The 221,233-nt window shown below is 68.9% G+C and carries 207 protein-coding genes, 1 tRNA gene and 1 pseudogene (2 of these 209 cut by a window edge); 108 read left to right on the forward strand and 101 right to left on the reverse strand.

Going from position 1 to position 221,233, the window contains the following annotated elements; translation table 11 throughout:
* Nucleotides 1–296, forward strand: the 3' portion of a protein-coding gene (locus tag PVT71_RS18515) for a ribonuclease HII (protein ID WP_353473919.1). The gene continues 352 nt to the left of window position 1, outside the view; the window shows 296 of its 648 coding nt (coding positions 353–648); its start codon lies off the left edge, out of view; the stop codon is at nt 294–296.
* A 71-nt stretch (nt 297–367) separates the two neighbouring features.
* Nucleotides 368–1,480 carry a site-specific DNA-methyltransferase gene (locus PVT71_RS18520; RefSeq protein WP_353473920.1) on the forward strand — a complete coding sequence of 371 codons (1,113 nt, stop codon included), beginning with the start codon at nt 368–370 and terminating at the stop codon, nt 1,478–1,480.
* Nucleotides 1,481–1,599: 119 nt separating this feature from the next.
* Here PVT71_RS18520 and PVT71_RS18525 read toward each other — a convergent pair whose 3' ends face one another.
* From PVT71_RS18525 to PVT71_RS18540, 4 genes are read right to left on the reverse strand one after another with little or no spacing between them, the layout of a single operon-like run.
* The gene (locus PVT71_RS18525) at nt 1,600–2,142 is read right to left on the reverse strand and encodes a cytochrome b (RefSeq protein ID WP_353473921.1); all 543 of its coding nucleotides are present in this window, start codon (nt 2,140–2,142) and stop codon (nt 1,600–1,602) included.
* 20 nt (nt 2,143–2,162) lie between these two features.
* Nucleotides 2,163–2,948, reverse strand: coding sequence for an ABC transporter ATP-binding protein (locus tag PVT71_RS18530; RefSeq protein WP_353473922.1), 786 nt, complete (start codon nt 2,946–2,948; stop codon nt 2,163–2,165).
* Nucleotides 2,945–3,988, reverse strand: a complete 1,044-nt coding sequence (locus PVT71_RS18535) for an iron ABC transporter permease (RefSeq protein WP_353473923.1) — start codon at nt 3,986–3,988, stop codon at nt 2,945–2,947. The genes PVT71_RS18530 and PVT71_RS18535 overlap by 4 nt, the downstream gene beginning before the upstream one ends.
* Nucleotides 3,985–5,109 carry an ABC transporter substrate-binding protein gene (locus PVT71_RS18540; protein WP_353473924.1) on the reverse strand — a complete coding sequence of 375 codons (1,125 nt, stop codon included), beginning with the start codon at nt 5,107–5,109 and terminating at the stop codon, nt 3,985–3,987. Before PVT71_RS18540 ends, PVT71_RS18535 begins: the two co-directional genes overlap by 4 nt.
* Nucleotides 5,110–5,205: 96 nt before the next feature.
* Between PVT71_RS18540 and PVT71_RS18545 the strand changes: the two are divergent.
* Nucleotides 5,206–5,901 (forward strand): annotated as a pseudogene (locus PVT71_RS18545) (alpha/beta hydrolase-fold protein); the annotation flags it as partial.
* A 107-nt stretch (nt 5,902–6,008) separates the two neighbouring features.
* On the opposite strand, the gene PVT71_RS18550 reads toward PVT71_RS18545, so the two are convergent.
* The 5 genes from PVT71_RS18550 to PVT71_RS18570 all read right to left on the reverse strand — a co-directional run bounded on the left by PVT71_RS18550 (nt 6,009) and on the right by PVT71_RS18570 (nt 12,856).
* The gene (locus PVT71_RS18550; RefSeq protein WP_353473925.1) at nt 6,009–9,947 is read right to left on the reverse strand and encodes an amino acid adenylation domain-containing protein; all 3,939 of its coding nucleotides are present in this window, start codon (nt 9,945–9,947) and stop codon (nt 6,009–6,011) included.
* 1 nt (nt 9,948) lies between these two features.
* On the reverse strand, nt 9,949–10,185 hold the full coding sequence (locus tag PVT71_RS18555) for a phosphopantetheine-binding protein (protein ID WP_353473926.1): 237 nt from the start codon (nt 10,183–10,185) through the stop codon (nt 9,949–9,951).
* Complete coding sequence (locus PVT71_RS18560; RefSeq protein WP_353473927.1) at nt 10,182–11,810, reverse strand: AMP-binding protein; 1,629 nt, start codon at nt 11,808–11,810, stop codon at nt 10,182–10,184. Before PVT71_RS18560 ends, PVT71_RS18555 begins: the two co-directional genes overlap by 4 nt.
* A gap of 129 nt (nt 11,811–11,939) precedes the next feature.
* Nucleotides 11,940–12,356 carry a DMT family transporter gene (locus PVT71_RS18565; RefSeq protein WP_353473928.1) on the reverse strand — a complete coding sequence of 139 codons (417 nt, stop codon included), beginning with the start codon at nt 12,354–12,356 and terminating at the stop codon, nt 11,940–11,942.
* A complete protein-coding gene (locus PVT71_RS18570; RefSeq protein WP_353473929.1) occupies nt 12,353–12,856 on the reverse strand; it encodes a DMT family transporter in 504 nt (167 codons plus the stop codon). Before PVT71_RS18570 ends, PVT71_RS18565 begins: the two co-directional genes overlap by 4 nt.
* A gap of 249 nt (nt 12,857–13,105) precedes the next feature.
* Here PVT71_RS18570 and PVT71_RS18575 point away from each other — a divergent pair, with 249 nt between their 5' ends.
* From PVT71_RS18575 to PVT71_RS18595, 5 genes are read left to right on the forward strand one after another with little or no spacing between them, the layout of a single operon-like run.
* Nucleotides 13,106–13,516, forward strand: a complete 411-nt coding sequence (locus PVT71_RS18575) for a hypothetical protein (RefSeq protein WP_353473930.1) — start codon at nt 13,106–13,108, stop codon at nt 13,514–13,516.
* Entirely contained in the window at nt 13,513–14,166 is a 654-nt protein-coding gene (locus tag PVT71_RS18580; protein ID WP_353473931.1) for a MotA/TolQ/ExbB proton channel family protein, read from the forward strand. Before PVT71_RS18575 ends, PVT71_RS18580 begins: the two co-directional genes overlap by 4 nt.
* The gene (locus PVT71_RS18585) at nt 14,159–14,551 is read left to right on the forward strand and encodes a biopolymer transporter ExbD (RefSeq protein ID WP_353473932.1); all 393 of its coding nucleotides are present in this window, start codon (nt 14,159–14,161) and stop codon (nt 14,549–14,551) included. Before PVT71_RS18580 ends, PVT71_RS18585 begins: the two co-directional genes overlap by 8 nt.
* Nucleotides 14,551–14,937 carry a biopolymer transporter ExbD gene (locus PVT71_RS18590; protein WP_353473933.1) on the forward strand — a complete coding sequence of 129 codons (387 nt, stop codon included), beginning with the start codon at nt 14,551–14,553 and terminating at the stop codon, nt 14,935–14,937. The genes PVT71_RS18585 and PVT71_RS18590 overlap by 1 nt, the downstream gene beginning before the upstream one ends.
* On the forward strand, nt 14,934–15,980 hold the full coding sequence (locus tag PVT71_RS18595; RefSeq protein ID WP_353473934.1) for a TonB family protein: 1,047 nt from the start codon (nt 14,934–14,936) through the stop codon (nt 15,978–15,980). The genes PVT71_RS18590 and PVT71_RS18595 overlap by 4 nt, the downstream gene beginning before the upstream one ends.
* Nucleotides 15,981–16,022: 42 nt before the next feature.
* Here the strand turns inward: PVT71_RS18595 and PVT71_RS18600 are convergent, their stop codons facing one another.
* From PVT71_RS18600 to chvE, 8 genes are all read right to left on the reverse strand, one after another.
* On the reverse strand, nt 16,023–16,772 hold the full coding sequence (locus PVT71_RS18600; RefSeq protein WP_353473935.1) for a helix-turn-helix transcriptional regulator: 750 nt from the start codon (nt 16,770–16,772) through the stop codon (nt 16,023–16,025).
* A gap of 184 nt (nt 16,773–16,956) precedes the next feature.
* The gene (locus PVT71_RS18605; protein WP_353473936.1) at nt 16,957–18,003 is read right to left on the reverse strand and encodes an aldose epimerase family protein; all 1,047 of its coding nucleotides are present in this window, start codon (nt 18,001–18,003) and stop codon (nt 16,957–16,959) included.
* On the reverse strand, nt 17,990–18,925 hold the full coding sequence (locus PVT71_RS18610) for a Gfo/Idh/MocA family oxidoreductase (protein WP_353473937.1): 936 nt from the start codon (nt 18,923–18,925) through the stop codon (nt 17,990–17,992). The genes PVT71_RS18605 and PVT71_RS18610 overlap by 14 nt, the downstream gene beginning before the upstream one ends.
* Nucleotides 18,925–19,800 carry an SMP-30/gluconolactonase/LRE family protein gene (locus PVT71_RS18615; RefSeq protein WP_353473938.1) on the reverse strand — a complete coding sequence of 292 codons (876 nt, stop codon included), beginning with the start codon at nt 19,798–19,800 and terminating at the stop codon, nt 18,925–18,927. Before PVT71_RS18615 ends, PVT71_RS18610 begins: the two co-directional genes overlap by 1 nt.
* The gene (araD, locus tag PVT71_RS18620; protein ID WP_353473939.1) at nt 19,800–21,551 is read right to left on the reverse strand and encodes an L-arabinonate dehydratase; all 1,752 of its coding nucleotides are present in this window, start codon (nt 21,549–21,551) and stop codon (nt 19,800–19,802) included. Before araD ends, PVT71_RS18615 begins: the two co-directional genes overlap by 1 nt.
* A gap of 42 nt (nt 21,552–21,593) precedes the next feature.
* Complete coding sequence (gene mmsB, locus PVT71_RS18625; protein ID WP_353475562.1) at nt 21,594–22,760, reverse strand: multiple monosaccharide ABC transporter permease; 1,167 nt, start codon at nt 22,758–22,760, stop codon at nt 21,594–21,596.
* 84 nt (nt 22,761–22,844) lie between these two features.
* Complete coding sequence (gene mmsA, locus PVT71_RS18630) at nt 22,845–24,362, reverse strand: multiple monosaccharide ABC transporter ATP-binding protein (protein WP_353473940.1); 1,518 nt, start codon at nt 24,360–24,362, stop codon at nt 22,845–22,847.
* Nucleotides 24,363–24,461: 99 nt separating this feature from the next.
* A complete protein-coding gene (chvE, locus tag PVT71_RS18635) occupies nt 24,462–25,526 on the reverse strand; it encodes a multiple monosaccharide ABC transporter substrate-binding protein (RefSeq protein ID WP_353473941.1) in 1,065 nt (354 codons plus the stop codon).
* Between the two features lie 134 nt (nt 25,527–25,660).
* On the opposite strand from chvE, the gene PVT71_RS18640 reads away from it, so the two are divergent.
* Entirely contained in the window at nt 25,661–26,590 is a 930-nt protein-coding gene (locus PVT71_RS18640) for a LysR family transcriptional regulator (RefSeq protein ID WP_353473942.1), read from the forward strand.
* A gap of 36 nt (nt 26,591–26,626) precedes the next feature.
* Here the strand turns inward: PVT71_RS18640 and PVT71_RS18645 are convergent, their stop codons facing one another.
* From PVT71_RS18645 to PVT71_RS18680, 8 genes are all read right to left on the reverse strand, one after another.
* Nucleotides 26,627–27,355 carry a FadR/GntR family transcriptional regulator gene (locus PVT71_RS18645; RefSeq protein WP_353473943.1) on the reverse strand — a complete coding sequence of 243 codons (729 nt, stop codon included), beginning with the start codon at nt 27,353–27,355 and terminating at the stop codon, nt 26,627–26,629.
* Nucleotides 27,352–28,344, reverse strand: coding sequence for a galactofuranose ABC transporter, permease protein YjfF (yjfF, locus tag PVT71_RS18650; RefSeq protein WP_353473944.1), 993 nt, complete (start codon nt 28,342–28,344; stop codon nt 27,352–27,354). Before yjfF ends, PVT71_RS18645 begins: the two co-directional genes overlap by 4 nt.
* On the reverse strand, nt 28,341–29,390 hold the full coding sequence (locus PVT71_RS18655) for an ABC transporter permease (RefSeq protein ID WP_353473945.1): 1,050 nt from the start codon (nt 29,388–29,390) through the stop codon (nt 28,341–28,343). Before PVT71_RS18655 ends, yjfF begins: the two co-directional genes overlap by 4 nt.
* On the reverse strand, nt 29,387–30,889 hold the full coding sequence (locus PVT71_RS18660) for a sugar ABC transporter ATP-binding protein (protein ID WP_353473946.1): 1,503 nt from the start codon (nt 30,887–30,889) through the stop codon (nt 29,387–29,389). The genes PVT71_RS18655 and PVT71_RS18660 overlap by 4 nt, the downstream gene beginning before the upstream one ends.
* A 90-nt stretch (nt 30,890–30,979) precedes the next feature.
* Nucleotides 30,980–31,933, reverse strand: a complete 954-nt coding sequence (gene ytfQ / locus PVT71_RS18665) for a galactofuranose ABC transporter, galactofuranose-binding protein YtfQ (RefSeq protein ID WP_353473947.1) — start codon at nt 31,931–31,933, stop codon at nt 30,980–30,982.
* Between the two features lie 184 nt (nt 31,934–32,117).
* A complete protein-coding gene (locus PVT71_RS18670; protein WP_353473948.1) occupies nt 32,118–32,603 on the reverse strand; it encodes an RES domain-containing protein in 486 nt (161 codons plus the stop codon).
* Complete coding sequence (locus tag PVT71_RS18675) at nt 32,603–33,043, reverse strand: antitoxin Xre/MbcA/ParS toxin-binding domain-containing protein (protein WP_353473949.1); 441 nt, start codon at nt 33,041–33,043, stop codon at nt 32,603–32,605. The genes PVT71_RS18670 and PVT71_RS18675 overlap by 1 nt, the downstream gene beginning before the upstream one ends.
* Before the next feature lie 114 nt (nt 33,044–33,157).
* Entirely contained in the window at nt 33,158–33,760 is a 603-nt protein-coding gene (locus tag PVT71_RS18680) for a hypothetical protein (protein WP_353473950.1), read from the reverse strand.
* Nucleotides 33,761–34,242: 482 nt separating this feature from the next.
* On the opposite strand from PVT71_RS18680, the gene PVT71_RS18685 reads away from it, so the two are divergent.
* Both PVT71_RS18685 and PVT71_RS18690 read left to right on the forward strand, forming a co-directional pair.
* Complete coding sequence (locus PVT71_RS18685; RefSeq protein WP_353473951.1) at nt 34,243–35,553, forward strand: AAA family ATPase; 1,311 nt, start codon at nt 34,243–34,245, stop codon at nt 35,551–35,553.
* On the forward strand, nt 35,550–36,602 hold the full coding sequence (locus PVT71_RS18690; protein ID WP_353473952.1) for a ParB N-terminal domain-containing protein: 1,053 nt from the start codon (nt 35,550–35,552) through the stop codon (nt 36,600–36,602). The genes PVT71_RS18685 and PVT71_RS18690 overlap by 4 nt, the downstream gene beginning before the upstream one ends.
* Before the next feature lie 756 nt (nt 36,603–37,358).
* Here the strand turns inward: PVT71_RS18690 and rhaI are convergent.
* Nucleotides 37,359–38,633: an L-rhamnose catabolism isomerase gene (gene rhaI, locus PVT71_RS18695; RefSeq protein WP_353473953.1), complete on the reverse strand. Its 1,275-nt coding sequence runs from the start codon at nt 38,631–38,633 to the stop codon at nt 37,359–37,361.
* A 76-nt stretch (nt 38,634–38,709) separates the two neighbouring features.
* Nucleotides 38,710–40,809 (reverse strand): bifunctional rhamnulose-1-phosphate aldolase/short-chain dehydrogenase, encoded by a 2,100-nt coding sequence (locus PVT71_RS18700; RefSeq protein WP_353473954.1) that lies wholly within the window; start codon nt 40,807–40,809, stop codon nt 38,710–38,712.
* A 186-nt stretch (nt 40,810–40,995) separates the two neighbouring features.
* Here PVT71_RS18700 and PVT71_RS18705 point away from each other — a divergent pair, with 186 nt between their 5' ends.
* The 8 genes from PVT71_RS18705 (at nt 40,996) to PVT71_RS18740 (ending at nt 49,294) form a co-directional block, all read left to right on the forward strand.
* Nucleotides 40,996–41,796, forward strand: a complete 801-nt coding sequence (locus PVT71_RS18705) for a DeoR/GlpR family DNA-binding transcription regulator (protein ID WP_353473955.1) — start codon at nt 40,996–40,998, stop codon at nt 41,794–41,796.
* 46 nt (nt 41,797–41,842) lie between these two features.
* Nucleotides 41,843–42,841, forward strand: coding sequence for a rhamnose ABC transporter substrate-binding protein (gene rhaS, locus PVT71_RS18710; protein WP_353473956.1), 999 nt, complete (start codon nt 41,843–41,845; stop codon nt 42,839–42,841).
* Nucleotides 42,842–42,913: 72 nt separating this feature from the next.
* Nucleotides 42,914–44,458 (forward strand): sugar ABC transporter ATP-binding protein, encoded by a 1,545-nt coding sequence (locus PVT71_RS18715; RefSeq protein ID WP_353473957.1) that lies wholly within the window; start codon nt 42,914–42,916, stop codon nt 44,456–44,458.
* Nucleotides 44,459–44,558: 100 nt separating this feature from the next.
* A complete protein-coding gene (locus PVT71_RS18720) occupies nt 44,559–45,539 on the forward strand; it encodes an ABC transporter permease (RefSeq protein ID WP_353473958.1) in 981 nt (326 codons plus the stop codon).
* Entirely contained in the window at nt 45,536–46,537 is a 1,002-nt protein-coding gene (locus tag PVT71_RS18725) for an ABC transporter permease (protein ID WP_353473959.1), read from the forward strand. The genes PVT71_RS18720 and PVT71_RS18725 overlap by 4 nt, the downstream gene beginning before the upstream one ends.
* Nucleotides 46,537–46,851 carry an L-rhamnose mutarotase gene (gene rhaM / locus PVT71_RS18730; protein WP_353473960.1) on the forward strand — a complete coding sequence of 105 codons (315 nt, stop codon included), beginning with the start codon at nt 46,537–46,539 and terminating at the stop codon, nt 46,849–46,851. Before PVT71_RS18725 ends, rhaM begins: the two co-directional genes overlap by 1 nt.
* A 7-nt stretch (nt 46,852–46,858) precedes the next feature.
* Nucleotides 46,859–48,274, forward strand: coding sequence for an FGGY-family carbohydrate kinase (locus tag PVT71_RS18735; protein ID WP_353473961.1), 1,416 nt, complete (start codon nt 46,859–46,861; stop codon nt 48,272–48,274).
* Nucleotides 48,275–48,340: 66 nt separating this feature from the next.
* A complete protein-coding gene (locus tag PVT71_RS18740; protein WP_353473962.1) occupies nt 48,341–49,294 on the forward strand; it encodes a 3-hydroxyacyl-CoA dehydrogenase NAD-binding domain-containing protein in 954 nt (317 codons plus the stop codon).
* 39 nt (nt 49,295–49,333) lie between these two features.
* On the opposite strand, the gene PVT71_RS18745 is transcribed toward PVT71_RS18740, so the two are convergent.
* Entirely contained in the window at nt 49,334–49,762 is a 429-nt protein-coding gene (locus tag PVT71_RS18745) for an Lrp/AsnC family transcriptional regulator (RefSeq protein WP_353473963.1), read from the reverse strand.
* 121 nt (nt 49,763–49,883) lie between these two features.
* Here PVT71_RS18745 and rocF point away from each other — a divergent pair, with 121 nt between their 5' ends.
* Together rocF and PVT71_RS18755 are read left to right on the forward strand one after the other, a co-directional pair.
* Nucleotides 49,884–50,810 (forward strand): arginase, encoded by a 927-nt coding sequence (rocF, locus tag PVT71_RS18750; protein ID WP_353473964.1) that lies wholly within the window; start codon nt 49,884–49,886, stop codon nt 50,808–50,810.
* Between the two features lie 2 nt (nt 50,811–50,812).
* Nucleotides 50,813–51,874: an ornithine cyclodeaminase gene (locus PVT71_RS18755; protein ID WP_353475563.1), complete on the forward strand. Its 1,062-nt coding sequence runs from the start codon at nt 50,813–50,815 to the stop codon at nt 51,872–51,874.
* 43 nt (nt 51,875–51,917) lie between these two features.
* Here the strand turns inward: PVT71_RS18755 and PVT71_RS18760 are convergent, their stop codons facing one another.
* Nucleotides 51,918–52,568, reverse strand: a complete 651-nt coding sequence (locus PVT71_RS18760; protein WP_353473965.1) for a TetR/AcrR family transcriptional regulator — start codon at nt 52,566–52,568, stop codon at nt 51,918–51,920.
* 148 nt (nt 52,569–52,716) lie between these two features.
* Here PVT71_RS18760 and PVT71_RS18765 point away from each other — a divergent pair, with 148 nt between their 5' ends.
* Complete coding sequence (locus PVT71_RS18765) at nt 52,717–53,871, forward strand: HlyD family secretion protein (RefSeq protein WP_353473966.1); 1,155 nt, start codon at nt 52,717–52,719, stop codon at nt 53,869–53,871.
* Nucleotides 53,868–55,433, forward strand: coding sequence for a DHA2 family efflux MFS transporter permease subunit (locus tag PVT71_RS18770; protein ID WP_353473967.1), 1,566 nt, complete (start codon nt 53,868–53,870; stop codon nt 55,431–55,433). Before PVT71_RS18765 ends, PVT71_RS18770 begins: the two co-directional genes overlap by 4 nt.
* 100 nt (nt 55,434–55,533) lie before the next feature.
* Here PVT71_RS18770 and PVT71_RS18775 read toward each other — a convergent pair whose 3' ends face one another.
* From PVT71_RS18775 to PVT71_RS18785, 3 genes are all read right to left on the reverse strand, one after another.
* Nucleotides 55,534–57,453, reverse strand: coding sequence for a DEAD/DEAH box helicase (locus PVT71_RS18775; protein WP_353473968.1), 1,920 nt, complete (start codon nt 57,451–57,453; stop codon nt 55,534–55,536).
* 125 nt (nt 57,454–57,578) lie between these two features.
* Entirely contained in the window at nt 57,579–59,003 is a 1,425-nt protein-coding gene (locus PVT71_RS18780) for an inorganic phosphate transporter (RefSeq protein WP_353473969.1), read from the reverse strand.
* Between the two features lie 94 nt (nt 59,004–59,097).
* Nucleotides 59,098–59,583 carry an NUDIX hydrolase gene (locus tag PVT71_RS18785; RefSeq protein ID WP_353473970.1) on the reverse strand — a complete coding sequence of 162 codons (486 nt, stop codon included), beginning with the start codon at nt 59,581–59,583 and terminating at the stop codon, nt 59,098–59,100.
* A gap of 163 nt (nt 59,584–59,746) precedes the next feature.
* Between PVT71_RS18785 and PVT71_RS18790 the strand changes: the two genes are divergently transcribed.
* Nucleotides 59,747–60,985, forward strand: a complete 1,239-nt coding sequence (locus tag PVT71_RS18790) for an aminopeptidase (RefSeq protein ID WP_353473971.1) — start codon at nt 59,747–59,749, stop codon at nt 60,983–60,985.
* A 189-nt stretch (nt 60,986–61,174) separates the two neighbouring features.
* Nucleotides 61,175–61,450 carry a hypothetical protein gene (locus tag PVT71_RS18795; RefSeq protein WP_353473972.1) on the forward strand — a complete coding sequence of 92 codons (276 nt, stop codon included), beginning with the start codon at nt 61,175–61,177 and terminating at the stop codon, nt 61,448–61,450.
* A 14-nt stretch (nt 61,451–61,464) separates the two neighbouring features.
* Here the strand turns inward: PVT71_RS18795 and PVT71_RS18800 are convergent, their stop codons facing one another.
* Nucleotides 61,465–62,349 (reverse strand): LysR family transcriptional regulator, encoded by an 885-nt coding sequence (locus PVT71_RS18800; protein WP_353473973.1) that lies wholly within the window; start codon nt 62,347–62,349, stop codon nt 61,465–61,467.
* Nucleotides 62,350–62,489: 140 nt separating this feature from the next.
* On the opposite strand from PVT71_RS18800, the gene PVT71_RS18805 reads away from it, so the two are divergent.
* The 5 genes from PVT71_RS18805 to PVT71_RS18825 all read left to right on the forward strand — a co-directional run bounded on the left by PVT71_RS18805 (nt 62,490) and on the right by PVT71_RS18825 (nt 68,126).
* On the forward strand, nt 62,490–63,437 hold the full coding sequence (locus PVT71_RS18805) for a tripartite tricarboxylate transporter substrate binding protein (RefSeq protein WP_353473974.1): 948 nt from the start codon (nt 62,490–62,492) through the stop codon (nt 63,435–63,437).
* Nucleotides 63,434–63,949 carry a tripartite tricarboxylate transporter TctB family protein gene (locus PVT71_RS18810; protein WP_353473975.1) on the forward strand — a complete coding sequence of 172 codons (516 nt, stop codon included), beginning with the start codon at nt 63,434–63,436 and terminating at the stop codon, nt 63,947–63,949. The genes PVT71_RS18805 and PVT71_RS18810 overlap by 4 nt, the downstream gene beginning before the upstream one ends.
* 1 nt (nt 63,950) lies before the next feature.
* Entirely contained in the window at nt 63,951–65,468 is a 1,518-nt protein-coding gene (locus PVT71_RS18815; protein WP_353473976.1) for a tripartite tricarboxylate transporter permease, read from the forward strand.
* The gene (locus PVT71_RS18820) at nt 65,452–67,041 is read left to right on the forward strand and encodes a gamma-glutamyltransferase family protein (RefSeq protein WP_353473977.1); all 1,590 of its coding nucleotides are present in this window, start codon (nt 65,452–65,454) and stop codon (nt 67,039–67,041) included. Before PVT71_RS18815 ends, PVT71_RS18820 begins: the two co-directional genes overlap by 17 nt.
* Before the next feature lie 98 nt (nt 67,042–67,139).
* Nucleotides 67,140–68,126, forward strand: coding sequence for a bile acid:sodium symporter family protein (locus PVT71_RS18825; protein WP_353473978.1), 987 nt, complete (start codon nt 67,140–67,142; stop codon nt 68,124–68,126).
* Nucleotides 68,127–68,287: 161 nt separating this feature from the next.
* Here PVT71_RS18825 and PVT71_RS18830 read toward each other — a convergent pair whose 3' ends face one another.
* Nucleotides 68,288–68,983, reverse strand: a complete 696-nt coding sequence (locus PVT71_RS18830; protein ID WP_353473979.1) for a hypothetical protein — start codon at nt 68,981–68,983, stop codon at nt 68,288–68,290.
* Between the two features lie 262 nt (nt 68,984–69,245).
* Here PVT71_RS18830 and PVT71_RS18835 point away from each other — a divergent pair, with 262 nt between their 5' ends.
* The 3 genes from PVT71_RS18835 to PVT71_RS18845 are packed head-to-tail and all read left to right on the forward strand — an operon-like array spanning nt 69,246 to nt 71,653.
* Nucleotides 69,246–70,529, forward strand: a complete 1,284-nt coding sequence (locus tag PVT71_RS18835) for an NAD(P)/FAD-dependent oxidoreductase (RefSeq protein WP_353473980.1) — start codon at nt 69,246–69,248, stop codon at nt 70,527–70,529.
* A 17-nt stretch (nt 70,530–70,546) separates the two neighbouring features.
* Nucleotides 70,547–70,972 (forward strand): RidA family protein, encoded by a 426-nt coding sequence (locus tag PVT71_RS18840; protein WP_353473981.1) that lies wholly within the window; start codon nt 70,547–70,549, stop codon nt 70,970–70,972.
* 6 nt (nt 70,973–70,978) lie between these two features.
* The gene (locus PVT71_RS18845; RefSeq protein WP_353473982.1) at nt 70,979–71,653 is read left to right on the forward strand and encodes a DUF1028 domain-containing protein; all 675 of its coding nucleotides are present in this window, start codon (nt 70,979–70,981) and stop codon (nt 71,651–71,653) included.
* Between the two features lie 84 nt (nt 71,654–71,737).
* On the opposite strand, the gene PVT71_RS18850 is transcribed toward PVT71_RS18845, so the two are convergent.
* Nucleotides 71,738–72,259: a CBS domain-containing protein gene (locus PVT71_RS18850; protein ID WP_353473983.1), complete on the reverse strand. Its 522-nt coding sequence runs from the start codon at nt 72,257–72,259 to the stop codon at nt 71,738–71,740.
* An 81-nt stretch (nt 72,260–72,340) separates the two neighbouring features.
* On the opposite strand from PVT71_RS18850, the gene PVT71_RS18855 reads away from it, so the two are divergent.
* Nucleotides 72,341–72,523 carry a hypothetical protein gene (locus PVT71_RS18855; protein WP_353473984.1) on the forward strand — a complete coding sequence of 61 codons (183 nt, stop codon included), beginning with the start codon at nt 72,341–72,343 and terminating at the stop codon, nt 72,521–72,523.
* Nucleotides 72,524–72,621: 98 nt separating this feature from the next.
* Here PVT71_RS18855 and nqrM read toward each other — a convergent pair whose 3' ends face one another.
* Together nqrM and PVT71_RS18865 are read right to left on the reverse strand one after the other, a co-directional pair.
* On the reverse strand, nt 72,622–72,870 hold the full coding sequence (nqrM, locus tag PVT71_RS18860) for a (Na+)-NQR maturation NqrM (protein ID WP_353473985.1): 249 nt from the start codon (nt 72,868–72,870) through the stop codon (nt 72,622–72,624).
* Between the two features lie 40 nt (nt 72,871–72,910).
* A complete protein-coding gene (locus tag PVT71_RS18865; protein WP_353475564.1) occupies nt 72,911–73,900 on the reverse strand; it encodes an FAD:protein FMN transferase in 990 nt (329 codons plus the stop codon).
* A 203-nt stretch (nt 73,901–74,103) separates the two neighbouring features.
* Here PVT71_RS18865 and PVT71_RS18870 point away from each other — a divergent pair, with 203 nt between their 5' ends.
* From PVT71_RS18870 to nqrF, 6 genes are read left to right on the forward strand one after another with little or no spacing between them, the layout of a single operon-like run.
* On the forward strand, nt 74,104–75,447 hold the full coding sequence (locus PVT71_RS18870; protein WP_353473986.1) for a Na(+)-translocating NADH-quinone reductase subunit A: 1,344 nt from the start codon (nt 74,104–74,106) through the stop codon (nt 75,445–75,447).
* Between the two features lie 4 nt (nt 75,448–75,451).
* The gene (locus PVT71_RS18875; protein WP_353473987.1) at nt 75,452–76,651 is read left to right on the forward strand and encodes an NADH:ubiquinone reductase (Na(+)-transporting) subunit B; all 1,200 of its coding nucleotides are present in this window, start codon (nt 75,452–75,454) and stop codon (nt 76,649–76,651) included.
* Nucleotides 76,644–77,453, forward strand: a complete 810-nt coding sequence (locus PVT71_RS18880) for a Na(+)-translocating NADH-quinone reductase subunit C (protein WP_353473988.1) — start codon at nt 76,644–76,646, stop codon at nt 77,451–77,453. The genes PVT71_RS18875 and PVT71_RS18880 overlap by 8 nt, the downstream gene beginning before the upstream one ends.
* Nucleotides 77,453–78,109: an NADH:ubiquinone reductase (Na(+)-transporting) subunit D gene (locus PVT71_RS18885; protein WP_353473989.1), complete on the forward strand. Its 657-nt coding sequence runs from the start codon at nt 77,453–77,455 to the stop codon at nt 78,107–78,109. The genes PVT71_RS18880 and PVT71_RS18885 overlap by 1 nt, the downstream gene beginning before the upstream one ends.
* Nucleotides 78,109–78,717: an NADH:ubiquinone reductase (Na(+)-transporting) subunit E gene (nqrE, locus tag PVT71_RS18890; RefSeq protein WP_353473990.1), complete on the forward strand. Its 609-nt coding sequence runs from the start codon at nt 78,109–78,111 to the stop codon at nt 78,715–78,717. The genes PVT71_RS18885 and nqrE overlap by 1 nt, the downstream gene beginning before the upstream one ends.
* 20 nt (nt 78,718–78,737) lie before the next feature.
* Complete coding sequence (nqrF, locus tag PVT71_RS18895; RefSeq protein ID WP_353473991.1) at nt 78,738–79,961, forward strand: NADH:ubiquinone reductase (Na(+)-transporting) subunit F; 1,224 nt, start codon at nt 78,738–78,740, stop codon at nt 79,959–79,961.
* A 77-nt stretch (nt 79,962–80,038) separates the two neighbouring features.
* On the opposite strand, the gene cynS is transcribed toward nqrF, so the two are convergent.
* From cynS to PVT71_RS18930, 7 genes are all read right to left on the reverse strand, one after another.
* Nucleotides 80,039–80,506 carry a cyanase gene (cynS, locus tag PVT71_RS18900; RefSeq protein ID WP_353473992.1) on the reverse strand — a complete coding sequence of 156 codons (468 nt, stop codon included), beginning with the start codon at nt 80,504–80,506 and terminating at the stop codon, nt 80,039–80,041.
* Nucleotides 80,507–80,532: 26 nt separating this feature from the next.
* Nucleotides 80,533–82,254 carry a bifunctional protein-serine/threonine kinase/phosphatase gene (locus PVT71_RS18905; protein ID WP_353473993.1) on the reverse strand — a complete coding sequence of 574 codons (1,722 nt, stop codon included), beginning with the start codon at nt 82,252–82,254 and terminating at the stop codon, nt 80,533–80,535.
* An 88-nt stretch (nt 82,255–82,342) separates the two neighbouring features.
* Nucleotides 82,343–83,188 carry a formate/nitrite transporter family protein gene (locus tag PVT71_RS18910; RefSeq protein ID WP_353473994.1) on the reverse strand — a complete coding sequence of 282 codons (846 nt, stop codon included), beginning with the start codon at nt 83,186–83,188 and terminating at the stop codon, nt 82,343–82,345.
* A 38-nt stretch (nt 83,189–83,226) separates the two neighbouring features.
* The gene (nirD, locus tag PVT71_RS18915) at nt 83,227–83,568 is read right to left on the reverse strand and encodes a nitrite reductase small subunit NirD (protein ID WP_353473995.1); all 342 of its coding nucleotides are present in this window, start codon (nt 83,566–83,568) and stop codon (nt 83,227–83,229) included.
* A complete protein-coding gene (gene nirB, locus PVT71_RS18920) occupies nt 83,565–86,036 on the reverse strand; it encodes a nitrite reductase large subunit NirB (protein WP_353473996.1) in 2,472 nt (823 codons plus the stop codon). Before nirB ends, nirD begins: the two co-directional genes overlap by 4 nt.
* Nucleotides 86,037–86,499: 463 nt before the next feature.
* A complete protein-coding gene (locus PVT71_RS18925) occupies nt 86,500–86,952 on the reverse strand; it encodes an Rrf2 family transcriptional regulator (protein ID WP_353473997.1) in 453 nt (150 codons plus the stop codon).
* Between the two features lie 66 nt (nt 86,953–87,018).
* On the reverse strand, nt 87,019–87,402 hold the full coding sequence (locus PVT71_RS18930; RefSeq protein ID WP_353473998.1) for a VOC family protein: 384 nt from the start codon (nt 87,400–87,402) through the stop codon (nt 87,019–87,021).
* Nucleotides 87,403–87,534: 132 nt separating this feature from the next.
* Here PVT71_RS18930 and PVT71_RS18935 point away from each other — a divergent pair, with 132 nt between their 5' ends.
* On the forward strand, nt 87,535–88,980 hold the full coding sequence (locus tag PVT71_RS18935; RefSeq protein ID WP_353473999.1) for a hypothetical protein: 1,446 nt from the start codon (nt 87,535–87,537) through the stop codon (nt 88,978–88,980).
* A 15-nt stretch (nt 88,981–88,995) separates the two neighbouring features.
* Here the strand turns inward: PVT71_RS18935 and PVT71_RS18940 are convergent, their stop codons facing one another.
* Nucleotides 88,996–89,757, reverse strand: coding sequence for an NAD kinase (locus tag PVT71_RS18940; protein ID WP_353474000.1), 762 nt, complete (start codon nt 89,755–89,757; stop codon nt 88,996–88,998).
* 185 nt (nt 89,758–89,942) lie between these two features.
* Between PVT71_RS18940 and glyA the strand changes: the two genes are divergently transcribed.
* Complete coding sequence (gene glyA / locus PVT71_RS18945; protein ID WP_353474001.1) at nt 89,943–91,238, forward strand: serine hydroxymethyltransferase; 1,296 nt, start codon at nt 89,943–89,945, stop codon at nt 91,236–91,238.
* Between the two features lie 233 nt (nt 91,239–91,471).
* On the forward strand, nt 91,472–93,091 hold the full coding sequence (locus PVT71_RS18950; protein WP_353474002.1) for an MFS transporter: 1,620 nt from the start codon (nt 91,472–91,474) through the stop codon (nt 93,089–93,091).
* A 6-nt stretch (nt 93,092–93,097) separates the two neighbouring features.
* Here the strand turns inward: PVT71_RS18950 and PVT71_RS18955 are convergent, their stop codons facing one another.
* Nucleotides 93,098–94,717 (reverse strand): mechanosensitive ion channel family protein, encoded by a 1,620-nt coding sequence (locus PVT71_RS18955; protein WP_353474003.1) that lies wholly within the window; start codon nt 94,715–94,717, stop codon nt 93,098–93,100.
* A 209-nt stretch (nt 94,718–94,926) separates the two neighbouring features.
* Nucleotides 94,927–95,580 (reverse strand): peroxiredoxin, encoded by a 654-nt coding sequence (locus PVT71_RS18960; protein WP_353474004.1) that lies wholly within the window; start codon nt 95,578–95,580, stop codon nt 94,927–94,929.
* A 159-nt stretch (nt 95,581–95,739) separates the two neighbouring features.
* Here PVT71_RS18960 and PVT71_RS18965 point away from each other — a divergent pair, with 159 nt between their 5' ends.
* The gene (locus PVT71_RS18965; RefSeq protein WP_353474005.1) at nt 95,740–97,179 is read left to right on the forward strand and encodes an aldehyde dehydrogenase family protein; all 1,440 of its coding nucleotides are present in this window, start codon (nt 95,740–95,742) and stop codon (nt 97,177–97,179) included.
* Nucleotides 97,180–97,290: 111 nt separating this feature from the next.
* Here PVT71_RS18965 and lpxK read toward each other — a convergent pair whose 3' ends face one another.
* The 7 genes from lpxK to rbfA all read right to left on the reverse strand — a co-directional run bounded on the left by lpxK (nt 97,291) and on the right by rbfA (nt 103,263).
* A complete protein-coding gene (lpxK, locus tag PVT71_RS18970; RefSeq protein WP_353474006.1) occupies nt 97,291–98,277 on the reverse strand; it encodes a tetraacyldisaccharide 4'-kinase in 987 nt (328 codons plus the stop codon).
* Nucleotides 98,277–99,485 carry a glycosyltransferase N-terminal domain-containing protein gene (locus tag PVT71_RS18975; RefSeq protein ID WP_353474007.1) on the reverse strand — a complete coding sequence of 403 codons (1,209 nt, stop codon included), beginning with the start codon at nt 99,483–99,485 and terminating at the stop codon, nt 98,277–98,279. The genes lpxK and PVT71_RS18975 overlap by 1 nt, the downstream gene beginning before the upstream one ends.
* A 5-nt stretch (nt 99,486–99,490) precedes the next feature.
* Complete coding sequence (locus PVT71_RS18980; RefSeq protein WP_353474008.1) at nt 99,491–99,733, reverse strand: DUF4170 domain-containing protein; 243 nt, start codon at nt 99,731–99,733, stop codon at nt 99,491–99,493.
* A gap of 98 nt (nt 99,734–99,831) precedes the next feature.
* On the reverse strand, nt 99,832–100,626 hold the full coding sequence (locus PVT71_RS18985) for a 3'(2'),5'-bisphosphate nucleotidase CysQ (protein ID WP_353474009.1): 795 nt from the start codon (nt 100,624–100,626) through the stop codon (nt 99,832–99,834).
* Nucleotides 100,613–101,971: a TldD/PmbA family protein gene (locus tag PVT71_RS18990; RefSeq protein WP_353474010.1), complete on the reverse strand. Its 1,359-nt coding sequence runs from the start codon at nt 101,969–101,971 to the stop codon at nt 100,613–100,615. The genes PVT71_RS18985 and PVT71_RS18990 overlap by 14 nt, the downstream gene beginning before the upstream one ends.
* Nucleotides 101,972–102,079: 108 nt before the next feature.
* The gene (locus tag PVT71_RS18995; protein ID WP_353475565.1) at nt 102,080–102,793 is read right to left on the reverse strand and encodes a phosphodiester glycosidase family protein; all 714 of its coding nucleotides are present in this window, start codon (nt 102,791–102,793) and stop codon (nt 102,080–102,082) included.
* 44 nt (nt 102,794–102,837) lie between these two features.
* Nucleotides 102,838–103,263 (reverse strand): 30S ribosome-binding factor RbfA, encoded by a 426-nt coding sequence (gene rbfA, locus PVT71_RS19000; RefSeq protein ID WP_353474011.1) that lies wholly within the window; start codon nt 103,261–103,263, stop codon nt 102,838–102,840.
* 168 nt (nt 103,264–103,431) lie between these two features.
* On the opposite strand from rbfA, the gene dapB reads away from it, so the two are divergent.
* The gene (gene dapB / locus PVT71_RS19005; protein ID WP_353474012.1) at nt 103,432–104,247 is read left to right on the forward strand and encodes a 4-hydroxy-tetrahydrodipicolinate reductase; all 816 of its coding nucleotides are present in this window, start codon (nt 103,432–103,434) and stop codon (nt 104,245–104,247) included.
* 181 nt (nt 104,248–104,428) lie between these two features.
* On the opposite strand, the gene PVT71_RS19010 is transcribed toward dapB, so the two are convergent.
* A complete protein-coding gene (locus tag PVT71_RS19010) occupies nt 104,429–104,632 on the reverse strand; it encodes a DUF1674 domain-containing protein (protein ID WP_353474013.1) in 204 nt (67 codons plus the stop codon).
* 100 nt (nt 104,633–104,732) lie between these two features.
* Between PVT71_RS19010 and PVT71_RS19015 the strand changes: the two genes are divergently transcribed.
* The 3 genes from PVT71_RS19015 to purH all read left to right on the forward strand — a co-directional run bounded on the left by PVT71_RS19015 (nt 104,733) and on the right by purH (nt 109,574).
* Nucleotides 104,733–106,034 (forward strand): transcription antitermination factor NusB, encoded by a 1,302-nt coding sequence (locus PVT71_RS19015; protein ID WP_353474014.1) that lies wholly within the window; start codon nt 104,733–104,735, stop codon nt 106,032–106,034.
* Between the two features lie 182 nt (nt 106,035–106,216).
* Nucleotides 106,217–107,965, forward strand: coding sequence for a heparinase II/III family protein (locus tag PVT71_RS19020; protein ID WP_353474015.1), 1,749 nt, complete (start codon nt 106,217–106,219; stop codon nt 107,963–107,965).
* A 19-nt stretch (nt 107,966–107,984) separates the two neighbouring features.
* Entirely contained in the window at nt 107,985–109,574 is a 1,590-nt protein-coding gene (gene purH, locus PVT71_RS19025; RefSeq protein ID WP_353474017.1) for a bifunctional phosphoribosylaminoimidazolecarboxamide formyltransferase/IMP cyclohydrolase, read from the forward strand.
* A gap of 78 nt (nt 109,575–109,652) precedes the next feature.
* Here the strand turns inward: purH and PVT71_RS19030 are convergent, their stop codons facing one another.
* Together PVT71_RS19030 and PVT71_RS19035 are read right to left on the reverse strand one after the other, a co-directional pair.
* Nucleotides 109,653–111,668 (reverse strand): pyrroloquinoline quinone-dependent dehydrogenase, encoded by a 2,016-nt coding sequence (locus tag PVT71_RS19030; protein ID WP_353474018.1) that lies wholly within the window; start codon nt 111,666–111,668, stop codon nt 109,653–109,655.
* 70 nt (nt 111,669–111,738) lie between these two features.
* Complete coding sequence (locus tag PVT71_RS19035; RefSeq protein ID WP_353474019.1) at nt 111,739–112,110, reverse strand: glucose dehydrogenase; 372 nt, start codon at nt 112,108–112,110, stop codon at nt 111,739–111,741.
* Between the two features lie 336 nt (nt 112,111–112,446).
* On the opposite strand from PVT71_RS19035, the gene PVT71_RS19040 reads away from it, so the two are divergent.
* The 5 genes from PVT71_RS19040 (at nt 112,447) to PVT71_RS19060 (ending at nt 117,392) form a co-directional block, all read left to right on the forward strand.
* Complete coding sequence (locus PVT71_RS19040; protein WP_353474020.1) at nt 112,447–113,376, forward strand: serine hydrolase; 930 nt, start codon at nt 112,447–112,449, stop codon at nt 113,374–113,376.
* An 86-nt stretch (nt 113,377–113,462) separates the two neighbouring features.
* Entirely contained in the window at nt 113,463–113,951 is a 489-nt protein-coding gene (gene lspA / locus PVT71_RS19045) for a signal peptidase II (RefSeq protein WP_353474021.1), read from the forward strand.
* A gap of 55 nt (nt 113,952–114,006) precedes the next feature.
* Nucleotides 114,007–114,525, forward strand: coding sequence for a DUF3035 domain-containing protein (locus PVT71_RS19050; RefSeq protein ID WP_353474022.1), 519 nt, complete (start codon nt 114,007–114,009; stop codon nt 114,523–114,525).
* Between the two features lie 102 nt (nt 114,526–114,627).
* Nucleotides 114,628–116,049 (forward strand): pitrilysin family protein, encoded by a 1,422-nt coding sequence (locus tag PVT71_RS19055; protein ID WP_353474023.1) that lies wholly within the window; start codon nt 114,628–114,630, stop codon nt 116,047–116,049.
* Nucleotides 116,046–117,392, forward strand: coding sequence for a pitrilysin family protein (locus tag PVT71_RS19060; protein WP_353474024.1), 1,347 nt, complete (start codon nt 116,046–116,048; stop codon nt 117,390–117,392). Before PVT71_RS19055 ends, PVT71_RS19060 begins: the two co-directional genes overlap by 4 nt.
* A gap of 174 nt (nt 117,393–117,566) precedes the next feature.
* Here PVT71_RS19060 and dapA read toward each other — a convergent pair whose 3' ends face one another.
* Entirely contained in the window at nt 117,567–118,442 is an 876-nt protein-coding gene (gene dapA / locus PVT71_RS19065; protein WP_353474025.1) for a 4-hydroxy-tetrahydrodipicolinate synthase, read from the reverse strand.
* 140 nt (nt 118,443–118,582) lie between these two features.
* Between dapA and PVT71_RS19070 the strand changes: the two genes are divergently transcribed.
* Nucleotides 118,583–120,532: a lytic transglycosylase domain-containing protein gene (locus PVT71_RS19070; RefSeq protein ID WP_353474026.1), complete on the forward strand. Its 1,950-nt coding sequence runs from the start codon at nt 118,583–118,585 to the stop codon at nt 120,530–120,532.
* Between the two features lie 68 nt (nt 120,533–120,600).
* Here PVT71_RS19070 and PVT71_RS19075 read toward each other — a convergent pair whose 3' ends face one another.
* From PVT71_RS19075 to PVT71_RS19085, 3 genes are all read right to left on the reverse strand, one after another.
* Nucleotides 120,601–121,794 (reverse strand): UbiH/UbiF family hydroxylase, encoded by a 1,194-nt coding sequence (locus PVT71_RS19075; RefSeq protein ID WP_353474027.1) that lies wholly within the window; start codon nt 121,792–121,794, stop codon nt 120,601–120,603.
* Nucleotides 121,795–121,851: 57 nt separating this feature from the next.
* Nucleotides 121,852–122,067, reverse strand: a complete 216-nt coding sequence (locus PVT71_RS19080) for a hypothetical protein (RefSeq protein WP_353474028.1) — start codon at nt 122,065–122,067, stop codon at nt 121,852–121,854.
* Between the two features lie 99 nt (nt 122,068–122,166).
* Nucleotides 122,167–122,811 carry a pyrimidine 5'-nucleotidase gene (locus tag PVT71_RS19085; protein ID WP_353474029.1) on the reverse strand — a complete coding sequence of 215 codons (645 nt, stop codon included), beginning with the start codon at nt 122,809–122,811 and terminating at the stop codon, nt 122,167–122,169.
* Nucleotides 122,812–122,957: 146 nt separating this feature from the next.
* Between PVT71_RS19085 and PVT71_RS19090 the strand changes: the two genes are divergently transcribed.
* The gene (locus PVT71_RS19090; RefSeq protein WP_353474030.1) at nt 122,958–123,602 is read left to right on the forward strand and encodes a GntR family transcriptional regulator; all 645 of its coding nucleotides are present in this window, start codon (nt 122,958–122,960) and stop codon (nt 123,600–123,602) included.
* 3 nt (nt 123,603–123,605) lie between these two features.
* Here the strand turns inward: PVT71_RS19090 and PVT71_RS19095 are convergent, their stop codons facing one another.
* Together PVT71_RS19095 and carA are read right to left on the reverse strand one after the other, a co-directional pair.
* On the reverse strand, nt 123,606–125,492 hold the full coding sequence (locus PVT71_RS19095) for a glycosyltransferase family 2 protein (RefSeq protein ID WP_353474031.1): 1,887 nt from the start codon (nt 125,490–125,492) through the stop codon (nt 123,606–123,608).
* A 96-nt stretch (nt 125,493–125,588) separates the two neighbouring features.
* Complete coding sequence (gene carA / locus PVT71_RS19100) at nt 125,589–126,734, reverse strand: glutamine-hydrolyzing carbamoyl-phosphate synthase small subunit (RefSeq protein ID WP_353474032.1); 1,146 nt, start codon at nt 126,732–126,734, stop codon at nt 125,589–125,591.
* Between the two features lie 195 nt (nt 126,735–126,929).
* Here carA and PVT71_RS19105 point away from each other — a divergent pair, with 195 nt between their 5' ends.
* A complete protein-coding gene (locus PVT71_RS19105) occupies nt 126,930–127,397 on the forward strand; it encodes a GatB/YqeY domain-containing protein (RefSeq protein ID WP_353474033.1) in 468 nt (155 codons plus the stop codon).
* 57 nt (nt 127,398–127,454) lie between these two features.
* Here PVT71_RS19105 and PVT71_RS19110 read toward each other — a convergent pair whose 3' ends face one another.
* From PVT71_RS19110 to gatC, 8 genes are all read right to left on the reverse strand, one after another.
* Nucleotides 127,455–128,366, reverse strand: a complete 912-nt coding sequence (locus tag PVT71_RS19110; protein ID WP_353474034.1) for a hypothetical protein — start codon at nt 128,364–128,366, stop codon at nt 127,455–127,457.
* 17 nt (nt 128,367–128,383) lie between these two features.
* A complete protein-coding gene (locus PVT71_RS19115) occupies nt 128,384–128,878 on the reverse strand; it encodes a DUF2244 domain-containing protein (RefSeq protein WP_353474035.1) in 495 nt (164 codons plus the stop codon).
* Between the two features lie 47 nt (nt 128,879–128,925).
* Nucleotides 128,926–129,675: a metallophosphoesterase family protein gene (locus tag PVT71_RS19120; RefSeq protein WP_353474036.1), complete on the reverse strand. Its 750-nt coding sequence runs from the start codon at nt 129,673–129,675 to the stop codon at nt 128,926–128,928.
* Between the two features lie 96 nt (nt 129,676–129,771).
* On the reverse strand, nt 129,772–131,445 hold the full coding sequence (gene ctaD / locus PVT71_RS19125) for a cytochrome c oxidase subunit I (protein WP_353474038.1): 1,674 nt from the start codon (nt 131,443–131,445) through the stop codon (nt 129,772–129,774).
* Between the two features lie 498 nt (nt 131,446–131,943).
* The gene (locus PVT71_RS19130) at nt 131,944–132,651 is read right to left on the reverse strand and encodes an N-acetylmuramoyl-L-alanine amidase (RefSeq protein WP_353475566.1); all 708 of its coding nucleotides are present in this window, start codon (nt 132,649–132,651) and stop codon (nt 131,944–131,946) included.
* Nucleotides 132,612–133,295: a hypothetical protein gene (locus PVT71_RS19135; protein WP_353474039.1), complete on the reverse strand. Its 684-nt coding sequence runs from the start codon at nt 133,293–133,295 to the stop codon at nt 132,612–132,614. The genes PVT71_RS19130 and PVT71_RS19135 overlap by 40 nt, the downstream gene beginning before the upstream one ends.
* A 45-nt stretch (nt 133,296–133,340) precedes the next feature.
* Nucleotides 133,341–134,828 carry an Asp-tRNA(Asn)/Glu-tRNA(Gln) amidotransferase subunit GatA gene (gene gatA, locus PVT71_RS19140; RefSeq protein ID WP_353474040.1) on the reverse strand — a complete coding sequence of 496 codons (1,488 nt, stop codon included), beginning with the start codon at nt 134,826–134,828 and terminating at the stop codon, nt 133,341–133,343.
* Entirely contained in the window at nt 134,825–135,112 is a 288-nt protein-coding gene (gene gatC, locus PVT71_RS19145; protein WP_194135144.1) for an Asp-tRNA(Asn)/Glu-tRNA(Gln) amidotransferase subunit GatC, read from the reverse strand. Before gatC ends, gatA begins: the two co-directional genes overlap by 4 nt.
* Nucleotides 135,113–135,322: 210 nt before the next feature.
* Here gatC and PVT71_RS19150 point away from each other — a divergent pair, with 210 nt between their 5' ends.
* Nucleotides 135,323–135,904: a hypothetical protein gene (locus tag PVT71_RS19150; protein ID WP_353474041.1), complete on the forward strand. Its 582-nt coding sequence runs from the start codon at nt 135,323–135,325 to the stop codon at nt 135,902–135,904.
* 3 nt (nt 135,905–135,907) lie between these two features.
* Here PVT71_RS19150 and PVT71_RS19155 read toward each other — a convergent pair whose 3' ends face one another.
* The gene (locus PVT71_RS19155) at nt 135,908–137,311 is read right to left on the reverse strand and encodes a short-chain fatty acyl-CoA regulator family protein (RefSeq protein WP_353474042.1); all 1,404 of its coding nucleotides are present in this window, start codon (nt 137,309–137,311) and stop codon (nt 135,908–135,910) included.
* 40 nt (nt 137,312–137,351) lie between these two features.
* Nucleotides 137,352–138,581 carry a multidrug effflux MFS transporter gene (locus PVT71_RS19160; RefSeq protein ID WP_353474043.1) on the reverse strand — a complete coding sequence of 410 codons (1,230 nt, stop codon included), beginning with the start codon at nt 138,579–138,581 and terminating at the stop codon, nt 137,352–137,354.
* A gap of 176 nt (nt 138,582–138,757) precedes the next feature.
* On the opposite strand from PVT71_RS19160, the gene PVT71_RS19165 reads away from it, so the two are divergent.
* The 7 genes from PVT71_RS19165 to PVT71_RS19195 all read left to right on the forward strand — a co-directional run bounded on the left by PVT71_RS19165 (nt 138,758) and on the right by PVT71_RS19195 (nt 144,682).
* On the forward strand, nt 138,758–140,290 hold the full coding sequence (locus PVT71_RS19165; RefSeq protein ID WP_353474044.1) for an acyl-CoA carboxylase subunit beta: 1,533 nt from the start codon (nt 138,758–138,760) through the stop codon (nt 140,288–140,290).
* 13 nt (nt 140,291–140,303) lie between these two features.
* Entirely contained in the window at nt 140,304–140,642 is a 339-nt protein-coding gene (locus tag PVT71_RS19170) for a hypothetical protein (protein WP_353474045.1), read from the forward strand.
* Between the two features lie 33 nt (nt 140,643–140,675).
* A complete protein-coding gene (locus PVT71_RS19175; RefSeq protein WP_353474046.1) occupies nt 140,676–141,080 on the forward strand; it encodes a DUF6497 family protein in 405 nt (134 codons plus the stop codon).
* Nucleotides 141,081–141,294: 214 nt separating this feature from the next.
* Entirely contained in the window at nt 141,295–141,438 is a 144-nt protein-coding gene (locus PVT71_RS19180; RefSeq protein ID WP_353474047.1) for a hypothetical protein, read from the forward strand.
* 102 nt (nt 141,439–141,540) lie between these two features.
* The gene (locus tag PVT71_RS19185; RefSeq protein WP_353474048.1) at nt 141,541–141,903 is read left to right on the forward strand and encodes a hypothetical protein; all 363 of its coding nucleotides are present in this window, start codon (nt 141,541–141,543) and stop codon (nt 141,901–141,903) included.
* Nucleotides 141,904–142,324: 421 nt separating this feature from the next.
* Entirely contained in the window at nt 142,325–142,531 is a 207-nt protein-coding gene (locus PVT71_RS19190; RefSeq protein ID WP_194135136.1) for a hypothetical protein, read from the forward strand.
* A 150-nt stretch (nt 142,532–142,681) separates the two neighbouring features.
* A complete protein-coding gene (locus PVT71_RS19195) occupies nt 142,682–144,682 on the forward strand; it encodes an acetyl/propionyl/methylcrotonyl-CoA carboxylase subunit alpha (RefSeq protein WP_353474049.1) in 2,001 nt (666 codons plus the stop codon).
* A gap of 93 nt (nt 144,683–144,775) precedes the next feature.
* Here PVT71_RS19195 and PVT71_RS19200 read toward each other — a convergent pair whose 3' ends face one another.
* Nucleotides 144,776–145,246 carry a DUF4174 domain-containing protein gene (locus PVT71_RS19200; RefSeq protein WP_353474050.1) on the reverse strand — a complete coding sequence of 157 codons (471 nt, stop codon included), beginning with the start codon at nt 145,244–145,246 and terminating at the stop codon, nt 144,776–144,778.
* Between the two features lie 200 nt (nt 145,247–145,446).
* On the opposite strand from PVT71_RS19200, the gene scpA reads away from it, so the two are divergent.
* From scpA to PVT71_RS19230, 6 genes are all read left to right on the forward strand, one after another.
* Complete coding sequence (scpA, locus tag PVT71_RS19205) at nt 145,447–147,582, forward strand: methylmalonyl-CoA mutase (RefSeq protein WP_353474051.1); 2,136 nt, start codon at nt 145,447–145,449, stop codon at nt 147,580–147,582.
* A gap of 321 nt (nt 147,583–147,903) precedes the next feature.
* Nucleotides 147,904–148,518 (forward strand): VOC family protein, encoded by a 615-nt coding sequence (locus PVT71_RS19210; RefSeq protein WP_353474052.1) that lies wholly within the window; start codon nt 147,904–147,906, stop codon nt 148,516–148,518.
* Nucleotides 148,515–148,994, forward strand: coding sequence for an N-acetyltransferase family protein (locus tag PVT71_RS19215; RefSeq protein ID WP_353474053.1), 480 nt, complete (start codon nt 148,515–148,517; stop codon nt 148,992–148,994). Before PVT71_RS19210 ends, PVT71_RS19215 begins: the two co-directional genes overlap by 4 nt.
* 65 nt (nt 148,995–149,059) lie before the next feature.
* Nucleotides 149,060–149,743, forward strand: coding sequence for a molecular chaperone DjiA (locus PVT71_RS19220; RefSeq protein ID WP_353474054.1), 684 nt, complete (start codon nt 149,060–149,062; stop codon nt 149,741–149,743).
* Nucleotides 149,744–149,747: 4 nt separating this feature from the next.
* A complete protein-coding gene (locus PVT71_RS19225; RefSeq protein ID WP_353474055.1) occupies nt 149,748–150,749 on the forward strand; it encodes an endonuclease/exonuclease/phosphatase family protein in 1,002 nt (333 codons plus the stop codon).
* Nucleotides 150,750–150,804: 55 nt separating this feature from the next.
* Complete coding sequence (locus PVT71_RS19230) at nt 150,805–151,257, forward strand: hypothetical protein (RefSeq protein ID WP_353474056.1); 453 nt, start codon at nt 150,805–150,807, stop codon at nt 151,255–151,257.
* A 6-nt stretch (nt 151,258–151,263) separates the two neighbouring features.
* Here PVT71_RS19230 and PVT71_RS19235 read toward each other — a convergent pair whose 3' ends face one another.
* From PVT71_RS19235 to PVT71_RS19250, 4 genes are all read right to left on the reverse strand, one after another.
* A complete protein-coding gene (locus tag PVT71_RS19235) occupies nt 151,264–152,838 on the reverse strand; it encodes a Ppx/GppA family phosphatase (protein ID WP_353474057.1) in 1,575 nt (524 codons plus the stop codon).
* A gap of 195 nt (nt 152,839–153,033) precedes the next feature.
* Nucleotides 153,034–155,208 carry an RNA degradosome polyphosphate kinase gene (locus tag PVT71_RS19240; protein ID WP_353474059.1) on the reverse strand — a complete coding sequence of 725 codons (2,175 nt, stop codon included), beginning with the start codon at nt 155,206–155,208 and terminating at the stop codon, nt 153,034–153,036.
* Between the two features lie 79 nt (nt 155,209–155,287).
* Nucleotides 155,288–155,974, reverse strand: a complete 687-nt coding sequence (locus PVT71_RS19245) for a chromosomal replication initiator DnaA (protein WP_353474060.1) — start codon at nt 155,972–155,974, stop codon at nt 155,288–155,290.
* Nucleotides 155,971–157,071, reverse strand: a complete 1,101-nt coding sequence (locus tag PVT71_RS19250; RefSeq protein ID WP_353474061.1) for an AI-2E family transporter — start codon at nt 157,069–157,071, stop codon at nt 155,971–155,973. The genes PVT71_RS19245 and PVT71_RS19250 overlap by 4 nt, the downstream gene beginning before the upstream one ends.
* A gap of 169 nt (nt 157,072–157,240) precedes the next feature.
* Here PVT71_RS19250 and PVT71_RS19255 point away from each other — a divergent pair, with 169 nt between their 5' ends.
* From PVT71_RS19255 to queG, 3 genes are all read left to right on the forward strand, one after another.
* Nucleotides 157,241–157,363 carry a hypothetical protein gene (locus tag PVT71_RS19255; protein WP_353474062.1) on the forward strand — a complete coding sequence of 41 codons (123 nt, stop codon included), beginning with the start codon at nt 157,241–157,243 and terminating at the stop codon, nt 157,361–157,363.
* Between the two features lie 116 nt (nt 157,364–157,479).
* Nucleotides 157,480–158,826: a proline--tRNA ligase gene (proS, locus tag PVT71_RS19260; RefSeq protein WP_353474063.1), complete on the forward strand. Its 1,347-nt coding sequence runs from the start codon at nt 157,480–157,482 to the stop codon at nt 158,824–158,826.
* A gap of 82 nt (nt 158,827–158,908) precedes the next feature.
* The gene (queG, locus tag PVT71_RS19265) at nt 158,909–159,970 is read left to right on the forward strand and encodes a tRNA epoxyqueuosine(34) reductase QueG (protein ID WP_353474064.1); all 1,062 of its coding nucleotides are present in this window, start codon (nt 158,909–158,911) and stop codon (nt 159,968–159,970) included.
* A 353-nt stretch (nt 159,971–160,323) separates the two neighbouring features.
* On the opposite strand, the gene PVT71_RS19270 is transcribed toward queG, so the two are convergent.
* Complete coding sequence (locus tag PVT71_RS19270; RefSeq protein ID WP_353474065.1) at nt 160,324–160,866, reverse strand: hypothetical protein; 543 nt, start codon at nt 160,864–160,866, stop codon at nt 160,324–160,326.
* A 314-nt stretch (nt 160,867–161,180) separates the two neighbouring features.
* On the opposite strand from PVT71_RS19270, the gene msrB reads away from it, so the two are divergent.
* From msrB to PVT71_RS19285, 3 genes are all read left to right on the forward strand, one after another.
* Nucleotides 161,181–161,630 (forward strand): peptide-methionine (R)-S-oxide reductase MsrB, encoded by a 450-nt coding sequence (gene msrB, locus PVT71_RS19275; protein WP_353474066.1) that lies wholly within the window; start codon nt 161,181–161,183, stop codon nt 161,628–161,630.
* Nucleotides 161,627–162,136 (forward strand): peptide-methionine (S)-S-oxide reductase MsrA, encoded by a 510-nt coding sequence (gene msrA, locus PVT71_RS19280; protein ID WP_353474067.1) that lies wholly within the window; start codon nt 161,627–161,629, stop codon nt 162,134–162,136. The genes msrB and msrA overlap by 4 nt, the downstream gene beginning before the upstream one ends.
* A 115-nt stretch (nt 162,137–162,251) precedes the next feature.
* On the forward strand, nt 162,252–162,860 hold the full coding sequence (locus PVT71_RS19285) for an exopolysaccharide biosynthesis protein (protein WP_353474068.1): 609 nt from the start codon (nt 162,252–162,254) through the stop codon (nt 162,858–162,860).
* A 10-nt stretch (nt 162,861–162,870) separates the two neighbouring features.
* Here PVT71_RS19285 and PVT71_RS19290 read toward each other — a convergent pair whose 3' ends face one another.
* From PVT71_RS19290 to PVT71_RS19300, 3 genes are read right to left on the reverse strand one after another with little or no spacing between them, the layout of a single operon-like run.
* Nucleotides 162,871–163,089, reverse strand: a complete 219-nt coding sequence (locus PVT71_RS19290; RefSeq protein ID WP_353474069.1) for a hypothetical protein — start codon at nt 163,087–163,089, stop codon at nt 162,871–162,873.
* A gap of 23 nt (nt 163,090–163,112) precedes the next feature.
* The gene (locus PVT71_RS19295) at nt 163,113–163,955 is read right to left on the reverse strand and encodes a metallophosphoesterase (protein ID WP_353474070.1); all 843 of its coding nucleotides are present in this window, start codon (nt 163,953–163,955) and stop codon (nt 163,113–163,115) included.
* Nucleotides 163,952–164,929, reverse strand: a complete 978-nt coding sequence (locus PVT71_RS19300; protein WP_353474071.1) for a diacylglycerol kinase family protein — start codon at nt 164,927–164,929, stop codon at nt 163,952–163,954. The genes PVT71_RS19295 and PVT71_RS19300 overlap by 4 nt, the downstream gene beginning before the upstream one ends.
* Nucleotides 164,930–165,131: 202 nt before the next feature.
* Between PVT71_RS19300 and PVT71_RS19305 the strand changes: the two genes are divergently transcribed.
* Nucleotides 165,132–166,127 carry a YihY/virulence factor BrkB family protein gene (locus tag PVT71_RS19305; protein ID WP_353474072.1) on the forward strand — a complete coding sequence of 332 codons (996 nt, stop codon included), beginning with the start codon at nt 165,132–165,134 and terminating at the stop codon, nt 166,125–166,127.
* 158 nt (nt 166,128–166,285) lie between these two features.
* On the opposite strand, the gene PVT71_RS19310 is transcribed toward PVT71_RS19305, so the two are convergent.
* The 3 genes from PVT71_RS19310 to PVT71_RS19320 all read right to left on the reverse strand — a co-directional run bounded on the left by PVT71_RS19310 (nt 166,286) and on the right by PVT71_RS19320 (nt 169,825).
* Nucleotides 166,286–167,113, reverse strand: a complete 828-nt coding sequence (locus tag PVT71_RS19310; protein WP_353474073.1) for a hypothetical protein — start codon at nt 167,111–167,113, stop codon at nt 166,286–166,288.
* A 162-nt stretch (nt 167,114–167,275) separates the two neighbouring features.
* Complete coding sequence (locus PVT71_RS19315) at nt 167,276–168,313, reverse strand: AI-2E family transporter (RefSeq protein ID WP_353474074.1); 1,038 nt, start codon at nt 168,311–168,313, stop codon at nt 167,276–167,278.
* A 159-nt stretch (nt 168,314–168,472) separates the two neighbouring features.
* A complete protein-coding gene (locus tag PVT71_RS19320) occupies nt 168,473–169,825 on the reverse strand; it encodes an LLM class flavin-dependent oxidoreductase (RefSeq protein WP_353474075.1) in 1,353 nt (450 codons plus the stop codon).
* A 249-nt stretch (nt 169,826–170,074) separates the two neighbouring features.
* Here PVT71_RS19320 and hutI point away from each other — a divergent pair, with 249 nt between their 5' ends.
* From hutI to hutC, 10 genes are all read left to right on the forward strand, one after another.
* A complete protein-coding gene (gene hutI / locus PVT71_RS19325; RefSeq protein ID WP_353474076.1) occupies nt 170,075–171,280 on the forward strand; it encodes an imidazolonepropionase in 1,206 nt (401 codons plus the stop codon).
* A complete protein-coding gene (gene hutH / locus PVT71_RS19330) occupies nt 171,277–172,794 on the forward strand; it encodes a histidine ammonia-lyase (protein WP_353474077.1) in 1,518 nt (505 codons plus the stop codon). The genes hutI and hutH overlap by 4 nt, the downstream gene beginning before the upstream one ends.
* On the forward strand, nt 172,791–173,591 hold the full coding sequence (hutG, locus tag PVT71_RS19335; protein ID WP_353474078.1) for an N-formylglutamate deformylase: 801 nt from the start codon (nt 172,791–172,793) through the stop codon (nt 173,589–173,591). The genes hutH and hutG overlap by 4 nt, the downstream gene beginning before the upstream one ends.
* A gap of 12 nt (nt 173,592–173,603) precedes the next feature.
* Nucleotides 173,604–175,295: a urocanate hydratase gene (gene hutU / locus PVT71_RS19340; protein ID WP_353474079.1), complete on the forward strand. Its 1,692-nt coding sequence runs from the start codon at nt 173,604–173,606 to the stop codon at nt 175,293–175,295.
* The gene (locus PVT71_RS19345) at nt 175,292–176,662 is read left to right on the forward strand and encodes an FAD-linked oxidase C-terminal domain-containing protein (protein WP_353474080.1); all 1,371 of its coding nucleotides are present in this window, start codon (nt 175,292–175,294) and stop codon (nt 176,660–176,662) included. Before hutU ends, PVT71_RS19345 begins: the two co-directional genes overlap by 4 nt.
* Nucleotides 176,663–176,844: 182 nt before the next feature.
* Complete coding sequence (locus tag PVT71_RS19350) at nt 176,845–177,666, forward strand: transporter substrate-binding domain-containing protein (protein ID WP_353474081.1); 822 nt, start codon at nt 176,845–176,847, stop codon at nt 177,664–177,666.
* 137 nt (nt 177,667–177,803) lie between these two features.
* Nucleotides 177,804–178,448 carry an amino acid ABC transporter permease gene (locus PVT71_RS19355; protein ID WP_353474082.1) on the forward strand — a complete coding sequence of 215 codons (645 nt, stop codon included), beginning with the start codon at nt 177,804–177,806 and terminating at the stop codon, nt 178,446–178,448.
* Complete coding sequence (locus PVT71_RS19360) at nt 178,448–179,116, forward strand: amino acid ABC transporter permease (RefSeq protein ID WP_353474083.1); 669 nt, start codon at nt 178,448–178,450, stop codon at nt 179,114–179,116. Before PVT71_RS19355 ends, PVT71_RS19360 begins: the two co-directional genes overlap by 1 nt.
* Nucleotides 179,113–179,904 carry an amino acid ABC transporter ATP-binding protein gene (locus tag PVT71_RS19365; RefSeq protein ID WP_353474084.1) on the forward strand — a complete coding sequence of 264 codons (792 nt, stop codon included), beginning with the start codon at nt 179,113–179,115 and terminating at the stop codon, nt 179,902–179,904. Before PVT71_RS19360 ends, PVT71_RS19365 begins: the two co-directional genes overlap by 4 nt.
* A gap of 10 nt (nt 179,905–179,914) precedes the next feature.
* Nucleotides 179,915–180,643 (forward strand): histidine utilization repressor, encoded by a 729-nt coding sequence (gene hutC / locus PVT71_RS19370; RefSeq protein WP_353474085.1) that lies wholly within the window; start codon nt 179,915–179,917, stop codon nt 180,641–180,643.
* Between the two features lie 12 nt (nt 180,644–180,655).
* On the opposite strand, the gene PVT71_RS19375 is transcribed toward hutC, so the two are convergent.
* Nucleotides 180,656–181,324 carry a TetR/AcrR family transcriptional regulator gene (locus tag PVT71_RS19375; protein ID WP_353474086.1) on the reverse strand — a complete coding sequence of 223 codons (669 nt, stop codon included), beginning with the start codon at nt 181,322–181,324 and terminating at the stop codon, nt 180,656–180,658.
* A gap of 139 nt (nt 181,325–181,463) precedes the next feature.
* On the opposite strand from PVT71_RS19375, the gene PVT71_RS19380 reads away from it, so the two are divergent.
* The 3 genes from PVT71_RS19380 to PVT71_RS19390 all read left to right on the forward strand — a co-directional run bounded on the left by PVT71_RS19380 (nt 181,464) and on the right by PVT71_RS19390 (nt 186,916).
* Nucleotides 181,464–182,627 carry an efflux RND transporter periplasmic adaptor subunit gene (locus PVT71_RS19380; RefSeq protein WP_353474087.1) on the forward strand — a complete coding sequence of 388 codons (1,164 nt, stop codon included), beginning with the start codon at nt 181,464–181,466 and terminating at the stop codon, nt 182,625–182,627.
* Nucleotides 182,628–182,649: 22 nt separating this feature from the next.
* Entirely contained in the window at nt 182,650–185,784 is a 3,135-nt protein-coding gene (locus PVT71_RS19385; RefSeq protein ID WP_353474088.1) for an efflux RND transporter permease subunit, read from the forward strand.
* A 163-nt stretch (nt 185,785–185,947) separates the two neighbouring features.
* Nucleotides 185,948–186,916 (forward strand): acetamidase/formamidase family protein, encoded by a 969-nt coding sequence (locus PVT71_RS19390; protein WP_353474089.1) that lies wholly within the window; start codon nt 185,948–185,950, stop codon nt 186,914–186,916.
* Between the two features lie 73 nt (nt 186,917–186,989).
* Here PVT71_RS19390 and PVT71_RS19395 read toward each other — a convergent pair whose 3' ends face one another.
* From PVT71_RS19395 to PVT71_RS19410, 4 genes are all read right to left on the reverse strand, one after another.
* Complete coding sequence (locus PVT71_RS19395) at nt 186,990–188,276, reverse strand: TRAP transporter large permease (protein ID WP_353474090.1); 1,287 nt, start codon at nt 188,274–188,276, stop codon at nt 186,990–186,992.
* Nucleotides 188,273–188,833: a TRAP transporter small permease subunit gene (locus PVT71_RS19400; RefSeq protein WP_353474091.1), complete on the reverse strand. Its 561-nt coding sequence runs from the start codon at nt 188,831–188,833 to the stop codon at nt 188,273–188,275. The genes PVT71_RS19395 and PVT71_RS19400 overlap by 4 nt, the downstream gene beginning before the upstream one ends.
* Nucleotides 188,834–188,904: 71 nt before the next feature.
* Entirely contained in the window at nt 188,905–189,894 is a 990-nt protein-coding gene (locus tag PVT71_RS19405; protein ID WP_353474093.1) for a TRAP transporter substrate-binding protein, read from the reverse strand.
* Nucleotides 189,895–189,940: 46 nt separating this feature from the next.
* Nucleotides 189,941–191,011: a 4-hydroxythreonine-4-phosphate dehydrogenase PdxA gene (locus PVT71_RS19410; protein ID WP_353474094.1), complete on the reverse strand. Its 1,071-nt coding sequence runs from the start codon at nt 191,009–191,011 to the stop codon at nt 189,941–189,943.
* Nucleotides 191,012–191,118: 107 nt separating this feature from the next.
* On the opposite strand from PVT71_RS19410, the gene PVT71_RS19415 reads away from it, so the two are divergent.
* Complete coding sequence (locus PVT71_RS19415) at nt 191,119–191,790, forward strand: GntR family transcriptional regulator (protein WP_353474095.1); 672 nt, start codon at nt 191,119–191,121, stop codon at nt 191,788–191,790.
* A gap of 27 nt (nt 191,791–191,817) precedes the next feature.
* Here the strand turns inward: PVT71_RS19415 and PVT71_RS19420 are convergent, their stop codons facing one another.
* The 3 genes from PVT71_RS19420 to PVT71_RS19430 all read right to left on the reverse strand — a co-directional run bounded on the left by PVT71_RS19420 (nt 191,818) and on the right by PVT71_RS19430 (nt 193,203).
* On the reverse strand, nt 191,818–192,453 hold the full coding sequence (locus PVT71_RS19420; protein ID WP_353474096.1) for a LysE family translocator: 636 nt from the start codon (nt 192,451–192,453) through the stop codon (nt 191,818–191,820).
* 191 nt (nt 192,454–192,644) lie between these two features.
* Nucleotides 192,645–192,720 (reverse strand) — tRNA-Ala (locus PVT71_RS19425).
* A gap of 165 nt (nt 192,721–192,885) precedes the next feature.
* On the reverse strand, nt 192,886–193,203 hold the full coding sequence (locus PVT71_RS19430; RefSeq protein WP_353474097.1) for a TIGR02300 family protein: 318 nt from the start codon (nt 193,201–193,203) through the stop codon (nt 192,886–192,888).
* 105 nt (nt 193,204–193,308) lie between these two features.
* Between PVT71_RS19430 and PVT71_RS19435 the strand changes: the two genes are divergently transcribed.
* From PVT71_RS19435 to PVT71_RS19445, 3 genes are all read left to right on the forward strand, one after another.
* Nucleotides 193,309–194,001, forward strand: a complete 693-nt coding sequence (locus PVT71_RS19435) for a SprT family zinc-dependent metalloprotease (protein WP_353474099.1) — start codon at nt 193,309–193,311, stop codon at nt 193,999–194,001.
* Nucleotides 194,002–194,035: 34 nt separating this feature from the next.
* Nucleotides 194,036–194,689 (forward strand): GntR family transcriptional regulator, encoded by a 654-nt coding sequence (locus PVT71_RS19440; protein ID WP_353474100.1) that lies wholly within the window; start codon nt 194,036–194,038, stop codon nt 194,687–194,689.
* Nucleotides 194,690–194,773: 84 nt separating this feature from the next.
* Nucleotides 194,774–195,676, forward strand: coding sequence for a DUF1206 domain-containing protein (locus PVT71_RS19445; protein WP_353474101.1), 903 nt, complete (start codon nt 194,774–194,776; stop codon nt 195,674–195,676).
* 913 nt (nt 195,677–196,589) lie between these two features.
* On the opposite strand, the gene PVT71_RS19450 is transcribed toward PVT71_RS19445, so the two are convergent.
* Nucleotides 196,590–197,552 (reverse strand): acetyl-CoA carboxylase carboxyltransferase subunit alpha, encoded by a 963-nt coding sequence (locus PVT71_RS19450; protein WP_353474102.1) that lies wholly within the window; start codon nt 197,550–197,552, stop codon nt 196,590–196,592.
* A 102-nt stretch (nt 197,553–197,654) separates the two neighbouring features.
* Complete coding sequence (locus tag PVT71_RS19455; RefSeq protein ID WP_353474103.1) at nt 197,655–198,248, reverse strand: LysE family translocator; 594 nt, start codon at nt 198,246–198,248, stop codon at nt 197,655–197,657.
* 73 nt (nt 198,249–198,321) lie between these two features.
* Here PVT71_RS19455 and PVT71_RS19460 point away from each other — a divergent pair, with 73 nt between their 5' ends.
* Nucleotides 198,322–198,774 (forward strand): Lrp/AsnC family transcriptional regulator, encoded by a 453-nt coding sequence (locus PVT71_RS19460; protein ID WP_353474104.1) that lies wholly within the window; start codon nt 198,322–198,324, stop codon nt 198,772–198,774.
* Nucleotides 198,775–198,846: 72 nt separating this feature from the next.
* The gene (locus tag PVT71_RS19465; protein ID WP_353474105.1) at nt 198,847–200,709 is read left to right on the forward strand and encodes a GMC family oxidoreductase N-terminal domain-containing protein; all 1,863 of its coding nucleotides are present in this window, start codon (nt 198,847–198,849) and stop codon (nt 200,707–200,709) included.
* A gap of 87 nt (nt 200,710–200,796) precedes the next feature.
* On the opposite strand, the gene ilvD is transcribed toward PVT71_RS19465, so the two are convergent.
* From ilvD to PVT71_RS19485, 4 genes are all read right to left on the reverse strand, one after another.
* Nucleotides 200,797–202,626: a dihydroxy-acid dehydratase gene (gene ilvD, locus PVT71_RS19470; protein WP_353474106.1), complete on the reverse strand. Its 1,830-nt coding sequence runs from the start codon at nt 202,624–202,626 to the stop codon at nt 200,797–200,799.
* A gap of 189 nt (nt 202,627–202,815) precedes the next feature.
* Nucleotides 202,816–204,213, reverse strand: coding sequence for a 30S ribosomal protein S6--L-glutamate ligase (rimK, locus tag PVT71_RS19475; protein WP_353474107.1), 1,398 nt, complete (start codon nt 204,211–204,213; stop codon nt 202,816–202,818).
* Between the two features lie 132 nt (nt 204,214–204,345).
* Nucleotides 204,346–204,765, reverse strand: coding sequence for a DUF6636 domain-containing protein (locus PVT71_RS19480; protein ID WP_353474108.1), 420 nt, complete (start codon nt 204,763–204,765; stop codon nt 204,346–204,348).
* A gap of 192 nt (nt 204,766–204,957) precedes the next feature.
* Complete coding sequence (locus PVT71_RS19485) at nt 204,958–205,917, reverse strand: L-malyl-CoA/beta-methylmalyl-CoA lyase (RefSeq protein WP_353474109.1); 960 nt, start codon at nt 205,915–205,917, stop codon at nt 204,958–204,960.
* Nucleotides 205,918–206,229: 312 nt separating this feature from the next.
* On the opposite strand from PVT71_RS19485, the gene dgcN reads away from it, so the two are divergent.
* From dgcN to PVT71_RS19500, 3 genes are all read left to right on the forward strand, one after another.
* Nucleotides 206,230–207,231, forward strand: a complete 1,002-nt coding sequence (dgcN, locus tag PVT71_RS19490) for an N-acetyltransferase DgcN (protein WP_353474110.1) — start codon at nt 206,230–206,232, stop codon at nt 207,229–207,231.
* 95 nt (nt 207,232–207,326) lie between these two features.
* A complete protein-coding gene (gene dgcA, locus PVT71_RS19495; protein ID WP_353474111.1) occupies nt 207,327–208,292 on the forward strand; it encodes an N-acetyl-D-Glu racemase DgcA in 966 nt (321 codons plus the stop codon).
* Between the two features lie 110 nt (nt 208,293–208,402).
* Complete coding sequence (locus tag PVT71_RS19500) at nt 208,403–209,263, forward strand: D-amino-acid transaminase (RefSeq protein WP_353474112.1); 861 nt, start codon at nt 208,403–208,405, stop codon at nt 209,261–209,263.
* A gap of 79 nt (nt 209,264–209,342) precedes the next feature.
* On the opposite strand, the gene PVT71_RS19505 is transcribed toward PVT71_RS19500, so the two are convergent.
* A complete protein-coding gene (locus PVT71_RS19505) occupies nt 209,343–210,542 on the reverse strand; it encodes a TIGR03862 family flavoprotein (RefSeq protein WP_353474113.1) in 1,200 nt (399 codons plus the stop codon).
* A gap of 223 nt (nt 210,543–210,765) precedes the next feature.
* Complete coding sequence (locus tag PVT71_RS19510; protein WP_353474114.1) at nt 210,766–211,953, reverse strand: hypothetical protein; 1,188 nt, start codon at nt 211,951–211,953, stop codon at nt 210,766–210,768.
* A gap of 131 nt (nt 211,954–212,084) precedes the next feature.
* Between PVT71_RS19510 and ybgC the strand changes: the two genes are divergently transcribed.
* The 9 genes from ybgC to ftsH all read left to right on the forward strand — a co-directional run.
* Nucleotides 212,085–212,474, forward strand: coding sequence for a tol-pal system-associated acyl-CoA thioesterase (gene ybgC / locus PVT71_RS19515; protein ID WP_353474115.1), 390 nt, complete (start codon nt 212,085–212,087; stop codon nt 212,472–212,474).
* Nucleotides 212,475–212,707: 233 nt separating this feature from the next.
* Entirely contained in the window at nt 212,708–213,403 is a 696-nt protein-coding gene (gene tolQ, locus PVT71_RS19520) for a protein TolQ (protein ID WP_353474116.1), read from the forward strand.
* A 3-nt stretch (nt 213,404–213,406) separates the two neighbouring features.
* Nucleotides 213,407–213,901 carry a protein TolR gene (gene tolR / locus PVT71_RS19525; RefSeq protein ID WP_353474117.1) on the forward strand — a complete coding sequence of 165 codons (495 nt, stop codon included), beginning with the start codon at nt 213,407–213,409 and terminating at the stop codon, nt 213,899–213,901.
* A gap of 10 nt (nt 213,902–213,911) precedes the next feature.
* Nucleotides 213,912–215,162 (forward strand): cell envelope biogenesis protein TolA, encoded by a 1,251-nt coding sequence (locus tag PVT71_RS19530; RefSeq protein ID WP_353474119.1) that lies wholly within the window; start codon nt 213,912–213,914, stop codon nt 215,160–215,162.
* A 140-nt stretch (nt 215,163–215,302) separates the two neighbouring features.
* Nucleotides 215,303–216,640, forward strand: coding sequence for a Tol-Pal system beta propeller repeat protein TolB (gene tolB / locus PVT71_RS19535; RefSeq protein ID WP_353474120.1), 1,338 nt, complete (start codon nt 215,303–215,305; stop codon nt 216,638–216,640).
* 177 nt (nt 216,641–216,817) lie between these two features.
* On the forward strand, nt 216,818–217,357 hold the full coding sequence (pal, locus tag PVT71_RS19540) for a peptidoglycan-associated lipoprotein Pal (protein ID WP_353474121.1): 540 nt from the start codon (nt 216,818–216,820) through the stop codon (nt 217,355–217,357).
* A gap of 10 nt (nt 217,358–217,367) precedes the next feature.
* Nucleotides 217,368–218,207 carry a tol-pal system protein YbgF gene (gene ybgF, locus PVT71_RS19545; protein WP_353474122.1) on the forward strand — a complete coding sequence of 280 codons (840 nt, stop codon included), beginning with the start codon at nt 217,368–217,370 and terminating at the stop codon, nt 218,205–218,207.
* Between the two features lie 20 nt (nt 218,208–218,227).
* Nucleotides 218,228–219,535 (forward strand): tRNA lysidine(34) synthetase TilS, encoded by a 1,308-nt coding sequence (gene tilS, locus PVT71_RS19550; protein ID WP_353474123.1) that lies wholly within the window; start codon nt 218,228–218,230, stop codon nt 219,533–219,535.
* A gap of 92 nt (nt 219,536–219,627) precedes the next feature.
* Nucleotides 219,628–221,233, forward strand: partial view of an ATP-dependent zinc metalloprotease FtsH gene (gene ftsH, locus PVT71_RS19555; protein ID WP_353474124.1) — the 5' portion only. The gene runs 308 nt beyond the window's last position; 1,606 of the gene's 1,914 nt are visible here — the first part of the coding sequence; the start codon lies at nt 219,628–219,630; its stop codon lies beyond the right edge, outside the window.

The raw sequence follows: 221,233 nt of genomic DNA on the forward strand, positions 1-221,233 counted from the left end.
TGCCGCCCGACCTGCCCTGCCCCGCGACCGCTGTGGTTAAGGGGGATGGTAAGTCTGTGAGTATCTCGGCGGCTTCGATCGTCGCGAAGATCTGGCGGGATGATTTGATGCGGGACTTGGCGCAACAGTACCCGCATTACGGTTGGGCAACTAACGCAGGGTACGGCTCAAAAAGCCACATGGATGGGCTCCGAGATTTCGGTGTGACCCCACACCATAGAAGATCCTTCGCACCCATACACAACATCTTGTATCAAGACGCAAACGTAAGGTCCTGTTTTAAAAAAACAAATTGACCCTGATTCGCTGTTCCCTCATTTTATCCCCAATCCAAGAGCGCAAAAATGCGCCGGGGCAGAGGCAGAGAATGACAGCAATGACCAAGACGAAGGGCGCAAAAGCGCTCCCGCTCAACACGATTCTATCCGGCGACTGCATCGAGCAGATGAACGCCCTGCCGGAGGCGTCGGTAGATCTCATCTTCGCGGATCCGCCCTACAACCTGCAACTGAAGGGCGAGCTTCACCGTCCCGACAACTCGCGGGTCGACGCGGTCGACGACCACTGGGACCAGTTCGACAGCTTCGCCGCCTACGACCGCTTCACCCGCGACTGGCTCAAGGCCGCCAAGCGCCTGCTGAAGCCCAATGGCGCGCTCTGGGTGATCGGCTCCTACCACAACATCTTCCGCGTCGGCGCGGCGCTGCAGGACGAGGGCTACTGGATCCTCAACGACGTCGTGTGGCGCAAGTCGAACCCGATGCCGAACTTCCGCGGCAAGCGCTTCACCAACGCGCACGAGACGATGATCTGGGCCTCGAAGAGCGAAAGCTCCAAGTACACCTTCAACTACGAGGCGCTGAAGGCGCTGAACGAAGGCGTGCAGATGCGCTCGGACTGGGTGCTGCCGATCTGCAACGGCGGCGAGCGGCTGAAGGACGCCAACGGCGACAAGGCCCACCCGACGCAGAAACCCGCCTCGCTGCTGCACCGCGTGCTGGTCGGCTCGACCAACCCGGGTGACGTGGTGCTCGACCCGTTCTTCGGCACCGGCACCACCGGCGCCGTGGCGAAGATGCTCGGCCGCGACTTCATCGGCATCGAGCGCGAGGAGGCCTACCGCGAGATCGCCGAGCAGCGCATCGCCTCGATCCGCCCGTTCGACCGCTCCTCGCTGGAAGTGACCCGCGCCAAGCGCGCCGAGCCCCGCGTGCCCTTCGGCCAGGTGGTCGAGCGCGGCATGCTGAACCCCGGCGAGATGCTGGTCTCGTCCTCGGGCAAGAGCGCCAAGGTGCGCGCCGATGGCACGCTGATCGGCGACGAGGTGAAGGGTTCGATCCACCAGGTCGGCGCCCAGCTCGAGGGCGCGCCCTCGTGCAACGGCTGGACCTACTGGCACTTCAAGCGCGATGGCAAGCTGGTGCCGATCGACGAGCTGCGCCAGCAGATCCGCGACGAGATGGCCGACCGCCCGAACTGAGTTTCAGGAACAACAGAACGGTTTCTTGACCGCCGGTGCCTGCTTCGGCAGGCACGAACTCGCCCCGCCGGCTCGTCTGCCCGGCGGGGCTTTTTCTTTGGTTCTCGCGGGGTCCGGCCTCAGCGCCGTCCGGCCATCTTCCGAAGCGTGCCGTCGCGCCAGAGGCTCTCGTGCACGCCGACCATGGCGACATGCCCGGCGATCAGCAGCGCCAGCACCCAGCCGAGCTCGCCGTGCAGCAGGTTCGCAAGCCCCGTGGCCCAGGCGATCTCGACCTCGCGCGGGGCAAAGATCTCGATGCCGAAGGGCGCGAAGCCGCGCGTGCCGCCCCAGGCGCGCAGCAGGGCGAGGCTGGGGATGGCGATCATCAGCGCGTAGAGCAGCGCATGGCCCGCCTTCACCGCCTTGGCGACCAACCCTTGCCCGTGATCCGGGCGCTGCCTGCGGCTCGCCAGCGCCCAGAGCGCGCGCACGACCACCAGCAGGAAGATCACGAAGCCCACCGGCTGGTGCGTGCCGACGAAGAAGCCGACGAATTCGTTGCGCCCGAAGACCAGCTTCAGCCCCATGCCGAGGAACTGCCACAGGATCAGCACGGCCATCGACCAGTGCAGCAGGCGCGAGATGGCGCCGTAGCGCGCGGGGCTGTCTAGAAGTTGCATCGTTCAATCTCTCCTGAAAATCAGGGCTGCGAGAGCCCGTCGACCATGACCATCACGCGCCCTTCCGAGCAGCGCTCGACACGTGCGTCGATGCCGTAGACCTGCGACAGGCTCTGCGGCGTCAGCACCTCTCCCGGCGCGCCCGAGGCGCGCAGCGCGCCGCCTTCCAGCAGCACCACCCGGTCGGCCCATTGCGCCGCCAGCGCCAGATCGTGCAGCACCGCGATCACGATGCGCCCCTCGCGCGCGAGCTTGCGCGCCTCCGACAGCAGCTGGAACTGCCGCGCCAGATCGAGCGCCGAGGTCGGCTCGTCGAGCAGCAGCAGCTTCGGATCGCGGATCATCGCCTGCGCCAGCCCCACCGCCTGCCGCTGCCCGCCCGAAAGCGCCGCCATCGGTCGCAGCGCCAGATCCGCCAGCCCGAAGCGCTCGAGCACGCCGAGCGCATGACGCCCCGCCGCCGGGCCGCGCAACGCCCGTCCGGCCAGACCGCCACCCGCGTTCATCGCCACCATCAGGCTGTCGAGCACGGTGAGCGCCGAGCGGCTCTCGAGGCTCTGCGGCATGAAGCCCACGAGCCGCGCCTGCTCGGCGCGCGGCAGGGCGTGCAGCGCCTGCCCCTCGAGCAAGATCTCTCCGGTCGCGGGCAGAAGCCCCGCGATGGCGCGCAGCAGCGTGGACTTGCCCGCCGCGTTGGGCCCGGCGATCACCGCGAATTCGCCCATTGCGAAGGGTGGCAGGCTCAGCCCGTCGATCACCTCGCGCGCACCGCGCACAACGGTCAGATTCCGAATGACGAGGCTCATCGCGCCTCCCTCCGCAGCACGAGGGCAAAGAACACCGGCAGGCCCACGAGCGAGGTCACGATGCCCACCGGCAGCAGGATGCCCGGCACCAGCAGCTTCGAGGCGACCGAGGCCAGCGACATCAGCAGCGCCCCGGTGAAAAGGCTCGCGGGCAACAGGAAGCGGTGATCCTCGCCCACCGCCATGCGCGCGATATGCGGGCCCGCAAGGCCGACGAAGCCGATGACGCCGACCATCGAGACCGAGGCCGCGGCCAGCAGGCTCACCCGCACCAGCGTCCAGCGCCTGAGGTGCGCGACGTCGAGCCCGAAGCCCCGCGCCTGGTCCGCCCCGAGCCGCAGCGCGGTCAGCCGCCAAGACGCGGCCAGCGAGAACGGCAGGCAGGCGGCCAGCACCAGCGCCAGCACCGCGATGCCTTCCCAGCGCGCGTTGACGAGGCTGCCCATGGTCCAGAACACCAGCTGCTGCAGCGCGTCGGGCGAGGCGACGAACTGCACCAGCGCCAGCAGCGCCGCCGCGGTGAAGTTGACCGCGATGCCGAGCAGGATGACCACTTCGGAGCCGCCGCCGCGCAGCGCCGACGCGAGTTGCAGCAGCCCCAGCGCCAGCAGCGCGAAGAGGAAGGCGTTGGCCGAGACCGACCAGAGCGCCGGGATGCCCGGGATCGCAAGGCCGAGCACGATCGCCACGCCCGCGCCGAGCGCCGCCGAGGCTGAGATCCCCAGCGTGAAGGGCTCGGCCAGCGGGTTGTCGAGCACGGTCTGCATCTCGGCCCCCGAAAGCGACAGCGACGCCCCGACCAGCAGCGCCATGACCGCCACCGGCAGGCGCACTTGCCAGACGATCACCTCCGCCGCCTTCGGCACCTCTCCCACACCGGTCAGCGCGCCCAGCACCTGTTCGAGCGGCAGGCCGGACGGCCCCGACACGAGGTCGAGCAGCACCGAGGCCAGCGCCCCCAGCCCCAGCAGCGCCACCAGCAGCACCCGGCGCTGGCTGCGCCGGGACTGCTCGGCGAGGATCGCCTCGACCGCGGTCATTCGGCGGGGGTCCAGTAGCTGCCGGTCAGCGCGACCGGCGAGAAGCGCGCCTCGAACTCGGCCAGCGTGGCCATCGGGTCGAGATCCGGGAAGAGATCCGGGTGGAAGCGCTTTGCCAGCGCCTCGATCAGCGCGATATGCGCCGGGAAGTCGTTGAAAAGGTGCCAGATGCCGATCGCCCTGCCCTCCCGCACCGCGCGCAGGTCGGCGAAACCGGGCGTCGCGATCAGTGCCGCGAAGCTCTCCGCCGCGTTGCCTGCGTCGATCCCCGCGCCCAGCACCAGCCCGCCGCGCGCCGCCATGTGCGCACCGCCGGTGGCGAGGTAGACGTCCGGGTCGGCGGCCAGCAGGTTCTCGAGCCCGACGTTGCCCATCACCCCCGGAACGCTGTCGCGGCCGATGTTGTAGCCGCCTGCCGCCGCGACGAACTCGTCGAAGACACCCGGCCCGACCGTAGCGCAGCATCCGTTCGGCGCGGCGTGGACATGGATGAAGACCCGCGGCGGCGCGGGCTGGGTCGCCTTCAGCGTGGCGCGGACGGCATTCAGGTGGCTCTCGTAGAAATCCGCGAACTCCTCGGCGCGGTCCTCGGCCCCGGTCAGCGCCCCGATGAGCCGAAGGCTCGGCAGCGTGTTCTCGAGCGGCGCGGTGAAGAAGTCGACGAAGGCCACCGGGATCCCTGCCGCCTGAAGCTGGCGCAGCGGCATCTCCATCTGCGGATCGCGCGCGTCCATCAGGCTCAGCAGCACGAGGTCGGGCATCAGCGCGATGGTGCTCTCGACCGACAGCAGCCGGTTGCCCGCGCCCACCGGCGCCACGTCGGCCAGCGCCGGGAATTTCGCGAGATAGGCGTCGTAGGTCGCGGGGTCGAGCCCCTTGTCCTGCCGCCAGCCCGCCAGCAGCGCCACCGGGTCGTCGTGCAGCATCCCCAGCACCGCGAGATGCCGCCCCTCGCCCAGCACGATGCGCCGCGCCGGCTGCTCCAGCACCACCTCGCGCCCGGCAAGGTCCGTCACCCGGATCTCGGCCTGCGCCGGTACGCCGGAAAGCCCGAGCAGCGTCAGCACGGCCAGAAGCCAGACAGTCGAGGGGAAACGCGGATGCCTGAGACGCAGCGTCATGGGAGTCCTTTCATCGGCACGATCGGCCATTGCAGCCGGCGCCAAGGGAAATTACTTGAGTGGTATTGTCAACTAATAAGCCCGAGAGCGGATGTCATGCGCGACCCTGCCCCGCAGCCCCCGTTGCCGCCGCATCGCGGACGGGATGCCACGCTGGAAATCCTAGCAACACCCGTCGCTTCGCATGTGCTGAGCAGCCGCGTCCTGCCGCGCGGGATTTGCGGGCCCGAGCGGGCGGAGGTGCCCGCAACCCGGCTCTTCCTCGCCGTGCCGAAGGCCGCCGCGCCCGGCGCAGGCTGGCCGATCCTCTACATGCTCGACGGCAACGCCGCCTTCGACTTCCTGACGCCCGCGCTGCTCGAGATGGTGCCGGGGCTAATCGTCGCCGGGATCGGCTATGACACCGACAAGCAGTTCGCCCGCGCGCACCGGATCTTCGACTACTCGCCCCCCGTCACCCCGGGCGCCGCGCCGCGTCCCGACCCGCATCACCCCGAGCGCATGGCGGGCGGGGCCGAGCCCTATCTCGCCCGCCTCACCACCATCATCCGCGCCGAGGTCGAGCGCGGCCTGCCGGTCGATGCCGCGCGGCGCACGCTCTGGGGGCACAGTTTCGGCGGGCTCTTCACGCTCTTCACCGCGCTGACCCGGCCCGAGAGCTTCGCCCGCTACGCCGCGATCAGCCCCTCGGTCTGGTGGGACGAACCGCTGGTCGCCCGGCTTGTCGCCACGCGCAGCGTCGCCGCAGGCCGCGCGCGCCCGCTCCATTTCGGCGTCGGCGACAGCGAGAAGCGCACCGGCAGCGCCGGTCCGCAGCCGGACGGACCGCCGCCGCAGACGATGCGGATGATCGAGCAGCTTCAGGCCGTGCCCGCCGGGCTCGAGATCTCGGCGCAGGTCTATCCCGGCGCGGTGCACATCGCCGCGCTGCCCGCCTCGCTGCCGGGCACGCTGGCGCTGGCGGCACGCGCCTGCACCTCGTCCCCGGCCTCGGCCTCGGCCGACGCCATGCGGGCGGAGAAGACCGGCCCCAGCGCCTCGGCCGCCGCCCCAGAGACCATCTCGGGGTGCAGCAGCGGCAGGTCCATCGCCTCGACCTCCGCCGCATGCGGCTGCCAGAGCCCCGCGTGCAGGTCGCGCCCGGCATGATCGCGCGCCGCGCGGACATGAAGCAGAGGGCCCGGATAGCGCCGGTGCGCGTGCCCCCGGATCAGCCGGTTGGTGCCGGTGACCAGCTGCACCACGGCGTCGAGCACCGCGTCGGGCAGGCTGCCGAGCGGCGTGCCGCCCTGCTTGAGGAAGCCCACCACCGCGGCGCGGCTGTCGAGTTCGGGGTGGCTGTCCGGGTCATGCCCGGCGATGGCCAGCAGCGCGCGCAGCGCCTCGGCCTCCGAGAGTTCCGGCTCGGCGCGCCAGCACTCCGCCGGGTAGGCGTCGAGCATCGCGACCAGCCCCACGGCGCGGCCGCGCGCGCCGAGTTCCACCGCCACCTCCTGCGCGAGGATGCCGCCCACCGACCAGCCGGCGAGGTGGATCATCCCCATAGGCGCCTGCGCCTCGATCCGGTCCGCGTAGGAGGCGGCGAGGCTTCGCAGCGTGCCGGGCAGCGCCTCGCCGGTCAGCAGCGGCGATTGCACCGCGTAGACCGGGCGCGGTGCGGCCAGCGCCCGCGCCAGCCGCCGGTAGCCCCAGCCGAGCCCGCCCGCCGGGTGCAGGATGAAGAGCGGCGCGCCCTCCCCCTCGGCCAGCGGCAATAGCGGCGACAGGCCGGCCCGCGCCGTGTCCGCCATCTCGAGCGCTCGGGCAAGCTGGGCAAGGCCGGGCGTCTCGAAGATCTGCCCCAGCCCCGGGTCCTGCCCGAAGGTGGCCTCGATGCGGAAGGCGAGCGTCAGCGCGGTCAGGCTGTCACCGCCGAGATCGAAGAAATCCGCCTCGCGCCCCGGGGTCTTCGGCAGGTGCAGCACCTCGCGGTAGAGCGCCGCGAGGCGTTCCTCGACCGGCCCGACCGGCGGCGTGCCCTTCGGCATCTCCAGCACCGGCGCGGGCAGCGCCTTGCGGTCGAGCTTGCCCGAGCTGGTCATCGGCCAGCTCTCCAGCGCGACCACGGCGGAGGGCACCATGTGCGCGGGCAGCGCCGTGGCGAGCTCGGCCAGCAGCGGCGCGGTCTCGAAACCCGATCCCGCCAGCACGTAGGCGACGAGGCGCGGTTCACCCCCGCCGTCGGCGCGGGCGATCACCACCGCGTCGCGCACCTGTCCCGTCGCCTTGATCGCCCCCTCGATCTCGCCCGGCTCGATCCGCATGCCGCGGATCTTCACCTGGTGATCGGCCCGGCCCGCGTAGACCACCGCCCCGTCGGGACGCAGGTAAGCAACGTCGCCCGTGGCATAGAGCCGTTCTCCGGGCCTGAAGGGGTCGGGAAGGAAACGCTCCGCGGTCAGGTCCGGCCGCCCGAGATAGCCGCGCGCAAGCTGCACGCCGCCGAGGTAGAGCTGCCCGTGCACGCCCGGCGGCACCGGGCGCATCCGCGCGTCGAGCACCTGCACCCGGGTGTTCCAGACCGGGAAGCCGATGGGCAGCGGGGTGCTGCGATCATCCGGGGCGGCGTCCCAGTAAGTCACGTCCACCGCCGCCTCGGTCGGGCCGTAGAGATTGTGCAGCTGGGCCGTCACCCGCGCGTGAAAGCGCGCGCGGTGCTCGGCGGTCAGCGCCTCGCCCGAGCAGAAGACGCGGGTGAGCGAAAGCCCCTCCGAGGCCGGGGCCTCGAGGAAGGCCGAGAGCATCGAGGGCACGAAATGCATCGTGGTGACGCCCTGCGCGCGGACCAGCCGGGCGATTGCCTTGGGATCGCGATGCGCCCCGGGCTCGGCAAAGACCAGCGTGCCGCCGCAGAGATAGGGCAGGAACAGCTCCCAGACCGAGACGTCGAAGGTGGTCGGCGTCTTCTGCAGGATGCGGTCCGTGGTATCGATACCATAGAAATCGCGCATCCACAGCAGCCGGTTCACGATGGCGCGGTGCTCGATCATCACCCCCTTGGGCTCGCCGGTGGAGCCGGAGGTGAAGAGGATATAGGCAAGGTCGTCTGGCGAGGTGCCGGGCTCGGGCGCGTCGCCGGTCTCGGGCCAATCCTGAGGAGCAAAGGGCGCCATGCCCCCGGCATCGAGATCCGCCTCGGCCAGCAGCGCCACCGCCCCGGTGCGTTCGAGCAGCGTGGCGAGGCGGGCGGGCGGGTTCTCGGGGTCGAGCGGCACGTAGGCCGCCCCCGCACGCAGGATCGCCACCAGCGCGACGGCCAGATGCTCGGAGCGCGGCAGGGCGGTGGCGACCACGCTGCCCGGCCCGGCGCCCCGCGCGCGCAGCGCCGACGCCAGCGCGGCGGAGCGCCGGTCCAGCTCGGCATAGCTGAGGGTCGTGGTGCCGAAGACGACCGCGGGCGCCTCGGGCGTCGCGCGCATCTGCGTGGTGATGAGTTGGGTGAGCGTGTCCTCGGGGAGCGGATGATCGGTGGCGTTGATCCCGTGCACCGCCCAGTGCTGCTCGGCGGCGGTCAGCGTCGGCACCTCGGCCAGCGTCTCGGCCCCCAGCGCGGCGGCGAGGAACCCGGCGAGCCGGTCGAGGTGCGCCCGCGCGTCCTCAGCCGAATAGAGCGCCGGGTTGCTGTCGATCTCGAGCGACAACGCGGTGACCGCGTCGCCGCGGAAGGTCGCGGTGATGTCGTCCACCGCCCCGGCCCCGAAGATGTGCAGCTGCGCCTCGAGCCCGGCGAAGCGCGGCGGCATGTCGAAGGGCTGGACGTTGATCAGCGGGCCGTAGAGCCGCGCGTCGATGGCGGTGCGGCGCAGGTCGCGGCGCAGCTGCTCGGAGCGGTAGCGGCCATGTTTGCGCAAGGCGGCGAGGCGCTGCGCCTCGGCCTTCAGCAGGTCGACGAGCGGCAGGTCCTCGTCCGGGTCGCAGCGGTAGGGCAGCACGTTCATCCACATGCAGGGCACGCGCGCGGCCTTGGTCCCCATGCGACCCATGAAGGGCAGGCCGAAGACCCGCTCGCCGCTGCAGGAAACGCGCGAGAAATAGGCGGCGGTGAGCACGGTCAGCGCGTCCGGCCAACCGATCCCGGCGGCCTTTGCACAGGCGATCAGCGCCTCGCGAAGCTCCACGGGCAGGTCGAGCCGCGCCCGGTCGAAGCGGGCCGAGGAGACGGCGCGCCCCTCGGCAGGGCCCGCAACGGTTTCGAGCCCGCGCATCTCGCCCTGCCAGAAGGCGGCATCCGCCGCGCGGCGCTCCGAGGCTCGGTAGGCGGCGTCTTCCTCCAGCACCGGCGCCAGCGGAGCGAAGGCGGCGGGGATTTTGCCGGTCGCCTCGGCGGAGTAGATCTCGCCCACGCGGTTGGTCAGCAGCACGATGCCGAACCCGTCGGTGGCGAGGTGATGGATGCGCTCGTACCAGAAGGCGCGGTCCGCCCCGAGCAGGTAGAGCCCGAAGCGCCCGGCCTGCTCCGTCGCGAGGTCAATGGCCCCGCCGCTGTCGGCCATCATGCGTGCCAGCGCCTCGGCCTCGGGATCCGCCGCGGCCGTCAGGTCTACGACGTCCAGCGTCGGCGCGTCCTCTGCCAGCCATTGCCGCGGCGCGCCCTCCACCATGCCGAAGCGCAGGCGCAGGGCCGGGCTCTGCGCCACCGCCGCGTCGAAGGCGCGGGTGAAGCGCGCCACGTCGAGCGGGCCGCGCAGTTCGATGTATTGCCCGCAGTTGAAGATCGGGTTGGCCCGGTCGAGCGCCTGCGCGTACCACAGGCCCTCCTGCGCCTCGGTCAGCGGGAAGGCCGTTTCGCCGGGCCGCATGTCAGGCGCCCGCGGACTGGGACGCGACCACGCCCCACCAGCCGGCAAAGGTCTGGTGCTCCCAGATCTCCGACAGGTCCGCCTCCTCGGCGTCGTCCTGCCAGGCCATGACCAGCGACATCAGCCGCATCGAGTCGAGCCCGAGGTCGAAGAGGTTGGCCTCGGCGGTGACTTCTTCGGGCGCGATCTCCAGCGCCTCGGCGATGTCGGCGCGCATCTTCTCCTGCGTGAGGCTCATGCGGTCTTTTCCTTTTCCAGGTATTTCTCTTTCAGCGCGGCGCGCAGTGCCTTGCGGCTGACCTTGCCGACGGCGGTGGTCTCGAAGGCGGGGACAAAGACGATCTGGTCCGGCACCTTGAACTCGGCGATGCCGCGGCCACGGACGAAGGCCTTCAGATCCTTCGACTGCACCTCTTCGCCCTCAGCCCGCACCACGAAGGCGCAGGTCTTCTCGCCGAGGAAGCGGTCGGGCACCGAGACCACGGCGGCGTCGAAGACGCCCTCGTGCGCGATCAGGTGGTCCTCGACCTCCTCGGCCGAGATCTTCTCGCCCGCGCGGTTGATGTGGTCGCCCGCCCTGCCGCGCACCTCGAGGTAGCCGCCGGGCAGGCGGCGCACCACGTCGCCGGTGCGGTAGAAGCCGTCCGGGGTGAAGCTGCGAGCGTTGGCCGAGGGCTCCTCGTGGTAGCCGTGGATCGTGTAGGGCCCGCGGGTGTAGAGGTTGCCGGGCGCGCCCTCGGGCACGGGAATGCCGTCGTCATCGAGCACCAGCACCTCGTCGTCGGGGCTGATCGGGCGGCCCTGCGTGGTGATGATGATCTCCTCGGGGTCGTCGAGGCGGGTGTAGTTGACCAGCCCCTCGGCCATGCCGAAGACCTGCTGCAGCGTGCAGCCGAGCACCGGGCGGACCTTCGCCGCCGCCTCGGGGATGAACTTCGCGCCGCCGACGCCCAGCACCTGCAGGCTCGAGAGGTCGTGCTTGCTGCGCGGCGCGGCCTGCATCCAGAGCAGCGCCAGCGGTGGCACGAGGCCGGTGATCGTCACGCCATGCTCGGCAATGAGGCGGAAGGCGACCTCGGGCTGCGGATTCGGGGCCATGACCACCGTGCCGCCCGCGTGCAGAGTGCCGAGGTAGCCGGGCGAGCTCATCGGGAAATTATGCGCGGCGGGCAGTGCGCAGAGATAGACGCTGTCCTTGGTGAGCCCGCAGATCTCGGCCGAGCCGCGCACGCTGTAGAGATAGTCGTCGTGGGTGCGGGGGATCAGCTTCGGCAGGCCGGTGGAGCCGCCGGAGATCTGCAGGAAGGCGACATCGCGCGGGTTGCGCGGGACCGGGGCGGTCAGCCCCTCGCCCCCGAGGCTGTCGAAGGCGGTGAACTCCGCCGCCTCGCCCGCCACGATCACATGCGCGACGTCCGGCACCTCGGCCAGCACCCTGCGCGCCAGCGGCAGGTAATCGAAGCCGTCGTGCCGGTCGGCGACGACATAGGCGCGGGCGCCGGAACTCGCGGCAAGGTGCAGCACCTCGGTCTCGCGGTGGGCGGGCAGCGCATAGACCGGCACCAGCCCGGCGTAGAAGAGGCCGAAGACCACCACGAGGAACTCGGCGCGGTTCGGCAGCTGCACGAGGACGCGGGTGCCGGGCGCGAGCCCCAGCCCGGCAAACCCCTCGGCGGCGATGCGGGCGCGGCGGGCAAGCTCGGCGTAGCTCCAGCGCGCCTCGCCGGCGACAAGCGCGAGGCGCGGGCCGAAGTCGGCGTCGAGCCGGTCGAGCATCTGGCCGAAGGTTTCGCCCCGCCAGTAGCCCTTGTCTTCATAGCGCCGCGCGAAATCCTCGGGCCAGATCTGCTGGGGGATGCTCATGGTCACGTGCCTCCGACGGTTGCCTGACGCGCGCCGCGAGAGGTGGCGCTGCCGTTGCGCTACCAATCACTACAAAATCAGTCAACTTACAAGACCGTGTATTTCTGTCGGGATTCCCGGTGCCCCGCCTCAACGGCGGCTGAGGAACACCCCCAGCAGGATCAGCGCCACGCCCGCCAGCTGCATCGGCAGGCTCGCGTCGGCCCCGCGCAGCAGGTCGAGCGCCACGCTTGACAGCATCTGCCCGGCCACCAGCAGCCCGCCGGTCAGCGCCGCGCCGAGCCGGGGGATGAGCCAGCTGCCGCTCGCGACAAAGACCACGCCGATCGCGCCGCCGACCCAGGCGAACCACGGCGCCGTCGCCGCCTCGGCGGGCCAGAGGCTTCCGGCGATCAGCGCGCAGGGCACGAGCACGGCGAAGCCGACGAAATGGTTCCAGAACGAGGACTGCATCGGCGTCGTTGACAGGGCGAGCCGGCCGTTCAGCTGCCGCGACAGGGTGACCAGCATGCCCGAGAGCAGGCCGAGAAGGATGAGCCCGATCATTGCCCGGCTCCCCGCGCGAAGATGATGAGCAGCGTTCCCGCGATGATCGCCGCCAGCGCCATGAGGTCGTTCCGGCGCGGCAGCCGCCGCTCCATCCCCAGCGCGCCGAAGCAGTCGAAGAGCAGCGCCAGCACCACCTGCCCCGCGAGGCCGAGCGCCATGGTCCCGGTCAGCGCCAGCGAAGAATTCACCACCACCGTCGAGACGACCACGGTGAGCGCGCCGGAGATGCCGCCGAGATAGGCCCAGAGCGGCGCCCGCATCCTTTCGCCGGGACGCGCCGCCGGTGTCCGGAGCCGCAGCGCCAGCAATAGCACGACGGCCACCACCGAGCCCACGCCATGCGCGGTCAGCGAGGCGAAGATCGGCGTCGTGTGCGCCGCCATCATGCCGTTGCTCAGCAGCATCAGCGTCAGCAGCGCGCCAGCGCAGAGCGCCGCGCAGATCTCGAGCGGGTGCGGCGGGCGTACCCCGGGAGAGGAGGACGTTCGGGCGGCCATGGCGTATCCTGCAGGCTGGGGTCTTCGCGACCCTGCATAGCCATCCGGGGGACCATGCGTAAGCTCCCCGGGCCAGAAATTCCGCGCCTCATACCGTATTGATTTTGTCAGGTATTGAGCATCGCTTGCGTTCGTGACACATAGGGAAAGAATGGAGTCACATCTCCCGTTGCATGCCCGCCGCCGGACGACCGGCGGGCCAGCCACCTTAGCCCAAGTCAGGAGACCCAAGTTTTGCGTACTCTCCGCATGACACTGCCGCTTCTCTCGCTGCTGCCGCTGCCCCTCGCCGCCCAGGAGGCGGCCGAGTCCGGGACCCTCTCGCTGGAACTCAACACCACCAAAAGCGTCGAGTCCGGCTGCCAGCTGAGCTTTCTCATCCGCAATGGCCACGCCACCGACATCGACGCGGCGGTCTACGAGACCGTGCTGCTGAACACCGACGGCCAGGTCGACCGGCTGACGCTCTTCGATTTCGGCGCGCTGCCCGCGGGCCGCCCGCGCGTGCGGCAGTTCGTCGTTCCGGGCGTCGCCTGCGACGCGCTCGGACAAATTCTCATCAACGGCGCCAACCGCTGCGAGGCGGGCGGGGCCGAGTCGGACCTCTGCACCAAGGGGCTGGAACTGAAGTCGCGCGGCGACGTGGAGGTGATCGGATGATCGACATGATCCTGGACGGGCTGCGCCGCATTGCAGACCTCGGCGGGCCGGTGGTGCTGCTGCTGGTCGCCATCTCGCTGCTGACGCTGGCGGTGATCTTCTACAAGCTCTGGCAGTTCTCGGCCTCGGGCGTCGGCCGCCATGCCGCGCTGCGCGAGGCGGTGAACGCCTGGGATCGCGGCGACCGCACCGGCGCGCGCGAGGCGCTGAACCGCTCGCGCTCCTACCTGCGCCCGGTGATCGATATGGCCATGTCGGGCCAGACCGATCCGGCGCGGCTCGAGGCCGAGGCGGAGACCCGCTTTGCCCGGCTCGAGAAGGGCTTCCGACTGCTCGATTCCGTGTCGCAGCTGGCGCCGCTGCTGGGTCTCTTCGGCACGGTGCTGGGGATGATCTCGGCCTTCCAGTCGCTGCAGGACGCGGGCAGCCAGGTGGATCCGTCGATCCTCGCCGGTGGCATCTGGGTGGCGCTGCTGACCACCGCGGTCGGCCTTGTCGTCGCCATGCCCACCGCCGTCATCCTCAGCTGGTTCGAGGCGCGCATGGAATCCGAGCGCGTGCTCGCGGAACGCGCGGTGCACACGATCCTGTCGCCCACCGGCAGCGGTGCGGCACCGGCGCAGGCCGAGGGTGCCGCGCGCCATGCGTAAGATCCGCCGGCGGCGGAAGCTGTCGATGACCTCGCTCATCGACGTGATCTTCCTGCTGCTGCTCTTCTTCATGCTGACCTCGACCTTCACCCGCTTTGCCGAGGTGGAGCTGGCAGCCGCCGGATCCGGGGCCAAGGCTACGGACGCCCGGCCGCTGTTCCTGCAGCTCGCGCCCGAGTCCGTGCGGCTCAACGGCGCCGAGCTGACGCTCGAGGATCTGCCCGCGAAGCTGGCCGAGACCCGGGGCGAGGCCGCCGAGGGCGAGGCGCCGCAGCCGCTCATCGTGGCGCTGCGCGGCGAGGTCAGCGCGCAACGGCTGACGGATCTGCTGGTCGCCCTGCGCGGCGTCAGCGGCTTCCGCGCCACGGTTCTGGGAGCGTCGTGATGCGCCGCAGGAAACAGAAAACCGAGCGCGAGCCGACGATCGCGCTGATCAACATCGTCTTCCTGATGCTGGTCTTCTTCCTCGTCGCGGGCACCATCTCGCGCCCGCTCGACCCGGCGCTGAAGCTGGTGCACACCGCCGATCTCGAGGGCGCCGCCCCGGCCGACGCGCTGGTGGTCAACGCCGACGGCTCGATGAGCGTGCGCGGCCGGGCCATCGAGCGTCCCGAGGAATTCCTCGAGGCGCTCGGCCCCGAGGCGATGACCCTCGCGCGCATCGTGCCCGATCAGGATCTGCCCGCCGCGCGGCTGGTGGAGATCGGCCGCGCCCTGCGTGCCGCCGGGGCCGAGAAGGTGATGATCGTCACCGAAAGGGGGCTCGAATGATCGCATCTTCCCGCAAGGTGAAGCTGGCCGCCGCGGTGCTGGCGCTGTCGGCGCATGGCGGCGCGTTGTTGGCGGTGATGCCGCCGATGATGAAGGCCGAGATGGAAGGCATGTCGGGCGGCAATGACCTCGCGCTCGGCACAGACTTTGCCGACATGGCGATGGGGACGATCTCGTCCGATCCGGTCGAGGACATGGCCGAGACGCTCACGCCCGAAACCCCCGCGCCGGTGCAGGCGGTCACGCCCGAGACGGTCACGCCGGTCGCGCCCAGCGTGATCGAGTCCCTGCCCGAGCTGACCGCCGCCCTGCCGGTGGTGCCGCCGCTCGAGGCCGAGCCGGTGCTGCCGCTCGCCCCGACCGAGCAGGTCCGGCCCGAGGACCAGCCCGAGCCCGAGCTTCTGGAGGCGCAGCCTCCCGAAGTCGCCGAAACGCCGGAACCCGAGGTCGCGGAGCCGCTCCGGCCCGAGCCCGAAATGCTCGCCGCCGAGGCCCCCGAGGACGCGGCGATAGAGCCCGAGGAAGAGCCGGAAGAGGTCACCGAGACTGCGCCGGAAGAGTCCCCGCGCCCGAAGCAGCGCAGCCCCGAGCTGGCGCAGCGCCCGCAGGAACCGGACCCTGCGCCCCAGCCGGAGCGCAAGCCCGAGCCCGAGCCGCGCCAGCAGGCCGCGCGCCCGGCGGGCAATGCCGAGCAGAACGCCACCGCGGGGGCCGCGACTGGCCGCGCGGGCGGCAGTTCGGCGACGGCGGGCAGCGGCGGGCGCGCCAACGAGGCGGGCAATGCCGCGGTGAGCAACTACCCCGGGCAGGTGATGCGCAAGCTCTCGCGCGTGCCGCGGCCACGGGTCAACGCGCGCGGCGCGACGGTCATCGCCTTCAGCGTCTCGGGCAGCGGCGGGATCGCCGGCGTGTCGGTGGCGCAGAGCTCGGGCTCGGCAGCGCTCGACCAGGCGGCGCTCCGCGTGGTGCGCAGCGCCTCGCCCTTCCCCGCGCCTCCGGCCGGGGCGCAGACAAGCTTCACCGTCCAGATCAAGGGCCGGTAAGTCACCGCGCGGCGGGGCGATGCCCGGCCGCGCGCCCTGCGCTCAGAGCGCGATCACCTGGCGTGCCATGGCCAGCGCCAGTGCCTGCTCGGGCGCCACGACGCCCAGCTTGCGGCAGGCGCTGAAGAGGTGCCGGTCGACCTCGTCGGTCGTGAGGAAGAGCCGCTCGGCGATCTCGTGCACCAAGAGCCCGCTCGCGAGGTAGCTCAGCATGTCCCGCTCGCGCGGGTTCAGCCGCGACCAGGGCGAGGCGCAGATCCAGTCATGCGACTCGGCGTCCGCCGGCGGCAGGATCGCCTCGGTGAGCATGGCCGACACCGCCTGGAAGGCGCGCCGCGTCCCGGGGCCGTAAAGATCGTTCGGATCGTCGGCGCAGCCGAGCACGATGGTCCGCTCGGTCTCGCCCATGGTCCAGGTCTGGGTGACGAAATAGCGGTAGTCGTAATCGACAAGGCAGCCGTACATGTCCCGGCTGTGCCGCGACTGCGCCTTTGCAAGGTTGCAGCGCACGTCGACGAACTGGTGCGGCACGCCGGCCTTGGCCCCGGCGAGCACCGTGTCGACCTCGTAGAACCGGGCGTCGTGGTACTGCTGCAGCCACCTCGGGTCCATCGAACTGCGCAGCCAGGCAAGCTCGCGCGTGTCGCGCATGATTGCCCCGCAATTCAAGTCCTTGGCACCGATCTTTCGAGAAATTTGCACCGCGGCGTCCCAGACATCCTGCCCCGTTCGTGCTTCGGCAAGGCTGTCGGCGGTGTCGATCAAGAGCTTCGCAAAACGAGTCGAACTCATGGCACCCACGTGATTGTTTGCGTATCCCGCGGAGATGTGACCATGGGTAAGCTGCGAAAACCAGCGCGAAAGCCCGCTTTTGTAAGATTGCATAAGTTGTGGCGAAATTCCGCCGACCGGGCCGCGATGACCGGCGGGAGGGCACCGTCGCCGGTGCCGTTTGCCCGAAAGGGCTTCTAGCGCCTCAGCGGATGCCGAAGGTGAAGGCCATCTCGGCGCGCCGCAGCTCGCCGGGCCGCAGCACCGGGCTTTCCGCGCCCCAGCTTTCGGGCATGTTGATCGCGTCGGGCCAGATCTGCGGCTCGAGGCAGATCGCGTCGTGCCTGCGCGCGGCATAGCCACCCTTGGCCGGCACCGAGCCGTCGAGGAAGTTGCCGGTGTAGACCTGCAGCCCCGGCAGGTTGGTGGTCATCCGCATCAGCCGGCCGCTGATGGCGTCGTGCAGCTCGATCTCGCCGGGGTCGAGGCAGAGGCAATGGTCGTAGCCGTCAAGCGCGCCGGAGCGCACCGCGGTCAGCGGCAGCCGCCCCTCGCGGAAGTCGAAGGGGCTCGCGCCGACCGGCGCGAAACCGTTCGGGATGAGCCTCTCGTCCACCGTCAGGTAACGCGAGGCGGGCACCTTCAGCCGGTACTCGAGCGCCGAGCGCGGCCGGTCCGGCAGCGCCGAGAGCCCGGCGAGCGCGAAGAAGCTGTGGTTGGTCAGCGAGACCAGCGTCGGTGCCTCGGTCTCGGCCTCGTAGGTGATGCTGAGGCAGGGGCCCGCGGGCGTCTCGCGCAGCGCGTAGATGGCGCGGGCGGTCAGCGCGCCCGGAAAGCCCTGGTCCCCGGCGGGGCTCACCATCTCGAGCGTCACCGAGCAGTCGCCAAGTTCGGCCACCGCCCAGTTGCGCCGGTCGAACCCGTCGGGGCCGCCGTGCAGCGTGGTCTCGCCCTCGTTCTGCGCCAGCTGGTGCTGCCGCCCGTCGAGGGTGAACCGCCCGCCCGCGATGCGGTTCGCGACGCGCCCCACCGAGGCGCCGTAGAACATGCGGTGATCGAGGTATCCCTGCAGGTCGTCGAAGCCGAGCACGATGTCGTCCACCCGCCCCGCGCGATCGGGCACGCGCAGCGATTTCAGCGTCGCGCCGAAGGTGAGCACCTCGGCCGAGACTTCGCCCGCGCGCAGCACGATGCGCTCGACCGGCGTGCTCGATCGAACATGGCCGAAGGGATGGCGCTCAGGGATCGTCATGGAAGGCCTCGACACGGGACTGGGCGCCCAGCAGGAAGGCATCGGCCACCAGCTTCAGCGGCGCAAGGTCGACATCGGACTCGCCCGCCGCGATGAGCTCGGCGAAGCGGGCGTAAAGGCGGCGATACTCGCGGTCCTCGGCCGAGATCCGCGCCTCGCCGCCGACGAAGAGCTTTGCGCCGCCTTCGCGCAGCAGCACTTCGGGACCATCGGACTCCACGCGGATGTCCCAGGTCTGCGGGCCGGTCTGGCGCCAGTCGAACTCGGCCGACACGGGCGCGCCCGAGGCGGTCTGCATGTCGAGCCTGGCGGCGATCGGCGCCTGCTTGTTCCCGGGTACCTCGAGATGCGCCGCGACCGGATGCACCGGCTCGGGCAGGATGCGGGTGAGGATCGAGAGCGCGTTGATGCCCGGATCGAAGACGCCGAGACCGCCCGGCTGCCAGATCCATTCCTGCCCCGGGTGCCAGTGGCGCACGTCTTCCTTCCAGGTGATAGTGACGCGCTTGATCGTGGCGCCCGCGAGCAGGTCGCGCGCGTCCTCGACCGCCGCCGCCTCGCGCGAGTGCCAGGTGGCGAAGAGCGTGACGCCCTTGTCGCGCGCCAGCCGGGCGAGCCCCTCGACCTCGGAAACGCTCGCCCCGGGCGGCTTTTCCAGCATCACGTGCTTGCCCGCGCGGATCGCCGCGACGGCCTGCGCAAAGCGGCCCTGTGGTGGAGTGCAGAGCGAGATCGCCTGCAGGCCCGGCTCCTTCGCCAGCATCTCGTCCACGTCGTGGTAGGACGGCAAGGTCTCGTGCCCGGCGTGGCGGCTCGCGATGGCGGCAAGGCGCAGCGCGGGCACCTCCTCGAGCGAGGGCAGGTGCTGGTTGCGCGCAATGGTGCCGAGGCCGACGAGGCCCAGCTGGATCGGATCGCTCATCAGGCGTCTCCCGTGTCGAGTTTGAAGGCGGGTTCCGCCTTGCCCTGCCCCGCGCCCGGCTGGGCAAAGAGCGCCCCGGATAGCGGCGCCTCCGCCAGCGCCCCGGCGCCGAGGCCCTGCGTCGCGCTGGTGCAGTAGAGCGTGGTGAACTCCGGCCCGCCGAAGGCCGGGCAGGTGGCGTGCGGCGCGGCAAGCTCGTGGCGCGCGCCCAGCGTGCCGTCGGGCGAGACCTCGATCACCGCGCCCGCGCCCCAGAGCGCCACCCAGAGGGTGCCCGCCGCATCTGTGACCGCGCCGTCGGGGCTGAGCCCGGCATGGGTGAAGTCGACGAAGACCTCGGGCGCATCGGTGGGCCAGCCGGCCTTGTCCAGCGGCACCCGGAAGAGCAGCCGCGCGTCGGTGTCGGCAAAGTAGCCGCAGCCGCGTCCCTCGTCGAAGCAGAGCGCGTTGGGGATCGAGATGCCGTCGGCAATCTTGCGCAGCTCGCCGCCGAAATAGCGGTAGATCGCCCCAGCGCCCGGCTCGGCGTTCTTGCCCATGGTGCCGATCCAGAACCCGCCCCAGGGATCGGCCCGCCCGTCGTTCGACCGCGTGGCGGGGTTGTCCGCCTCGAGATCCGCGAGGTGCCCGAAGTCGCCGGTGCCGACGTCATAGGTCCAGAGCCCGGTCTCCGAGGCGACCAGCAGGTGGTCGTGGTCGATCCAGGCGGCGGCCGAGCACATCTCGGTCAGCGGCACGGCGCGGGTGTGGCCGGTGGCCGGGTGGTGCGACAGCAGCCGCTTCCCGGTGATGTCGAACCAGAACAGCTCCTCGCGCAGGGGGTGCCAGAGCACCCCCTCCCCAAGCTCGCAGATCCTGTGATCGAGCACGTCCATCAGTGGCTGTCCTTGCCCACGTCGTTGCCCCGGCAGCCCTTGAGGAAGTCGAGGTCGGCGCCGGTGTCGGCACCCTCGACATGGCTCTGGTGCAGCCAGGCGTAGCCGGAGCCGGGCAGGTCATGCGTCGGCTTCCAGGCGGCGAGCCGGGCTTCCAGCTCGGCCTCGGGGATATCGAGGTGCAGGCGGCGGCTCGGCACGTCGAGCTCGATCATGTCGCCGTTCTGCACGACCGCCAGCGGACCGCCCGCGGCGGCCTCGGGCGAGGTGTGCAGGATCACCGTGCCATAGGCGGTGCCCGACATGCGCGCATCGGAGATGCGGATCATGTCGGTGATGCCCTTCTTCAGCACCTTGGGCGGCAGGCCCATGTTGCCGACCTCGGCCATGCCCGGGTAGCCCTTGGGCCCGCAGTTCTTCAGCACCATGATGCAGGTCTCGTCGATGTCGAGCGCCTCGTCGTTGATCTTGGCCTTGTAGTCGTCGATGTCCTCGAAGACGACGGCGCGGCCGCGGTGCTGGAGCAGGTGCTCCGATGCCGCCGAGGGCTTCAGCACCGCGCCCTTGGGCGCGAGGTTGCCCTTCAACACGGCGATGCCGCCCTGCTTGGTCAGCGCCTTCTCGAAGGGCAGGATGACGTCCTCGTTGTGGTTCACCACGTCCTTGACCTCGTCCCAGATGCTCTTGCCCGAGACGGTGAGCGCGTCCTTGTGCAGCTGGCCGCTTTCGCCGAGGCGCTTCAGCACCACCGGCAGGCCGCCGGCGTAGAAGAACTCTTCCATGAGGTACTTGCCCGAGGGCATCAGGTTCACGATGGTCGCCACGTCGCGGCCGCAGCGGTCCCAGTCGTCGAGCGTCAGGTCGATGCCGACCCGGCCCGCCAGCGCCAGCATGTGGATCACCGCGTTGGTCGAGCCGCCGATCGCGCCGTTGGTGCGGATGGCGTTCTCGAAGGCTTCCTTGGTGAGGATGTCCGACGGCTTCAGGTCGTCCTTGACCATCTGCACGATGCGGCGGCCAGAAAGTTGCGCCATCACGCGGCGGCGGCTGTCCACCGCCGGGATCGCGGCATTGCCGGAAAGCGCCATGCCGAGCGCCTCGGCCATCGAGGCCATGGAAGACGCCGTGCCCATGGTGTTGCAGGTGCCCGAGGAGCGGGACATCGACTGCTCCGCCTCGAGAAACTCCTCCTGCGTCATCTCGCCGGCCTTCACCATCTCGGAGAACTTCCAGAGGTGCGTGCCCGACCCGACGCGCTCGCCCTGGAAATAGCCGTTCAGCATCGGCCCGCCGGTCACCACGATCGACGGCACGTCACACGAAGCGGCGGCCATCATCAGCGAGGGTGTGGTCTTGTCGCAGCCGACCATCAGCACCGCGCCGTCGATCGGCTGGCCGCGCAGGGTCTCTTCGATGGCCAGCGCCGCGAGGTTGCGGAACATCATCGCCGTGGGGCGGAAGGTGTTCTCGGACGCCGAGAACACCGGCACCTCGACCGGGAAGCCGCCGGCCTCCCAGACACCCGCCTTCACCTTTTCCGCCAGCTCGCGCAGGTGGCCGTTGCAGGGGGTGAGGTCGGACCAGGTGTTGAGGATGCCGATGATCGGCCGCCCGTCGAACAGGTCATGCGGGTAGCCCTGGTTCTTCAGCCAGCCCCGGTGGTAGATCGTGTCGCGCGAATTGCCCGAGTACCAATGCGTCGAGCGCAGCTTGCGGGGCCAGGGGGCGGGGGTGAAATCCTTGACGGACATGGGTGGCTCCAGAGCGGCTGTAGTGGGGGCCGAGCGCGCGGCTCAGCCCTGTTTCGATTTGTTGTAGACGTCGAAGATCACGGCGGCGAGCAGCACAAGCCCCTTGATCATCTGCTGGTAGTCGATGCCGATGCCCATGATCGACATGCCGTTGTTCATCACGCCCATGATGAAGGCGCCGACCACGGCTCCGACGATCTTGCCCGAGCCGCCGGCCATCGACGCGCCGCCGATGAACACGGCCGCGATCACGTCGAGCTCGATGCCGAAGCCGGCCTTGGGGGTCGCGGTGTTGAGCCGCGCGGCGAAGACGAGCCCCGCCAGCGCCGCCAGCACGCCCATGTTGACGAAGGCGAGGAAGGTCAGGCGCTCGGTCTTGATGCCCGAGAGCTTCGCCGCCTTGCGGTTGCCGCCGAGCGCGTAGACGCGGCGGCCGATCACCGTCTTCTGGGTGATGAAGGCGTAGATGACGATCAGCACGCCCATGGTGACGAGCACGTTGGGCAGGCCCCGGAAGGTGGCGATCTTGAAGGTCAGGAACAGCAGCGCGCCGCAGACGATCAGGTTGCGGATCCAGAAGAAGTTCGCGGGCTCGCCCTCGATGCCGTAGGACTTGTCGCGGGCGCGCTCGCGCAGGCCGAGCCAGACGATGGTCACGGCGGCGATGATGCCGAACCCCATGGCCAGCAGGTTGAAGCTGCGCGAGCCGGCCAGCGCGGCGAGGCCGGCGGTCATCGAGGCCGGGAAGATGTCGGGCACGAAGCCGGTCGAGAGCATCTGGAAGCTCTGCGGGAACGGGCCCACCGACTGGCCCTGCAGCAGCCAGAGCGAGGCGCCGCGGAACACCAGCATCCCCGCCAGCGTCACGATGAACGAGGGGATCGACCAGTAGGCCACCCAGTAGCCCTGCGCCGCGCCGATCAGCGCCCCGACCCCGAGGCAGATCAGGATCGTCACCGGCACCGAGACGTGCCATTCGACGATCATCACCGCCGCCAGCGCGCCGATGAAGCCGAGCACCGAGCCGACCGAGAGGTCGATGTTGCCCGAGACGATGACGATGAGCATCCCCAGCGCCATGATGATGACGTAGCTGTTCTGCAGGAACAGGTTGGTGATGTTCACCGGCCGCATCAGCGTGCCGCCGGTCACCGCCTGGAAGAACACCATGATGGCGATCAGCGCGAAGAGCAGGCCGTATTCGCGCATGTGGTTGCGCAGGTAGGCCTTCAGGCCCTGGCTTTCAGGCTGCCCTGCGGTTTCTGCCGTATGAGTGGACATGTCCCCTCCCCTTCACTCGCTGACGATGAGCGACATGATGCGCTCCTGGCTGGCTTCCTCGGCGGAGAGTTCCCCGACGAAAGCGCCTTCGTTCATGACATAGATGCGGTCGCACATGCCCAGCAGTTCGGGCATCTCCGACGAGATCATCACGACCGCTTTGCCTTGCGCGGACAGCTCGTTGATGATCGAGTAGATTTCGTATTTCGCGCCGACGTCGATGCCGCGCGTGGGCTCGTCGAGGATCAGCACCTCGGGCTCGGTGAAGAGCCACTTGGCCAGCACCACCTTCTGCTGGTTGCCGCCCGAGAGGTTGCCGACCTTCTGCATCACCGTGGGCGTGCGGGTCGCCAGCACCTTGCGGTAGCGCTCGGCCACCTCGGTCTCCTCGGCGTCGTTGAGCACGCCGTGGTCCGACACGCCCCTGAGGTTCGCCAACGTGGTGTTGAAGCGGATGCTCTCGTCGAGGATCAGCCCCAGCGACTTGCGGTCCTCGGTCACGTAGGCGAGCCCGTTGTCGATGGCGCGGTCGACGGTCGAGACGTCGATCGGCTTGCCGTGCAGCGTCACCTCGCCCGAGATGCCCCTGCCCCAGCTGCGCCCGAAAAGCGACATGGCCAGTTCGGTGCGGCCCGAGCCCATGACGCCCGCAATACCGACGACCTCGCCGGCGCGGACGTTGAAGGAGATGTTCTTGATGACCTGCCGCTCGGCGTGCTCGGGGTGCCAGACGTTCCAGTCCTTCACCTGCATGACCACGTCGCCGGCGCGGCGGGTGCGGTCGGGGTAGCGCTGCGACATGTCGCGGCCCACCATGTCGCGGACGATGCGGTCCTCCGAGAGCCCCTGCGAGGCGTCGAGCTCCGACACCGCCATGCCGTCGCGGATCACCGTCACGGTGTCGGCGACGTAGCGCACCTCGTTCAGCTTGTGGGAGATGATGATGCAGGTGACGCCCTGCGCCTTCAGCTCGAGCATGAGGTCGAGCAGCTTGCGGCTGTCGTTCTCCTGCAGCGCCGCCGTCGGCTCGTCGAGGATCAGCAGCTTCACGTCCTTGGACAGCGCCTTGGCGATCTCGACCAGTTGCTGCTTGCCGACGCCGATGCTGTCGACCAGCGTGCCCGGCGCGTCGCGCAGGCCGACCTTGGCGAGCAGTTCCTCGGTGCGGCGGAAGGTTTCCTGCCACTGGATCACGCCGCCGGTCTGCCGCTCGTTGCCGAGGAAGATGTTCTCGGCGATCGAGAGCTGCGGCACCAGCGCGAGTTCCTGGTGGATGATGACGATGCCCCTGTCCTCGCTGTCGCGCAGCGTGCGGAACTCGGCGAGCTGGCCGTCGTAGTGGATTTCCCCGTCGTAGCTGCCGACGGGATAGACCCCGGAGAGCACCTTCATCAGGGTCGATTTGCCGGCACCGTTCTCGCCGCAGATCGCGTGAATCTCGCCTTCGCGGACCTGGAGATTCACCTGGTCGAGCGCCTTCACCCCCGGGAATTCCTTGGTGATACCGCGCATCTCGAGCAGAAGAGTCATGACCCGTACCTGCCTTGTATGAAGTGAAGGTCGGGGGAGGCCCGAAGGCCTCCCCCTGTTCGGCGCCCCGGGAGCAAATGGGGCGCGCGGGAGGAACGCTTACTTGATCTGGTCTTCGGTGTAGTAACCGGAGCCGATCAGCACCTCTTCCCAGTTCGAGGCGTCGACGGGGACGGGCTCGAGCAGGTAGGACGGAACGACCTTCACGCCGTTGTCGTAGGTGGTGGTGTCGTTGATCTCGGGCTCGGAGCCTTCCATCAGCGCGTTGACCATGCCCACGGTGACGCGGGCGAGTTCACGGGTGTCCTTGAAGATGGTCGAGTACTGCTCGCCGGCGAGGATCGACTTCACCGACTGAACTTCCGCGTCCTGGCCGGTGACGATCGGCATCTTCAGGTCGCCCGAGCCGTAGCCGACGCCCTTGAGCGAGGACAGGATGCCGATGGACAGACCATCGTAGGGCGCGAGAACGCCGTGCACGTCCTTGTCGGTGTAGTTGGCCGACAGGATGTTATCCATGCGCGCCTGCGCCACCGCGCCGTCCCAGCGCAGCGTGCCGACCTTGTCCATGCCCATCTGGCCGGACTGGACGACGATGTCGCCCGAGTCGATCAGCGGCTGCAGCACCGACATGCCGCCGTTGTAGAAGAAGTAGGCGTTGTTGTCGTCCGGCGAGCCGCCGAAGAGTTCGACGTTCCACGGCTTGCTGTCCGGGAAGCGCTCCTTCAGGCCCTCGACCAGCGAGGTCGCCTGCTGCACGCCGACCTTGAAGTTGTCGAAGGTGGCATAGTAGTCGACGTCGCCGCTGTCGCGGATCAGGCGGTCATAGGCCACGATGCGCACGCCCGAGGCGGCCGCGTTCGCGAGCGCGTTCGACAGGGTGGTGCCGTCGATGGCGGCGATCACCAGCACGTCGACGCCCTTGGTGACCATGTTCTCGATCTGCGCGAGCTGGTTGGGGATGTCGTCTTCGGCGTATTGCAGATCGGTGCCGTAGCCGGCTTCCTCGAGCTGCTTGACCATGTTGTTGCCGTCGTCGATCCAGCGCGCCGAGCTCTTGGTCGGCATGGCGATGCCCACGGTGCCCTTGTCCTGCGCGAAGGCCGCGCTCGAGAGCGCAATGAGGCTCACCGCGAGCGCACCCGCGAGTTTATTCAGTTTCATCGGTATCCTCCCGTTGAGGGGGCGTCTCCCGCACCCCGCTGTTCCCCTGTGGGGACGCCAAAAGTCCTACTTAATCGTGACATACCGAACAAATACCATTATTGGTTATCTGCATAACGCGACTGGTATGTGTGATGTCCGATCTCCTGCAGAACCTGCGCCCCGCGCAAATCCGCCTCATCGCCGCCATCGCCGAGCACGGGCAGTTGCAGGTCGCCGCCGCCTCCTGCCGGATGACCCAGCCCGGCGCGTCGCGGATGCTGGCCGAGCTCGAGCGCAGCATCGGCGCGCGGCTGTTCCAGCGCACCCCCAAGGGGATGGAGCCGACGCCCACCGGCGCGCTGCTGGCCCAGCACGCGCGGCGGATCGAGCATGACCTGCGCCGCATGGCCGAGGATTTCGCCGACCTGCACTCGGGGCTTGGCGGCACGGTGCGCGTCGGTGCGGTCACCGGCCCGGCGCTCGGCCAGCTGGTGCCTCAGGTGCAGCGGCTGAAGGCACGGGCCAGGTCGATGGACATCTCGATCGAGGTCGCCCCCTCGGTCGCGCTGGTGCAGGCGCTGGAGCGGGGCGAGCTCGATTTCGCCCTCGCCCGCCTGCCGCCGCAGTTCGACGAGCGCGACTTCATCCTCGAGCCCGCGCGCGACGAGATCGTGCAGCTGCTGGTGCGCGAGGGGCACCCGATGCTGGGGCAGAGCCCGGTCGCCATTGCCGACCTGCATGGCACGCGCTGGATCCTGCAGCAGCGCGGCGCGCCGATCCGCGCGGCGATCGAGACGGCCTTCCACGACGAGGGCATGAGCCCGCCCCCCGACGTCATCACCACCTCCTCGCTGCTGGCGATCATCGCGCTCTTGAAGGATTCCGACGCCGTCGCACCGATGTCGCAGGAGGTGATCGACCTCATGCTCGAGCCGCCGGTCTCGGCGGACCTGCGGCGGCTGCAGCTGAACCGGCTGGTGACCGTCGAGCCCTACCTGATCATCCAGGCGCGTGGGCGGCACATCTCGAAGGCGGCCGAGCGGCTGCTGGCCATGGTGCAGGAGAGCATCCGCAGTTTCTGAGTGATTTCCCGAATCCGGGAATTTATCTCGGCGCGGTTATCCCGCCCGGCGCACGCCCCCGGCCGGGGCGTCCATGACCACCTTTTCCATGCAGGCGCGGGCGCGCTCGGGCATCCCGGCGCGGATCGCGTCGACGATGGCCCGGTGCTTCTCGACGCTGCGGGCGAGGTCTCCCGGCTCGCGCGCCTCCTCGGCCTCGGCGATGAGCTGCGAGTAGAGCGCCGCCTGCACCAGATCGCCCAGCGACTGCAGGAAGCGGTTGTCGGAAAGGTGCAGGATCAGCTTGTGGAACTCGAGGTCGGCCATGGCAAAGGCGGTGCGGCTGCCGGCCTGCGCCAGCGCCTCGCAGCTCGCCTCGAGCCGCGCGTGTTCCTCGGGCCCCGCCCGCTCGGCCACCAGCGCCGCCGCCGAGGGTTCGATGATCAGCCGGATCTCGTTGAGGTCGGCGACGAAACGGCCCGGGGTCTTCTGCTCGGAATGCCAGCGCAGCACGTCCGGGTCGAACATGTTCCACTCGGACGAGGGCTGCACCCGCGTGCCGACCTTGGCCTTGGAGGCGAGCATGCCTTTGGCGATCAGCGTCTTCTTCGCCTCGCGGATCACCGTGCGGGAAACGCCGAACATCTCCTCGAGGTCGGGGTCGAGCGGGATCATCGCGCGCTCGGGATATTCTCCGGCGACGATGGCCAGCCCCAGCTGGTCCACCACGTGGGTGGTGTGGCTCTGGGCGCGGTCGGTGAAACCGCCGCCCGCCGTCAATGTCATGATCGCGCGTCTGATGCGGTCAGAAGCCTTATGCGCGCCGTCGTTGCCCAACCCAAACCCTTTTGCAGCATGATGAAGGCGAAGAGCAGGCCCCCGATCACGATCTTCGTCCACCAGCTCGAAAGCGTGCCGTCGAAGACGATGTATGTCTGTATCAGCCCCATGATCAGAATGCCAAAGAAAGTGCCCGCGACAAATCCGCTGCCACCGCTGAGGAGCGTCCCGCCGATGACCACCGCGGCGATGGCGTCGAGCTCGACCCCGACCGTCGCCAGCGAGTAGCCCGCCGAGGTGTAGAGCGTGTAGACGATCCCCGCGAGCCCGGCCAGACCACCCGACACCGCGTAGATGCCGATCGTGGTGCGCGCCCGCGGCACGCCCATCAGCTGCGCCGTCTGCGCCGAGCCGCCGATCGCATAGACGTTCTGGCCGAAGCGCGTGCGGTGCAGGGCGATCATGGCGGCGAGGTAGGTCAGCAGCATGAGCCCGCCGGTGATGCGGAACCGTCCGCCGCCCGGGGCCTTCCAGTAGAGCGACTGCAGCCAGTCGTAGAACTCGTGGGTGATCGGCACGGAGTCGGTCGACAGCACGTAGGCAAGCCCGCGCATCAGGAACATGCCCGCGAGCGTGACGATGAAGGGCGGCATCTCGAGGTAATGGATGATCCCGCCCATCGCCGCGCCGAAGCCCGTGGTGATCACCAGCACCAGCGCGAAGGCGACCAGCGGGTGAATGGACGTGTCGCGCAGGATCACCGCCAGGAACACCCCGGTGAAGGCGATCACCGAGCCGACCGAGAGGTCGATGCCGCCCGACAGGATCACGAAGGTCATGCCGACCGCGGTGATGCCCAGGAAGGCGTTGTCGGTCAGCAGGTTCGCCACCACCCGCGTCGAGGCCATGGCCGGGAACTGCGCCGCGCAGAGCACGAAGGCCAGCACGAAGGTGGCAAGGGTGATGTAGAGCGGAAGCTTGGTGGACTGGCTCATGACTGGCCCTCCTCAGGACGGGTCCGCGGCGTGGTCCGGGCCGGGCGCTCGCGCAGGACGGGGCCCGTCGAGGCGCGCAGCAGGTAGAGGCTGTGGCGCACGCGCGGGCTCTGGATGACGAGGATGGCGATGATGATCAGCGCCTTGATGACGAGGTTGAATTCGACCGGCATGCCCGAGAGCAGGATCAGCGCGTTCACACTCTGGATGATCAGCGCGCCGAGCAGCGAGGCGGTGATCGAGAACCGCCCGCCGAGCAGCGAGTTGCCCCCGATGACCACGGCGAGGATGGCGTCGAGCTCCATCCAGAGCCCGGCGTTGTTGGCATCCGCGCCCTTGATGTCGGCGGCGACGATGACCCCGGCCAGCGCCGCGCAGAGCCCCGAGACGAGGTAGACCGCCAGCAGCAGCACCCGCGAGTTGATCCCGGCGAGGCGCGAGGAGGTCTCGTTGATCCCCACCGCCTCGATCAGCAGGCCAAGCGCGGTGCGGCGGATGACGAAGCCGGTGAGGCAGGCCACGGCGATCCAGATCCAGATCGGCGTCGGCACGGCGGCGATGGTGCCCGCGCCGAGCCGGATGAGACCGGGGTCGTTGAAGGTGAGGATCGCGCCCTCGGTCAGCAGCTGCGCGATGCCGCGCCCGGCCACCATCAGCACCAGCGTGGCGACGATGGGCTGGATGCGGAAGACCGCGACCAGAAGCCCGTTCCAGAGCCCACAGGCCGCCCCGGCGCAGAGCGCCATGAGCACCGCCAGCGTCCAGTGCGCGCCACCGACCACGGCGCTTGCCGCGACCGCCCCGGCGATCGCCATGACCGCGCCGACCGAAAGGTCGATGCCGCGCGTGGCGATGACCAGCGTCATGCCGGTGGCCAGCAGCGCCGTCGGCGCGCCGCGATTCAACACGTCGATGAGGTTGCCGAAGAGCCGCCCGTGCTGGAACTCGACATGGAAGAAGCCCGGGAAGACGAGGAAGTTCGCCGCCAGCACCAGCGCGAGGATGACGATCTGCGGCATCACCCGTTTCAGCGTGGATTTCATCATGCCGCGTCCTCCGCCGCGATGGCCTCGACGATGGCCTTGGTCGAGATCTCATGGCCGGTCAGCTCGCCCACCTGTCGGCGGTCGCGCAGCACGACGATGCGACTGGAATAGGCCACCAGTTCCTCCATTTCCGACGAGGCGACGATCAGCGCCATGCCCTTGCGGCGCAGCTCCTCGATCAGCGCGATGATCTCGGCATGGGCGCCGACGTCGATGCCGCGCGTCGGCTCGTCGAGGATCAAGAGCTCGGGCTCGGTCGCCAGCCAGCGCGCCAGCAGCGCCTTCTGCTGGTTGCCGCCCGAGAGCAGCCGGATCGGCATGTCGAGCGAGGCGAGGCGGATGTCGAGCGCCTTGACATAGTGCTGGGCGATCTCCTCGGCCCGCGCGCGCGGGATCGGCCGGTGCCAGCCCTGCCGCGCCTGCAGCGACAGGATGATGTTCTCGCGGACCGACAGATCGCCGACGATGCCGTCGGTCTTGCGGTCCTCGGGGCAGAGCGCGAAGCGGTTGCGGATCGCCTCGCGCGGGCTCGTGATGCGCAGCGGCTTGCCGCGCAGCGCCGCCGTGCCCTGATCGGCGGCAACGACGCCGAAGACCACGCCCAGCGTCTCGCTGCGGCCCGAGCCGAGCAGCCCGGCAAGGCCGACGACCTCGCCCTCGCGGATGTCCATGTCGAAGGGCTCGATGCTGCCGCGCTTGCCGTATCCCTTCAGCGAGAGCAGCAACTCGCCCGGTTCGGACTGCGCGCGGTGATGCGTCGCGGCCTCGAGCGCGCGGCCCAGCATCAGCGTCACGATCTCGGTCTGCGTCGCGTCGGCCAGCCGCCGCGTGCCCACCACCCGGCCGTTGCGCAGGATCGTGGCGCGGTCCGAGATGGCAAAGACCTGGTCGAGGAAATGGGTGATGAAGACGATGGCGAGCCCCCTGCCCTTCAGCCGCTCGATCACCGAGAAGAGCAGCTGCACCTCGTCGTGGTCGAGGCTGGCGGTGGGCTCGTCGAGGATCAGCACCTTGCCGGAAAGCTCGACGGCACGGGCGATGGCGACGATCTGCTGGATGGCGATCGAATAGCTCGACAGCAGCCGGGCCGGGTCGATCTCGAGCCCGTAGTCGCGCAGGATGCGGCGCGAGTCGGCCTTCATCCGGCGGTGATCCACCATGCCCCAGCGCATCGGCTGGCGCCCCAGAAAGAGGTTCTCGGCCACCGTGAGGTTGGGCAGGAGGTTCACCTCCTGGTAGACGGTGCCGATGCCGAGCGCCTGGCTGCCCAGGGGATCGCGCGGGTCTATCTCGGCTCCGCCAAGGGTGATGGTGCCGCCGTCGCGGCTGTAGGCGCCGGTCAGGCACTTGATCAGCGTGGATTTCCCTGCGCCGTTCTCGCCCAGGAGCGCGTGCACCTCGCCGGGATAGAGCGCCAGCTCGACGTCATCGAGCGCGATGGCGCCCGGAAAGAATTTGCTGATGCCGCGCGCGTGCAGCACCGGTTCTGGCTGAGCCATCCCGAAGTCCCCTCCCCTGGACAGGGTTCTGCGCCTCCCGGAAGCTCCGGAAGGCGCCCGTGGCGGAAGCGGTGCCCCCGCCGCGCAGCGTCAGTATCCGAGATCCTTCTTGCTCTCGTAAATGGCCGCGTTGTCGTCGGCGCTGGTGTAGAGCTTGGATTCGGTCTGGATCCACTTGGCCGGCATGGTGCCGTCCTTCCAGTAGGCTTCGAGCACGTCAAAGGCCGGGCCCGCCATGTTCGGCGTCAGCTCGACCGTCGCGTTGGCCTCGCCGGCCTTCATCGCGAGGTGGATGTCGGGCACCGAGTCGATCGACACGATCTTGATGTCCTCGCCCGGCTTCAGGCCGGCTTCCTTGATCGCCTGGATCGCGCCCACGGCCATGTCGTCGTTATGCGCGTAGAGCGCGCAGATATTGGCGCCGCCCTCGGACTTGAGGAAGCTCTCCATCACCACCTTGCCCTGCGCGCGGGTGAAGTCGCCGGTCTGGCTGCGGGTGATCTTGATGTTCGGCGCGTCCGCGATGGCTTCCTCGAAGCCCTTCTTGCGGGCGATCGCCGGGGACGAGCCCGTGGTGCCCTGCAGCTCGACCACCGGGCAGTCCTTGCCCGCAACCGCTTCCTTCAGCCAGTTGCCGGCCACCATGCCCTCGTGCACCTGGTCGGAGGTGACGGCGGTCATGTAGAGATCTTCCGGCGCGTCGATGTTGCGGTCGAGCAGGATCACCGGGATGTTGGCGTCCTTGGCCTCTTCCAGCACCTCGTCCCAGCCGGTGGCGACCACGGGCGCGAGCAGGATCGCGTCGACGCCCTGCGCGATGAAGCCACGGATCGCCTTGATCTGGTTCTCCTGCTTCTGTTGCGCGTCGGCGAATTTCAGGTTGATGCCGCGGGCCTCGGCCTGTTGCTTGGTGACCGTGGTCTCGGCGGCACGCCAGCCGGATTCCGAGCCGATCTGGCTGAAACCGACGGTCTCGCCCCCGGCCAGCGCCATGGCGGGCACAAGGATAGCGGCGCTTGCGAGCAAGCTTTTAAGAATGTTCATGATGTCCTCCCTCGGACCTCTCCTCAGGTCCGTAGATCATTAAGTATTACTTTATTACTATTGTAAAGCGTCCTGTGAGGCGCTTCGCCGGCTCCGATGAAAATAAGTGAAATCATGGTCTTGCGGCGCATGTCCCCACGGAGACGCGCGGGCGCGCCCGACTCAGATCCGGCGGCGGTGCGGGTCATCCGCGCGAGAAGAGCCGGGCGTCCCAGGCGATGGGCGTCTCCAGCCCCGGACGGATCCGCGCGAAGTCCGGGTGCGCCGCATTGAAGAGGAAGTTGCGCTCCACCGGCGCGACGGCGCTCGGCACGACAAGCACGGCAGAGCGCCGCTCTTCCACCCATGCGTGGCCGAAGGCGGCGGCCCCCGGATCGCCGGACTGCTGCCAGCCCGGCGCGAGGTGGTCGGCAAAGACCTCGTAGCTTACGCCCGCGGGAATGGTGATCTCGAGCGCGTGCTGGCCCTCGGGCAGGATCCCGGCGAAATGCACCAGCTTCTCGAGCATGGCGGTCGAGAAATGCTCGGAGGCGTAGATCACCGGATCCCCGGCCATGTGCCAGCGCCCGCCGTAGCGCAGCGCGCCGCCCTCGGACCAGATCGGATACCGCCCCTCGGGATCGCCGATGCGCCAGGCGCGGCGCTCGGCGTCGAAGCGGCGGTGGGTCATCAGGCGGCGAAGCCCGACTCGGCCCGGTGCAGAAGGTCGATCACCGCGTCCGCCCCGGCCGAGCTGGAGGTGGCGAGATCAAGCGCCGCGCGGCCCCCGAGCATCGGGTGCGGGGCCTCGAGAAAGGCCATGCAGCGCTCGTGATCGCCGCGGTAGAGGCGCAGCGCGAGCTCGTAGACGCGGGCGAATTCGTAAAGCTTTTCACTGGTTTCCCGGCTGAGCGGCTTGCCCTGCCGGCGCACGCGCCGATAGGTCGCCTCGGGCAGGATGCGGAAGAACCGCGCCGCGCCGAGCCGGTCATGCACCCGCGTGGCGCTGTCCGCCGGAAGCCCGTGCGCCACCTGCTCGGCGATGCCGAGCCGGTCGATGGCCCCGCCGGCAAGGCCGAGAAGATCGGCGATGCGCAGGGCCTCGGTGGGCCGTTTCTGCAGCGTCTGCATGGAATCTGCCTCCGGCGCTTGGGTGTCAGGTGATATGTATATGGCGCTCAGCTGATCGCGGTCAAGGTCGGCCTGCCCCGTATCCCCCGCCGGTCCCGGGCCGGGAAGAACGGCTCAGCCGGTGATCTCGATGCGGCGCAACCCTTGGAATTCCTGCGCGGCCATGCCCTGGAGCGGCCGCAGATGGTGGGTCAGCACGTATTGCGCGGCAAAGGCGGAGGGCGCCTTCAGCATCAGCAGCCCCTGCTCGAAACTGTCGAAGGCCAGCCCCGAGAACCAGCTGCGATGCAGGCCGGGCTCGGTCTGCGCGAGCCGTGCAAGCGTGCGCGGCCAGGGTCCGGCCTCGCTGGCCTGCGGCTGCGGCGCGGGCGCTTCCGCCGCGCGGGCCCCGAAATCGACGCGGACGACCTTTTCCTCGGCCGGCGTGCTCTCGGGGGTCTGCACCTCCATGCGGGCCGAGAAATCCGGGCCGACGTTTTCCCAATGCGGCGCGCTCAGCCGGTAGACCTCGGCGTAGTTGAGCCGGTAGGCAGCCACCCTGCCCCGCACACCGGGCCGCAATTGCAGCAGGATCTCGGCCTTGGTCAGCCGCTTGATCTCGCGTTTCACCGTGCGTTCGTCGACCGACCAGAGCCGCGCCATCTCGCGCTGGCCGACCGTCAGCTCGTCTGTGCGCCAGTTGTAACGCGCCGTCACCAGGGCCACGAGCCGCAGCATCGAAGTCTGGACTCCGGGCGATCCATTCAGCCCGGCAAGGGCCAGGGCCGTCAACAGGTCGTATTTCTGGGAGCCTGCCTGAGGTCCCGTAAATCGTTTGAAGTCCATGATCGTCTGCTCTGCCGCTCGGTCAGGGACGGCTGCATTGGCCGATTCCCCGTTGGCTTCCACACTGCTCGATTTTCCCGTCATTTGTCAATGTGGGCAGAAAGACGGGACGGGAACCCTAATCCAAATTCATTTGGAAAAAATCGGTTCATTGGTAATGGGTGACAGCATTGATGACACCATTTTAGGGGGTGTTTGTCACCTTATCCACCGTTTTGGCCCCAGGGCTGTCACGAAATCCGTGTCGGACCCGCCGCAGAAATCCCGTAATCCTGAAAAACTTCGCGAAAAAACGAGAAACTCGAACTTGGGGTTTTGCCCTTTCCGCAATTCGCGTTATTGAATGGCCAGTGAGAGAAAACACGAGCAGGCCCATGAGAGACCATTCCGACCTTCAATCCATGAACGAGCGCAGCCTCGCACAGCAGGCTGCGGTGCGCCGCGCGACCTTCTCCCCGGCAGAGGAAAAGATCCTGCGGCCCTTCTCCATCTGGGAGATCAGCCACTTCATGTTCGACGTGCCGGCGGACACGCTGCGCAAGAAACTGGCCGACGATCCCTCGCTGCCGCAGGGCTCGGTCGAGGAGGACGGGCGCCAGCGCTGGTTCTCGCTGCAGGAGATCAACGAGCTGCGCCGGCGCCTGCGCTTCCGCGGCAAGCCGCTCCTGCCCCACCGGCCGGCCGGCCGCGCGATGCGCGTGGCGGTGTCCAACTTCAAGGGCGGCGTCGGCAAGACCGTCGTGGCCCAGCACCTCGCCAATGCCGCGGCGCTCGACGGCTATCGCGTTCTCGTGATCGACTTCGACCCCCAGGCCACGATGACCCACTCGATGGGCCTCGTCGAGGTGAAGGAGTGGAACACGGTCTGGGGCATCATGTGCCGCGACCTTTGCCGCGAGGCCGACCGCATCGCCGCCGCCTATGACGACCCGGCGGACTGCCCCTACCCCACCGCCGACGAGCTGCCCGAGGACGTGCAGTCGATCGGCGCGCAGCGCATCCAGGACTTCATCCAGAAGACCGCCTGGCCGACCATCGACATCATCCCCTCCTGTGCCAACGCCGCCTTCGTCGAGTTCGCCTCGGCCCAGTACCGCGCCATGCACAAGGCCTGGAGCTTCTTCGGCTGCGTGTCGCGCTACCTCGACGAGCTGCCGCAGGACCAGTACGACCTGATCATCTTCGACTGCCCGCCGGCGATCGGCTACCAGTCGCTGAACGCGGCCTTCGCGGCGGACATCCTCTATATCCCCTCGGGCCCGGGCTACTGGGAATACGACTCGACCACGAGCTTCCTCGGTCAGCTCGGCGACGCGCTCGAGGACATCTCGGACGGTTTCGCCAAGGTCGCCGAGGACGCCGGCATCCGCCTGCCCAAGCGCTTCGACGACGTGCGGCTCCTGATGACCCGCTTCGAGCAGTCGAACCCGCTGCACGTCGCGATGATGGACGCCTTCCGCAATGTCTTCGGCGCGGACGTCTGCCGGCACGCCATCGAGATGACCCGCGCGGTCGAGCAGTCGGGCCGCTTCCAGCAGTCGGTCTATGAACAGGACTACCGCCAGATGACCCGCGAGACCTGGAAGCGGGCGCGCCAGAGCTTCGACGCCGCCTATGACGAGTTCAAGGAGGTGGTGCTGCGCGCCTGGGAAGCCAAGAACGCGAAGGAGGAGGTTGAGGCATGAGCAGCAAGAACAAGTTCGGCTTCGGCCCGATCGAGACCGCCGAGGTCAAGCCGCGCCGCCGCGACGTGGGTCCGATGGGCGCCGCTGTGCGCGAGGCGGCGAGCAGCCTGACCGAGAGTACCGAGAACCTCGTCGAGCAGCGCCGCCAGAACGCCACCGATGCCAAGGCCTATCGCGAGGCCCGGGAAGAAGGCCGCGTGCTCGTCGCGATCCCGCTCGAGGACATCCGCACCGACGACCTGCCGCGCGACCGTCTCGACCTCAGCGCCGTGGCGACCTCGGACGAGATGGAGGAACTCAAGGCCTCGATCCGCGAGCGTGGGCAGAAGGAGCCGATCGAGGTCTATCGGACCGAGGGCGGCTACCAGCTGAAGAAGGGCTGGCGCCGCGTGACCGCGCTGCAGCAGCTGCTGACGGAAACGGGTGACGTGCGCTTTGGCAAGGCAATCGCGCGGGTTGCCGAGGAAGCGGGCACGCGGATCGACCTCTATATCGACATGGTCGAGGAGAACGTGATCCGCGAGGACCTGAGCTTTGCCGAGATGGCGCAGGTCGCGATCACCGCCGCGCAGGACACCGGGCTTGACGGGATGGGCGCGGAGGAACTCGTCGGCCGCATCTATGCCTCGCTGCACAAGATGAAACGCTCCTATATCCGCAGTTTCGTCTACCTTCTCGAACAACTCGAGGAGGCGCTGCCGTATCCAAAGGCGGTATCGCGCAATCTCGGTGTCGACGTGGCGCGCAAGCTCCAGGCCGCGCCGGAGCGGGCAGGGGCGCTGCGTTCGGTGCTTTCGACGGTGAATTCGGCCGAGGAACAGTCCGAGATCCTGAAAAAGTTCGTCCAGGCGGCGGACCGTGCCGAGAGCAAGGCGCAGGACACGCCGCGCCAGCGCAGCGTGAAATACGAATTCCATGTCGGCCTGTCCAAGGTCACCGCGCGCAAGGGCGAGTGCCGGATCCTCTCGGAGATCGATTTCTCCTCGGTGGACCGCAAGCGCCTGCAGCGCGCGGTGGAGGCGTTCGAGGCCGCTCTGCGCGACGGGTAACCCGCGGGTTACGGGACGGGTGACGGTAACCCGGCCAGAAAACAAAGGGCGCAAGGCCGGTAACCCATGGGTTACCGGCCTTTTGCTTAGGGGAGGACTGGTGTGCCTGATGGCCCGATGCTCGCGGGTCGTGAGGAGGCGGTCTGCGTTAACGGTGGGGAAGGGGAGCGCGGTTCGGCGGCGCGAATGAAGACTCGGCCATCAGGTCAAATAAGACGCCTGCGGAACGCTCTCTTGTTCAGGTGGCAGTGTAGCGGGGCAGGGTGCGCGTAACCCTCCTCAGCGCGACTCTGGGTAACCCGTGGGTTACCCAGAGTCGCGCAGCCTCTGGGCAAGCGCCTAAGCTGGTTTCACATCCATCTCTCAAGGATTTTCGGCGAGATGGCTGTCTCGGCGCAACGCCTAGACCTCCAACCGAGCCGTAAAACAAAGAGTGACCCGATCCGCGAAGGAGCTGACGGGGCAGGGGAGTCGCGTATGGTTGTGCTCTGAGCGTTTCATCAAGGATAAAGGACACAGCTGGCCGCGGGGTGGGCGCCTCGAGTCCAGAGACGGGTTCAGCGCTTCAGGGAATATCAGAAGCCAGAAATTGCCGAAATCAGGGGTGATTCGGCCTGAAACCCCAGCGAATCAGGGGTTTGCGGGCCAAAAAACGGCTTCGAATCGCCTCTAAATGCATGAGAAGGAAAGAAAAATCCCGGCAGATTTCGCTGCCGGGACGGGATTTTGGCCTCAGGGCCAGGTATTTGCGGAAGATCAGACGATCCCGCCGCCAGCGCCACTCACTTCCGGCCGTTCCGAGGCGACCTTGGCACGATAGGCCGACGCCCGGTAGGTCGCGACAGGGTCGATCGCCGCCCCGGCCTCAAGCCGTGCCATGGCGAGGATCGGCTCGACGTCGATGCGGTAAGCGGCCTTCAGCGTCGCCGCACCCATGAGCGCATCGTTCTCCTCCTGGAAGCCTTTCAGCGCCTGGCGGTCCACCAGCAGGGCCTGCGCATAGGCGCGCCGCACCTCGTTCGCCGACGACATCAGGCTCTCGATCGGGTCCGTCACGTTGTGCGACTGGTCGAGCATGTGCGCCGGCGCGAAGCCTTCCTTGCCCTCGGCCGCCACCAGTTCGTTGAACACGAGGAAGAGCCGGAACGGGTCAATGCTGCCGGTGTCGAGATCATCGTCGCCGTACTTGCTGTCGTTGAAGTGGAAACCGCCGAGCTTTCCGAACTGGATCAGCCGCGCCACGATCATCTCGATATTGGTGTTGGGCGCGTGGTGGCCGAGGTCGACGAGGCAGAAGGCGCGCTCTCCGAGCTCTTTCGCGATCAGGTAGTTCGTGCCCCAGTCCTGCACGACGGTGGAGTAGAAGGCGGGCTCGAACATCTTGTGCTCGGAGAAGAGCCGCCAATCTCCGGGCAGGCCCTTGTAGATCTCCTGCATGGAGGAAAGGTACCGCTCGAACTGCGCGGTCAGGTCGGTCTGGCCGGGGAAGTTCGAGCCGTCGCCGATCCACACCGTCAGGGCTTTGGAGCCCAGTTTCGAGCCGATTTCGATGCATTCGAGGTTGTGCTCGACTGCCTGCGCCCGCACCGCCGGATCGGTGTGCGAGAGCGAGCCGTACTTGTAGCTGAGCTTCTGCCCCGGCTGGTCCTGGAAGGTGTTCGAGTTCATTGCGTCGAAGCCAAGCCCGAGCGACGCCGCCTTTTCCAGCAGCGCCGCGGGGTCCTCTTTGTCCCAGGGAATGTGCAGCGAGACGGTGGGCGTCGCGGCGGTGAGCTGGTGGATCACGCCGCAATCGTCGAGCTTGTCGAAGATGCCGCGCGGCTCGCCACCGCCGGGAAAACGGGCGAAGCGGGTGCCGCCGGTGCCCACGCCCCAGCTCGGCACGGCGACGCCGTAAGAGCCGACCTTGCGCTTTATAGTGTCGATATCGATGCCGCGGCGGGCAAGTTGCGCGCCCAGCATCTCGTAGTCGAACCGGAGCGCCTCGGCGCGCGCCGCGTTCTGCGCGGCAATGAGTTCGCTGTCGATCATGAAATCCTCCCGTGCCGCCTCGAGCGGGCGGCGTGAAAAAGGCGGCGCGAGGGACCCGCGCCGCCGGAACAGAGACTTATCGCGTGAAGGCTTCCTTGTTGCCCGCATCGACGTTGAGGATGTTGCCGGTGGACTTGGCCGAGAGATCCGAGGCAAGGAAATAGGCCGCCTCGGCGATGTCCTCGGGCAGCACCGAGCGCTTCAGCATCGAGCGGTTGCGGTACATCTCCTCGAGCCCCGCCTTGTCGGTGCCGTAGGTCGAGGCGCGCTGGTCGAGCCATTCGCCTTCCCAGATGCGCGAGCCGCGCAGCACCGCGTCGGGGTTCACCACGTTGACCCGGATGCCGAGCTCGGCGCCTTCCAGCGCGAGGCAGCGGGCGAGGTGCAGCTCGGAGGCCTTGGCGGTGCAGTAGGCGGAGGCGTTGGGCGAGGCCGCGAGGCCGTTTTTCGACCCTATGAAGACGATCGAGCCGCCGAGCCCCTGCTTTCGCAGCAGGCCGAAAGCCTCGCGCGAGACCAGGAAGTAGCCGGTCGACAGGATGTCCATGTTGCGGCTCCAGAGCGCCAGCGACGTCTCCTCGACCGGCGCAGAGGAGGCGATGCCCGCGTTCGACACGAGGATGTCGACCCCGCCGAACTCCACCGCGGTCTCTGCATAGGCCCGCGCGACGGCCTCTTCGCGGGTCACGTCCACGGCGACGGCACGCACGACATCCCCAAAATAGACACTTGCGAGCCGTTCGCCGACCTTCTCGGCCGCGGCAAGGTCGATGTCGGCGAGCACCACGCAGGCGCCTTCGCGCAGCAGGCGCTCGGCCGTCGCTGCGCCGATGCCGCCGCCGCCGCCGGTGACCAGCGCGACGCGCCCGGCCAGCGACTTGGGCTTGGGCATGCGCTGGAGCTTGGCCTCCTCGAGCAGCCAGTACTCGATGTCGAAGGCTTCCTGCTCGGGCAGGCCCTGGTACTCGCTGACCGCCGAGGCGCCGCGCATGACGTTGATCGCGTTGACGTAGAACTCTCCCGAGATGCGCGCGGTGGCCTTGTCCTTGGCAAAGGTGATCATGCCGACGCCGGGAACGAGGTAAACCACCGCGTTAGGATCGCGCAGGGCAGGGGAGTCGGGTCGCTTGCAGCGCGCGTAATAGGCGGCGTAGCTGTCGCGGTAGGCCTCGATCTGCGCCGGGAGGCTCGCAAGCGTGGCCTCGAGATCCGCCGTGTTCGGGTCGAAATCGACAACCAGCGGCGCGATCTTGGTGCGCAGGAAATGGTCCGGGCAGGAGGTGCCCATGGGCGCGAGCGTCTCGAGCGCGTGGGAGTTCACGAAGTCGAGCACCGCGTCCTGGTCGTCGAAGTGGCCGACCATGTGCTGGTTGCCCGAGACCATGCCGCGGATCGCCGGCATCAGCGCCGCCGCCACCTCTCGCCGCCCCTCGGGGGCGAGGCTCTGCAGCTTGGCGCCGCCAAAGGCCGGCTTGCCCTCGGTCTTCGCCTCGAGCCAGGCGATGGCCTCGTTGATGATCTCGATGGTGGTGGCATAGCAGCTCTCGGCGGTGTCGCCCCAGGTGAAGAGACCGTGGCTTTCGAGCACGACGCCGTCGGCCTCGGGGTTCTCGAGGCAGAATTTCTCGAGCCAGAGACCCAGTTCATAGCCGGGCCGCTTCCAGGGCAGCCAACCAATGCGGCTGCCGAATATCTCCCGTGTCAGAGCCTTGGATTCGGTCGAGGCGGCGATGGCGATGATCGCGTCGGCGTGCATGTGGTCGACATGGGCGCGGGGGACGTAGGCGTGCAGCGGCGTGTCGATGGAGGCGGCGCGCGGGTTCAGGTTGAAGGTGCAGTGCGGCAGGTAGCCGACCATCTCGTCCTCGAACTCCAGCCCGCGATAGACACCCTTCAGCGCGCGCAGCTTGTCCATGTAGAGGGTCGAAAACCCGTCCAGCTTCATCGAGCCGACGTCGCCGCCCGAACCCTTGACCCAGAGCACCTCGGCGGCCTCGCCGGTGAGCGGATCGCGCTCCATGACCTTGGCCGAAGTGTTGCCGCCGCCGTAGTTGGTGATTCGCTTGTCCGACCCCAGAAGGTTGGACCGGTAGAGCAGCTTCTCCGGCTCGCTCATCCCCGCGGCCTTGCCGCTATCCCACAGATTTTGCAGGCGGTCCTTGGCCCGTGTCAGCATGGTGTTCCTCCATTGTCGCGGTCCGGAATGGCCGCCTCCTCGCCGTGAAAGCTGCGGCTGGACCCGCGATCTGTCAACCAGAAACGATCATAACCAATCATGCGGCGGTGCAGCATGATTGAAAATGAAAAAACATGATTGACTTGAATCGGGATTCGTCCAATCTGGACCGAACGGGAGGACCAGATGCACGAAACGGAACGCCACAGGATCATTCTTTCCGCCGTCCAGGAGCGGCCGATCGTGACGGTTTCCGAACTCGTTGCGCTGACCGGCACCTCCGAGGCGACGATCCGGCGCGACATCGCCACGCTGCATGGCGCCAAGCGTCTGCGCCGGGTGCGCGGCGGCGCCGAGGCGCTGACCCCGCCGCCGCTGCCGGGGCTCGCCGGCCGGCCCTTCGCGGTGAACCAGGCGATCAACATCGACCAGAAGCAGGCCATCGCCCGCGAGGCGGTGGCGCTCTGCGACGACGGCGAGGCGATCATCATCAACGGCGGGACGACCACCTTCCAGATGGTGCACCCGCTGGCCAACCGCCGGCTGCAGGTGCTGACCAACAGCTTCCCGATCGCCGAGCACCTGCTGAAGAACTCCAAGAACACGGTGATGCTGCCCGGCGGCGCGCTCTACCGCGAGCAGAACATCATTCTGTCGCCCTTCGCCAACGACATGACCCGGCACTATTATGCCAAGCGCATGTTCATGGGCGCCTATGCGCTGGGGCCGATCGGCCTGATGGAGGCCGACCCGCTGCTGATCCAGGCCGAGGAAAAGCTCATCGACCAGGCCGACGAGCTGGTCGTGCTGGTCGACAGCTCGAAATTCGACAACCGCTCGAGCCTGGTGCTCTGCCCGCTCGAGCGCATCGACATCGTCATCACCGATGACGGGATTTCCGACCGCACCGCCTCGATGCTGGAGGCAGCCGAGATCCGGCTGATCGTGGCGCAGGTGCGACGGGCGAGGGACGCCGGGGCGGGCTGACCGCACGGCTCAGAGACGTGAACGCTCATCATTCAGGGAGGATAACATGGGCATTACGAGAAGACTTTTCGGAGGCTGCGCGCTCGCCGCGGTGATGCTGGCCGGCGGTGCCGCACAGGCGCAGGACAACGTCCGCATCGCGCTGGTGGTCAAGGCGCTCGGCATCGGCTTCTTCGAGGCCGCCGCCAAGGGCGCCGAGGAAGCCGCCAAGGAGCTGGGCAATGTCGAGGTGATCTACACCGGCCCGACCGACACCACCGCCGAGGGCCAGATCGAGGTCATCAACTCGCTGATCGCGCAGAACGTCGACGCCATCGCCGTCTCGGCCAATGACACCGACGCGCTGGTGCCGGCGCTGAAGAAGGCGATGCAGCGCGGCATCACCGTGATCTCCTGGGACAGCGGCGTCGCCCCCGAGGGCCGTCAGCTGCACCTCAACCCCTCGTCCAACCCGCTCATCGGCAACATGATCATCAAGCTCGCCGCCGACAACCTGCCCGAGGGCGGCAAGGTCGCGGTGCTCTCGGCCACCACCACCTCGACGAACCAGAACACCTGGATCGACGAGATGAACAAGGTGATGGGCAACTACCCGGGCATCGAGGTGGTGGGCACGGTCTACGGTGATGACCTCGCCGACAAGTCCTACCGCGAGGCGCAGGGCCTGATGCAGACCTACCCGGACCTCGACGCGATCATCGCGCCGACCTCGGTGGGCATCGTCGCCGCCGCCCGCGCCGTCGAGGACGCCGGCAAGGTGGGGCAGGTGAACGTGACCGGGCTCGGCCTGCCGTCCGAGATGGCCGGCGCGATCGAGAGCGGCGCGTCGAAGAGCTTTGCCATCTGGAACCCGATCGACCTTGGCTACTCGGCCACCTACCTCGCCTACGAGCTGGCCACCGGCGCCGCCGAGGCCGCCCCGGGCGCCGAGATCCCGATGGGCCGCATGGGCAAGCTGACCCTCGACGACAACAACGAGGGCGCGATGGCCGATCCCTTCGTCTACGACGCCAGCAACATCGACGAGTTCAAGAGCATCTTCTGATCCGCTCCTGACCTGAGCCCCGGCGCGCGTTTGCGCCGGGGTCCCACCCAAACCCAGGCACTGGGGGCCTCGATGCAAGTCAGCCTCACCACCCCGCCCGTCGCAGCCGCGATGGCCGATGCCGCACCCGTGCTGCGGCTCGAGGGGATCACCAAGACATTCCCGGGGGTGAAGGCCCTCGACGGCGTCACGCTCGAGCTCTACCCCGGCCAGGTCACCGCGCTGGTGGGCGAGAACGGTGCGGGCAAGTCGACGATCGTCAAGACGCTGACCGGCATCTACCAGCCCGACGCTGGCACGATCAGCCTTGCCGGGCAGCCGGTGCAGTTCGCCACCGCGCAGGACGCCACCGCCGCCGGCATCACCGCGATCCACCAGGAGACGGTGCTTTTCGACGAGCTTTCCGTTGCCGAGAACATCTTCATCGGCCACGCGCCGCGCACCCGCTTCGGGCTGATCGACTGGGCGAAGATGCGCAAGGCCGCGCAGGAAATCCTGGCGCGCATCGATGCCGACCTCGATCCCGACATGCCGCTGCGCGAGCTCGGCATCGCCTCGAAGCACCTTGTGGCCATCGCCCGTGCGCTTTCGGTCGATGCCCGCGTCGTCATCATGGACGAGCCCACCGCCGCGCTCTCGCACAAGGAGATCGAGGAGCTTTACGAGCTGGTCGAGCGGCTGCGCGCCGAGGGCCGGGCCATCCTCTTCATCTCGCACAAGTTCGACGAGATCTTCCGCATCGCCGACCGCTACACCGTCTTCCGCGACGGGCAGCACGTCGGTTCGGGCCTCATCGCCGACGTCGACGAGGCGGAACTGGTGCGCCTGATGGTCGGCCGCTCCGTCGACCAGATCTTCCCTCAGCGCGCCCACAACATCGGAGACGAGGTGCTGAAGGTCGTGGGCTACGCCCATCCCACCGAGTTCGACGAGATCAACTTCACCCTGCGCCGCGGCGAGATCCTCGGCTTCTACGGGCTGGTCGGGGCAGGGCGCTCCGAGGTCATGCAGGCGCTCTTCGGCGTGACGAAACCCTCCAAGGGCGCGGTGCGCATCGACGGCCAGGTGCGGGTGATCCGCTCGCCCGCCGAGGCGGTGAACAATGGCATCGTCTACGTGCCCGAGGACCGCGGCCGGCAGGGGGCGGTGATCGGCCTGCCGATCTTCCAGAACGTCACGCTGCCCTCGCTGGCGCAGACCTCGCGCCACGGCTTCCTGCGGCTTTCCGAGGAATTCGCCCTCGCGCGCGAATATACCGAACGGCTCGACCTGCGCGCCGCCGCGCTCGACCAGGACGTCGGCAATCTCTCGGGCGGCAACCAGCAGAAGGTGGTGATCGCCAAGTGGCTGGCGACGAAGCCCAAGGTGATCATCCTCGACGAGCCCACCAAGGGCATCGACATCGGCTCCAAGGCGGCGGTGCACGGCTTCATGGCCGAGCTCGCGGCGCAGGGCCTGTCGGTGATCATGGTCAGCTCCGAGATCCCCGAGGTGCTGGGCATGTCCGACCGCGTCATCGTCATGCGCGAGGGGCTCATCGCCGCCGAGCTCGAGGGCGAGGACCTCACCCCCGAGAACCTCGTGCGCCATGCCGCCGGCATCGGGGCGCGGCCATGACCCCGCCGCCTTCATCTTTCCCAAAATACTCCGGGGGTGAATTCGCGCAGCGAAGAGGGGGCAGCGCCCCCAACACCCCTCCGGCACAGGGAGCCGCCCGATGAGATCCTTCCTGAAATCCCGCGAGGCGATCCTCTCGGCCGCGATCCTCGTTCTGCTCGCGCTGATCGCCAGCCGCTTCCCGGCCTTCGTCGCCCCTGCCAACCTCGCCCGGGTCTTCACCGACACCTCGCCGCTGATCCTGCTTGCGCTGGGGCAGACCGTGGTGATCCTCACCCGCTGCATCGACCTCTCGGTCGCGGCGAACCTCGCGCTGACCGGCATGGTCTGCGCCATGCTGAACGCGGCGCACCCGGGCGTGCCGGTGGCGGTGATCCTCGCGCTCGCCCTCGCCATGGGCGCGGTCATGGGGATGATCAACGGGCTGATGGTCTGGAAGCTGAAGATCCCGCCCATCGTCGTGACGCTCGGCACGATGACCATCTACCGCGGCATCATCTTCGTCATTTCGGGTGGCGCCTGGGTCAATGCGCACGAGATGAGCCATGCCTTCACCGGCTTCCCGCGCGCGAGCCTTCTCGGCCTGCCGGTGCTGGCCTGGATCGCCATCCTCGTGACCGGGCTCTTCTTCCTCGCCATCGCCCGCACCCCGCTCGGCCGTGCCTTCTACGCCGTGGGCGGCAACCCGCACGCGGCGGTCTACACCGGCATCGACGTGGGCCGCACCCAGTTCATGGCCTTCACCATCTCCGGCATGCTGGCGGGTCTCACCGGCTATCTCTGGGTCGCCCGCTACTCGGTGGCCTATGTCGACATCGCCGGCGGCTTCGAGCTCGAGGTCGTGGCGGCCTGCGTCATCGGTGGCATCTCGATCGCCGGCGGGGCAGGGACCATCCTCGGCACGCTGCTCGGCGCGCTCTTCCTCGGCATCGTCAAGAACGCCCTGCCGGTGGTCGACATCTCGCCCTTCTGGCAGCTCGCCATCTCGGGCACGGCGATCATCGTCGCGGTGGCCTTCAACACCCGTTCCGGCCGCAGCAAGGGCCGCATCATCCTCAAGCGCGCGGAGGGCCACGCATGACCGACACCGCCACCCACGGCCAGGCCCCGCGCCGCATCCCCGACCGGCTGCAGGGCCCCGGTGCGCGGCTCTTGAAAAGCTGGGAGCTGCTGCTCTTCGTCGTCGCCGCGGCGATCTTCATCGCCAACAGCTTCGCCTCGCCCTATTTCCTCGACGCCTGGAACCTCAGCGACGCGACCTTCAACTTCACGGAAAAGGCGATGATCGCCTTTGCCATGGCGCTGCTGATCATCAGCGGCGAGATCGACCTCTCGGTCGCCTCGATCATCGCGCTCGCCTCGACCGCCATGGGCGCGGCGGTGCAATACGGCGCGGGCACGCCCGAGCTGGTGCTGATCGGCCTTGCCACGGGTCTGCTCTGCGGCGCCTTCAACGCCGTGCTGGTGACCAAGATGGGCCTGCCGTCGATCGTGGTGACCATCGGCACGATGAGCCTCTTCCGCGGCATTTCCTACATCGTGCTCGGCGACGGGGCCTACCGCGGCTACCCGGCGGACTTCGCCTATTTCGGGCAGGGCTACGTGTTCTGGGTCATCTCCTTCGAGTTCGTGCTCTTCGCGCTGCTCGCGGTGCTCTACTACATCCTGCTGCACCGGACCAACTTCGGCCGCATGGTCTATGCGATCGGCAACAACGCCACCGCTGCCAGCTTCTCGGGCATCCGGGTGGCGCGGGTGAAGTTCATCCTCTTCCTGCTCACCGGGCTCATGTCGGGGATCGCCGCGATCTGCCTGACCTCGCGGCTCGGCTCGACGCGGCCCTCCATCGCCTTCGGCTGGGAGCTCGAGGTGGTGACCATGGTCGTCCTCGGCGGCGTGTCGATCCTCGGCGGCTCGGGCTCGATCCCCGGCGTGGTGATCGCCGCCTTCGTCATGGGGCTGGTGACTTTCGGGCTGGGCCTGCTGAACGTGCCGGGCATCGTCATGTCGATCTTCATCGGCTTCCTGCTGATAGGGGTGATCGCCCTGCCGCGGCTCTGGGCGATGTGGAGGCATTGATGGAGAAATACGCCTTCCGCATGGAGCTGAACCCCGGCTGCGCCGAAGAGTACAGGCGCCGCCACGACGCGATCTGGCCCGAGCTGGTCACGCTGCTGAAGGAGGCCGGGGTCGAGGATTACTCGATCCACCTCGACGCCGAGACGAACCACCTCTTCGGCGTGCTCTGGCGGCGCGAGGACCATGGCATGGACGCGCTGCCGCGCACCGAGGTCATGCAGCGCTGGTGGGCGCACATGGCCGACATCATGCGCACCCACCCGGACAACGCGCCGGTGGCCGTGCCGCTCGTGCCGATGTTTCACATGAAATGAGCCTGCCATGACCCCGCCGCCCCGCCCGAACCCCCGTCACGTCGCCGTCTGGGACATTGGCAAGACCAACGCCAAGATTGCGGTCGTGGACATGTCCACCATGACCGAGATCGGCGTGCGCACCCGCCCGAAGGCGGTGCTGCGGGACGGGGCCTATCCGCATTACGACATCGACGGGCTGTGGGAATTCCTCATGGAGGGGCTGGCCGCGCTGCAGGCCGAGCACGGGATCGACGCGATCAGCATCACCACCCATGGCGCGTCGGTCGTCCTGCTCGATGGGGCGGGGGAGCTTGCCTGCCCGGTGCTGGATTACGAGCACGACGGGCCGGACCGGCTGGCCGCGACCTATGACGCGATCCGCCCGGAGTTTGCCCTGACCGGCTCGCCGCGCCTGCCGATGGGGCTGAACGTCGGGGCGCAGCTGCACTGGCTTCTGGAAACGCAGGAGGGGCTGCGCGCGCGGCTGGCGCAGGTGGTGACCTACCCGCAGTACTGGTCCGGTCGCCTCACCGGGCACTTCGGTTGCGAATACACCTCGCTCGGCTGCCACACCGATCTCTGGCTGCCGCGCGAGGGGGGCTTCTCGCCGCTGGTGGCCGCTTTGGGGCTCGAGGGCAAGATGGCGCCGCTCGCCCATGCCGGCGACGTGGCGGGCGCGCTGCTGCCGCAGATCGCCGCGCGCACGGGCGTTGCGCCCGATACCCCGGTGCTCTCGGGCATCCACGATTCCAACGCCTCGCTGCTGCCGCATCTCAAGGCGCTGCCGCAGCCCTTCGCGGTGGTCTCGACCGGCACCTGGGTGATCTCGATGGCGGTGGGCGGCGCGCAGGTCGCGCTGGATCCGGCGCGCGACCTGCTGATCAACGTCAACGCGCTTGGCGGGCCGACGCCCTCGGCGCGGTTCATGGGCGGGCGCGAATACGAGATGCTGAAGCCCGAGACCGGCCCGCATTCAGAGCGCGACGTGGGTGCCGTTCTGGAACGACGCGCCATGCTGCTGCCCTCGGTCGAGACCTCCTCCGGCCCCTTCCCGGGCCGGCACGGCGACTGGACCGAGGCACTGTCGCCCGGCGAGAAATCCGTGGCGCTGGCCTTCTACCTCGGGCTGATGACCGCCGAGTGCCTGTCGCTGATCGGGGCCGAGGGGCCGGTTGTGGTCGAGGGGCCCTTTGCCCGCAACGCGCTGCTGCTCGACATGCTGGCCGCCGCGACCGGGCGCGAGGTCTTCTGTTCCGCCTCGGCCACCGGCACCAGCCTCGGCGCCGCGCTGCTCGCGGTGCAGGAGGCCCCGGCCAGCGCGGTGCAGCGACACGCGCGAGGCGGCGACCCCGCCGCGCTCGAGGATTACGCAGCGGCATGGCGCGCCGCGGTGCGGCGTGATCCCTCCGAGGGGTCTTTCGCCCGCCGCGCAAACGGCTAGGGTGCGCGCAAGCGAGGCGTCTTTCGCCCAGCCATGCGCGATTTCCCGAATTCGAGAGGTTTTCCCATGCCCTTCCCGACCAATCCCCAGACCGTCGCCGTCATCGGCACGGGAACCATCGGCGCCAGCTGGGCGACGCTGTTCCTCGGCGCCGGGCTGACCGTCCGCGCCAGCGATCCCGGAGCGGGCGCCGAGGCCAAGCTGCGCACCTTCGTCACCGCCGCATGGCCGTCGCTGGAAGCGCTCGGTCTGACCTCAGGCCGCAGCGCCGAGGACGCGCAGGCCGCGCTCAGCTTCTTCGCGACGCCCGAAGAGGCGGCGACCGGCGCCGAGCTGGTGCAGGAGAACGCCCCCGAGCGCATCGAGATCAAGCGCGAGACCTACGCAAGGCTGGAATCCGCGCTGGCCCCCGAAGTGGTGATCGCCTCCTCGACCAGCGGCATCATGCCCAGCGAACTGCAGGCCGGGATGAAACACCCCGAGCGTCTGGTCGTCGGCCACCCGTTCAACCCGCCGCACCTCGTGCCGCTGGTCGAGGTGGTGCCGGGCAAGCTGACCTCGGAGGCGGCGGTCGATGCCGCGATGGCCTTCTACAAGGCCATCGGCAAGGTGCCGATCAAGCTCAACCGCGAGATGATCGGCCATATCGCCAACCGGCTTCAGGCCGCCGTGCTGCGCGAGAGCGTCTACCTTGCGCGCGAGGGCGTGGCCTCGATGCAGGACATCGACCTTGCCGCATCGATGGGACCGGGCCAGCGGTGGGCCTTCATCGGGCAGGGCAAGATCTTTGCCCTTGCGGGCGGCGTCGGCGGCATGACGCATTTCCTCGACCACCTTGGCGAGGCGGTGGAGACCTGGTGGGACGACCTGGGCGATGCCCGGCTCGACACCGAGACCCGCGCCATGCTGACCGAGGCCTATGGCACGCCGACCGAGGAGAGCTTTGCCAGGGACGTCGCCTTCCGCGACGCGGCGCTGCTGCGCCGTCTCAAGGCGCTGTCGGACGACGCGCAGGGCTGACCCGAACTAGATGCCGGGCGGCGACCTGCCCGCCCGGCGCTACCCGGCCACGTGGGCCAGCAGCAGGCAACTTTCCGAGTTCAGCACTCCCGGCACCTCGCGGATCTCGCGCAGCACGCGGTCGAAGTTGACCAAGGAGTCCGTGCGGATCTCGACCACCAGATCCCAGGCGCCGTTGGTGGCGTGGATGGTCGCGACCTCGGGGATGCGCGTCAGCGTGCGGATCACGTTGCGCGACAGCCGCCCCTGAAGCTCGACCATGGTGATCGCGCGCACCTCTCCCTCGACATCCTGATCCGTCTCGATCGTGAAACGCCGGATCCGCCCCTCGGTCACCAGCGCCTCGAGCCGGGCGCGCGCCGTCGTGCGCGAGATCCCGACCGTCTGCGCCAGTTGGGTGATCGACATGCGCGAGTCGCCGCGCAGCGCGGCTATGATGGCACGGTCGGTGGGGGCAAGCTGCGTCATGCTGTGCTATTTGACCTCTGAACTGATCAAAGTGAACAGCGCATATGCCGATCTGGTCACTTTGGCGAGCGGAAAAGTCATCAGATCGGTGCATGATGCGCCAAATCCAATTGGAGAGACCATGTCCAGAACCTGTTCCCTTCTCGGCGCCCCGGTCCAGACCGGCGCGTCGCAACCGGGCTGCCTGATGGGCCCCGCCAGCCTGCGCACCGCCGGGCTCGAGCCGACGCTGGCCGAGCTCGACTGGCAGGTGACCGACCTTGGCGACCTGAGCATCCCGGTGCTGTCCCCGCGGGGACACGAGAACGAGGTGATCCACAACCTCGCCGAGACCATCGCCTGGATCGAGGTGCTGGAGGCCGCGGCCTACGACGCGGCCAGCGGACATGACCTGCCGATCTTCATGGGCGGCGATCACTCGATGAGCGCCGGCACCGTCGCCGGCATGGCGCGCTACGCGCAGGAGCAGGGGCGCCCGCTCTTCGTGCTCTGGCTCGACGCGCACCCGGACCTGCATTCGCTGGAAACCACCACCAGCGGCAACCTGCACGGCACCCCTGTCAACTACTTCACCGGCCAGCCGGGCAACGACGCCTACCCGCCGCTTGCCGCGACCGTGCCGACCCAGAACATCTGCATGATGGGCATCCGCTCGGTCGACAAGGCCGAGCACCGGCTGATCTCCGAGCAGGGGATCGAGGTGCACGACATGCGCGCCATCGACGAGACCGGCGTGCTGGCGCCGCTGAAGACCTTCCTCCAGAAGGTGAAGGCGGCCGACGGGCTGCTGCATGTCAGCTTCGACGTCGATTTCCTCGAGCCCGGCATCGCCCCCGCCGTGGGCACCACCGTGCCCGGCGGCGCGACCTTCCGCGAGGCGCACCTGATCATGGAAACCCTCGGCGACAGCGGGCTCGTCCGTTCGCTCGACCTCGTCGAGCTCAACCCCTTCCTCGACGAGCGCGGCCGCACGGCGAAGCTGCTCTGCGACCTGACGGCAAGCCTCTTCGGCCGCCGCGTGCTCGACCGCATGACCCGGAGCTTCTGATGATGGCCGTGAAACCTGCCGCTCTCGCCCCCTCGGCACTGGCCTACGTGCCCTTCGTGTCGGTCGAGAACATGATGAAGCTGGTCCATGCGCACGGGATCGAGGCCTTCATCACCGGGCTTGCCGCGGTGATCGAGGAGGATTTCAGACGCTGGCCCGAGTTCGACAAGACGCCGCGCGTGGCGTCGCACTCGCGCGACGGGGTGATCGAGCTGATGCCGACGGCGGATGCCGAGAACTACGGCTTCAAGTACGTGAACGGCCATCCCAAGAACATGCGCGAGGGCTACCAGACGGTGACCGCCTTCGGCGTGCTCTCGTCGGTGGCCAACGGCTACCCGATCCTGCTGACCGAGATGACCCTGCTGACCGCGCTGCGCACGGCGGCGACCTCGGCACTGGTCGGCACGTACCTCGCGCCGAAGGGGGCCGAGGTCATGGCGATGATCGGCAACGGCGCGCAATGCGAGTTCCAGGCGCTGGCCTTCCGCGCGCTCTGCGGGATCAACTGCCTGCGGCTCTACGACATCGACCCGGCGGCGACCGACAAGGCCGAGCGCAACCTTCTGGCGCAGGGCTTCGAGGTGGTGCGCTGCACCAGCCCCGAGGCGGCGGTCGAGGGCGCGCAGGTGATCACCACCTGCACCGCCGACAAGCAGTACGCGACGATCCTGACCGACAACATGGTCGGTGCGGGCGTGCATATCAACGCGATTGGCGGCGACTGCCCGGGCAAGACCGAGCTGCACCGCGACATCCTGCTGCGTTCCGACATCTTCGTGGAATACCCCGAGCAGACCCGCATCGAGGGCGAGATCCAGCAGCTTGACCCCGATCACCCGGTGATCGAGCTCTGGCAGGTGATGCGCGGCGAGGTTCAGGGACGGCGCGACGCCAAGCAGATCACGCTCTTCGACTCTGTGGGCTTTGCCATCGAGGACTTCAGCGCGCTGTGCTACGTGCACGGGCTGATCGACGGCGGCAGGTTCTGCGAGATGCTCGACCTGCTGGCCGATCCCGACGATCCCCGCGATCTTTTCGGCATGCTGACCCGCGCCGCCTGACCCGCGCGACCCGGACTGAAATCGAGGCGCCCCGCGGGGCGCCTTATGCCTTGTAGGCGGCGAGGAAGACGCGCACCGCCTCCTTCGCGACGCGGGCGATCTCTTCCTCGGTGGGCGCGTCGGGGCGGCGGCCGAAGAGCCTCGGGCGCCAGGTGAGCGTGGTGGAAAGCTCGATGAACTGCCCGGCGGCCAGCGCGGTGTCGGGCACGTTCAGCGTGCCGGCCTCGGTCTCGCGCCGCAGGAAGTCCTGAAGACAGCCGAGGAAATGCTTGGCCCCCGCGTCGTAGAAGCGCATCCCCAGTTCGGGCATGCGCTCGACCACGCTGATGACGATGCGCTGCGCACGGATGACATCCTCGGAATTCAGCTGCGTCGAAAGGCCGATGGCATAGGCCAACAGCCGCTCCTCGATGGTGCCCGCCTCGGCCAGCCGCGCGAAGATGCCGTCGAAGAAATCCCGCCGCTTGTCCTCGACCAGCGCGACGAAGAGGTCTTCCTTGTTCTCGAAGTAGACATAGAGCGTGCCCTTCGAGACGCCCGCCGCCTTGCAGATGCTGTTCATCGAGGCGGCGTCGAATCCCTGATCGACAAAGACCCGCCACGCGCCGTCGAGGATTTGACGGCGTTTTTCAGGGTCTTCGCCCGCGGCGTGGCGGCGCTTCTGCGCGCAGGCCCGGGCCTGCTCCGTGATCATGTCGAGTTTCATGGCCCTCATATAATCGAACCGGGTGGTTCGATGAAGTCTTGATTTTGAACTTCTACCCTCCTATGTGGTGTCGAACCGAGTGGTTCGATCAGCGAATCCTCCTCCCATCTGCATTCGACACCCAAAGGTCATCCCCATGTCCCGCCACGACCGCATCGAACCCACCGATCCCGAGACCCGTCCGGCCACGGCTCCGCAAGCCACCACTCACGAAACCGCGGAGGTGCCGCCCAAGAGCGGCCGCAAGAAGCGCATCCTTGGGGGGATCGCGCTGATTGCGCTGCTGGCGGGCGGCTACGAGGGCTATGGCTGGTGGACCGACGGGCGCTTCATGATCGAGACGGACGACGCCTATGTTCAGGCCGACCTCTCGCTCGTGTCGTCGAAGCTGCAGGGATATGTGGAGGAGATCCCGGTGCAGGCGAACCAGCACGTGAGCAAGGGCGACGTGCTGGTGCGGATCGAGGACGGTGATTTCCGCATCGCGCTCGAGCAGAAGCAGGCGCAACTGCCGACGCTCGAACGCACGCTGACCCGGATCGACGCCGAGACCGCCGCCGCCGAGGCCAGCGTGACGCAGGCCGAGGCCGAGCTGTCCGCCGCCGAGGCGGCGCTGCGCAGCGCGCAGACCGCGCTGACCCGGTCGCAGGGCCTCGCGGCGCGCAAGGTCACCTCGCAGGCCGATCTCGACGATGCCACCGAGGCGCTCGAGACCGCCAAGGCCAACCGTGCCGCCGCCGCCGCCGCGATCAAGGGCGCCGAGGCGCAGGTCGAGGTCCTGAAGGCCGAGCGCGCCGAGACCGAGTCGAGCCGCCGCGAGATGGAGCTCGACATCGCGCAGGCGCAGCGCGACCTCGACCACACCGTCCTGCGCGCGCCCTTCGACGGCACCGTCGCCAACATCGCCATCGAAGAGGGCGAGCTGGTGAACATCGGCGCCCGGCTTGCCGCCGTGGTTCCGGATCACGGGCTCTACGTCGAGGCGAACTTCAAGGAAACCCAGCTCGCGGACATCCACCCCGGCGAGTCCGTCAAGGTCAGCATCGACGCCATGGAAGGCCACGAGATCGAGGGCCGCGTGGTCTCGGTCGCGCCGGCCACCGGCTCGGTCTTCTCGCTGCTGCCGGCGGACAATGCCACCGGCAACTTCACCAAGATCGTGCAGCGCGTGCCGGTGCGGATCGAACTGCCCGAGGGCACGCCCGGCCTGCGCGCCGGCCTCTCGGCCGTGGTCGAGATCGACAAGCGCACCGCGCCCGCCGGCACGGAGCTTGCGGAGGTCTCGAAATGAGCACGGCAGCCCAGACGCCGGCCGGACCGCCCGAACTAACGCCGCGCAGGGTCGCGGCGTTTTTCGTGATGGTCTTCGGCATGTTCATGGCCATCCTCGACATCCAGATCGTCTCGGCCTCGCTGCCCGAGATCCAGGCGGGGCTCGGCGCCTCGTCGGACGAGATCAGCTGGGTGCAGACCTCGTACCTGATCGCCGAGGTCATCATGATCCCGCTCTCGGGCCTGCTCGGGCGGATGATGTCGACGCGATACCTCTTCGCCATCTCGGCGGCGGGATTCACCGCGGCCTCGTTCATGTGCGCCACCTCGGGCTCGATCAACGAGATGATCCTGTGGCGCGCGGTGCAGGGCTTCCTCGGCGGCGGCATGATCCCCTCGGTCTTCGCCGCGGCCTTCACCATCTTCCCCCCGTCAAAGCGGGCGATCGTCTCGCCGATGATCGGACTTGTCGCCACGCTTGCTCCCACCGTCGGCCCGACCGTCGGCGGCTATCTCAGCCACGCGATGAGCTGGCACTGGCTGTTCCTCGTCAACGTTCCGGCAGGCATCCTCGTCACCATCGGCGCGCTCTCCCTGATCGATTTCGACAAGCCCGAGTGGAAGCTCTTCGACAGTTTCGACTGGATCGGTCTCGGGGCGCTGGCCTGCTTCCTCGGCGCGATGGAATACGTTCTGGAAGAAGGGCCGGGCAACGACTGGTTCCAGGACGAGCTGGTCGCGGTGCTCTTCGTCGTCATGGTGATCGGCGGGGTGGTCACCTTCTGGCGGGCCTTCACGCTGAAGAACCCGGTGGTGGATTTCTCGGCCTTCGGGAACACCAACTTCGCCGTCGGCTCGGTGTTCAGCTTCGTGATGGGGATCGGGCTTTACGGGATGACCTATCTCTACCCGCTCTACCTGAGCTCGATCCGCGGCTACGACAGCCTGATGACCGGCGAGACGGTGTTCGTCTCGGGGCTTGCGATGTTCGTCTCGGCGCCGCTGGCGGGGGTGCTGTCGTCGAAGATGGACCTGCGGCTCATGCTGATGATGGGCTTCATCGGCTTCGGCATCTCGTCGTGGATGCTGACCGGCATGACCGCCGACTGGGATTTCCAGGAACTGCTCTGGCCGCAGGTGCTGCGCGGCCTGTCGCTGATGATCTGCATGGTGCCGATCAACAACCTCGCGCTCGGCACGCTGCCGCCCGAGAAGATGAAGAGCGCGTCGGGCCTCTACAACCTGATGCGCAACCTCGGCGGGGCCGTGGGGCTCGCGCTGATCAACACCGCGCTGACCGACCGCGGCGCGCTGCACACGGCCCGGCTGCGCGAGGCGCTGAGCTGGGACAACCCCGAGGCGCTGCGCCAGCTCGAGATGATGGGCCAGAACCTCTCGGCGCAGGGGATCGACGGCGACCGCGGCGCGCTGCAGCAGATGGCCGGGCGCATCACCGAGCAGGCCACGGTGATGTCCTTCGTCGACGTCTTCCTGCTGATTACCGTGCTCTTCGCCGGGCTCGCGGTCATGGCGCTGGCGATGAAGCCGCCGGCCAAGGGGGCAGGGGGCGCGGCGCACTGACGCGCGCCGCCGGCTCGACGAGCCGGACCCATGCAGAAACGAAGAAGGCCGCCGGATCACCCGGCGGCCTTCTTTTCATTCAGCGATCGAAGCGCGGGGCTCAGCCCTTGCGGTGCTTCTTGGGGCCGACCTTCTTGTGGGCGCCATCGGTGTCCTTGAAGGACTTCTTGGCACCGAACTTGCCCTTGGGCTTGTCGCCCTCGGCACGCTCGCGGCGCGGGCGCTCGAAGTCGCCGTCCTCGGACTTGCGCTTGAAGCCGCCGGGGCCGCCAAAGCCTTCCTTCTTCTTGAAGCCGCCTTCCTTCTTGAAGCCGCCGCCTTCCTTGCGGAAGCCGCCTTCCTTCTTGAAACCGCCTTCCTTCTTGAAGCCACCCTCCTTGCGGAAGCCACCTTCCTTCTTGAAGCCGCCGGGCTTGGGGCCGCGCGGCGCGCTCTTGAGCTCTTCGGGCAGGCCGTCGACCTGCTCCATCACCAGTCCCTGCGCCACTTCCATGTCGGGGCCGAGCGCCTCGAGGAAGCCCTCGACCGCGCTCTCGGAGATCTCGACATAGGTCAGCTCGTCGGCGATGCGGATGGCGCCGAGCGCCTCGCGGGTGATGTTGCCGGCGCGGCAGATCTTCGGCAGCAGCCAACGCGGGTTGGCGTTGCCTTCGCGGCCGACGGTGACGGTGAACCAGCGGCTCGCGCCGAAGGGCTCGGTGCGCGGTGCCTTCTCGGCGCGGGCATCGACCGGCAGCAGCTCCTCGGGGGCCGAGCGCAGGCTGCGCCATTGGCGCACCATCGCCTGGGCGATTTCCTCGGCGCTGTACTTCTCGGTGATCTGGGTCACCAGCGCGGCATCGGTCTCGGGCGAGGGGTCGGTCCACATGGGATCGGCCAGCATCCGCGCCTCGTCTCGCTCGAGCACGGCGTCGGCGCTCGGCGCCTCGCCCCACTCGGCCTCGACCTTGGCGAAACGCATGATGCGCTCGGCCTTCTTGCGGTCGCGCAGCGGCACGATCAGCGCCGAGATGCCCTTGCGCCCGGCGCGGCCGGTGCGGCCCGAACGGTGCAGCAGCGCCTCGTTGCTCTGCGGCAGCTCGGCGTGGATTACCAGGTCGAGGTTCGGCAGGTCGATGCCGCGGGCGGCCACATCGGTGGCGACGCAGACGCGGGCCCGGCCGTCACGCATCGCCTGCAGCGCGTGGCTGCGCTCGTCCTGGCTCAGCTCGCCCGAGAGGCCGACCACGGCGAAGCCGCGGTTGGTCAGGCGCGACACCAGACGCGACACGGTCGCGCGGGTGTTGGCGAAGACGATGGCGTTCGGCGCCTCGTGGAAGCGCAGCAGGTTGGTGATCGCGTTCTCCTGGTCGCCCTGGGCGACGATCACCGCGCGGTACTCGATGTCGGAGTGCTGCTTGGCACCGCCCTGCACCTGGATCCGCTGCGAGTCGCGTTGGTAGCGCTGAGCGAGCTGCGCGATCTGCGGCGAGACGGTGGCCGAGAAGAGCAAGGTCTGACGCTCGGGGTTCGAGGCTTCGAGGATGGTCTCGAGGTCTTCGCGGAAGCCGAGGTCGAGCATCTCGTCGGCCTCGTCGAGCACCACGGCCTTGACCGCCGAGAGATCGACCGCGCCACGGCGCAGGTGGTCGCAGAGGCGGCCCGGGGTGGCGACGAGGATGTGCGCGCCGCGCTCGAGCGCCCGGCGCTCGGTGCGGGCGTCCATGCCGCCGACGCAGGAGGCCATGACCGCACCGGCCTCGGCGTAGAGCCACGAGAGTTCGCGGCGGACCTGCAGCGCGAGTTCGCGGGTCGGGGCGATGATCAGGGCTTCCGGCGCGCCAGCGGCGCCGAAGCTCTCGGCGTCGCCGAGGATTGCGGGGGCAATGGCGAGACCGAAGCCCACCGTCTTGCCCGAACCCGTCTGCGCGGAAACCAGCATGTCGGTGCCGGCGATTGCCGGGTCGGCCACGGCTTCTTGCACGGGTGTAAGCGTTTCATATCCGCGGGCTTGCAGCGCGGCGGCGAGGGTCTGTTTCAAGGTCTGATGTCCGATCGAGAGACTGTCGGCGAAGGGAGTCGGTACGAGGAGTCAGACCGAGTCAGGGCGCCGGGAAAGGGTGCCTCATATACCCTGAGGCCCTTTCCGTAAAGCGCGGATTCAGCTTAGCCGACGAGGGTGGAGATGAGTAGGAAGCAAAGCGCCGACAGCAGGGCCGAGGCCGGGACCGTGATGATCCACGCGGCGATGATGGTCATGAAATGCGAGCGGCGGACCAGCTTGCGGCGCTGGCGCTCTTCCGCGGCGATGGGCTTGCGCGGGCTGCGGACGCGGTTTGCCCGGCGCGCGCGCATCTCCATGAACCATTCGCGGAAGAAGCCGACGCCGAAGATCGCGCCCACGGCGATGTGGGTCGAGCTGACCGGCAGGCCGAGCCACGAGGCGGCGATCACCGTCACCGCGGCCGAGAGCGCCACGCAATAGGCGCGCATCGGGTTCAGCTTGGTGATCTGGTTGCCGACCATGCGGATCAGCTTCGGGCCGAAGAGCATGAGGCCGCAGGAGATGCCGAGCGCGCCGATCACCATGACCCACATCGGGATCGCGACGCTTTCGGAGGCGTCGCCGCTGCTCATCGCATGCACGATGGCGGCGAGCGGACCGACGGCGTTGGCCACGTCATTGGCGCCGTGGGCGAAGGAGAGCAGCCCCGCGGAGACGACGAGCGGCAGGCGGAACAGCACCTTCAGCGAGGCGTTGCGGTTCTCGAGCCCGCGCGACTGGCGCCGCACCAGCGGCACGGAAACCAGCCAGAAGAACACGCCCGCCACCGCGCCGATGATCAGCGCGTCGTGCAGGTCGATCTTCATCAGGTGCTTGAGGCCCTTCATCGCCAGGTACATGGAGAAGGCGCCCGACATGATGCCGATCAGCACCGGCACCCAGACCCGCGCGGCGGCGATCCGGTCGGGCACGTACATCACCTTCCACTTGATGAAGGCGAGCATGGCGGCGGCGATGATGCCGCCCATCAGCGGCGAGATCACCCAGCTGGCGGCGATGGCGCCCATGGTCGACCAGTTCACCGTGCCGAAGCCCGCCGCGACGATGCCCGCACCCATCACGCCGCCGACGACGGCGTGGGTGGTCGAGACCGGCGCGCCGATCCAGGTGGCGAGGTTGACCCAGAGCGCCGCCGAGAGCAGCGCCGCCAGCATGGCCTGGATGAACAGGCTGCCCTCGCTGAGCGACGCGGGGTCGATGATGCCCTTGGATATGGTCGAGACCACGTCGCCGCCCGCCAGCAGCGCACCGGCGCTCTCGCAGATCGCGGCGATGGCGATGGCCCCGGCCATCGAGAGCGCGTTCGCGCCCACCGCCGGGCCCATGTTGTTGGCGACGTCGTTGGCGCCGATGTTCAGCGCCATGTAGGCGCCGAAGGCGGCGGCGACGATGATGACGATCGAGCCCGGCGCGGCGCCGGTCAGCAGCGCCGCGGCAGGCGCCGCGAAACCGACGAAGAGCAGCGAGAGACCGACGCCGACAAGCGGGCGCGCGGTGTAGAGAGAGGCGGATTCGAGAAGGGACATCCGATTGAGGTCGGTGTCCAACGTCTTCCACTCATGGCCTTTGGCTTGCCCGCTCACGGCGATGCCCTCTCTGTTCTCGGAATATCGGTGGTGCTCAGCCCGACGCCAGCGCGACGAGGAGATCGGGCGCGCGCGCCAGAAGCTGTCTCAGGCTCGGTTCCTCGACCATGGTCGCGGCCTCTGCCGGCCGAACCCAGCGACGCTCGCGCTCGCCGGCCTCGGGGAAGGTGTCGAACATGCCCTTCGCCTCGACGGCGTAGACATCGACGTGGGTCGGGGCCGGAAGCCCGCCATCGAGCCGCTTTTCGTAGCGGTAGCTGCCGACCTTCAGGGGGGGCTCGGAGGGTGCGCGCACCCCGGCCTCTTCCCAGGCTTCCTCGACAGCGGTGCCGGCGGCGTCGTAGCCGCGCTTCGGCCAGCCCTTGGGAAGCACCCAGCGCTTGGTCTCGCGCGAGGTGATCAGCAGGACCTCGAGCTCGTTCGTCTGCGGATTCTGCCTATGGCAAAGCGCCGCGACCTGGAATCGCGGGGGCCGCAGGAATGCGGGACCGATATATTTTTGCCATATGGAACGAAGCATGGCGGGCCTCCTATCACCAAATCGAGACGATCTTCAATGCATATTGCCCCGAATGAAAGCAAGCTGCGGCATTTTCACGCGAGGTCAGGCTGGCGTGGGGTTGCTTGACTGTTCTACGCCGCGGGCCCAGCTTTGCCGCAACCTACAGACAAAGGAGCATTTCATGACGTCGACCCCCATCGACCCCATGCTGATCGACCGGCTTGCCGAAGTGGCGGTGCGCACCGGCGTGAACATCCAGCCGGGCCAGCAACTGGTGCTGACCGCGCCGGTTTCGGCCCTGCCGCTGGTGCGCGCGGTGACCCGCGCGGCCTATCGCGCCGGGGCGTCGCTCGTGACGCCGCTGCTCTCGGATTCCGACGTGGCGCTCGCGCGGTTCGAGGAAGGCCACGACGCGAGCTTCGACGCGGCCACCGGCTGGCTCTACAACGGCATGGCCGAGGCCTTCGGCGCGGGGGCCGCGCGCATGGCCATCGTCGGCGAGGATCCGATGCTGCTCGCCGGGCAGGACCCGGCGAAGGTCTCGCGCATGGGCAAGGCCAACTCGAAGGCCTACAAGCCGGCGATGGAGAAGATCACCAACTTCAACATCAACTGGTCGATCTGCGCCTGGCCGGGTGCGGCCTGGGCCAAGCGCATGTTCCCCGAGCTTTCCGAGCCCGAGGCGCAGGCGAAGCTGGCCGAGGCGATCATTGCCGCCTCGCGCGTCACCGGCGACGATCCGGTCGCGGCCTGGGCCGAGCACAATGCCGCGCTGCGCGCCCGCACCGAGTGGCTGAACGCCGAGCGCTTCTCGGCGCTGCACTTCACCGGGCCGGGCACCGACCTGACCATCGGCCTTGCCGACGGGCATGAATGGCATGGCGGCGCGAGCACGGCGCAGAACGGCGTGGTCTGCAACCCGAACGTGCCGACAGAAGAGGTCTTCACCACCCCGCACGCGCAGCGCGTCGAGGGCTGGGTGCGCTCGACCAAGCCGCTGTCGCACCAGGGCAGCCTGATCGACGGCATCGAGGTGCGTTTCGAGGCGGGCCGCATCGTCGAGGCCAAGGCCTCGCAGGGCGAGGAAGTGCTGCGCGAGCTGCTGGCGACCGACGAGGGCGCGGCGCGTCTCGGCGAGGTGGCCCTCGTGCCGCACAGCTCGCCGATCTCGCAATCGGGGCTGCTCTTCTACAACACGCTCTTCGACGAGAACGCCGCCTGCCACATCGCGCTTGGCCAGTGCTACTCGAAATGCTTCCTCGACGGTGCCTCGCTGAGCGCGGAGCAGGTCGCGGCGCAGGGCGGCAACAGCTCGATGATCCACGTCGACTGGATGATCGGCGGCGCCGAGACCGACATCGACGGCATCCGCGAGGACGGCACCCGCGTGCCGGTCTTCCGCAAGGGCGAATGGGCCTGAAGCGGAAACGCGAAGACAATTCTCTACCTTAGGTTGAGATAACCGCAGGCCGCGCCGGAGAGATCCGGCGCGGCCTTTCCGCCTCAGGGTCGCCGAAAGTCTTAACGCCGCATTAACTTGGCGCATTGTCCACAGGCCGACTCAGGATACACTCGTTCTGCTGCCACGCGAGTATGAGGGGGTCGGTTCATGCGCAAGACAGAGACAGTCACCATCAGCGGCGAGATACTTGCCTACGCGGAAGGGCTCGTTGCACGAGGTGAATACCGTGACATCGGTACGGCGATCGAGGGCGAGCTGCTGAAGGCCCGCGCCCGCCGCACCGGCAAGATCAGCCCGTTCCAGAACGAGCTGCGACAGCGCCTGGTGATCCAGCCGGACCAGTGGGATGCCATGGGTGTCTCGGCCGAGCCGTTCTTCGGCGACGACCCGGCGCTGGCCCGCATCCTCGAGGATCGCAGCTGAGGCCGGACACGGGATCAATCCTGATCGTCGCGCGGGCGGCCATGCTCGATCAGCGCGGCGATCAGGGCTGACAGCACCTCGGCCCGGCTGGTCGTCGGGCGTCGCACCACGCCGAGCCGGCGGTGGATCGGCGGCGAGCCGAAGGGAAACCAGTCGAGCGCCGCGGTGATCGAATCCTGCAGCGCGACATAGGGGATGACGGCAAAGCCCATCCCCGCCCGCACGCATCCCACCACCGCCGTCATCGTGTTCACCGACACCGCCTGCCGCGGCGCGGCGCCGAGCCGGGCGATTTCCGTGTCGATCTGCCGTGCCAGCGGCACCTGCGTGCGGTAGCGGATGTAGGGCACCTGCCGCACGAGGTCGCGGATCGCCAGCCCGCCGGTGCCGGGCGGGGTGATCACCACCAGCGGCTCGCTCAGCACCTCGGTCCAGCGCAGGCTCGGCGGCACCGCCACGTGCTCGGCCACCAGCGCCGCGTCGAGCTGGCCCGAGACCACCTCGGCCATCAATTCCTCGGACATGCCGATGCGCAGCCGGTAGGTGAGGTCGGGATACTGTCCCCGCAGGCTCGCCAGCGCGTTCGGCACCAGCGAATTGGCCCCGGTGCGCAGCGTGCCGAAGGCCAGCGTGCCGCTGACGTTGCCGCCGGTCACCGAGGCCTTGGTCTCGGTGACGATGCGCAGGATCTGCCGCGCCGAGCGCAACATCTCGGCGCCCTTGGCGGTCAGCACCGGCGGGCGGCGGCTGCGGTCGTAGAGCTGCGCCCCCAGCTCCGCCTCGAGCGCCGAGACCTGCTGGCTCACCGCCGAGGCGGTGATGTTGATCGCCTGCGCCGCCGCGGCGAAGCCGCCATGCTGCTCGATGGCAAGAAGGGTTTCGAGTTGTCGCGTGTCCATGGGCTCAAGTTAAGCAAAACGAAAAATGATGGCAATAATTCCGCGCTTTGTGTGGAAATTTCTTGTGATATCCCGACCTGACGTAATCAGAACCGCCGGTGGCCAAACCACCGGCCTGCCAGCATACAGGGATCCTTCCCATGAAACTCCCCTCGGGCCTTGCCGCCCTTCTTGCCGCCGCCACCCTGATCGCCGCACCAGCCAGCGCCGGCGATTACCCCGACCACCCGGTCGAGTTCATCGTGCCCTGGTCGCCGGGCGGCGGGTCGGACACGCTGATGCGCCTCATCGCGGGCAACATCGCGCCCTTCCTCGGTGCCGACATGCCGATCATCAACATGCCCGGCGTCGGCGGCACCGTCGGCCTGCGCGAGGCCTCGCGCCGCGCCAACGACGGCTACACCATCAGCCAGGTCCACGAAGGCCTGCTGACCGCCACCGAGACCGGCATCACCGAGATCTCCTGGGAGGATTTCGAGCCGATCGCGCTGATGACCGCCTCGCCGCAGTATCTCGTGGTGCACCCGACCGAGGACTACACGAATTTCGAGGAATTCGTGACCTACGCCAAGGCGCACCCGGGCGAGATCACCATGGGCGTGACCCTCGGCGGCGTGCCGCACCTGCACGCGGCGATGATCGAACAGGCCTACGGGCTGCAGTTCGCCTACGTGGGCTATGAAGGCACCGGCGAGCGCGTCCGCGCCCTTGTCGGCGGCAACCTCGACGCGGCGATCGGCGACATCTCCTCCTCGAAGCAGTTCGTCGACAACGGCGACCTGCAGTTCCTCGCGGTGGGCTCGCTCGAGCGCGTCGACGAGGCGCCCGAGGTCCCGACCTTCAAGGAACTCGGAGCCGATCTCGAGCTGCAGGTGACCCGCGGCATCGTCATGCCGAAGGACGCGCCGCAGGAGGCCCGCGACAAGATGGAAGCGGCGCTCGAGGCGCTGTCGAAGGATCCGGCCTATATCGAGCAGACCAACAACGCCGGGGCCTCGGTCGACTTCCGCGGCCAGGAGGGCTACCGCGCCTACCTCGCCAAGCTCGACGAGACGGTGAAGTCGCTCGCAGAGGTGCTCGCACCGTGAGCGACGCCGGCTACGACAAGCAGCAGGCACGGGAGGCGGGCGAGATCGCCCGCCTCCTGAGCTACGTGCTGATCCTTCTCGCCTCGGTCGGGCTGTTCGTCTCGGCCGCTGCGATCCCCACCTCGCGCTTCGAGAAGCTCGGCGCGGGCGCCTTCCCCAAGATCGTCTTTGCCGGCATGGCGCTGGTGGCGGTGATCGCCATCGTCGACGCGCTGCGCAAGATCCCTGCCGGCGCCTACGGCCGCTTCGCCTGCCAGACCGTGGCATGGGCGCAGCGCCGTCACCTCGTCTTCGTCTCGCTCGGCGCGCTCGCGGTCTACCTCGTGCTGATCCCGGTGCTCGGCTTCTCTATAGCGAGCTTCCTCTTCATCCTCACGCTGGAAGCGGTGCTGATGCCGCGCCGGCCCGCGACGCTGCTGATCGCGGTGGTCGTCGCGCTCGTCTTCTCCTTCGGGCTGAACTGGCTCTTTGCCGAGGTCTTCTCGGTCTTCCTGCCGCGCGGGGTGCTCTGACATGGACAGCTTCCTTTCCGGCGCGGCGCAGATCTTCACGCTCGCCACGCTGATCTACATGCTCTTCGGCTCGCTGGCCGGCATCATCGCCGCCGCGATCCCGGGCTTCACGGTCACCATGGCCATCGTGCTGACCCTGCCGCTGACCTTCACCATGGAGCCGCTTCAGGGCATCGCGGTGATGCTCTCGGTCTACGTCGGCGGCTACACCGGCGGGCTCATCTCGGCGGCGCTGCTCGGCATTCCCGGCACGCCCTCGTCGGTCGCCACCACCTTCGACGCCTTCCCCATGGCCCGCAACGGCGAGCCCGGCCGGGCGCTGTCGCTCGGTGTCTGGGCCTCGTTCTTCGGCACCGTCATCTCGACCATCGTGCTGATCGTCGCCGCGCCGCCGCTGGCGATGTTCGCGGTGAAGCTCGGCCCGTGGGAATATTTCTCGCTGATCGTCTTCGCGCTGACCATCGTCGCCTCGCTGGTGGGTGACAGCGTGATCCGCGGCCTGCTGGCGGGGCTCGTCGGGCTTGCCATCTCGACCGTCGGCACCGACCCGATCATGGGGCGGCCGCGCTTCGACTTCGGCATCGAGATGCTGGAGACCGGGCTGCCGTTCCTCGTCGTGCTGATCGGCATCTTCGCGATCTCGCAGCTGACCTCCGAGGTCGAGGACGCGAAATCCGTCCGCTCGGGCAACGCGCTGGTGACCGGCGCCATCGACTTCCAGACCTGGAAGGTGATGAAGGAGGTGCTGCTGCGCCCGGTGAACCTGATCCGCTCGTCCATCGTCGGCGTGCTGATCGGCGCGCTGCCGGGGGCGGGGGGCTCGATTGCCAACCTCGTGGCCTATGACCAGGCCAAGCGCAGCTCGAAGGACCCCGAGAGCTTCGGCAAGGGCAACCCCGACGGCGTCGTCGCCTCGGAGGCGGGCAACTCGGCCACCGCCGGGGGTGGTCTCATCCCCCTCATCGGCCTCGGCATCCCGGGCTCTGCGGTGGACGCGATCCTGATGGCCTCGCTGATGGTTCACGGCATCTCGGTCGGCCCGCGGCTGATCATGGACCACGCCGACCTCGTCTACGGCATGTTCATCGCCATGGCCGTCGCCTCGCTGATGATGCTCTTCGTCTCGGTGGTGTCGATGCGGATGTTCCTGCGCGTCGCCGAGGTGCCGAAATGGCTCATCGTGCCGGTGGTCATGGTCTGCTGCGTCGTCGGCTCCTTCGCGCTGAACAACCGGGTGACCGACCTCTACCTGCTCGGCTTCATCGGGGTGGCGGGCTACGCGCTGCGCGCGCTCGGCTACTCGCTGGCGCCGCTGGTGCTGGGGGTGATCCTTGGCCCGATCGCCGAGACCAACCTGCGCCGGGCGCTGATGACCGATGCCGATCCGGCGCTGTTCTTCACCCGGCCGATCAGCCTAATCTTCCTCGTCGCGGCCCTCGTCTCGATTGCCTGGGCGATCCGCGGCCACCTCAAGACACGCAAAATTTCGGCAAGGAGTTCCGATGCGCCTGCGTCATGATCCCGTCTACCCGTCGCGCCGCTCGCCCGTGCTGGCCGAGAACGTCGTGGCCACGTCCCAGCCGCTGGCCACGCAGGCCGGGCTGACCATCCTGCAGCAGGGCGGCAACGCGGTGGATGCCGCGATCGCCACCGCCGCGGCGCTGACCGTGGTCGAACCCACGGGCAACGGGCTCGGCTCGGACGCCTTCTGCATCCTCTGGGACGGCAAGCAGCTGCACGGGCTCAACGCCTCGGGCCGCGCGCCCGCCGCCTGGTCGCCCGAGCGCTTCCCGGATGGCATGCCGCAGCACGGCTGGGACGCGGTTACGGTGCCGGGCGCGGTCAGCGCCTGGGTCGAGCTTTCGGAGCGGTTCGGCAAGCTCGGGCTGGCGACGGTGCTGGCCCCCGCGATCCGCTACGCCGAGGAAGGGTTCATCGTCTCGCCGGTGATCGCGACGCTCTGGGCCAAGGGCGCGGCGACGCTGGGCAAGCAGCCCGGTTTCGCCGAGACTTTCCTGCCCGGCGGCCGCGCCCCCAAGGCAGGCGAGCGCTTCCGCAACCCAGGTGCCGCGCGCACCCTCAAGGCGATTGCCGAGACCAAGGGCCGCGCCTTCTACGAGGGCGAGATCGCCGAGGAGATCGTCGCCTTCGCCAAGGCGCATGGCGGCGCAATGACGCTTGAGGATCTGGCGAGCCACAAGCCCGACTGGTGCGGCACGGTCAGCCAGTCCTTCGACGACGTCGAACTGCACGAGATCCCGCCGAACGGGCAGGGCATCGCCGCGCTCATGGCGCTGGGGATGCTGCAGCACACCTCGATCCGCGAGCATGGCCCGGATGACCTGATGGCCGTGCACCTGCAGATCGAGGCGATCAAGCTCGCCTATGCCGACCTGCACGCCTTTGTCGCCGACCGCGAGCACATGACCGAGGTGGACGAGACCGCGCTACTGGACCCCGGGTACCTGAGAACCCGCGCGGCGCTCATCGCCGAGGACAAGGCGCAGGACTTCGGTCCCGGCGCGCCGAAGCGCGGCGGCACGGTGCTGCTCAACACCGCCGATGCCTCGGGGATGATGGTCAGCTTCATCCAGTCCAACTACGCGGGCTTCGGCTCGGGCGTGGTGGTGCCGGGCACCGGCGTGTCGATGCAGAACCGCGGCTACGGCTTCACCACCGAGGAAGGCCACCCGAACCGCGTCGCGGGCGGCAAGCGGCCGTTCCACACGATCATCCCGGGCTTCGCCATGAAGCAGGGCGAGCCTCTCATGGCCTTCGGCATGATGGGCGGGCCGATCCAGGCGCAGGGACACCTGCAGCTGCTGCTGCGCACCCAGCTCTGGGAGCAGGACGTGCAGACCGCCGCCGACGCGCCGCGCTGGCGGATGATCGAGGGGCTCGACGTGGCCTGCGAGCCGAGCATGGCCCCGGCGGTGCTCGACGGGCTCAAGGCGCTCGGCCACCGGATCCAGATCGAGGCGCCGGACAATGCCTTCGGCTTTGGCGGTGCACAATTGGTGCACCGGCTGCCGGAAGGCGGCTTTGCGGCCGGCTCGGATCCGCGTAAGGATGGGCAGGCCGCAGGGTTCTGAGGCCCGCGTGACATCCGGCAAGGGCGCGGGCACCCCCCGCGCCCCTGTCGTTACAGGGAGCGGCGCAGGCGCCGGAGAGGGAAAGAGCAGGAGACGGGATGAAGTATCTCAAACGCATCGGCATCGACACCTACATGCTGCTGCTGATCGGCACGGTCTTCCTTGGCCTGCTGCTGCCCGCGCAGGGCGTGGCGGCGGTGGGGCTGAAACACGTGACCTTCTGGGCCGTCGCGCTGCTGTTCTTCCTCTACGGGGCCAAGCTCGACCCGAGCGCGGTGCGTGCCGGGCTGCTGAACTGGCGGCTGCAGGGGTTGAGCTTCGGCGCGACCTACGCGCTCTTCCCGGTGATCGGCATGGGGCTGGCGGCGATCTTCGCCCCGGCGCTCGGCACCGAGGTCACGCTTGGCCTGCTGTTCCTGTCGGTGCTGCCCTCGACCGTGCAATCCTCGATCGCCTTCACCTCGATCGCGGGGGGCAACGTGCCAGCGGCGATCTGCGCCGCCTCGCTGTCGAACATCGTCGGCGTGGTGCTGACCCCGGCGCTGGTGGCGCTGCTGCTGCATGCCGGGGATGGCGGGGTAAGCTTCGACGCGGTGGTCAAGATCGGCACGCAGATCCTGCTGCCCTTCGTCGTCGGCCAGCTGGTCCGGCCCTGGGTCGGCGCCTTCGTGAAGCGCCACAAGGTCCTGACCATGGTGGTGGATCGCGGCTCGATCCTGCTCATCGTCTACTCGGCCTTCAGCGCGGGCACGGTCTCGGGGCTCTGGTCGAAGATCCCGATGGCGAGCCTCGTGATGCTGCTGCTGGTGGTGCTGGTCTTCCTTGCCATCGTCATGCTGATGATGATCGGGGCGGGCAAGCTCTTCGGCCTGCCCTACGCGGACCGGGCGGTGCTGTTCTACTGCGGCTCGACCAAGAGCCTCGCCTCGGGTCTGCCGATCGCCACGGCGCTCTTCGCCGCCGACCAGGTCGGGGCGATCGTGCTGCCGGTGATGATCTACCACATGAGCCAGCTGCTGGTCTGCGCCTTCGTCTCGCAGAAGGCGGCGCGGCGCGTCGAAAGCGGCGCGGTCCCGGCGAGCTGAGCCGCCGGACGCTGTCGATGTTGCGAAGGTCCGGCTCGTGCCGGGCCTTCTGCGTTTCGGTGCAGGCAAGCGTCAGGTCTGCGAGGACCGGGTGCCTTGAGCGACCGCTTCCTTCCGCACCGAGCTTCGGAGGCTGTCGGCATCGGCAATCCGCGGCCTGATCAACGGTTCAGCGACTCGATTTCGGTGGCGTTGTCCGCAACGATCGCAGCTTGCTCGAACAGTCTTCGCACCGCCTTGTCGCTGAGCGTCTCTTCCTTGTCGGAACCATCATGCGCAAGCGTGCCGATCCGCGTGATGAGATCGAGGTGAATCCTGCCACCTTCCATGAGCTGCCGCCTCATCAACTCATTCAGGCGCAGGTTGGTCGCCTGCGTCGATCCGGGGCGGCGATAGGAGCCGAAGCGTCTGTCCAAGTTTGCGCTCTCCCCGATGTAGCAGCGAGACCCGCCCTCTCCAGAAAATCGGAAGCGATAGATCCCGGCCTCTTTCGGCGCCGCGGGGAAAGCCAACGCTTGCTCGCTGGACAGGGTGATCTCTCCCGCGGCAGTCCATTCCGCGGACAGGGAGCTTCTGATCGCCGGAAGAAAGGCCGGTGACGAGGAGTGCGCATCGCGCCGCACGAAACTGACCTCCTCCATCTCGAGCGCGAGGTCTTCGGTGCGCCATCCGGCATGCAGCCAGGCGGCAGAATGCCGCTTGCCGTCCTGATCGTTGTTGCCCCACCATGCCGGGTATTTCCGGGCGCTCGGCGGAAGCTCCCGACCGATGATTTCTTCAATGTCCGCGAACTTCATTCTCACGGTTGTGACGCGGAGCGAGGACAGGCGGTCTTTCAGGGGATCGTAGAGGCTCACCGGGTTTCAGCTTCTTCTTGGGATGCGCGACATGGGCCACATGATGTTGATTCATAAGACTATCGCAACAGGGATAATGGGCGGCAGGGCACCGGCCTGGCGCCTTCGCACTGGGCGCACTTGCCGAACCATCGCCGCCTTCCGGGCGGGCATCCGCGCTGGCTTAGGCGTGGCCGAAGCAGGGGCGATGAAATTCGTAATTCGCCCGAAGCTGCCGCGGAGTTAGACAGGAGGGGACTCTCTGGCCGCGGAAGGACTCGCCATGCCCGTTGAAACCATCGACACGCTCGTCATCGGCGCTGGTCAGGCCGGGGTCGCCATGAGTGAGCATCTCGCGCGCGAGGGCGTGCCGCACATCGTGCTCGAGAAGAGCCGCATCGCCGAGCGCTGGCGCACCGGGCGCTGGGATTCGCTGGTCGCCAACGGCCCCGCCTGGCACGACCGCTTTCCGGGCATGGAATTCGACGGCGACGGCGAGGCCTTTCCCGGCAAGGACGAGGTGGCAGAGTATTTCGAGCGCTACGCCGCGAAATTCGGCGCGCCGATCCGCTGCGGCGTCGAGGTGACGCGGGTCCAGCGTCTGGGCGGGCGGCCCGGCTTCCGGGTGGAGACCTCGGAAGGGGTGATCGAGGCGCGCAACGTGGTCTCGGCCACCGGTCCGTTCCAGACCCCGGTGATCCCGAAGGTGGTGCCACAGGACGCGCCGGTGATGCAGCTGCACTCGGCCGATTACCGCAACCCGGGCCAGCTGCCCGAGGGGGCGGTGCTGGTCGTCGGGGCGGGCTCTTCGGGGGCGCAGATCGCCGACGAGCTGAACCGGGCCGGGCGCAAGGTCTACCTGTCGGTCGGGCCGCACGGGCGCCCGCCGCGCGCCTATCGCGGGCGCGACTATTGCTGGTGGCTTGGGGTGCTGGGGCTCTGGGACATCCCGGCTCCCGCGCCGGGCACCGAGCACGTCACCATCGCGGTGAGCGGCGCAAACGGCGGCCGGACCGTGGAGTTCCGCCAACTCGCGGCGGAGGGCATCACGCTGGTCGGGCACACCGACCGGTTCGAGGACGGGCGGCTGCATTTCCGGGACGATCTCGTGCGCAACGTCGAGGAGGGGGATGCCAACTACCTCGCGCTGCTCGATCAGGCCGACGCCTATGTCACGGCGAACGGGCTCGAACTGCCCGAGGAACCCTCGGCGCGGCTGCTGCCGCCCGACCCCGAGTGCATGACCCATCCGCTCGCCGAGCTCGATCTCGCCGAGGCCGGGGTGAGCACGATCATCTGGGCGACCGGCTACGCGCTCGACTATGGCTGGCTCGAGCTCGACGTGCTCGACGAGACCGGGCGTCCGCGCCAGCAGCGCGGCGTCTCGCCCGAGCGCGGCTTCTACTTCCTCGGCCTGCCGTGGCTTTCGCGCCGCGGCTCGAGCTTCATCTGGGGCGTCTGGCACGACGCCCGTTACATCGCCGATCAGATCGTGATCCAGCGCAGCTACACCCATTACGACGACGAGGCCCGGCGCGCGACTTCCCCCGCGCGGGCCGCAGAATAACCCCAACGGAGCGCCAGATGGCCCATACCCGCATCCGCAAGTTCAACACCAAGGACACCTACCCCGAGCAGAAGCTCGACAACGACCTCTGCCAGGCGGTGGTCGCCGAGGGCAAGATGGTGTTCCTGCGTGGCCAGTGCCCGCAGAACCTCGACGATGCCAAGAACATCGACAGCCACGACCCGGTCGAGCAGACCCACAAGGTCATGCAGAACATCAAGCAGCTGATGGAGGAATGCGGCGGCGCGATGGAGCATGTCTGCCGCGTGCAGGTGTTCCTGACCGACGTGCGCAACCGCGAGGCGGTCTACCGGACCATGGGCGAGTACATCAGGGGCGTGCACCCGGTGTCCACCGGCCTCGTCGTCACCGCGCTGGCGCGTCCCGACTGGCTGGTCGAGATCGAGGCGACCGCGGTCATCCCGCACGACTACAAGGCCTGAGCCGCGATGACCTTCTCGCTCGTCGCCCGCTGCCCCGAGACCGGCATGTTCGGCCTCGTCATCTCGTCCTCGTCGCCGGCCGTTGCGGCGCGCTGTTCCTATGCGCGCGCCGGGGTGGGAGCCGTGGCCTCGCAGAACGTGACGGATCCCTCGCTGGGCCCGCTCGCGCTCGACCTGATGGAGCAGGGGATGAGCGCGCCCGAGGCCATCGCGGAGGTGCAGCGGCGCGGCAGGTTCATCGAGTACCGGCAGGTGCTGGCGGTGGACGGGCAGGGGCGCACGGCGATCCATTCCGGGCCGAACTCGCTGGGTATCTGGACGCAGGCGCAGGCCGAGAACGCCGCCTCGGGCGGCAACATGCTGGCCAATGACGGCGTGCCGCAGGCGATGGTCGATGCCTATCTCGGTGCGACCGGCCATATCGGCGACCGCCTGATCGCGGCGTTGCGGGCGGGGCTCGCGGCGGGGGGCGAGGCCGGGCCGGTGCATTCGGCGGGGCTGAAGATCGTCGACAAGGTCAGCTGGCCGGTGGCCGACCTGCGCTGCGACTGGACCGAGGACTGCCCGATCGAGGCGGTGGCCACGGCCTGGGAGATCTACAAGCCGCAGCTCGCGGCCTACGTGCAGCGCGCGCTCGACCCGCGCGAGGCGCCCTCCTACGGGGTGCCGGGCGACGAGTGACGCCGGGACGATAGACAAAAGAGGGCCGCGACCGAACCGGACGCGGCCCTTTTCCTTGCGTGACGCCCTGTGCCCGCGCCGGGCTCAGCCGACGATCAGCTGCTTGAGCTTCAGCGCCTCGTATTCCAGCGCGATCAGCCGGAAGTTCACCACGTCGCCGATCGAGATCATGCCGATCAGTTCTTCGTCCTCGAGCACCGGCATGTGGCGGAAGCGCCCGTCGGTCATCCGGCGCAGCACCCACACGAGCGAGTCCTCGGGGGTGCAGGTCTCGAGCTTGGTGGTCATCAGCTCGGCCACGGTCTGCGGCAGGGTGCGCCCCGGCGTGTCGGCGAGCCGCCGCACGATGTCGCGCTCGGAGAGGATGCCGACAAGTTCACCCTCGGCGTCGACAACCAGAAGCGCGCCGATGCGCTGGTCGCGGAGCACCTCGACCGCCCGGCCGATGGTCTCGTGCGGATGGATGGTGAAGAGATCGCCGCTCTTGGTCTCGAGCACGTGGTCCACGGTCGCCTCGGAGGCCGAGAGGTTCGTGGCCAGGGTCTGGCTGTGGCTGTGTTCGTGCTCGTCGTCGTCGCGGGTATGAGGTCTGTAAGAAGCTGGCATGGCATTACCCTCCCTTGAACCTCTTTCAGGTTAGTGCAATCAGCGCACGAGTAAACGAAATCCAGCTCGGAGGCCCGACTCTTGCCCGATCTCACGCTGTCCCCCGCCAGCGCCACGGTGCTCTTCGTGATCGCCTGCCTTGTCGGTTACCGCTACCGCAGCGTGTGGAAGGCCGAGGGTCCGCGCTGGCAGCTCTGGGTGTTCGGGGTGGTCGCCGCCGCGGCGCTGCTGGTGCTGGGCCTGACCCCGCTGACCAGCCACTGAGGGCGCAGCCGCCCGGCGCGTGCCGGGCCAAGCCGTTCCGCCAAAACGAAAACGCCGGCCCTCGGGCCGGCGTTTCGTATTCCGGAAGGGGCCGCGGCTCAGGTGGCCTGGCGCTCTTCGCGCTCCATCTGCTCGAGCATCTTGCGCGCCTTGGGGCAGTGCAGGCGGTCGCGCAGCGGGCTGTCGGGATCGACCTCCTGCTTGCAGACCACGCAGCGGTCGGCCCCGGCGATGGCGTTGAGCCCGCCGCAGCTGCCCTTGATCGTCCGCCCGTTGAGAATGACGCCGAGCGCCATGCCCAGCATCACGATCATCAGAAGTCCGAAGGCGAGAACGAAGGTCGACATGTCGAAACCTCCCTTTCAGCGGTTGCGCGGCCCGAGAGACTCAGGCCTGCAGCGCGGTGAAGCGGTCGCTGGCCGTGAGCTTGAAGCCCTTGTCGCCTGCCTTGCCGGTGCGTTCAATGAAGAGCGCCGCCATGTCACGCTGATTTGCGAGTTCGAGACCACGCTCGGCACCGAGCACCAGCAGGGCGGTCGCCCAGGCGTCGGCCAGCATGGCGTTCTCGGTCATCACGGTCACCGAGGCGGTGTTGTGGGTGACCGGGCGGCCGGTGGTGGCGTCGATGATGTGCGAGTAGCGCTTGCCTTCGTAGTCGAAGAAGTTGCGGTAGTCGCCCGAGGTCGCCATGCCCATGTCGGACACGGCCACGACCTGCTGCACGCCGCGGTCGAAGGCTTCCGGCGTCTCGATGCCGATGCGCCATGCCTGGCCGTCGGGGTTCTTGCCGGCGGTGTAGAGATCGCCGCCGATCTCGACCATGTAGTCGGTGATGCCGAAGCCGGCGAGGGTGCGCGCGACCTGGTCGATGCCGAAGCCCTTGCCGATGGCCGAGAGGTAGACTTCCGCCTCGGGGCGCATCTTCTGCAGCGCGCGGTCCGCAACGCCCACCGACTGCGACTGGCCGCAGCAGGCCAGCGCCTGCGCGACTTCGGCGTCGCTCGGCATGTCGCTGCGGGTCTTGCCCGAGCCGAAGCCCCAGAGGTCGATCAGCGGGCCGACGGTGACGTCGAATCGGCCGTCGGTGGCCGCGTTGATCTCGTGCGCCGCGGTCATCACGTGCGCGACCTCGGGCGAGACGGCGAAACGGTCGGTCGCCCCGGCGGCGTTGAAGCGCGAGATCTCCGAGCCGGCATCCCAGTTCGACATCTGCGCGGTCACCTGCGACAGGCTCGCGTTCACGGCCTGCTGCAGCTCGGCCTTGTCGATCTTGTTGGTGTGGTCGATCGCGGCGATCGAATAGCTCGTGCCCATGGTCAGGCCTGCGAGCTCGATGACGGACCACCCTTTCTTGCACGCCGCCAGGGCGAAAGGCATCACGAGGAAGCTACGGCGAGAAAAGGTAAGAGGGTTCATCCGGTATCTCCGCAGGAAGCTGTAGGGTCGACGATGAGACAAACGGCTTCTGAGCCGTTTTGGCGGGTGATTCAACATTAAATTCGAAACTTTCTCGTCAAACTCTTCCAAACTGCGGCGTTGCGGCGCATAAGGCTGCCGGAAAAAGGACAGGACGAAGCGACGTGCAGCAATATACGTTGAGAAAAGGTCTCGATGTCCCGGTGCTGGGGACACCCGAAGGCGGAATCGAAGACGGTGCAGCGGTCCGGACCGTTGCGGTTCTGGGGCAGGATTACATCGGCTTGAAGCCGAGAATCGTGGTGCAGGAAGGCGATGTCGTCGCCGCCGGCGCGCCGATTCTGGCCCACAAGGATACGCCCGAGGTTCAGGTCACCGCGCCGGTTTCGGGGCGAATCAAGGCGGTCAACCGCGGCCCGCGCCGCGTGCTGATCAGCATCGAGATCGAGGTCGACCCGAGCGCCGCCGAGCCCATGGACTTCACGTCCGTCGGCGACGCGACCACCACCGCGGGCCTCATCGCCAAGCTCTGCGCCTCCGGCCTCTGGACCTCGTTCCGCACCCGTCCCTACTCGAAGGTGCCGGCGCCCGAGAGCAAGCCTGCCGCGATCTTCGTCACCGCGATGGACAGCGAGCCGCTCTGCGGCGACGCCGCCACGATCATCGCCGAGGATGCCGGTGCCTTCACCCGCGGCCTGCAGGCGCTGCCGCTGCTGACCGAGGGCAAGGTGTACCTCTGCCAGAAGATCGGCGCGGATATGCCCGGCGCCGACCTGCCCGGCATCACCGCCGCGGGCTTCTCGGGGCCGCACCCGGCGGGCCTTGCCGGCACGCACATGCATTTCCTCGAGCCGCCCTCGGCCGCGAAGACCGTCTGGAGCATTGGCTACCATGACGTGATCGCGATCGGGAAACTGCTCGAGACCGGGCGTCTGGACGCCAAGCGCATCATCGCCCTGTCCGGCCCGATGTGCAGCCGTCCGCGCCTCGTGCGTACGCTCGCTGGGGCCTCGATGGAGGATCTCTGCGCCGAGGACCTCAAGGGCGGCACGCCCGTCCGCGTCATCTCTGGCTCGATCCTCAGCGGCCGCATGGGGGCGGGTCAGACCGGCTTCCTTGGCCGCTACGCGCGCCAGATCACCCTGATCGAGGAAGACAAGAAGCAGATCCCGATGGGCTGGATCCGCCCGATGGGCTCGAAGTTCGCGGTGCAGCCGGTGCTCGGCTCGGCCTTCACCAAGAAGCTCTACGCGCTCACGTCGAACCTCAACGGCGGCCGCCGCGCCATGGTGCCGCTCGGCACCTTCGAGGAGCTGATGCCGCAGGACTACCTGCCGACGCAGCTTCTGCGCGCGCTGCTGGTGATGGACACCGACACGGCACAGGCGCTGGGTGCGCTGGAGCTGGACGAGGAGGACCTCGGCCTCTGCGGTTTCGCCTGCCCGGCCAAGTACGAATACGGCATCGCCCTTCGCGACAGCCTCAGCAAGATCGAAAAGGAGGGCTAAGACCTTGGGTCTGCGCAATTTCTTCGATCGGATCGAGCCCCAATTCCTGAAGGGCGGCAGGTTCGAGAAATACTTCCCCATCTACGAGATGGTGGAGAGCTTCATCTACACCCCGAAGACCGTGACCACCGTCGCGCCCCATGCCCGCTCGTACATCGACATGAAGCGGATCATGACCTACGTGGTGCTGGCGACGATCCCCTGCGTCCTCTTCGGCATGTACAACACCGGCCTGCAGACCAACCTCGCGATCGCCGAATACGGCGCCTCGGGCTGGCGCGCGGCGATCATCGACGGGCTCGGCATCGGCTTCAACGCCGCCAACCCGATCGCCAACATCCTGCACGGGCTGCTCTATTTCCTGCCGATCTACATCGTGACGCTGGTTGCGGGCGGCATCTTCGAGGTGATCTTCGCGGTGATCCGTCGCCACGAGGTGAACGAGGGCTTCCTCGTGACCTCGATGCTCTACACGCTGATCATGCCCGCCACCGCGCCGCTCTGGCAGGTCGCGCTCGGCATCATCTTCGGCGTGGTGATCGGCAAGGAAGTCTTTGGCGGCACTGGCAAGAACTTCCTCAACCCGGCGCTGGTCGGCCGTGCCTTCCTCTACTTCGCCTACCCGGCGCAGATGTCCGGTGACAGCGTCTGGACCCCGGTCGACGGCTTCTCGGGCGCGACCGCGCTGGCCATCGGCGCCAGCGAAGGCGCCGCCGCGCTGCCGCAGCACGGCATCAGCTGGATGGACGCCTTCGTCGGCACGATCCAGGGCTCGTTCGGCGAGACCTCGACCATCGCCTGCCTGCTGGGCCTTGCCTTCCTGCTGGCCACGAAGATCGCCAACTGGCGCCTGATCGTCGGCTGCCTTGCGGGGATGATCGGCTTCTCGTCGCTGCTGAACGTCATCGGCTCGGACACCAACCCGATGTTCGCCATGCCCTGGTACTGGCACCTGGTGATCGGCGGCTACGCCTTCGGCCTCGTCTTCATGGTGACCGAGCCCGTCTCGGCCAGCCACACCAACGTCGGCCGCTACATCTACGGCGCGCTCATCGGTTTCATGGTCGTGATGATCCGTGTGATCAACCCGGCCTTCCCGGAAGGCATGATGCTGGCAATCCTGTTCGGCAACGTCTTCGCGCCGCTGATCGACTACTTCGTCGTCCAGGCCAACATCAAGCGGAGGGCCAAGCGCAATGTCTGACACCAACGCAAGCAAGGGCTTCGTCCGCCGCTTCCTCGACATGCCGCCGGATTCCACCGTCAAGACGGTGACCGTGGCGGTGGTGCTCTGCCTCCTGGCCTCGATGGTCGTGTCGGCGGCGGCAGTGTCGCTGCGCCCGGTGCAGGACGCCAACAAGCTGCGCGACAAGCAGATGAACGTGCTTGAAGTGGCGGGCGTCTACGAACCCGGCATGAACGTGGCCGAGGCCTTCAAGGACTTCGAGCCGCACGTTCTGGAACTGGCCACCGGCGAGTTCACCGACAAGTACGACGTCGCGACCTTCGAGGAGCTGGCGGCCTCCGGCGACCCGGCGATCGTGCGCGCGCTCGACGAGGACCCGGCGGGTCTCGGCGGCAAGCAGCAGATCTTCCAGACGGTCTACATCCTGCGCGACGCGAACGGCGCGATCGACAAGGCGGTGCTGCCGATCGAGGGCTATGGCCTCTGGTCCACGCTCTACGGCTTCATCGCGCTGGAAGAGAACGGCAACGACATCTACGGCCTGCAGTTCTACCAGCAGGGCGAGACCCCCGGCCTTGGGGCCGAGGTGGACAACCCGCGCTGGAAGGCGCTCTGGAACGGCAAGAAGCTGCGTGACGAAGACGGCACGCTGCAGATCACCGTCGCCAAGCAGGCGCCCGCCGCCGGCCAGGACTACTATATCGACGCGCTGGCCGGGGCGACCCTGACCTCGCGCGGTGTCGACAACCTTGTCCGCTTCTGGATGGGTGAACAGGGCTACGGCCCGTTCCTCGAGCGGCTTAAGGCAGGAGAGATCTGATGGCCCAGCAGACCCGCAAATCGCAGCTCGTCGATCCCTTGATCGACAACAACCCGATCACCCTGCAGGTGCTGGGCATCTGTTCGGCGCTCGCGGTGACCTCCTCGCTGAAGGTGGCGCTGGTGATGGCCATCGCCGTGACGCTGGTGACCGCCTTCTCGTCGATGTTCATCTCGATGCTGCGCAACCAGATCCCGAGCTCGATCCGGATCATCGTGCAGATGGTCATCATCGCCTCGCTGGTGATCGTGGTGGACCAGCTGCTCAAGGCCTATGCCTACGAGATCTCGAAGACCCTGTCGGTCTTCGTCGGCCTGATCATCACGAACTGCATCGTGATGGGTCGCGCCGAGGCCTTCGCCATGAGCAATCCGCCGGTGGCGAGCTTCGTCGACGGCATCGGCAACGGCGCGGGCTATGGTCTGATCCTGATGGTCGTCGGCGTGATCCGCGAGCTCTTCGGCTCGGGCTCGCTGTTCGGCGTCACCATCCTGCCGACCGTCAACAACGGCGGCTGGTACGTGCCGAACGGCCTGCTGCTGCTGCCGCCCTCGGCCTTCTTCGTCATCGGCCTGCTGATCTGGGCGATCCGCACCTGGAAGCCCGGCCAGGTCGAAGAGCGTGAATACAAGATCCAGAGCGTGGAGGCGCACTGATGGAAGGTCTCATCTCTCTCGCGGTCAAGGCGGTTTTCGTCGAGAACCTTGCCCTGTCCTTCTTCCTGGGGATGTGTACCTTCATCGCCGTGTCGAAGAAGATCTCGACCGCCATGGGTCTTGGCGTCTCGGTGATGATCGTGCAGGCGATCACCGTGCCCGCCAACAACCTGATCCTGACCTACCTGCTGGCGCCCGGCGCGCTGGCATGGGCGGGCTTCCCGGACATCGACCTGACCTTCCTCGGCCTCATCTCCTACATCGGGGTGATCGCCGCGCTGGTGCAGATCCTCGAGATGGTGCTCGATAAGTACTTCCCGCCGCTCTACAACGCGCTCGGCGTCTACCTGCCGCTGATCACGGTGAACTGCGCCATCCTCGGTGGCTCGCTGTTCATGGTGGAACGGAACTACGACTTTGCCGAAAGCCTCACCTACGGCGTGTCGTCCGGCTTCGGCTGGGCGCTGGCGATCACCGCGATGGCCGGTGTGCGCGAGAAGCTGAAGTACTCGGACATTCCCGTCGGTCTTCAGGGTCTTGGCATCACCTTCATCACCGCGGGCCTGATGGCCATGGCCTTCATGTCCTTCAGCGGCGTGAAACTCTGAGGCAGGAGGACTAGGAACACATGGAAACTTTCAGCCTCGGCGTCATCCTCTTCACCCTGATCGTGATCGCGCTGGTGACCATCATCCTGATGGCGCGCGCACGTCTGGTGTCGACGGGCAACGTCAACATCACCATCAACGGCGAGAAGACTATCTCGGTCCCGGCCGGCGGCAAGCTGCTGCAGACCCTCGCCGGCCAGAAGCTCTTCGTGCCCTCCGCCTGCGGCGGCGGCGGCACCTGCGCGCAGTGCCGGGTGCGGGTCCATTCGGGCGGCGGGTCGATCCTGCCCACCGAAGAGAGCCACATCACCAAGCGCGAGGCCGCCTGCGGCGACCGCCTGTCCTGCCAGGTCGCGGTCAAGCAGGACATGGAGATCGAGGTCCCCGAAGAGGTCTTCGGCGTGAAGAAGTGGGAATGCGAGGTCATTTCCAACGAGAACGTCGCGACCTTCATCAAGGCGCTGGTCCTCAAGCTGCCGGAAGGCGAGAACGTCAACTTCCGCGCCGGTGGCTACATCCAGATCGAGGCCCCCGCGCACAAGCTGTCGTACAAGGAGTTCGACGTCGCCGAGGAATACCGGGGCGACTGGGACAAGTTCAACCTGTGGCAGTACGAGTCGACGGTCACCGAGCCGATCGAACGCGCCTACTCCATGGCGAACTACCCCGAAGAGCGCGGCATCATCATGCTCAACGTCCGCGTGGCCTCGCCGCCCCCGGGCTCGACCGGCATCCCCGCCGGGCAGATGTCCTCGTACATCTTCAACCTCAAGCCCGGTGACAAGGTCACCATCTCCGGCCCGTTCGGCGAGTTCTTCGCCCGCGAGACCAAGAAGGAGATGGTCTTCATCGGCGGCGGCGCGGGCATGGCCCCGATGCGCTCGCACATCTTCGACCAGCTCAAGCGGCTCGAGAACCGCGACCGGAAGATCTCGTTCTGGTACGGCGCACGGTCCAAGCGCGAGATGTTCTTCGTCGAGGACTTCGACCAGCTGGCCAAGGAATTCGACAACTTCGAATGGCACGTCGCCCTCTCGGACGCGCTGCCCGAGGACGAGTGGAAGGGCTACACCGGCTTCATCCACAACGTGCTCTACAACGAGTACCTGAAGAACCACCCGGCGCCCGAGGACTGCGAGTTCTACATGTGCGGCCCGCCCATCATGAACCAGTCGGTGATCAACATGCTGCTGGAACTGGGCGTGGACCGCGAGGACATCATGCTCGACGACTTCGGCGGCTGAGCCGGACGACGGACACGAAAAAAGGGGGGCCTCGGCCCCCCTTCCTGCATCCGGTCGTCCGCCGAGGCTGGTGCGCCTCACCAGGCGTTGTAGCCGAGGTACTTGCCGGACATCTCGATCTTCACCCGGTCGCCCTTCTCGTGCGGCACACGGGTCACCTCCATGTCGAAGTCGATCGCCGACATGATGCCGTCGCCGAACTCCTCGTGGATCAGCGCCTTGATGGTCGGCCCGTAGACGCCGACGATCTCGTAGAGCCGGTAGATGCAGGGATCGGTGGGCACGGTCTGGCTCCAGACCTTGGTCGGGCTCTCGGCCAGCACCTCACCCGCTTCCTCGGGAAGCTCGAGCAGTGCCACCAGCGCGGCGGCCTTGGCGGGGGGCATGGCGTTCATGCCCACGCAGGCGGAATGGGTCCAGACCGGCGACATGCCGATGGCCCCGGCGATGCCCTCCCAGCTGAGGCCGGCGCGCTTCTTGGCGGCGAGGATCAGCGCCGCGACATCGTCCTTGGTCAGATCCTGCGGAATGAGTGCGTCCTTCATGGCAGTTCTCCTTTCGGGGGTGAGGGTCAGCCGCCCAGATGCGCGGCAAGGATCAGGCAGAGCGCGGCGAGGATCGCGGAGGTCGCTTGCCAGAAACGGACGGGATTGCGGGCCGCCAGCGGGCGGCGGTGCGCCGCCTGCCAGCCGGGCGAGGGGCGGCGGAGGCTCGCGAGGAACTCGGACAATGCATCAGGGCGGCGCAGCGGGTCGGGATGCAGCGCGCGCTGCAGCGCCTCGTCCATCCAAAGCGGCACGCCGCTGGTCTCGTCACTGGCCGAGCGGTAGGCGAGCCGCATCTGGTCGCGACGCGAGGCCACTCTGGCCACCTGCGTGCCATAGGGAAGCACACCGGTCAGCATCTCGTAGGCGATCACCGCCAGCGCGAACATGTCCGACCGCCAGCTGACCACGTCGCCCGACAGGTACTCGGGCGCGGTGTACTGGTATGTGCCGGGCATCTCTCCCAGCAGGCCGGGTGTCGCCTCCTCCACCCCGGCCACGGCGACCGAGCCGAAGTCGATGATCCGCACCGTGCCGTCGCCGTCGATCAGCAGGTTCTCGGGGCGGATGTCCTGGTGGATCATCTCGCGGCGGTGGAGGGCGCGCAGCCCGTCCGCCACTTGCGTGACGATGCCGCGCACCTCGTCCAGCGAGGGCTTCGGGTGGTCGGTCATCCACTGGCGCAGGGTGACGCCCTCGACAAACTCGGTGACGCCGTAGAGCGCGCTGCGTGGGCCGGGCAGGGGGGCGGCGCGCAGCACGTGCGGGCTGTCGATCCGCCGCGCCACCCAGTCCTCGAGCAGGAAGCGTCGGCGGGCGTCCGCGCTCTCGGCGATCTCGGAGGCGGGGATCTTCAGCGCCACCTTCGCCCCGTCCGGTGCGGCGGCAAGGAAGACATGGCTGCGCGGCGAGTGGTGCAGCGCGCGCAGGATGCGGAAGCCGTCGATCTCGTCCCCGGGCCTCGGCAGGGGCGGCACCGGCAGGACGGTGGCCTCGGCGCCGAGCGCGGCGCTGCCGGGCTCGGGCAGGGCGTCGACGCGCAGCACCTGCGCTGTCAGGTTGTCGCGGCTGCCGCGCTGGAGGGCAAGGCCGACGAGATGCTCGGCCACGGCGTCGAGATCGGGCGTCCGGTCGAGCGCCGCGCGCAGGTCGCGCCCGGTGATATGGGCGTGCACCCCGTCTGTGGTCAGCAGGAAGACGTCGCCCGACTGCAGCGCCACGCGGCGGTGGTCGAGCCGCAGCTCGGCCGAGACTCCCATCGCGCGCGACAGCATCCCGCCGCTCACGTGGTCCTCGGTCAGCGGCTCGAGGCTGTCGCCGGCAAGGCGCGAGATCCGGCTGTCTCCGACGTGGAAGAGATGCGCCTCGCGCCCCTTCAGCACCATCGCCGAGAGGGTGCAGACGAAGCCGCGGTCGGGATCGCCCGGCGCCACGGCGCGGCTCTGCCCGTGGAGCCAGGCATTGGTCGCCGCGATCACCCGCCCGGCGGCGGTCTGCACGGTCCAGCTCTCGGGCGTGTCGTAATAGTCGGTGACCAGCGCGGCGACGGCCATCTCGGCGGCGGTGCGGGCGTGCGGGCTGGTCGAGATGCCGTCCGCCAGCGCCACCACCGCGCCCTTCAGCGCCAGCTGCGTGCCGCCGGGCAGCAGCGCGCCGTGGAAGTCCTGCATCTGCGGCTTCATGCCCTGCCGGGCATGCTGGCCGAGCGACAGGTGCAGGGTCTGGGGCAGGGCGGTGTCTCTGGGCATCTCGGGCTCCGGTCCGGCGCGGGGTCTGGAAAAGGCACAAACGAAAAGGGGCCCCGCGCGGTGGCGGGGCCCAAGGCGAGGTCAACGCTTATTCGGCCGGCATGCGCACCGCGTCGTCGTTGCGGCCCGCGTTGCGCTTCGGCGATTCACGGAAGTGGGTCGAGTAGATCATGCCGCCGACGAAGGTCAGGCCGCCCACGAGGTTGCCGATCACGGTCGGGATCTCGTTGTAGAGGAAGTAGTCCGCCCAGGTGAACTGCCCGCCCATCATGATGCCCGAGGGGAACAGGAACATGTTGACGATCGAGTGCTCGAAGCCGAGGTAGAAGAACACCAGGATCGGCATCCACATGGCCATGATCTTGCCCGAGACCGAGGTGGACATCATCGCGGCGACGACGCCGGTCGAGACCATCCAGTTGCACATCACGGCGCGCACGAAGAGGGTCAGCATGCCGCCCATGCCGGCCGCGGCGTAGCCGAGGGTCCGGCCTTCACCGATGTGGCCGATCTTCTCGCCGACCGCGTTGGGGGCGGTGGTGAAGCCCATGGTGACGATGATGGTCATGAACACCGCGACGGTCAGCGCGCCGGCGAAGTTGCCGGTGAACACCAGGCCCCAGTTGCGCAGCACGCCGCCCCAGGTGCATCCCGGGCGCTTGGCGATGACCGCCAGCGGCGCGAGGGTGAAGACGCCGGTCAGCAGGTCGAAGCCCATGAGGTAGAGCATGCAGAAGCCGACCGGGAACAGCAGCGCGCCGACCAGCGGGTTGCCGGTGTTGACGGTGATGGTGATCGCGAAGGCCGCGGCCAGCGCGAGGATTGCCCCGGCCATGTAGGCGCGGATGAGCGTGTCCTTGGTGGACATGAAGATCTTGGATTCGCCGGCGTCGACCATCTTGGCCGCGAATTCCTTGGGAGCGATATACGACATGATGCGTATCCTTTGCTGAAGGGGTTCGGGGCCCGGGGTCAGGCGCCCTGTTGGAGGTTGAGGTAGATGTCCCGACCGTCGAGACGGACGGGGAAGGAAGCGGTGCGGCCTTCGTCGGCGCCGGTGGCGGCACCGGTTTCCAGCGAGATCACCCAGTTGTGCAGGGGGCAGGTGACGCAGCCGCCGTGCACGATGCCCTGGCTGAGCGGCCCGTTCTTGTGCGGGCACTTGTCCTCGAGCGCGAAGATCCGGTCATCCGCGGTGCGGAAGACGGCAATCTTTGTCTCCCCGTTCTCGACGCAGCGCGCGCCTTGCGTGGGGATGTCGTCGATGGAGCCGATGAGGCGCCATGCATTGCTGTCGCGGGTCAGGGCGTTCATTCTGCGGGCTCCACGCTGGCGGGGGTTTTCGCCTCTTCGCCGAAGACGGCGAGCGGCTTGAACTCGTGCTTGTCGACGCCCGAGACGCGCTCGGACCAGGGGTCGGTCTGGGCAAACTGCTGGCTGAAGACGAAGCGCTCGTAATAGGCGCGGCGGCTGTCCAGGTCGTCGAGGATCGCGGCCTTGACCATGTCGTAGCCGACGCGGTCCGCCCATTTGTAGATGCGCTCGAGGTAGTAGCCCTGCTCGCGGTACATCTGGGTCATGGCGGCGGCGATCTCGATCACCTCCTCCTCGGTCTTCACCGTGCCGAGCTTGGTGGTGCCCTGGATGTGCAGGCCCGCGGCGCCGCCGTAGACGATCTCGTAGCCGCTATCGACGCAGATCACGCCGATGTCCTTGCAGGTCGCCTCGGCGCAGTTGCGCGGGCAGCCGGTCACGGCGAGCTTGACCTTTGCGGGCGTCCACGACCCCCAGAGGAACTTCTCGAGCTTGATGCCGAGCCCGGTGCTGTCCTGCGTGCCGAAGCGGCACCAGGTCGAGCCGACGCAGGTCTTCACCGTGCGCAGACCCTTGGCATAGGCGTGGCCCGAGACCAGACCCGCGGCGTTGAGATCGGCCCAGACGGCGGGCAGGTCTTCCTTCTTAACCCCCAGGAGGTCGATGCGCTGGCCGCCGGTCACCTTCACGTCGGGGATGGCGAACTTGTCCACCACGTCGGCGATGGCGCGCAGCTCGTCCGCCGAGGTCATCCCGCCCCACATCCGCGGCACGACGGAATAGGTGCCGTCCTTCTGGATGTTGGCGTGCACGCGCTCGTTGATGAAGCGGCTCTGCTGGTCGTCCTTGTACTCGCCCGGCCAGTCGCTCAGCAGGTAGTAGTTGAGCGCCGGACGGCATTTCGCGCAGCCATGCGAGGTCTTCCATTCCAGTTCCTGCATCACGGCGGGGATGCTCTTCAGCCCCTGCGCCTTGATAAGCCGGCGCACCTCGCCGTGGCCGAGCCCGGTGCAGCCGCACATGCCCTCGGCCTTCTTGGCGAACCCGTCGCCGAGGGTCAGCGCCATGACCGACTCCACCAGCCCCGTGCAGTTGCCACAGGAGGCGCTGGCCTTGGTGTGGGCGCGCACCTCGCCGAGGGTGCTGAGGCCCTTCTCGGTGATCGCCTGCACGATCTTGCCCTTGCAGACGCCGTTGCAGCCGCAGATCTCTGCGTCGGCCGAGAGGTTGGCGACCGCGGCGAGCGGATCGGCCGAGGCGCCGCCCTGGTGCGCCTGCCCGAAGATCAGCGTGTCGCGCATCGCCGAGACGTCCTCGCCGGACTTCAGCAGCTCGTTGTACCACATGCCGTCGGCGACATCGCCGTAGAGCACCGCGCCGATGACGCGATTGTCCTGCAGGATCACCCGGCGGTAGCTGCCGCGGGCGGCGTCGCGCAGCACCACGTCCTCGCGGTCGGGCCCGTCGCCGAAGTCGCCCACCGAGTAGAGGTTGATGCCGGTGACCTTGAGCTTGGTCGGCGTCTCGGCATGGGCAAAGGCGGCCTCGGAGGGCCCGGCGAGATGCTCGGCGGCGACATTGGCCATCTGGTAGAGCGGCGCGACCAGACCGTAGACGCGGCCATCCACCTCGGCGCATTCGCCGAGGCTGAAGATGTCCGGGTCCGAGGTGCGCAGCGCGGCGTCCGTCTGGATGCCACGGCCGACGGCCAGCCCGGCCTCGCGGGCAAGGTCGATCGAGGGGCGGATGCCGACGGCCATGACCACCAGCGAGGCCTCGATGACGGTGCCGTCCTCCAGCTCGACGCCCTCGACCTCGGTCTCGCCGAGGATGGCCTTGGTGTTGGCGCCGCAGCGCACCTCGATGCCGCGCCGCTCGAGTTCCTTCTGCAGCAGGTAGCCCGCCGCCGGGTCGAGCTGGCGCTCCATCAGGGTCGGCATGAGGTGCAGCACGGTCACCTCCATGCCGCGCGATTTCAGACCGGCGGCGGCCTCGAGACCAAGCAGGCCGCCGCCGATCACCACGGCACGGCCACCCCTCGAGGCCGCCCGCAGCATTCCGTCCACGTCGTCGAGATCGCGGTACGCCAGCACGCCGGGCAACTTGTGCCCCGGCACGGGGATGATGAAGGGCGACGAGCCGGTGGCGATCACCAGCTTGTCGTACTGGGCGGTGATGCCGCTGGCGCCGGTGACGCTGCGGGCCTCGCGGTCGATGCCGGTGACCTTCTCGCCGCGGTGCAGGGTGATGCCACGCTCTTCGTACCAGGCGTCGCCGTGGATGATGATGTCTTCAAAGGTCTTCTCGCCCGACAGCACCGGCGACAGCATGATGCGGTCGTAGTTCACGCGGGGCTCGGCATTGAAGACGGTGACGTCATAGGCATCGGGGGCGGCCTCGAAGAGGTGCTCCAGAAGGCGGCCGGGGGCCATGCCGTTGCCGATGATGACGAGGCGTTGCTTGGACATGAGGGGTCTCCGGTTTCAGCAGGAAGCGGAACGGGAGATCCCGGGCCGCGGCGATTTCTGTCAGGGAAAACGGAAGGTTGGCGCTTGCGTGATCCCACGATCCGATCCGTGTCGGAACGAAGTCGCAGCGCCTTTGCTGCCTGCCCTCTGGGGGCTCTTGACGGAAATTGCCGCGCCGTTGCGGCGGGGTCGCGGGGAAGATGCGACCTGATAAATCATTCGTTACGGTGGAATGTTATTTCCGCGCAAGAGATCTTTCGGGCCGGGGCGCAGGATTTCGCGGAAATCCGGGTCGCCGCCCGGCAGCTGAGTGCTGCACGTGCAAACCGCGGGGCTCCTGCGCTGATTTTCAGCAAAATGTTGACGACTGGCGAGTTGGCCCGGGGTCAGAGGCGGGGGTAGGCCCGCCGCAAGAAGGGGCAGGACATCCAGCCCCGGCGCCCCGACGTCCCGGGATTCGCCCTCAGGCGGGGTTCGGGTCCAGCGGCTCCGAGGGCACCGCCCCGAGCAGCAGCGAGAGCGTCCGCGGGTGGGCGGTCAGCGCATCGGCGAGGTTGTACTGGTCGAGTTGCGCGTAGAAGGCGAGCTTCGCCTCGCGCAGCGCCCGCGTCAGCCCGCAGGCGCCCTTGAGGATGCAGCTCGAGCAATCGACCATGGAGGTGTCGCCCTCCATGAAGCGGGCGATCTCGCCGATCCGGATCTCCGCCGCCGTGCGGGCCAGCTCGACGCCGCCGGACCGGCCGCGCGTGGTCTTCAGGAAGCCGCCGTCGACGAGGTTCTTCACCACCTTCATCAGGTTGCCGTGCGACAGCGCATGGGCCTGGGCGATCTCGGAGATCGAGACCAGCCGGTCCTGCTGCGCCCCGAGATAGAGGCAGACGCGCAGCGCGTAATCGGTGAACTTGGAAAGATGCATGGGCGCAATGTCGTCGTGGCTGGCGAAAATCTGCGGAAGATTTTCCGCGGCGTCAATCAGCGGCCGTCAGATCTCGTAGAGTTCCAGTGGCAGCCCGTCCGGGTCGGCGAAGAAGGTAAAGCGCTTGCCGGTCAGCTCGTCGACCCGCACCGGCTCGACCGCCACCCCCGCATCCTCGAGCCAGCGCACCGCCGCGCCCATGTCCGCAACGCGAAACGCAAGGTGGCGCAGCCCCCTGGCCTCGGGGCGCGAGGGGCGCTCGGGAGGCGCGGGGAAGCTGAAGAGCTCGATCTGCCCGCCGCCCGGCACCCTCAGGTCGAGCTTCCAGCTCTGCCGTTCGGCGCGGTGGGTCTCGGCGATCACCTCGAGCCCCAGCAGGTCGACGTAGAAGGCGCGGCTGCGGGCATAGTCGCCGCAGATCAGCGCCACGTGATGCAGGCCTTGCAGCATGGGCATCTCCCTGAAGTTTCCGCCTTCCTTATGGCGCGGGCGCGGGACCCGTCCAATGCGAAACATCTCGCCGGGGCGCGTTTACCTCCCGTTCAGCTTCGCGGCGCAGCCTCTCGGCAAAGGAGCCCCGCCATGAGCCTGCCGATCCCCTCCCTCCCGTTGCAGAGCCTGCCGACGCTGTTCGGCAGCCTGTCCCTCTCGCAGCTGCGCGCCAGCGCCGGCCCGGACGGGGCCAGCGCCGGGGTGAGCCTCGCCTCGATCGAGGTGTCGGAGGCGGCTGCCGATCCCGGCACCGGCACCGGCACGGGCGCGGCTGCACCGCGCAGCGCGGGGCCGGTGCTGCGGGCGGCGCAGGTCGGCATCGAGGCGCGGACGCAGGCGGAGGAGGGGTCCACGGACCACAGCCTTGCCGGCGCGCGGGAGCGCGGGCTGCAGCGCATCCGTGCCCGGATGCAGCACATGGCAAAGGCGCTCGAGCGGCTGCAGTCCGGCGTGGCGATCCGTTCGGGCGCCTCGGCGGGCGCCTATGCGCAGGACGATGCGCAGGTCACCTTCGCCAGCTACGGCGGCAATCTCGCGCTCTCGGCCTCGGCGGGGACCCTGTCGAATGTCGCCACGGGCACCGGGCATGACGCGCTCGCGCTCTCGGCGGAGCGGGTCGAGGGTGTCTATACCGACGTCGATCCGCAGCGCTCGGCGCAGGGGGGCAACGACGCGGTGGCGATCCGCGCGACCGAGGTTTCGCGCGTCTACACCGGCGCGGGAAATGACGCCGTGGCGATCGCTGCGCGCACCGTCACGGGCGTGAACACCGGCGCCGGAAGCGACGCGGTCGCCATCCTCGCGGATCGGGTGAGCGGCATCTACACCGATCGGAACCCCGTCGGGCGCGGCAGGGCGGTCAATGGCACAGGCAATGACACAGGCAATGACACGGTCACGCTGCAGGCGCGGCAGGTGCAGTCGGTCTACACCGGCGGCGGGGCCGACGCGGTGACCATCGCCGCGCAGAGCGTCGAGAGCATCTACACCGGCGAGGGCGACGACGCGGTGACGATCTCGGCGGCGGTGGTGGGCGGCATCTACACCGGCGCGGGGCGCGACGCGGTGAGCATCGAGGCGGGGGCCGGGCGCTCGCGCCTGTCCGCGGGTCCTTGGAGTACGGGCAGCCCGGTGGAGTCGCGGATGCTGGCCGCGCTCGGCAACGTGGCCGATATCGACACCGGCGCGGGGGATGACGCGATCACCCTCAGCGTGGCCGGGGCGATCTCGCTCGAGGCGGGGCAGGGCGATGACAGCATCACGCTTGGCGGCGGCACCGTCGCGTTGCGCTACGCGGCCGGTGACGGGAATGACAGCGTGTCGCTGGCCCCGGGAACCGAGGTGGTCGTCCAGCTTGGCGAGGACATCGCCGACTGGTCCGTCACGCAGGAGGGGGACAGCCTGCTGCTGCGGATCGGCGAAGGCTCGATCCGCTTCGATGGCGTAGCGGCGAGCGCCGCCATCGGCCTTGTCCGCTGGGGAGATCCGCAGGTCGAGATCCTGCACGCGCAGTTGCCGCTCGACGCCGTGGCCTGAGCCGCGGGCGCTGCGTCAGACGAACTGCTCGCGGATCAGCCGCTCTTCCAGCCCGTGGCCCGGGTCGAACATCACCCGGTGCGCCACGTCGGGGGCCGAGCGGATGTCGACCCGCACCACGTTGCGCACCGACTCGCTGTCCGCCTCGGCCATCACCGGGCGCTTCTCGTGCTCGAGCACCTCGAAACTGACCTCGGCGGCCTTGGGCAGCAGCGCGCCGCGCCAGCGCCGCGGGCGGAAGGCGGCGACGGCAGTAAGTGCGAGCACCTCCGAGCCGATCGGCAGGATCGGCCCGTGCGCCGAGTAGTTGTAGGCGGTCGAGCCCGCCGGGGTCGCCAGCAGCGCGCCGTCGCAGACCAGCTCGGGCAGGCGCAGCTTGCCGTCGACGTGGATCGCCAGCCGCGCCGCCTGCGGCCCGGTCCGCAGCAGCGAGACCTCGTTGATCGCCAGCGCCTCGTGCACCGTGCCGTCGACGGTGGTGGCCCGCATCGAAAGCGGGTTGATCACCGCCTCCTCGGCCTGCTCGAGCCGCTCTTCCAGCCGGTGCTCCGAATAGGCGTTCATCAAGAAGCCAACGGTGCCGCGGTTCATCCCGTAGACCGGCACGTTCAGCTCCTGCGTGCGGTGCAGGGTCTGCAGCATGAACCCGTCGCCCCCCAGCGCCACGATCACGTCTGCGCCGCGCTCGGCGTGGTCGCCGTAGCGGTTGCTCAGCGCGGCATGGGCCGCCTGGGCGATCGGCGCGCGCGAGGCGCAGAAGGCAATTCTCAGTGACATCGGGTCGGGGGTGTCCTGCGGTTTCCTGTCCCGTCCGGGATGTTCCGAAACAATCACAAGTTTTCCCGCGCCGCCAGAGAGGCCGGAAGAGAAACGCAAGCTGTCGCTTTGACGTCTTTGCGATCCGCGCGCTTTCCTTTACTCAGGCGCCGGAACTCGAATCCTTGACCCCCGGAGACTTGCCCATGACCGCCGCGCCCAGCGACACCGGCTTTTTCACCGAAGAGCTCTCGTCCCGTGACCCCGAACTCTTCGCGTCCATCACCGGCGAGCTTGGCCGCCAGCGCGACGAGATCGAGCTGATCGCGTCCGAGAACATCGTCTCGCGCGCCGTCATGCAGGCGCAGGGCTCGGTGCTCACCAACAAGTACGCCGAAGGCTACCCGGGCAAGCGCTACTACGGCGGCTGCGACTGGGTCGACGTGGCCGAGAACCTGGCCATCGAGCGCGCCAAGCAGCTCTTCGGCTGCGCCTTCGCCAACGTGCAGCCGAACTCCGGCAGCCAGGCCAACCAGGGCGTCTACCAGGCGCTGATCCAGCCCGGCGACACCATCCTCGGCATGAGCCTCGACGCCGGCGGGCACCTGACCCATGGCGCCAAGCCCAACCAGTCGGGCAAGTGGTTCAACGCCATCCAGTACGGCGTGCGCAAGCAGGACAACCTGCTCGACTACGACCAGGTCCAGGAGCTGGCCAACGCGCACAAGCCCAAGATCATCGTCGCCGGCGGCTCGGCCATCCCGCGCCAGATCGACTTCGCCAAGATGCGCGAGATCGCCGACAGCGTCGGTGCCTACCTGATGGTCGACATGGCCCACTTCGCGGGCCTCGTGGCCGGCGGTGAGCACCCGTCGCCCTTCCCGCACGCGCATGTGGCGACCACCACCACCCACAAGACCCTGCGCGGCCCGCGCGGCGGCATGATCCTCACCAACGACGAGGAGATCGCCAAGAAGGTCAACTCGGCGATCTTCCCCGGCATCCAGGGCGGCCCGCTGATGCATGTCATCGCCGGCAAGGCCGTGGCCTTCGGCGAGGCGCTGCGCCCCGAGTTCAAGGACTACGCCAAGCAGGTCATCGCCAACGCGCAGGCGCTGTCGGACCAGCTGATCAAGGGCGGGCTCGACACCGTGACCCACGGCACCGACACCCACGTGGTGCTGGTCGACCTGCGTCCCAAGGGCGTGAAGGGCAACGCGACCGAGAAGGCCCTCGGCCGCGCGCACATCACCTGCAACAAGAACGGCGTGCCGTTCGACCCGGAAAAGCCGACCGTGACCTCGGGCATCCGCCTCGGCTCGCCCGCCGGCACCACCCGCGGCTTCAAGGAAGCCGAGTTCCGCAAGATCGCCGACTGGATCATCGAGGTGGTCGACGGTCTGGCGGCGAACGGCGAGGACGGCAATGCCGAGGTCGAGGCCAAGGTGAAGGCCGAGGTCGAGGCCTTCCTCAAGGGCTTCCCGATCTACCCGACGCTCTGAGCCTCGGACGGATGACGGATCGAAGGGCGGGCCAAGTGGCCCGCCCTTCTCGTTTTCGCGCTGCCCTTTCCGCCGGTCCCGTGCCTCGGGCGGGCCGCTCTCGGCAAATACATGCAACCGGCATCTATTTTCCTGCCGCCCCCTTGGCGACGCAGCAAAAACCCGCTCTACCTTGACGGCAGGCCCCCTCGCTTCCGTCGCTTCCAGGGGCCGGCGACCAGCCCCCGAGCCACATGCCAAAATCCGCGTCGCCCCTTACCGTCCTGCGCATCCCCGCCTTCCGGGCGCGCTGGACCGCCTCGATGGCCTCGAATCTCGGCACGCTGGTGCAGTCGGTGGGCGCGGGCTGGATGATGACGCAGATCTCGGACAGCGACGCGATGGTGGCGTTGGTGCAGGCCGGGGTGACCGTGCCGACCATGCTCTTTGCCGTCTTCGCCGGGACGCTGGCCGACAACCGCGATCGCCGCCGGGTGATGATCGGCGCGCTGCTCTTCATGATGGTCGCCTCGGCGCTGCTCTGCGTGCTGGCCTGGATGAACCTGCTGACGCCCTGGCTGCTCTTGGTGCTGACCTTCCTGATCGGCACCGGCTCGACCTTCTTCAACCCGTCCTGGCAGGCCTCGCTCGGAGACATTGTGCCGCGCGCCGATCTTCCCTCGGCGGTGGCGCTGAACTCGATGGCCTTCAACGCCATGCGCTCGGTCGGCCCGGCGATCGGCGGGATCATCGTCGCGGTGGCGGGGGCGGCGGCCGCCTTCGCGCTCAACGCGGTGAGCTACCTGCCGATGATCGCCGTGCTGGCGCGCTGGAAGTCGCCGCCGCCGGACAGCACGCTGCCGCCCGAGCCGCTGCGCTTCGCGGTTGGGTCGGGGCTGCGCTACGTCGCGATGTCGCCGAACCTCGTCAACGTGATGTCGCGCGCCTTCCTCTTCGGCTTCGGCTCGGTGGCGGTGCTGTCGCTGCTGCCGCTGATCGCGCATGAACGGCTCGGCGGCGACGCCTCGACCTTCGGCATCATGCTCGGCTGCTTCGGCGTCGGCGCGGTGATCGGCGCGCTCAACAACGCGCGGCTGCGCGACCGGTTCGACAACGAGCACCTGGTGCGCTACGCCGCCGCGGCCGCGGTGACCGGCACCGCCATCCTCGCCGTGGCCCCGACGCTCTGGGCCTGCATCCCGGCGCTGCTACTGAACGGCATGGCCTGGACCGTGGCGCTGTCGCTCTTCAACGTGACGGTGCAGCTGTCGACCCCGCGCTGGGTGGTGGGCCGGGCCATCGCGCTCTACCAGTCGGCCAGCTTCGGCGGCATGGCGGCGGGCAGCTGGGTCTGGGGCTCGGTCTCGGACGGCTGGGGGCTGCCCACGGCGCTCATGGGCGCGGCGGTGGTGCTGGCGCTGGCGGCGCTGGTGGGCTTCCGCATGCCGCTGCCGGAATACGGCGATCTCGACCTCTCGCCGCTCGACCGGTTCAAGGAGCCGACGCTGCAGCTCGACCTCAAGCTGCGCAGCGGCCCGATCGTGGCGATGACCCAGTTCGAGATCGACCCCGAGGACGTGCCCGAGTTCCTCGCCATCATGGCCGAGCGGCGGCGGGTGCGGATCCGCGACGGGGCGCAGAACTGGGTGCTGATGCGCGATCTCGAGGATCCGCGCATCTGGGAAGAGACCTACCACGTCCCGACCTGGGTCGAGTACATCCGCCACAACACCCGCCGCACCAAGGCCGACGGCGGCACCTTCGAGCGGCTGCTGGCGCTGCACCGGGGGGGCGAGCGCCCGCACACCCGCCGGATGATCGAGCGCCAGTCGATCCCGCGGCGCCGCAGCGGGGTCTACGACTTCAACCTCTGAGCGGGCTCAGGTGTTGGTCTCCTCCTCGTGCCCCTCGTGCCCCTCGTCGCCTTCGCGGAACGAGGTCACCCGGTCCTCGCGCGCATAGTAGGGCTCGCCTTCCTCGGGCTCCGGGGCGGGCGTGTCCGGCGCGGCCTTGCCCCCGGCGCCCTTGCCCGCGTCGCCGAAGGGCGTGGCGGCGGGGGCGGCCATGTGCACGTGCATGTCGGCCTGCGGGAAGGGGATCGAGATGCCCGCGTGGTCGAAGGCCTCCTTCACCTGCCGGGTCAGGTCCCAGTAGACCGTCCAGTAGTCGTCGACCTTGGTCCAGGGGCGGCAGATGAAATCGACCGAGCTTGCCCCGAGCGCGTTGACCCGGATCAGCGGCGCCGGGTCCTCGAGGATCAGCGGGTGCTCGGCGACCACCTTCTCGAGCACCTCCTGCGCCGCCTCGATCGAGTCGTCGTAGCCGATGCCGAAGGTCAGATCGACGCGCCGCGTGTCGCTGGCGGTGGTGTTGGTGATCACGTCGCCCCAGACCTTGGAGTTCGGGATGACGATCACCTGGTTGTCGGGGGTCACCACGGTGGTCGAGACGATCGAGACCGATTTGACCGTGCCGCCGGTGCCCGCGACGGTGACGTAATCGCCCTCGTCGAAGGGGCGGTTGATCATGATCATCAGCCCCGCCGCGAGGTTGCCGAGCGTGTCCTGCATGGCGAAGGCGATGATGAAGGACGCGCCGCCGACCAGCGCGAAGAGCGGCGTCACGTCGATCCCCAGCGCGCTCAGCACGATCATCAGCCCGAAGGCGATGGTCAGCCAGTAGATCACCATCAGGATGAAGGCCTGCAGCAGCTTCGACAGGTCCGGCACGCGCGACAGCCCGCGCCGCGCCACGCCGCGCACCGTCCGCGCGATGATCAGAAGGCCCAGCAGCGAGCCGACGATGACCGCCACCCGCAGCGCCAGCTTGATGCCGCCGTCCTCGTCCGTCGCCCAGTTCACCGCCTGCGCCAGCAGCGTGCGCCAGTCGGCGCGCTGCGTCTCGTCGACGTGGATCGCGGCGCGGTAGGCGCGGAACTTGGCCACTTCGGCGGCGTCGCCACCCTTGGCCTCGAGCCCGTCCACCACGGTCGAGAGGTTCTCGAAGGCATTGTTGCGCAGTTCCACCAACTGCGTGAGCCGCTCGCGCGGCACCCCTTCCTCGCCGCCCTCCTCCTTGGCGAGCACGGCGAGCTGCTCCTCGACGACCGCCTTGGTCATGCCCTTCGCGGTGTTCTGCCAGGCCAGCGCCAGCTGGGTCATCTCCTCGACGGTCAGCGGCAGCGCGCGCATGGCGAGCTCTTCCGAGGGGATGGCGGGGTCGGTCAGGTCGGCGAGCAACTCGGCGTCGCTCTGCGGTGGCAGCGGTGCCTCGGCGGCCCCCTTCGCGCCGATCACGTCGGGGTTCGCCATGATCGCCTGGCGGCCGCGCTCCTCGGCTTTCCCGATGGCTTCCTCGGCGGGGGAGGGCGGGCTTTCGGCCTCGGAGCTTTCGGCCGGTGCGGGGGCGTCGGCGGTTTCCTGCGCGGCAAGATCGGAGCCGGCATGGACCATCAGGAAGACGAGCAGAACTCGGAGAAACGGCAAAATCGCGCGCGGCATGGCGGCCTCGTTTAAAATAGGTTTTTCAAAGGACTAAAACTATCCGGAACCTTGTGGCGCGAGTTTATCAGGTCGGCAGCGGTTGGGCACCACCCCAGAGCCGGACCGCGCGCGGGGGGGCCGAAACCACACCACCCGCCGGAGGTCCGGCGGGTGGCGAAAGCCTAGGGATCAGCGGGCGGCGCGGCGCGGGCGGCCGCGGGCCGGGATCACTCGGGGTTCTTGGCGAAGCGCAGGTAGGGCAGCTTGATGTCGAGCGCGCCGTATTTCTCGGTCGCCTGCTCGTTGTTCAGCGACAGGGCGACGATCACGTCCTGGCCGACTTCCCAGTTGGCGGGGGTGGCGAGCGGCTGCTGGTAGGTGCGCTGCAGCCCGTCGAGCGCGCGCAGCACCTCGGCGAAGTTGCGGCCCACGGACATCGGGTAGGTCATCATCAGCTGCACCTTCTTGTTCGGCGCGATGATGAAGACCGAGCGCACGGTGGCGCTGTCCGCCGGGGTGCGGCCGTCGGGCAGGTAGGCGTCGGCGGGCAGCATGTCGAGCGCCTTGGCGACCTCGAGCCCGTCATCGGCGATGATCGGGAAACCGGCCTCGGCCCCGGCAACCGCCTCGATGTCGCCCTTCCACTTCTTGTGCTCGGCGATGCCGTCGACCGAGATGCCCATCACCTTGGTGCCGCGCTTGGCCCATTCGTCCGAAAGCTGCGCGACGGCGCCGAATTCGGTGGTGCAGACCGGGGTGAAGTCCTTGGGATGCGAGAAGAGGATCGCCCAGCTGTCGCCGATCCAGTCGTGCAGGTCATACTCGCCCTGGTCGGTGACCACGTGGAGGTTCGGAAGGGTGTCGTTGATGCGCAGAGCCATGGGAATGTCCTTTCCTGCCCGAAGTCGTCGGCGTGAGGTCTCGCGGAATAGATACGGGCCGGGTTTGCGTTGTAAAGACCCCGCTTGCGGCGCGGGCGGCGGAGTGACACTGTGCCGCTTGGGAGTAATTTGATCAAATCCAGACTCGCGGAGACTATCATGATCGAGAAGCGCCAGTTCTACATCGATGGCCAATGGGTGGACCCGGCAGCACCGCGCGATCACGCGGTGATCAACCCGGCAACCGAGGAGCCCTGTGCGATCATCTCGCTGGGTGACCAGGCCGACACCGATGCCGCCGTCGCCGCCGCCAAGGCCGCACTGCCGGGATGGATGGCGACCCCGGTGGCCGAGCGGATCGGCTATGTCGAGAAGCTGCTCGAGGTCTACAAGGCCCGCGCCGAGGAGATGGCGCAGGCGATGACCCTCGAGATGGGCGCGCCGATCTCGCTGTCGCGCTCGGACCAGGTCGGGGCGGGCACTTTCCACCTCACCAACTTCATCCGCGCCGCCAAGGCCTTCCCCTTCGAGCACTCGCTGCGCGAGGACCTTCCGGCGCACCGGATCATCCACGAGGCGGTGGGCGTCGCGGCGCTGATCACCCCGTGGAACTGGCCGATGAACCAGGTCACGCTGAAAGTCGGCGCCGCCGCCGTGGCGGGCTGCACCATGGTGCTGAAACCCTCCGAGGAAAGCCCGCTCGACGCCATCCTCTTTGCCGAGATGATGCACGAGGCGGGCTTCCCCAGGGGCGTCTTCAACCTCGTCAACGGTGATGGCGCAGGCGTCGGCACGCAGCTGTCCTCGCATCCCGACGTCGACATGGTCAGCTTCACCGGCTCGACCCGCGCCGGCCGGGCGATCTCGAAGGCCGCCGCCGACACGCTCAAGCGCGTGCACCTCGAGCTGGGCGGCAAGGGGGCGAACCTCGTCTTCGCCGATGCGGATGCCGATGCGGTAAAGCGCGGCGTGCTGCACATGATGGAAAACTCGGGGCAAAGCTGCAACGCGCCCTCGCGCATGATGGTCGAGGCGCCGTTCTACGACACGGCGGTCGAGCAGGCGGCGGCGGTCGCGAGCGCGGTGAAGGTCGGCGATCCGCAGCAGGAGGGGGATCACATCGGCCCGGTGGTCAACGAGACCCAGTGGGGCAAGATCCAGGATCTCATCCAGAAGGGCATCGACGAGGGCGCGCGGCTGGTGGCCGGCGGCCTCGGCCGTCCCGAGGGGCTCAACAAGGGCTTCTACGTGCGCCCGACGGTCTTTGCCGACGTGACCCCCGAGATGACCATCGCGCGCGAAGAGATCTTCGGCCCGGTGCTGTCGGTGATGAAGTTCGACAGCGAGGACGAGGCGGTGCGCGTCGCCAATGACACGCCCTACGGCCTCACCAACTACGTGCAGAGCACCGATGCGGCGCGGGTCAACCGCCTGACGCGGCAGCTGCGCTCGGGCATGGTGCAGAACAACGGCAGCGGCCGCCCCGCCGGCGCGCCCTTCGGCGGCATGAAGCAGTCGGGCAATGGCCGCGAGGGCGGCTCCTTCGGCATCCTCGACTTCCTCGAGGTGAAATCCGTCAGCGGCTGGGCGGCAGAGTAAGCCTTTCATCTTTCTGAAAATACTCATGGCGCGGCGCTCCCCAGGGGGCGCCGCGTCCGTGTTTGCGGCCGGACGCCTCCGGCGGGAGTATTTGGGGAAAGATGAAAGGGCTCAGAGCCCCAGTTTCGCCAGCGCGCTCTCGAGCGGCGCGGGATCGGCGAAGCGCAGGCGGACCGGCAGGCTCAGCACCTTGGAGCGGAAGGCCTCGGGCAGGCGCACGGCGTCCTTCTCGGTGGTGACGAGCTGCGCGCCGAGCATCTGCGCCTCGCGCTCGAGCCGGGTCAGCAGCGCGGGGGTGAAGGGCTGGTGGTCGTCGAGCGCCTCGGCGCGGACGAGCGTGGCGCCGAGGCTCCTCAGCGTGGCGAAGAACTTCTCGGGGTGGCCGATCCCGGCGAAGGCGAGGGCGCGGAGATCCTGCCAGTCCATGCCGGTCCGCAGCGGCTCGAGCGCGCCGCGCAGGCGGGGCAGGGCGATCTGCGCGCCCCATTCGACGTCGAAGCTGCGCTGCGCGTCCTCGCCGCCGATCGAGAGCAGCAGGTTGGCGCGATTCAGCCCCGTGGATACGGGCTCTCGCAGGGGACCGGCGGGCAGGCAGCGGCCGTTGCCGAAGCCGTAGCGCGCATCGACCACGATGATCGACAGATCCTTGGCCAGCGCCGGGTTCTGGAAGCCGTCGTCGAGGAGGATGACCTTTGCTCCGTCCGCGACGGCGGCGCGGGCCCCGGCGGCACGGTCGCGGGCCACCCAGACCGGGCCGAAGGCGGCGAGCAGCAGCGGCTCGTCCCCCACCTCGGCCGCCGTGTGGCGGCGCGGGTCGACCTGCACCGGGCCGGTCAGGCTGCCGCCGTGCCCGCGCGAGACCACATGCGCGCCCGCCTCGCGCAGCCGTTCCAGCAGCGCGATGACGGTGGGGGTCTTGCCGGTCCCACCGGCGTTGATGTTGCCGACGCAGATCACCGGCACGCCGACGCTCGCGCCCGGCCCGCCGGAGAGGCGGCGCGCGGTGGCGCGGGCGGTGAGCGCGCCGAGCGGCGCGAGGAGCCGGGCCTGCCAGGCCGGGCTGTCGGGGGGTGTCTGCCAGAAACCGGGGGCGCGCATCAGGCGAGCTCGGATTCGTCGAGCCAGCCGCAGGCCAGCGCGATCATCTCGTCGGTGAGCTCGGCGCCCTGGGTGATCACCTCCCAGCCGGCATGGGCCATGGCGGCGGCACGGTCGGGGGCGACGAGCTGGCTGAGCGCGCCGGACAGCGAGTCGAAATCGCGCACGATCCGCGCCGCCCCGGCCTCGGCGAGGCGCGAGTAGGCGGGCAGGTGGCGGCCGACGTTGGGCCCGTAGAGCAGGGCGATGCCATGGGCCGCCGCCTCCATCGGATCCTCGCCGCCATGGCCGTTGACCAGCGAGCCGCCAAGGAAGGCCACCGGCGCGAGCCGGTACCAGAGCCCAAGCTCCGAGGCGTCCTCGGTGACCAGCACCTGGGTGTTCTCGTCGGGCATCTCGCCGGCCTCCCAGGCGCAGAGGCGCAGCCCCGAGTTCCGCGCCACCTCGGCCACCTCGGGCGCGAGGTCATGGGTCGCGGGCACGAGGATCAGCAGGAGCCGGTGCGCGAGGCGCACGGCGCGCTTGTGGGCGTGCAGCACCTCCTCGGCCTCCTGCGCGCCGCGCAGCCGCGCGGCAAGCCAGACCGGCCGGCCGGTGAGGATGCCTGCCATCTCCTCGTAGAGTTTCGCGTTGCAGTCGAGCGGCGGCGCGCTGTCGGTCAGCGGGCCGACCGTCGGCATGACGCGCTCTTCAACCCCGGCGCGGCGCAGGCGCCGCCGTGCGGGTTCGTCCACCGGGCAGATGCGGTCAAAGAACTGCAGCCCGGCGGCGGTGGGATCGGGCACCCAGCTGGGCGCGGGGCTCGACCAGGGCAGGTCGCGCGCGTCGAGCAGCACCAGCCGCGTGCCCGCCTCCTGCAGCTTCTGCAGCAGCGCCGGGCGCAGCTCCTGCCCGGTCCAGAAGCCGATCTGCGGGCGCCAGTGCTCGAGGAAGGCCGCAACCTCGGCCGGGCTTTCGCCGGGCAGGTCGGCGCGCAGCGCGCCCTCGGGGGCGTGATCGGACTGGCCGGTGATCAGCACCGCCAGTTCCGGGCGCTGGATCCTCAGCCGCGTCGCCAACGCCGCGAGCGCGCGGGCCGAGCCAGGCTCGCCCGCGTGCAGCCAGAGCAGCTGACCGGCGGGCCGCGCCGGGGGCGTCGCGATCGCGGTCGCCCCGCGGCCGCGCGCATAGGCCAGGTAGGCCGACAGGGAGAACGGCCTGCGCGCCACGCGTGTCAGCCGAGCTCTTCGGTCGCGGAGACCTCGAGTTCCTCGTCGCGCAGACGGTGGATGTGGGCGATGAAGTAGCGCATGTGGGCGTTGTCCACGGTGCGCTGCGCCTCGGCCTTCCAGGCGTCGTAGGCAGAGGCGTAGTCGGGGAACATGCCGACGATGTGGATGTCGTTCACGTCCTTGAAGACGGATTTCTCGGGGGTGACGAGCTCGCCGCCGAAGACGAGGTGGAGACGTTGGGGCATGGGGGGATCCTTTCCCGTACTGACGCGCGCAACCTACTTTCTGCACCCGCAGCGTCAAGATTCTACCGCGGGTCAGCGTTACGCGGCGGCTTCACAAGTCAGGGGGCCAGCGTCAGGCGACCCATGATGTCGGCATGGAGCGCGGGATTGGCCGCCACCACGCCGGGATGCTGGGGGTGGCGCGCGTTGAAGCGCAGCGGTCGGCCGAGCCGGTCGGTGACCGTCGCCCCGGCCTCCTGCAGAAGCAGCGTGCCGGCGGCGATGTCCCACTCCCAGGTCGGGCGGAAGGTGAGCATGGCGTCGAAGCGCCCCTCGGCCACGAGCCCGAGCCGGTAGGCCAGCGAGGGCCGGTGCGCGCGGCGGATCGGCGGCAGCGGCACGCGCCAGTAGGGGCTGTCGATCACCGGGCGGGGCGCCAGCACCTCGGCCTCGTCGAGCGTGGCGGGACCGGCGGCGCGGATCGGCACGCCGTTCAGCACCGCGCCCCCGCCCTGCGCGGCGCTGTAGAGCAGGCCCCGCTTCGGCAGGTAGATGGCGGCAGAGGTGACGGCACCGTGCTCGGCCACGGCCAGCGAATGCGCCCAGCTGTCGTCGCCCGCGATGAACGAGCGCGTGCCGTCGATCGGGTCGATGATGAACACCCGCTCGGCCGCGCGCCGCGCCGCGTCGTCGGCGCTTTCCTCCGAGAGCCAGCCGTAATCGGGCCGCGCGCCGCGCAGGATCTCCTCGAGCCGGGCATTGACCGCGAGGTCGGCCGCGGTGACGGGGCTGCCATCCGCGGCCTTGTAGCGCACGTCGAGCGCGTCTTCGGCAAAGGACAGCGCCACCTTGCCCGCCTCGCGGGCCGCGTGCTCGAGCAGCGCGAGGTCTTCCGCGGGATCACTCGCCGGCAAGCGTCAGCCCCTCGACCAGCAGCGAGGGCACGACCCGCGACAGCCAGGGGCGCGCGTCGTTGGACGGCACCACCCTGCGCAGCATCTGCCGCAGGTTGCCGGCGATTGTCACGCCCGAGACCGGGTAGGCGATCTCGCCGTTCTCGACCCACCAGCCCGCCGCCCCGCGCGAGTAGTCGCCGGTGTTGGGGTTGATCGTCGCGCCGATCATCGAGGTGACGACGAGCCCGCGGCCCATCTCGGCGATCAGCTGCTCCGGCGTCTTGTCACCCTGCGTCAGCTCGAGGTTCCAGGCGGTCGGCGAGGGGCCCGAGGAGGTGCCGCGCGCGGCGTTGCCGGTCGGCGCCATGCCGAGCTTGCGCGCGTTGGCAAGGTCGAGCGTCCAGCCCGTCAGCACCCCGTCCTCGACCAGCGCGCGGCGCCGCGTCGGCAGGCCCTCGGCGTCGAAGGGGCGCGAGCCCGAGATGCGCGGGCGGTGCGGATCCTCGATCAGAGAGATCCCGTCCGACAGAACCTGCGCCCCGAGCGAGTCGCGCAGCCACGAGCCGCCGCGCGCGACCGCGGCGCCGTTGGCCGCGGCGACGAGGTGGCCGATCAGCGAGGAGGCGATGCGCTCGTCGAAAAGCACCGGGTAGGCGCCGGTCTTGGGCTTGCGCGGGTTCAGCCGCTCGAGCGTGCGGGCCGCGGCGCGCTGGCCGATCTCGACCGGGCTGCGCAGGTCGGACTGGAAGGTGCGGCTGTCGCCGTCGTGGTCGCGCTCCATCCCGAGCCCGGTGCCGGCGATGGCAACGCAGGAGGTCGAGCGGGCGGTGCGGGCGTAGCCGCCTGCAAAGCCGTTGCTCGCCGCGAGGAAGACCTGCTGCGCGTCGTAGGAGGCGGAAGCCGACTGCACCTGCGTAATGCCTTCGACGGCCAGCGCCGCGGCCTCGGCCTCGAGCGCGTCGCGCTGCAGCGCGTCGGGCGCGGGGTCGGCCGAGGGGTCGGCCAGTTCGAGCGCCGCGATGTCCCAGTCCCGCGCCAGCTGCGAGGGATCGGCGAGCCCGGCATAGGGATCCTCGGGCGCCTCGCGGGCCATGGCCACCGCGCGCTCGGCCATGGCGGTCAGCGTCTCGGGCTTCACGTCCGAGGTCGAGACCACCGCGCTGCGCTGGCCGATCAGCACGCGAAGGCCGATGTCCGTGCCCTCCGACCGTTCGGCCTGTTCCAGCGCGCCGCCGCGGACGTCGATGCTGAGCGAGGTGCCCTCGATCGCCATGGCATCCGCCGCGTCGGCGCCCGCCTTGCGCGCGGCCTCCAGCAGTTGCGCCGTCAGGGTTTGCAGGTCCTTGCGCTCAATGCGGTCCATGTCGCCTCCGGTCTGGGTCTTGAAGGATTGGGTAGGCCGCGCGGCGCGGCAAGGCAAGCGCCGGGGCGGGCGCGGGCGTCACGATAGCGCCAACGCGGCCGCCTAGGCTCACTTCGCGGGGACGACCACGCCGATGATCGGCCCGAGCGGGCGGCCGATGTCGCTGCGCCCGACCTGCGGCGCGAAGAGCCGCGAGACGTTGCCGTCGAAGAACAGCGCGTTCGGCATCTTCAGCCCGTCGCGGTAGAGCGAGCCGAACTCGTAGAAGCTCACCGGCTCCTCCGAGATCGCGAAGACCAGCGTCTTGCCGTCCGCCGAGGTGCCGACGCCGTTGCGGATGTAGCGCGAGGTGCTGTCGCGCAGGAAACGCGGGTGCAGCTCGCCGTCGATCACCAGCATCGGCCCCGATTGCGTGGCATAGCGGCAGGCGGGCTTGCGGGTGAGGAAGTCGCGCGTCTCGTAGACCTGCGCCTCGCCCTTGCCGATGCAAAGGACGCCGTTCGGCAACATGCCGAAATTGCCGGGCCCGGGGCTGGAGATGACGCGCATCTCCTCCTGCCCGTTCTCGACGTAATGGCCGACCGGGGCGCGGTCGATATGGTACATGCCGGCGTTCATCGCGAAAGCGAGCGTCTCGCCCTTCTCGCGCAGCGCCGCGTCGAGGGTCGAGAAATGCCCCCAGACCGTGCCATCCGGGGCGCGCAGGAAGGTGCGCAGGTCCTCGTCCGCCGCGACGGTGCAGAGCGTGTAGCGCCGGCCCTCGAAGCTCGAGACCTCGCAGCTCACCGCGTCCGCGCGGGTGGGAACCAGGGACGGCAGCAGCGCCGCCGCCGCAAGCGCCAGCGCGGTCAGGGCGGAGCGGAGGCTCACTCGTCGCTGTCCCCGCCGTCGTCGTCATGCCCCTCGAGATCGCGCCGGACGGACTCCTGCGAGAAGATGCGCCGGGTCTCGTCGAGCCGGTCGAAGGTCTCGTCGAGGCGGAAGCGCAGGTCCGGCGCGTATTTCAGCGTCAGCTCCTTCGAGACCGCGCGGCGCAGCTCGGCCTTGTTGCGCTCGAGCAGCTCGAACATGTTGCCTTCCTGCTTGCCGCCGAGCGGCACGACATAGGCGGTTGCGACCTTGAGATCGGGAGAGACCCGGACCTCGCCGACGGTGATCGAAAGCCGGTTCAGCTCGGGGTCGTGCACGTCGCCGCGATTGAGCACGTCCGCCAGCGTGCGGCGAATGAGTTCGCCGACACGAAGCTGTCTCTGGCTGGGGCCGGAGCCCTCTTGGAATCTGTTCTTTGCCATGGCGCAGACATAGGCGCGTTGCGGGGTTTTGCCAAGAACGCGAACGCATAGCGCCCCGGGACGGGGGCCGTGGCGGCGGGGCCGCGCCGAGATCTCCGCCGACATCTCCTTTGCCATCGGGCCGCTGCCGGAGTATGCCCTGCGGGAAACTCAGGATCGGAGAGCAGGATGTCGGAATTGCCGGGTGTTGTCGTCACGGGCGTGTCGGGGCGGATGGGCCAGATGCTGGTGCGCGAAGTGCTGGCCAGCGACAGGCTGAAACTCGTCGGCGCGGTCGAGCGCACGGGCAATCCCTGGGTGGGCCGCGACCTCGGCACGTGCATGGGCGGCACAGAGCTCGGCATCACCGTCAGCGACGACCCGCTCGAGACCTTCGCCAAGGCGCAGGCGGTGCTCGACTTCACCGCCCCTGCCGCGACGGTGCATTTCGCCGAGCTGGCGGCGCAGGCCCGCGCGGTGCACGTGATCGGCACCACCGGGCTCGAGGAGGGGGATCTTGCGAAGATCCGCGCCGCCGCGCGCCACGCGGTGATCGTGCGCGCCGGCAACATGAGCCTCGGGGTCAACCTGCTGACGAAGCTCACCAAGCAGGTCGCCGCGGCGCTCGACGAGGACTGGGACATCGAGATCGTCGAGATGCACCACAACCGCAAGGTCGACGCCCCATCGGGCACCGCGCTGATGCTGGGCGAGGCGGCGGCAGAGGGCCGGGGCGTATCGCTCGCGGAAGCCTCGGACCGCGGCCGCGACGGCATCACCGGCGCGCGCGAGCGCGGCACGATCGGCTTTGCCGCGCTGCGCGGTGGCGACGTGGTGGGAGAGCACGAGGTGATCTTCGCCACGGCGGGCGAGCGCATCGTGCTCAAGCACATCGCCTCGGACCGCGCGCTCTTCGCCCGCGGCGCGCTGAAGGCGGCGCTCTGGGGCCAGGACAAGGCGCCCGGCGAGTATGACATGCTGGACGTGCTGGGGCTTGGCGACTGAGGCGCGGCCCGGCGGCACGCGAAGGACCGCCTCCGGCGGGCGTATTTTGAAAGAGAAGAAGGGGGAGGCTCACCGCGCTCCCCCTTCGTTTTTCCGGGCCCGGCTATTCCGGGCTCAAGTCTCGCGGGGCAGTCTGGGCAGCACCCCGCGCGGGGCGCCGCCGGTCTGAGGTCGGCCCCGGTCAGAAATCGATCGCGATGCCCTTCTTTTCCCAGTCGCCGTAGCGGGCGGGGTCGAGCCCGTCGCGGCCGCCGTATTCCTTGGCGCGCGGATCCTTCGCGAGTGCCTCCTCGGCGGCCTTGCGGCGCTCGGCGGCCTCGGCCAGCGCGCGCTGTGCGGCGGGCGGGAGATCGGCGGGAAGTTCGGGGCGCGTGTCGTCGCTCATGGCCATGCCCTCCTCGGGCGTGCTTTCCTTGCGTGGGTCCGCTTGATATAGGCCCGGGGATCATGCGCGGGCAAGACCCGCAGGGTAGCGGAGTGGTCCCATGGCAGGCAAAGGCGCGGAGAAGAGCTCGGACAAACCCGAAGCGGCGAGCCCGGCGCGGGCGGCGGCGGTGGCGCTGCTCGGGCAGGTGCTCGGGCAGGGGCGGCTGCTGAGCGAGGCGATGCAGGGCGGGCCCTTCGTCAAGCTCGGCGCGGCGGACCGCGCGGCGGCGCAGCGGCTGGCGACCGGCGTGCTGCGCAACCTCGCGCGCTGCGACCAGGTGCTGAAGTCGCGCCTGCGCAAGGCGCCGCCGCTCTTCGTGCGCAACGTGCTGCGGCTCGGCGCCTTCGAGCTCTGCACCGGTGGCGCGGCGCATGGGGTGGTCAATGACTGCGTCAGCCTGATCTCGGCGGACCGCAAGACCAAGACCATGTCGGGCCTCGCGAACGCCATCCTGCGCCGCCTGTCCGAGGACGGGCCCGCGGAATGGGCCAAGCTGCGCGCGCCGCGCCTGCCGCGTTGGCTGCGCGAGCCGCTCGCCGCGGCCTGGGGCGGCAAGGCGGTCTCGGCCATGGAGGCCGCCCATGCCGCGGGCGCGCCGCTCGACATCACCGTCGCCTCCGATGCCGAGGGCTGGGCCGGGAAGCTGGGGGCAGAGCTGCTGCCGACCGGCTCGCTGCGGCTCGCCGAGCCCGGGCAGGTCTCGGCGCTGCCGGGTTTCGACGAGGGCGCCTGGTGGGTGCAGGACGCCGCCGCGGCGATCCCGGCGAAACTGCTGGGCGACGTTTCCGGGCTGTCGGTGCTCGACATGTGCGCGGCGCCGGGCGGCAAGACCATGCAGCTCGCGGCGGCGGGGGCCGAGGTCATCGCGCTCGACCTGTCGGAAGGCCGCATGGCGCGGATCACCGAGAACCTGCTGCGCACCGGGCTGAAGGCCGAGACGCGGATCGGCGACGCGCTGGAGGCGGAGGGCAGCTATGACGCGATCCTGCTCGACGCGCCCTGCTCGGCCACCGGCACCATCCGACGCCACCCCGACCTGCCGCACGCCAAGGCGGGCGAGGGCATCTCGGAGCTGATCGGGCTGCAGGCGGCGATGCTCGACCATGCGCTGACCCTGCTGAAGCCGGGCGGGCGGCTGGTCTTCTGCACCTGCTCGCTGCTGCCCGACGAGGGGGAGTGCCAGGTCGACGAGGCGCTGGCGCGCCACCCGGGGCTCAAGGTCCTGCCGCCCGAGGCGGCGTGGATCGAGCCGAAATGGCGTTCGGAGGAGGGCGGGCTGCGGCTGCGCCCCGACTACTGGCCCGAGCGCGGCGGCATGGACGGGTTCTACGTCGCGGTGCTGGAAAAGCCCGCGGACTGACGGGCGTTCCGCGCTCTTTCCCGGCTCGTGCACCGCTTTTAGCCGCGGGCCGTTGCGCGCAGGCCGCAAGCGCGGCGCCAAGGCATCGCGTTTGCGCGATTTCGGCCCTTGCCCGGTGACTTGCGCCCCTCTGGGGTCTAACCTGCCGGGCAAAAGCCTCAAGGCGGGCAGAAGGGCAGGGCATGGTAGATATGGCGAGCTGGTCGGTCACCGCCACGCAGTTTCTCAACCGCGTGCATTCGCGGCTCGCCGGGCGTGCGGGCAGCGCCACCGCCTTCGTCTCGCAGCCCGAGCCGCGCACCACGGGGCAGTTCGCCCGCGGCCGCCAGCTCTGCGCCGGCAACCTGATGTTTGCCGGCTACCTTGCCGAGGGCAAGGGCGCGATGATCTGGGACATCGAGGTGACGGACAGCGCCTGGCAGGAGGAAATCCATGCCTTCCGCTGGCTCGACGACCTTGCCGCGGTGGGCGATGCCGGGGCGCGCAAGCTGGCGCAGGACTGGCTGATGGGCTGGATCGCGCGCTACGGGCGCGGCACCGGGCCGGGCTGGGTGCCGGAACTGGCCGGGCGGCGGCTGATCCGCTGGATCCACCACGCGCTCTTCCTGCTGCGCGGCATGAGCGCCGAGGACTCGGCGCGCTTCTACCGGGCGCTGGCGGCGCAGACGCGCTTCCTGGCCAAGCGGCGCGGTGCGGCCCTGCCGGGGCTGCCGCGCTTCGAGGCGCTGACCGGGCTGATCTATGCCGCGCTCTCGCTCGAGGGGATGCGCGCGCATCTCGACCCGGCGCGGCAGGCGCTGGAGCTCGAGTGCAACCGGCAGATCGACGTGGCGGGTGGGTTGCCGACGCGCAACCCCGAGGAGCTGCTCGAGGTTTTCACCCTGCTCAGCTGGGCGCGGGCGGCGCTCGAGGAGGCCGATCTCGAACCCGGCGGGGCACATCTGAACGCCATCACCCGCATCGCGCCGACGCTGCGCGCGCTGCGCCATGCCGACGGCGGGCTGGCGCGGTTCCATGGCGGCGGGCGCGGGGCCGAGGGGCGGCTCGACCAGGCGCTGTCGGCCTCGGGCGTGCGCCGACGCCCGGTCGAGGGGCTGGCGATGGGCTACGCGCGGCTGGCGGGCGGGCGCAGCACGGTGATCGTCGATGCTGCGCCGCCGCCGTCGGGGCGCGCCTCGGCCGATGGCCATGCCTCGACGCTGGCCTTCGAGCTGACCTCCGGGCGGCGGCCGTTGATCGTGGCCTGCGGCTCGGGCGCGGTCTTCGGCGAGGAATGGCGGCGTGCGGGGCGCGCCACGCCCTCGCATTCGACGCTTTGCCTCGACGGCACCTCGAGCGCCCGGCTCGCCGCGCGGCGGCGCATCGGCGGGATCGAGCGCGAGCTGATCGCCGAGGGGCCGCGCGACGTGCCGGTGGAACTGGCGCAGGAGGCGGCGGGCTGGCGGCTCGAGGCGGCGCATGACGGCTACAAGCGCAGCCACGGGCTGACCCATGCGCGCAAGCTCGAGCTCAGCCTCGACGGGCGGGCGCTGGAGGGCGAGGACATGCTCTTCGCGCTCGACGCCAAGGACCGCAAGGCCTTCGACCGGCAGCTCGACAGGGGCGGGCTGCAGGGCTTCCCCTACGAGATTCGCTTTCACCTGCACCCGGATGTCGGTGCCGAGCTCGACATGGCCGGAACGGCGGTCTCGCTGGGGCTGCGCTCGGGCGAGATCTGGGTGTTCCGGGGCGAGCCGGGCGTTGAAATCGCACTGGAAGACTCGGTTTACCTGGAAAATGGACGGCTTCGGCCCCGCGGGGCGCAACAGGTCGTTTTATCCGGGCGCGTGATGGAGTATGCGACCCGCATCCGCTGGTCGCTGGCCAAGGCGCAGGACACCGCCATCGCGATCCGAGACCTTGGGCAGGACGAGTCGGATGTGACGCTCTGAACCATCTGGGACTCTCCTCATGCCTGATCTCTCCCCCGTGGCCCGCGCCCTCATCTCCGTTTCCGACAAGACCGGTCTCATCGACCTGGCCAGGGCGCTGAGCGCAAGGGGTGTCGAGCTGCTCTCGACCGGCGGCTCCGCCAAGGCGATCCGCGAGGCGGGCATCCCGGTGCGCGACGTCTCGGACGTGACCGAGTTCCCCGAGATGATGGACGGCCGCGTCAAGACGCTGCACCCGCGTGTGCACGGCGGCCTGCTGGCGCTGCGTGACAACCCCGAGCATGTCGAGGCGATGAAGGCCCACGGCATCACCGGGATCGACCTCTTGGTGGTCAACCTCTACCCGTTCGAGGAAACCGTCGCCAAGGGCGCGGACTACGACACCTGCATCGAGAACATCGACATCGGCGGCCCGGCGATGATCCGCGCCGCGGCGAAGAACCACGCCTTCGTCAACGTGGTGACCGATGTGGCCGACTACGTGGCGCTGCTGGCCGAGCTCGACGCCAACAACGGCGCCACCACCTACGCCTTCCGCCAGAAGCTGGCGCAGGTCGCCTATGCCCGTACCGGCGCCTATGACGCCGCGGTCTCGACCTGGATGGCCGGCGCGCTGAACGACGACGCCCCGCGCCGCCGCGTCTTCTCGGGCGAGATCGCCCAGACCCTGCGCTACGGCGAGAACCCGCACCAGAAGGCCGCCTTCTACCGCGATGGCTCGGACCGTCCGGGCGTGGCGACCGCTGTGCAGCACCAGGGCAAGGAACTCAGCTACAACAACATCAACGACACCGACGCCGCCTTTGAGCTGGTCTCGGAGTTCCTGCCCGCCGACGGCCCGGCCTGCGCGATCATCAAGCACGCCAACCCCTGCGGCGTGGCCAAGGGCGCGACCCTGCTCGAGGCCTACCAGAAGGCCTTCGACTGCGACCGCACCTCGGCCTTTGGCGGCATCGTCGCGCTGAACATGCCGCTCGACGCCGAAACCGCCGAGGCGATCACCGAGATCTTCACCGAGGTGGTGATCGCGCCCGGCGCCGATGACGCGGCCAAGGAGATCTTCGCCAAGAAGAAGAACCTGCGCCTGCTGACCACCGACGGGCTTGCCGACACCACCGAGCCGGGCCTCGCCTACCGCCAGGTCTCGGGCGGGATGCTGGTGCAGGACAAGGACAACGGCACGATCACGCTCGACGATCTGAAGGTCGTGACGAAGAAGCAGCCGTCCGAGGCGGAACTGCTGGACCTGCTCTTCGCCTGGAAGGTCGCCAAGCACGTCAAGTCCAACGCCATCGTCTACGTCAAGGACGGCGCCACCGTCGGCGTCGGCGCAGGCCAGATGAGCCGCGTCGACTCGGCGCTGATCGCCGCCAAGAAGGCCGAGCGCATGGCCGAGGCCCTCGGCCTCGACACGCCGCTGACGCAGGGCTCGGCGGTCGCCTCCGACGCCTTCTTCCCCTTCCCTGACGGGCTGATGGAAGCGGCGGCAGCGGGCGCGACCACGGTGATCCAGCCGGGCGGCTCGATGCGCGACAACGAGGTGATCGCGGCGGCCGACGAGGCAGGCCTTGCGATGGTCTTCACCGGGATGCGCCACTTCCGCCACTGATCCGGCGCGGAACGGACAATGACAGGGAGGCGGGCTGCGGCCCGCCTCCCTTTTTTTATGCCTCACGCGCCGGGCGCTTCAGTCCTTCAGCCGGTAGGCGATGATCGCGTCGCTGACGCCGGTCTCCATGAAATGGTGCCCCCCGGCGGCGATCAGCACGTATTGCGTGCCGTCCACCTCGTAGCTGATCGGGTTCGCCTGCCCCCCGGCGGGCAGAACATCGGTCCAGAGCGTCTCGCCGGTCTCGATGTCGATGGCGCGGAAGAGGTTGTCGGTCGCCGCCCCGATGAAGATCAGCCCCGAGGCGGTCAGGACGGCACCGCCGTTGTTCGGCGTGCCGATGGTCAGCGGCAGCAGCGAGGGGAGGCCGAAGGGGCCGCTGCGCCGGGCCGTGCCGAGCGGGACGTCCCAGACCGGCTGGCCCGTCTTGAGGTCGATCGCAGTGATCCCGCCGTAGGGCGGCTGGGTGCAGGGCAGCTCGGTGAGGCCCGACCGCCAGCCGGCGCTGGTCTTCACGCCGTAGGGCGCGCCGACCTGCGGCTGGCCCCGGCTGGTGGTGTTGCCCTCCGGCCCGCCGAGCGGCCGCATCCCCTCGGCATCGGCCTCGGCGCGTCTCACCAGACGGTTGAGATTGGCGAAATCGTTGTAGCTGGCGATCAGCAGGCCCCGGCCCGCGTCCACCGCCACCGAGCCCCAGTCGCTGCCGCCGTTATAGCCCGGGTACTGGATGTAGTTCTTCGTCGAGGGCGGCGTCAGGTAGCCCTCGTAGACCGCCTGCCGAAAGCGGATCCGGCAATAGAGCTGGTCGATCGGGGTAAAGCCCCACATGCGCTTCTCGGTCAGCGGTGGCTTGCGCAGGCTGGCCCAGAGCGACACCGGCTGGCTGTCCGAGATGTAATCGGGCTCGATGTCGCCTTTCGGCAGGCCGGTGATCTCGCCCACCGGGGTCAGCGGCGCGCCGGTCTCGCGGTCGAGGATGTAGAGGTCGCCCTGTTTAGAGGGCAGCAGGATCGCTGGCCGGCCCGCGTAGTCGAGCAGCGTCGCCTGCGAGCCGAGGTCGTAGTCCCAGACATCGTGGCGCAGGGTCTGGAAATGCCAGAGCTCGCGTCCGGTCTCCGCGTCGAGCGCGACCAGCGAGGTGGCATAGGCGTTCTCGACCTCGGAGCGGTTCGAGCCGTAATAGTCCACCGCCGAGTTGCCGAGCGGCAGGTAGACGATGCCGCGGGCCTCGTCGGCGGTGGCGGCGGTCCACATGTTGGGCGTGCCGCGGGTGTAGGTCCGCCCCTCCGGCGGGCCGGAGCGCATCTCGTCCGGGGCGGCGAGATCCCAGGCCCAGGCCAGCGCGCCGGTCACCGCGTCATAGCCGCGGACCACGCCCGAGGGTGCGTCCTCGGCCTGGCCATCCTTTACCTGCGCGCCGGTGACGATGATGCCCCTCACTACGGTCGGCGGCGCGGTGACGGCGTAGAAGCCCGGAACCTTCTCGCCGATGCCCTCCCAGAGATCGACCTGCCCGCCAGTGCCGAAGCCCTCACAGGGCTTGCCGGTCGCGAGGTCGAGCGCGATGAGACGCGCGTCGAGCGTCGCCCCGATCACCCGCACCCGGCAGGCCTCGCCCTCGGCGCGGTCCGGGTCGGTATAGGCCGCCACGCCGCGGCAGGTGGCGCCAAAGGGCACAGCCTCGGGCGCGACCCCGGGATCGAAGCGCCAGTTCTCGGCGCCGCTCGCCGCGTCGATCGAGATGAGCTGGTTCATCGCCGAGCACATCACGAGGCTGTTGCCGATCTTCAGCGGCGTGGTTTCGGGCGCGTACTTGCCCCCGGTGCCGCCCGGCGGCAGGTCGCCGGTGTGGTAGACGAAGGCCCGCTCGAGCCGCGCCACGTTGCCGGGGGTGATCTGGCTCAGCGGCGAGAAGCGCTGCGCGAGGCTGTCGCCGCCGTAATAGGGCCAGTCGGCTCCGACCGGGATCGGCATCGCGGCATCCGCGGCGGGGCCGGCGTCCTGCGCGAGGAGGGGCAGGGCGGACAGGCTCGACGCGAGGCAGAGCGCCGCGAGGCGCAATCGCCGCGGCCAAGGGAGGAGGTCGGAAGTCATCGGCGGTCGTCCTTGCGGGAAATCATGCGGAAAATCCGGGTCGGGGCGGAGGAGGTGCCGCCCCGCTCCATCACGCGCGGCTGCGGCCGAAGCGACGCAGGGTCGGGAGGCAGGGCAGCATCAGCAGCAGAATCACCGTCGGGGACAGCATTCGGGGCACCTGCGCCCACCAGTCGCTGCCGCTTTCCCACCAGGCCCAGGCCAGGGTCCCGGTCCAGACGATCAGGTAGAGCCACAGCGCTGCCATGCTGCCGCGGTTGAGCAGCACGCCGGTGCCGACGAGCCCGAGCCCGGCAAGGGCATAGTACCAGCTGCCGCCCAGCAGGATCAGCCAGACGCCGCCCGCGAGGAGCACGAGGCCGAAGAGGACGCAGATCCAGCCCAGAAGTTTCACGCCCCAGCCGACGCGCGCGGGGACAAAAGAGGAGTCGGGTGGTGTCACGGAGGAGTCATCCCAATAAAAATCTTTTTAAATCAATGGTGTTTGAAATGATATCACCTTCCGAATACATTCCTCAAAAGTCCGCGGCGTGGCAACCTGAGATTGCACTTGACGCCGGGAATTCCGCCGACCCGTCCCCGGCTCTCGAGGTTTTGACCGCGGACGCCCAGAGGATGGGCACTCCTTGCGGCGGAGGCGGGCGCCTCCTTTCGGAGGGATCCGCCGCGCCCGCGGCCTGCACCCTCTCCCATCCGCCAATTCACGGCGCGGGGGATTTGTGAAAGGATGACTCGCGGGCGGGCAGGTTCCGCCCCGGATTTTCAAGGAGAGATTGGCGTGAAGGTATTCTCGAGGCTCGCCCTGACGCTGTTCCTGTGGGCCATCGCGGCCGGTCCCATGCTGGCCCAGCAGTCGGACCAGGTGGTGTCCGTGGCGCCGGACGCCGATTTCGGAGACACGCTGGCCGGGCTCGGGGCGCTGGGCGACGAGGTCTCGTGGCTGGTGACGCGCGGCGACGAGGAGCTGACCTCGATGGCGGCGTCGCATCCCATGGCCGTCAACTCGGCCTTCAAGCTCGGGATCCTGTCGGTGCTCGCGCGCGAGGTGAAGTCGGGCCGAACCGACTGGGACCGGGTGCTGCGGCTCGGCGAGGCCCAGAGATCGCTGCCCTCGGGGCGGCTGCAGGACTTTCCCGACGAGGCGCCGGTGACGCTGCACACGGCGGCGCTGCTGATGATCGCCGAGAGCGACAATACCGCCACCGACCTGCTGCTCGACCTGCTGGGGCGCGAGGCCGTGGCCGAGGAGCTTGGCGTCACCCCGGACGCGATGCTCTCGACGCGGGAATTCTTCGCGCTGCGGGCGGATCCCGCGATCCGGCAGGCCTGGCTCGACGCGCTCCCCGAGGACCGGCCCGCGATCGCCGCCGAGGCCGCGGCGCTGCCGCCGGATCCCGCGGCGGCCACCGGGCCTGCGGTGCCGGGCGTCGACTGGTACGTGCCGCTCGACCGGCTCTGCGCGCTGATCCTGCCGGTCGCGGACCTGCCGATGCTGCAGATCAACCCCGGTCCGGCCGAGGGGATGGGGCCCGCCGCCTACAAGGGCGGCTCGGAGCCCGGCGTGCTCAACTTCACCGTCGCGCTCAGTGACGCACAGGACCGTCCGCTCTGCGTCGCACTCACGGTGAACGATCCGGGCGCGATCGACGAGCAGGCCGCCACTGCCGCCTTCCGCGCGCTGCTCGCCCGCGCGATGGCGCAGCCGTGAGCCGGGCAGGGGTTTCCCTCGCGGCGCGCTGACTGTAGACCTCTGCGGAAACCCGGGGCACGGAGGCCCCGGCGCAAGGAGACCTCATGCGGCTGGTACTGGTGACGGCGGCGATCACCTTCGTGGTGGATCAGCTTTCCAAATGGCTCGTGGTGCACGTGATGGGCCTGGCGCAGCGGCTGTCGATCGACGTGCTGCCGCCGGTCCTGAATTTCCGCATGGCATGGAATCGCGGGATGAATTTCGGCCTTTTCGCCGATGACGCGGCGGCGGCGCGCTGGACGCTGATCGCCGTGGCGCTGGGCATCGTGCTCTTCGTCTCGGTCTGGCTGCGGCGCGACCCGCCGGGCGCGCTGGGGCTGATCTCGGGCGGGCTGCTGATCGGCGGCGCGCTCGGCAACGTGATCGACCGGCTGGTCTACGGCGCGGTCGCGGACTTCCTCAACATGTCCTGCTGCGGGCTGAACAACCCCTTCGCCTTCAACGTCGCCGACATCGCGATCTTTGCCGGCGCGATCGGGCTCGTGCTCTTCTCGGGCGGCACCGAGGCGGGCAAGCGGAAAAAGGCCCCGTGACGGGACGGCGCGGATCGTATAGATCAGGGCCAAAGGCAAGAACCGGAGAATGGCCATGAAGCTGCCGCATCTCGTGCTGATGATCGGAGGGGTCGCGCTAGCCGCGTGCACCTCGAGCGAGCCGCGCACGCTGCACCAGCTGCGCAACAACCGCGGCACGCCCGAGGAATTCGCCATCGTGCCGAACAAGCCGCTGGAAATGCCGCAGAGCTTCGCCGAGCTGCCGGCGCCGACCCCGGGCAGCGCCAACCGCACCGACCAGACGCCCTTTGCCGATGCCGTCGCCGCGCTTGGCGGCAATCCCGCGGCGCTTGTGGTGGGGGAAGTTCCCGCCCGCGACGCCGCGCTGGTGAACGGTGCCTCGCGTTTCGGCCGCGACGGCAACATCCGCGCCCGGCTCGCCGTCGAGGACGCCCAGTTCCGCCAGGACCGCTCGGTCTTCAACTGGAAGCTCATCAAGGACGACGAGTACAACAGGGCCTATCGCGAGCAGATCCTCGATCCCTACGCGGCGCTTTACGCCTACCGGAACGCCGGCGCGCGCACCCCGTCTGCGCCGCCTGTCGCCGACTGAGCACGCGGCCCTTCACGAAAGCGCAAGCCCAGCTTGGAATGACTGCCCCCGACCCGTAGGTTGGGGGCAGATTTCGTTTCACCGAAGGATTGGGGCTTGCAGATGAAGTCATGGAGCGCGGCGCTGGCCGTGGTGGTGCTGTCGGCGATGCCGCTGCGGGCCGAGACGCCGGAGGGGCCCGAGAAGACCCCGGTCACCACCTTCTCGCTGGGCAACGGCATGGATGTCGTCGTGGTCGAGGATCACCGCGCGCCGGTGGTGGTGCACATGGTCTGGTACAAGGCGGGCTCCGCCGACGAGACCGCGGGCAGCTCGGGTGTCGCGCATTTCCTCGAGCACCTGCTGTTCAAGGGCACCGACAAGATGGCGCCGGGCGAGTTCTCGAAGATCGTGGCACGCAACGGCGGCACCGACAACGCCTTCACCTCCTTCGACCAGACCGCCTATCACCAGCGCGTCGCCGCCGACCGGCTCGGGCTGATGATGGAGATGGAGGCGGACCGCATGGTCAACCTCAAGCTCGACGAGGAGGACATCCTCACCGAGCGCGACGTGATCATCGAGGAGCGCAACATGCGCACCGAGAACGATCCGGGCGCGCTGCTGCGCGAGCAGATGAACGCGTCGCTCTATCTCAACAGCCGCTATGGCGTGCCGGTGATCGGCTGGCGCGAGGAGATGGAGAACCTCGACCTCGGCGACGCGCTGGCCTTCTACCGCCGCAACTACGCGCCCAACAACGCGATCCTCGTGGTGGCGGGCGACACCACCCCCGGCAAGGTGCGCGAACTGGCCGAGCGGACCTATGGCCAGCTTCCCGCCAACCCCGAGGTCGGCGCGCCGCGCGCGCGCCCGCAGGAGCCGCGGCAGATGGCCGAGCGCCGGCTGCGCTTCGAGGACCCGCGCGTGGCGCAGCCCTACGTGATGCGCCTCTACCTCGCGCCCGAGCGTGATCCCGGCGACCAGCAGGAGGCCGCGGCGCTGACCCTGCTGGCCGAGATCCTCGGCGGCGGCCCGACCTCGGTGCTGAACCAGAAGCTGCAGTTCCAGCAGCACAAGGCGATCTACGTGGGCGCCTTCTACGACGGCACCTCCTACGATGACGGCAGCTTCGGCTTCGGCATCGTGCCGGCGCCCGGCGTCACGCTGGAAGAGGCCGAGGCGGCGCTCGACGCCGAGCTCGCGGCCTTCCTCGAGACCGGCTGCGACGAGGCGCAGCTCGAGCGGATCAAGTTCCAGGCCCGCGCCTCGGAAATCTACGACCGCGACGACGTGGCCAGCGTGGCGCAGCGCTACGGCAACGCGCTGACCTCGGGGCTGACGGTCGAGGACGTGGAAGCCTGGCCCGGGATCCTGCAGGAGGTGACCGGCGAGCAGATCGTCGCCGCCGCGCGCAAGGTCTTCGACAGGCGCCACTCGGTCACCGGCTACCTGACCACCCCCGCGGACGCGGCGCCCGCGTCCTCCTCCGAAACGGCACCCGTGTCGCTGCCGCAGACCAATGCCGAAGAGGTGAGCCAATGAAGTTCTTCGCCCTTCCGAAGCCGGTGATCGCCCCGCTGATCGCCGCCGCCGCCTCGCTCTGGCTGGCGCTGCCCGCCGCGGCCGAGATCGACGTCCAGCAGGTCGAGACGCCGCACGGCTTCAAGGCCTGGCTGGTCGAGGAGCCCTCGATCCCCTTCACCGCGCTCGAGATCCGCTTCCGCGGCGGCGCGGCGCTCGACGCGCCGGGCAAGCGCGGCGCCACCAACCTCATGGTCGGCCTGCTCGAAGAGGGCGCGGGCGGCTATGACGCGCAGGGCTTCGCCGCCGAGGCCGAGGCGCTGGCCGCGAGCTTCCAGTACGACTCCGGGCAGGATACGGTCTCGGTCTCGGCGCGGTTCCTCACCGAGAACCGCGCGCAGGCAGTGGAGCTGCTGCGCCAGAGCCTGATCGAGCCCAGCTTCTCCGACACCGCCATCGAGCGCGTCCGCGCGCAGGTGCTCTCGGGCATCCGCAGCGACGAGAAGGACCCCAACGCCATCGCCAGCACGACCTTCTACGCGAAGGTCTTCGGCGATCACCCCTACGGCTCGGATTCCTCCGGCACGGTCGAGAGCGTCTCGGCGCTGACCCGCGACGACATCGTCGCCGCCTGGAAGAACGCGATGGCCAAGGACCGCGTCTACATCGCCGCGACCGGGGACATCTCGCCCGAGGATCTCTCGGCGCTGATCGACAACCTGCTCGGCGACCTGCCGGAGACCGGCGCGCCGATGCCGCAGGACGTCGACGTGCAGACCAGTGCCGGGGTCACCGTGGTGCCCTTCGAGACGCCGCAGTCGGTGGCCTTCTTCGGCGAGAAGGGGCTCAAGCGCGACGACCCCGACTTCTTCGCCGCCTACGTGATGAACACCATCCTCGGCGGCGGCGGCTTCGAGGCGCGGCTGATGAAGGAGGTGCGCGAGAAGCGCGGCCTCACCTACGGGGTCTATTCCTACCTCGTGCCGATGGACCATGCCGAGCTCTACCTCGGCCAGGTGGCCTCGGCCAACGACCGCGTCGGCGAGGCGATCGGCGTGATCCGCGACGAATGGGCAAAGATGGCCGAGAGTGGCGTCACCGACGAGGAGCTGGACCAGGCCAAGACCTTCCTCACCGGCGCCTATCCCCTGCGCTTCGACGGCAATGCCCCGATTGCCGGCATCCTCGTGGGCATGCAGATGGACGGGCTGACCCCGGACTACATCGCCACGCGCAACGACCAGATCGAGGCGGTGACCCTGGACGACGTCAAGCGCGTCGCCGCCCGCCTGCTGCGGACGGATGCGCTGCGCTTCGTGGTGGTCGGCCAGCCGGTGGGCGTCGAGAGCACCGACGCGGAGTGAGAGCGCGCGCCCCGGCGGGCCACACCGCCGGGGCAGAATGCAGAGGAGGCGGGTCCATGCCGGACCCGCCTCCTTCTTTTCACGGCCGCTTCCACATGTCGGAAATATCCCGGGGGTGCGGGGGCAGAGCCCCCGTCTTCCCGGAACCGCGGGACGCGCGCCCCGCGACGGGCCTCAGTGCATCAGGCCGGCGTGGCGCAGCGCCGCGTCGATGCGGGCGCGCACCGGCTCGGTCACCGGCACCAGCGGCAGGCGCATCTCGTCGTTGCAGAGGCCGAGGCGGCTCATCGCGTATTTCGCGCCGCAGACGCCCGGCTCGGCGAAGATCGCCTGGTGCAGCGGCATCAGCCGGTCCTGCAGCTCGAGCGCCTTGGCATAGTCGCCCGCCGCGGTGGCCGCCTGCATCTGCGCGCAGAGTGCCGGGGCCACGTTCGCGGTCACCGAGATGCAGCCGACGCCGCCCTGGGCGTTGAAGCCGTGCGCGGTGGCGTCCTCGCCCGAGATCTGCAGGAAGTCCGGGCCGCAGGTGATGCGCTGCGCACAGACCCGTGCGAGATCGCCGGTGGCGTCCTTGACGCCGATGATGCGCGGCAGCCTGGCAAGCTCGCCCATCGTGGCGGGGGACATGTCGACGACCGAGCGGCCGGGGATGTTGTAGATGATGATCGGCAGGTTCGCGCAGTCATGCACGGCGGTGAAATGCGCGATCAGCCCGGCCTGGGTCGGCTTGTTGTAATAGGGGGTGACCACCAGCGCCGCCTGCGCGCCCACCTTCTCGGCGAACTGCATGAAGTGGATCGCCTCGGCGGTCGAGTTCGAGCCCGCGCCCGCGATCACCGGCACCCGGCCCGCGGCGGTCTTCACGACGCACTCGACGACCGCCTCGTGCTCTTCGTAGCTGAGGGTCGGGCTCTCGCCGGTCGTTCCCACGGGCACCAGCGCCGAGCTGCCCTCGGCCACGTGCCAATCGACGAGTTTCTTGAGCGCGTCGAAATCCACGACGCCGTCCTTGAACGGCGTGACCAGTGCTGGCATCGAACCTTTGAACATGACACGCTCCTTGAATGTTGATGTGTTCGCTGCGGCTCCTCGAAGCGCAAGTCTGGAGGGAATGTGAATTGGAACCCTCTCCGCCCCACGCTAATGTCCGCGGCGTGTCTATTCCTTTTCGTCAAGGAAATTGCAAGCTCATGTCGCGCCTCCGCGCCGCTCTCTTCCTGCTTCTTGCCCTGATTGCCACGCCCGCCCTGCCGCAAGACCGCCCGCTCGCGAAAGCGTTGGCGGAGATGCGCTCGGGCAACTGGGCCGCTGCCCTGATCGAGTCGCGCGGCGACGGTCAGGCCGCGCTCGACGTGGTGCTCTGGCATTACCTTCGCGCCAGCCGGGGCAACGCCGCCCAGGTCATGGAGTTCATCCAGCGCAACCCGGACTGGCCGGGCATGCCCTACCTGCGCGAGAAATCCGAGATCGCCATCTCGGAATCCGATCTCGGCACCATCCGCCAGTTCTTCTCGGGCTACATGCCGCAGACCGGCGCCGGGGCGCTGGCGCTGGCGCGCGCGCACATGGCCGAGGGCGAGCGCGGGGCGGCCGAGGCCGACATCGTCATGGCTTGGCGCACCCTGCCGCTGGCCCCCGAGGAGCGGGCGACCTTCCTGCGCGACTGGGGCGACCTGCTGAAGCCGCATCACCAGGCGCGGCTCGACATGGCGCTGTGGCAGGGCTGGGAAGAGAACGCCCGGGCGCTGCTGCCGCTCGTCTCGGACGGCTGGCGCAAGCTCGCCGAGGCGCGGCTGGCGCTGCGCGCGCTCGATCCCGGCGTCGACGTGCGCATCGCCGCGGTCCCGGCGGAGCTGACCAACGATCCGGGGCTGGCCTACGAGCGCTACCTCTGGCGGATCCGCAAGGGCCGCGGGGATGACGCGATCTCGCTGCTGCTCGAGCGGTCGAGCAGCGCCGAGGCGCTTGGCGAGCCCTGGGCCTGGGCCGATCGCCGCGACGATCTCGCCCACCAGGAGCTGCGTCGGGGGGATGCCGAGACCGCCTATGCCATCGCCTCGCGCCACGGGCTGACCGAGGGCGAGCAATTCGCGTCGCTGGAATGGCTCTCGGGCTTCATCGCGCTGCGCTTCCTCGAGGATCCGCAGACCGCGCTGCGGCACTTCCGCAATCACGACGGCGCGGTGGCCTCGCCGATCTCGAAGGGACGGGCCGGTTACTGGATCGGCCGCGCGCTCGAGGCGCTCGGCGACACCGAGGAGGCGCGGCAGGCCTATGCGCAGGGCGCGCAGTACCAGACCTCGTTCTACGGGCTGCTGGCGGCGGAGCGCGGCGGGCTGCCGCCGGATCCGCGCCTTGCCGGGACCGAGCAGTTCCCCGACTGGCGCAGCGCGCCATTCACCCAGAGCAGCGTCTACAGCGCCGCGGTGCTGCTGCTCGCCTCGGGCGAGACGACGCTGGGCGAGCGCTTCCTGACGCACCTCGCCGAGGGGCTGGACCGGCAACAGATCGGCCAGCTGGGCCAGATGCTGGCGCAGATGCAGCGCCCGCATGTCGAGGTCATGGTCGGCAAGCGCGCGGCGCAATACGGCATCGAGCTGGCGGGTCCCTATTACGCCCTGCACCCCGACCTGCTGAAGACCGAGTTCCCGATCCCGCGCGAGATGGTGCTGGCCATCGCGCGGCGCGAGTCCGAGTTCGATCCGCGGGTTGTTTCGGGCGCGGGGGCGCGCGGGCTCATGCAGCTGATGCCGGGCACCGCCAAGGAGGTTGCGGGCTGGCTCGGCGTGCCCTACAGTTTCGAGGGGCTGCTCGACAACCCGGCCTACAACGCCAAGCTCGGCGCGCGCTACCTGCAGAGCCTGTCCGAGAAGTTCGACGGCAACCCGGTGATGATGGCGGCGGGCTACAACGCCGGTCCGTCCCGGCCGATCAACTGGATGAAGGACTTCGGCAACCCGCTCGGCGGCGAGATCGACATGGTCGACTGGATCGAGCTGATCCCGTTCAACGAGACGCGCAACTACGTCATGCGGGTGACCGAAAGCCTGCCGATCTACCGGGCACGCCTCGGCGGCAACCCGCACCCGGTGCCGTTCAGCGAGGAGCTGCGCGGCCACACGTTGCGGGTCGGACGCTAGGCCCTTACGCGAAACGGGCCGGACGCGCGTCGCGTGTCCGGCCCGTGCAATGCTCAGCCCTTCATGCCTCAGCCCTTGGCGCCGAGCCCCATCTGCATCAGCGTCCGGCGCACCGACTTCACCCCGTAGAGCGCGTCGAGCGCCGTGGCGCGGGCGTCGCGCAGCAGCGGGCTCGACAGCATCGAGGCGCGGTTGAGCGCGGTGATCCCGGCGACGCGGGCGCGGATGTCGGGCATCCGCTTGCGGGCATAGGCATCCAGCATCGGCGCCTCGCCAAGCGCCTCGGGGCGCGCGGCGGCGAGATCGCGCAGCACCTTCATGTCGGCCAGCGACATGTTCAGCCCCTGAGCGCCGATCGGCGGCACCACGTGCGCCGCCTCGGCCACCAGCGCGAGCCGCTGGCCGGTGAGCGCCTCGGCGTGCTGGGCGATGATCGGCCAGAGGGTGCGGCGCGAGGCCAGCTTCAGCGGGCCGAAAAGGTGGCACGAGCGTTCGGACATGGCCGCCTCGAAGGCCTCGGGCGCGAGCGCCATCAGCGCCTCGGCCTTGGGGCCTTCCTCCATCCAGACGACCGCCGAGGAGGGGCGGCCCTCGAAATCGGGCAGCGGCACCAGCGTGAAGGGCCCGCCGGTACGGTGGATCTCGGTCGAGACATTGCCATGCGGGATCGGGTGGGTGGTGGCGAAGGCCAGCGCCTTCTGCCCGAAACGGGTGGTCTTCACCCCGATCCCCGCCGCCTCGCGCATGGGCGAGTCCCGCCCGTCGGCGGCGATCACCAGCCGGGTGCGCACCCGGCGGCCGTCGCTGAGCGTGACGCGGGCCTCGGCCTCGCGGGTGAAGAGCGCGGTGGTGGCGGTGCCGGGCAGGAAGGTGACGCCCGCCATCCCGTGCAGGTGGTCGGAAAGCTCGCGCCGCAGCAGCCAGTTGGGAAGGTTCCAGCCGAAGGGCAGCTCGGAGATCTCGGCGCTGTCGAAATCCTTGACGATGCGCGGCTCGGGCAGTTCGCCCCCGGCATCGACGATGCGCATCACCTGCAATGGCATGGCATGGGGCGCAAGGCGCTCCCAGAGGCCGGTCTCGGCAAGGAAGGCCTGCGCGGGCTGCAGGAAGGCGGTGCTGCGCAGGTCGGCGCCCTGCGCCTCGCGCTCGGTCACCGGCGGCGCCGGATCGACGCAGAGCACCGAGAAACCGGCATTGCCGAAGGCGGCGGCCGCGGTGAGCCCGGCGATCCCGCCGCCCGAGATGAGAATGTCGTAATCCATGACCGCTCTCCTTTGAGCCCCCTATCTAGGGCAGGCGCGCGGCCATGACCATGCGGCTTACTTGCCGACGGTGATCCACAGGATCATGAAGTAGCACACCGGGACCAGCGCGAGCGCGGTCATCGACAGGCCGGCAAGGCCGAAGGCCAGCGTGTTGACCACGGCGATCACCAGCAGCAGCGCGGCCACGAGGAAGAGCACGGCCTCGCCGCGGATCTTGCGGCTGGCGGGGGCGTGGGTGTCCTGAACGGTGGTGATGTCGGCTGCGGTCATCGGAATCTCCTGTCTGGGGTCGGGCAGGAGATAGGCAGGGCGGGCCGCGCCTCCCATGGCGAAAAGTGTCGCAGGTCCGGCGCGCGGCCGGGGCGCGGCTCAGGAGAGCCGTGCGAGGAATTCCGTCAGATCGTCCGTATGGTGCTGGATATGCGCGCCTTCTCCGCGTTCGGGGGCGACGTGCACGGTGCGCATTCCCATGGCGTGGGGTGCGGCAAGATTACGCGGATCGTCCTCGAACATGGCGGCGGTGCCGGCGTCGGTGCCCGAGAGTGTGAAGACGGTCTCGAAGGCCAGCGGTTCGGGCTTGGGCCGGTAGTTCGCGTGCTCGACGCCGTAGATCGCATCGAAGGCGGCAGCGAGCCCGCGCGCCTCGAGCACCCGCGCCGCGTAGGGCGCGCTGCCGTTGGTGTAGACGATCTTGCGCCCCGGCAGGTTCGCGATCAGCTCGGCAAGGTGCGGGTCGGGCTCGAGCGCGTCGAAGGAGATGTCGTGCACCTCGGTCAGGTAGGCGTCGGGGTCGAGCTGGTGGTTGGCCATGAGCCCGGCCAGCGTCGTGCCGTGATCCATCCACCAGCGCTTGCGCAGGGCGTTGGCCTCGGCCTGTCCGGTGCCGGTGACTCGCATCACCACGTCGGTCATCTTGCGCTCGATCTGGTCGAAGAGACGGGCGGCAGGGGGATAGAGGGTGTTGTCGAGATCGAACACCCAGTGGCGCACGTGGGAGAAATGCTGCTTTACCATGGCCGCAACCTACGCCCCGCGGCGGCGCGCGGCAATGGGCGGCGCGGCCATCGGGAGACGGTGCGGCACATGCGACGAAGCGGGGCGTTGATCCCATGCCCCTGCTACCGCTATCTTGCTGCATCACTTACGAAGGACTGCCCCAGATGAGCCAGAACCGGACACCGAACAAGGACGCTTATTCGCTGATCCTCGAGGCCATCGACCAGGGCATCTACCGCCCCGGGGACCGGCTGGTCGAAAGCGAGCTGGCCGAGCGATTCGGCGTTTCGCGCACCCCGATCCGCGAGGCGCTGCAGCGGCTCGAGACGCAATCGCTGCTGGCGCGGGACGGGCGGTCGCTGATCGTCGCCTCGCTCGACCACAACCAGATGGCCGAGCTCTACGTGGTGCGCACCGAGCTCGAGGGGCTGGCCGCGCGGCTCGCGGCGCGCCACGCCACCGAGGAAGAGGTGAAGGTGCTGCGCGACATGATCGACGAGGATCGCGCGCTGCTCAACGATCCGGCGGCGCTGGCGCGGGCCAACCGCCGTTTCCACCGGATGATCCAGCTTGCCTCGCACAACCGCTACCTCGTGCAGCAGCTCGACCTCGTGCACCGCTCCATGGCGCTGATGGCGACCACCTCGCTGGCCGCCGAGGGGCGCGGCACCAACGCGCTGGCCGAGCACGCGGCGATCGTCGACGCCATCGCCCGTCGCGACGAGGAAGCGGCCGACAAGGCGCTGCGCGAGCATATCTCGGTGGCCTTCGTCACCCGCCTCAAGCTCGACAGCCGCAAGACCGCCTGAGCGTCAGGTGCCGTCGGGGGGAAGGTCCGCGCCCACGTGGTCGGGCGGCGAGCGGCCGTGGCTGGTCTTGTCCCAGTAGAAGGGGCGGCTCAGCATCTCCCAGAGCGCCTTGTAGAGCGCGACGGTCGCCAGCGGGAAATAGAGGAAGAGCGTCGGCACCCAGGGCAGCAGCCCCGGATGCGGGCTGCGCAGCACGCCGCCGAGCCCGATGAGCAGCGACACCGCCTCGGCGCCGATCAGAAGCGGCGCGGTTGCACGCAGCAGCGCCGGCGTCTCCGGCCCGCTCAGCGGATGCGGCAGGCCGAGCAGGATCAGCCAGAACGACCAGAGCAGCGGCGCGAGCAGGAATTGCAGCAGCCCGGTCAGGAAGATCACCTGAAACCCGAAGAAGCGCCACGGCCCCAGCTCGCGCAGGAGGCGGCGCGGGCTGCGCATGTGCACGAGCCAGGTGACGAGGTAACCCTTGAGCCAGCGCGAGCGCTGACGGACCCAGGGCCAGACCTCGCAGTTCGCCTCCTCGCGGGTGACCAGCGGCAGGAGCTCGGTGCGGTAGCCGAACCGGGCCAGCCGGATGCCGAGGTCGGCATCCTCGGTCACATTGAACGCATCCCAACGGCCGACCCGGTCAAGCACCTCGCGCGGAAAGAAGGCGGTCGTGCCGCCAAGCGGAACCGCGAAGCCGAGCCGCGCGAAGCCGGGCAGCAGGATGCGGAACCAGGACGCGTATTCGATGGTGAAGCAGCGCGACAGCCAGTTCGCATGGGCGTTGTAGTGGTCGAGAATGCCCTGCACGCAGCCGAGGTCCGGGGGCGCACGGCTGAAATGCGCGGCGAGGCGGCGCAGCTGGTCGGGGGCCGGGCTGTCCTCGGCGTCGTAGATCCCGATGTAGGCGCCGCGCGCGAAGTCGAGCGCATAGTTCAGCGCGCGGGGCTTGGTGGTCACGCTGCCGCCGGGCACCTCGACGATGCGCATCCAGGGGGGCAGGGCGGTGGCCTCCAGCGTCGCGCGGGTGCGGGCGTCGTCGGCCTCGAGCACCAGCAGCGCCTCGAGCTGCGCGCGCGGGTACTCGAGCCGCCCGAGCCGCCGGACCAGCGTGGCGGCGATGTTCTCCTCGCGGTGCAGCGGGATCAGCAGCGAGAAGGACGGGGTCTGCCGCAGTTCGGACGGCGGCGCTGGCAGCGGCCGCAGCCCGGCGACGAAGGCGGCAAGCTTGGCGATCTGCCCGAGCGCCAGCGTGGCGGCGGCAACCGCAAGCGCGCCGGAAAAGAGCAGCGCCGGGGCGGTGAGGAGCAGGCCGAGCAGCGTCGTGGCCAGCAGGACAAGCGCCAGCGCCCGCCGGGGCGTCAGCCGGTTGAGGTCGCGGCAGCTGAGATCGTCCGGCAGCGCGGTCTCGGCCGTGGCGGCCAGCTCGGCGCCGTGGCGGGCGGCCAGTTCGGCGAATATGTCCTCCTCGGTGGCGAAGGCGATCTCCGGCTCCGGCTCGCCTGTGGGCAGGAGGGCACGCAGCTCGGCAAGCGCCTCGGGGCGGGCGAGGGCGAGCGAGAGGCGGTTGTCGCGCCGCATCAGGGGCAGGACGCAGTGCCGCAGGCAGGTGGCGGGCGGCAGCAGCCCGGCCAGCGCCGGAGCGGGGGCCAGGTCCTGCCGCGACAGCGACGGCACGCCGTGGCTGCGGGCCAGCGCATCGCGGATGGCCTCGGGGCGGGCGCGGCCCTCGGCGATCAGCAGGCGGGTGAGCGCGCTGCCCTGGGACTGGCTGCGCGCCAGCGCCTCGAGCGCTTGCGCCGGGTCGAGCGCGCCCTCCTCGACGAGGAGCGCGCAGAGCGGGCGGCCGAGACCGGGGCCCGGGCCGCTGCGGCGATGCTGGTGGTGGGTCGGAGGCGCGCCATGCATGACAGGCTCCTGAACTCTCTGGACAGGGAGAGTTCAGGGCATGACGGTAAATCGAACCTTAATTTGTGACCTTCCGCGAAACAAATCGCGGAAATATCACATGCTGTTCACGAAGCGTTCGAAGAGATAGAAGCTGTCCTGCGGGCCGGGGCTGGCCTCGGGGTGGTGCTGGACCGAGAACACCGGGCGGTCGGTCATGCGAATCCCGCAGTTCGAGCCATCGAAGAGGCTCACGTGGCTCTCGACCACGCCGGCGGGCAGGGTCTGGCCGTCCACCGCGAAGCCGTGGTTCATCGAGGTGATCTCGACCTTGCCGGTCTCGAGTTCCTTGACCGGGTGGTTCGCACCGTGGTGGCCGTGGTTCATCTTGATGGTCTTGGCGCCAAGCGCCAGCGCCAGCATCTGGTGGCCGAGGCAGATGCCGAAGATCGGCAGGTCGGTCTCGTCGAGGATGCCCTTGATCATCGGCACGGCGTAGGCGCCGGTGGCGGCGGGGTCGCCCGGGCCGTTCGACAGGAACACGCCGTCGGGGTTGTGCGCGAGCACGTCATCCTTGGTCGCCGAGGCGGGCAGCACGGTCACTTCGCAGCCGGCCGAGGCCAGGCAGCGCAGGATGTTGCGCTTTGCGCCGTAGTCGATGGCGACCACCTTCTTGCGCGGGTTGGTCTGCTGTTGGTAGCCGTCCGGCCAGGCCCACCGCATCTCGTCCCAGCGGTAGCTCTGCGCGCAGGTCACGTCCTTGGCGAGGTCGAGCCCGGTCAGGCCCGGGAAGGCGCGGGCTGCGGCGACCAGCGCCGCGACGTCGAAGACGCCGTCGGGGTTGTGCGCGAGCGCCACGTGCGGTGCGCCCTGCTGGCGGATCGCGCGCGTCAGGCGGCGGGTGTCGATGCCGCCGATGGCGATGCGGCCGCGCGCCGCGAGCCAGCCGGAGAGTTCCTCGACCGCGCGCCAGTTGGAGGCCTGGGTCGGCATCCATTTCACCACCATGCCCGCGGCGACCGGATCGCCGGTCTCGTCATCCTCGGGGTTCACGCCGACGTTGCCGATGTGCGGGAAGGTGAAGGTGACGATCTGCCCGGCATAGGACGGATCGGTCATGATCTCCTGGTAGCCGGACATGGAGGTGTTGAAGCAGAGCTCGGCCTGCGCCTGTCCGGTCGCACCGAACCCCTGTCCGTAAAACAGCGTCCCATCGGCGAGCGCGAGGCATGCGGTGGGCTTTTGGGGGGTGGCGAGCGACATGGCGCGACTCCTGTTCGATCTGGGCGGGAAGCAAATCGCGCCATGCCTAAGGGAACAGGCTGGAAGGGTCAAGCGCTGATTTTTTCAGCGAAATTCAACAAAATCAATGAGTTGCATAGGTATAGGGCGGGATTGCGCCCTTGGACCCCTTTCTGTAGTGTCAGGGTTTGGAAACGTCAGGGGATATCCTTTCCGATGGAATTGCGCGAACGCATCACGGCTGCCACCAAGCAGGCCATGAAAGACAAGGACTCCAAGCGGCTTTCGACGCTGCGGCTGATCTCCGCCGCCGTGAAGGATCGTGACATCGCCGCCCGGGCCGAAGGCAATGACGACGGGGTCGACGATGCGGAGCTCCTGTCGATCCTGGCCAAGATGGTGAAGCAGCGCCGCGAGAGCGCGCGCACCTACGAGGAGGGCGGCCGGCTCGACCTCGCCGAGGCGGAACTGGCCGAGATCCCGGTGATCGAGGAATTCCTGCCCAAGCCGATGAGCGAGGACGAGATCTCCAAGGCGGTGAACGCCGCGGTCAAGGAAGTCGGCGCAAGCTCGATCCGCGACATGGGCCGGGTGATGGGCGTGCTCAAGGCGCGCTACCAGGGCCGCATGGACTTCGGCGCCGTCGGCCCGATGGTCAAGGACCGGCTCGCCGCGGCGGGCTGAGGCAAATTCCTTCGAAGGAATTTGCACCTCTCTTCGAAGAGAGGTGCAGGACAAGTGTCAGGGGGCGGGGAAATCCTCCGCCACCTTTGCCAGCTCCTTCGGGTCGGTGATCCGGAAGCGCTGCACGAAGCGGGTCTTAAACCCCGCGCGCCCGCGCCGCGCGCCGAAGTTTTCCCCATGGTTGAGCACGTAGAGCACCGCCGGCTTGCGGAACGGCACCGGTGCGCGCCCCGCCAGCGCGGCGAGATAGGGGAACATGCGGTGCTCGTGCTGGGTCATCTCGCGCAGGAACGCCGCGCTCTGCGGCAGGGCAGGGTCGTGGAAGAGCGCGAGGCAGGAGCCGCAGAGCTTCCAGAAGGGCTTGCGCAGCGGCATCGCGGCGCTCGGCGGCCCGGCCAGCGCCACGTCGCCCGTGGCGTGGTCCATGACGTAGCCCGTCTCCACCAGGTATCCGGGCTCCTGCCGCGCCAGCATCTCGGCGACCGTGCCGTCCCGCAGCAGGTCGTCGGCGTCGAAGCTCATCACGTAGGAGGGGCCGGTGGCCATCCGGCCGAGGTGCTCGCAGAGCGCCGCGAGCTTGCGCCACTTGTCGTTGCCCGGGGTGGGGTCGTCGAAGGGCAACCAGGCGATGCGCGCGTCCGCGGCCAGCGCCGCGGGCAGCGGCGGGCGCTCCTGGCAGCAGATCACCGCCTGCCACGCGCCCTCCTGCCTGCGGAAACTCTCGAGCGTCTGTGCGAGCCGCGCGGTCACCGCCTCCCAGTCGCCCACGTGATGCGGGCCGACCAGCGGGATGAGGAAGATCACCCGCTCGGCGCGCGGGCGCAGCTGCCCGGCGGAGGCGGCCCGCAGGGCAAGCGCGGCGCGTTCCGAGGCAACGGGCGAGAGCCGCTCGGCCAGCGCCGGGCTCAGCGCGGCGGCAAGGCGCAGGGCGCGGCGCTTCATCTTCTTGGTGGCGGGAACCTGGGCCATGGGAACCTTTCGGGCGGTCAGGGCCGCGCCAGAAGCCGCAGCCGGTCGGAAAGCTCGAGAAAGAGCGTCTTGCGCTCCTCTTCGCTCAGAAAGGCGCCGATCTCAACCTCGCGTCCGGCGCCCTTGAGCGTGACGTAATGCGGCACCGGCCCGCCGGTCTCGTGCATGTGGGCGCTGACCCAGTAGGTGTTGCACTGCCAGTCCTGCGCCGGGCCGCGCGGGTTGCGGCGCACAAGCTGCGTGGTCTCGGGGGTCAACGTCAGCACCTCGACGATCTGCCGGTCCTTCTCGTTGCGGCGCAGCGCGGCCCAGATGCCCCAGAGCGCCGCGAGCATGAAGGGCAGCAGCGCCCAAAGGAGGTGCGTGCCGAGAAGCGCGTAGAAGGGGATCAGCGCCATGAAGAAGAAGAGGCCGATGAAGGTGACGAAACCCCTGGCGGAAAGCGACTGGTGCGGCCAGAGCGTCAGCTCTCCGCCCCCCTTCGCCGTATCCGTCTTCCAGCTGTATGGCATGGGCGGACTGTAGCATCGGCGCGCGCCCTGTCGAACGGAATTGCCGCTCAGCGGGTGATCCAGCCCGTCTCGAGCGCGGCGGCCCAGTCGTCGCGGCCACGCCGGCGGGCGAGGGCGACCATGCGCGCGGGGTCGTAGGGCACGTGGTGATGCGCGACGCTCCAGCCCGCGCCCTGCCGCGCGAGGACGGCGTAGGAGGCGCAGGGCGTGCCGGTCTCGACCACATGCGGCACGGGGTGGTCGTCGGTGTAGCCCGGGCAGCCGACGCTGCCGGGGTTCACGATGGTCTGGCCCTGCCAGCAGGCGAGGCGGGGCAGGTGGGTGTGGCCGCAGAGCACGAGCCCCGCAGACACCCCGTCGAGGTGCCCTGCCACCTGTGCCGCCCCCGCCGGGTGCACCGTGCCGTGCCGGTCGACCGCGTGCAGCCAGTAGGTCTCGTCGCAGCCGGGCGTGGCGTGGCAGAGGAAGGCGCCCTCGAGCTCGAGCGTCATCGGCAGCGAGCGCAGCCAGTCCAGCGCCTGCGCCGGCAGCTCGTCATGCGCCACGCGGTCCGAGGGGCCCATCTCGCCGGGCACCTGGGTGACCAGGTAGCGGTCGTGGTTGCCGCGCACCGTGGGCATGGGGCGATGGCGCAGGATCTCCCAGGTCTCGCCCGCCGCCAGCGGGCCGCTGAACATGTCGCCGAGGTTGACCACCGTGCCGATGCCCGCGGCGTCGATGTCCGCCAGCACGGCGGCGAGCGCATCGGAATTGCCGTGGATGTCGGCGATCGCGGCGAAGCGGTCGGGCAGGGTCATGGCGGCGTCCTTGCTGTACGGGCCCCCGCAAATGGGAACCGGCCCCGAGGGTTTCCCCGGGGCCGGTCCTTGTCAATCTCTGCAAGCGTCAGGCGCTCAGTGCGCGTGGTGCTTGTCCCAGTCCTCGCGCTTCGGCAGCTGCTCGAACGTGTGCTCGGGCGGGGGCGAAGGCAGGGTCCATTCCAGCGTGTCCGCGTATTCGTTCCACGGGTTCGCGGCGGTGCAGGCGGCGCCTTTGCGCAGCGAGTGCCACATGATCCAGAAGAAGAAGATGAACGAGGCGAAGGAGATGATCGCGCCCCAGCTCGACACGTGGTTCCAGAGGGCGAAGGCCTCGGGGTAGTCGATGTAGCGGCGCGGCATGCCCTGGCGGCCCAGGAAGTGCTGCGGGAAGAAGGTCAGGTTCGCACCGATGAACATGACGTAGAAGTGCAGCTTGCCGGCCCACTCGGGGTACATCTTGCCGGTCATCTTGGGGAAGTAGAAGTAGATCCCCGCGAAGATCGCGAACACGGCGCCCAGCGACATCACGTAGTGGAAGTGCGCCACGACGTAGTAGGTGTCGTGGTAGGCCCGGTCGACGCCCGCCTGGCTCAGCACCACGCCGGTCACGCCGCCCATGGTGAAGAGGATCAGGAAGCCGATCGCCCAGAGCATCGGCGTCTTGAACTCGATCGAGCCGCCCCACATCGTGGCAATCCACGAGAAGACCTTCACACCGGTCGGCACCGCGATGACCATGGTCGCCAGCATGAAGTAGCTCTGCTGGGTCAGCGACATGCCCACGGTGTACATGTGGTGCGCCCACACGACGAAGCCGAGCGCGCCGATCGCGATGATCGCCCAGACCATCGGCAGGTAGCCGAAGACCGGCTTGCGCGAGAAGGTGGCGATCACGTGGCTGATGATGCCGAAGCCCGGCAGGATCACGATGTACACTTCCGGGTGGCCGAAGAACCACAGGATGTGCTGGTAGAGGATCGGGTCACCGCCGCCGGCCGGGTTGAAGAAGGTCGTGCCGAAGTTGCGGTCCGTCAGCAGCATGGTGATCGCGCCGGCCAGAACGGGCAGCGACAGCAGGATCAGCCAGGAGGTGACGAAGATCGACCACGAGAACAGCGGCACCTTGAACAGGGTCATGCCCGGGGCACGCATGTTCAGGAAGGTGGTGATCATGTTGATCGCGCCGAGGATCGACGAGGCGCCCGAGACGTGCACCGCGAAGATCGCGAGGTCGGTCGAGAAGCCGGATTCGCTGGTCGAGAGCGGCGGGTAGAGCACCCAGCCGATGCCCGAGCCGAGCTGACCGTTGCCGCCCGGTGCGAAGACCGAGCAGATCGCCAGCGTCGAGCCGGTCACGTAGAGCCAGTAGCTGAGGTTGTTCATCCGCGGGAAGGCCATGTCCGGCGCGCCGATCTGCAGCGGCATGAAGTAGTTGCCGAAGCCGCCGAAGAGGGCCGGGATGACCACGAAGAACATCATGAGGATCCCGTGGCCGGTGATCATCACGTTCCACAGATGCCCGTTGGGGGTACAATTCTCGACCGAAGTCGGGAAGAGGCGCGCGCCCTCCATGCACATGTACTGCACGCCCGGGCTCATCAGCTCCAGGCGCATGTAGACGGTGAAGGCCACGGAGATGAGGCCCACGAACGCCGCGGTAATCAGGTAGAGAATCCCGATATCCTTGTGGTTCGTGGACATGAACCAACGGGTGAAGAACCCGCGGTTGTCCTCGTGCTCGTGGCCGTGAATGGCTGCATCTGCCATTGCGTGCCTCCTGTTGGTCTTTATTAGGTACGTCCCTCGCAAGGGCGCGCACACTCCTCCACGCCCCTCGTCTGACAATCCTTTTAGTTGGCGACCAAGGGCCGGGCAATCATCTCCTTTGATCCAGATCAAAATTAATTGTCGCACCCCCCTCTTGTGGTTTTTGCGCGCGCTCGCAACGCGCTGCGGGGTGCGGAGGGTCCGGTATTCCTGACCTGCGGCGTCTGCGCGTGCGGGGTATTGTGAACCTGTGCCGCCTGTCTCCTCCCGGGTTGCCCCCGTCCCGGACAGCCCGATCCCCGGTCGAGACACAGCTCTGGGCCCGGACCGGCACGGCCCGTCCGGCCATGCGCCGGGCGGGGTCCCCGCCCCTGCGACGCGCGCCTTCTCCCAGCCCGCGGCAGGGGCGGCTCCTTTTTCCGGGGTGCCGTCAGTCGGATCAGGTCGGGCGGATCAGGTCGGGCGGATCAGCCGGGCGGATCAGTCGGGCGGATCAGCTCAGGTGGCGGGCCAGCGGGCGGCAAGCCCGGCCATCAGCGCGCGGTCCTCGTCGCAGAGCGGCCCCGAGGCGCCGGGACGGAATCGGTCGCGGAAGGATTTCAGCAGCGCCGGAAGCTGATCGGCCCCGGCGCGGTAGCCGAAGCGGTGGGCATCCCCGAGGAAGTCGCCCGGTGCGGCAGGCCCGGCGGCGACTGCCAGTCCCCTTGCCACCAACCGCGGCCAGTCGAAGAGCGGACCGGGGTCGATCTTGCGCCCGGGGGCCATGCAGGCATGGCCGATGACCCGCTCGGGGGGAATCGACCAGCGCGCGAGGATGCTTGAGAGCAGCACTTCCAGTGCCGCCATCTGCGGCTCGGGGAAGGGCTCGTCGCCGGTGTTGGCGATCTCGATTCCGATGGAGCGGGAGTTGACCTCGGAGACCGAGCCCCAGGCGCCGAGCCCGGCGTGCCAGGCACGCATCTCCTCGGTCACCAGCTGCCAGCAGGTGCCGTCGTAGCCCAGCACGTAATGCGCCGAGACGCCGGAGGCGGGGTTGCACAGCCAGTCCCGCGCCGCCTCGGCGGTCTGCATCGCGGTGTAGTGCAGCACAACGAGATCGGGCCGCGCGCCGAGGCGTCGCGGCCCGAAATTGTCGGACGGGAACCAGATCGGGTCCAAGGCCCGGATCAGTAGCCGCGCACCGCGCGGAACGGCGCGGGATCCCAGCCGCAGGCGAAGCCGTCGCCATCGGGGTCAAGCCCGTTGCGGTCCTTCTCGGGGCCACCGCCGGCGAGGAAGGCTTCCTGCGCGCGGTCGCTGGTCTCGTACTTGGCGCAGTTGCGCAGGCCCTTCTCGGCCGAGGCGAAGGCCGAGCGGCTGTAGAGCGGCGTGCCGACCGGATTGTTGGTCTGCAGTGCGTAGGCGACGATGTTCGGCGCGTCCGAGTCGGGGCGCGGCGGCAGGTCGGTCGGGGCGACCACCTCGTATTGCGCGCGGTTCTGCTGGATCAGGACCTTGTCGTCCGCGATCGTGCGCTCGGCCGAGACCGCATCGAAGCTGTTCTCTTCCGAAAGGCCCGCGGAATCGCTCACCGATTGCGGGGCTGCGGTGCCTGCCGCAGTGGGCAGGGGCGCGCCGGCCGGGCCGTCGAGCACGGAGGTCGCCGCGGCCACGGCGGGATCGTTGCTGCCGCCCGCGGGGGGAAGCTGCGACTCCGTCACGGCGGGGCTGCTCTCCAGCACCGCGTCGCGCTGCGCGCGCTCGGCCTGGTAGCTGTCGTAGTTGTTGAAGCCGGCCCCGCTGTCGGGGATCGGCGTGGTGCAGGCGGCGAGGGCCAGCAAGGCCGCGCCACCGAGGAGAATGCGTGTCATAACCGCTGCCCTAGTCCTTTTTTTGGCGCCTTTTTTAAAGGGCCCTTACCACCATTTCGCCGGCTTCGCCACAAATCCTGCGGCCTGTTCCAGCGCGTAAGCGGTGTTCAGCAGGTCGCCCTCTTCCCAAGGACGGCCGATCAGCTGCAGACCGAGCGGCAGGCCCTTGGAGTCGAGCCCGGTCGGGACTGCAACGCCCGGAAGCCCGGCAAGGTTCAGCGTCACGGTGAAAACGTCCTGCAGATACATCTGCACCGGGTCCGCGGTCTTCATCTCGCCGATGCCGAAGGCCGAGGAGGGAGTCGCGGGCGCGAGGATCGCGTCGACCCCGGCGGCGAAGGCATCCTCGAAGTCCTTCTTGATCAGCGTGCGGACCTTGCGGGCACGGTTGTAGTAGGCGTCGTAGAAACCCGCGGACAGCACGTAGGTGCCGACCATGATGCGGCGCTGGACCTCGGCGCCGAACCCTTCGGCGCGGGTCTTCTCGTACATGTCGTTGATGCCTTCGCCCTGCGCCAGCTTGGCGCGGTGGCCGTAGCGCACCCCGTCATAGCGGGCGAGGTTCGAAGAGGCTTCCGCGGGCGCGATCACGTAGTAGGCGGGAAGCGCGTACTTGGTGTGCGGCAGCGAGATCTCGACTATCTTCGCGCCGGCATCCGCCAGCATCTTTGCGCCCTCGTCCCAGAGCTTCGAGATTTCCTCGGGCATGCCGTCGACGCGGTATTCCTTGGGAATGCCGATCGTCTTGCCGCGGATGTCGCCGGTCAGCATGGCCTCGAAATCGGGCACGGGCAGGTCGGCCGAGGTCGAATCCTTGGGGTCGTGGCCGCACATCGCCTGCAGCATGATCGCCGCGTCGCGCACGTCCTTGGTCATCGGGCCGGCCTGGTCGAGCGAGCTGGCGTAGGCCACGATGCCCCAGCGCGAGCAGCGCCCGTAGGTCGGCTTGATGCCGGTGATGCCGGTGAAGGCCGCGGGCTGGCGGATCGAGCCGCCGGTGTCGGTGCCGGTGGCCGCAAGGCAGAGATCCGCCGCGACGGCCGAGGCCGAGCCGCCGGACGAGCCGCCGGGGGTCAGCTTGGTGTCGTCGCCGCTGCGCTTCCACGGGTTCACCGCGGGGCCGTAGCAGGTGTTCTCGTTCGACGAGCCCATGGCGAACTCGTCCATGTTGAGCTTGCCCAGCATGACCGCGCCGGCGCCGAAGAGCTGGCTGGTGACGGTCGACTCGTACTCGGGCTTGAAGCCCTCGAGGATCGCCGAGGCCGCCTGCGAGGGCACGCCCTTGGTGCAGAAGAGGTCCTTCACGCCGATCGGCAGGCCGCACATCGAGGGCGCGTCACCCGCCTTGATCCGCGCGTCGGCGTCGCGGGCCTGCTCGAGCGCGATCTCGGGGGTCTTGTGCACGAAGGCGCCGAGCGCGTCCGCGCCCTCGATCGCCTTGAGGCAGGCCTCGGTCAGCTCCACCGAGGTCACGTCGCCCTTGCGCAGCGCGTCGCGGGCCTCGGCCAGTTTCATCTTGCTCAGCTCGGTCATTCCACCACCTTCGGCACGGCAAAGAAGCCCTCGCGGGCGTCGGGGGCGTTCGCGAGGATCTTGTCCTGCATGTTGCCGTCGGTCACGCCGTCGGCGCGGCGCTTCAGGCGCATCGGGGTCACCGAGACCATCGGCTCGACGCCCTCCACGTCCACCTCGTTCAGCTGCTCGATGAAATCGAGGATATTGCTGAATTCCTGTGCCAGCGCCGGGAGCGCCTCGTCTTCCACGCGGATGCGCGCCAGCTTGGCGACACGTGCCGCCGTCTGAATGTCGATCGACATGGGTTCCCCCTGTCCGTCAATGTCCGTCAAAGTCCCGTTGCCTTTACCCCCCTGCGCATCGCCCCGCAAGGCGCAGAGAGGCGAAGGGACGCGGCGGAGGGGCGCTCCATGCCCGGAATCGCGGCAAAGCCGCCCGGGGCCGCTCGACAGGCCCGCATCCGCGCGCTAGGTGCAGCAGAAGTTCCGTTCCAACAGCAGACCTCCCGAGCCGTGCCCCAGACCTCCTCCCGCCTCCTCCTGCTGCCGCTGCTGCTGGCCGCGTCGCTCCTTTCGGCCTGCGCCAGCGTCCGCGACCCGCACGTGCCCGCCCCGCCGCCCTCGGAATACGCCGCGCTCGCCGCGTCGATCCAGGCGCTCGGCCCCTATGTCGATCCCGAGGAGGCGCAGCGCATGGCGCGCATATCGCTCGACTACCCGCGCGAGCTTGCCGTGGCGTGGAACGTCACCGACCCGGCCTACATCCACAACATCAAGGTCAACAACGGCACGCGTCCGCGCGGCCTCTGCTACCAGTGGGCCGATGACCTGCAGGCGCGGCTCGAGCAGGAAGATTTCAAGACGCTCGACCTGCACCGCGGTATCGCCAACGCGATGAAGACCTTCCGCATCGAGCACAGCTCGGTCATCGTGAGCCAGAGCGGCGGCACGATGAAGGAAGGGATCGTGCTCGACCCCTGGCGCTTTGGCGGCGAGCTCTACTGGGGCCCGGTGGTGGATGACCACAAGTACCCCTGGGTCGAGCGGCAGGAGGTCTTTGCCACCAAGCGCGCGCTGCGCCTTCAGGAAGGCTGAGCCCTACTCCAGCGAATAGGGCAGGATGTCCCGGCGCTCGGGGGTGATTGAAATCCTCTTCTCGAGCGGCGGGACCGAGCGCTGGTGGCAATCGGTCCGCTCGCAGATCCGGCAGGAGATGCCGATTGGCTCGAAGGACCGGTCCCGCCCGAGATCGAGCCCGTCGGCATAGACCAGCGCCCCGGCATGTTTCACCTCGCAGCCGAGCGCGATGGCGAAGCGCCGCACCGGCGCGCCGAAGCGGCCCGCGGGCTTGGTCACGTCCCGCGCCAGCAGCACGTAGCGTACCCCGTCGGGGGTCTCGGCCAGCTGGCGAAGGAACTGGTTCGGGGTCTCGAAGGCCTGGTGCACGTTCCACAGCGGGCAGGCGCCGCCGAAGCGGGCGAACTGCAGGCGGGTGGCAGAGTGGCGCTTGGTGATCGTCCCGGCCTGGTCGACGCGGGCGAAGAAGAAGGGGATGCCCTTGGCCCCCGGCCGCTGCAGCGTCGAGAGCCGGTGCGCCACCTGTTCGACCGAGGCACCGAAGCGCGCCGCCAGCAGTTCGAGGTCGTGCCGGGTCTCCTGCGCCGCGCCGAGCAGGCGCATGTAGGGCATCATCACCGCCCCCGCGAAGTAGTTGGCAAGGCCGAGCTTGGCGATGGCGCGGGCGGTGTCTGACTGGAACCGGGCAAGGTCGAGCGTCGCCTCGAGCAGCTTTTCCTGCCGCAAGAGCGCCACCTGGATCAGCATCTGGAAGGTCAGCGTCTCGGGCTGGGCGAGCGAGGACATGGTCAGCACCCGCCGTTCGGCGTCGTAGCTGCGCAGCGGCGCGGACTGGTGGAACTCGACGGTGATGCCGCGCTCGCGCAGGTGGGCCAGCACCGCCGCCCGCAGGTCGGCGCCGCCCGGTCCCAGCCCGTGGGCATAGTGCTCGGCCGCGCGGTCCACCGCGTCGATGTAGTTGTCGCAATAGTGGAAGAAGTCGCGCACCTCCTCCCAGGGCGAGGGCTGCATCTGCGTCCCCTCGCGCCCCAGCGCCTCGTCGAGCGAGGCAAGCCGCTCGTGGGTCTGGCGGTAGGCGCGGTGCAGCTCGAGGAAGGCGCGGGCGAGAGCGGGGGCGTTGGAGGCGGTGAGCCGCAGGTCGGCGAGCGGCGGCGCGTGCTCGCCGAAGACGGGATCGGCCAGCGCCTCTCGCATGTCCGAGATCAGCCGCTCGGAATCGCCCTGTCCCAGCTCGGTCACGTCGAAGCCGAACTCCTGCGCCAGCGCCAGCACCACCGTGGTCGAGACCGGGCGGTTGTTGTTCTCCATCTGGTTCAGGTAGGGCAGCGACACGCCGAGCTTGCCGGCGAAATCCTTCTGGGTCAGCGCGAGCCGCCCGCGCAGGTCGCGCAGCTTGGCGCCTGCGTAGAGTTTGCGTGTAGCCATGTTTGCGCCTTTGCTCCTCCGTCGGAGCAATTTTGCAAACTCAGGCCGACAGGTCCAGTCCCGCGAGGCGGCGCTCGCGGTAGATCACCAGCAGGATCGACAGCACCGCGGCGACGGCGGTGGCCAGCATCAGCCACAGCAGCGGCCATGCGCCGGTGCCGGGCTGGAGCAGTGCCCCCGCGAGCGCCGAGAGCGCCGCGCCGCCGCCGATCATGATCGCGCCGCCAAGGCCCGAGGCCGTCCCCGCGAGATGCGGCCGCACCGAGAGCGTGCCGGCGGTCGCGTTGGGGATGGTCATGCCGTTGCCGAGGCCGACGAAGCACATGAAGCCGAAGAAGATCAGCGCCGAGCCGCCGGTCAGCGCGAAGGTGATCAGCGCCGCCGCAAGGCCCGCGGTCAGGATCAGCGAGCCCCAGAGGATCATGCGGTTGAGACCGATCCGCGCCGAGTAGCGCCCGGAGATCCAGTTGCCGAGGAAATAGCCCACCGCCGGCGCGCCGAAATGCAGCCCGAGCGAGGCCGGGGTCAGGCCGAACACCTCGGAGCCGACGAAGGGCGCGCCGCCGAGATAGGAGAAGAAGGCCCCCGACGAGAAGGCGCAGGCGAGCGCGTAGCCCCAGAATCGCGGGCTGGTCAGCAGTTCGGGATATTCGCGGAACTGCGCGCCCAGCGACAGGCCGCTGGCCTGCGAGGTCTCGCCGAGGTCGCGCCAGCTGAGCCAGAGCACCGCGCCGCCGAGCAGGAAGAGCATCCAGAAGATCGCCTTCCAGCCCATCAGCTCGCCAAGCGCCCCGCCGATCACCGGGCCGACCATCGGCACCACGGCGACGCCCATGGTGACATAGGCGATCATCGAGGCGGCCTCTTCCTGGCCGACCATGTCGCGGACGACGGCGCGGCTCAGCACCATCGCGGTCACGATCACCGCCTGGCACATGCGGAAGAGCAGGAAGAGCGACACGTTGGTGGCGAAGATGCAGCCGAGCGTGGCCAGCATGAAGAGCGCGACGCCCCACAGAATCACGGGCCGGCGGCCGAGCTTGTCCGAGATCGGCCCGATCACCACCTGCAGCGCCGCGTTGACTCCGAGATAGATCGCCACGGAAAGCTGCATCAGCCTGTATTCGGTGCCGAAATATGCGGTCATCTGCGGCAGCGAGGGCAGGAACACGTTCATCGCCAGCGCGGAGAGTCCGGCCAGCAGGACAAGCGTGACAAGATGCGGCGGGGTCGAGGCGTCCAGGAAGCGGCCGCGCGTTTGTGTACTCATGAGTTTCCCGTATTCCGCGAGGTCATGAAAGTCCACGCGTATCAGCTTCGTGGGACGATCTTTGCCAATTTGCTATTTGCTATCGCGACTATTTCCAAGGTTTGCAAATTTGCCGAATTTGACTTGAGCGGCAAGGCCGCCACTGTATGGTCCCGGGCAAACGGAGAGGATTGGCCATGAAAGACATTCTTCACGAGCTGGAGGCGCGCCGCGCCGACGCGCGACTTGGCGGCGGACAGAAGCGCATCGACGCGCAGCACGCCAAGGGCAAGCTGACCGCGCGCGAACGGATCGAGCTGCTGCTCGACGAGGGCAGCTTCGAAGAATACGACATGTTCGTCTCGCACCGCTGCATCGACTTCGGCATGGAGAAGAACCGTCCCAGCGGCGACGGCGTGATCACCGGCTGGGGCACGGTCAACGGCCGCATGGTCTACGTCTTCAGCCAGGACTTCACCGTGCTCGGCGGCTCGGTCTCGGCCACCCACGCGATGAAAATCTGCAAGATCATGGACATGGCGATGCAGAACGGCGCGCCGGTGATCGGGCTCAACGATTCCGGCGGCGCGCGCATCCAGGAGGGCGTCGACAGCCTTGCCGGCTATGCCGAGATCTTCCAGCGCAACATCATGGCCTCGGGGGTGATCCCGCAGATCTCGGTCATCATGGGCCCCTGCGCCGGCGGCGCGGTCTACTCGCCGGCCATGACCGACTTCATCTTCATGGTGAAGGACACCTCCTACATGTTCGTCACCGGCCCCGACGTGGTGAAGACGGTGACCAACGAGGTGGTGACCGCCGAGGAGCTGGGCGGCGCGACCACGCACACCCGCAAGTCCTCGGTCGCCGACGGCGCCTTCGAGAACGACGTCGAGGCACTGGCCGAGGTGCGCCGCCTCGTCGACTTCCTGCCGCTCAACAACCGCGAGAAGCCGCCGGTGCGGCCCTTCTTCGACAAGGTGGAGCGGGTCGAGACCTCGCTCGACACGATCGTCCCGGAGAACGCCAACCAGCCCTACGACATGAAGGAGCTGATCGTGAAGGTCGCCGACGAGGGCGATTTCTACGAGATCCAGGAAGAGCATGCGAAGAACATCATCACCGGTTTCATCCGCCTCGAGGGGCGGACGGTGGGCGTGGTGGCCAACCAGCCGATGGTGCTGGCGGGCTGCCTTGACATCGACAGCTCGAAGAAGGCCGCGCGGTTCGTGCGTTTCTGCGACTGTTTCGAGATCCCGATCCTGACCTTCGTCGACGTGCCGGGCTTCCTGCCGGGAACCAGCCAGGAATACGGCGGCGTCATCAAGCACGGCGCCAAGCTGCTCTTCGCCTTCGGCGAGGCGACGGTGCCCAAGGTCACGGTGATCACCCGCAAGGCCTATGGCGGCGCTTATGACGTGATGAGCTCCAAGCACCTGCGCGGCGACGTGAACTACGCCTGGCCGACCGCCGAGATCGCGGTGATGGGGGCGAAAGGCGCGACCGAGATCATCCACCGCGCCGACCTCGGTGACGCCGAGAGGATCGCCAAGCACACCGCCGATTACGAGGACCGGTTCGCCAACCCCTTCGTGGCGGCGGAACGCGGCTTCATCGACGAGGTGATCCAGCCGCGCTCGACGCGCCGCAGGGTCAGCCGCGCCTTCGCCATGCTGAGGAACAAGAGCCTCAGCAATCCCTGGAAGAAACACGACAACATCCCGCTCTGAGCCGGAGGCGACGATGCGGGTGAAGGGATGGCACATGCAGCGCGAGGGCGGGGCGGTGACCCTCGCCCGGCGCAACCCGGCGCGGTTCGACCTGAAGGTCGAGACGCAGCTGCCGCCGGTGGGCCGGCCCGCCCGGCTCGCGCACCAGGTGCGGCAGGACATGTGGCGGGCGCTGCGCGATCTGCGCGGCTTCGCGCCCGTGGTGCGGGTGACGCCGATCGCCGGCGGGATCACCGTCGAGGCGGGTGGTGAAGTGGCGGGCGCCCTGCCGCGGAAGGCGGTCGAGGCGCGCATCGCCGAGGTTCTGGAAGACCGCGCCAACCGGGCGCGCTGGATGACCTGGGCGGCCTGAGCCGCCATGCGAGATGAGGAAGGGGAGGTCCTTGTGACGAGGGTGAGCAGACACGGGATTCTGGCTCTGGCGCTTGCCATGACGCCGGGCCTGGCCACGGCGCAGGAGGAGAGCGCCGTGGCAGTGCCCTCGGGCATGCCCGTCACCTTCTACGACACGTCCTTCGACGCGGATGCGACGATCGAGCGCTTCCGTTTCCTGGCCCCTCGGATCGGCGGCGAGACCCCCCTCGGCTACGACGACGTCGCCCCCGACATGCAGCATCTTTGCGACAGTTTTGCCCTGCCGCGAATCACTCACGGGCAGGTGATTCCCTCACGCATCGTCATTTCTTTGATGGCCGAGCCGGTCGAAGTTGGCGCTACGTCACCCGGAATCCGCCAATATTTCGAGGCCTATAGCCCCAAAAATGGGGTATGTGTCTGGGAGGCGTTCTGAAGATGTTCTCGGGACGGGCGGAAATCCGCTCATATTTCTCTTGTTTTGGGGGTTTCGCGGCAGAAAATCTGCCGGCGAAGCGAGTTACGTATTTCTTTTTCGTAACTTGCGCTATGTTGGGGAGTGATTGCACATTCGCAGTCGAAACACCCGAACGAGGGCAGGTTGGTCCGAGAGGCCCAGTCGTACCCGAGGAATCTGACAGGAGAATAAGATGTCCAAGAGCATCCAACTGCTTGCAATGCTGGGCTTCGTTGCCACCCTTTCCGCTTGCGGCGGCCAGCAGGAAGAAGAATACGTGGTTGTGGATCAAGAGCCCGTTACCGCGGAGCCCGTCTACACCGGCAAGTACAAGTAACTTGTCGCCGGGACGGGCCTTCTGGTCCGTCCCGCACTCCCGGCCCCGCAGGGCCGTATCTCACCGCCCGCTTCCACGGGCCCTTATAGAGGGGGGCCCGGTATGCTGAAGCACCGTGGCTTTCCGAGCCGACTTCCCGGCACGGACTTTCAATTCACCATCCGCCGAGCCAACCCCAAGGGGGTGACCGCCATCATCCGGCGGGAGCGTTTCCGCGACCGCAAGGCAGCGGACAAGCGCGCCGACCTGGCCTTCATGGCCTCGCTCTGGGCGCATTTCGGCACCGAACCGTTCGAACGTGGCAATCTTGATGCCGGGCGCCTGTCCTGGCTCTTCGGTCGCGAGGTTCTGCCCTACGACGATCCCTTCGATCCCGAGAGCTACGAGGCGCTGCTGGTCATCAACGAACCCGCCGCGCGCGCCGCGTTCCCCGAGGCTTTCGACGAGCCGGATGAATGGGCGTAAACTCGCCCTCCCTTTCGCGTTTTGCGCGGAAAGAGGCCGGTCCGGCATATCCCTTTGGATATGGCTTGGAGAAGGCCGGCGAGTCATGCACCTTCAAGATGTTGCGGGCAATGGCGCGTCCGACGGACGCGCTCGTTGCTCACCGTTACCCTTCCCCTCGCGGGCGTTGCGGCACATCCCCTGACCGCGCGCCCGCTTCTTTTATCCCCCATCCAAATCCCCCGGTCCGCCAGCCGCGGATCCTGCCCCTTCTGCCGTTGCGTCAGGAGCATGCGGGATCGGCGATCTTGTGCCCGACGGGGATTCCGCATCGGCGGAGCGGCGCGCATGCCGCGAAATTCCGAAAAGATGTGTGGAACCTTCATCAAATCCGTGGCGTTGAAGAGCAACTTCAACTTACAGAAAACGGGGAGTTTCCCACATGCAAAACGTTATCCGCATTATCGCTGTTCTCGGTGTCTTTGGTGTCGCCGCCTGTGAGAACTCCGACCTGCAGCGCGGCGCCATCGGCGCAGGCAGCGGCTACCTCATCGACCGCGCCGTCGGCGGCGACGGCATGGTCGGCGCAGCGGTCGGTGCAACCGCAGGTGTCGTCTGCGACGACGTCACGCCGCAGTACTGCCGCTGATCTGACGACGCGCCGCGGCGAAGTTCGCCGCGCGCACGTCCGCAAATTCTTCAAGGCCACCGGAGCTTTCCGCTCCGGTGGCCTTTTTGCTGCCTCCGCCCCAGCCGCGGCCCCGGCCGTAGGCCAAGAAACGCAACGAAAGGGACAGACATGTTCGACAAGATCCTGATCGCCAACCGCGGTGAGATCGCCTGCCGGGTCATCAAGACCGCGCGCAAGATGGGCATCAAGACCGTGGCGGTCTACTCGGATGCCGACAAGCACGCGCTGCATGTCGAGATGGCCGACGAGGCCGTGCACATCGGCCCGCCCCCGGCAAACCAGTCTTACATCGTGATCGACAAGATCATGCAGGCGATCCGCGAGACCGGCGCGCAGGCGGTGCACCCGGGCTACGGCTTCCTGTCGGAGAACCCGAAGTTCGCCGAGGCGCTCGAGGCCGCAGGCGTCGCCTTCATCGGCCCGCCCAAGGGCGCGATCGAGGCGATGGGCGACAAGATCACCTCGAAGAAGATCGCGCAGGAGGCGGGCGTGTCGACCGTGCCCGGCTACATGGGGCTGATCGGGGACGCGGACGAGGCGGTGAAGATCTCGGGCGAGATCGGCTACCCGGTGATGATCAAGGCCTCGGCCGGCGGCGGCGGCAAGGGCATGCGCATCGCCTGGAACGACCAGGAGGCGCGCGAGGGCTTCCAGTCCTCCAAGAACGAGGCGGCGAGCTCCTTCGGCGACGACCGCATCTTCATCGAGAAGTTCGTCACCCAGCCGCGCCACATCGAGATCCAGGTGCTCTGCGACGCGCATGGCAACGGGCTCTACCTCAACGAGCGCGAATGCTCGATCCAGCGCCGCAACCAGAAGGTCGTCGAGGAGGCGCCGAGCCCCTTCCTCGACCCCGAGACCCGCAAGGCGATGGGCGAGCAGGCCGTCGCGCTGGCCAAGGCCGTGGGCTACACCAGCGCCGGCACGGTGGAATTCATCGTCGACGGGCAGAAGAACTTCTACTTCCTCGAGATGAACACACGCCTGCAGGTCGAACACCCTGTGACCGAGCTCATCACCGGCATCGACCTCGTCGAGCAGATGATCCGCGTCGCCAACGGCGAGCCGCTGTCGATCACCCAAGGCGACGTGAAGATCAACGGCTGGGCCATCGAGAACCGCCTCTATGCCGAGGATCCCTATCGCGGCTTCCTGCCCTCGATCGGCCGCCTCACCCGCTACCGCCCGCCCGCCGAGGGCGAGCTGCTGGGCGGAGTCGTGCGCAATGATACCGGCGTCTTCGAGGGCGGCGAGATCTCGATGTACTACGACCCGATGATCGCCAAGCTCTGCACCTGGGCGCCGACCCGCGAACAGGCCATCGAGGTCATGCGCAACGCGCTCGACAGCTTCGAGGTCGAGGGCATCGGGCACAACCTGCCCTTCCTCGCCGCGGTGATGGACCACGAGCGCTTCATCTCGGGCAATATCACCACCGCCTTCATCGCCGAGGAATATCCCGAGGGGTTCGAAGGGGTTACGCTGGCCGAGCCGGCGCTGCGCGACGTCGCCGCCGCGTGCGCCGCGATGAACCGCGTGGCCGAGATCCGGCGCACGCGCATCTCGGGCACGCTCGACAACCACGAGCGCAAGGTCGGCGACAGCTGGAACGTCGCGCTGCAGGGCGCAAGTTTCGACGTGGTGCTGGCCGCCGACAAGGCGGGCACCACGGTCACCTTCGACGACGGCTCCGAGGTCCGTGTCACCGGCGACTGGACGCCGGGTCTCGCGCTGGCGCACATGGAGGTGAACGGCAAGCCGCTGGTGCTGAAGGTCGGCAAGATCTCGGGCGGGTTCCGCATCCGCACCCGCGGCGCCGACCTCAAGGTCAACGTGCGCACCCCGCGGCAGGCCGAGCTGGCGCGGCTGATGCCCGAGAAGCTGCCGCCCGACACCTCGAAGCTGCTGCTCTGCCCGATGCCGGGCCTCATCGTGAAGGTGAACGTCTCGGAGGGCGACGAGGTGCAGGAGGGCCAGGCGCTCTGCACCGTCGAGGCGATGAAGATGGAGAACATCCTGCGTGCCGAGCGCAGGGGCAAGGTCGCCAAGATCAACGCGGCCCCCGGCGACAGCCTCGCCGTGGACGACGTGATCATGGAGTTCGAGTGATCCCATGACACGGGCGGGGCAGATGGCGGCGCGTGGGGCAGGGGCGGTTGCCCCCGGCCCGCGCGGTGCCGCGCGCCTCGCCCGGCGGGCGCCCTACCGGCGCTCGCGCAGCGCGTCGCGCCGGTCGCGGACCTCCTGCTGGCGCAGCGGCTGCTTGTCGATCGAGCGGGAGATCTCGCGCACGTCCCAGGGGCTGGCCTTGCGGAGGATCACCGAGCCGTCCTTGGCGAGCTGCATCAGCATGAAGCCGCGCGGCCGCATGGCGCGCCGGATCGGGCTGCGCGCGGCCGGGTCGGTATCGGTCAGCACCACCACGTCGCGCTCGACCAGCGCGTCGATACGTTCCTGTATGAGCTGCATCTGCTGGATGTACCGAGGGTCATTTTCCGTGTCGGCGAAGATCAGCAGCGGGCGCTTGGTCCAGAGGAACTCGTCCAGCGTCGCCTCGCCGGCGGGACGGATCGGGGGTTCGGAATCGCCAGGCGTCTCGGCGCCCTGCGCCGCGCCAAGCCCCGCGGTGAGCGCGAAAAAACCGATGAGGGCGAGGGATGTACGGCGGATCATGCCCCCAGATATAGGCGCGCTTTGCGCGGCTGCACAGGCCTTGACCAAGGGTCAGGCGATTTTTTTGGACCGCGGCCTTTCACGGGCAGGCGCAGGGATTTCGACCATCGCACGCCAGCGGCGTGACGGATGACGCATGACTGGGCCGCGCGTGCCGGGACCGCCCGGCGCCCGGCCCCCCAAGGAGAGAGGATGACAGGATGACGGCGAAGAAGGACGCATGGCGCCAGCTCGCGGAGAAGGAACTGCACGGGCGGCCGCTGGACGATCTGACCTGGCACACGCTCGAGGGGATCGAGGTGAAGCCGCTCTACACCGCCGAGGACACGGCGGAGCTGCCGCACATGGGCAATCTGCCGGGCTTCGGCCCCTTTACCCGCGGCGTGAAGGCGACGATGTACGCGGGCCGTCCCTGGACCATCCGGCAATACGCGGGCTTCTCCACCGCCGAGGAGTCGAACGCCTTCTACCGCAAGGCGCTGGCGGCGGGGCAGCAGGGGGTCTCTGTGGCCTTCGACCTCGCCACTCACCGCGGCTATGACAGCGACCACCCGCGCGTGGTCGGTGACGTCGGCAAGGCGGGCGTCGCCATCGACAGCGTCGAGGACATGAAGATCCTCTTCGACGGCATCCCGCTCGACAAGATTTCCGTGTCGATGACGATGAACGGCGCGGTGATCCCGATCCTCGCCAGCTTCATCGTCGTGGGCGAGGAGCAGGGCCATGACCGCGCCGTGCTCTCGGGGACCATCCAGAACGACATCCTCAAGGAGTTCATGGTCCGCAACACCTACATCTACCCGCCCGAGCCCTCGATGCGGATCATCTCGGACATCATCGAGTACACCTCGAACGAGATGCCGAAGTTCAACTCGATCTCGATCTCCGGCTACCACATGCAGGAGGCGGGGGCGAACCTCGTGCAGGAGCTGGCCTACACGCTGGCCGACGGGCGCGAATACGTGCGCGCCGCGATCAATGCCGGGATGGACGTCGACAAGTTCGCCGGGCGGCTGTCGTTCTTCTTCGCCATCGGCATGAACTTCTTCATGGAGGCGGCGAAGCTGCGCGCCGCGCGCACGCTCTGGCACCGGATCATGACCGAGTTCGGCGCGAAGTCCGAACGCTCGAAGATGCTGCGCACCCATTGCCAGACCTCGGGCGTCAGCCTGCAGGAGCAGGATCCCTACAACAACGTCATCCGCACCGCCTACGAGGCGATGTCGGCGGTTCTGGGCGGCACCCAGTCGTTGCACACCAACGCGCTTGACGAGGCGATCGCGCTGCCCACCGAGTTCTCGGCCCGGATCGCGCGCAACACCCAGCTCATCCTGCAGGAAGAGACCGGGGTGACCAACGTGGTCGATCCGCTGGCGGGCTCCTACTACGTCGAGAGCCTGACCAACGAGCTGATCGAGAAGGCCTGGGCGCTGATCGAGGAGGTCGAGGAGATGGGCGGCATGACCAAGGCCGTCGCCTCGGGCATGCCCAAGCTGCGCATCGAGGAGACCGCGGCGCGCCGTCAGGCGCAGATCGACCGGGGTGAAGAAGTGATCGTCGGGGTCAACAAGTACAGCAAGGACAAGGAAGACCCGATCGACATCCTCGACATCGACAATGCCAAGGTGCGCGAGAGCCAGGTGGCGCGGCTGGAACATGTTCGCGCGACCCGCGATCAGGCGGCCTGCGACGCGGCGCTGGCCGAGCTCGAGCGGCGCGCGAAGGAGGGCGGCAACCTGCTGGAAGCCGCGGTCGAAGCCGCCCGTGCGCGGGCCTCTGTCGGAGAAATCTCGATGGCCATGGAAAAGCAGTTCGGACGTCACCGCGCCGAGGTTAAGACCCTCGCCGGGGTCTACGGCGCCGCTTACGAGGGCGACGAGGGCTTTGCCCAGATCCAGCGCGACGTGGAAAGCTTCGCCGAGGCCGAAGGCCGCCGCCCGCGCATGCTGGTGGTGAAGATGGGTCAGGACGGGCATGACCGCGGTGCCAAGGTGATCGCCACCGCCTTTGCCGACATCGGTTTCGACGTCGACGTCGGCCCGCTCTTCCAGACCCCGGAAGAGGCGGCGCAGGACGCGATCGACAACGACGTGCACATCGTCGGCATTTCCTCGCAGGCCGCCGGGCACAAGACGCTCGCGCCGCAGCTGGTGCAGGCGCTGAAGGAGCAGGGCGCCGAGGACATCATCGTGATCTGCGGCGGGGTGATCCCGCAGCAGGACTACGACTTCCTCTACAAGGCCGGGGTGAAGGCGATCTTCGGCCCGGGGACCAACATCCCCTCGGCGGCCAAGCAAATCCTCGGGCTCATCGGCACGCCGCGCGCCGCGGAGTGAGCCGCCGCGCCGCCGCCCCGGACCGAGCCGGGGCGGCAGGCCGCGTTCAGATGAACGGCACGAAGGGCACGCCGCAGGCGGCGAGGCCAAGCGTTGCGGCGAGCATCAGGAGGAGCGTGCGGGTCTTCATTCTGTCTGTCCTTGCCTCGGGGCCCGGTCGTTTCTGCCGGGCCTGCGGGCGGCACCCTAGCCGCGGTCGCCCGGATTGGCCACCGCCCGCGCCGCTAGGTCATGTCGGCTCAAGGGCCACCGCTCATTTCGCCATTGCGCCGCCCAATGCCGCGGCTATCGTGATCCGGCTGCACCGACACCGGAGGAATGATGCTCGAGCTTGATCACGTGGCCGTTCTTGGCGAGACGCTGGCCGAGGCGGTGACCCATGCCGAGAGCGCGCTCGGGCAGCCGCTGTCGCCGGGCGGGGCGCATCCCGATTTCGGCACGCACAACTTCCTGATCGGGCTGGAAGACGAGATCTACCTCGAGGCCATCGCCGTCGATCCCTCGGCCCCCGCGCCGGGCCGCGCGCGCTGGTTCGGGCTCGACGGATTCTCCGGCCCCGCGCGGCTCGACAAGTGGATCTGCCGGGTGCCGGACATCGACGCCGCGCTGCGGCAGTTCCCCATGGCGGGCGAGGCGGTGCCGGTCACCCGCGGCTCGCTCAGCTGGAAAATCTCGGTGCCGCGCGACGGGTTGCTGCCCTTCGACGGCATGTTTCCGGCGCTGATCGAATGGATCAGCCCGGTGCCGCCGGGCGTGTCGCTGGCCGGGGCGGGCACCCGGCTCGAGCGGCTCACCGTGGCGCATCCGCAGGCGGACGAGTTGCGGGCGCTGATCGGCCCGTCGCTGGCAACACCGCTGGTCGAGTTCGCGGTCGAGCCGAAGCCCGCGCTGCGCGCCACCTTCGCGACACCCTCGGGCCAGCGGATCCTGCAATGATCATCCGCCCCGCGCGGGCCGAGGATGCCGCCGCCGTGGCGGCGATCTGGAACCCGATCATCGACGACAGCGCCGCGACCTTCACTACCCTGCGCAAGACGCCGGAGGGGCTGCAGGCCGATTTCGCCGCGCGCGGCCCGGCCTTCCTCGTCGCCGAGGAAGAAGGGTTGCTGCTCGGCTTTGCCACCTTCTTCCAGTTCCGCGGCGGGCCGGGCTACGCCCGCACCATGGAGCACACGGTCATCCTCGGCCCGGCCGCGCGCGGGCGCGGCGTCGGGCGGGCGCTGATGGCCGCGCTGATGGACGAGGCGCGGGCGCAGGGCGCGCACAGCCTCTTTGCCGGGGTCTCGGGCGAGAATCCGGCGGGCGTTGACTTCCACGCGGCGCTCGGCTTCACCGAGATCGCACGGCTGCCCGAGGTCGGCCTCAAGTTCGGGCGCTGGATGGATCTGGTGCTCATGCAGAAGTTCCTCTGACAGAATTTTTCGTGACTTCTCATTGTCGCACTGACAGTTGCCGCGTTGCCGCGTAGACTGGCGCAATGTCGATCTGGTCCCGCATCACCGAAGCACTTGCCGCCCTTGCCAAGGGCGAGGGGCTCACGACTGTCTTCGAGCGGCTGCGCCAGCCGCCCGAGCGCAGCGTCGCCTTCACCATCGCCGTCATCGCCCTCTCGGCGAAGATGGCCAAGGCCGACGGGCAGGTCACCCGCAACGAGGTCGCCGCCTTCCGCGAGATCTTCACCATCGCCGCCGAGGACGAACCGGCGGCGGCGCGGGTCTTCAACCTCGCCCGGCAGGACGTCGCGGGGTTCGAGGAATACGCGCGCCGCATCCGCCGCATGTTCGACGGCAACGCGCAGCAGCTCTCGGACCTGATGGAGGGGCTCTTCTACATCGCCATGGCCGACGGCAACTACCACTCGGCCGAGAACGCCTTCCTCGAGCGGGTGGCCGAGATCTTCGAGATGCCCGACACCGCCTTCCGCGCCCTGCGCGCGCGCTTCGTGCCGGACTGCGCCCCCGATCCCTTCACCGTGCTCGGCGTCAGCCCGGACATGCCGATGGACGAGATCCGCAGGCGCTGGCGGCAGCTCGTGCGCGAGAGCCACCCAGACGTGATGTGCGCCCGCGGCCTGCCGGAAGAGGCGATCAAGCTCTCGGAAAGGCGGCTGATCGCGATCAACCAGGCCTGGGAGGAGATCTCGGCCCGCGAACGGGTCTGAGCCGGTGCGCCTCGCCACCTACAATGTCGAGTGGTTCGATGACCTGTTCAACAAGCAGGACGAGCTGGTGATCGACGACCACTGGTCCGGGCGGCGCGACATCACGAGGGCCGAGCAGGCCGAGGCGCTGGGGGTGGTCTTCACCGCCATGGACGCCGACGCGGTGATGATCATCGAGGCCCCCGACACCGGCACCCGCCGCGACACGCACCGCGCGCTCGAGAACTTCGCCCATGCGTTCGACCTGCGCACGCGCAAGGTGCTGATCGGGTTCGCCAACGAGACCCAGCAGGAAATCGCGCTGCTCTACGACCCGGACAAGATAAAGGTGCGCCACGTTCCCGGCGAGAGCCCCGACGCGCCGCGCTTCGACACCGAGTTCCGCATCGACCTCGATTTCGACGCCACCGAGGACCGCGTCTCGTTCTCGAAGCCGCCGCTCGAGGTCGAGCTGACCACCTCCAGCGGCCGGGTGCTGCACCTGATCGGCGCCCATCTGAAGTCCAAGGCGCCGCACGGGGCCAAGACCCATGACCAGGTGATGCGCGCCTCGATCTGCAACCGCCGCAAGCAGCTGGTCGAGGCGATCTGGCTGCGCCGCCGCGTCGATGCCCTGCTCGCCGAAGGCGAGAGCGTCATCGTGCTCGGCGATCTCAACGACGGCCCGGGGCTGGACGAGTACGAGCACCTCTTCGGGCACAGCTCGGTCGAGATCCTTCTCGGCGAGGGCGACACGGCGCTTTACGATCCGCACGCGGCGCAGGCGCTGCGCGGGCGGCTCACGCCGCAGCCCAGCACCGCGCGCTTCTACATCGAGCCCGAGAAGCGCTACCTGCAGGCGCTGCTCGACTACGTCATGGTGTCGCGCGACCTGCGCGATCTGGCGCGGGAGTGGCGCATCTGGCACCCGTTCGACGATGCGCAATGCTGGCGCGCGCCCGAGCTCTGCAAGGCGCTGCTGACCGCCTCGGACCACTTTCCCGTCACGCTGGATCTTGCCGTCTGACCGGGGGCCCCGGGATTTTCTGTCGCGACTCGGGCAAGCCGCCTATAGTGCCGCCATGATCCGGATTTATCCTTTCGCCCTCGCGGCATGCCTCGTCGCGGCGCCCCTCGCGCCGCTCGTTCCGTCTGCCCTTGCCCAGGAGGCCGGGACCGGGGCGGAGACCCCCGAAGGCACCCCCGAGGAGACGCCCCACACCGGGCCCAGCCTGATGGAGCGCGGCGCGGACATGTTCCTGCGCGGGCTGCGCGACGAGCTCGATCCGACGCTGCAGGACCTCAAGGGGCTGGCCGAACGCATGGGCCCGGCGCTGCAGAGCTTCGTCGACGAGATGGGCCCCGCCATGGCGCAGCTCTCCGAGCAGATCGAGGACTGGAAGCTCTACGAGGCGCCCGAGATGCTGCCCAACGGCGACATCCTGATCCGCCGCAAGGAAAAGCTCGACCCCGAGGCCCCCGATTCCGGCGAGACCCAGCCCGAGACCGGGCCGGGCGGCGAGATCGAGCTCTGATCCGGCTCAGATGAGCGACCTGGGCTCCGCGCCGTCGATGTCGAGCAGCAGCTCCCTGGCCGAGAGCGCCTTGGCCAGCGACATGAGCCGCGCCTCGGCCACCTCGCCGTAGAGCGGCGCGGCCTCCTCGGTCATGTGGAGGCGCAGTCGGCGTTCCTCGGGATCCCAGTCGAACTGTGCGCCGTCCTCCTGGCTCACGTCCGACATCCACAGCATCGAGCCGAAGCGCATCGCCTTGCCGAGAATCTCGGCCTCCTGCGTGCGCTCCTTGTCGAGCAGCGTGTAGAAATCCTCGAACCGCGTGCCCTCGCGCTTGTTGCGGTAGCGGTGCAGCAGGGCAAGGCCGAGGAACACCCGCTCGGGGTGGTCGAGCCCGCCGAGGTTGGCCCGGGTGGCGTTGTCGAAGCAGGTCTCGGCCCGGTAGTCGGGGTGGGCGCGCCAGCTCACGTCATGCAGCAGGCAGGCCGCCTTGACGATGCGCAGCGTCGCCTCGGTCGCGCCGGGGAAGAGCGGCAGCACGAAGCGGAAGAGCTTCTTGCCGAAGCCCGGCAGGCGCGCGTCCTTGGCCTCGGCAAAGCGGCAGGCCTCGATCAGCGGGTCGCGGTCGCGCAGCATCTGCGGCATCTGCTCGTAGAGCAGCCCCTCACGGATGCCGTAGCTCGAGATGGCGATGCCGGTGGGCTGGAACACCCGCAGCAGCTCGGCCAGCACCTCGGAGGCATAGGGCACGAGGCTCATCCGCGCCGAGGAGATGCCGCAGGCGCCGCGCAGCGCGTCGAGGTCGGCCTCCTCGATGAACTTCAGCGTCTCGAGCGCCGACTCGACGGTCATCCGGTATTCGTGCAGCACGTGCAGCGGGTAGCCGAGCCGCTCCATGTCGATGCGCGCGATGGCGCGCCACGAGCCGCCCACGAGGAACAGCGGCGAGGGCTCGGTGCCCATGCGCTCGGCCAGCCCCTCAATGGCCTTGGCGACGTATTTCTCGCGCGCCTTCTTGCCGCCCTCCATGTCCTTGAACTTCAGCGGGCCCAGTTCCGAGGTGGCGCGCTTGCCGATCTGGCCGCCCCGAATCTCGGCAAGCTCCATCGACGAGCCGCCGATGTCGCTGACCAGCCCGTTCGCGCCCGGCCAGCCGAGCAGCACGCCCTGCGCCGAGAGCCGCGCCTCCTCGTCGCCGTCGATCACCCAGATCTTGAGGCCCGTGGCCTGCTCGATCTCGGCGCGGAAGGCGGGGCCGTCCTCGGCCTCGCGCATGGCGGCGGTGGCGACGGCGGTGAGCGGCGGTAGGTCCATGCCGCGGGCGAGGGTCTGGAAGCGCTTCAGCGCCGCCAGCGCGCGGATCTTGCCCTCGGGGTTGAGCCGCCCGGTCTCGGACATGCCGGCGCCGAGCCCGCACATGATCTTCTCGTTGTAGAAATAGGCCGGGCTGCGCGCCGCGCCGTCGAAGACGACGAGGCGCACGGAGTTGGAGCCGATGTCCACCACGCCGACCTTCGACAGGCGCCGCGCGCGGGGATCCTCGAAGAGCGGCCGTCCGAAAAGTCCGGCATCGCCCTGGCTGGAGTCGCCGTTACCGTCCATCTGCTCCTCCGGCATTGGTCTCGCCCTCTCCTCTAGCATGGGCAGCCCTGCGGGCAAAAGGGGTTAGGGCGGTATTGGGGGCTCCGCCCCCGCGGCACATGCGTGCCGCTCCCCCGGCGTATTTGGAAAGAGAAGAAGGGCGGGGCGCGCGTTTCTTCATCTTTCTTCAAATACTCCCGCCGGAGGCGCGCCGGATCAGTCGCCGGCGTGGGTCAGCTTCGGCACGTCCTTGGCCCCGGCCGAGCCGCGGCCCGAGAGCGAGGGGTTTTCCATGAAGAAGCGGTGGCAGTTGAACGAGAACTCGCCCTCCTGCACCGGGTGGCGGGTGAACTTGCCCGAGGGTTCCATCACCCAGCTCTGCGCCGTGTCGGCGAGGTTCGCCGCCATGATCTGGCTGACGATCTGCGCCTTGACCGTGGGATTCATGATCTCGACCCCGGTCTCGATCCGGCGGTTGAGGTTGCGCCCCATCCAGTCGGCCGAGGAGATCAGCACCCGCGCCTTGCTGTGCGGCAGCCCGTGGCCGTTGCCGAAGCAGGCGATGCGCGAATGCTCGAGGAAGCGCCCGACGATGCTCTTCACCCGGATGGTCTCGGACAGGCCCTTGATGCCCGGGCGCAGCCCGCAGATGCCGCGGATCACGCAGTCGATCTTCACCCCGGCCTGGCTGGCGGCGTAGAGCGCGTCGATCATGTCGGGTTCGATCAGCGAGTTCATCTTCAGCCAGATCTGCGCCGGGCGGCCCTGGCGGGCGTGCTCGGCCTCGGCCTCGATCAGCTCGAGCATGCGCGGCTTGAGCGTGTGCGGCGAGATGACGAGGTTCTCGAGCCCCTCGGGCATGGCGTAGCCCGACAGGTAGTTGAAGATCTTCGTCGCGTCCCGGCCGAGCGCCGCGTCGCAGGTGAAGAACGACAGGTCGGTGTAGATCTTCGCGGTGATCGGGTGGTAGTTGCCGGTCCCCCAGTGGGTGTAGGTCACCAGCTTGTCGCCCTCGCGGCGCACGACGCTCGAGATCTTGGCATGGGTCTTCCAGTCGAGGAAGCCGTAGACCACGTGCGCGCCCGAGCGTTCGAGCCGGCGCGACTGGCGGATATTGGCAGCCTCGTCGAAGCGGGCCTTCAGCTCGACCAGCGCGGTCACCGACTTGCCGTCCTCGGCCGCCTCGCAGAGCGCCTCGACGATCGGCGAGTTGCGCGAGGTGCGGTAGAGCGTCTGCTTGATCGCCACCACGTTCGGGTCGAGCGCCGCCTGGGCGAGGAAGCGCACCACCATGTCGAAGGTCTCGTAGGGGTGGTGCAGCAGCATGTCCTTCTGCTTGATCGCCTCGAACATGTTGCCTTCGTGGTCCTGCACCCGCTCGGGCACGCGCGGGGTGAAGCTGGGCCACAGCAGGTCGGGCCGGTCGTCGGACACCAGCTCCTTGAGGTCGGCCATGCCGATCATGCCGTCGAGCTCGATCACCTCGTCTTCGCCGACCAGCAGCTCGCGCATGACGATGCTGCGCAGCTGCTTCGGCGCGCCGGCGGTGATCGTGAGGCGCACCACCTCGCCGCGGCGGCGGCGCTTCAGCGCGACCTCGAACTCGCGCACGAGATCCTCGGCCTCTTCCTCGACCTCGATGTCGCTGTCGCGCAGCACGCGGAAGCCGAAGTGGTTCTTCACGCGGTAGCCGGGGAACAGGCTCTCGATGTGCAGCAGCAGCACGTCCTCGAGGAAGATGAAGCGCTTGGTGCCCTCGGGGGCGGGCAGGGCGATGAAGCGGGCGATCTGGTGCGGGATCGGCAGCAGCGCCTGCCGGGTGCGGCGGTCGCGCTTGCGCTCGAGCTCGAGCGCGAGGCAGTAGCCCATGTTGGCGATGAACGGGAAGGGGTGCGCCGGGTCGATGGCCAGCGGCGAGAGCACCGGGAAGACCTGCTCGAGGAACTGTTGCTGCAGGAACTCGAGGTCGTCCGGCTGCAGCGCCTCGCGCTGCACGAGGCCGATGCCCACCGCCTCGAGCTCGAGCTGCAGCGCGCCCAGCACCTTCTGCTGGTGCGCCATCAGCTGGCGGGCGTCCTCGTCGATGAGCACCAGCTGCTCGGCCGGGGTCAGCCCGTCGGCGGCGGGGGTGGTGTTGCCCGCGTGGGCCAGCTCGCGCAGGCCGGCGACGCGCACGGTGTAGAACTCGTCGAGGTTGGTCGCCGAGATCGACAGGAAGCGCAGCCGCTCGAGCAGCGGCACCCTGGTGTTCTCCGCCTCTTCCAGCACCCGCCAGTTGAAGCCGAGCCAGCTGAGCTCGCGGTTGTAGAAACGCCCCGGGCCCGACAGGTCGGTGTCGGGCAGGTCCTGGGGGGCGGGGATCGGGGCTTTGAGGAAATCGGCGATGGTCATGGGCGGCTTATGCGTCACGAATTGCAACAGCTTTATGAAAGCCAAACCATGACCGAGCGGGCGGGCGGGTGCAAGGGGGCTAGCCCCGGCGGTCGAGCGAGATCAGCACGTCGCGGGCAAGCGCGCGGGTGATCCCGCGGGCGCGGCCGAGGGCGCGGGCGTCGAGCTCGGCGGCGACGCGCTGCGCCATGGCGAAGCTGCGCGGCATCTGGCGCAGCAGGTAGGGGATGACGTCGGGGGCGGGGATGCAGTGCCGGTCGGCGAGCAGCTTGGCCAGCACCGCCGCGAGAAGCGCGTCGTCGGGCTCGCGCAGGGTGGCGGTCTGGGTGCCCTCCATGCGCGATTTCAGGTCGGGCAGGCTCAGCGGCCAGTGGCGCGGCGCGGTCTCGGCGCTCAGCAGCAGCGGCTGGCCCTGCGCCAGCGCGAGGTTGTGCAGGTGGAAGAGCGCCTCCTCGGCGGGGCGGTTCCCGGCGATCCGCGGAACGTTCTCGACGCAGCTCGGCCCCTCGGCGAGGTCGGGGATAGACAGGTCCGGCAGGGCGGTGGCGGGGACGATCGTCGCGCCGCTCTCGGCCGCCCACACATGCGCGAGATGGGTCTTGCCCGATCCCGCCGGGCCGACCAGCAGCAGCTTGCCCGCCGGCCAGCTCTGCCAGCCGTCGAGCAGCGCCACGGCGAGGCTGTTGGACGAGCTGACGAAATAGTCCTCACGCCCCAGCGCCGCGCGGACCGGCAGGGGCAGGGGAAGCTGCCTTGGCATGATCATGGAGCCTCCGGGTCCACCGCAGGGCGGGCGTCGTGGAAGACGTCCGTCTCGAGGCCCCGGTAGAGGCGGCTGTCCTTGTAGCGCTCGACGGCGAAACGCATGATCACGCCGATCGCCGCCGCCAGCGGCACCGCCACCAGCATGCCGACGAAGCCGAAGAGCGTGCCGAAGACCGACAGCGCGAGGATCAGCCAGACCGGGTGCAGCCCGATCGAGCTGCCGACCAGTTTCGGGGTGAGGAAATTGCCCTCGAGGAACTGGCCGAGGAAGAAGATCCCCGCAACGGCGGCGATCCAGTACCATTCGCCCCAGAACTGGAAGAGCGCGAGGCCGATGGCCAGCGCGCCGCCGATGATCGCGCCGACGTAGGGGATGAAGGTCAGCAGCCCCGCGATGACCCCGACCACGAGGCCGAAGTTCAGCCCGACCAGCGCCAGCGCGATGGCGTAGTAGCAGCCGAGGATCAGGCAGACCGAGCCCATGCCGCGCACGAAGCCGGCGAGGGTGCGGTCTATCTCGGCGGCGATCTGGCGGATCACCGGGGCGTGGTCGCGCGGCAGCAACTCGTCGATGCGCGCCACCATCCGGTCCCAGTCGAGCAGCAGGTAGACCGCCACCACCGGCACGATGACGAAGAGCATCAGGATGTTGATCACCGACATGGCCGAGCTGAGCGCGGTGTTCAGCAGCTCCGCCCCGCGCTCCTTGACCGTCTCGCCCACCGAGCCGATCGCCTCGCGCATCGGGCTGCCCTCGTCGACCAGCGTCGGGAAGTGCACGCCGATGAAATCGCGCAGGTCGCGGAAGAGCTGCGGCGCGGTCTCGATCAGGTCGCCCGCCTGCCGGATCAGCGTCGGGATGACGGCGATGGCGAGGATGACGAAGATCAGCACCCCGGCGAGGGTGATCACCATCGTGGCCATGGCGCGGCTCAGTCCCATCCGCTCGAGCCGGTCGGCGACCGGGTCGAGGAAATAGGCGATCGCGCCGCCGAGGATGAACGGCAGCAGGACGTTGCCGAGATACCAGAGCACCACGGCAAAGACGATGGCGGCCACGCCCCAGTATTTCATCTGATCGCGCACGGGGAGCGCCATGGGAATCCTTCTCTCTGCCGTCCGTCCTTCATCGCCGCTCCGCCCCTCGTTTTCAAGTCTGCGGGACCGTTGCACCATATCTGTGCTGGATCGCGGCGCTGTCATGAGGCAAACTGGGGCTTGTTGAATTTAATTGACGATTTCTGCATCCGATTGTGAAGGAGCGGCCATGTTGCGTGGTCTTGTCATCTGGGTTTTCCTTCTTCTGCCGCTGTTCCTGATCCTGACCGAGCGCGCCCATTCGGGCCCGCCCCTGCAGCAGGTCACCCGCCTGGCATCGCTGCCGGTCTGACGCACCGGCCCGCGCCTGCCGGACCGGGGCTTGCGCTCCGGCACCGCCGCAGGGCACTTGCCCTTGGCGCAGGCTTCGCCTAACCCGGTCGAAACGCCAATTTCCGGGAGGCCCGCATGCGTCTGAGCCGTTATTTCCTGCCCGTTCTGAAAGAAACGCCGTCCGAGGCGCAGATCGTGTCGCACCGCTACATGCTGCGCGCCGGCATGATCAAGCAAGCGCAGGCGGGCATCTATTCGTGGTTGCCGCTGGGCTACAAGGTGCTGCGCAACATCGAGAACATCGTTCACGAGGAGCAGCAGCGCGCGGGCCATATCCCGATGCTGATGCCGACCCTGCAGTCGGCGGATCTCTGGCGCGAGAGCGGCCGCTACGACGACTACGGCCAGGAGATGCTGCGCATCACCGACCGCCACGGCCGCGACATGCTCTACGGTCCGACCAACGAGGAGCTGATCACCGACATCTTCCGCAGCCATGTCGGCAGCTACAAGGACCTGCCGCTGACGCTCTACCACATCCAGTGGAAGTTCCGCGACGAGGTGCGTCCGCGCTTCGGCGTGATGCGCGGCCGCGAGTTCCTGATGAAGGACGGCTACAACTTCGACCTGACCAAGGAAGACGCGCTGCACGCCTACAACCGTCACCTCGTGAGCTACCTGCGCACCTACGAGCGCATGGGCCTGCAGGCGATCCCGATGCGCGCCGACAGCGGCCCGATCGGCGGCGAGGACACCCACGAGTTCCTCGTGCTGGCCGAGACCGGCGAGTCCGAGGTCTTCTACGACAGCCAGATCACCGAGCTGAAGTTCGGCGACCGCGAGATCGACTACGACAGCCATGAAGAGTGCCGTGCCGTGCTCGAGGAGTTCACCTCGCGCTACGCCCGCACCGACGAGACCCACGACGAGGCGGTCTTCGCGCAGGTCCCCGAGGAGCGCCGCCGCACCGCGCGCGGCATCGAGGTCGGCCAGATCTTCTACTTCGGCACCAAGTACTCCGAGCCGATGGGCGCGACGGTGGTCGATAAGGACGGCAACCGGGTTCCGGTGCACATGGGATCGCACGGCATCGGCGTGTCGCGCCTGCTGGGCGCCATCATCGAAGCGAGCCACGACGAGAAGGGCATCATCTGGCCCGAGGGCGTGACCCCGTTCCACTGCGGCATCGTCAACCTCAAGCAGGGTGACACCGAGGCGGACGCGGCCTGCGACGCGATCTACGCCTCGCTCACCGCGCTGGGGCTCGAGCCGCTCTACGACGACACCAACGAGCGCGCTGGCGGCAAGTTCGCGACGATGGACCTCATCGGCCTGCCGTGGCGCATCACCGTCGGCCCGCGCGGGCTGAAGAACGGCGTGGTCGAGCTGACCTCGCGCCGCACCGGCGAGAGCGAGGAGCTGTCGCCCGAGGCGGCGATCGAGCGCATCGCGCAGATCTACGGCAAGGTCTCGAAGGGCTGATCCGGGGGAGGGGGCGCTGCCCCCTCTTCGCCTTCGGCGAGGACGCCCCCGGGACATTTCCGCCTGGAAGAAGGGGGGGCGCATGGACGAGCTGAAGGCACGGCTGATCGGGCAGGCGGCGGAGGTGGGCTTCGCCGCCTGCCGCATCTGCCGCCCCGGCGACGTGCCGGAGGCGGCCGCGCGGCTCGCGGCCTTCCTCGAGGCCGGGCATCACGGGCAGATGGGCTGGATGGCCGAGCGCACCCATTGGCGCGGCAACCCCGCCGCGCTCTGGCCCGAGGCCCGCTCGGTGATCATGCTGGCCGAGAATTACGGCCCCGAGCACGACCCGCGCGCGGTGCTGGCCGAGCGGGACCGGGCGGCCATTTCCGTCTACGCGCAGAACCGCGACTACCACGACGTGGTGAAGAAGAAGCTCAAGCGCCTCGGGCGCTGGCTGATCGACGCCGCCGCGCGCGATGCGGGGCCCGGCGCCGGGGCTCCCGAGATCAAGGTCTTCGTCGACACCGCGCCGGTGATGGAGAAGCCGCTGGGACAGGCGGCGGGGCTCGGCTGGCAGGGCAAGCACACCAACCTCGTGAGCCGCGAGCTTGGTTCGTGGTTCTTCCTCGGGGCGATCTTCACCACGCTCGAGCTGCCGGTCGACCGGGCGGAGCGCGACCATTGCGGCTCGTGCCGGGCCTGTCTCGACGCCTGCCCGACGGCCGCCTTCCCGGCGCCCTACCGGCTCGATGCGCGGCGCTGCATCTCCTACCTGACGATCGAGCATCACGGCCCGGTGGACGAGGAACTGCGCGGCCTTCTCGGCAACCGCATCTACGGCTGTGACGACTGCCTTGCGGCCTGTCCGTGGAACAAGTTCGCCGAGCGCGCCTCGGAGGTGAAGTACCACGCCCGCGAGGACCTGCTCTCGCCGCCGCTGGCGGAGCTGGCGGCGCTCGACGACGCGGGCTTCCGCGAGCGCTTCTCGGGCTCGCCGATCAAGCGCATCGGGCGCGACCGCTTCGTGCGCAACGTGCTCTATGCGATCGGCAATTCCGGACAGGCAGAGCTGCGGGCCGTGGCGCAGCGTCTCTGCGAGGACGCGGACGAGACGGTGCGCGACGCGGCACGCTGGGCGGTGGCGCGGCTCGGCGGGCTCTGACCTGAGGGGACCTGTCCCCGCGGGGACGGCAAAAAGAAAGCGCCGGTGCCGAGGGATGGCACCGACGCCCACGAGGGTCCTGGTATCCAGGAGGTTCTGACAGGAGTACGTGCCTCCTGCCGGAAAGATGGGCGGTCGCGGAGAGTCCTGCAAGCAAATTCACGCGAATGGGAACGCCGGTGTTCATCGAGTGCGTGTTCAGCGCCTGCCGATGCATCGAAAACGGTCTCGGCCCCCCGCGCTGGAGAACACGGGGGGCCGCCGGGAACACGAGGCAATCCCGGACATCGCGCCGCGCGGGCGCGGATGCAGATCAGTCAGGAAGCGGGGCGCGTCTCGCCCCGCTCCCCGGTTCAGGCGCGGTCGTCGACGAGCAGCTCGATCGCATCGTCCGAGGCATAGACGCCGATCACGTCCTCGGGCTCATAGCCCTGGTCCTTCAGCTCGGCGGTCAGCTCGTCGTTGCCCGACAGCAGCTCGCGCAGCGCCGAAAGTTCCGGGCCTGCGGCGGCCAGCGCGTCGTCGAGAGCCGTGGCGCTTTCGTTAGCCTGGCCCTTGAGCGAGCTCAGCGGGTGGATCTCGACCTTCGAGGCCTCGACCACGGTTTCGGGGTCGGCCATCGACAGGTCGGCGTTGCGCAGCGAGGAGATCACCTGCCCGTAGGTCTGCGGCACGTCGGCGCGCAGGTCGGCGGTGGTCTGCGGCGCGATCGGCAGGGTGCCGGCTTCGCCCGAGCCGCTGGCGCCGGTGCTCTCGCTCATCTCCGAGCGCGCGAGCGGCGCCTGCTCCTGCGTGGCGGGATCGGCGGCGGTGGAGGATTGCGCGAAGGCCGCGCCCGAGAGGGTGGCGGCGGTGAGAACGGCAAGGCCGAGCTTGCTGGTGGAACGGAGGGTCATGGGGGTCTCCCTTGCTTCCTTGGTCGGTCACTCCGGTGCGGCATGTCGCGCCGGTCATCCCCACAATGCGCGGCGGGGCGCTTCGGATCCGGCCTTCACCGCGTGGTGAGCGCGATGTGTCCGGCCGGCGGCGCACCGCCGCAAACCACCGCTCCGGGGCGGCGGGGCCTTGCCGGTTCCGGCCCCGGCGCAGCGCCAAGCGGCGTCCCGCCGGGCGGTCCGCCGCGAATGGCGGGGCGGCGCCTGCGATGGGGGCTTTGCTTTGCCTTCCGGGATCCCCATCTTATGGCCAAGAGCAAGTTCCGGAGGATTCCATGGCGAAATACGAACGCAATCCAGACGTGATCGCGGCGCTCGACCCCGAGCAGTACCGCGTCACGCAGGAGAACGGCACCGAGCGGCCGGGCACCGGCAGGTATCTCGACAACAAGGCGCCGGGCATCTACGTCGACATCGTCTCGGGCGAGCCGCTCTTCGCCTCGTCCGACAAGTACGAGAGCGGCTGCGGCTGGCCGAGCTTCACCAAGCCGATCGAGCCGGCGAACGTCGCCGAGCTGCGCGACACCACGCACGGGATGATCCGCACCGAGGTGCGCTCGGCCTTCGGCGACTCGCACCTTGGCCACGTCTTCCCCGACGGGCCGATCGACCGGGGCGGGCTGCGCTACTGCATCAACTCCGCCTCGCTGCGCTTCGTGCCGCGCGAGGAGATGGAGGCCGAGGGTTACGGCGCCTATCTGGGTCAGGTGGAGGACGTGGCATGAGCCTTGAACGCGCAGTTCTGGCCGGCGGCTGCTTCTGGGGCATGGAGGATCTGATCCGCAGGCTGCCGGGAGTGACGGACACCCGCGTCGGCTACACCGGCGGCGACGTGCCCAATGCCACCTATCGCAACCACGGCACCCATGCCGAGGGCATCGAGATCTGGTTCGATCCCGCGAAGACCAGCTACCGCAAGATCCTCGAGTTCTTCTTCCAGATCCACGACCCGACCACGCCGAACCGGCAGGGCAACGATCTTGGCATGAGCTACCGCTCGGCGATCTACTACGTCGACGAGGCGCAGAAGGCCGAGGCGCTGGAGACCATCGCCGACGTCGACGCCTCGGGGCTCTGGCCCGGCAAGGTGGTGACCGAGGTCGAGCCGGTGGGTGATTTCTGGGAGGCCGAGCCCGAGCACCAGGATTACCTCGTCCGCCATCCCGGCGGCTACACCTGCCACTTCGCGCGCCCGGGCTGGGTGCTGCCGCGGCGCGACGCGGCCGAATGAGACCGGAGCGGCGGGGTGCCCTGCATCCCGCCCTTCCCGCGGCGGCCGGTTCGGAACCGGCCCGCTTCCGGCGGCGTTCGCCCGCTGGACCAAACCCTTGAAGGACCTTCCCCACATGAGCACCACCGCCGCGCCCGAGATCGCCTCGGACCGCCCCGTCGGCGATATCGTCGACCGCCTGCAGGCCGCGGCCGGGGGCGCGCGCGTGTCGCTGCGCGACATGCTGGAAAGCTTCGGCGAGAGCTCGTTCATCCCGGCGCTGATGGTGCCGGCGCTGCTGGTGGTCTCGCCGCTGTCGGGGATCCCGCTGTTCTCGACCTTCTGCGGGCTGCTCATCGCCTTCATCGCGGGGCAGATGCTGATCTCGCGCCGCCACCTGTGGCTGCCGGAGTTCCTGATGGCGCGCAGCTTCGACGGCGCGAAGGCGCGCAAGGGGCTGGGCAGGCTGCGCGGCATCGGCAACTGGCTCGACCGCAACTCGCGCAGCCGCCTGCGGCTGATGACCGCCGGGCCGATGCGCAAGCTGCTGCAGGCCGTGTGCCTGCTCTGCGGTCTTGCCATGCCCTTCCTCGAGCTGGTGCCCTTCTCCTCGTCGATCCTCGGGCTGACGGTGCTGTGCTTCGCCACGGCGCTTCTCGTGCGCGACGGGCTCTTCGCCATGATCGGCTGCGCCACGCTGGCCGCGGCGGTGCTGGTGCCGCTGATGATCGCCGGGGTGATCTGAGCAGACTCGCCTAGCGGGGGGCCGCCCCGTTGAACACGCCGATGATCACCAGCGCCGCGACGGCGAGCAGCACGAAGAGCAGCACCGCGCTGCGGCCCTTGCCGCGCGTGTCGGGCGTCTCGGGCAGCGGCACGGGCCGGTCCGAGGCGCCGGCATCGCCGGGACCGGCGCGGGTCTCGTGCGGATGGGCCACGTCATGCTCGTGCTGTCTGCGGGTGTCGGACGTCACCGGGGGCTCCTTTCGGCGGGGGCTCAGTCGAGACCAACGCCCGGCTGCGCCGCCGGTTCCGCGCGGAGCGGCCAGTCGGGACTGCGCTGCCAGCCGCCCTCGCTGAAGCTGTAGTGCCGGCGCTCGGCTTCCACGAAATGCCGCTCGCGTGCGATCATGCGGCGGATGCTGGCGCTGTGGCTTTCGAGATCGAGGATGGCGAAGTCGTTCTCCTGCCCGCGCAGCCGGGTCGAGAGCCCGGTGCCCACGTGCACCTGCAGCACCTGCGCGCCATGCTTGCGCGACAGGAAGGGCTCGGTCCGCCAGCGGTGCAGGTGACCCGAAAGGACAAGGTGCGCGCCGCATTCCGAGAGCCGTTCGATCGCCTTGTCGGCGTCGCGCATGAGCGACTTGTCGACATCCGGGTCCTGCTCGAACGGGTGGTGCGCCAGCACCACGTTCAGCCCCTCGCTTTCCGAGAAGATCCGGCAGGCGTGGCGCATCTGCAGCCAGCGGATCTTGCCGCGCTGCCAGCGGAAGCGGTCGACGGTGTTGAAGCCGACGACGGTGAGGCCCGGCAGGCGCTTCACCGGCATCATCTCCTCGGTGATGAAGCGGCGGTAGCGGCGGTAGGGGCGCACGAAGCGCAGCCAGAGATTGTCGAGCGAGACGTCGTGGTTGCCGGGCACCGCCATCCAGGGCGCGTCGAGCTTGCGCAGGAAGGCGCGGGCGTCGCGGTACTGGCTGCGTCGCGCGCGCTGGGTGAAATCGCCGGTCACCGCGACGAGGTCGGGCTTGGCGCCGTTCACCGCGCGCAGCAGCGGGTCGAGAAGCTCGGGCGCGGTGCGCCCGAAGTGCAGGTCGGAGATGTGGATCAGCCGGGTCATGCCGGCAGTTCTTTCTCGAGCGCGGCGCGGGCGGGCGTCTCGGGCTCGGGCTCCTGCTCGGCGGGTTCGGGTTCGGCCCGGACCATCACCCGCAGCGGCTCATCCCGGTGGCGGAAGCGGATCGGGGTCTGCATCAGCTCCTTCTCGCCATCGCGGGCGACCAGCGCCTGAGGCCGGCTGGTGCGCAGGGTGATGTCGCGCCCGGTGACCATGCCGAATTCCTCGCCCTTCTGCGCCTTGCCCATGGCGAGGCGGAGCGAGGCGCGCACGAGGTCCCAGCGGCTGCTTCCCTTCGAGGTGAAGAGCACGAACTCCCCCTCGCGGATCGCCCCGGCGCCGTCGAGGTTGAATTGCTCGAGCTGGTAGGCGCTGTTGGCGACGAAGGCGAGCGGGGTGCGGATCTCGGTCTTGCGGCCATCCACCTCGGCCTGCAGCCGCAGCGGGTGGCGGAAGCCCGCGAGGGCCAGCACCACCGACCAGTAGGCGGCAAGGCGGGAGCGGCCCCAGCGCTGGTAGACCCCCTCGCGCGTGCGCAGGATCAGGGGATAGATGCCGAGGCTGGCGTTGTTGAGGAAGACCTCGCCGTTGACCTCGCCGAGGCTGATCTCGCGCAGGCGGCCGGTGGCGAGGATGCGCACTGCGCCCTCGGGCTCCTCGGGGATCTCGAGGCCGCGGGCGAAGTAGTTGAACGTGCCCTGCGGGATCACCCCCATCGGAACGCCCGCCTCGTGCGCGGCGGCGGCCACCGCGCCGATGGTACCGTCGCCGCCCGCTGCGACGATCATCGCGCAGCCGTTGCCCGCGGCCTTGCGGGCGGTCTCGAGGATCGGCGTGTCGGGGGTGAGGCCGATCAGCTCGGCTTCGAGCCCGTTCTCGGCAAAGAGCTCGGTCAGCCTCTGGCGGCGCGACTGGGTGTCGGGGTGATCCCCGGACTGCTCGTTCAGAATGACACAGATCTTGCGGTGGTCCGGCACGGGGCTGTCTCCATCTCGGGGGCCCGTGGTCAACGCGCATTGCTCCGGCCGGTTCCGCCTCGTCAGGCGCGCGGATGGCCGAACGCGGCGCTTTCGAGCGCCCGGTCCACCGCAGTGCATCCCGGTGCAGGCGGACCGCAGATGCGCCGCGCCGGGCAACCAGTGGATTGACGCCGGGGCGGCTTCTGCGCAGGTTGCGGACATGCCGAACACCGCCACCACGCCCGCCGTCCAGACCTCCCGCACCGCGAAGGCCGCGCCCGAAGGGCGCCTCTACCTGCGCCATGTCGGGCTGCACGGCTGGATGCATGCGCTCTGGCGGACGTGGCAGCGCATGGACGAGCGCAACCTCGGGCTGATCGCTGCGGGCGTCGCCTTCTACGCCTTCCTGTCGATCTTTCCCGCCATGGCGGCGGTGATCGCCATCTGGGGCTACTGGGCCGATCCCATCGCAATCGCCGAGCAGATGGAGCTGCTCGTCGATGTCATCCCGGAAACCGCCTTCCAGCTCATCGACGCGCAGATCACCCAGCTGATCTCGACCAACCGCTCGACGCTGCAATGGGCCTCGGTCGCCTCGATCGTGGTGGCGATCTGGTCGGCGCGGGCCTCGGTCGCGGCGCTCATCCGCGGGCTCAACGCGGTGACCGAGGCACCGCACCGGACGAACCCGGTGCGCCGGGTGCTGGTGGCCTACGGCATGACCGCGCTCCTCGTGCTGGTGGCGCTGCTCGCCTTCGCGTCGGTGGTGGTCGTGCCCGCGGGCATGGTCTTCCTGCACCTGCCCGCCGAGGTGGAGATCGCCGTCGAGGGCGCGAAATGGGTCGTGCTGCTCTGCGTGGTCTACCTTGCCGTCGCGCTGGTCTACCGCTTCGGACCGAACCGGCGCCACGCGCGCATGCCCTGGCTGACGCCGGGCGCGGCCATCGCGGTCATCGCCTGGGCCATCGGCTCCTTCGCGCTGGCGAGCTACGTGCGCAACTTCGACCGGCTGAACGAGGTCTACGGCTCGCTCGGCGCTGTGGTGGCGCTGCTCTTGTGGTTCTACGTCAGCGCGCTGGTCACGCTGCTTGGTGCGCAGCTCAACACCGAGCTCGCACGGGTGCTCGCCGCGCGCCGCGCCGTAGAGAAAGCCGCGGCCGAACACGCCTCGGCACCCGGCGCCGACGGGGTCGGCGAAGCTTCTGAAAAAAAATGACGACTTGGCGGAACCAATCTTCCGCTGCCGGGTTGTGAGCGCAAGGACGCACGATCAGTCCTGTCCCTGACCCCGGGTTGCAACCCTGTCCCGACTTCCCTCGTGTGGCCCGGGTTCCTTAAAGGCTCCACCTTCCCCAGGGTGGAGCCTTTTCCCTTTCAGGGCTGCGCCTTTGGTGCGGGCTCGACTCCCAGCGCCGCCTCCATGTCCGCCACCGCGTTGATCAGGGCGACCTGCGGCACCACGGTGAACCCGTCGGTGGCGCGGCTGAGATCCTCGATGGTCACCAGCACCGCGGCCAGCACCAGCGAGAAGACCAGCGTCCGCCAGCTCATCGACCGGCCCTGCAGCGCGGCGCGGTTGCCGATGATGAAGAGGCCCGAGCCCGCGGCGAAGGTCAGCAGCACCCAGATGCCCGAGGTGATGGTCTTCGACGCGGCGGCGACGCGGCGGGTGTGCGCGTCGAGCACCTCGGTGATGCCGCCCGCGACGAAGGTGGCGACGGGGGCGGGCGTGTCCGGGGTGATCGCCGCCATGGTCGCGGGCCAGAGCAGCGCCTGCGCGGCGACGGTCTGCGCCAGCACCGCGTCGACGTTCGCGCGCGTGGCGTGGAAGCCGCTCGGCGTGATGCGGGTGCGGGCGTAGGAAAGCAGGGCCTCCTGCAGCGGCCGTCCGGCGCCGTCGGGCAGCAGGTCGGCGCGCAGGAAGGCGGTGCCGAGCGCCGCGCCCTCCTCGACCACCGCCGAGACGCTGGCCTCGCGCCAGCCGAGCGTCGCGCTGAAGGTGAAGCCGACCAGCAGGCCCAGCAGCGCGAGCAGCGCGCCGAGCGAGGACTCGCCGGGCAGCTTGCCGCCGGCGTAGCGCTCGGGCGCCCGGCGCAGCTCGTAATGGCCGAGGCGGAACCCGGCATAGGCGCTGGCCGGAAGCACGAGGAGGAAGATGAGGACGATCAGCCCGAAGGGGATCGAATGGGATGCGATGGACACCGGAAATACTCGACTCCTGAAAACCGCGCAGGTCCTTCGGAACGGTAATGCCGCGTGATCCGGGGGATCTCCTGCCCGGTCGATGATCCTCTATCCGGGGGTTTTCGCAAAGGGATTCTTGCGCCGCCGCGCCGGGTCCGGGCGCGGCGGCGCGGTAGGGTCTCAGGCGGCGCGGCGGGTTGCCGGCATCCGGCGGCCCTCGCCGATGATGTCGAAGAGATGCAGCACGATCACCGTGGTCGGGATGGCGACGATGCCCCCCAGCGGGCCCCAGAGCCACAGCCAGAAGACCAGCGAGACGAAGATCAGGAAGGGGTTGATCTGAATGTGCTTGCCGACGAGGCCCGGCGTGACGAACTGCGCCTCGCACATGTTGAGCGTGAGGTAGACCGCCATGGGCGCGAAGCTCATCATCCCGTCATAGGCCACCAGCCCGTTCAGCAGCAGCCCCGCCGCCATGGCCGCCGGGCCGACGTAGAGCACGTAGTTCAGCAGCGCCGCCGCGATGCCCCAGATCGGAGCGGCGGGCATGCCGATCAGCATGAGCCCGCCGGCGACGGCGAAGCCGAGCCCGATGTTGATCACCGAGATGGTGGCGAAGTAGCGCGCGACCGAAGTCTCGGCGGCGCAGAAGCGGTCGAGGATGGCGGCGGTGGTGGTGTTATCGCCGATGCGGTGCGCCATCCAGCTGTAGATGCTCCATCGGGTCAGCAGGAAGAAGAACAGCCCGCCGAAGAACACCAGCGCCTGTCCGGCGATCACCGGCGCGACGTAGAGCGCGTCGGTGATGCTGGGCATTCCGCTGCCCTCCTCGGCCTTCTTCTGTGCCGCGCCGAGCGCCTGCTCGACCTCGTCGATGCCGCGGATCAGGTCGCGGTACTCGAAGAGGAACTTGCGGATCTCGTATTTCACCGTCGGGATGCGGTCGATCGCGGCGGTGATGTAGGGCTCGGCAAGGAAGCCGAGCGCGATCACCGCGAAGAACATCAGCACGATCAGCACGATGGCAACGAGCCCGCGCGGCAGGCCCAGCTTTTCCAGCCGGTCCGCCAGGGGAGAGAAGATGATGCCGACGATCACCGCCAGCATCAGCGGGGCAAAGATGTTCTCGGCGAGCTTGAGGCAGACGAGAAGCGCCAGCCCGGCAAGGATCGCGACACTGACGCGAAGCACCGGATCGGTGGAGGGGGAGCGGTTCATGAAATGCGCAGTCTCAAATGGGGGAACATGCCCCTCAACTTCGAGATGCGGAATTTGTTCCGGGCTGTCCCGCGCCGCGGCGTGCCGCTTTTGTGTCAGGGGCGCACGGACGCGCGCCCCCCATCTTTCAGGGCAGGGCCCCGGTGCGGAACCCGCCGCCTATTCCGCCGCGCGGGCCAGCGCGTAGCGGTTGCCGGGCTCGGAGATGCCGAGGTTGCCGCGCAGGGTCGAGGCCTCGTATTCCTCGCGGAAGAGCCCGCGGCGGCGCAGCTCGGGCACCACCAGCCGGGTGAAATCCTCGAGCGAGCTCGGCAGGGTGGGGAACATCAGGATGAAGCCGTCGGCGGCGCGGGTCTCGAACCATTCCTGCATGAAGTCGGCGATCTGCGTGGGCGTGCCGGTCAGCCCGTTGCCGGTATGCCGGCGGGCGTAGTGGGTGATCAGCTCGCGCATGGTGTGGCCCTGCGTGACGAACTCCTTCAACTCGTCGAAAAGCGCCTTCGAGCCCTTGGCCTTCTCGGGCATCCGCTCCATCGGGAAGGGCTTGTCGAGATCGACGCCGCGCAGGTCCGCCTCGAGGAATTCCTGCAGCATCAGCAGGCCGACATCGGGGTGCATGAGATCGACGAGCTGCTGCGCGCGGGCCTCGGCCTCGGCCTCGGTCTCACCGACGTTGATGACGATGCCGGGCATGATCTTGAGGTCGTCCTCGTGCCGCCCGTACTTGGCCATCCGGCCCTTCACGTTGGCGTAGAAGGCGCGGTTCTTCTCGATGTTCGAGGCCAGAGAGAAGACCATCTCTGCGGTGCGCGCGGCAAGCTCCATGCCGGGCTCGGACCCGCCGGCCTGCGCGATCACCGGGCGGCCCTGCGGCGTGCGCGCGATGTTCAGGGGCCCGCGCACCTGGAAGTGCTTGCCCTGGTGGTGCAGCTCGTGGAGCTTGTGCTGGTCGTGGTAGATGCCGCTCTGGCGGTCGAGCAGCAGCGCGTCCGGCTCGTAGCTGTCCCAGAGGCCGAAGACCACGTCGACGAATTCCTCGCAGCGCTCGTAGCGCTCGGAATGCGGCGGCAGCCCCTCGCGGTTGTAGTTGTAGCCGGTCTCGTCATGGTCCGAGGTCACCACGTTCCAGCACATCCGCCCGCCCGACATGTGATCGGCCGAGGCGAAGAGCCGCGCGATGTTGTAGGGTTCGTAGTAGGAGGTCGAGGCGGTGGCGACGAAGCCCAGCTTCTCGGTGTGCTGCGACAGCGCGGTGATCGCGGTGATCGGCTCGAAGCGGTTCATCTTGGTGGGCTGGCGCGCCAGCGCCGCCGGATCGCCGATCGCCGCGGCCGGGCTGTCGGCGAAGAACATGAAGTCGAGCTTCGCCGCCTCGGAGATCTGCGCGACCTTCTTGAGGTGCGTCAGGTCGTTGGCCCCGTGCACGTCGCTGCCGGGATGCATCCAGGCCGCCGGGTGGAAGCCGAAGGTGTAGACGAAAGTGCCGAGTTTGAGCTGGTCGGGGCGCGACATGGGAAGACCTCTGGCAAGCGTAAGATGCAGCGAGAATGTCGCTTGGCGCGGCGCGGGACAAGCGGGGCGGGGCTGCACATTGGTTTAGTTTTTCTAAATCATTGGTCCGGGTCGGCGCGCCCGGGAGTCCGCATTGAGGGATGCCCGTTCGATGAGCGGTCCGGGGCCGTGACCGGGGTTTTCCCCTGGGCTCGATTGACAGGGTTTCAATTGTATAGACATAAAGGCGCAACGACCGGGAGAATCGAGATGACCAAGCAACAGCTGCTGCGCGGCGGAACTCTGGTGACGCTGGAGGGCGCATCAGGCTACGGCCTGCTCGAGGGCGGCGCCGTGGCGATCGACGGCGGCGTGATCGTCTGGGTCGGCCCGATGGCGGATGTCCCCGAGGCCCATGCAGGCTGGGAGGTGACCGAGCTCGAGGGCCGCCTCGTGACGCCCGCGCTGGTCGATTGCCACACCCACCTCGTCTACGGCGGCTCGCGGGCGCGCGAGTTCGAGATGCGCCTCGAGGGTGCGAGCTACGAGGAAATCGCCCGCGCCGGCGGCGGCATCGCCTCGACCGTGCGCGCCACCCGCGCGGCGGACGAGGCCGCGCTGATCGCCCAGTCCCTGCCACGGCTCGACGCGCTGCTGGCCGAGGGCGTGACCACGGTAGAGATCAAGTCGGGCTACGGGCTCGACCGCGACACCGAGCTGCGCCTGCTGCGCGTGGCGCGCAAGCTTGCCGAGTTGCGCCCGGTCAACGTCGTGACCACCTTCCTCGGCGCGCACGCGCTGCCGCCGGACTGGCAGGGGACCAAGGCCGAGTACATTGAGCAGGTCTGCCTGCCGACCCTGCGCGCCGCTTTTGCCGAGGGGCTGGTCGACGCGGTCGACGGCTTCTGCGAGGGCATCGCCTTCTCCGCCGCCGAGATGGAGCCGGTCTTTGCCGAGGCGCAAAGGCTCGGCCTGCCGGTCAAGCTGCACGCCGAGCAGCTCTCGCACCAGGGCGGCATCCAGCTGGCCGCCAAGTATGGCGCGCTCTCGGCCGACCACGTCGAATACGCCACCGAGGCCGACGCCGAGGCCATGGCGGGTTCCGGCATGGTCGCGGTGCTGCTGCCCGGCGCCTTCTACGCCATCCACGAGACGCAGGCCCCGCCCGTCGCTTCCTTCCGCAAGCACGATGTGCCCATGGCGCTCTCGACCGACGCCAACCCCGGCACCTCGCCGCTGACCTCGCTGCTGCTCACCATGAACATGGGCTGCACGCTCTTCCGCCTGACGCCGGAAGAGGCGCTGCGCGGGGTCACGGTGAACGCCGCCAAGGCGCTCGGCTTCACCGACCGCGGCCGCATCGCCGCAGGCCAGCGCGCCGATCTCTGCATCTGGAACACCGACAGCCCGGCAGAGCTGTCCTATCGCATCGGGTTCAACCCGCTCCACGCCCGTATCTTTGGAGGCCAAGCATGATCCTCACCCCCGGCACCGCCACGCTGGCGCAGCTCGAACAGCTCTGGCGCGAGGACGCGCCCGCCCGTCTCGACGACGCGTCGCGCCCGGCCATCGCGGCCTCGGCCAAGGTCGTCGCGGATGCCGCCGCGGGCTCCGAGGCGATCTACGGCGTCAACACCGGCTTCGGCAAGCTGGCCTCGGTGCGCATCGCGCCCGAGGATACGGCGACGCTGCAGCGCAACCTGATCCTGTCGCATTGCTGCGGCGTCGGCGAGCCGCTGCCCCGCGCCACCACGCGCCTGATGATGGCGCTGAAGCTGCTGAGCCTCGGCCGCGGCGCCTCGGGCGTGCAGGTGCAGACCGTCGAGCTGCTGGAAGCGATGCTCGAGGCGGGCGTGACGCCGCTGGTGCCCTGCCAGGGTTCGGTCGGCGCCTCGGGCGACCTCGCGCCGCTGGCGCACATGACCGCCGTGCTGCTGGGGGCAGGGCAGGCCGAGTACGAGGGCGAGGTGCTGCACGGTGCCGACGCGCTCGCCAAGGCCGGTCTCGCGCCGGTGGTGCTGGGCCCGAAGGAAGGCCTCGCGCTGATCAACGGCACGCAGTTCTCGACCGCGCTGGCGCTGGTGGGCCTCTTCGAGGGCTGGCGCAACGCGCAGACCTCCGTGGTCACCGCCAGCCTCACCACCGACGCGATCATGGGCTCGACCGCGCCCACCCGCGCCGAGATCCACACGCTGCGCGGCCATCGCGGCCAGATCGAGGTCGCCGCGGGCATCCGCGCGCTGATGGAGGGCTCGGAGATCCGCGAGAGCCACCGCGAGAACGACACCCGCGTGCAGGATCCCTATTGCATCCGCTGCCAGCCGCAGGTGGCCGGCGCCGCCATCGACCTTCTGCGCTACGCCGCGACCACGCTCGAGATCGAGGCCAACGCGGTCACCGACAACCCGCTGGTGCTGGGGCCGGGGCAGATCGTCTCGGGCGGCAACTTCCACGCCGAGCCGGTGGCTTTCGCCGCCGACCAGATCGCGCTGGCACTTTCGGAGATCGGCGCCATCGCGCAGCGCCGCGTCGCGCTGATGGTGGACCCGGCGATGAACCATGACCTGCCGCCGTTCCTCACCCCCGCGCCGGGGCTGAACTCGGGCTACATGATCGCCGAGGTGACCACCGCCGCGCTCATGTCCGAGAACAAGCACCTCGCCAACCCCTGCTCGACCGACAGCACCCCGACTTCGGCAAACCAGGAGGACCACGTCTCCATGGCCGCGCACGGCGCGCGCCGCCTCGGGTTGATGAACCGCAACCTTTCGGTGATCCTCGGGGTCGAGGCGCTCTGCGCCGCGCAGGGCGTGGACTTCCGCGCGCCGCTGAAGACCTCGCACCGCCTCGCGCGCGTCGTCTCGAAGATCCGCGAGCATGTCGCGCCGCTGGAGAACGACCGCTACCTTGCGCCCGACCTCGAGAAAGGCGCCGCGCTGGTGCGCGAGGGCGCGCTGCTCGTCGCCGCAGGGCTGGAGGAGGCACTGTGAGAAACGAACCCGTCACCGTCACCCGGGGCGACAGCCCGGTCGTCCTCGGCCTGCCGCACACCGGCACCTACCTGCCGGACGAGATCTTCGACAGGCTCACCCCGCGCGGGCAGGAGCTGAGCGACACCGACTGGCACATCCACACGCTCTACGAGGGGCTGCTGCCCGGCGCCACGACCGTGCGCGCCACCTTCCACCGCTACGTGATCGACGCCAACCGCCCGCCGGATGGCGCCAGCCTCTACCCGGGTCAGAACACAACCGGGCTCGTGCCGCTCACCGATTTCGACGGCACGCCGATCTGGATCGAGACGCCGGACGAGGCCGAGATCGCCGCCCGCCGCGACGCCTTCCACGCGCCCTACCACGCCGCGCTGATGGCCGAGATGGAGCGGGTGCGCGCGAAGCACGGCGTGGCGATCCTCTACGATTGCCACTCGATCCGCTCGCACATCCCCTTCCTCTTCGAGGGCAAGCTGCCGGATTTCAACATCGGCACGGGCAAGGGCGTGACCTGCGATCCGGCGATCGAGGCCGCCGTGGCCGAGACCTGCGCCGCCGCCGAGGGCTACACCTCGGTGCTCAACGGCCGCTTCACCGGCGGCTGGACCACGCGCCATTATGGCCGCCCCGCCGAGGGCTTCCACGCCATCCAGATGGAGCTGGCGCAGGACACCCACCTCGAGAGCGAGGTGGCCCCCTATGCCTATGACGAGACCAAGGCCGCGAAGCTGCGCGTCCACCTTGCCGACCTGCTGCAGCGGATCGAGGCGCTTGCGCCCGCGCTGGCCCGATAAGAGGATCTTCCGATGACCAACCCCCGCCACAACCTTCGCGACGTCTACCCCGCGACCGGCACCGAGATCACCGCCAAGTCCTGGCTGACCGAGGCGCCGATGCGGATGCTGATGAACAACCTGCACCCGGACGTGGCCGAGAACCCGCACGAGCTGGTGGTCTACGGCGGCATCGGCCGCGCCGCCCGCACCTGGCAGGACTTCGATCGCATCGTCGACGCGCTGAAGAAGCTTGAAGACGACGAGACGCTGCTGGTGCAGTCCGGCAAGCCGGTCGGCGTCTTCCGCACCCACCCCGACGCGCCGCGCGTGCTGATCGCCAACTCGAACCTCGTGCCGCACTGGGCGAACTGGGACCACTTCAACGAGCTCGATAAAAAGGGCCTCGCCATGTACGGCCAGATGACCGCCGGGTCCTGGATCTACATCGGCGCCCAGGGCATCGTGCAGGGCACCTACGAGACCTTCGTCGAGGCCGGCCGCCAGCACTACGCGGGCGACCTCAAGGGCAAGTGGATCCTCACCGGGGGCCTTGGCGGCATGGGTGGCGCGCAGCCGCTGGCGGCGGTCATGGCCGGGGCCTGCTGCCTTGCCGTCGAATGCGACGAGACCCGCGCCGACTTCCGCATCCGCACCCGCTACTGCGACGAGAAGACCCATTCGCTCGACGAGGCGCTGGCGATGATCGACCGCTGGACCAAGGCGGGCGAGGCGAAATCCGTCGCGCTGATCGCCAACGCCGCCGACGTCTTCCCCGAGCTGGTGCGCCGGATGAAGGCGGGCGAGCCGCTGCCGAACGGCCGGCCGGACATCGTCACCGACCAGACCTCGGCGCATGACCCGGTGCACGGCTACCTGCCGAAGGGCTGGAGCGTCGCCGAATGGCGCGCCAGGCAGGAGAGCGACCCGAAGGGGGTGACCAAGGCCGCGAAAGCGTCCATGCGCGACCACGTCGCGGCGATGGTGGAGTTCTGGAACGCCGGCGTGCCGACGCTGGATTACGGCAACAACATCCGCCAGATGGCGCTGGAGGAGGGGCTCGAGGACGCCTTCGCCTTCCCCGGTTTCGTGCCGGCCTACATCCGCCCGCTGTTCTGCCGCGGCGTCGGCCCGTTCCGCTGGGCGGCGCTCTCGGGTGACCCCGAGGACATCTACAAGACCGACGCCAAGGTGAAGGAGCTGGTCGATGACCCGCACCTGCACAACTGGCTCGACATGGCGCGCGAGCGCATCGCCTTCCAGGGCCTGCCGGCGCGGATCTGCTGGGTCGGGCTCGGGCTGCGCCACAAGCTCGGCCTCGCGTTCAACGAGATGGTGCGGAACGGCGAGCTGAAGGCGCCGATCGTGATCGGCCGCGACCACCTCGACTCGGGCTCGGTGGCCTCGCCGAACCGCGAGACGGAAGCCATGAAGGACGGCTCGGACGCGGTCTCGGACTGGCCGCTCTTGAACGCGCTGCTGAACACCGCCTCGGGCGCGACCTGGGTGTCGCTGCACCACGGCGGCGGCGTCGGCATGGGCTTCTCGCAGCACTCCGGCATGGTGATCTGCTGCGACGGGTCGGAGGCGGCGGACAAGCGCCTCGCCCGCGTGCTCTGGAATGACCCAGCGACAGGCGTTATGCGCCACGCGGACGCGGGCTACGAGATCGCAATCGACTGCGCCCGCGAACATCAACTGAACCTGCCGGGGATCCTGGGGTGACACAACACGAGACCGCCTTCGCCGCACTGGACGCAGCCTTCCCGGGCCGGATCGAGCGGGGCGAGGCGGTCCGCGCGCAGCACGGGGCAGGGGACAGCTGGCACCCTGCCTCGCCGCCCGAGGCGGTGTTCTTCGCGCAGACCACCGAGGAAGTTGCGCAGGCGGTCACACTCTGCGCCGCCCATGGCTGCCCGATCGTGCCCTTCGGCGCGGGCAGCTGCATCGAGGGGCAGGTGAACGCCACCCGGGGCGGGCTCTGCATCGACCTGTCGCAGATGGTGAAGGTGCTGCGCGTCAGCCCCGAGGACATGGACTGCACGGTTCAGGCCGGGCTCACGCGGCAGGCGCTGAACGAGGACCTGCGGGCAACGGGGCTCTTCCTGCCCATCGACATCGGCGCCCACGCGACGCTGGGCGGCATGGCCTCGACCCGCGCCTCGGGGACGATGACCGTGCGCCACGGCACCATGGCCGACCTCGTGATGGGGCTGACCGTGGTGCTGCCGGACGGGCAGATCGTGCGCACCGGCGGGAGGGCGCGGAAATCCTCGTCGGGCTATGACCTCACGCATCTCTTCATCGGTGCCGAGGGCACGCTCGGGATCATCACCGAGCTCACCTTGCGTCTTTCGGGTATTCCCGAAATGGCGAAAGCCGGGCTTTACAGCTTCCCCAGCATCGAGGCGGCGACGCAGACCGTGGTCGAGGCGCTGCAGTTCGGGCTCTGCCTGAACCGGATCGAGCTGATGGACGCGCTGCAGGTCAAGGCGATCAACGCCTACAACAAGACCGAGCTGCCCGAGCAGCCGACGCTGCTGGTGGACCTTGCAGGCTCCGAGAGCCAGGTCGACACCGACCGTGACACCTTCGATGCACTTGCGTCGGAACACGAGGCGGTGCTGCACCCGGTCAACACGCCGGAGGAGTACGCGAAGGTCTGGGCGCTGCGGCACTCGGCGCTTTACGCCGCGCGCGGGCTGCGGCCGGGCTGCAAGTCGCTGTCGACGGATGTCTGCGTGCCGGTCTCGGACCTGCCGCGCATCCTCGCCGAGACCGGGGCCGACCTCGAGGCCGAGGGGATCATCGCGCCGATGCACGGGCATGTGGGCGACGGCAACTTCCACCTCGTGATGCTGTTCGACGAGCAGGACGCCGAGGAGAAGGCCCGCGTGCAGAAGGCGCACGGGCGGCTGGTCGAGCGCGCCATCGCGCTTGGCGGCACCGCCACCGGCGAGCATGGCGTGGGCCTCGGCAAGAAGGGCTACATGCAGGCCGAGCACGGCGCCGCGCTGGAGCTGATGAAGCTGCTCAAGCGCGCGGTGGATCCGGCGAACCTGATGAACCCGGGCAAGATCTTCGATCTCTGACCCGGATGACCCACGGTCATGCGCCTGTTTTTTGGGCGCCTGGCCTTGCCTGTCACAAAGCTGCATGAAATGCGCCAACGGCAGGGATTGACTCGGGGGCTGTGCGTGGTCCCTTTTGTATAGTCAAAATCGGAACCCGGCCCCGAAGGCGGCAGGGACCGACAACAGGGAGACTAATGGACATGCGCAACAAAGTCATCTCCGCACTTGCGGGTGCCGCGCTTCTGCTGGGTGGGGCCGCCGCGGCCCAGGCGCAGGACGCGCTGGCCCGGATCAAGGAAGCCGGTGTGATGAAGGTCGGCACCGAGACCGCCTTCGCCCCCTTCGACTACATCGACGCGGGCGACCACGTGGGCCTCAACATGGACGTCTTCGCCGCGATCGGCGAGGAGCTGGGCGTCAAGATCGAGTGGATCACCCTTGATTGGGCCGGCGTCCTGCCGGGTCTCGAAGCCGGCCAGTTCGACATGGTCGCGGGCCCCGCGACCATCACCAAGGCCCGCATGGAGCGCTACCGCTTCACGCCGCCGATCGCCGAGGCCACCGTCGCCCTGCTGAAGTCGACCAAGGACGAGTCGATCACCAAGCCCGAGGACATCGCCGGCAAGGTCATCGGTTCCGGCCACGCCACCGCGCAGCTCGCCCAGCTCGAGGAGTTCGGCGCGACGCTCGATCCGAAGCCGGAAACCAAGGACTACGTCTCGTTCAACGAGGCCTATGCCGACCTCGCCGCAGGCCGCATCGCCGGTGTCGCCAACTCGCTGCCGAACATCGCCTTCGTCGCCTCGCAGCGCCCCGAGGTCTTCTCGGTGGTCGCGCCCTTCGGCACCAAGACCTACTTCGGCTTCCCGGGCCTGAAGGACGAGGACCACGCCTCGCTGATGGACGCGATCGACGCCGCCATCCTGAAGATGAAGGCCGACGGCCGTCTCGGCGAGATGCAGCAGAAGTGGTTCGGCCAGACCTTCGAGACCCCCGACGCGGTCACCGAGCCCAACATCTGAGCCAATCCCGACCGGCCCGTTCACCCGGGCCGGCCCTTTCGGCCTGACCGGCGGAGGGTCACCCGACCACCGCCGGTCATTTTTCTCCCCCGCCGAGCCCCCTCTGCGGGCGCCACACCCGAGGCCCTTCCCGGACCATGAGCTGGAAACTCTTCAACCTGCTTCTCGAGGCCTCGCTGATGACGATCTTCGTCAGCGCGGTGTCGATCCTGATCGGCCTTTTCCTGGCGATCCTGCTTTCGGCGGCGAACCTGTCGGGCATCCGCCCGCTGCAATGGTTCTCCAAGTTCTTCATCTCCTTCTTCCGCGGCACGCCGCTGCTGGTGCAGCTGCTGCTGCTCTACAACCTGCTGCCGGTGGTCGGGATCCAGATCCCGTCGCTGGTCACGGCGATCATCGGCCTGTCGATCTGCACCGCCGCCTACCAGGCGGAGAACCTGCGCGGCGGCTTCGAGGGCGTGCCCACCGGGCTTGTCGAGAGCGCCGACATGGCGGGCTTCACGCCGGTGCAGACCTTCTTCCACATCCGCGTGCCGATCGCGCTGCGGCTGACGCTGCCGGCGCTGATCAACGAGGCGATCCTGATCCTGAAAGCCTCGTCGCTGGTCTCGGTCGTGGGGCTGATCGAGCTGACGCGCATGGCGCAGAACCTCGTCGCCTCGACCTTCATGCCGCTCGAGATCTACGCCAGCGCGGGCCTGATCTACCTCGTCATCAACCTCGCGGTCGCCCTCGCCGGGCGCCAGCTGGAACGGCGCCTTCCGGGCGCGGGAGGCAAGTGATGGGCTTCGATTTCAACGTCATCCTGTCCAAGCAGGACGCGCTGCTCTCGGGCATCGCGATGACCATCTTCGTCTGGGTGGTGGGCACGCTCTTCGCCGCGGTGATCGGCTTCGTCATCGCCACCGCGCGGCGCTACGGCGGCGTCGTCGTCGACAAGGCGCTTACCGTGCCGATCGAGGTGATCCGCGGCACGCCCTTCCTCGTGCAGCTCTTCCTGCTCTACTTCGGCGGGCCCTACATCGGGCTTTCGCTCGACGCGCTGCCCGCCGGTCTGCTGGCGCTCAGCGTCTACGGCGCTGCTTACTTCGCCGAGATCTTCCGGGCCGGCTACCAGTCGGTGCCCCCCGGCCATGTCGAGGCGGCGGAATGCCTCGGCTTCACCCGCATCCAGATCATCCGCAACATCCTGCTGCCCGAGATGGCGCTGCTGGTGATCCCGCCCTCGGTCAACATGGCGATCATCCTGCTGAAGGAGACGGCGCTGCTCTCGCTCATCACGGTCCCCGAGATGACGATGACCGCCAGCGCCATCGGCTCGCAGGAATACGCCTTCGTCGAGGCAATGGTGCTGATCGCGCTCGTCTACTGGGTGCTGGTCGAACTGGCGGGCCTGCTCGGGCGGCTCGCGGAAAAGAAACTCTCAAGATACAGGCTGGCCAAGGCATGAGCGACAACGCGATCTCCGTTCAGCATCTGGTGAAACGCTTCGGCACGACCACCGTGCTCGACGACATCTCGCTGGAAATCCCCCGCGGGCAGGTGTCCTGCCTGATCGGCCCCTCGGGCTCGGGCAAGTCGACGCTGCTGCGCTGCATGGCCTTCCTCGAGGAGGCCACCGACGGCTCGATCTTCATCGAGGGCGCGCCGCTCGGCTTCGTCTACGACGGCGCCGGCAAGCGCCAGCGCCAGTCGGCGACCGAGCTGCGCAAGGTCCGCTCCCAGATCGGCATGGTGTTCCAGCAGTTCAACCTCTGGCCGCACATGACCGCGCTCGGCAACGTCTCGGCGGCGCTGCGCCGTGTGCGCAAGATGGGCAAGGCCGAGGCCGAGGAAAAGGCCATGGTGCAGCTGCGCAAGGTCGGGCTCGAGAACCGCGCCGGGCACTATCCGAGCCAGCTTTCGGGCGGCCAGCAGCAGCGCGTGGCGATCGCCCGCTCGCTCGCGCTCGAGCCGAAGATCATGCTCTTCGACGAGCCGACCTCGGCGCTCGACCCGGAACTCACCGGCGAGGTGCTGAACGTGATGCGCAGCCTTGCCGCCGAGGGCATGACCATGGTCGTGGTCACCCACGAGATCGGCTTTGCCGCCACCGTGGGCAACCAGATCAGCTTCCTCGACCACGGCAAGCTGCTGTTCACCGACGCGCCCTCGAAGGTCTTCGCCAAGCCGCGCCACCCGCGCCTCGAGCAGTTCCTCGACACCTATCTCGACCGCGGCGCCTCGACGCTGGTCTGACGGAGGCGGCATGATCAAGGAGAGCGCCCCCAGAGCATCGCTGCACGATCGCATCCGCAGCGACCTCGAGGGCAAGATCCTCTCCGGCGCGTGGCCTCCCGGCCACCGCATCCCGACCGAGCAGGAGTTGCGGACGGAATACGGCTGTTCGCGGATGACCGTGAACAAGGTGATGACCCAGCTCGCCAACGCGGGGCTGGTGCTGCGGCGGCGCAAGACGGGCTCGATCGTCATGCCGCAGCAGAGCCAGAACGCGGTGCTCGAGATCAAGGACATCAAGGACGAGGTGACCGCGCAGGGCGGGGCCTATCGCCATGAGGTGGTGACCCGCACGCTGCGCCGGGCCTCGGCGGTCGAGACGCTCGAGCTCGGCATCGAGCCCGGCACGCGGGTGCTGGAGCTCACCTGCCTGCACTACGCCGACGAGGCGCCGTTCTGCCTCGAGGAGCGGGTGATCAACCTTGCCGTCGCGCCGGATGCCGAGGCCGAGAGCTTTGCCGAGCTCGCGCCGGGCGTCTGGCTGCTGCGCCACATCCCGTGGAGCGAGGCCGAGCACATGATCGCCGCCGTCGGCGCCACGGCGCGGGTCGCGCGGCTGCTCGACCTCTCGGCGGGCACGCCCTGTCTGGTGATGGAGCGACGGACTTGGCGGCAGGGCGAGACGGTGACCGAGGTGCGGCTCACCTACCCGGGCGCCGCGAACCGGCTGAGCGCCCGCTTCGCCCCGTCCACGACCTGAGCCGAGGGCCGGTCAGCGCGGGCGCGCGCCGTCGAGGAACAGGCTGATCGCCCGGTCGCGCCGTGCCATCCGCGCCTCGGGCGACGCGCAGTAGCGCTGCGGATCCAGCAGCTTGTGGATGCCGTTTCCGAAGGCCATGTCCATCAGCATCTCGGCGGCGGCGTCGCAGTCCGCCGGATCGAGCGCCAGCTCGCCCGCCTCGGTCGCCTCGGAAAGCTCCCGCGCGATGTGGTTGCGCAGCGACAGCGCGCCGGTCTCGAGGATGCTGCAGGCGAGCTTGGGGTAGGTCGGGGCCGAGGTGATCACCGCGCGCAGCAGCTCGAGCGGCGCCTCGTTCAGGCTCGGCTCCTCGTTCAGCGTCAGCAGGTGGCGCAGCCGCTCCTCCAGCGGGGCGTCGGCATTGCCGCTGTCGCGGCTGCGGAAGAGCCGCTGGCCGATGCGCGCGAAACAGGCGCCGAGCAAAGCCTCGCGGCTGTCGAACATCGTGTAGATCGTGCGCTTGGACATCTGGACCTGCCGCGCGATCGCCGCGACCGAGGCATCCTCGAGCCCGCGCTCCGCGATCATCTGCGTCGCCGCATCCAGCACCAGCCCTTCGCGTGTCTCGTGATCCATCTGCACCGGCCGTCCGCGGCGTCGGGGCAGGCTCTGATCGTCGTCGGGCTGTGCAGAATCGGTCATTGGTGTCCTTGGGTCACAGGGGCTACTCTAAATCGTGGCGTCGATACATCTGGGCGCTTTACAAAACCATTGCGTTTCCTTATCGCGATTCAGGACCTGTGCGCAAGATGCACGATATTGTTGTTTCCGGAGCCCTCCCATGCCGATCCGACCTGTCTTCGCCACGCTGCGGCCGCTCGCGTTTTGCGCCGCCGTGATGATTGCCTCTTCCGCCTCGGCGCAGCAGCAGGGCGGGGAACGTCCGCCCCAGCCGGTCACCGTGGTGACGCTGCAATCCGCCGACGTGACGCTGACCACCAAGCTTCCGGGCCGGGTGCAGGCCTCGGGCGTGGCCGAGGTGCGCCCGCAGGTGGGCGGCATCATCGTCGAGCGGATGTTCGAGGAAGGCACCGCGGTGAACCGCGGCGACGCGCTCTACCGCATCGACCCGGCCAGCTACGAGGCCGCAAAGGCCGCGGCCGAGGCCAGCCTCGCGCAGGCGCAGGCGACGCTCGGTTCCGCGGAGCGCGAGCTGAAGCGCCAGCAGGAGCTGCGCGACCGCTCGGTCACCAGCCAGCAGACGCTCGATGACGCCATGGCCGCGCGCGACGTGGCCGAGGCCGCGGTGAAAGTGGCCGAGGCGCAGCTTCTCGCCTCCGACATCGACCTCGAGCGCACCACCATCCGCGCGCCGCTCACCGGCGTCGTGGGCCTTTCGGATGCGACGCAGGGCGCGCTGGTCACCGCCGGCCAGTCCACCGCGCTGACCACCATCCGCTCGATCGACGTGGTCAACGTCGACGTGACGCAATCGGCCGCCGAGATGCTGCGCTGGCGCCGCTCCGGCCAGGCCGCCGCCCGCAAGAGCGAGGCCGAGGTCAGCCTGCGCCTCGCCGACGGCGAGCTCTACGACAAGACCGGCCGCCTTGCCGCCGCCGAGCCGCACGTGAACGAGCAGACCGGCGTGGTCGTGCTGCGCCTCGAGTTCCCCAACCCCGACCATTTCCTGCTGCCCGGCATGTACGTGCAGGTCGAGCTGCCGCAGGGCTCGGTCTACGGTGCCGTGCTGGTGCCGCAGGAGGGCGTGAGCCGCGACCGCCGCGGCCGTCCGATCGCCATGGTGGTCAACGCCGAGAACGCGGTGGAAACCCGCCAGCTGACCATCGAGAGCGACCACGGCAACCAGTGGGTGGTCTCCGAAGGGCTCCAGGCCGGCGACCGCGTGGTCGTGGCCGGGCTGCAGAAGATCGCCGAGGGGCAGACCGTGGCCCCCGAAGAGCGCGCCGCCGAACCGGCCGACAGCGCCGCCGCGGCCAGCGAGTGACCCCGACGCAAGGATACTGACAATGGCACGTTTCTTCATCGACCGTCCGGTCTTTGCCTGGGTCATCTCGATCCTCATCATGGGGATCGGGGTGCTCTCGATCCTCAACCTTCCCATCGCGCAATATCCCGAGATCGCGCCGCCCTCGGTGCGGATCAGCGCGCAATACCCCGGCGCCTCGGCCGAAACGGTGGCCAACACGGTCACCCAAATCATCGAGCAGCAGATGACCGGGCTCGACGGCATGCGTTACATGTCGTCCTCCTCGACCTCGGCGGGCACCGCCTCGATCACCCTGACCTTCGAGTCCGGGACCGATCCGGACGTGGCGCAGGTGCAGGTGCAGAACAAGCTCTCGCAGGCGACCTCGCTGCTGCCCGAGACCGTGCAGCGCCAGGGCGTCACCGTCGAGAAGGCCTCGTCCTCCTTCATGATGGTGATCGGCCTCATCTCGGATGACGGCCGGCTCGAGCAGGCCGACCTCTCGGACTACCTGAACTCGAACCTCGTGGACGAGTTCAGCCGGATCGAGGGTGTCGGCGGGGCGCAGGTCTTCGGCGCGCAATACGCGATGCGCATCTGGCTCGACCCGTCCAAGCTCTCGGCCTTCGAGATGACCCCGTCGGACGTGGTCAGCGCCGTCTCGGCGCAGAACGCGCAAATCTCGGCCGGTGCCTTCGGCACGCTGCCCGCCCCCGAGGGCCAGCAGCTCAACGCCACGATCACCGCGCAGTCGCTGCTGAGCACCCCGGAAGACTTCCGCAACATCGTGCTGCGCTCGGAAACCGACGGCGGCCTCGTGCTGCTCAAGGACGTGGCGCGGGTCGAGGTCGGCGCAGAGAACTACTCGACCATCGCGCGCTACAACGGCAAGCCCTCCTCGGGCATGGCGCTGCAGCTCGCCTCGGGCGCCAACGCGCTCGACACCGCCGAGCGGGTGAAGAAGCGGATCGAGGAAGTCGCCGAGTTCTTCCCCGAGGGCGTCAGCTACGTCATCCCCTATGACACCACCCCGTTCATCGAGATCTCGATCCACGAGGTGCAGAAGACGCTGATCGAAGCCATCGTGCTGGTGTTCTTCGTGATGCTGCTGTTCCTGCAGAACATCCGCGCGACGATCATCCCGACGCTGGCCGTGCCCGTCGTCATCCTCGGCACCTTCGCCATCCTCTCGCTTGCGGGCTTCACCATCAACACGCTGACCATGCTCGCCATGGTGCTGGCCATCGGCCTGCTCGTCGACGACGCCATCGTGGTGGTCGAGAACGTCGAGCGGATCATGGAGGAAGAGGGGCTCTCGCCGCGCGAGGCGACGCGCAAGTCGATGGGGCAGATCACCGGCGCGCTCGTCGGCATCGCGCTGGTGCTCTCGGCGGTGTTCGTGCCCATGGCCTTCTTCGGCGGCTCGACCGGGATCATCTACCGACAGTTCTCGATCACCATCGTCTCGGCCATGGGCCTGTCGGTGCTGGTCGCGCTGACCCTGACCCCGGCGCTCTGCGCCACCATCCTCAAGTCCAAGGACGCGCACCACACGAACCGTGGCCCGCTCGGCTGGTTCAACAAGGGCTTCGACAAGCTGACCGGCGGCTATGCCGGCACCGTCGGCCACATCATCAAGCGCCCGCTGCGCATGCTGGTGGTCTACGGCGCGCTTGGCTACGCCATGGTGTTCCTGTTCAACAACACGCCGACCGGCTTCCTGCCCAACGAGGACCAGGGCATCCTGATGACCCTCGTGCAGGGTCCGACCGGCGCCACCGCCGAGCGCACGCTCGACGTGATCGAGCAGGTGCAGGACCACTTCAACCAGGAAACCGAGGCGGTGGACTCGATGTTCGGCGTGGTCGGCTTCTCCTTCGCGGGGCAGGGCCAGAACATGGGTCTCGCCTTCGTGCGGCTGAAGGACTGGTCCGAGCGCCCCTCGCCCGCGCAGAGCGTGCAGGCGGTGGCGGGCCGTGCCTTCCCGGCCTTCATGGGCATCCGCGACGCCATGGTCTTCCCGATCGTGCCGCCGGCGGTGATCGAGCTCGGCAACGTCTCGGGCTTCGACTTCTACCTGCAGGCGCAGGGCGGGCAGACGCATGAGCAGCTGCTGACCGCGCGCAACCAGCTGCTGGGCATGGCCTCGCAGAGCCCGCTGATCGCCTCGATCCGGCCCTCGGGTCTGGAAGACGCGGCGCAGTTCAAGCTCGACATCGACTGGCGCGCCGCCGGGGCGATGGGCGTGACCCCGACCAACGTCGGCAACACGCTGTCGATCGCCTGGGCCGGGCAATACGTGAACGACTTCAACGACAATGGCCGGATCAAGCGGGTCTACGTGCAGGGCGAGCCGGACAGCCGCGCGAACCCCTCGGACCTCGAGAAGTGGCGCGTGCGCAACGCCTCGGGGGATCTCGTGCCCTTCGCCAACTTCACCAAGGAGACCTGGACCTACGGCCCGCAGGGTCTCAACCGCTACAACGGCGTGCCCGCGATGCAGATCCAGGGCTCTCCGGTGCCGGGCGTGACCACCGGCGAGGCCATGGCCGAGATCGAGAAGCTCGCGTCGCAGCTGCCGCCGGGCTACCAGATCGCCTGGACCGGCCTCTCGCTCGAGGAACGTGCCTCGGGCGGCTCGGCACCGCTGCTCTACGGCCTGTCGCTGGCGGCGATCTTCCTCTGCCTCGCGGCGCTCTACGAAAGCTGGACGATCCCCTTCTCGGTGATGCTGGCGATGCCGATCGGCGTGCTCGGCACCATGGGCGCTGCCTACTGGTTCGGCTTCGAGAACGGCGTCTTCTTCCAGGTCGGCCTGCTGACCGTCATCGGCCTTACCGGCAAGAACGCGATCCTGATCGTGGAATTTGCCCGGGAACGCTACGAGGCCGGGGAAGAGCTGCTGGTCGCGGTGAAGGAGGCGGCGCGCCAGCGCTTCCGTCCGATCATCATGACCTCGCTCGCCTTCTCGCTGGGCGTGGTGCCGCTGGTGCTGTCCTCGGGCGCGGGCGCCGGCGGGCGCCAGGCGGTGGGCTCGGCGGTGCTGGGCGGGACGATCACCGGCACCGTGCTGGGCGTGCTCTTCGTGCCGCTGTTCTTCGTCGTGGTGATGAAGGTTTTCGGTCGCAGGAAAGAGCGCGAGCTCGCAGCCAAGCGGGCCGAGATCGCGGGCTGATCCCCAGCGCGACCTGAGATGAAAGAGCGGGCCCTAGGGCCCGCTCTTTTTTGTTTCGGGGGGTGTTATGTGCGCGGCGGAAAGGCCAGATTTCCCATTCCCTGCTTTACCTTGCCGCGCGGCGCCGCGAAGCTCGGCCCGAGCCAACCCGGAGCCCGCCGCCATGACCCATCACCAGCTTGCCGCCACCCCGCAGACCGTCCACTGGGGCCGCTTCTGGTCCGACCTGCCGCCGGTGATGACCGTGGCCCCGGGCGACCGGGTGACGATCCAGACCTTCTCGGGCCGCGAGGAGCTGCTGCCGGCCGAGGGTTCGGGCATGACCGTCGCGCCCGAGCTGCGCGAGATCCTCGCCGCCGGCCTGCCGCGCGTCGCGCACCTGCTGACCGGGCCGGTGGCGATCGAGGGCGCCATGCCCGGCGACGTGCTGAAGGTCGAGATCGAGCGCATCGAGCTGGGCGCCGACTGGGGCTTCAACCTCGTGCGCCCCGCCTCGGGCACGCTTCCAGGCGAGTTCCCGGTCTCGCAGAAGGCGCTCTCGCTCATCCCCATCGACCGCGACGCGAAGACCTGCCGCCTGCCCTGGGGCGCGACGCTGCCGCTCGCGCCCTTCTTCGGCGTCATGGGCGTCGCCCCCGCGCCCGAGTGGGGAGAGATCACCTCGATCCAGCCGCGGCTGCACGGCGGCAACATGGACCTCAAGCTGCTGACCGAGGGCGCGACGCTCTACCTGGCGGTGCAGGCCGAGGGGGCGCTCTTCTCCTGCGGCGACGGGCATGGCTGCCAGGGCGACGGCGAGGTCTGCATCACCGCGCTCGAGACCGCGCTCACCGGCACCTTCCGGTTTGACTTGCTGAAGGCCGGGACAAGCGCAATCGACCATCCGCGCGCCGAGACCAGGGATGAGCTTATCTCGATGGGCTTCCACGCCAGCCTCGACACCGCGCTGCAGATCGCCCTGCGCCAGATGATCGCGATGATCCGCGAGCGGGTGGGGATCACCGAGACCGAGGCCTACCAGCTCTGCTCGCTGGCGGCGGATTTCGCCGTCACCCAGTCGGTGAACCAAGAGAAGGGCGTACACGGGCGGCTGCGCAAGGCGATCCTCGAGACCGGCCGCGTCGGCGGCTGAGGGTGCTTCGAGGGAGCGCCGCCAAGCAAGATCACGGGCCGGCCCCGGGGAGAGCCGGCCCGCGACGGCCCCGTCACTGTCCGTAGACGAGGTCCACCAGCGAGAGAGATACCGCCGGCACGTAGGTGACGAGCAGCAGCACCAGCACCAGCACGCCCACGAAGGGCAGGTTGGTGACCGAGGTCCGCCACACGTCGGTGCGCGCGATCGAACAGGAGGTGATCAATACGCTCGCGACCGGCGGGGTCTGCTGGCCAAGCGCGATATTCAGCGTCAGCAGAATACCGAACTGGATGGGATCGATGCCAAGCTCATGCACCAGCGGCATGAAGACCGGCACCGTCAGGATGATCGCCGCGGCACCGTGCAGCACCATGCCCACGAAGAGCAGGAAGAGGTTGATGATCATCAGCACGGCAAGCGGGTTGGTGGTGATCTGGGTGATGCCCGCGGCCAGCCGCTGCGGCATCTCGGTCTCGGTCAGGTAGAGGCCGAGCACCGCCGAGGCGGCCACCATCAGCATCACCACCGAGGTCTGCAGCACCCCGTCCACCAGCGCGCGGTAGAGGTGGCGCAGGTCGATCTCGCGGTAGATGAAGACACCGATGAAGAGCGCCGCCACCACCGCGATCGCCGCGCCCTCGGTTGCCGTCACCACGCCGCCGAAGATGCCGCCGAGGATCACCACCGGCAGGATCAGCGCCCAGGACGCCTCCTTCGCGGTTTCGCCGAGGCGGCGCAGCGAGAAGGCTTCGTCGCGCGGCAGGTCGTAGCGCCGCGCCATGTAGTAGCAGAGCGCCATCAAGAGCCCGCCGCCCAGCACGCCCGGCACGATGCCCGCCACGAAGAGCTTGACCACCGAGGTGTCGGACATGGCGCCGTAGAGGATCATCGGGATCGACGGCGGGATGATGATCGCCAGCGAGGCCGAGGACGAGGTGATCGCCGCCGCGAGGCGCGGGCTGTAGCCCTTCTGCTTCATCGCCGGGATCAGCACCGAGCCGGTCGCGGCCACGTCGGCCACGGCCGAGCCGGAGATCTCGGCAAAGAACATCGACACGCCGACGTTGACCATGGCGAGCCCGCCGCGCACGAAGCCGATCATCGCCGAGACGAAGGCGATGAGCCGGGTCGAGATGCCGCCGGTGTTCATCAGCGCGCCGGCGAGGATGAAGAGCGGGATGGCGATCAGCGGGAAGCTCGTGGCCCCATCGTAGAGCGACAGCGCGGCGTTCAGGAACCCGAGCTCGCCGTTGAGCATGAAGACCCCCAGCAGCGCCGCCCCGAGAATCGAGAAGGCGATGGGCATGCCGACCGCGATCAGCACGAACATGAAGATCAGGATACCGGCTTCGGTCATTGGGTGGCCTCCTTGCGGACATGCGCCAGTTCCGCCTCGGCGCGGGCGATCTCGTGTTCGATCTCGGCGGTGTCGGGGTCGACGCCGTCGCGCACCGCCTGCAGCCGCTCGGGCAGGGTCAGCACGCGGCCGATCGCCATCAGGCCGAAGCTCACGGGCAGGATGCCCTGCAGCACGGCACGCGGCACGAAGCGGACCGTGGTCATCACCTCGTCGCCGAAGATCTCGAGGATCGCCCAGCTGGCCCAGGCGATGATCAGGCAGATGGCGAGGAACAGCAGCTCGACGAGGCCGAAGAGCACGAAGCGCCCGGCGCCGGGCAGGCCGAACATCAGCCCGTTGAAGCCCATGTGGGAATTGCGCACCACGGCCAGCGCGGCCCCGGTGAAGGTGATCCAGGCGAGGAGCGCCGCGGCGACCTCGTCGTACCAGATCAGCGACTGGCCGCTGTAGCGGAAGAGGACGCCCAGAAGGACGACCACCGCAAGGGCGACGATCATCGCGATGGTGGCGATCTGCAGGAACAGGTCGAGCCAGCGGGTGGGACGGGACAGCAAGTTTGCCTCCGTGAAACGTGCGAGGGGAGAGGCGGCGCGGAGTCTCCGCGCCGCCGGTTCACCTGTGTGGCTCAGGAGCCCGAGCCATCGGCGAGCGAGAGCGCCTTGTCGATCATCTCCTGACCGCCCGGCACCTCGGCCGCGAACTTCTCGTAGATCGGCTTGGAGGCCTCGACGAAGGCGTCGCGGTCGGTCTTGTTGACCTCGAGCCCGCCGGCCTCGAGCTTGCCCACCAGGTCAGCGTCCTCGGCCTCGCCCTGCTCGCGCGCCCAGAGGGCAACCTCCTGCGCGGTCTCCTCGATGATCTTTTGCACCTCGGGGTCGAGCTTCTCGAAGGCCTTCACGCCGACGGTCGGATAGGCCGGGGAATAGACATGGTTCGACAGCGACAGGTACTTCTGCACCTCGTTGAGCTTGCCGCCGTAGATGTTGGTCATCGGGTTCTCCTGCCCGTCGACCACGCCGGTCTGCAACGCGACGAAGAGTTCCGAGAAGGGCATCGGCGTCGGGTTGGCGCCGTATTGCTGGAACATCGCGACGCGCCAGCTGGAATTCGGCGTGCGGATCTTCAGCCCGTCGAGATCGGCGGGCGTGGTGACCGGGTGCTTGGAGTTGGTGATCTGGCGGAAGCCGTTCTCCCAGATCGCCAGCGGCTTGTAGCCCTTGGCCTCGGCGGCGGGCTTCAGCACGCTCTCGAACAGCGCCTCGTCGATCCGGGCAAGATGCGCGCGGTCGGCGACGAGGAAGGGCAGGTCGAAGAGCGCGTATTCCGGCGCGATCTCGGGCATGGTCGAGCTGGGCAGGGTGATGTGCATCGTGCCCAGCTTGATCTTCTGCAGCATGTCCTTGTCCTTGCCCAGCTGCGAGCTGTCAAAGACCTTCACCACCGCCTTGTCGCCGAGCTTTTCATTGGCGCGGCGGGCGAATTCCTCGGCGGTCTGGTCCTGCAGCGAGCCGTCGGCGGCGCTGAGCCCGAAGATGATCTCTGTCTGTGCCAGCGCGGGCGCGGCCTGCAGCGTGACGGCGACGGCGCCGATCAGTGCGATATGCTTGAGTTCCAAGTGTGTCTCCTCCCTGAGTGCTTGGTCCTGTTGGTGGAGGCGTCGCTCAGCCGGCCAGAACCTCCGGTTCGGTGAGCGCCGCGATGGCCCCGGCCGCGTGCTGGCGGTCCTCCTCCGTGGCTGGCGGACGGGGCTGCAGCCCGGCCAGCTTGCGGCCGAGAGCGATGGCGTTGAACGTGGCGCCGGTGTCGGCGCGGCCCAAACCCGCGATGTCGAAGGCGGTGCCATGGGCCGGGGTCACGATCGGGAAGGGGTAGCCCGCGATCAGCGTCACCCCCCTGTCGAAGCCGACCAGCTTCATCGCGATCTGCCCCTGGTCGTGGTACATGGTCATCACCGCGTCGAACTCGCCCCCCTTGATGGCCCGCACGAAGACGGTATCCGAGGGGACCGGGCCGGTCACGTCAATGCCCTGCGACCGCGCGATCTCGATCGCGGGTGCGATGATCTCGTCATCCTCGTGGCCGAAATTGCCGCCGTCCCCGGCATGGGGGTTGAGCGCGGCCACGCCGATGCGCGGGTTCGGGATGCCTGCGGCGGTCATCACGTCCGAGGTCAGCTTCAGGCTGCTGGCGACACGCTCGGTGGTGATGGTGCTTGCCACCTTGCTCAGCGGGATGTGCGAGGTCACGCGGGCGTTCCACACCTCGTCGAGCACGTTGAACTCGCGGCCCGACTGCTCGGCCTGCGTGACCGCGTCGACGAAGCCGATCTCGTCCACGTAGGAGGGGCGGGCGAGCCGCATGGAGTGCTTGTTGAACGGGGTGAAGGCGACGACATTCGCGATCCCGGCCTTGCCGAGCAGCAGCGCCGTGGCGAAGTTCTGCAGCGAGGCGCGGCCGCCGGCCTGCGAGGACTTGCCCGGCGGCACCGCCGCGGGATCGCAGTTGCCGAGGTCCAGAAGCACCGATCCGGCGGGCAGGGGCCTTGCGAGATCCGCGGTGGAGATCACCGGCAGGTCGATCGTCACCCCCGCAACTTGCGCACCCTTCGCCAGCAGCCGTGCATCCCCGATGACGATCAGGTCGCCAAGGTTCGCCTGCGCGTCCGCCACCATCTTCGCGGCCAGTTCAGGCCCGACCCCCGCGGCATCCCCGATCGCCAATGCGACTCGCATATTCGATTCTCCTCCACATGTATTTTGTATATTTTGTTTTCCGATACGGTATCGCGTGGCAAGAAAAAACTTGCTAACCTGCGAAAAAGACCAAGGACGGAGGTGTCATGGACCTGTCTTCAGCTTCGGCCATGCCATTGCAGATCAAGAAGGAATCCCTGCACGATCAGGTCGCGAACCGGATCCGGGATCTCATCATCGAGGGCTACCTCGAGCCCGGCAGCCGCATCGACGAGGTGCAGCTGCTCGAACAGCTGGGCGTGTCGCGCACGCCGTTCCGCGAGGCGCTGCGCACGCTCGCGGCCGAGGGGCTGATCGTCATCCAGCCCTCGCGCGGGGCAACCGTGCGCAAGCTCTCGCCGCAGGACGTGTTCTCGATGCTCGAGGTGCTGGGGCATCTGGAAAAGCTGGCCGGGCAGACCGCCTGCGCCCGCGCGAGCGACGCCGACATCGCCGCCATGCGGGCGCTGCACGAGGAGATGCTGGCGCATTACCGCAGGCGCGACCGGCTGCCCTATTACAAGCTCAACCAGGAGTTCCACTCGCGGCTCGCGCTGCTTTCGGGCAACGAGACGCTGCAGGAGATCCAGCAGAACATCCAGGGACGGCTGAAGCGCATCCGCTTCGTCGGCAACGGCACCGAGGATTACTGGGCCGACGCTGTCGCCGAGCACGAGGAGATGATCGCGGCGCTCGAGGCGCGGGACGGCGACCGGCTCGGCGAGGTCATGTCGCGGCACCTGACCAACACCTGGGACCGGGTGAAGGCGTCGCTCTGAGCGGAGCCTCGGCGCGTCCCGCGGGCCTTAGCGCTGCGCGTCGAAGGCCAGTCTTGCGGCCAGCCCCGCGAAGACGGTTCCGAGGACATATTGCGAGAGCCGCGTCCTCCTGCCGCTCTTCGCGAGCGCGCCGCTGACGCGGCTGGCCGCGATGACCACGGCGCCGTTCACGAAGAAGCCCACGACGTTGAGGATGGTTGCGAGGACCATGATCTGCACGGCGACGGAGCCCGACTGCGGCGCGACGAATTGCGGAAACAGGGCCAGCACGAAGATGGCCATCTTGGGATTGAGCAGATTGGTCAGCAGGCCCTGCCGGAACAGCCCGCGCGCGGACTGGGACCTGCGCCGGACGGGCGCCGGGTCGTCGCTCTGCGCCCTGGCCCTGAAGGCGGTCCAGGCCAGGTAGAGCAGGTAGGCCGCCCCGGCGTAGCGGACGATGTCATAGGCCGTCGGCACCGCCACGAACAGCTGCGACAGCCCGAGCGCCGCGGCAAGCGCATGGCAATAGGTCCCCACGGCGATTCCCGCCCAGGTCGCAAAGCCCGCGGCCCGGCCTTGGGCGGCACTGCGCGACGCGATGAGGAGCATGTCCGGGCCGGGGGTCGCCGCAAGGGCAAGCGCCGCGGCGGCGAAGATCAGCAAGGTGGACAGGTCCGGCATCAAGGGCACTCCGTCTCCAGGACGGGACAATTCCTAGGCGCGGCGCGCGAGTCTGGCAATGACCGATCGGTCCGGGCTGGCGGTGCAGGGGAGGGGGTCAGCGGGATGCCGGCAGGGCGCGGCTCTCCCGATCGGGACCTAAGTCCCAGACCACGCAAGGTGAAACTGTCCGGTGATCCGATGCGGAGGATTGGTGGAGCCTAGGGGGATCGAACCCCTGACCTCTTGCATGCCATGCAAGCGCTCTCCCAGCTGAGCTAAGGCCCCAATCGCGGTGCTCTTCGCCTTGTCCGTCCTGCTCTTCAGAGCGTTTCGGCTTCGGTCCGGAGCGGTGTCCGCCGCGCCGTCTCCGGCGCTGTGCGGCGTGATCTATGGGATGCTGCGGGCGGGTTCAAGCGAAAAAATGACCGCCCGCAGAAAAAACTTCAAAGCTTACTCGTCGTCATCCCCGGGGACGTCATGGATCTCGTCGAGCGAGACGTTGTCGTCCTCGTCATCGTCGAGAACATCATCGTCATCGAGTTCGACCTCGACATCATCATCCAGCAGATCGACGTCATCGGCATTCTCGGTCTGGGCACGACGCGGAGCGCCATCCGGCTGGTCGGCCGACAGCATGGTGCGCTTGCCGGTGTCGAGTTGCAGCACCTCACCGGTGTACGGCGAGACGATCGGATCCTTGTTCAGGTCGTAGAAACGCTTCCCGGTGGTCGGGCAGACGCGTTTCGTGCCCCATTCTTCTTTGGGCATGGGTGGTCCCCTTCAGCTGGCTTGTACGGTCGACAATCTGCAGCCTCTGCCATAACACAAGGGCAGTGTCAAAACTTTTGGCCGTTGCAGTCTAGAGGCAGTGATATGGGGCAGATCACCCTTCCCGGCAACCCGCCGATCTCGGTCACCCTGCGCCGCTCGGCGCAGGCACGGCGCCTGTCGCTGCGCCTGTCGCAGCTTGACGGGCGCGTGACGCTGACCCTGCCGCGGCGGCTGCCCGAGGCGGAGGCGATCGGCTTCCTGCGCGAGAAGGAAGGCTGGCTGCGCGGCCACCTCGAAAACCGCGGCGCCGACGTGCGCGTCGGGCTCGGCAGCCGGGTGCCCTTCGAGGGCGCGCTGCACGAGATCCGGCCGGGGCAGGGGCGGGGGGTCCGCCCGCGCGACGGGGGCCTCGAGGTGCCCGGCGCGCCGGACCAGGTGCCCGCCCGGCTGATGGGCTGGCTGCGCGCCGAGGCGCGTGACCGGCTGGCCGCGGCCTCGGACCGCCATGCCGCCGCGCTGGGGCTGCCCTACACGCGGCTCACGCTGCGCGACACCCGCTCGCGCTGGGGCTCCTGCACCGCCGAGGGCGGGCTCATGTATTCCTGGCGGCTGGTCATGGCCCCGCCCGAGGTGCTCGACTACGTCGCCGCGCACGAGGTCGCCCACCTTGCCGAGATGAACCACTCGCCGGATTTCTGGGCGGTGGTCGAGCGGCTCTACGGCGACTGGCGCCCGGCGCGGCGCTGGCTGCAGACCGAGGGCGCCTCGCTGCACCGCTACCGTTTCGGCGATTGACGCCGACCGCGCCGCATCCCAGATTGCGCGGATCATGATCCAGCCCCAGCCCCGCCCGTCCGAAATTGCCGTCTCCGCCCATGAACGCGTCTACCGCGGGCTGCGCCAGCGCATCATGCTGGGGCAGATCGCGCCCGGGCAGGCGCTGACCCTGCGCGGCATCGGCCGCGAGTTCGACGTCTCGATGACCCCCGCGCGCGAGGCGATCAACCGTCTCGTGGCCGAGGGCGCGCTGTCGATGTCCTCCTCGGGCCGGGTCTCGACCCCCGAGCTCTCGAACGAGCGGATCGAGGAGCTGGCGGCGCTGCGCGCGCTGATCGAGGTGGAACTCGCCTCGCGTGCGCTGCCGCGGGCGCACATGGCGCTGATCGACCGGCTGCAGACGATCAACGGCACCATCTCCGAGATGATCCAGGCGCGCGACGCGGTGGGCTACATCCGCACCAACCTCGAGTTCCACCGCACGCTCTACCTGCGCGCGCAGGCGCCCGCGATGCTCGCCATGACCGAGACCGTCTGGCTGCAGCTCGGCCCCACCATGCGCAAGCTCTACGGCCGCCTGCGCCGCACCGAGGCGCCGCAATATCACCGGCTGATCATCGCCGCGCTGAAGGCCGGGGACGAGCCCGGGCTGCGCCTCGCGGTGCGCTCTGACGTGACGCAGGGGCTGCGGATGCTCGCCGCCTGAGGGCGGCACAGGCGGGAACCGGGGCAGGGGAGGGGCGTTGAGGGGGCAATCCCGACAGCCCTTCAGCCAGCCCGGAGCCCCGCCATGTCCCTCGCCGACTCCCTCTCGCTCACCCCCGACTCGCGCCGGGCCCGCCGGCTCGAGGACGTGAACCCCGAGGATTTCGCCTGGTCGATCCCGATCATGCGCGCCGGCTACGCCGGGCGCGGCCTCGTCTACCTCGTCGTGGCAGGGGTCTCGCTCTGGTCGATCCTGCACGGCGGCCAGGCCGAGGGCACCTCGGAGGCGATGCAGCGCCTGCAGGGCGGCTGGGGCACGGCGGTGATCGTGCTGATCGCGCTCGGGATGCTGGCCTACGCGGTCTGGCGGCTGGTCGACAGCATCTGGGATCTCGAGGCCTATGGCCGCGGCGCCAAGGGGCTCGTGGCCCGCGCCGGAATGCTGGTGACCGGGGCGGCGCATCTCGGCATCGGCGCACTTGCCGTCACGCTGCTGATCGGCCGCAGCGGCGGCAGCAGCGGCCGCCAGATGCTCGACAGCGTGCTGCAGGGCCCCGGCGGGCAGCTTGCCGTCGGCGCGGCAGGGCTGCTGACGATCGGGGCAGGGGGCTACTACCTCGTGAAGGCGGTGAAGGAGGAATACCGCGACCACCTGCGCGCCAACCGCTTCACCACCCATATGAACGGCGCACTGAAGGCGGGTCTCGCGGCGCAGGGCGTGGTGATCGGCATCATCGGCGCGCTGGTCTGCTACGCCGCGCTGCACGCCAATGCCTCCGAGGCGGGCGGGCTCGGCACCGCCTTCGACTGGCTGCAGGGGCAGGTCTACGGACAGGTGCTGGTCGGGCTGCTCTGCCTCGGGCTGCTCGGTTTCGCGCTCTTCTGCTTCGTGAACGCGGGCTACCGCATCATCCCCAAGGCCGCCGACCACGGCATCGAGTCGCTCGGCGCCCGCCTGCGCGCGGCGGCGGCAAATGCGGCGGGCTGAGGGCCCGCGCGGGCGGTCCCTGTCCGGGGCCGCACGCGGGTCATGTCCGGCGGTTCAACTTCAGGATGAAGAAGGCCGGAAAATCATGTTTGCGCAGCGGGTTGCCTGCGGCTTCGCGAGGAGCGATTTGCAGAGACTCCGCGTGGGGCGCGCTTCGCTGCTTTCCAGTTGCCGGGAGTCTGCGGACCCGTATTGGGCAGAAATAAGGATTGCGCCGAGAAGCGGAATTCAGTGAGGCGATAAAAGGCGTCGGGACGGAGATTTCGAAATAAAAAGGCGGCACGTTCGATCTCGCTCGGGAATTATACCGTAGTTGAATGTATTTGGCCTGCGACAGCGCTTTGCAACACAAAGCCAAAATTTCGCCTTTAGATTTCATCCGCAACGTTTTTCGCTCCGAAAGCTCTGCACCAGCCGCTCGGGCGGAGCCTTTGATATTGCGCGAGTTATTTCAAATGAAGGCGGATGTGCGTCGGCGGAGATGCGTCAAGGTGCTGTAAAGAATGTGGTTTCTCGTGGTTCCTCCCATCAGGCGGCGCGACCGTCCCGGACCCGATTTCGGGCTCCGAAATACGATGACCACCCACGATGACCCGGAAAAAAGGCCTCATATGCCTCAATTCAGACAAGAACAGTCGCGAAACTCAAATTCACCCAATCACGCGCAAGGTCTGGAATTGAAAATTCGAGACGTGACCGGAAAATAAGGCATAAAAGCGCCGCCAAATATTTCCAGAGCTCCTCCCGCCCAAGTCTCCCAAGAGCGCCAGCCGAGAAGAAATAAACCCCGCCGCCCCAATTCCCTGCGCCGATCTCCTCATCTTCCGCCTTTACATGAAGAAGCCCCGGAATGCGGCGAGAACCGCGCTCCGGGGCTGCTGATGTCAGGTCGGTCGGGCCGCAGCCCTGCGGGTCAGGCGGCGAGGCCTTTCGAGCCCATCGACAGGAACTTCTCGCGGCGCGCCTTGACCAGCTCCTTGGGCTTCATCCCGTCCATCTCCTCGAGCATGGCGGCGATGTTCTTGCCGACGGCCTCGATGGCGGTCGCCGGGGCGCGGTGCGCGCCGCCGAGCGGTTCGGGGATCACCTTGTCGGCGACGCCCAGCTTCAGCAGGTCCTGCGCGGTGAGGCGCAGCGCCTCGGCGGCCTCGCGCATCTTCTCGGCGTCCTTCCACAGGATCGAGGCGCAGCCCTCGGGCGAGATCACCGAATAGACCGAATGCTCGAGCATCGCGACGCGGTTCGCGGTGGCGAAGGCCACGGCGCCGCCCGATCCGCCCTCGCCGATGATCACGGTCACCAGCGGCACGCCGATCTGCAGGCATTTCTCGGTCGAGCGGGCGATCGCCTCGGACTGGCCGCGCTCTTCCGCGCCCTTGCCCGGGTAGGCGCCGGGCGTGTCGACGAGGGTGATCACCGGCAGGCCGAACTTGTCGGCCATTTCCATCAGCCGGATCGCCTTGCGGTAGCCCTCGGGGCGGGCCATGCCGAAGTTGCGCTCGATGCGGGTCTGGGTGTCGTTGCCCTTCTCGTGGCCGATCACCACCACCGGGCGGTCGTTGAACCGCGCGAGCCCGCCCATCACCGCGTGGTCGTCGGCAAAGCCGCGATCGCCGGCGAGCGGCGTGAACTCGGTGAACAGGGCTTCGATGTAATCCTTGCAGTGGGGACGGTCGGGATGCCGCGCCACCTGGCACTTCCGCCAGGGCGTCAGCTTCTTGTAGAGGTCCTTGAGCAGCTCGTCCGCCTTGCGGTCGAGCGCGGCGGCCTCGTCCTCCACATGCATCTCTTCGTTCTTCCGCGCCATGGCGCGCAGTTCTTCCGCCTTGCCTTCGATCTCGGCGAGGGGTTTTTCAAAGTCGAGATAATGCGTCATGCTCGGGCACTCTTGTTGGTCGCGGCCTATATGGCCCCGAAGGCGCCCGGATGCAACAAAGCAAGCTCGATTGCCGGATCCGTGCGCCCGGGAAGCGGGGTCTCAGCCCAGCAGGACCGGCAGCATCGAGGCCAGCAGCAGCGCCGCCATGCTCCAGTTGAAGAGCCGCAGACGCGCCGGATTGGTCAGCACCCGGCGCAGGCTGCCGCCCAGCACTGTCCAGGTGGTGGTCGAGATCGCGCCCATCGCGACGTAGGTGCCCGAGACCAGCAGCACCGCCGGCAGGTCGCGGCTCACCGCGTAGAGCGTGATCGCCCCCAGCGCCATCGACCAGGCCTTGGGGTTGACCCACTGGAAGGCCGCCGCCTGCAGGAAGCTCATCGGCCGGGCCCCGGCCGCCGCCTCTCCGGGCGCGGCGGCATGGGCGATCTTCCAGGCCAGCCAGAGCATGTAGAGCACCGACAGCACGGTCAGCGCGCCGCGCGCCGCCGGGAAGGCCTCGAAGACGCGCATCGCGCCGAGCCCCACCAGCAGCACCATGGCCGGAAAGCCGAGCGCCACGCCCAGCATGTGCGGCACGCTCCGCGCGAGGCCGAAGTTGGCGCCGGAGGCGAGCAGCATGAGGTTGTTCGGCCCCGGCGAGATCACCGTGACGAAGGCGAAGGTGGCGAGGGCCAGCAGAAGATCCTGTGTCATGGCGACAGACTTGCCCCGGCGTGCGCGGAGAAACATTGCAATCAGCGGCGCATTCTGGCTCTGATCGCAATTTATGAGCGACCTTGACTACATCGACCGCAGGATATTGCGCGTGCTCGCCGGCGATGGCCGGATCAGCAACCTTGCCCTCGCCGAGCGGGTCGGGCTGTCGGCCTCGGCCTGCCTGCGGCGGGTGGCGGCGCTCGAGAAATCGGGCGTGATCCGCGGCTACCGGGCGGTGTTCAGCCCCGAGAAGACCGGCATCGGCTTCGTCGCCTACGTGACCGTCGGGCTCGGCGTGCACACCAAGGAGGCGCAGCTTGCCTTCGAGCGGGCGATCACCCGTTCCCCCGAGGTCAAGGAATGCCACAATATTACCGGGAACGTGGAGTATCTGCTGCGGATAGAGGTGACCGATCTGGCCGCCTACAAGGAGTTCCACACGGAGGTTCTGGGCACGCTGCCCCAGGTCAGCGCCATCACCTCCTACGTGGTCATGGGCTCGCCAAAGGACGAAAGAGCCTGAGCGGGCCTGATTCGGACGGCATCGGTGTCCCCGCGGGGACACCGCAAGAAGACGGAAAAGATTGACCGGATTATGACCGAGGCAGAGGCGGGCGAGTTCGACTACATCATCGTGGGGGCCGGGGCGGCGGGCAGCGTGCTGGCCGAGCGGCTCTCGGCGGATCCCGAGACCCGCGTGCTGCTGGTCGAGGAGGGCCGGGGCGCGGGCGGGCACTGGGCGAGCCGGGTGCCGAAGGCGCTGCCCTGGCTGCTGCGGGATCCGACGCGCATCTACGGCTACCACGTCGAGCCCGGTCCGCGCGGCCCGGCCGAGCGCTGGATCCGCGGCCGCATGCCGGGCGGCACCAGCGCCATAGGCGCGATGCTCTGGCTGCGCGGCGGCGCCTGGGACTGGGCGCAGATGGCCCGCGCCACCGGCAGCACCGACTGGGACTGGCCCGAGATGTCGCGTGTGCTGCGCCAGCTCGAGCACCACGCCTTCGGCGGCAGTGACCTGCGCGGCCGTGGCGGGCCGGTGTCGCTGCGCCTTGCCGAGCCGCTGGCGCCGCTGATGCAGGCGGTGATGAAGGCGGGGGCGGAATCCGGCTGGCGCCTGCGCGAGGAGCCCAACGAGGCTGATCCCGAGGGGCTCGCGCCCGCCGCCTGGACGATCGACGACAAGGGCCGCCGGGTCTCCGCCTGGACCGCCTTCGTGCGCGCGGCCAAGACCCGTCCGAACCTCCGGATCGAGACTGGGGTGCGGGTTGACCGCGTGCTCATCGACGAGGGCCGCGCCTATGGCGTCGAGGGGCGCCGCGGCACGGCGCAGCTGGTGTTCCGCACGCGCGGCGAGGTGATCCTCTGCACCGGCGCGGTGATCACCCCCAAGATCCTCATGCTCTCGGGCGTCGGCGACGGCATGGCGCTGCGCCGCGCCGGGATCGAGGCCAAGCACCACAGCCCCAACATCGGGCGCGGCCTGCGCGATCACCTGATGCTGGCCACCAACTGGCGGCTGCGGCACTGGCGCGACAGCGACAACCGCGCCTTCTCGGGGGCGCGGCTCTGGATGAACGCGGCGCGCTACCTGATGTCGGGCGAGGGACCGCTGGCGAAGGGCGGGGCGGAGCTCGTCGGCTTCGTCGCCACCCGCAAGGAGGCCGAGCGCCCCGACGTGATGATCACCGCGGCCTCGCATTCCTTCGAGGCGGCGCAGGGGGTTGGCGGGCTCGAGGCCGAGCCCGGCATGCGGCTGACCACACATGTACTGCGCCCCGAAAGCACCGGCTACGTCTTCGCCGCCGGTCCCGATCCCGACATGGCGCCGCGGATCGAGGCGAATTACCTCGCCAGCGAGCGCGACCGGATCCGCGCCATCGCCGCGGTGCGCAAGCTGCGCGAACTGGCCCGGCGCCCGGCCATGTCCGAGTTCATCGAGGGCGAGACGGTGATCTCGGCCTGGGCCAAGACCGACGACGACATTCTCGACCTCTACCGCCGCTACAGCCGCTCGGCCTGCCACGCGGTCGGCAGCTGCGCCATGGGGCCGGACGAGCTCGACCCGCTCGACGCGCGGCTGCGCCTGCGCGGGATCGGGCGGCTTCGGGTCTGCGACGCCTCGATCTTCCCGCAGATGCCCGCCGGGGGCACGCTCGCCCCGGTGATGGCCGCGGCGCTGCGTGCGGCCGAGTTCATCCTCGCCGATGCCGAGAGGCGCGCCGCGGGCGAGGAGGAGGAGGAAAGCGCCGCCGCCCCCGAGGAGGGCGAGGAGGAGGCCGAGGGCACCGAGGTCCCCGAAGGCGCCGCCGCGGAAGCTCCTGAAGAGGTCGCGGAAGCGGAGGCCGAAACGGACGCCGGGGTGGAAGCGACCCCCGCCGACGACCCGGATGCGGAGCGGGATGCGGATCCCGAGACCGACCCGGCCCCCGAGGAGCGCCCCGCCGCCCCGGCCCGCTGAGCGCGTCGCCCTCGAGGCACCCGCCAAAAAGAAAACCGGCCGTCCCCGCGGGGACGGCCGGTTTCGTTTCGCCCGGGCCCTGCCGGATCAGATCTGCCGCACGGCGCCCTTGGCGGCCGAGGTGGTCAGCGCAGCATAGGCCTTCAGCGCCTTGGAGATCTTGCGCTTGCGCTTCTCCTCCGGCTGCCAGCCCTTCGCCTCGCGGATGGCGCGGCGCTCGGCGATGACCGCCTCGTCCACCGCGAGGTGGATCTTGCGGGCGGGGATGTCGATTTCGATCAGGTCGCCCTCTTCCACGAGGCCGATGGTGCCGCCTTCGGCCGCTTCCGGCGAGACGTGGCCGATCGACAGGCCCGAGGAGCCGCCCGAGAAGCGCCCGTCGGTGACCAGCGCGCAATCCTTCCCGAGGCCCTTCGACTTCAGGTAGGAGGTCGGGTAGAGCATTTCCTGCATCCCCGGGCCGCCGCGCGGACCCTCGTAGCGGATCAGCACCACGTCGCCCTTGTGCACCTTGCCGGTCAGGATCGCGCTGACGGCGGTGTCCTGCGATTCAAAGATGCGCGCCGGGCCGGTGAAGACGAGGATCGACTCGTCCACGCCCGCGGTCTTCACGATGCAGCCGTCCTCGGCGAGGTTGCCGTAGAGCACCGCAAGGCCGCCGTCCTTCGAGAAGGCGTGCTCGGCGTCGCGGATCACGCCCTTCTGGCGGTCGAGGTCGAGGCTGTCGTAGCGCATCGACTGCGAGAAGGCGGTGGTCGAGCGCACGCCGCCCGGCGCGGCGCGGAAGAAGTCGTGCACCGATTCCGAGTTGGTGCGCGTCACGTCCCAGCGGTCGAGCGCATGGGCCATGGTCTCGGCGTGGACGGTGTAGACCGAGGTGTCGAGCAGGCCGGCGCGGTCGAGCTGGCCGAGGATCGACATGATGCCGCCGGCGCGGTGCACGTCTTCCATGTGCACGTCGTCCTTGGCGGGCGCGACCTTGCACAGCACCGGCACGTTGCGCGACAGCCGGTCGATGTCGGTCATGTCGAAGGGCACTTCGCCCTCGTTGGCGGCGGCCAGCAGGTGCAGCACGGTGTTGGTCGAGCCGCCCATGGCGATGTCGAGCGTCATGGCGTTCTCGAAGGCCTTCACCGTGGCGATCGAGCGCGGCAGCACGGTGGCGTCGTCCTGCTCGTAGTAGCGCTTGGCGAGGTCGACGATCAGGTGGCCGGCCTCGACGAACAGCCGCTGGCGGTCCGAGTGGGTGGCCAGCGTCGAGCCGTTGCCGGGCAGCGACAGACCCAGCGCCTCGGTCAGGCAGTTCATCGAGTTGGCGGTGAACATGCCCGAGCACGACCCGCAGGTCGGGCAGGCGGCTTCCTCGATCGCCTGCACCTGCGCGTCGGTGTACTTGTCGTCGGCGGCGGCGACCATGGCGTCGACGAGGTCGAGCGCCTTCTCGGTGCCTTCCCAGTTGACCTTGCCCGCTTCCATCGGGCCGCCCGAGACGAAGACGCAGGGGATGTTGAGGCGCATCGCGGCCATCAGCATGCCCGGGGTGATCTTGTCGCAGTTCGAGATGCAGACCATGGCGTCGGCGCAGTGGGCGTTGACCATGTACTCGACCGAGTCGGCGATGATCTCGCGCGAGGGCAGCGAGTAGAGCATGCCGTCATGGCCCATGGCGATGCCGTCGTCGACCGCGATGGTGTTGAATTCCTTGGCGACGCCGCCGGCCTTCTCGACCTCGCGGGCGACCATCTGGCCGAGATCCTTGAGGTGCACGTGGCCCGGCACGAACTGGGTGAAGGAGTTCACGATGGCGATGATCGGCTTGTTCCAGTCGCCATCCGTCATGCCAGTGGCGCGCCACAGGCCGCGGGCGCCGGCCATGTTGCGGCCATGGGTGGTGGTGCGGGAGCGATAGGCAGGCATGGGGCATCCCCTCGGAGTTTGCGATAACCGGGGTTGTTTAGCGCCCATGGGGGGCAGCGGCAAGGGCAAGGGAACGCCGCAGCGCAGCGTCGCGAAAGAAGCTTGCGCCGGAAGGGGTTCTGTTTGCGCGAAAGTTCCCTGCCCGCGCCGGATTCGCGAAATTTTCGGCGTGCGCCGAAACGCGCGGCCTTACCCCGCCGCGCGCTTGCCCCGGCTCTTGGCGCGCGCGGGCTTCGGCGCGACCTTGGCCTCGATGTGCTCGATGATCAGCCCGGCGATGTCCTTGCCCGAGACGCTCTCGATCCCCTCGAGGCCCGGCGAGCTGTTCACCTCCAGCACCTTGGGCCCGTCCGAGCCGCGCAGCAGGTCGACGCCCGCGACGTCGAGCTTCATCGCCCGCGCCGCCTTGATCGCGACCTCGCGCTCGGTCTTGCTGATCCGCACCGGCTCGGCGGTGCCGCCCTGGTGCAGGTTCGAGCGGAAGTCGTCGGGCTTGCCGCGGCGGCGCATGGTGGCGACCACCTTGCCGCCCACCACGAGGCAGCGGATGTCCTCGCCCGCGGCCTCCTTGACGAAGCTCTGCACGAGGAAGTCGGCCTTGAGCCCCTGGAAGGCCGAGATCACGCTCTCGGCGGCCTTGGGGGTCTCGGCCAGCACCACGCCCTTGCCCTGGCTGCTTTCCAGCAGCTTCAGCACCAGCGGCGCGCCGCCCACGAGGTCGATGAGGTTGCCCGAATCCTTGGGGCTGCGGGCGAAGGCGGTGGTCGGCATGCCGATCCGGTGCCGCGCCAGCACCTGGTGCGCGTGCAGCTTGTCGCGCGAGACGGTGATGCCCTCGGAACAGGCAAGGCAATAGGTGCCCATGCTCTCGAACTGGCGCACCACGGCGGTGCCGTAGTTGGTGATCGAGGCGCCGATGCGCGGGATCACCGCGTCGTAATGGGGCAGGCGGCGGCCGTCGTAATGCACCTCGCCGCCGACGGCGCGGATGTTCATGTAGCAGCGCGAGGTGTCGATCACCTCCATCGTGTGGCCGCGCTTCTCGGCGGCCTCGATGAGCCGGCGGGTCGAGTAGTTCTCGGGCTCGCGGGTCAGCACGGCAAGGCGCAGCGCCCGGCGGTGCTGCTTGTGGCGCGGGATGCCGTGGTAGGCGTCGTAGCTGAGCTCGGGCTGCTGCAGCCGGTGGCTGGGCGAGACCAGCATGTCGTCGAGCAGCGCGCTGCGGCCGAGCAGCATGCGGTAGGCCATGCTGCCGCGGTCGGTGAGGGTGATCTCGAGCGGCCAGCTGCGGTCGCCCATCTTCACCTCGGTCTCGATGACGAAGCGCAGCTCGGTCTCGCCGTTCGACGAGGTCACCTCGCGGCGGTCCTTGAGCGGGGCCGAGCAGATCACCTCGAGACCCGGGTCCGAGGGATCGGGGTGGATGGCAAAGCGCACCATCGGCTTGTCGGAAGGGCCGAAGGGCTCGATGGCGAAGGCGTGCAGCGCCGAGGTCCGCGCCCCGGTATCGACCTTGGCGCGGATCGCAGGCAGGCCGAGTTCGGGCAGGGCAAGCCATTCTTCCCATCCAAGCGTGAACTGCGTCATGTCTGCCTCCTTCGCGGGCCGGTGTCGGATTGACGGCCTCTATCCGCGCAATGTGACAAGCGCAACACGGCACGCGGGGTTCCTGCAAGCTCTTGCGCAAGGGCAGGTGGGGCAGGGGCCGGCGCGGCGCGGTCAGAAGACCCGCTGCTTCCCGCGCGACAGCAGGAACCCGTGCCCGTCGGCGTTGCGGCACTCGAGCCCCTGCTTGCTGGATCCGCAGGAGATTCCGCGCAGCTCCATCCGCCTGCCGTAGTCCAGCACCTGCGCGGGCGGCGCGGCGGGCCTTGTATAGGAGAGGCGGGGGTCGTCGCACTCGATGGTCACGCGGCCGGTGCCGAACATCGACACCGTGTGGCCCCAGCCGCCGCTGCACGAGGCCGGGCGGGGCAGCGTCGGCGTGCGCTCGAAGATGGTGCAGGAGATGTCGACGGAGTCGGCCTCGATCCCGACGTAGCAGGTGATGTTGCCGGACGGCAGGTTGAAGTAGTCGACATCGGCCCGGGCGGGGACGGCGGAAGACACGAGGGCAAGGGCGATGAGGGGGAGGCGCATGCGGGGGCTCCGGGCGGGAAATGAGATGGGGAAAATCCGGTCTGAAATGCACGGTCAGGCTAGGCGCCCGCGCGCGCGGCGGTCAAGCGTTGGTCCGGAACGCGGAACGCCGTCCCCGCGGGGACGGCGCTGCAGTGCGCGCGGGGCGGTCGCTCCGGCCCCTTTGTCCCCGCGGGGACAGGGATCCGCGCGTCAGGCGCTGGCGATCATCTCTGACTGGCGCACGATCACCTCGGCCTGCTTGATCGAGGCGATGTCCACGAGCCGGCCCTTGTAGACCGTCGCGCCCTCGCCCTTGGCCTTGGCGGCCTCCATCGCGGCGAGGATCTCGCGCGCCTCGGTCACCGCGCCCTCGGAGGGGGTGAAGACCTCGTTGGCCAGCGCCACCTGCTTGGGGTGGATCGCCCATTTGCCGACCATGCCCAGCGTCGCCGAGCGCAGCGCCTGCGCGCGGAAACCCTCGTCGTCCGAGAAATCGCCGAAGGGCCCGTCCACCGGCAGCACGCCATGGGTGCGGCAGGCGGCGACGATGGCGGCCTGCGCCCAGTGCCACGGGTCCGACCAGTGCTTCGCGCCTTCGTGCAGCATGTAGTAATTCTCCTGCGTGCCGCCGATGCCGGTGGTCGCCATGCCCATCGAGGCGGCGAAGTCGGCCGCGCCGAGGCTCATCGCCTCGAGCCGGGGCGAGCCGGCGGCGATCTCTTCCACATGGGCGATGCCGGCGGCGCTCTCGATGATCACCTCGAACTTGATCGGCCTGGTACGCCCCTTGGCGCGCTCCACCGCGGTCACCAGCGCGTCGACGGCGTAGAGGTCGGCGGCGCAGCCCACCTTGGGGATCATGATCTGGTCGAGCCGGTCGCTGGCCTGTTCCAGCAGGTCCACCACGTCGCGGTACCACCAGGGCGTGTCGAGCCCGTTGATCCGCACCGACAGCGTCTTCTTGCCCCAGTCGATGTCATGCGTCGCCTCGATGATGTTGGCGCGGGCGCTATCCTTGTCGGAGGGGGCTACCGAATCCTCGAGGTCGAGGTTGATCACATCCGCGGCCGAGGCGGCCATCTTCTCGAAGATCGCCGGACGCGAGCCGGGGCCGAAGAGCTGGCAGCGGTTCGGACGGGCAGGCGCGGCGGGCTGGATGCGAAAGCTCATTCGGAGGGCTCCTTTGGGTAATGAAATTACACATGTGGCGACGTGAGGGTTATTAAATTGCGCTGCGCCGCGCAAGTGAAATTTGCCGCGCTGCGGCGCGACGAAACGCGCGCCCTTGCCCGGAGCCGTGCACGATTCTTCGGCGGCAGGGCCGAAATGCGTGGAATTTTGGCGTCAGACCCGGCGCGGGCGTGGAAATCGAGACGGATTTGCGCGTCACACGGGGCAGAGTGAGCGTTGAAACCCCCGGCGGCGCGGCCCACCTCCCGGACCCGCTGCCGGCCATCATACACGAGTACAGGGAATACAAGAATGATCGAGACGCCGTACCTCCTCTTCCTCGGTGACGCTCCCGACGGCCTGGCCGCCAAGGTGGCCCAGGGCATCAAGGACTGGCGCCCCGAGAACTGCGTCGGCCAGTTCCGCCTCGACGGCTGCAAGGCCGATCTGGGCCTCAAGGACATGACCCTCGCCGAGGCCAAGGCCGCCGGCGCCAAGACGCTGGTGATCGGCGTCGCCAACCGCGGCGGCGTGATCTCGCAGACCTGGAAGAAGGTGCTGGTCGAGGCGCTGGAAGAGGGCTTCGACCTTGCCTCGGGCCTGCACAACCTGCTGCGCAACGAGGAAGACCTTGCCGCCGTGGCCCGCGCCACCGGCCAGAAGCTGCACGACGTGCGCATCCCCTCGGTGCAGTACCCGATCGCCAACGGCGAGAAGCGCACCGGCAAGCGCCTGCTGGCCGTCGGCACCGACTGCTCGGTCGGCAAGATGTACACCGCGCTGGCGATGGACGCCTGCATGCGCGAGAAGGGCATGAAGTCGACCTTCCGCGCCACCGGCCAGACCGGCATCCTGATCACCGGCGACGGCGTGCCGCTCGACGCGGTCATCGCCGACTTCATGGCCGGCTCGATCGAGTACCTCACCCCCGACAACGATGCCGACCACTGGGACATCATCGAGGGCCAGGGCTCGCTCTTCCACGTCTCCTACTCGGGCGTGACGCTGGCGCTGGTGCACGGCGGCCAGCCGGACGCGCTGGTGCTCTGCCACGAGCCGACCCGCGCCCACATGCGCGGCCTGCCGGGCTACAAGCTGCCCTCGCTGGAAGCGGTGCGCGACACGGCGCTGGAACTGGCCAAGGTCGGCAACCCCGATTGCAAGGTGATCGGCGTGTCGATCAACACCCAGCACCTCGGCGACGAGGAAGCCAAGGCCTATTGCGCCGAGGTCGAGGAGCGCATGGGCCTGCCCTGCGTCGACCCGTTCCGCCACGGTGCGGACCGCCTCGTCGAGGCGCTGGCGGCGATCTGAGCCTTCTGGCATATCGCCAGTGAACGGACCCCCGGCGGCGGCGCTTCCGGCGCCGGGGGTCCGAGTATTTATGGAAAGATGAAAGGGGCAGGGTCTTGAGCATCGAGGTCACCCGCGACACGTTCAAGCTGGCACAGGTCTTCACCATCTCGCGCGGCAGCCGCACCGAGGCGCATGTCCTCACCGTGAAGATCACCCGCGGCGGCGTCACCGGCTACGGCGAATGCGTGCCCTACGCGCGCTACGACGAGACGCTCGACAGCGTCGAGGCGCAGATCAAGTCGCTGCCCGAGGACGTGACCCGCGCGGCGCTGCAGGATCTGCTGCCCTCGGGCGCGGCGCGCAACGCCGTCGACTGCGCGCTCTGGGATCTCGAGGCGAAGCAGACCGGCAAGCGGGTCTGGGAACTTCTGGACCTGCCCGCGCCGCAGCCCGAGGTGACCGCCTACACGCTGTCGCTCGCCGCGCCGGAAGAGATGCGGGCGCAGGCGGCGAAGAACGCCTTCCGCCCGCTGCTGAAGGTGAAGCTCGGCACGCCCGAGGACCTGCCGCGGCTTGAGGCGGTGCGCGAAGGGGCGCCGGACAGCACCATCATCGTCGATGCCAACGAGGGCTGGACGCCGGAGGTCTACGCCGAGCTCGCGCCGCACCTGCTGCGGCTCGGCGTCGCCATGGTCGAGCAGCCGCTGCCCGCGGGGGCGGATGACGCGCTGCTCGGGATGGAGCGCCCGGTGCCGATCTGCGCCGACGAGAGCTGCCACGACCGCGCCTCGCTGCCGAAGCTCAAGGGCAAGTACGACATCGTCAACATCAAGCTCGACAAGACCGGCGGGCTGACCGAGGCGCTGGAGCTGCTCGCCGCCGCCAAGGCCGAGGGCTACGGCATCTTCGTCGGCTGCATGGTGGGCTCGTCGCTGGCGATGGCCCCGGCGGTGATCGTCGCGCAGGGCGCGGACTATGTCGATCTCGACGCGCCGCTGCTGCTGGGCGAGGACCGCGAGCACGCGATGCTCTACGACGAGGCCGGCGTGCACGCGCCCGAGGCGGCGCTCTGGGGCTGAGGCCCGGCGAAAAATACATGACCGGCATGACGGGCGGCCCGCGGATGCGGGCTTGACCCCGGGTCCGCTTTGGCGGAACTGACCGACAGCGAATTATGGAGAGAGCTGCAATGCGCACCGTTTACGTCAATGGCGAGTACCTGCCCGAGACCGAGGCCAAGGTGTCGATCTTCGACCGGGCCTTCCTGATGGCCGACGGGGTCTACGAGGTGACCTCGGTTCTCGGCGGCAAGCTGATCGATTTCGACGGCCACGCCAAGCGTCTCGCCCGCTCGCTCAAGGAGCTGGACCTGAAGGCGCCCTGCACCGAGGAAGAGCTGCTGGCGATCCACCGCGAGCTGGTCGCGCGCAACGAGATCACCGACGGCCTCGTCTACCTGCAGGTGACCCGCGGCTCCGCCGGTGACCGCGATTTCGCCTTCCCGGACCCCGAGACCACCGCGCCGACGCTGGTGCTCTTCACCCAGAACAAGCCCGGCCTCGCCGACAGCCCGGCCGCCAGGACCGGCATCAAGGTGATCTCGATCGAGGACATCCGCTGGGGCCGCCGCGACATCAAGACCGTGCAGCTGCTCTACCCGTCGATGGCCAAGATGGCCGCCAAGAAGGCCGGCTGCGACGACGCCTGGTTCGTCGAGGACGGCAAGGTGACCGAGGGCTCGTCGAACAACGCCTACATCGTCAAGGGCGGCAAGATCATCACCCGCGAGCTGTCGCATGACATCCTCCACGGCATCACCCGCGCCGCCGTGCTGCGCTTTGCCAAGGAAGCGCAGATGATCGTGGAAGAGCGCAGCTTCTCGATCGAGGAGGCCAAGGAGGCCGACGAGGCCTTCGTGACCTCGGCCTCGAGCTTCGTGATGCCGGTGGTCGAGGTGGACGGCGCGCAGATCGGCGCGGGCACCCCGGGCCCGGTGGCCGTGCGCCTGCGCGAGATCTACCTCGAGGAAAGCATGAAGACGGCGATCTGATCCGCCGCTTCGGGATTTTGGAAGGGCGCCGCTCCGAAGGGGGCGGCGCCTTTTTCATGCGCTGCTGCCGGGAGGCGCGTCAGCCACTGGCCGATTGCTCGAGCCGCGCCGCCGCCGCCCGCCCGGCCCAGAGCCCGGTCGCGAGGCACCCGGTCAGCAGGTAGCCGCCGGTCGGCGCCTCCCAGTCGAGCATCTCGCCCGCGACGAAGGTGCCCGGGCGCGCCTTCAGCATCAGCCCCTCGTCCAGCGCCGCGAAGGGCACGCCGCCGGCCACCGAGATCGCCTCGTCCAGCGGGCGCAGCCCGTCATGCGGCACCGGCAGCGCCTTCAACAGCGCGGCGAGCGTGGCGGGCTCCTCGGGCAGGGGGCGGGCGCATTCCATCAGCAGGGCGCGCGCCGCGGGAGAGAGGTTGACCACCTTGCGCAGGTGGTTCGACAGGCTCTGCTTGCCGCGCGGGCGGGAGAGGCGCCGGGTCAGCGCCGCAAGCTCGATGTCCGGGCAGAGGTCCACGGTCAGCGGCGCCCCCTCGCGCAGCGCCGGCGAGAGCGGGTAGAGCCCGCCACCCTCGAGCCCGCGCGCCGAGATCACCGCCTCGCCGCGCGAGACAAGGCTGCCCGCGTGGAAGGCCACGCCTTTCAGCGGCGCGCCGAACTGCGCCTTCATGTGCACCGACCAGCCCACGCAGAGCCCGGCATTGGCCGGGGCGAAGGGGGTCACCGGCAGGCCGGCATCGCGGAAGATCCCGGCCCATTGCCCGTCGGAGCCGAGCCGCGCCCAGCTTGCGCCGCCAAGCGCCAGCACGGTGACATCGGGGGTGAGCCGCTGCAGGCCCTCGGGGGTCTCCATCAGCACCGCCCCGGTGCCGTCTTCGTCCCAGCCGGTCCAGCGCCAGCGCGTGTGCCAGGTGAGCCCCATGCCGCCGAGCCGCGCCATCCAGGCGCGCAACAGCGGCGAGGCCTTCATCCCGTGCGGGAAGACCCGGCCGGTCGAGCCGGTGAACAGCGTCTGCCCCAGCCCCTCGGCCCAGTGCATGACTTCCTCTGGCGGGAAGGCCGAGATCATCGGGCGCATCTGCGCGGCGGCCCCGCCGTACTGGGCGAGGAACTCCGAGAGCGGCTCGGCCTTGGTCAGGTTCAGCCCCGACTTGCCCGCCATCAGCAGCTTGCGCCCGAGCGAGGGCCTTGCCTCGGCAAGCACAACGGCATGGCCCGCGGCGAGCAGCGCATCCGCCGCCATCAGCCCCGCCGGGCCGCCTCCGATCACCAGCGCGCCGCTCATGCCGTCTTGTCCGGGACGCCTGTCGCGCGCATGGGGGAACTCCTGTCTCGCATCCCTTCCGTCTTGCCTTGCCGCGCCGCCGGGCACAAGATTCCTCGCATGGAAGAGGACCCGATCTGTCCGCTCTGCCTGCGCCGGAATCCGCCGGACGCGAACGGATCGGCCGAGACGAGGTCCGGGTGCACGCGCGGAAGGGCCGCGAAGGACGCGCTGAGGGCGCGGCTCACTCCACCGGCGCGCCGAAGACCGCGATGACCAGCCCCAGCAGCGCCAGCGCGTCGAAGGCGAAAGCCCGGCGGGGCTGCCCCTCGGCCCGCGCTCCCATCGCGGCGATGCCGCTCTGCAGCGCGTAATAGAGCGCGAAGGCGCGGCTGGCGTAGGCGATGATCTGGAAGACGTCGAGCATCCATGTCAGCGCCAGCCCCAGCCCGACCAGAAGCGCGTAGGCGCTGCGCACCCGGATGCGGCGGCGGGTCAGCTCCTCGACCAGCCCGCCCGCGCCGCCGGTGTCGGCCACCGCCGCGCTGAACTGCGCCGCCAGCGCCGCGCCGGTCAGCATCAGCGGCAGGATCGGCGCGACCAGCCCCATGAGCCCGATGATCGCGGTCTCGCTGGCGTCCCCGGTGCCGGGCGGGAAGACATAGGCGATGAACCCGATGTAGGCCATGTAGATCGCCGTCGAGAGCCCCTGCGCCAGCATCATCGCGCGGATACGGGTCGGGGCGGCGTATTCGCCGCCGAGGTAGCGCGTGGTTTCGAAGCCCTGCACCGTGACGATGAGCCCGAAGCCCAGCGTCAGCGCCGCCCAGCCCGAGAGCGTCGGCGGGTTCGACAGCAGGGCGCCGTCCCCGGCCTTGCCGGCGAAATAGACCGCCAGCCCCGCCAGCAGCCCGGCGATGATCGCCAGCTTCAACCCCACGGCGATCTGCTCGAGCCGCTCGAGCGCCGAGAAGCCCCGCGTCCAGCCGACGCCGAGCACCAGCAGGAACATCGCCGAGGTCAGCAGTTTCGCATGCAGCGGGTCGTTCCACGGCGTCAGCCGGGTGCCGAAGGCGCCGAAGAGGTTGAGGTAATAGGCCACCGAGATCACGTAGGCGAAGGCCAGCGCCCAGGAGGCGCCGGTCTCGAGCCGCTCCTCGGCATCGCTGCGCGCGCCGCGGCTGCGGCGGCCGATGTTGAAGCGCACCGCCGCGCCGAAGAGCCAGGCGCCGAGGCAGAGCGCCGCCATCACCGCCGGGGCCCAGATGCCGTAGGCCGACTCGAGGATCGGACCGAGCACGAGGAAGCCGCTGCCGATGATCGAGGCGAGCGGGGTCACGGTTGCCCGCCAGAGCCGGGCGCGCGAGAGCCGGGGCCAGAGCAGGAGGAGCGCGGCGAGGAGGGAGGCGCCGAGGATCAGGGCAGTGGTCATGGCGCGCACGCTAATCCCGCGCCGCGGCAAAGGAAATGCGTCATCGCTTGCGGCGGGGGCGGGGCCGAACTAGGGTCGCGCCGCAACCAGATCCGCGCGGCCGCGTCGCCGCCTTTTGCAGGGAGCGGCGCATGGCCCACGAGTTTCCGGTGCGTGTCTACTACGAGGACACCGACATGGCGGGGATCGTCTACCACGCCAATTACCTCAAGTATATCGAGCGCGCCCGCTCAGACTGGGTGCGCGCCCGCGGCATCGACCAGAACGCCCTGCGCGAGGGCGAGGGGCTGGTCTTCGTGGTGCGACGGCTCGAGGCCGATTACCTCGGCCCGGCCCGGTTCGACGACGAGCTGGTGGTGCTCACCGAGGTGAAATCGGTCTCGGGCGTGCGGCTCGGGCTCACGCAGGAGGTCCGCCGCGCCGGCAAGCCGCTCTTCCGCGCCGAGGTGACGCTGGTGGCGATCACCGCCGACGGCCATCCCGCGCGCCTGCCCGCCGCGATCCGCCAGCAGGTGCACTGAGCGCTGGCCTCCGGGCGCGGCGCCGCCGCTCCGGAGCGTCCTCCGCCCGTGCGCGGTGCCGGGGCGCCCGCCTTCCGCGGCGGTAATGGGCGAATTCCTGCGAAAATTCCCCGATTTCACCGCGCAGATGACGGCAATGTGTTGGAGTCCACCCTGCAAATCAGCTACACAGGCCTCTAATCAGAGCCTCGGCTAGAGAGGCCATGTCATAGCCCATGAGGAAGAGCAGGCTTATGGACGCAAATACCCTTGCGCTCGCGCAGGAGATCGACTTCTCCATGTGGGGGCTCTTCGCCCGCGCCACGCTGACCGTCAAACTGGTGATGCTGATGCTGATCCTGTCCTCGGTCTGGGCCTGGGCCATCATCTTCGAGAAGATCGTCGCCTATCGCAAGGCCCGTCGCGAGGCCGCCATCTTCGACCGTGCCTTCTGGTCCGGCGAGCCGCTGGACGAGCTCTTCGACCAGATCGGGCCCGAGCCGCGCGGCCGCGCGCAGCGGGTCTTCGCCGCCGGCATGACCGAGTGGCGCCGCTCGCACCGCGGCGACGGCGGGATGATCGCCAACGCCTCGGCGCGGATCGACCGCTCGATGGACGTCGCCATCCAGAAGGAGGCCGAGGACCTGCAGCGCGGGCTGCCAGTGCTGGCCACCGTCGCCTCGGCCGCGCCCTTCGTCGGCCTCTTCGGCACGGTCTGGGGGATCATGCACGCCTTCATCGAGATCGCACAGCAGCAGGACACCTCGCTGGTGGTCGTGGCCCCCGGCATCGCCGAGGCGCTCTTCGCCACGGCGCTGGGTCTCGTCGCGGCCATCCCGGCGGTGATCTTCTACAACAAGCTCTCGGCCGACTCGGACCGCGTGATCGCGGGCTACGAGGCCTTTGCCGACGAGTTCTCGACCATCCTCTCGCGCCAGCTGGATTCCTGATCCATGGCCGGGGGCGTGATGAAAAAAGGGGGCGGCGGAGGCCGCCGTCGTCGGCGCCGCAGCGGCGGGGGCGGGGGTCAGGCCATGGCCGAGATCAACGTCACGCCGATGGTGGACGTGATGCTGGTGCTGCTGATCATCTTCATGGTCGCGGCGCCGCTGCTGACCGTGGGCGTGCCGGTGGAGCTGCCGAAGACCGCCGCCTCGTCGCTGCCGAACGAGGCCGAGGAGCCGCTGACCGTGACCATCGCCGCCGACGGCATGGTGATGATCCAGACCACCGAAGTGCCGATGAACGAGCTGACGCCGCGCCTGCAGGCGATCGCCGCCGAGCGCAGCGATGACCGCATCTTCCTGCGGGCCGACGGCGCGGTGCCCTATAACACCGTCGCCCAGGTCATGGGCGCGCTGAACCGCGGCGGCTTCTCGTCGATCGGTCTCGTCACCGACGCGGGTGGCCCGGCACTGGACGGCACCGCCCCCGCGGCCGGCAACTGAGGGAGCGCCCTTGCGCAGGAACCTCTATATCTCGGGCGCATTGCACCTTGCCGTGATCCTCTGGGCGATCTTCGGCAACGTGTTCCGTCCCGATCCGCCGCAGGTCGAGACCTCGGCGGTCACGGTGATCTCGGAGGCCGAGTTCGCCGCGATCACCCGTGCCGCGCAGTCGCCGGAAACGGCGCAGGAGATCGACGCGCCGCCCGCGCCCTCGCCCGATGCGCGGCCAGCCGCGCGGCCGGAGCCCTCCGAGCCGGAGCCCGCCCCCAATGCCGAGCCGCCCGCGCCGACCCCCGAGCCCGAGCCGGAACCCGAGCCCATGCCCGAGCCGGTCGCGCCGCCGACGCCGGTGACGCCGCCCGACACCACGCTGCCGGTCGCCCCGCCGCAGCCCGAGGCCTCGGCCCCGCCGCCGGTGCTCGCCCCCGAGCGCGCCGAGCGTCCGGTGCCGCGCCCCGCGCCGCGCGTCGCACCCGAGCCGGTGGCCCCGCCCGAGCCCGACACCAAGGTCGCCGAGGAGGTCCAGAAGGCCGCCGAGGCGGAATCGGAGTCGGCCGAGGTGGTCGAGCAGGAGCAGGAAGCGACCGCCCCCGAGGAGGTCGCGACCGAGATCGTGACCGAGGCCGAGAAGCCCGCGGCCGCCGAGGAACCGACGCCGCCCGATCCCACGCTCGCCCCCGATGCCTCGCGCCGTCCGCTGACCCGGCCGACCCAGCTTGCCCAGCGTCCCGAACCCGAGACGCCGAAGCCGGCCGAGAAGCCCGCGGAGAAACCGGCCGAGAAGCCGGTGGAAAAGCCCGCCGAGAAGCCGAAGACCGAGACCGCGAAGACCGAGACGCCCAAGCCCGCCGCGCCGGAGCCTGCCGAGGATGCCGTCGCCGATGCCATCGCGCAGGCGCTGGCCGCCGGGGGCGCCGCCGAGGAGCGCGGACCCGCCGGTCCGCCGCTCACGCAGGGCGAGCGCGACTCGCTGCGCGTCGCGGTGCAGAAGTGCTGGGTTGTCGACGTCGGCAGCCAGGCCGCCAACGTGACGGTCACCGTCAGCATGGACATGGAGCCCGGTGGCCGGGTGGTCTCGTCCTCGCTGAAGCTGCTGGGCTCGTCCGGCGGCGACGCGGCGGCGGCCGAGACCGCCTTCCAGAACGCGCGCCGGGCGATCCTGCGCTGCCAGGCCGACGGCTACCCGCTTCCGGCGGACAAGTACGACCAGTGGAAGACCATCGAAATGACCTTCAACCCCGAGCAGATGAGGCTGCGGTGACCGCCCTTTCAGCAAGGAACTGCGCAGGCCGCGCGTTGCGGCGCTTTGTCCGGGGCACCTCCCCGCGCTATGTATGCCCCGAGGCAGTCACCTCGACGGCACACAAGCGCGGCGGCGCGACCGGGAAGGAGAACACGAGCATGACAAGACTACTGGCCCTCATCCTTGCCCCCGTCCTGACGGTGGCCACGGCGGCGGGGCTGGCCGCACCGGCGCAGGCCCAGAGCGGCCCCCTGCGCATCGAGATCACCGAGGGCGTGGTCGAGCCGCTGCCCTTCGCAGTGCCCGACTTCGTCGCCGAGACCGGCGACGCGGGGCAATACGCGCAGCAGATCAGCCGGGTGATCGCCGAGGACCTGACTGGCACCGGCCTCTTCCGCGAAATTCCGCGCGACGCGCATATCAGCCGCGTTTCGAACTTCTCGAGCCCGATCCAGTTCTCGGACTGGAAGGCGATCAACGCGCAGGCGCTGATCACCGGGGCGGTGTCCTCGGACGGGTCGGGCAAGCTCACCGCCAAGTTCCGCGTCTGGGACGTCTTCGCCGGGGCCGAGTTGGGGCAGGGGATGCAGTTCTCGGCCACCGCCGACGGCTGGCGCCGCCTCGCGCACAAGGTCGCGGACCAGGTCTACTCGCGGATCACCGGCGAGAGCGGCTATTTCGACAGCCGCGTGGTCTTCGTCTCCGAGACCGGGCCGAAGGACGGGCGCGCCAAGCGCCTTGCGGTCATGGACTATGACGGCGCCAACGTGCAGTTCCTGACCTCGAGCAACTCGATCGTGATCGCGCCGCGCTTCTCGCCGAACGGCAGCCGCGTGCTCTACACCAGCTACGAGACCGGCGAGCCGCGCATCCACGTGCTCGACGTGGGCTCGGTGCAGAGCCGGATGCTGCCGACCACCGACGGGGTGATGAGCTTCGCGCCGCGCTTCTCGCCGGACGGCTCGCAGCTGCTCTACTCGATGACCCGCGGCTCGAACACCGACATCTACGCGATGGACATCAACTCCGGCCAGACCCGGCAGCTGACCACCGCGCCCTCGATCGAGACCGGCGCGAGCTTCTCGCCGGACGGCAGCCGCATCGTCTTCGAGAGCGACCGCTCGGGCAGCCAGCAGCTCTACGTCATGCCGGTGGGCGGCGGCGAGCCGACGCGGATCAGCTTCGGCCAGGGCCGCTACGGCACGCCGGTCTGGTCGCCGCGCGGGGACCTCATCGCCTTCACCAAGCAGAACGCGGGCCGGTTCCACATCGGCGTGATGCGCACCGACGGTTCCGAGGAGCGGCTGCTGACGGCCTCCTTCCTCGACGAGGGCCCGACCTGGGCTCCGAACGGCCGGGTGCTGATGTTCGCGCGGGAAACCCAGGGTGCCGGCGGGGCGAGCTCGCTCTATTCGGTCGACGTCTCGGGGCGGAACCTGAGGCGGGTGCGCACGCCGGACGGGGCCTCGGACCCGAGCTGGGGCCCGCTGCAATAACGGGGGCCGGGCGGGGAAACCCGCCCGCCCCTCGTCCGCGGCAACGCCTATACCTTTGCGCCGTGGCGCCGGAAACAATCCTCTCAAAAGGGTTATCCGGCCCGTGATGCGCAACGTTCCCAAGGCTTTCACGCTGTGATAGCGTTGCTGCAAACACACGAGCAGGACAGTGATCCAATGACATATCTTCCGAAGGTTCTGATGCTGGTGGCCGGGCTTGGCCTCGCCGCCTGTACCAACCCGGACCGCTTCAACGACGGCGCCAACGGTGCCGGCGCCGGTGGCGCAGGCTACGGCAACGGTTCCGGCGTGAACGGCGGCTACCTCGACGGTTCCGCCAGCGACCCGCGGTCGCCCGCCTACTTCAACCAGGCGATCGGTGACCGCGTCCTCTTCGCCGTCGACCAGTCGACGCTCTCGCCCGACGCGCAGAACACGCTGAACGCGCAGGCGCAGTGGCTGATGACCAACTCCGACTACCTTGCCGTGATCGAAGGCCACGCCGACGAGCAGGGCACCCGCGAGTACAACATCGCGCTCGGCGCACGCCGTGCCAACGCGGTGATGGAGTACCTGATCTCCAAGGGCGTGGCGCCGAGCCGCCTGCGCCAGATCTCCTACGGCAAGGAACGCCCGGTCGAGGTCTGCTCGCAGGAAGCGTGCTACGCCAAGAACCGCCGCGCGGTGACGGTGATCTCCATGGGCATGTCGAGCTGAGGCGGATCGGATGCGTCTGACCGGCATCGCCCTCTGCCTGGGCCTGATCGCCACCGGCGCGCAGGCCCAGCAAACCGAGACCCTGGCGGACCTCCGCCAGGAACTCACCCAGCTGAGCGGCGAGCTTCAGAAGCTCAAGCGTGAGCTGAACACCACGGGCATCAGCTCGATGAACGTGCCCGCCAGCACGCTCGACCGCGTCAACGCGATCGAGGCGGAGCTGTCGCGCGTCACCGCGAAGACCGAGGAGCTGAGCCACCGCATCGACAGCGTCGTGTCGGACGGCACCAACCGCATCGGCGACCTCGAGTTCCGCATCTGCGAGATCGAGCCCGGCTGCGACATCGGCAACGTCGGCCAGACCGCCCCGCTCGGCGGGCAGGCACCCGCCACCGCGGGCGCTGCGACCCCGGCGCCCGCGCCGGCCAATACCGCGACGACGCTGCCCTCGGGCGGTGCCCAGCTTGCCGTCGGCGAAGAGACGGATTTCCGGCGGGCGCAGGAGGCGCTCGCCAACGGTGACTTTCAATCCGCCGCGGAAAAGTTTGCGGCCTTCCGCCAGGCCTACCCGGGCTCTCCGCTAGAGGCGGCGAGCTACCTTGCCGAGGGGCAGGCGCTGAAAAAGGCCGGGGACACGCGCGAAGCGGCCCGGCGCTTCCTTGGCGCCTATGCCAACTACCCCGAGAGCGAGGTCGCGCCCGCCGCGCTCTGGCAGCTCGGGACTGCGCTGGGCGAGCTCGGCAGCACGACCGAGGCCTGCGTGACGCTGGGCGAGGTCGCGACCCGCTACCCGGGCACGCCCGAAGTCTCCGAGGCGCAGGCCGAGATGGGTCGCCTCGGCTGCCAGTGAGGCAGCCCGGCGACATCCCGGTGGGCAGCACCCTCGACCAGCGCTTCGCCGAAGCCATGGGCGCGGCGCTGGGGCCGGAATTCCCCGAAAGCATCGCCCTCGCCGTCTCCGGCGGGGGCGACAGCATGGCGATGCTGACGCTGGCGCACAACTGGACCCATGTCTGGGGTGTGCGTCTGCGGGTGGTGACGGTCGACCACGGGCTGCGCCCCGAGGCGGCGGCCGAGGCCGAGATGGTCGCCGAGACCTGCGCCGAACTGGGCTGGGAGCACGCGACGCTTCGCTGGCACTGGGACGGGCAGGGCAATCTCATGGACGCGGCGCGGCGCGCCCGGCTTTCCCTCATCGACGACTGGCGCGGCGAGACGCGCGACGTGCTGCTGGCGCATACCGCCGACGACGTGGCCGAGAGCTTCGTCATGCGGCTTGCGCGCGGGGCAGGGGTCGAGGGGCTGTCGGCGATGCGCCCCGTGCGCGAGGTCCACGCCGGGCAGGGTGCGCCGATGCGGCTCGTCCGCCCCTGCCTTTCGATGCGCCGGGATGAACTGCGCCACTACCTGCGGGTGCTGCAGGGGCAATGGGTGGACGACCCTTCCAACGACGATGAAGGCTACGAACGGGTGCGCGCCCGCAAGCTGGTCGCCCGGCTCGAGGCCGAGGGCACGCTGACCGGCCCCGACCTGAGCGCCGCCGCGATGCGCATGGCGCGGGCCGCCGAGGCGCTGCGGGCGCGGGCGGCGCAGGTCTGGAACGAGATCGCGGCGCCCCTGCCTTTCCAGCGGCGCGGCGAGCTGCTCTGCGACCAGTCGGGGTTCCAGCGCGTCGAGCGCGACACCCAGCTTCGGCTGCTTTCAGCCGCCCTGCGCCATGTCTCGGGCACGCAGTACCCGCCGCGCGAGGCGCCGCTCGAGGCGCTGCTCGACCGGCTGCTCGGCGGCGGGGGCGGCACGTTGCATGGCTGCGAGGCGCGGATCGAGCGCGGCCGGATCGCCGTCTTTCGCGAGTTCGCCGCGGTGCGCGACCTTACGGTCCCGGCGGCCGAGGGCGCGCTCTGGGACGGGCGCTGGCGGCTGATGCGGAGCGTTCCCAGCGGCTTGACCCTGCGCGCGCTCGGCGAGGACGGCTGGGCGCAGCGGGACCGCGAGACCGAGCCGCCGGTGCCCTTCCACGCCGCCCGCAGCGCCCCGGCGCTCTTCGACGGGGCCTGGCTCGTGGCCTGCGACGCGCTGCTGCGATCGGCGGAGGGCGCGCATTTCGATCACCTTGCCTTTGGCCGGGGGCACCTCGACTTCGCCGCTTTCCTGAAATCCGGCCCTGCTTCGGGGTGAAATCGCATTGAACCGGCTGGCTCAGCCCTTATGTTAGGCTCACATCGCGGTTTCGAGAGGACCGCGAGAGACGTCATTTTAGGAGGCCGTCCTTGGGCAACGCACGAAATATCGCCTTCTGGGTCGTTCTTTTCCTGTTGATTCTGGCGCTCTTCAACCTCTTCTCCGGGGGTGGAAGCACGCTGCAGAGCCGGGAAATCAGCTACTCGGACTTCATGGGGGCGGTGGATTCGCAAACCGTCAGCTCCGTCACCATCGATGGCGAACAGATCCGCTACCGGGGGAACGACGGGCAGGACTACGTCACCGTCAAACCCGAGGATGCCCAGGTCACCGACGCGCTCATCGCCAAGGGCGTGACCGTGCGGGCGGAGCCGCAGCAGCAGTCGGGCTTCCAGGCCTTCCTGCTCAGCCTGCTGCCCTTCCTGCTGCTGATCGGCGTGTGGATCTATTTCATGAACCGCATGCAGGGCGGCGGCAAGGGCGGGGCCATGGGCTTCGGCAAGTCCAAGGCCAAGCTGCTGACCGAGAAGCACGGCCGCGTCACCTTCGACGACGTGGCGGGCATCGACGAGGCCAAGGAAGAGCTGGAAGAGATCGTCGAATTCCTGCGCAACCCGCAGAAATTCTCGCGCCTCGGCGGCAAGATCCCCAAGGGCGCGCTGCTCGTCGGCCCTCCGGGCACCGGCAAGACGCTGCTGGCACGCGCCATCGCGGGCGAGGCGGGCGTGCCGTTCTTCACCATCTCGGGCTCGGACTTCGTCGAGATGTTCGTCGGTGTCGGCGCGTCGCGCGTGCGTGACATGTTCGAGCAGGCCAAGAAGAACGCCCCCTGCATCGTCTTCATCGACGAGATCGACGCCGTGGGTCGCAACCGTGGCTCGGGCTACGGCGGTGGCAACGACGAGCGCGAGCAGACGCTCAACCAGCTGCTGGTCGAGATGGACGGTTTCGAGGCGAACGAGGGCGTGATCATCATCGCCGCCACCAACCGCCGCGACGTTCTCGACCCCGCGCTGCTGCGTCCGGGCCGCTTCGACCGGCAGGTCATGGTCGGCAACCCCGACATCAAGGGCCGCGAGAAGATCCTCGGCGTGCACGCCCGCAAGACCCCGCTCGGCCCGGATGTCGACCTGCGCATCATCGCGCGCGGCACCCCCGGCTTCTCGGGCGCGGATCTGGCGAACCTCGTGAACGAGGCGGCGCTGATGGCCGCCCGCGTCGGCCGCCGCTTCGTGACGATGGAAGACTTCGAGAACGCCAAGGACAAGGTCATGATGGGCGCCGAGCGCCGGTCGATGGTCCTGACCGCCGAGCAGAAGGAAAAGACCGCCTACCACGAGGCCGGTCACGCCGTGGTGGGCCTGATGCTGCCGCAGTGCGACCCGGTCTACAAGGCGACGATCATCCCGCGCGGCGGTGCCCTCGGCATGGTGGTCTCGCTGCCCGAGATCGACCGCCTGAACTGGCACAAGTCGGAATGCGAGGAAAAGCTCGCGATGACCATGGCCGGCAAGGCCGCCGAGATCATCAAGTACGGCGAGCCCAACGTGTCGAACGGCCCGGCCGGCGACATCCAGCAGGCCTCGGCGCTCGCCCGCGCCATGGTGCTGCGGTGGGGCATGTCGGACAAGATCGGCAACATCGACTATTCCGAGGCGCACGAGGGCTACCAGGGCAACACCGCGGGCCTGTCGG

This window comes from Salipiger sp. H15 (genome assembly GCF_040409955.1).
Taxonomy (GTDB): Bacteria; Pseudomonadota; Alphaproteobacteria; order Rhodobacterales; family Rhodobacteraceae; genus Salipiger.

What these genes read in the sequence shown, in the direction of transcription:
- PVT71_RS19200 (WP_353474050.1), bottom strand. Translation starts at nt 145,246, where the DNA reads ATGATCCGCCGTACATCCCTCGCCCTCATCGGTTTTTTCGCGCTCACC.
- tolR (WP_353474117.1), top strand. Translation starts at nt 213,407, where the DNA reads ATGGCCGGGGGCGTGATGAAAAAAGGGGGCGGCGGAGGCCGCCGTCGT.
- PVT71_RS18560 (WP_353473927.1), bottom strand. Translation starts at nt 11,810, where the DNA reads ATGAGCATCCCCCAGCAGATCTGGCCCGAGGATTTCGCGCGGCGCTAT.
- hutH (WP_353474077.1), top strand. Translation starts at nt 171,277, where the DNA reads ATGATCCTCACCCCCGGCACCGCCACGCTGGCGCAGCTCGAACAGCTC.
- PVT71_RS18655 (WP_353473945.1), bottom strand. Translation starts at nt 29,390, where the DNA reads ATGATGAAATCCACGCTGAAACGGGTGATGCCGCAGATCGTCATCCTC.
- dapB (WP_353474012.1), top strand. Translation starts at nt 103,432, where the DNA reads ATGTCGGAATTGCCGGGTGTTGTCGTCACGGGCGTGTCGGGGCGGATG.
- PVT71_RS19380 (WP_353474087.1), top strand. Translation starts at nt 181,464, where the DNA reads ATGCCGATCCGACCTGTCTTCGCCACGCTGCGGCCGCTCGCGTTTTGC.
- PVT71_RS18880 (WP_353473988.1), top strand. Translation starts at nt 76,644, where the DNA reads ATGTCTGACACCAACGCAAGCAAGGGCTTCGTCCGCCGCTTCCTCGAC.
- PVT71_RS18755 (WP_353475563.1), top strand. Translation starts at nt 50,813, where the DNA reads ATGGCCGTGAAACCTGCCGCTCTCGCCCCCTCGGCACTGGCCTACGTG.
- PVT71_RS18555 (WP_353473926.1), bottom strand. Translation starts at nt 10,185, where the DNA reads ATGAGCCTCACGCAGGAGAAGATGCGCGCCGACATCGCCGAGGCGCTG.
- PVT71_RS18600 (WP_353473935.1), bottom strand. Translation starts at nt 16,772, where the DNA reads ATGAGTTCGACTCGTTTTGCGAAGCTCTTGATCGACACCGCCGACAGC.
- PVT71_RS18790 (WP_353473971.1), top strand. Translation starts at nt 59,747, where the DNA reads ATGACGTCGACCCCCATCGACCCCATGCTGATCGACCGGCTTGCCGAA.
- mmsA (WP_353473940.1), bottom strand. Translation starts at nt 24,362, where the DNA reads ATGACTCTTCTGCTCGAGATGCGCGGTATCACCAAGGAATTCCCGGGG.
- glyA (WP_353474001.1), top strand. Translation starts at nt 89,943, where the DNA reads ATGACCGCCGCGCCCAGCGACACCGGCTTTTTCACCGAAGAGCTCTCG.
- proS (WP_353474063.1), top strand. Translation starts at nt 157,480, where the DNA reads ATGCGTCTGAGCCGTTATTTCCTGCCCGTTCTGAAAGAAACGCCGTCC.
- lpxK (WP_353474006.1), bottom strand. Translation starts at nt 98,277, where the DNA reads ATGCGCGCCCCCGGTTTCTGGCAGACACCCCCCGACAGCCCGGCCTGG.
- ilvD (WP_353474106.1), bottom strand. Translation starts at nt 202,626, where the DNA reads ATGCCTGCCTATCGCTCCCGCACCACCACCCATGGCCGCAACATGGCC.
- PVT71_RS18910 (WP_353473994.1), bottom strand. Translation starts at nt 83,188, where the DNA reads ATGTCGTATATCGCTCCCAAGGAATTCGCGGCCAAGATGGTCGACGCC.
- PVT71_RS19030 (WP_353474018.1), bottom strand. Translation starts at nt 111,668, where the DNA reads ATGACTTCCGACCTCCTCCCTTGGCCGCGGCGATTGCGCCTCGCGGCG.
- PVT71_RS19075 (WP_353474027.1), bottom strand. Translation starts at nt 121,794, where the DNA reads ATGGATTACGACATTCTCATCTCGGGCGGCGGGATCGCCGGGCTCACC.
- PVT71_RS19160 (WP_353474043.1), bottom strand. Translation starts at nt 138,581, where the DNA reads ATGAGTACACAAACGCGCGGCCGCTTCCTGGACGCCTCGACCCCGCCG.
- PVT71_RS19235 (WP_353474057.1), bottom strand. Translation starts at nt 152,838, where the DNA reads ATGGACGGTAACGGCGACTCCAGCCAGGGCGATGCCGGACTTTTCGGA.
- PVT71_RS19435 (WP_353474099.1), top strand. Translation starts at nt 193,309, where the DNA reads ATGGGGCAGATCACCCTTCCCGGCAACCCGCCGATCTCGGTCACCCTG.
- PVT71_RS19050 (WP_353474022.1), top strand. Translation starts at nt 114,007, where the DNA reads ATGAAGCTGCCGCATCTCGTGCTGATGATCGGAGGGGTCGCGCTAGCC.
- PVT71_RS18690 (WP_353473952.1), top strand. Translation starts at nt 35,550, where the DNA reads ATGAGCAGCAAGAACAAGTTCGGCTTCGGCCCGATCGAGACCGCCGAG.
- PVT71_RS18640 (WP_353473942.1), top strand. Translation starts at nt 25,661, where the DNA reads ATGTCCGATCTCCTGCAGAACCTGCGCCCCGCGCAAATCCGCCTCATC.
- PVT71_RS18960 (WP_353474004.1), bottom strand. Translation starts at nt 95,580, where the DNA reads ATGGCTCTGCGCATCAACGACACCCTTCCGAACCTCCACGTGGTCACC.
- PVT71_RS18685 (WP_353473951.1), top strand. Translation starts at nt 34,243, where the DNA reads ATGAGAGACCATTCCGACCTTCAATCCATGAACGAGCGCAGCCTCGCA.
- PVT71_RS18785 (WP_353473970.1), bottom strand. Translation starts at nt 59,583, where the DNA reads ATGCTTCGTTCCATATGGCAAAAATATATCGGTCCCGCATTCCTGCGG.
- PVT71_RS18580 (WP_353473931.1), top strand. Translation starts at nt 13,513, where the DNA reads ATGATCGACATGATCCTGGACGGGCTGCGCCGCATTGCAGACCTCGGC.
- PVT71_RS19465 (WP_353474105.1), top strand. Translation starts at nt 198,847, where the DNA reads ATGACCGAGGCAGAGGCGGGCGAGTTCGACTACATCATCGTGGGGGCC.
- PVT71_RS18725 (WP_353473959.1), top strand. Translation starts at nt 45,536, where the DNA reads ATGACCGACACCGCCACCCACGGCCAGGCCCCGCGCCGCATCCCCGAC.
- rhaM (WP_353473960.1), top strand. Translation starts at nt 46,537, where the DNA reads ATGGAGAAATACGCCTTCCGCATGGAGCTGAACCCCGGCTGCGCCGAA.
- PVT71_RS18760 (WP_353473965.1), bottom strand. Translation starts at nt 52,568, where the DNA reads ATGATCACGGAGCAGGCCCGGGCCTGCGCGCAGAAGCGCCGCCACGCC.
- PVT71_RS19450 (WP_353474102.1), bottom strand. Translation starts at nt 197,552, where the DNA reads ATGACGCATTATCTCGACTTTGAAAAACCCCTCGCCGAGATCGAAGGC.
- PVT71_RS18720 (WP_353473958.1), top strand. Translation starts at nt 44,559, where the DNA reads ATGAGATCCTTCCTGAAATCCCGCGAGGCGATCCTCTCGGCCGCGATC.
- queG (WP_353474064.1), top strand. Translation starts at nt 158,909, where the DNA reads ATGGACGAGCTGAAGGCACGGCTGATCGGGCAGGCGGCGGAGGTGGGC.
- PVT71_RS19445 (WP_353474101.1), top strand. Translation starts at nt 194,774, where the DNA reads ATGTCCCTCGCCGACTCCCTCTCGCTCACCCCCGACTCGCGCCGGGCC.
- PVT71_RS19180 (WP_353474047.1), top strand. Translation starts at nt 141,295, where the DNA reads ATGTCCAAGAGCATCCAACTGCTTGCAATGCTGGGCTTCGTTGCCACC.
- PVT71_RS18780 (WP_353473969.1), bottom strand. Translation starts at nt 59,003, where the DNA reads ATGTCCCTTCTCGAATCCGCCTCTCTCTACACCGCGCGCCCGCTTGTC.
- PVT71_RS19270 (WP_353474065.1), bottom strand. Translation starts at nt 160,866, where the DNA reads ATGACCCTCCGTTCCACCAGCAAGCTCGGCCTTGCCGTTCTCACCGCC.
- PVT71_RS19055 (WP_353474023.1), top strand. Translation starts at nt 114,628, where the DNA reads ATGAAGTCATGGAGCGCGGCGCTGGCCGTGGTGGTGCTGTCGGCGATG.
- PVT71_RS19395 (WP_353474090.1), bottom strand. Translation starts at nt 188,276, where the DNA reads ATGACCGAAGCCGGTATCCTGATCTTCATGTTCGTGCTGATCGCGGTC.
- PVT71_RS19385 (WP_353474088.1), top strand. Translation starts at nt 182,650, where the DNA reads ATGGCACGTTTCTTCATCGACCGTCCGGTCTTTGCCTGGGTCATCTCG.
- PVT71_RS18605 (WP_353473936.1), bottom strand. Translation starts at nt 18,003, where the DNA reads ATGACGATCCCTGAGCGCCATCCCTTCGGCCATGTTCGATCGAGCACG.
- gatA (WP_353474040.1), bottom strand. Translation starts at nt 134,828, where the DNA reads ATGACCGAGCTGAGCAAGATGAAACTGGCCGAGGCCCGCGACGCGCTG.
- PVT71_RS18590 (WP_353473933.1), top strand. Translation starts at nt 14,551, where the DNA reads ATGCGCCGCAGGAAACAGAAAACCGAGCGCGAGCCGACGATCGCGCTG.
- PVT71_RS19230 (WP_353474056.1), top strand. Translation starts at nt 150,805, where the DNA reads ATGATCCGGATTTATCCTTTCGCCCTCGCGGCATGCCTCGTCGCGGCG.
- PVT71_RS19095 (WP_353474031.1), bottom strand. Translation starts at nt 125,492, where the DNA reads ATGCATGGCGCGCCTCCGACCCACCACCAGCATCGCCGCAGCGGCCCG.
- nqrE (WP_353473990.1), top strand. Translation starts at nt 78,109, where the DNA reads ATGGAAGGTCTCATCTCTCTCGCGGTCAAGGCGGTTTTCGTCGAGAAC.
- hutC (WP_353474085.1), top strand. Translation starts at nt 179,915, where the DNA reads ATGATCAAGGAGAGCGCCCCCAGAGCATCGCTGCACGATCGCATCCGC.
- mmsB (WP_353475562.1), bottom strand. Translation starts at nt 22,760, where the DNA reads ATGCGCGAATACGGCCTGCTCTTCGCGCTGATCGCCATCATGGTGTTC.
- PVT71_RS18565 (WP_353473928.1), bottom strand. Translation starts at nt 12,356, where the DNA reads ATGATCGGGCTCATCCTTCTCGGCCTGCTCTCGGGCATGCTGGTCACC.
- PVT71_RS19455 (WP_353474103.1), bottom strand. Translation starts at nt 198,248, where the DNA reads ATGACACAGGATCTTCTGCTGGCCCTCGCCACCTTCGCCTTCGTCACG.
- PVT71_RS18660 (WP_353473946.1), bottom strand. Translation starts at nt 30,889, where the DNA reads ATGGCTCAGCCAGAACCGGTGCTGCACGCGCGCGGCATCAGCAAATTC.
- PVT71_RS19195 (WP_353474049.1), top strand. Translation starts at nt 142,682, where the DNA reads ATGTTCGACAAGATCCTGATCGCCAACCGCGGTGAGATCGCCTGCCGG.
- nqrF (WP_353473991.1), top strand. Translation starts at nt 78,738, where the DNA reads ATGGAAACTTTCAGCCTCGGCGTCATCCTCTTCACCCTGATCGTGATC.
- PVT71_RS18670 (WP_353473948.1), bottom strand. Translation starts at nt 32,603, where the DNA reads ATGACCCACCGCCGCTTCGACGCCGAGCGCCGCGCCTGGCGCATCGGC.
- PVT71_RS19110 (WP_353474034.1), bottom strand. Translation starts at nt 128,366, where the DNA reads ATGGCCCAGGTTCCCGCCACCAAGAAGATGAAGCGCCGCGCCCTGCGC.
- PVT71_RS18905 (WP_353473993.1), bottom strand. Translation starts at nt 82,254, where the DNA reads ATGCCCAGAGACACCGCCCTGCCCCAGACCCTGCACCTGTCGCTCGGC.
- PVT71_RS18745 (WP_353473963.1), bottom strand. Translation starts at nt 49,762, where the DNA reads ATGACGCAGCTTGCCCCCACCGACCGTGCCATCATAGCCGCGCTGCGC.
- PVT71_RS19215 (WP_353474053.1), top strand. Translation starts at nt 148,515, where the DNA reads ATGATCATCCGCCCCGCGCGGGCCGAGGATGCCGCCGCCGTGGCGGCG.
- araD (WP_353473939.1), bottom strand. Translation starts at nt 21,551, where the DNA reads ATGTCCGTCAAGGATTTCACCCCCGCCCCCTGGCCCCGCAAGCTGCGC.
- purH (WP_353474017.1), top strand. Translation starts at nt 107,985, where the DNA reads ATGCCTGATCTCTCCCCCGTGGCCCGCGCCCTCATCTCCGTTTCCGAC.
- PVT71_RS19365 (WP_353474084.1), top strand. Translation starts at nt 179,113, where the DNA reads ATGAGCGACAACGCGATCTCCGTTCAGCATCTGGTGAAACGCTTCGGC.
- PVT71_RS18935 (WP_353473999.1), top strand. Translation starts at nt 87,535, where the DNA reads ATGAGCCTGCCGATCCCCTCCCTCCCGTTGCAGAGCCTGCCGACGCTG.
- dgcN (WP_353474110.1), top strand. Translation starts at nt 206,230, where the DNA reads ATGATCGAGACGCCGTACCTCCTCTTCCTCGGTGACGCTCCCGACGGC.
- PVT71_RS19305 (WP_353474072.1), top strand. Translation starts at nt 165,132, where the DNA reads ATGCCGAACACCGCCACCACGCCCGCCGTCCAGACCTCCCGCACCGCG.
- PVT71_RS18835 (WP_353473980.1), top strand. Translation starts at nt 69,246, where the DNA reads ATGCCCGTTGAAACCATCGACACGCTCGTCATCGGCGCTGGTCAGGCC.
- PVT71_RS19155 (WP_353474042.1), bottom strand. Translation starts at nt 137,311, where the DNA reads ATGGCTACACGCAAACTCTACGCAGGCGCCAAGCTGCGCGACCTGCGC.
- PVT71_RS18965 (WP_353474005.1), top strand. Translation starts at nt 95,740, where the DNA reads ATGATCGAGAAGCGCCAGTTCTACATCGATGGCCAATGGGTGGACCCG.
- PVT71_RS19485 (WP_353474109.1), bottom strand. Translation starts at nt 205,917, where the DNA reads ATGAGCTTTCGCATCCAGCCCGCCGCGCCTGCCCGTCCGAACCGCTGC.
- PVT71_RS19480 (WP_353474108.1), bottom strand. Translation starts at nt 204,765, where the DNA reads ATGCGCCTCCCCCTCATCGCCCTTGCCCTCGTGTCTTCCGCCGTCCCC.
- lspA (WP_353474021.1), top strand. Translation starts at nt 113,463, where the DNA reads ATGCGGCTGGTACTGGTGACGGCGGCGATCACCTTCGTGGTGGATCAG.
- PVT71_RS19240 (WP_353474059.1), bottom strand. Translation starts at nt 155,208, where the DNA reads ATGACCATCGCCGATTTCCTCAAAGCCCCGATCCCCGCCCCCCAGGAC.
- PVT71_RS18845 (WP_353473982.1), top strand. Translation starts at nt 70,979, where the DNA reads ATGACCTTCTCGCTCGTCGCCCGCTGCCCCGAGACCGGCATGTTCGGC.
- PVT71_RS19245 (WP_353474060.1), bottom strand. Translation starts at nt 155,974, where the DNA reads ATGATCATGCCAAGGCAGCTTCCCCTGCCCCTGCCGGTCCGCGCGGCG.
- PVT71_RS18925 (WP_353473997.1), bottom strand. Translation starts at nt 86,952, where the DNA reads ATGCATCTTTCCAAGTTCACCGATTACGCGCTGCGCGTCTGCCTCTAT.
- PVT71_RS19210 (WP_353474052.1), top strand. Translation starts at nt 147,904, where the DNA reads ATGCTCGAGCTTGATCACGTGGCCGTTCTTGGCGAGACGCTGGCCGAG.
- PVT71_RS19360 (WP_353474083.1), top strand. Translation starts at nt 178,448, where the DNA reads ATGGGCTTCGATTTCAACGTCATCCTGTCCAAGCAGGACGCGCTGCTC.
- rimK (WP_353474107.1), bottom strand. Translation starts at nt 204,213, where the DNA reads ATGACGCAGTTCACGCTTGGATGGGAAGAATGGCTTGCCCTGCCCGAA.
- rocF (WP_353473964.1), top strand. Translation starts at nt 49,884, where the DNA reads ATGTCCAGAACCTGTTCCCTTCTCGGCGCCCCGGTCCAGACCGGCGCG.
- PVT71_RS18550 (WP_353473925.1), bottom strand. Translation starts at nt 9,947, where the DNA reads ATGCGGCCCGGCGAAACGGCCTTCCCGCTGACCGAGGCGCAGGAGGGC.
- PVT71_RS18595 (WP_353473934.1), top strand. Translation starts at nt 14,934, where the DNA reads ATGATCGCATCTTCCCGCAAGGTGAAGCTGGCCGCCGCGGTGCTGGCG.
- PVT71_RS19190 (WP_194135136.1), top strand. Translation starts at nt 142,325, where the DNA reads ATGCAAAACGTTATCCGCATTATCGCTGTTCTCGGTGTCTTTGGTGTC.
- PVT71_RS18815 (WP_353473976.1), top strand. Translation starts at nt 63,951, where the DNA reads ATGGACAGCTTCCTTTCCGGCGCGGCGCAGATCTTCACGCTCGCCACG.
- PVT71_RS18700 (WP_353473954.1), bottom strand. Translation starts at nt 40,809, where the DNA reads ATGCTGACACGGGCCAAGGACCGCCTGCAAAATCTGTGGGATAGCGGC.
- PVT71_RS18865 (WP_353475564.1), bottom strand. Translation starts at nt 73,900, where the DNA reads ATGCCTTTCGCCCTGGCGGCGTGCAAGAAAGGGTGGTCCGTCATCGAG.
- PVT71_RS19440 (WP_353474100.1), top strand. Translation starts at nt 194,036, where the DNA reads ATGATCCAGCCCCAGCCCCGCCCGTCCGAAATTGCCGTCTCCGCCCAT.
- PVT71_RS18800 (WP_353473973.1), bottom strand. Translation starts at nt 62,349, where the DNA reads ATGGACACGCGACAACTCGAAACCCTTCTTGCCATCGAGCAGCATGGC.
- PVT71_RS18540 (WP_353473924.1), bottom strand. Translation starts at nt 5,109, where the DNA reads ATGACGCTGCGTCTCAGGCATCCGCGTTTCCCCTCGACTGTCTGGCTT.
- tolQ (WP_353474116.1), top strand. Translation starts at nt 212,708, where the DNA reads ATGGACGCAAATACCCTTGCGCTCGCGCAGGAGATCGACTTCTCCATG.
- PVT71_RS18610 (WP_353473937.1), bottom strand. Translation starts at nt 18,925, where the DNA reads ATGAGCGATCCGATCCAGCTGGGCCTCGTCGGCCTCGGCACCATTGCG.
- PVT71_RS18715 (WP_353473957.1), top strand. Translation starts at nt 42,914, where the DNA reads ATGCAAGTCAGCCTCACCACCCCGCCCGTCGCAGCCGCGATGGCCGAT.
- PVT71_RS19020 (WP_353474015.1), top strand. Translation starts at nt 106,217, where the DNA reads ATGGTAGATATGGCGAGCTGGTCGGTCACCGCCACGCAGTTTCTCAAC.
- chvE (WP_353473941.1), bottom strand. Translation starts at nt 25,526, where the DNA reads ATGAAACTGAATAAACTCGCGGGTGCGCTCGCGGTGAGCCTCATTGCG.
- PVT71_RS18645 (WP_353473943.1), bottom strand. Translation starts at nt 27,355, where the DNA reads ATGACATTGACGGCGGGCGGCGGTTTCACCGACCGCGCCCAGAGCCAC.
- PVT71_RS19505 (WP_353474113.1), bottom strand. Translation starts at nt 210,542, where the DNA reads ATGAGCGGCGCGCTGGTGATCGGAGGCGGCCCGGCGGGGCTGATGGCG.
- PVT71_RS19390 (WP_353474089.1), top strand. Translation starts at nt 185,948, where the DNA reads ATGACCCATCACCAGCTTGCCGCCACCCCGCAGACCGTCCACTGGGGC.
- PVT71_RS18570 (WP_353473929.1), bottom strand. Translation starts at nt 12,856, where the DNA reads ATGGCCGCCCGAACGTCCTCCTCTCCCGGGGTACGCCCGCCGCACCCG.
- PVT71_RS18980 (WP_353474008.1), bottom strand. Translation starts at nt 99,733, where the DNA reads ATGCCCCAACGTCTCCACCTCGTCTTCGGCGGCGAGCTCGTCACCCCC.
- PVT71_RS19250 (WP_353474061.1), bottom strand. Translation starts at nt 157,071, where the DNA reads ATGGCGCTCCCCGTGCGCGATCAGATGAAATACTGGGGCGTGGCCGCC.
- PVT71_RS18585 (WP_353473932.1), top strand. Translation starts at nt 14,159, where the DNA reads ATGCGTAAGATCCGCCGGCGGCGGAAGCTGTCGATGACCTCGCTCATC.
- cynS (WP_353473992.1), bottom strand. Translation starts at nt 80,506, where the DNA reads ATGAAGGACGCACTCATTCCGCAGGATCTGACCAAGGACGATGTCGCG.
- PVT71_RS19350 (WP_353474081.1), top strand. Translation starts at nt 176,845, where the DNA reads ATGCGCAACAAAGTCATCTCCGCACTTGCGGGTGCCGCGCTTCTGCTG.
- msrB (WP_353474066.1), top strand. Translation starts at nt 161,181, where the DNA reads ATGGCGAAATACGAACGCAATCCAGACGTGATCGCGGCGCTCGACCCC.
- PVT71_RS18740 (WP_353473962.1), top strand. Translation starts at nt 48,341, where the DNA reads ATGCCCTTCCCGACCAATCCCCAGACCGTCGCCGTCATCGGCACGGGA.
- PVT71_RS19255 (WP_353474062.1), top strand. Translation starts at nt 157,241, where the DNA reads ATGTTGCGTGGTCTTGTCATCTGGGTTTTCCTTCTTCTGCCGCTGTTC.
- PVT71_RS18805 (WP_353473974.1), top strand. Translation starts at nt 62,490, where the DNA reads ATGAAACTCCCCTCGGGCCTTGCCGCCCTTCTTGCCGCCGCCACCCTG.
- PVT71_RS19080 (WP_353474028.1), bottom strand. Translation starts at nt 122,067, where the DNA reads ATGACCGCAGCCGACATCACCACCGTTCAGGACACCCACGCCCCCGCC.
- PVT71_RS19285 (WP_353474068.1), top strand. Translation starts at nt 162,252, where the DNA reads ATGAGCACCACCGCCGCGCCCGAGATCGCCTCGGACCGCCCCGTCGGC.
- dapA (WP_353474025.1), bottom strand. Translation starts at nt 118,442, where the DNA reads ATGTTCAAAGGTTCGATGCCAGCACTGGTCACGCCGTTCAAGGACGGC.
- PVT71_RS19115 (WP_353474035.1), bottom strand. Translation starts at nt 128,878, where the DNA reads ATGCCATACAGCTGGAAGACGGATACGGCGAAGGGGGGCGGAGAGCTG.
- hutI (WP_353474076.1), top strand. Translation starts at nt 170,075, where the DNA reads ATGACCAAGCAACAGCTGCTGCGCGGCGGAACTCTGGTGACGCTGGAG.
- PVT71_RS19315 (WP_353474074.1), bottom strand. Translation starts at nt 168,313, where the DNA reads ATGAACCGCTCCCCCTCCACCGATCCGGTGCTTCGCGTCAGTGTCGCG.
- PVT71_RS19295 (WP_353474070.1), bottom strand. Translation starts at nt 163,955, where the DNA reads ATGACCCGGCTGATCCACATCTCCGACCTGCACTTCGGGCGCACCGCG.
- PVT71_RS18615 (WP_353473938.1), bottom strand. Translation starts at nt 19,800, where the DNA reads ATGGACGTGCTCGATCACAGGATCTGCGAGCTTGGGGAGGGGGTGCTC.
- PVT71_RS19460 (WP_353474104.1), top strand. Translation starts at nt 198,322, where the DNA reads ATGAGCGACCTTGACTACATCGACCGCAGGATATTGCGCGTGCTCGCC.
- PVT71_RS18705 (WP_353473955.1), top strand. Translation starts at nt 40,996, where the DNA reads ATGCACGAAACGGAACGCCACAGGATCATTCTTTCCGCCGTCCAGGAG.
- PVT71_RS18735 (WP_353473961.1), top strand. Translation starts at nt 46,859, where the DNA reads ATGACCCCGCCGCCCCGCCCGAACCCCCGTCACGTCGCCGTCTGGGAC.
- nqrM (WP_353473985.1), bottom strand. Translation starts at nt 72,870, where the DNA reads ATGTCGACCTTCGTTCTCGCCTTCGGACTTCTGATGATCGTGATGCTG.
- PVT71_RS18530 (WP_353473922.1), bottom strand. Translation starts at nt 2,948, where the DNA reads ATGAGCCTCGTCATTCGGAATCTGACCGTTGTGCGCGGTGCGCGCGAG.
- PVT71_RS19010 (WP_353474013.1), bottom strand. Translation starts at nt 104,632, where the DNA reads ATGAGCGACGACACGCGCCCCGAACTTCCCGCCGATCTCCCGCCCGCC.
- nirB (WP_353473996.1), bottom strand. Translation starts at nt 86,036, where the DNA reads ATGTCCAAGCAACGCCTCGTCATCATCGGCAACGGCATGGCCCCCGGC.
- PVT71_RS18885 (WP_353473989.1), top strand. Translation starts at nt 77,453, where the DNA reads ATGGCCCAGCAGACCCGCAAATCGCAGCTCGTCGATCCCTTGATCGAC.
- PVT71_RS18840 (WP_353473981.1), top strand. Translation starts at nt 70,547, where the DNA reads ATGGCCCATACCCGCATCCGCAAGTTCAACACCAAGGACACCTACCCC.
- PVT71_RS19355 (WP_353474082.1), top strand. Translation starts at nt 177,804, where the DNA reads ATGAGCTGGAAACTCTTCAACCTGCTTCTCGAGGCCTCGCTGATGACG.
- PVT71_RS19320 (WP_353474075.1), bottom strand. Translation starts at nt 169,825, where the DNA reads ATGTCGCGCCCCGACCAGCTCAAACTCGGCACTTTCGTCTACACCTTC.
- rbfA (WP_353474011.1), bottom strand. Translation starts at nt 103,263, where the DNA reads ATGGCAAAGAACAGATTCCAAGAGGGCTCCGGCCCCAGCCAGAGACAG.
- PVT71_RS18535 (WP_353473923.1), bottom strand. Translation starts at nt 3,988, where the DNA reads ATGACCGCGGTCGAGGCGATCCTCGCCGAGCAGTCCCGGCGCAGCCAG.
- PVT71_RS19410 (WP_353474094.1), bottom strand. Translation starts at nt 191,011, where the DNA reads ATGCGAGTCGCATTGGCGATCGGGGATGCCGCGGGGGTCGGGCCTGAA.
- PVT71_RS19085 (WP_353474029.1), bottom strand. Translation starts at nt 122,811, where the DNA reads ATGGTAAAGCAGCATTTCTCCCACGTGCGCCACTGGGTGTTCGATCTC.
- PVT71_RS18765 (WP_353473966.1), top strand. Translation starts at nt 52,717, where the DNA reads ATGTCCCGCCACGACCGCATCGAACCCACCGATCCCGAGACCCGTCCG.
- scpA (WP_353474051.1), top strand. Translation starts at nt 145,447, where the DNA reads ATGACGGCGAAGAAGGACGCATGGCGCCAGCTCGCGGAGAAGGAACTG.
- PVT71_RS19165 (WP_353474044.1), top strand. Translation starts at nt 138,758, where the DNA reads ATGAAAGACATTCTTCACGAGCTGGAGGCGCGCCGCGCCGACGCGCGA.
- PVT71_RS18930 (WP_353473998.1), bottom strand. Translation starts at nt 87,402, where the DNA reads ATGCTGCAAGGCCTGCATCACGTGGCGCTGATCTGCGGCGACTATGCC.
- nirD (WP_353473995.1), bottom strand. Translation starts at nt 83,568, where the DNA reads ATGAACGCCCTGACCCGCGACAGCAATGCATGGCGCCTCATCGGCTCC.
- PVT71_RS19015 (WP_353474014.1), top strand. Translation starts at nt 104,733, where the DNA reads ATGGCAGGCAAAGGCGCGGAGAAGAGCTCGGACAAACCCGAAGCGGCG.
- gatC (WP_194135144.1), bottom strand. Translation starts at nt 135,112, where the DNA reads ATGTCGATCGACATTCAGACGGCGGCACGTGTCGCCAAGCTGGCGCGC.
- PVT71_RS19510 (WP_353474114.1), bottom strand. Translation starts at nt 211,953, where the DNA reads ATGACCACTGCCCTGATCCTCGGCGCCTCCCTCCTCGCCGCGCTCCTC.
- PVT71_RS18820 (WP_353473977.1), top strand. Translation starts at nt 65,452, where the DNA reads ATGCGCCTGCGTCATGATCCCGTCTACCCGTCGCGCCGCTCGCCCGTG.
- ctaD (WP_353474038.1), bottom strand. Translation starts at nt 131,445, where the DNA reads ATGGCAGATGCAGCCATTCACGGCCACGAGCACGAGGACAACCGCGGG.
- rhaS (WP_353473956.1), top strand. Translation starts at nt 41,843, where the DNA reads ATGGGCATTACGAGAAGACTTTTCGGAGGCTGCGCGCTCGCCGCGGTG.
- PVT71_RS19105 (WP_353474033.1), top strand. Translation starts at nt 126,930, where the DNA reads ATGGAATTGCGCGAACGCATCACGGCTGCCACCAAGCAGGCCATGAAA.
- carA (WP_353474032.1), bottom strand. Translation starts at nt 126,734, where the DNA reads ATGTCGCTCGCCACCCCCCAAAAGCCCACCGCATGCCTCGCGCTCGCC.
- PVT71_RS19420 (WP_353474096.1), bottom strand. Translation starts at nt 192,453, where the DNA reads ATGCCGGACCTGTCCACCTTGCTGATCTTCGCCGCCGCGGCGCTTGCC.
- tolB (WP_353474120.1), top strand. Translation starts at nt 215,303, where the DNA reads ATGACAAGACTACTGGCCCTCATCCTTGCCCCCGTCCTGACGGTGGCC.
- PVT71_RS18680 (WP_353473950.1), bottom strand. Translation starts at nt 33,760, where the DNA reads ATGCTGCGGCTCGTGGCCCTGGTGACGGCGCGTTACAACTGGCGCACA.
- rhaI (WP_353473953.1), bottom strand. Translation starts at nt 38,633, where the DNA reads ATGATCGACAGCGAACTCATTGCCGCGCAGAACGCGGCGCGCGCCGAG.
- PVT71_RS19415 (WP_353474095.1), top strand. Translation starts at nt 191,119, where the DNA reads ATGGACCTGTCTTCAGCTTCGGCCATGCCATTGCAGATCAAGAAGGAA.
- PVT71_RS18525 (WP_353473921.1), bottom strand. Translation starts at nt 2,142, where the DNA reads ATGCAACTTCTAGACAGCCCCGCGCGCTACGGCGCCATCTCGCGCCTG.
- PVT71_RS18950 (WP_353474002.1), top strand. Translation starts at nt 91,472, where the DNA reads ATGCCAAAATCCGCGTCGCCCCTTACCGTCCTGCGCATCCCCGCCTTC.
- PVT71_RS19220 (WP_353474054.1), top strand. Translation starts at nt 149,060, where the DNA reads ATGTCGATCTGGTCCCGCATCACCGAAGCACTTGCCGCCCTTGCCAAG.
- PVT71_RS19060 (WP_353474024.1), top strand. Translation starts at nt 116,046, where the DNA reads ATGAAGTTCTTCGCCCTTCCGAAGCCGGTGATCGCCCCGCTGATCGCC.
- PVT71_RS19375 (WP_353474086.1), bottom strand. Translation starts at nt 181,324, where the DNA reads ATGACCGATTCTGCACAGCCCGACGACGATCAGAGCCTGCCCCGACGC.
- PVT71_RS19430 (WP_353474097.1), bottom strand. Translation starts at nt 193,203, where the DNA reads ATGCCCAAAGAAGAATGGGGCACGAAACGCGTCTGCCCGACCACCGGG.
- PVT71_RS18955 (WP_353474003.1), bottom strand. Translation starts at nt 94,717, where the DNA reads ATGCCGCGCGCGATTTTGCCGTTTCTCCGAGTTCTGCTCGTCTTCCTG.
- yjfF (WP_353473944.1), bottom strand. Translation starts at nt 28,344, where the DNA reads ATGAGCCAGTCCACCAAGCTTCCGCTCTACATCACCCTTGCCACCTTC.
- PVT71_RS19185 (WP_353474048.1), top strand. Translation starts at nt 141,541, where the DNA reads ATGCTGAAGCACCGTGGCTTTCCGAGCCGACTTCCCGGCACGGACTTT.
- PVT71_RS18795 (WP_353473972.1), top strand. Translation starts at nt 61,175, where the DNA reads ATGCGCAAGACAGAGACAGTCACCATCAGCGGCGAGATACTTGCCTAC.
- PVT71_RS19170 (WP_353474045.1), top strand. Translation starts at nt 140,304, where the DNA reads ATGCGGGTGAAGGGATGGCACATGCAGCGCGAGGGCGGGGCGGTGACC.
- PVT71_RS18675 (WP_353473949.1), bottom strand. Translation starts at nt 33,043, where the DNA reads ATGCAGACGCTGCAGAAACGGCCCACCGAGGCCCTGCGCATCGCCGAT.
- PVT71_RS19070 (WP_353474026.1), top strand. Translation starts at nt 118,583, where the DNA reads ATGTCGCGCCTCCGCGCCGCTCTCTTCCTGCTTCTTGCCCTGATTGCC.
- pal (WP_353474121.1), top strand. Translation starts at nt 216,818, where the DNA reads ATGACATATCTTCCGAAGGTTCTGATGCTGGTGGCCGGGCTTGGCCTC.
- PVT71_RS18940 (WP_353474000.1), bottom strand. Translation starts at nt 89,757, where the DNA reads ATGTCACTGAGAATTGCCTTCTGCGCCTCGCGCGCGCCGATCGCCCAG.
- ytfQ (WP_353473947.1), bottom strand. Translation starts at nt 31,933, where the DNA reads ATGAACATTCTTAAAAGCTTGCTCGCAAGCGCCGCTATCCTTGTGCCC.
- PVT71_RS19135 (WP_353474039.1), bottom strand. Translation starts at nt 133,295, where the DNA reads ATGACACGCATTCTCCTCGGTGGCGCGGCCTTGCTGGCCCTCGCCGCC.
- ybgC (WP_353474115.1), top strand. Translation starts at nt 212,085, where the DNA reads ATGGCCCACGAGTTTCCGGTGCGTGTCTACTACGAGGACACCGACATG.
- PVT71_RS18825 (WP_353473978.1), top strand. Translation starts at nt 67,140, where the DNA reads ATGAAGTATCTCAAACGCATCGGCATCGACACCTACATGCTGCTGCTG.
- PVT71_RS18850 (WP_353473983.1), bottom strand. Translation starts at nt 72,259, where the DNA reads ATGCCAGCTTCTTACAGACCTCATACCCGCGACGACGACGAGCACGAA.
- msrA (WP_353474067.1), top strand. Translation starts at nt 161,627, where the DNA reads ATGAGCCTTGAACGCGCAGTTCTGGCCGGCGGCTGCTTCTGGGGCATG.
- PVT71_RS18575 (WP_353473930.1), top strand. Translation starts at nt 13,106, where the DNA reads ATGACACTGCCGCTTCTCTCGCTGCTGCCGCTGCCCCTCGCCGCCCAG.
- PVT71_RS19120 (WP_353474036.1), bottom strand. Translation starts at nt 129,675, where the DNA reads ATGACCCTGCCCGACCGCTTCGCCGCGATCGCCGACATCCACGGCAAT.
- PVT71_RS18990 (WP_353474010.1), bottom strand. Translation starts at nt 101,971, where the DNA reads ATGGACCGCATTGAGCGCAAGGACCTGCAAACCCTGACGGCGCAACTG.
- ybgF (WP_353474122.1), top strand. Translation starts at nt 217,368, where the DNA reads ATGCGTCTGACCGGCATCGCCCTCTGCCTGGGCCTGATCGCCACCGGC.
- PVT71_RS19090 (WP_353474030.1), top strand. Translation starts at nt 122,958, where the DNA reads ATGAGCCAGAACCGGACACCGAACAAGGACGCTTATTCGCTGATCCTC.
- hutU (WP_353474079.1), top strand. Translation starts at nt 173,604, where the DNA reads ATGACCAACCCCCGCCACAACCTTCGCGACGTCTACCCCGCGACCGGC.
- PVT71_RS18770 (WP_353473967.1), top strand. Translation starts at nt 53,868, where the DNA reads ATGAGCACGGCAGCCCAGACGCCGGCCGGACCGCCCGAACTAACGCCG.
- PVT71_RS19500 (WP_353474112.1), top strand. Translation starts at nt 208,403, where the DNA reads ATGCGCACCGTTTACGTCAATGGCGAGTACCTGCCCGAGACCGAGGCC.
- PVT71_RS18520 (WP_353473920.1), top strand. Translation starts at nt 368, where the DNA reads ATGACAGCAATGACCAAGACGAAGGGCGCAAAAGCGCTCCCGCTCAAC.